We start from the raw sequence: 163539 nt of genomic DNA, 5'->3' as shown, positions 1-163539 counted from the left end.
AATGGTAATGCCTGGCGACAACTTGAAATTCAAAGTTGAGCTAATTCACCCAATCGCGATGGACGAAGGTTTACGCTTCGCAATCCGCGAAGGTGGCCGTACAGTAGGTGCTGGCGTAGTAGCGAAAATTATCGCTTAATGGTCAACCATTAACTGATTCAAGAAAGGTCACTTAGGTGGCCTTTTTTTATGAACTAGATTCAGAATCTCCAAAAGCCAACAGCAAGCCCCATCATTCTCGCGAAAGTGAGAACCCCCAACAAACTTCCGAAGAATTAAACAAGTTGGTAAAGTCAGTGTTATTAGTTTTTGCTCAGCCCCCTGACTACACCCAAAAGCATGGTGATTTGCCAAGTGACTGACATCATGTAAATGAAACGCCCAACAGTTAACTAAAATCTGGCGTTAAAGCCAAAAAAAGGCCACCTAAGTGACCTTTTTATTGCCTAAAGTTTAAACATGCTTAGTCAGGTTTACATTGATCCTTATTGGTCTCTTCTGCACCCACAGTAAAAGCAAAGATTAACTGCCCGGCTAATTCCAAGGTTTCCTGAGAAGGCACATGGCGCGCGCCTATAATTTCTATTTGATAGTCACCAAAGTTAAAAATATTTAATAACAAATACATTATCCCTTGTGGACGCAAAATCACTTCTTCAGTGATCACCTGGCCGTCAGGTAAGGTTGCTTGCAAGGTTACTGCTATATCAGTAAAGGCAAAACTGCCATTGGTAATCGCAGTTAACAACCACTCCAAGATACTGGGTGAGCTTTGACCATGATCTGTATGGTTTACACAATTGAGATAGTTACTAGAAAAACTTATTTGCTCAGGTAAGCCAAATTTCTCCTCTGCTGCTATGGTGTATCCCAATCTTTTATGCTCAGCATTGGTGAATTCTATACGCAGTTCTTCTTCTGGTACTGCTCCTTCAACGGCTATGGTAATCACTAACTCGTCGGGAATAGGGTTTTCACTAAAGACTCTAATTCCTCCTGGAATCTCTTCTATTTGCAAGCCTTCTGGTAAACCATCTGGAAAGCTAACATTTGTCCAGCGTGGTTTTTGTAGACCAAAGATGAACTCAAAGTCATATATTTGGCCAACTAAATCGTCGGGCAAATCTAGTAGCAAATCGTGTTCACCTGCGCCAGCAGTGTCAAACACACTACCAGTTTCAAATCGAGTGGTTTGCTCATGTACATGTATATTTTTGGTGGCTTTTTGCTCTTCAGCCAGTTTGTCGTCTGCAGCAGTGGCTGCGGCTGCGGCAGCATTCCAGCTGTCGGTATCTATACCAACTAGGTTGTCTAGAAAAGCCATTTCGTCTATGGCGACATATTGTCCATCTGCACCTACACGGTTGTAGTGTTTAGTATCTTCACTTGAACCAGTGTAAATGTTTTCCACTAAGTCTTTAACATTTGGAACAAAGCCACCGCTAAAGCAAGACACCATTTCCATCATGATGTGAACACCATTATCCGAAAGTGGTTTGAGTAAATCTCTAAAGGCATCATCCCATAAGACTTCGTTTCCCCACAGGTTTATGCCTTCGTGGAATCCGATTTTATCGGCCTTATCGCCATCTAAATTCCAGTCTACCCCACCATCAATAATATCAATTACAAAATCACCGTTTGTGTCGCGTCCCATTTCTTTCCATTCGTTCTCGACCAATCGCTCAACGACATAGCGACTGCCATCCCAACGCAAGCGAATATCGTCTTTACCATTTCCGTCAGTGTCCCAACTGTTGTTAAAATAGATACGGTTTCCCAAGTCTTTAGCTGTTAACCAAGCTACAGAAATACCATAGTCACTATCTGTGGTGTCTCCGTCTCCATTAATATCTTCTCCACCCAATTCAGTTTCACTAACAATATTGTCGCCATTATCGTTGCTACCTTTGAATACCCACTTATCTTCGACCCATTTAAATAGATATACCTGACCATTTTCGTCTTTTCTTACAAACCATTGGTTCCCTCTAAAAACAAAAGAGTCAGAGCGCACTACGGTTTTAGCTCTAGCATCAAAGATGAAGGTATTCTCGTCAAACAATTTGCCACTTGTGGCTTCATCGCCATTTAATGCGGGGCGGGCGCCGCTATAGCCTTGTTCTTGGTTATAGCCTGTTCCGTGATCGGTAACAAAGATCGTGAGCGTGCAGCTACCGGGCATATCCTGTGCTAGCTTTTCAAAATGTGCTTTAAGTTTTTCTAAGCTGGTTTTTTCATCGACAATATTGCTGCCATTTACGTTAATTTCGCCACCGTCGTTATAAAACACTTCGATTTGGTCATCGCCAAAACCTAACTCTTTCATTTTATTAAATTTAGCCACCACATTGTCTTTATAACGTTTGTGATTATTAGACTGATCTACCCCTCCACTAATAATCACTGAGCGATCGCAATCTTGGGCTTGGGTACCTGTGACTAAACTTTTGTTGATTGGATTGCTGTAATACTGAGTTGGGGCAAAGTCTTCTACGCTTTTTGCGGATTTCTCAACAGCGTTTTCAGGGGCCACATCTGGTTTTAAAAAGATATTTTGCCAGTCATTGTTTTGCTCAAAGGGCTTAACCAAAGTAAATTTTTCTACTGTAATAAGTGGAGTAGGGGTTATGCTGGGTTGACCTGTTTCGGTGGCGTAATCTTTAATTTCACCATACACCAAAACCAAGTCGCCTTGCCAAGAGTCGGGCGGCACAGCGCCATCTAAGCGAGTAAAAGTATGGTGAGGAAAGGCTTCGTCTACCTCAAGGCGCAACATATTATCAACTAAAAAACTGGCGCCATCTTGGTTAATATCGCTATTGCCAAAAAAGCCCATGACCCAAACTTTATCACCAAGGCGATGGTTATATTCATAGTACAATTCATTAATTAAAAGTGAATCTTCTAATAAAGTATTATCTACATGATTATCGGCTATAGGTGTGACTTGCACTTGAGTGGTGGCGCTATCTGTGGCTCCTCTGTCATCTGTGACTTGAAGCTCAAAGATTAAGCTTTGGGTGGTGTCTACCTCGGGTGCAGTAAAACTAGGCATAGACGCGCTAGTATCACTTAATGTCACACTAGGGCCAGCAGTTTGTTGCCATAAATAGTCCACTATACTGCCATCAGAATCACTACTTAGCTCGGCATTTAAAGTCACAAGGCTATTTTCATCCACTGTTTGGTCGTTGCCAGCATGTGCGGTAGGTGGCACATTGCTTTTTAGCACTAAGATATTCACTGTGGCAGTTGCCGTTGCCCCATCATCGTCTGTAACCACCACTTGAAAGGTTAAGGTTTCGTCAGCGCTTAGCGAAGGGGCGGTAAAGGTTGGCATAGCCACACTGCTGTTGGAAATGGCCACTGCAGTACCGGCGGTTTGTGTCCATTGATAGCTATTAATGCTGCCATCTGAGTCACTACTGGCACTGGCATCTAAGGTGACTAATGTATTTTCTTCAACACTTTGATCTGCACCCGCATTAGCCACAGGTGGACTGTTAGTAACATTTGCAGGTGGGGTGTTGTTAGTATTTGACCCGCCACCCCCACAAGCAAATAAGGTGAGGGCTGCTAGCAGAGCTAAGCAGGGTACTAGAGAGATATTGTCAGCTTTCATAAGTTCCTTCCTAACAAGCTAAAACTTGTTGTCATCTAAATTGTTGCCTTATGGCCTAGTAAGCTATAGACCAGGCTCACAAATTTATTTTGGAAAGCTTTTGAAGTGTTTTGAAAGTGTTTTAAATCAAGGTGTTACAGAGTTATCTGGTTGAGCTTGGGGAAAATAAGGTAAAACTAGTTGGTAAAGTTTATTCGCTTCTACTGCCACACCTTGCCCTTGATATTGAGTCAAAATATCTTGCTGAGCTTGGGTCAGAACTATGGTGTACATCACAAAAGGTGTGAGGTCGTTTTTGTCTCTTAGGGCTTTTAATAAATTTAATCCTGCTAGCACTTCGTCATCTCTGCCCATATCAGAGATCACCACATTAAAGTCATAAAGCTCTAAACTGGTTAAGGCCTCTTCAGTGCTTTTTACTTGATAAACGGTAATCTTGTGTGATTCTAAATAAGCTTTTTCTACTTGGTTGTTGTCGGGGTTATCGTCTACCCATAACAAGCGGCCTATTGAGTCTGGGGCCTGACTTTTTTGTATATCTGGTGAGCTGAATTTAAATAAGTTGCTGATAAAAGCTAGGCCAATAAGACAAAAAGCTAGGCCTAGGGGCAGCACTATTTTGCTTACTAAAAAGCTAAATTTGCTTGGGCTATTATCAGAGCGAAGTGGAGTTGGATCAGAAACTTTAGTTAGTTTGTCACCTAAGTGGCTGGCTAATCTGTAGCCTCGACCGTGCAAGGTTTGGATCACTTCTGCCTGATAGCCTAACTTTTTGAACTCTTGGCGTGCATCAGACACCAGCTTAGAAATAGACCACTCTGAGACTACCGTTTCTGGCCACAAATGGGTTAACAAATAATGTTTGTCACAGTGTTTGGGGTAATGGCTAACTAGCGCGATCACTAAATCTACCACTCGTTGGTCGGCGTTCACCAAATTAGATTTAAAATACAATTGCTTCTTTTGGGTGTTTATCGCAAATTCAGAGAATTCAAATAGCATAGTGTTCAATTTAGCCAAAATACCTATTCAGCATAGACCTAGAAACGAGCTAAATCTATGTGCTTTAGTTTGATTAAATTTAAGATATATTGAGCTAAGTCTTGGTCTTAAACAGGGTTTAGGTACAATAGTTAAACAGGCTAATTGGCGCTAAAATGGTTAACTCAAAGCTAAGCAGCACAATTAAACTAGCAAACTAATTTTGCTGAGAAAACAGGGTTTCAAAGGCCAAACTTTTAACTCATACAGGCCACTAAACTAAGTAAATTGGGGAAACACAAGATGCAATATAGCGTACTAGGAAGTAGTGGTGTAGAAGTGTCGCGAGTATGCTTAGGAAGCATGACCTGGGGAGTACAAAACACCCAAGAAGACGCAGAACAACAAATAGAGTTTGCCTTAAATCAAGGGGTGAACTTTATAGATACCGCTGAGCTCTACCCTGTTCCACCAACAGGTGATAAGTATGGCGATACCGAAACCATTATTGGACATTGGTTAGGAAAAAACCAAGCCAAAAGGCAAGAGCTTATATTGGCCAGTAAAGTGGCTGGGCCGGGTTTGCCTTATATTCGCGAAGGGGCAAAAATCACTGGCGAATCAGTAATTGAAGCGGTTGATGCGTCGCTTAAACGCTTACAAACTGATTACATCGACTTATTTCAAATTCACTGGCCAAATCGAACTTCGCCACATTTTGCTAAACATTGGCCTGGCGATTTGCAATTTTCGCGAGCCGATGCCAAGCAAGAACGCCAACAAATGTTAGAAATATTGCAAGCCCTGCAATTGTGCGTAACAGCGGGTAAAATTCGTTTTTGTGGCTTGTCAGACGAAACGCCGTGGGGCATAAACACTTACTTGCAACTTAGTGAGCAACACGCACTTCCTAGAATGGTGGCCATCCAGAATGAATTTAGTTTAGTGCATGGTAAAGATTGGCCTTATCTCATCGAAAATTGTATCCATGAAAACGTGGCGTATTTACCTTGGTCTCCTTTAGCTGGTGGGGTGTTAAGTGGTAAGTATTTAGGTGGACAGTTACCTAAAGGCAGCCGTTGGACCTTTGAACAGAGAAACGGCCTGTTTAGAGATACGCCTGCCACTCATGCTGCTACCGCGCAATATGTTGACTTGGCAAAACAGTTTGATATCACCCCTTCACAATTGGCTTTAGCTTGGTGTAATCAAGTAGACGGCGTTACCTCAAGCATAATTGGGGCCACTACTATGGCTCAATTATCAGAAAATATTGACGCCTTTAATATCACTTTAAGCCCAGAACAACTGGCGGCAATAGGGCAGGTATATAAGGCTTATCCTGTGCCTTTTTAATTTAGTTAAATTTTGCAGCTTACTTTTGGTTTAATTACAAAATGACACAAAAGTAAGCGCTTGATTGATTTAGACTAGTGCTTTCACCCAACTTTAGAAGATCCTATTTATTATGTTTAAAAAAAGCTCACTGTTAATTTGTAGCGCATTTATTTTGCTGTGTTGTTCGTTTTCGTTGCGTGCCACTGTAGTGGAAATACGTACCTCTGAAGGCACAATAGTGGTTAATCTATTTGATCAAACTACACCCAAAACCGTAGAAAACTTTTTAAGTTATGTTAATGCCGGTGCTTATGCCAATAGTGTAGTGCACAGATCGGTGAGCAACTTTGTTATTCAAGGTGGAGGATACAGTTATACCGGGCCGGTAGAAGTGAATAACTTTAGTTTAGATCGTATTCCCACAGGTACACCTGTAGAAAATGAACCCAAATTATCTAATGTGCGTGGGACCATAGCTATGGCAAAAGGTAGCAACCCAGATAGTGCTACCTCTCAATGGTTTATTAACTTAGAAGATAATTCTAGCAGTTTAGATGTGGCCACTAATGCGGGTGGTTTTACGGTTTTTGGTCAGGTAATAGGAGATGGCATGCAAGTAGTAGATTCTATTGCTTCAGCCATTACCCTTAATGCTGGCGGTGCCTTTGCTGAAATTCCAATCCAAAACTATACTCAAACCGACGTAGACAATGAGGTGCCTATTACTGATGAGCACTTGTTTGTTGTCACAGACATAGTAGTCACAGATCAAAATGAAGACAGCGCCGCAAATTTACAACCTAAAGCCAATACCTTAGTGAATCAGCAAAGCCCAACCCCAAGCACAGAGTCTGACTCTGGTGGTAGCATGGGGTGGATGTTGTTAGCAGCTTTATTGTTGTTAGGTAGAAGAACTAAATAACTAGTTTAGGGTTAGTAGCTTGGCCAGTTAGGCCCTCAATTTATGGGGGCCTAGAGTTTAGTAAGAGATTAGATATCAATGATATTCCAAATGTCTTTATGCATTTTCCACATCCCACGCTCTTTTTTCCAAACCACCAAATAATGGCAATCTTCAGGTAAATCCCCAGCAGAGTTTGCTACTTTGGCGCGGCCAACTTCATAGGTTATGTCTTGGATCTGCTATTCAATGGCTTGGGATTTTGCAGTGTCTATTGTCGCATGATGTTTTTTGATTTCTTTATCTGAAAATCTAAAGAACCGCGCTGCATTGTTATAAAAAATATCAGCCTTTTGTTCTAGGCTTAAAAAGTCGGCTGATTGGATATCCGCAATCGCTTTATCAATAACATCTACAAACACCATTTGGTCAGATCCAAACATGATGCGCTTAGCATAACCAGCCGTAATCATTTGTCTTAGAAACTCATGCACTTCTGAGGTTGGTAACGCCAAACTAAGTACACCAGTATCAACATAAACCTGTGGGTGGGCATACATGAGGGCTTTCATATCTTCAATATAAGGCCAACCTGCATGCATGATATAAATTCGCATGTTAGGCCGTTTTAATAGAAGATCTTCCAACTCAAGGGGTTTAACATGTCGAGCTCTAGTCTTAGGAAATGTGCTGTATGCCCCACCCGATTGCCCCCCTGGGAACATATGATAAGCAATAGGAACATCAAGCTCATTTGCAAGATCAAAATAAGGCAGTACTGCCGGATCATTGGGCATTAAATCTTGATAATTAGGGGCGATTTCTCCGATTACCTGTAACTTGCCTTGACTATGCTTCTGGCGCATCGTTTCAATGTCAACCGCAAAACCATAGCCGTGCAAGATTAAATCGGGGTGCTCTGCAAGCCAGTCTTCATTGGTAGAGAGCATGACTTTGACTATATTGTAGCGTTTGATGCGTTCAAATGTTTGCTGTTTATGTTCACTTGCAGACATTGAACCCTGATAAATTTTGCCACTATGTGGATCGGTATGTTGCACCCCATACATTGGATTTTTACCGCTATAAGCATGCATGTGTACATCAACAATTGGTCCACGGTAAGTCTCATTGGCATGAACAATATGCAAAATACTAATAAGGCCGATAAAAACTAAACGGAACAATGTAAGCATAAGATTTCCTTAGGTCACTTTTGTTTTTAGAAGGTTAAGCATAGTGCTTTTTACTATTAATTTATGTAAAAACACCCAACAAACTGCGCTAAACCCTTGAAATAGCCTAACTTTCTATTACTGAAAAAATACTTTACACTGGTTAAAAAATAAACATTCACGGAAGGTGTTACTATGCTAAAGCTAAAGTTCATATCTAGATTTCGTTGGTTTTTTGTAACTTTGCTGATGACTTCATCGATTATTTTCTCTGTGTATGCTGCAGAACAAGCTTCCCAAGGCCTAGCTGTTAATTCAACCCAGTCAAGTATGTCTGCAAATGATTTACAAGCACTTGAGCATTTTATTGATGGTTATGTTACTTCTATGACCAATGATTTTGACCCACCAGGCGTGATGGTGTCGGTAGTGCTAGGCGATCAACAAATCACCAAAGGTTATGGATTAGCCAACGCTGAAACGGGTGAACTAAACAATGAACATAGCCTGTTTCGCATTGGTTCTATCTCTAAGTTATTTGTTTGGTTATCAGCCCACATGCTAGCCGATCAGGGAAAATTGGATTTAGATGCAGATATTAATCATTACTTAAATGGGTTTAGTATCCCAGAAGCATTTGATCGCCCCATTACTATGCGCGATCTGATGGCACACCGACCTGGCTTTGACGACAACCTAAGAGATTTTATTGATCCAGATAGAGATGTCTCTATAGCAGAAGCAGTTAAGCGCAATATTCCACTGCGAGTTGCCCCGGCCGGTGAAAGAACGAGTTATTCCAATACAGGCACTAATATTGCAGCTTATGTAGTGGAGCAAGTTTCTGGCATGCCTTACAGTGAGTTTGTGCAAACCAATATTTTACAGCCAGTTGGGATGCAGTCTACAACTCTACATGATCCTAACATTGGACGTAATCCTGAAGCCTTAGAGGCGCGCATGGCAAAACCACATAAAATTAAAGATGGTGTTGCTAAAGTATCTGGGTACATGGCAGTGAGGCCACAAGAGCCAGTTGGGGCTGCAGCCCTAGACGCCCTAGACGCCGCGACTTTCATGCGTTTGTTACTAAACAAAACTCATTATCAAGGAGGGCAATTATTATCAGATAAAGCTTGGGCACTAATTACTACCCCAGCATTTGAAGATGCCATTGGTGGTGATGACATGGGCTGGGGGTTTATGCTTAGTAATGTTGACGGATTGACAGCTATTGGTCATGGCGGAGCAACCCAATTTTTAAGTTGGATGTTTGTGATCCCTGAAATTAACGCTGGGGTATTTATTTCGACAAACATGATTTCCCCAGATTCTAGAGCCGAAGGCCTAGCATGGGCCATTGCACGTAGACTAACGAATACTGGTTCTCTACAGGCATTTTTACAGCTTAAAGGCAATGTTGAAGCGGCCAAACAAGTCGCCGGAACCTATCTAAATAATCGTCGTCCACAAAACCACGGCGTGGCGCTATATGGTATGGGAAATGATATTAAAATTCGTGCTACCGATGATGGATATTTAGTTTTGCCAGGCAGCAAAGAAGCCCGTTATGCACCACTTTCTAAAGACGTTTGGACCAACAAGTTGGGCATGCGCTTAAGGGTAGTGCGAGATGATTCAGGTGAGGTTTTGCGTTTACATACATACTTTGGCTCATCCACTTTAGAACGAATAGGTTTTATTTCTAGCACTCAAGCCCTTGTGATGGGGGTTGGTGGGGTAGTGTTGTTATCACTCACTAGTTTAATTGGTATGTGTCTGCGCTATGGTCGTCAATTAGCGGTAACAAGTGTGGGTCAAAAACTCGGTTGGGTGACTGTGCTCTCTGTATTGGGTTGGTTGACATTTGTGTTTGCCATTGCATTTTTAGCTATAGAAATGCAGAGCTTTGACATTAGTAAAGTAGACGAATCTGTCTATCCGCCTTTGTCTGTAAAATGGTTTTTTGTAGTGACTATATTAGTCAGTGTAATTACCGTGATTCATCTTCTAAGCCTAATAGCTGTATGGACTAAATCTGGATGGTCTCTATGGAGACAGATTCATTTTACCGTATATGGATTGTTCGCATTTTTTGTTGTTTATTTAATGTACCACTGGAACCTGATAGGTGGGTCTATATATGGCTTGTGAGTGACAAACCAAAAAGTTAACAGCCCGATTAACTAAGTTGAAATTGGCATAAAAGGCGTAATGGATTGTGCCTGCCATTGTAGATTGAATTTTAATCAATTCGTTGTGATACTGGTTGCTAATTAAACAGTTTCTAACTGCTCGAAATTAAACAGTAATTTCACTAGAGGTAGCAATGGAGTTTTTCTCAGAGCTTAAACGTAGAAATGTTATACGTGTATCCATTTCTTACCTAGTGGTGTCTTGGTTGTTGTTGCAGGTGGTTGGTGCGTTGGCTGAGGGCTTAGAACTGCCTGCAGTTGTTTCTAAAGTACTGATCATTATTTTGCTGGTGGGATATATTCCAGTAGTGATATTTTCATGGGCATTTGAGTTAACCCCTGATGGCATAAAGCGCGATACAGGCCAAGCTAGCAGCACTGAGGTGGTTAAAAAGCTTGATTACATCACCATTGGCGCGCTGATCTTAGTCTTGCTTACAACTGCCTACACTTGGTTTAATCCTAATGCTGCCAGCCATTCAGCAACTAATGTAAACACAGATAGTCAACAAGCCCCAACAGCTAGCTCACTTACCACTGGTATAGCGGTTTTGCCATTACAAAACCTGTCAGCCGATGCTGAAAACGCTTATTTTGCTGGTGGTGTGCACGAAGAAATTTTAACCCATTTATCGCGCATAAAAGATCTGCGGGTGATTTCGCGCACCTCTATGCTCAAACTTGCTGAGTCTAAGTTAACAGTATCTCAGCTGGGTAAACAATTAGATGTAAGCCATTTATTAGAAGGCAGTGTGCGCCGTTCTGGCAATAAAGTGCGGGTGACAGTGCAGCTTATCGACACCCAAACCGACCAGCACATTTGGTCGCAAAACTACGACCGCACTTTAGATGATATTTTTGCTATTCAAACCGATATTGCCGTGGCCATTGTTAAAAAGCTCAATGGCCATATTTCTGCCGATACTTTGTCTGAGCTCAATCACCAACCCACGCAGAATATGCAGGCTTATGAGTTGTACATGCAAGCCATTGAGTTTATGAGTCGGGGAGTTTCTGAAGAGGCAGCGAGTTTAGCCAAGCCGTTACTTGAGCAAGCTATTGAACTCGACCCAGATTTTCGCTTGGCTTATCTCAAACTGACAGAAGCTTACAGTTGGTTTATTCCATATTTTAAAATGGAGTATTTAGACGATATTCAAGAAGTGACAAAACAAATGCAAAGCCGTTGGCCTGATCATCCAGATACACAACTTGGACAGGCAATAGTGGCATTGTTGGTCGAGGTTGAACATGACGAATCCATTGAAAACAAACTATTATATGCGCAATCGTCACGACCAGGTGATCCTTTAATTTATGACTATTTGGCATTTTATTATCAATTGACTGGGCAGCCAAACAAGGTTTACCAGGCCAGTCAAACTTACCTTGAGTTAGACCCAGAGTCTGCGGATGCTCAATGGACTTGGGTGCAGGCGTTGTGGTACAGCGGCAAAATCGAGCAAGCTATAAATGCAAGTTTAACCCACCTGCAACGATTCCCAAGGCTACAAGAACATCGATGCACTATTGTTAATAATTTATCAGATGTGGGTAGGGATACACTTGCTTACAGTATACTCGAACAACACGGCGGGCCAGCAAACGCTTGTAAATTAACCCACTGGGTTATTGATGTAGTCTACGAAGAAAAAGGCGTAGACGCGGCGCTTGCTGCTTATCAAGAATCCCTGTCAAAACTTGAAGGCTGGCAAACTGTATATCATTCAAATATGGCGTTAATTTTGCGAGCTGCAGGACGTTATGCCGAGGCTGAGCAGCTAATCGATCAAGCCTTGAATCAGTTTCAACAAGAGTTAGCTGACCCATTTCATCAAAATAGGTTTAAACAAATGCCCGCCAAACGCGCGGCACAGGTATTTTCTTGGCAGACATCATTACCGGCTTTAAAAGGCGATAAGTCTCTGTACTATGAATATCGGCAAAAAGCACTGAATGCTTCCTCTGTAAACAAAGCCTTTATCACAAATTTAATTGAAGCTGATGCATATATGGGATATCGAGATCAAGCATGGGCTATGCGCAAAAGTTTGGGTTATATGGCACCAACACAGCGCTTTAGCCTTACTCGAATGGCTAATGCTCGGTGGTTATACGACCAGATGTTTGGCGATTATCCGCCTTATCTACAAGCCTTAGCCGAGTACGAGCAAGCTCAAACTGTTAATAAACAATAGCCTCTTAAATACTACTAAGGAATAAGGAAAAATATGAGCGTTTCGTTTTTTAAAGAATTAAAACGCCGCAATGTATTTAAGGTGGCCAGTGTTTATTTGATTACGGCATGGTTGGTGTTGCAGATTATTTCTGTGCTGGTGCCTTACCTTAAATTACCTGAACAATTTGGCAGTATTGTGACTGTTATTTTGATTATTGGGTTTCCCTTTGTTTGTATCTTTGCTTGGGCATTTGAGTTAACCCCAGAGGGCGTCAAGCTAAGTAAAGATGTGGAATATCACGAGTCCATCACCCATGAAACCGGCAGTAAAATCAATGTGGCCTTAGTGGTGAGTTTACTACTGGCATTAGCTTATATTGGCTACGATAAACTCTTTACCTACCAGATAGACGAAAGCAAAGCTTTGTCTATAGCGGTTTTACCTTTTGCGGATATGAGTCCTGATAAATCTCAGGAATACTTTTCTGATGGCATAGCTGAAGAGATTCTTAATTCCTTAGCGCGTTTAAAACAATTACAAGTGATAGCCCGCACCTCGTCTTTTCAGTTTAAAGATAAACAGCAAGATATTCGCAAAATTGCGCAAACTTTAGGGGCTAACTATGTGCTTGAAGGCAGTGTGCGCAAAGACAAAAACCAACTCAGAGTCACTGCTCAGTTAATTGAAGCCGAGTCGGGCATTCATTTATGGTCACAAACCTACGACCGCCAACTAAGCGATATATTCTCCCTGCAAGACGAACTCACTTACGCCATTACCCAAGCGCTAAAACTCAACTTACTGCCCGAGCAAGTTAAAGCCGAACAAGGTATGACAAGCAACCAGCAAGCCTATGATTTGTTTTTAAAAGGGCGCGACCTAGGGTATCAGCGTAACGCAAGTGCGCTCAATCAAGCGCGAGATTACCTTGAACAAGCCATTGAATTAGACCCTGATTTTGCGCTGGCCAAAGCGCAGCTTTATATAGTCTATTCATTGGGCGCTTCTCATGGTGACATGAATAGGCAAAAAGCTAATCAGTCAATGCGAGAATTATTTCAGCAACTTTTAGCAACAGAGCAAGAATTCCCGCTAAAATTATTGGTTTTTGCTGAATTTCTAAATGTTGATGAAAGCCAACCAAAACTGGCTCGTGAACTTTACGACCGCGCTGTTCAAATGGATCCCTCTGATACTATTATTCAAAATTGGCGATTACTAAACTTGGTGCGAGATGGCGTTAGCGAGATGATTGAGGCACGTGAAGCACTGTTTAAAGTCAACCCTTTAGATCAGTTCAATTTATTTACGTTAATTAGATACCACACTTGGTTAAACCAAAATAAACAAGCTAATTTTTACACACAAAAATTGCGTGAATCCTCACCCGAACACTCACTTACTGCGTTGGCAGTAGTAGATATGCTGTTCTGGCGCGACCACCAGCCACAACTTGCTTTAGATTACTTAGAAGCATTTAAGGGTGAAATGAATACCCGAACTCAACAATATCACGTTGAATTGTTATTAGTCACAGGCAATATCGACAAAGCCATTAATAAACTAAAAGAATATATGGGAGAAAACCCTAACCGACAGCAACGGTTTGCCGCAAATTTAGTTAATTTGATTCATCTCTTAAAAAAGCAAGCTAAAGGTGGGGTGAAGCTAATTGATTTACAACAAAAATTAAATATTAGCGACCAATATTACACAGAATTACTTTTACATGAAAAAGCGATGACAGGCGACTGGCAAGATTTTGTGACTTATTGGGATGAGAAATTTACGTCATTAGAATTCTTCAAACATTTTCCAAATACTACAGCCAAAACGACTTATGCCATGTTGAAATTTCAAATGGGTGATCCGCAATATATAGATCAAGACACATTTTCGCGATTTAACATCACTTTGTGTAAAGAGTCAGTTGGTCGCCGTGGTGGACGTTGTGCTTTAGGGTTATACCTTGACGGAGAGAGAAACTCTGAAACTTTAATAAGCTATGTGAAGAACCATTTGGAAAATGGCATTGAACACGGCTTTGTAGGGGTTAAACGCTATACTTTAACTGGTCCTCATTTATTTATGCTGCACGACCTCCCCGAATTTAAAGCCATGGCCAATGAATATTTAGATAACACCTACCGAAAATGGGAAAAAGAGTTTGGTACTAATAGTGCCAATTTGTTTGTTCCCGTAAAAAGTACAAAAAATGATTAATAACAAAAATAAAGGGCGTGTTAATGAGCGTTTCGTTTTTTAAAGAATTAAAACGCCGCAATGTATTTAAGGTGGCCAGTGTTTATTTGATTACGGCATGGTTGGTGTTGCAGATTATTTCTGTGCTGGTGCCTTACCTTAAATTACCTGAACAATTTGGCAGTATTGTGACTGTTATTTTGATTATTGGGTTTCCCTTTGTTTGTATCTTTGCTTGGGCATTTGAGTTAACCCCAGAGGGCGTCAAGCTAAGTAAAGATGTGGAATATCACGAGTCCATCACCCATGAAACCGGCAGTAAAATCAATGTGGCCTTAGTGGTGAGTTTACTACTGGCATTAGCTTATATTGGCTACGATAAACTCTTTACCTACCAGATAGACGAAAGCAAAGCTTTGTCTATAGCGGTTTTACCTTTTGCGGATATGAGTCCTGATAAATCTCAGGAATACTTTTCTGATGGCATAGCTGAAGAGATTCTTAATTCCTTAGCGCGTTTAAAACAATTACAAGTGATAGCCCGCACCTCGTCTTTTCAGTTTAAAGATAAACAGCAAGATATTCGCAAAATTGCGCAAACTTTAGGGGCTAACTATGTGCTTGAAGGCAGTGTGCGCAAAGACAAAAACCAACTCAGAGTCACTGCTCAGTTAATTGAAGCCGAGTCGGGCATTCATTTATGGTCACAAACCTACGACCGCCAACTAAGCGATATATTCTCCCTGCAAGACGAACTCACTTACGCCATTACCCAAGCGCTAAAACTCAACTTACTGCCCGAGCAAGTTAAAGCCGAACAAGGTATGACAAGCAACCAGCAAGCCTATGATTTGTTTTTAAAAGGGCGCGACCTAGGGTATCAGCGTAACGCAAGTGCGCTCAATCAAGCGCGAGATTACCTTGAACAAGCCATTGAATTAGATCCTGATTTTGCTCTGGCCAAAGCGCAGCTTTATGTGGTGTATGTTTTAGCTATGGAGCATGGTGATATGGATTATCAAAAGGGAGTGGCTGCAGGTAAAGAGCTGTATTGGGAACTACTGGCCAGCAAGCAGGAGTTTCCCCTAAAATTTATTGTATTTGGCCATCAAGTTGCGCAAGTTCAAAACAAAAATCAGTTAGTCAGAAAGTTATACAAAAGGGCAGCAGATCTTGCTCCCTCAGATCCCCTTATTCAAAACTGGTACCTTTTAGCGATGATGGAAACTGATGGGATAGAGGCTGCCATTAAAGGGCGCGAAGCATTTTTTAAAGTTAATCCCTTGGATCAACTTAATATGCATAACTTACTTATTTATTACTACTGGTTGGGCAACCAAACTAAATATCAGTTTTATATAGATAAGTTGCTTAAGGATTCTCCTGATCATTCAGTGACTGCCGAGGCTGTGGTCAATCACTTTTTTATTGCAAAAAACCAGCCTCAACAAGCGTTAGATTATTTAGCCTCTTTCAAAGGTGAAATGAATACCGACACAAAAAAACTCTATATCGAATTATTATTGGTTTCGGGCAAGACCGAGCAAGCCATTAACACCTTAAAAACTTACCTAGGTGAAAATGCTCAGAACCATGAAATATACGTTAGTTCAATTTTGAGCTTATTGACCCAAGTACGTATCAACGCAGCCTCAACTTTTGCTTTGCTTGATATACAAAAACAATTAAATCTTGATGACAAAACCTTTGAATATTACAGCTTGGTTGAAAGGGCCTTGAGTGGTGACCAAGCTCCTTTTGTAAATTACATGGAGCAACAATTTAACGATGCTGATGCCTTTGTTGAGCTCGAAAAGGAAATTCCCTATATGGGGATGCTTGCAATCATTAAGTTTAATCTAGGAGATAAGCGTTACAAGGATAGGTACTCTTTAGGTTCAAGTGTAGAAAAGTGTTTAAAAACCCAAGGGAGATCTTGGCAACATTGTGATTTGGCACTTGCGTACAGTGGAGAAACTAATATTAAAACGCTGCTTAATTTGGCAAAAAATGGCTTTAACGTAATAGATTCAGATACAGTTGGGTTAGGTCGCTATGTATTAACTTATCCCCGTATCACCATGCTACAAAATAACCCCGAATTTAAAGCCATGGCCAATGAATATTTAGATAAGACCTATAAAAAATGGGAAAAAGAGTTTGGGGTGAAACTGCTACCAAATGTTCAAGAATAATTAAACCTAAAATAAGGAAGAGGTGCTATGTCAATCGAACCCACTGATTCGCACAATATAAAAATAGAAGCGATAAAAGCCATTGCTATTTTTCTGGCTATTACTGGTTTATTTAGCGCTGCAACGCTGTGGTTAATTTCTCTATCAGGCAAAATGCATATCATTTTAGTTACTATGATTATGTGGGCGCCTGGCCTTGCCGCTATTTTAACTTGTAAGCTACTGGGGCGTAGTATTAGCAGTATGCCTTGGCAATGGGGAGCCTGGAAGTGGAACTGGCAGTCTTTATGGGTGCCTTTGGTGTATGCCGCCATTATGTATCTGCCAGTATGGTTTTTAGGTTGGGGTGGTAGCGGATTTCCTAATCAAGCCACCCTCAATGATTGGTCTATGCAACTGTTAGGTAGCAGTGAATATCAGGCCGCTGCTGCTATAGGTTTTGGTTTGTTGATTGCCACTTTGGGGATTATCGATAAAGCTTCGCGCGCCTTAGGTGAAGAAATTGGCTGGCGTGGCTTGTTAGTTTGGGAGCTAAAAAAGTTAATGCCTTTTTGGGCGGTGGCTGTAGTGTCTGGGCTTATTTGGGGGCTGTGGCATGTTCCTGTCATTATGATGAGTGATTACAATGCCGGAGAAGGAAACCTGTGGCTACAATCTGTGTTGTTTCTGATTAATACCATAGCCATGAGTTTAATTATGGCCTATTACACCTTTAAATCTAACAGTTTATGGCCAGCCGTGATTATGCACGCTAGCCATAATTTATATATTCAACGGATTTTTACGCCCTTAACCGTTAGAGGTGAAACCACCCATTTATATGTAGATGAATTTGGCGTGATGATGCCCTTAGTGCTAGGTATTTTTGCAATTTATTTTTACCTTAAAGCGCGGCGAGAAGGGTTAGCTTGATTATGCCCAAAAGCAAGGGAGCCAGCATGGTACTTGAAAAATTCACTCACATAATTAAGCGCGGCCTGCCATCCGCCTTGTTCGAAATCATGTTGATATTTCTGGGTATTTCATTGGCTCTGGCGTTTGATAATTGGAATAACGAACGCGGTGCTCGGGCCCTTGAACGTGAATATTTACAGTCTATCTACACCAATCTGAATAATAACTTTAAACAGATTGATGAGAACATGAGCTTTAATGCCACCGGCTATTTAAAAGCCGCATGGAATGTGGGCAATTTTGTTAAAGGTGAGCCCTATGATGAAGAAACAATTATTGCGGATTTCCCCAAAGTTGGAAGTTATACAACATTGTCACTGGAAACTTCAGGCTATACCAGTATCCGGAGCTACGGATTACATATTATCAAGTCACCAAAGCTTAGAGTAGATATCATTGAATTACACGACCGACATTTTGATCGTTTGATTACTGTTTGGGAAGGATTAATGGTTCGAAAGCAAAATACCGAGCTATTTTCCCATGCGCGTTTAGAATACGGTGACTTTACCCGTAAATTTAGCTCGGCAGAAGAGTGGCGCGAGTATCTAAAAGACAAAAGACCGCTAAGGAATATGTATGTGCAAGTTGGCTATAACTTTTTTGGGGCATTTAGTAATACCGCCCCTTACTTAGGGCATATTCACGAGGTGATGGTGCAACTTGAACAAACACTTAAGATTAAAAGCTTGGCAAGTGAGCGCTTAGCACGTATTGAGTTTTGGCAAGAGCAAGCTGAAAACGGTTGGCCGCTAATTGATCCTTTACATCAACCAAAAGACAACTAAGGCAACACTAATAAGGGCCTAATATGCATGCGTTTAAAGCGGTTTTTTTAATATGGATCTTGCTAATGACCTTGCCAATCAATGCAAAAGACCAAAGATGGCCAATGTTTAATGACCCGGCTTTTGCACCTAAAGTTACTAACCCTGCATTTGAAAAAGCCACTGGTCCGGTTATTTTAATCGATGGAGCACATCATAACTTTTTTGTGCAGTGGGGGTACCTAGACCCTTTTATTGCTTTGGCCAAAGCTGATGGTTTTCAAGTTGTGATTTCTAATAAGCCATTTAGTGACAAAGGGTTGCAAGGGGTGGATGTAGTGATGATTATTACCGCCCTGCCTTTTAATTTTACTGAAAAAAATTCTGTCACCACAGAACAGACCTTTACTAAGGGCGAGCTTGATGCTCTTGAAGCTTGGGTAGCAAAAGGCGGAGCCCTTTTAGCATTTAGCGAACACGCACCCTTCGACCAGGCCATTAACCCACTTTTGGCGCGTTTTAACACGCATTCATCTGTTGGCTACATAGAAGATACTAACCCCGCATATTATGCTCACAAAGCATCATGGTTGCGTTTTTCAGCGGCCAATGGCTTGCTTAATACTAGGCATCCCATTACTCAGGGCAGAAACGCGTCTGAGGCGATTAACGTTATTCAATCTTATGGTGGCAGTGCAGTGAATACCAATAGCCAATTTACTAATATTCTCGCGCTTAGCTCGAGTGCCATAAATGTCATTCACCCAACTGGAGTGGGGCCAAGTGGGGCGGGAGATTCGCAAGCCATAGCCGGAAATTTTGGTTTAGGCCGACTGGTAATATTTGGCGACTCTAATGGGTTTACTGCCATGATTTTTAACAATGATGATGGTAGTCAATCTATAGCAGGATTTACAGCGCCTAACTCGCAATGGCAGCAAATGGCTTTAAATACCTTGCGCTGGTTAACTAAGGTGATTTAGAGAGCTTATAAGGGTAGATAAGTCGTGAATGTATAGAATAATTAAATGTTTTGTTTAAGCTATATCAGCAAACAAAAAAGCCTTGCAAAAACTTGCAAGGCTTTGATTTTTATAAGTTAACTTATTTGATTTCTAATAGCTCTACTTCAAAGACTAAAGTAGCATCAGGGCCAATTTGAGGGCCGCTGCCTCTTTGGCCGTAGGCTAGGTCTGAAGGAATAGTGAGTTCAAACTTGTCACCCACGTTCATAAGTTGTAAGGCTTCAACCCAACCTTGAATCACGCCAGTAACCGGGAACTCAGCAGGCTCGCCACGTGAATAAGAGCTGTCAAATTCAGTGCCGTCAATTAGTGTGCCTTTATAGTGCACTACTACTGTGTTGTCGGCAGTTGGCATTTCACCGTCACCAGCTACTATCTCTTTGTATTGTAAGCCACTTTCAGTAACTACAACGCCGTCTTTTTTAGCATTTTCTGCTAAATAGGCCATGCCTTCGGTCTTGTTCTTTTCGCTGATAGCCATTTGTGCTTGTTGTTTTTTCTCTTGAGCTTGCTGTTGTACAGTGGCAACGGCTTGTTGAATTTGCTCTTGAGTTAAGCGTGATTCTGTACCAGCAAACACATCGGCTACCGCTAGATTAAAAGCATCAACATTTAAGGTTAGTTCATCGCGCTTAAATTGAGTGGCTAGGTTAGTTCCCACTATGTAACTAAGCTTTTGTTCTAGACTAGCTAGTTCTGAGTCTGAAGAGGCTGTAGCGCTGTTCTCTTTAACTTCTGCATTGGTGTCTGTTTTATTGGTTTGTTCGTTGCCACAAGCAGCAAGAAATAATGACGATGCCGTTAACAAGGCAAGAGATTTCAATTTCATGTATGTTCCTAAAATTTTTTAGATAAGATATTGAGGATATGTAAACCAGTCTGTCGAACACTTAGTGTTAAAAGAAGGAAAACCCTGTAGTTACAATAAGTCTCTCGCAACAGGTATTCAACCCTCTAACTAAATTTATCCACAAAAAAGCCCCGTTAATTTGCACTAACGGGGCTTTTTAATGATTTCGAAGTGTTACTTCTTAGCAGCGTTACGCTCTTTGGTTTCTGCGATTACTTTCTCAGCCACATTTTGTGGACAAGGGTTGTAATGTGAGAATTCCATAGAGAACTGACCACGACCAGAAGTCATAGTACGTAAGCTTCCGATATAACCAAACATTTCTGAAAGAGGTACATCAGCTTTAACACGTACACCAGTTACGCCAGCTTCTTGATCTTTGATCATGCCACGACGACGGTTCAAATCACCAATAACGTCACCAACGTGATCATCTGGCGTGTAAACGTCAACTTTCATGATAGGTTCAATTAACTGAGGGCCAGCCTTAGGAATTGATTGACGGAAAGCACCTTTTGCAGCGATTTCGAAAGCAACCGCTGATGAATCAACTGCGTGGAATCCACCGTCGTATAATTCAACTTCAACGTCAAGCACAGGGAAACCAGCTAATACGCCGTGATCCATCATGCCTTTAAAGCCTTTTTCAATGGCTGGGAAGAATTCTTTAGGTACGTTACCGCCAACAACAGTAGAAGTGAAGGTAAAGCCTGAATTTGGCTCACCAGGTCTAATGCGGTAATCGATTTTACCAAACTGACCAGAACCACCAGATTGTTTCTTATGAGTATAAGAATCTTCAACAGCTTGAGTGATAGTTTCACGGTAAGCAACTTGAGGTTCACCAACAATAAGGTCAACACCGTAAGTACGCTTAAGGATGTCTACTTTAATGTCTAGGTGTAATTCACCCATACCTTTAAGAATGGTTTCGCCTGAATCTTCGTCAGTTTCAACACGGAAAGATGGATCTTCTGCCACCATTTTACCAATAGCGATACCCATTTTCTCAGAACCACCTTTATCTTTAGGTGCAACAGCAATAGAGATTACTGGTTCTGGGAATACCATGGCTTCAAGTGTACAAGGGTGCTTAGGATCACAAAGAGTGTGACCAGTTTGTACGTTTTTCATACCTACAATGGCGATGATATCACCGGCTTGGGCACTGTCTAATTCGTTACGTTCGTCAGCTTGCATTTCAACCATGCGGCCTACACGCTCTGTTTTACCAGTAAACGAGTTAAGTACAGTGTCACCTTTGTTTAATTTACCAGAGTAAATACGAACAAAGGTTAAAGCGCCAAATCTGTCATCCATGATTTTGAATGCTAGTGCGCGAAGTGGCTCATCTGCAGAAACAATAGCGTGCTCGCCAGTTTCGTTACCTTCTTCATCAGTAAGAGGCTGAGGATCAACTTCTTGAGGTGCAGGCAAGTAATCAACAACAGCGTCAAGTACGTTTTGAACACCTTTGTTTTTGAAAGCAGAACCACAGTAAGTTGGGAAGAACGCCATAGTACGTGTACCTTTACGGATACAACGCTTAAGGTCTTCAATAGAAGGCTCTTCGCCGTCCATGTAAGCCATCATTAGGTCGTCGTCTTGTTCAACAGCAGTTTCAACTAGCATTTCGTGATATTCGTTAACTTTGTCAACCATATCAGCAGGCACGTCTTCAATTTTGTAGTTTTCTGGTAAACCTGTGTCATCCCAGATGTAAGCTTGTTTAGTTAATACATCTACAACACCAACAAAATCATCTTCGATTCCGATTGGTAAAGTCATTACTAGCGGGTTAGCTGCTAGTACGGTTTTAACTTGGTTAACTACACGGTAAAAATCAGCACCCATACGGTCAAGTTTGTTTACAAAAATAACACGGGCAACTTCTGATTCGTTAGCATAACGCCAGTTAGTTTCTGATTGAGGCTCAACACCACCAGAACCACAGAATACGCCTATGCCGCCGTCTAATACTTTAAGTGAACGATATACTTCAACTGTGAAGTCAACGTGCCCAGGAGTATCGATAACGTTAAAGCGGTGATCTTTCCAAAAACAGCTTACTGCTGCTGATTGAATAGTAATACCACGCTCGGCTTCTTGTTCCATGAAATCTGTGGTTGATTCACCGTCGTGTACTTCACCCGTTTTATGGATTTTTCCGGTAAGTTTAAGGATACGTTCTGTTGTAGTTGTTTTACCCGCGTCAACGTGGGCAAAAATACCTATGTTTCTGTACTTTGCTAAATCTGTCATTGTTCCAACTTCAGTCTGAGTAAAAATTGCGCGGGATTATACAAGAAATTTCGCTTGGATGCCGAATTTCTTTTGTATAAAAATCAAATAATTAAAATCTTAATTTAAAATATTGGTTAGGAGTTAGCTGGTTTAGGTAAAAATAGCCTGTGGCTGAGGGGAAATTGTAATTATTCGCTATTCAAAAATAAATGTTGCAATATTGTTAACGAATTGGATTGAGTATGCAGTGTTATGCTCAGACTTTAGAATTGGGAGAAAAATATGACAGTAGATGTAATGCAACTTTGGTTGCCTATTTTATTAAGTGGTATGTTTGCTTGGTTGGCCAGCAGTGTGATCCATATGGTCTTGAAATATCATAGTTATGATTACAAAAAATTGGAAAATGAAGATCAAGTATTAGCGGCTTTAGGCCAAAACCAACCTGCACCGGGTATTTATACTATGCCTCACTGCAGTGATATGAAAGAAATGGGCGATGAAGCTCTACAGAAAAAGTTTAATGACGGACCAGTGGCCATGATCAGTGTGCTTGAAAACGGCATGCCACCAATGGGCAAGTTATTGGGCTTACAGTTTCTTTATTTTGTATTAGGCAGTGCGCTTGTAGCCTATATGGCAACCCTTGCTTTGCCAGTTGGTGCAGAGTTTCAGCAGGTTATGGTTTTTGCCGCTAAATTAGGCTTTTTAGCCTTTGGATTTGCAACTATTCCTTACAGTATTTGGTATGGCCACCCATGGGCGGTGACAGGGCGTTTTTTAATTGATGCGCTGATTTATGCCTTAGTTATCGCTGCAACCTTGGCTTGGTTGTGGCCTAGTGTAAGTTAACCCTCAACAAAATAATACGGCCCTTAACGGGCCGTTTTTGTATAAAAGTTAGTACCAAGTGAACTTGTTGGTTTAACTTGAATTGGTCTTTTTATGGACTTTGTCTATTGCATCCATCACTTTATCAAAGGCTATGGGTTTAGATATATAGTCATTCATACCGGCGGCGATACATTGATCTCTATCACTACTCATGGCATTGGCTGTCATGGCTATTATGGCAATGTCATTATAATACTCACTTGCATCTCCAGCTCGAATTCTTTGAGTGGCTTCGTAACCATCCATGACTGGCATCTGACAGTCCATAAAAATCAGGTCAAATTTTTGGTTGTTGCCTTTTAAAGAGTTTTTCAAAGTAGTCATGGCCTCTAAGCCGTTATTGGCGCATTGGTAACTCGCTACACAGTCTTCTAAAAGGCACTCTACAACAGTTTGGTTAATTTGATTGTCCTCTACTATGAGAACATTTAATGGGTATTTAGGCTTTTTATCGCCCTCATTCATAGACGACTTGACCAAAGCGGGTAGCTCTATTTGATCCATAGCTTTAAATAATTCTATGGGAGAAAGGGGTTTATCAATAAAGCCAGATATTTCTAGATGCGGAGAAGTAAATTTTTTCTTACTGTCGTAATCTAAAATCCAAATGCTGTTTATTTGCGGATATTGCTGCTTAAAATCGACCAACTCGCTGGCATTTTGCGCATGTAAAAGTTCCGCATCTATCACAATAGTTTGTATAGCGCTGGCTTGATTAGTTTTAAGGGCTTTTAGATGTTCAATGCTTTCACAGCTTAACACTTGATAATTAGCCTTTTGTAAGTAGCCGCTATAAATATCAGTAGCTGACTGACTAGGGGTGACTAATAAAACTGTATGTTCGCGATCACTTTGTGCATAAAAGCTAGCTAAGGAATTTTTATCTTGCGTTTGCATTTCAATCAGTGGCAAGTCTACTGGGATCACAAAACTAAAAATACTACCTTTATTTGGCTCGCTAGAAACCTCTAGGTTGCCGCCCATGAGTTGGGTTAATTGATTACAAATGGCCAAACCTAATCCGGTTCCACCATATTTACGCGTAGTAGATGTGTCTGCTTGTGAAAAAGGGTTAAATAACATGCCTAATTTATCTTTTTCAATGCCAATGCCGGTATCTTGTACCTGACAAGACAATTCATATCCCCCAGAATTAGCTTGGTTCACTTTAGCTACAACTTTAATTTCGCCAGCATCAGTAAATTTCACTGCATTGCTAATTAAATTATTTAATATTTGCCTAATGCGCCCAGGATCACCCACTATAAAGTCGGTTTCTACTTCTCTGGCGTCTAACAATAAATCTACATTTTTATCGTGGTAGCAAAACGAAAATCCTTTCACAGTATCCGCTAACATTTCGCTAATATTAAAAGGTACCTTTTCAATTTCGAGTTTGCCTGCTTCTACTTTTGAAAAATCGATAATGTCGTTAATGATGGCTAATAAAGACTCAGCACTTTTTTTGGCAATAGATAATTTTTTAGCTTGCTCTGGGTCGGTTTCATTATTAATGGTTAAATTGAGCATCCCCATTACCCCGTTGATAGGGGTACGAATTTCATGACTCATACAGGCTAAAAAGTTGCGTTTGGCTTGATTGGCTTCTTTTGCTTCTTCTAAAGCGAGTTCTAATTGATAGGCGGTGGGAATACGCACTAGCGCTTCTCTATTGATAAAGAGTGCCCAAACCGTTAACACAGATACGATAGCGGTAATAAGTTTGCTTATACCGTGCCAGCCGTAAGAGCCGTTCCAAACCGTATAAATAGCAAAGAGGTGAGATATGCCACACATAAGAATAAAGGCGGCAAATAATAAAAAAATGCCTTTAAACTTAATATCTTTGCGCTTGTTTACCACTACTATCAGTAAAACTGGGATAGAAAAATACGCGATTGCAATAAGTAAATCAGATATGACATTTACCCACAAGATACTGGGTAACCATAAATAGCAGTGCCCGTGGGGCATATAATCATTGCTAAAAAACTGTAATATCTGATCCATAATAACTCACACCTATCTTCATTAAATGCTAATTAAATCTAGAGTAGTACGATTAGAAAGGCAAAACAATGTTCGAATTTTGAACAACTTAGCTTAGTGGTGTATTTTATTCATACAGCTAAATCATCTGAAGGTTTAAAGACTTAAATCATGTAAAGTGGCATTTAGCACCTGCCAGTTTTTTAAGTGGTGGTAACCTTAGTTAATAAATATGAATACAGCACTTTTTCGCGATTCTTTATTTAGTGAAGCGAGCACTGAAAACATTAATGAATACCTAGCAAAAATTTTGTCGGTAATTCGTAAACATTTAAAAATGGACGTGGCTTTTATTGCTGAGTTTAAAAATGGCAATCGTGTATTTAAATTTGTTGACTCAACTAGCCACTCTTCCTGCATTGCTGTAAATGATGCCGATCCATTAGAACAGAGTTATTGCAAAAAAATTGTCGATAAAGATCTACCCAATGTTATTCCTAATACCCTTAAAAATCCCATCACTAAAAACATGGCAGTGACTCAAGCTTTATCAATAGGGTCATATATGGGCGTGCCAATTTGTTTAAGTAATGGTGTGACTTACGGCACTTTTTGTTGTTTTAAACATCAGGCTGATAATTCTTTAAATGATAGGGATTTATCCTTTATGAGTGCCATTGCCGATATTGCCAGAGAGGTCATTGAGGGAGATATCGAACTAAAGCTTTTTAGTTTAGAAAAACAAAAGCGTATTCAGCAAGCCATCGAAAACAATATTATTCAGGTGCATTATCAGCCCATTTATAGTTTGCTGACTAACCAAGTGGCCGGGTTTGAGTCTTTATCACGATTCGATTCTGCATCCTATATCTCCCCAGACAAATGGTTTAACGATGCCGCCCAAGTGGGCTTAGGCGAAATGTTAGAAATGCTAGCGGTGAAAAATGCACTTAGTAAAATTTGTGATTTTAGTCAGCAATCGTATATTTCAATTAATACTTCGCCAGAATATATTTTAAATGGCGCAATTGTTAAGGTGTTAGAAGGCATTGATTTAAGCCGCGTTGTACTAGAAGTCACAGAGCATTCGCCTATTAGTGACTATGCTAAATTTACACAGGTTTTGGCGCCTTTACGTGCTAGAGGGATTCGTTTGGCTATTGATGACGCTGGAGCGGGTTACGCGAGCTTTCAGCACATAATAGAGTTAGAAGCTGAGATCATTAAACTAGATATAAGTTTGACCCAAAATATTCAATCCGACCAACGTAGATATTTGTTAGCTAAGGCCCTGTGTGCTTATGCTAAATCCATTGATTGCACTATTATTGCCGAGGGAATCGAAACACTAGAGCAATTGGCTACATTAAGAGAATTAGGCGTTGATAAAGTACAAGGTTATTTATTAGGTCGGCCTTCACCTTTATCTGATGCATTAAACCATGAGTCAATTAGGCTAAATTAATTTAGCCTGAGTTGGTTTTCATTATAGGCATCACTCGGTTTCTGCCTAAGCGTTTAGCTTCATATAATTGTTGATCAGCTTTTTCTATTAAAGAGCTAGCAGGCTGTTTTGCAGTATGTTCGGCTAAACCTATAGAAGCGGTGATATCGCCCACTGCTTCACCTGTTTTTTTATCTTTTACCCGAATTTTTTGAACTGCTTTGCGAATACTTTCAGCCAGACCTCTGGCTTTTGAAAAGTTTGAGTTAGGCACAATGACAGCAAACTCTTCGCCGCCAAATCGAAATGCTTGGGCGCCATCTCTGCAGCAGTCTTGTAACTTTTTGGCTGTAGCTTTAAGCACCATGTCACCCATTACATGCCCATAGTTATCATTGATTTTTTTAAAGTGATCTAAATCAATTAGCAATAAAAACAGATTAGGCTGAGAAGCATAGGCAGCCAGTTCGTCATCAAAAAATCGCCTATTGCACAAACCTGTTAACGAGTCGTACAAGGCAGCTTGTTGGCTTTGTTCAAGCTGGGCTCTTAAGGCGCTAATTTCTTTTTGTGCGTCGGTTAAGGTGGCATTAAAACTAATGGTACTGCGCCTAATATTCTGGGTGTCTTTTACTAAGGCCCGTACTAACGCCATAACTTCTTCAACCGATAAGCCTTCTTTTTCAACTTTAGCTAGGTCATCGATACAGGTATCCATAGTGCTTTTAAAATTGACTGTTTCACTATGGGTATCTTTTAACGATTGAGACAACTCAACTAACATGGCCTCTATGGATTGGCGTAATTGCCATGCGTTGACTTCTTCAGTTTCAGCTAAATAATCACGATATAAGGCCTTGCTTCGAGTTTCAGACAGCGGCAAATTAAAATCTATAGCGCGTTCTAGCGCTTCGTTTAGCTCTGGAGATTTATTGCTTACATAGGTATACCAAAGCGCATAGTTGCTTGGAATAGCAGATATTTTATGCTTGAGCATAAGAGGGATGGTTTGCTTTAAGGTCGAGAAAGATTTTTCAATATCGTTATTCGCCATACTTAAACCTTTTAATCCTAAGCTTGTAGTGAAAGACCTAACTAACATACTAAGAGCTTTTTAACTTTACCCCAAATTTGTTGGCTATTTTTTTATGCTTGAACAGCCCAACTATATGTTATGTGCTGATTGCATGGCACTAAGCTAAGCCCTATGATAGAGAAAAACACCACTACTACAGGTAGCTTTACCTGATGAAAGGAGTAAAAATGAAAAAAATCTTGATGGCGATGACTTGCGTATCAGTACTTGGAACTTTTTCGGTGATGGCTGAGCCGGCTAAATCAGCTAAGCATGCCAAAGATGCGACCCAATACAGACAAGCTGTATTACAACTGATTAAAAGTAATGTAGGGGCATTAGGCGCTATGAATAAAGGTGCAATCCCTATGAATGCCGAAACTCTGCAAACCAATGCCACTCGCATTGAGCAGTTATCTATGATGTTAGGTGATTATTTTGCCACTGATACCACAGGTTTTGATGTTGAAACCGCAGCTTTGGCTAAAATTTGGCAAAACCAAGCTGACTTTTCAGAAAAAATTAATAACTTAACCTTAGCCGCAAAAAACTTAAATCAGGTAGCAAAATCAGGGGACGAGTCAAAGTTTAAACCTGCGATAGGCCAGGTATTTAAAAGTTGTAAAGCTTGCCATGATGATTATAAAGCGGATTAATTTAGATTAGAAAATTAATAGTAATACTCTTCTATTGGTGGTGGGTTAATTCCCACCAACCAATACATAAACACTCCCACTAATATGGCTAACAATAGCGCCAATCCTAATTTAGAATGTTTAATGCCCTGACTTTTATCTACTGGCTTTTTACCATTTAACATTGCTAATGTCAGAGGTAAGTGTAGAAACCACTTATAGCTTAATATTGCCAATATATGCACCCCAGCTAGCCCTAAAATTATGTAATAGGTATTAGCATGTAGCCATTGCAAAGTGTTTTGCCATGTTTGATCGACTACAGAGTAATAGGGGCCTTGAGTAAGAATGTCATCTGTGGCAAATAGCCCACTTACCCCTTGAATGCCGACTAACAAAAGCGTGCTAGGTAACATCCAACCACCAAGGGGGTTATGCCCTGCCCAAAGTTTTGTTTGGCCAGAGAATAAGGCTTTTAAGTAACCGAAAATGGCTTTTGGGCCTGCAATAAATTGGCTAAATTTTGCATATTTGGTGCCCCATATACCCCACAGTATCCTGAATACAACTAAACCTAAGGTAAAGTAACCAATATAAGCATGCAGCCATAAGGCATCATCTAGTACTTTAACTGTTATCCATTGTGCTAAAAGCGCCATCACTAAAAGCCAATGAAATAATCTTGTGGGCAAATCCCAGACTAAATACTTGTTCATGTGAGAGGTCAAAACCTAGTCAAAGTTGATCAATGTCCAATATTAAGAGGTTTTAGCAAAGTGGCTAAGGTTTTGTTGTAAATCATACAAGCTTTCTTGCTTGACTTTAATAATGCCGCGCTTAGGTCTATCAAGATCAATAATGATAAACACCACTAATACAATTAGGGCAGACATAATTAAGGTAGGGAATTTGGGGCGCTTTCTACCTAATCCACTGGAATAACCTAAAATGCCACCTGCGGTTATAAATACGGTAAACAGCAAAAATATCACAGGCTCGGGTACGTGCAATTGCAACATGGCACTGCGCTTACCTTCGATTTGCACTAGGGCGGTGAGGGCTTGTAAAAATGCGCCACTGGTTAAAGGGCGTTGATCGATTTCTGCCGCTTGAGTGGCAATGTCAAACAATTGCTTTTGTATATCTGTTATTCGAACATTTAAGGCTCGACGTTTGTCTTGTTTAGATAAGTCAATGCTGCTTAATTCTATGCGTTCATGCAGATATAGCCGCAGTAAATCTAGCGCCGGTTGTTTAAATTGTTCGGGTAACATAGTGGCACGCATAACGGCATTTGATATCACCCCAGTTTCTTCTATGACAACATGGCTACGGGCATCGTATCTTTGTAGCGACATATTAAAAGTAAAACCAAGCAAGAGTGCCAACAAACCCATAATGCCCGCTTGAATAGCGGTGGTTTGGCTTTTTAATTCACTGTTATCATCTGCCACAGACTTAGAGCCAAGACGATAACCCAGTTGATTAGCGATCAACATAGCGGCAAATAATCCCAAAGCAATGAGCATGCTATTTTGATCGTACATGATTTCTTTTCCAAACATATTTTAGGCCTAAAAGTATTCGGCACCATTAAATGGTGCCGAAGTATGCATGAAGCTTTAATGAAAGATAATATTATATCGGACTAATGTATCCAATTATGTTGTTTAGCTTTCGCATCTATCGCATTTTGTGTTTCTGTAGGCATAAACAACTGATTATTCTGTTCAAAGAAAAACCCTTGGCGCGATGCCTTTTGATCTAGCTGATTCATAGTGGCTGTATCGTAAATACGTCCGTTAATCACAGTGTAGGTCACGTATTCACTAAGGCGAATATCGTTTAAAACATCTCCGTCTACCACCATTAAGTCGGCCAGCTTGCCTTCTTCAATGCTACCTATGTGTTTGTCCATGCCTAAGTGAGTCGCGCCATCTATGGTACCGCCGCGTAATGCTTCCCAAGGCGTAAAACCACCTTGTTGCATTATCCATAGCTCCCAATGCGAGGCTAAGCCTTCACGTTGGCCATGTGCGCCTATATGCACACTCACACCCTGATCTCTTAGGGTTTTTGCATATTCAGCTACAGCCACATGATTGTATTGATTATCTGGCGCTGTGGGGCGACGAATTGAGCGTCTGTCTACTAAAAAGTGCGGGGTATAGCGCATTAAGCGCTCGTTTTTCCATACTTCGGTACGGTCGTAAAAATACTCTTCGCCCATCATGCCGCCATAAGACACCACAAAAGTAGGAGTGTAACCAAATTTAGTGGCCGACCATAAAGTGGTTAAATCATCATAACCTTTAGCTATAGGCAAAGAGTGCTCTAAGCCTGTATGCCCATCAACTAACATAGACACATTTTGCTGAAACTTACCGCCACCTTCTGGCACTACCATCATGCCTAGTTTTTTCGCAGCAGCTAAAATTTGCTGACGGGTATCACGTCTGGGCTGGTTGTAACTTTTAACCGAAATAGCACCTGTGTCTTTTAATCTTTGCATATGAAACTCAGCGTCTTCATAGCTATTGATTACAGCTTTATAACCTAAGCCTTCCGCGCCGTATAAAATGGTGCCTGTTGAATAAATGCGTGGGGCTACGATTTTGCCCGCTTTTTGTAACTCGGCTGCTGAAAATATTTCAGTGGTATCGTTAGAAGGGTCGTGAATAGTGGTCACCCCAAAGGCTAAATTAGAATACATTGCCCAGTTTTGCTGAGGAATGATTTCGTTATTTCCTTGCGAGCCGTGGGCATGGGTGTCTATTAAGCCAGGCAAAATAGTTTTGCCTTTAGTGTCGACTTTTAGTGCGTCATCAGGGATAACGACCTCAGAAGCTTTACCTACTTTAACTATTTTATTGTCTTTGATTAACACCACACCATTTTCAATCACTTCTCTTTGTCTATTGGCATCGCGCATGGTCACTACAGTGCCACCCACTAAGGCTTTATACCCTTTAGGTTTGTCGGCTTTGTGCTCAAATGACAGACTAATACCTTGGTCGACAGGTTCTGGCAGGGTCTCAGGTGAACCGGCTAAAAAGGCAAAGGCATCTTTTAGATCTCTTTGATAAAAAGTAGAACCATGGTACCAACTCACAGATTGGTTATCGGCGCGCCAAGTCAGGCTTTCGCCAGCGCGGCTAGAAATTTGTGCTACCGGCAGTGAGGTCATTTTAGGGCCAATGTTGATACGTTTGCCAGTATCTACAAAAGGTGCAACATAGGCATTATATTGATGAACAAAAGCAACCCACTTTTTATCATGCGAGAGTCGATACTCAGTGACTTTAGTGGCTCCGTATAGATGTTCACGTCTATCTTCACCTTGCAAGTCGTAGCTAATTAATTGAGTTTCAGAGTAACTCGTGCCAGGTACTGAGGTGGTGAGATAGACACGTTTGTTGTCACCGGCAAAATGCGGGGCATAGCCGCTCTTGCTAATGCGATTGGCTTTACGGGTTTTAACATCCATCACGTAAATACCAGGATCTACTGAATATTCTGGACTAAGCAAATACCCGCCAGTGATTTTTTTGTAGGTAATAAGTTTTCCATCGGTAGAAAAAGCCGGCTGAATATAATGCCCTGGTGTGGTTGTAAGGGTTTTGCCCTTACCGCCTTTGGCGCGCACTACTTTAATGCTACCTAATTTTTGATCGTGCCAAGTGGTATAAACAATGCTTTTACCGTCATTGCTGTAGCGTGGGTAAAGTTCTTCATGCTCGTTTTGCTTGGTTAGCCTAGAGATTTTGCCCGACTTAATATCTTTTACATATAGTTTGCCAAGGGCCTGAAACAAGATAGAGCGGCCATCTGGAGATTGTTGCGCCCATCGCGTCATTTTAATTGGGAAACTTTCTGCGGCTACATCTACCTCAAAGCGTACTGCATTGGCATATTGTAATTCTGTTGTGACTTGCACAGGAATAGTGCTAACTGATTGATCTTTTAAATTTAATTTATGAAATTTACCCGCAGTCCAAAACACCAAGGCTTTTGAGTCTGGCGTCCAATCAAAATAGGCAAAATAACCTTCAGAACCAAAACCTTCTTGCATGTCGCGTTCTAAGTCTAGGTAAACAGGTTTTTCTAATCCAGTGGCTAAGTCTTTGATAAAGAGTGCAGTTTGGTTCTTAACTCTGCGGATAAAGGCTAAGTGTTTGCCATCTGGCGAAGGGGTTGGCACTACAGCCCCACCTGTGCCACTGACAAAGCGTTCTTCTTCACCTGTGTGCATATCGTAGCGAGTGATGGCAAAGATACCTTTTAACGGATCGCGGTTGTAACTAAAAGTACTGCCGCCGGTAATGTCTTGAGTAAAATAAAGGTATTGGCCATCGGGAGAAAAAGCCGGATCAGCAATGTTTTTTTGGTCTTTTTTACCGTTAACTCTTTCTTTAAGGGCTAAACCTTCACCACCTGCATGATGGTATAACCAAATTTCTCCAGCAGGAATACTACGGCTCGACATTATCCCTTTGCTTACCGCTATATATTGACCATCTGGGGTCCATTTGGGTGAATGAATTAGGTTATGTTTTTCTTGGCTAAGTTGCTTTAGGTTAGTGCCATCTTTGTCCATTACCCACAAGTTAGACAAACCACCACGGTCAGAAATAAATGCAATTTTTTCACCATCTGGGCTGACAGCTGGGTGAATGTTCCAGGCAAAATCTTGAGTTAGGGCTTGGGCTTTACCGCCATTAATACTGATAGTATAAATATCGCCCAACATATCAAAAACGATGTTTTTGCCATCTGGGGTGACATCTAAACTGGCCCAAGTCGTTTGATCTGTATCTATTTTTACGCTGTTTAAGTCAAAAGGAGGATTGAGCACATCCCACTTTTGGCTGTTTTCGTTTTGGTTAGTCAATTCTGATTGTTCGTCGCTCTCTGATTGGCTCAAAGATAATGGCGAAAAACAAAGCACAGACAATAAGCCCGCTGCACGCAGCAAGTCTTGATTAAGGCGTGTCATAGTGATTCCCTAAGTTATATTTTATTTTTAGAATGGCGTTTTGAAAAACATCAGCAAAACACATTATCACTGTGGGCAAATACTGCAAGTTGTGCCCGTGATAAAAGCTAGCGCCGAGCGGAGCTAGCTGTATAAGATTTTTCACAGCTAGAAAGCTAGCGTTAGCCAGAGCCGCTTATGATTTGTACTTGGGCTATGTCGGTATCGCCCTTGAGCACCTTTAAAATGCCGTCTTGGGTTAGGGTGCGCATACCATCCGACATAGCTTGGGCTTTCATTTCGTGTACCGAGGCTTCTTTATAAATAAGCGCCCTTAGCTCTCCAGACATGGCAAGTAATTCGTGTACCCCAGTTCGACCTCGATAGCCGGTGTCTCCGCATTCATCACAGCCTTTACCTTTGTGCAGCATTAACGGTTCGGTTAGATTAAGTTCGTCTAGGTATTCTTCGCCGTATTGTCTACGGATAAAAGCCAAATCGCTTTCACTGGCTGGATATTTTTCTTTGCAATTGGGGCAAATGGTTCGAATTAAGCGTTGTGCCAATATACCTACACAGGCATCAGAAAAGTTAACTGGGTCTAACCCTAAGTCGAGCAAACGAGAAATGGTTTCTGGCGCCGAGTTGGTATGTAAAGTGGAAAACACTAAGTGACCGGTTAACGAGGCTTCTATACCCGCATGAGCAGTTTCTTTGTCACGCATTTCACCAATTAGAATGACATCTGGGTCGGCACGTAAGAATGCCCGTAAGGCATTGGCAAAGGTAAAACCTATTTTGGCGCTCACTTGTACTTGTTGTAGGCCAGGTTGAGTAATTTCTACTGGATCTTCGGCCGTCCAGATTTTTTTCTCGGGTGTATTAATATGTCCAAGCACAGCATGTAAGGTAGTGGTTTTACCCGAGCCTGTGGGCCCTACTACTAACATTATGCCATGGGGCTTTTGTACTAAGTCTAAAATCTTCTCGTGGTTTTTGGGGGCCAAATTTAATTTGCTCATAGGCATGGCACCACCGGCAGCTAGTATCCGCATGACCACACCTTCACCAGCTACAGTGGGTATAGTGGCCACCCGTACTTCTATAAGTTGGCCTGACATACGAAAAGATAATTTACCATCTTGCGGCACCCGCTTTTCAGCAATATTTAGGTTGGCCATGATTTTTATGCGAGCAATGACCGCACTGTGATGTGAGGCGGGCACTTGGGTAATATCGCGACATACCCCATCAATACGCATACGCACTCGAGTAGGGGCATTTTTTTCTGGATCAACATGGATATCAGAAGCATTTAAGCGTTTAGCATCGTGTAATACTCGACTCACTAGCCTAACCACAGCAGGGGCATCGTCCGACATTTCGTCGGTTTGTTCATCTAGCTCGTCGGCGCTGGAGCCAATTTCGTCTAAGATTTCATCCATAGCACCCGGGCCGCTGCCACCACTGGCTGCTTCGCCTAGATACTGCAAAATGATATTAGGTAGACTGACGGAAATTTCGTAGCTATCAATGCCTAAGGCACTTTCAATTTCCATTAATAAGGTCGCGTTATTGGGTTCAGCCATTAACACTATAGGGTTGTCTTTTACGTCGGCTAATACAGCAACAAAATTACGCTTTAAATAAGATAGGTTTAACTTACTGTCACTTTGAAATAAGTGATACTTGTCTGGCAAGTAGGCTAGATAAGGCACTTGATAATGTACCGACAAGGCATTGCCTAAGTCGTCTTCTGGCACTCTATGTTCTGAAGTAAGCCTTTGCACCAGTTGGCGAGTATCGTGAGAAGACTCTTGTAGTTTTTTAAGTTCTTTTTCTGAAATTAAGTCGCGGTGTACTAAATAATCAAAGGGCTCGCTGGTGCCACCTAATTCATAACGAAACTTTTTACCCATAATCTCGGCAATGGCATTTGCCAAAGCCAGATCATCATCATTAAAGGTAGTGTCTTGCTTATTGATGATTTGCATGACACCCATTAACACCCCTGAATCAAGAATAGGAATGCACATAATGTTGCGGGTTTTAAAGGTTGAGTCTTTATCGAACTGGTCGGCAAAATTAAGGCGCTTATGAATACTGGCTAGCTCTTCCTTATTATAGGGATCGTTAATTATTAGCGGTAACTGACTTAATGCCACATACCCAGCAATAGACATAGGGCTAATAGGGACTTTGATCTCGCGGGTTTCTTTACCGGTTTTAAAACGCGCGACTAAATCTTGATGTTGGCGACGGCGCTGAAAAATACTCATTCTTTCTGCACCAAACAAACTTAAAACAAAAGGTTCAAGTTTATGATAAGCATCCATCAAAGAAGGATAGGTTTTAAGCAACTGGTGGATACGGTCAAGGTGATTCTGATTTATGTCTGCATTCATAGTGTGCTTAATCGGCTTCTTTGAGTTTATTTTATTAGTATTCAGAACTTTACTATAACTGACCCATGACAGACAGCAAATAGCTATTGTTTTTTGACTGAACTCTTATCGATGAGCCTAAGGCTGTGCTTAGGATGCCGGGTAACACGAAATGGTAAAGACTCATTTATAATACTGTCGCCATGGTTAACGCCTTTGGAACAAGCATTTTCGTTTTAGTAATAAGAGGCAATATTACTCAGCCAATTTTGTATATTTTGCGCCTACCCATCTTATTCTTAGTGTTAAAAATCCTTAAATTAGATTGACTCTCTGTTTTATTTGGATATTTTTATTACCTGTAGTGTTTGGAGCTCAGCCATCCACTTGTTTTATCTATAACAAGGAAAAAGGAATTTATATGTTAAATAAATTAGCAAGTATGGGACTATTGGTTTGCTCACTGATTTTTCTCTTTTATTCTAATGCAGTAAAAGCTAAAACATTATACGGTGAATGTTATGGGTGTTCAGAAAACGCATCTATAGGTGTTGCAGTGGGGCTCGCTCGGGAACATGCTGATGAGTCGCCTCTTTTTACTGTTCATATTGCTAACATAAAACACATGTTGGTTTATTCATTCAAAGTGGTTGATCGAGATGGCGAAATAACCATAAACTCAATATCCACTCCTTCGGATATTGAAAGTAAGATGAAGGACGTAGTGGAGGCTTATAGCCTTCTACGCGAAAGGGCGACTAGCACACAAATTCCTAAAACTATAATGTCCTCCGCTTGGGAATACGTGAATTGTTTATACTGTAAAAATAATATTACTGATTATTTGGCCAGTACACTGCATGGGCAAATCCTGCGAGCTGGCCAAACAGTTAATACTATAGCCGAACTTTTTGGTTTAGTTAAAACCAATGTCCCCAATCAATTTAATATACCTTTAGAGGCGGGGGGAAAAGTTATCATAAAATTAGAGGTTGATGCTCAGGCAAACCTCTATATTGAAGTAGTAGACGTTGTTGACTCAGATAACAATAGTATACCTTTTGAAGCGTCAAAATTGCATAACGCTAGAATTGTAGTGAGCTCTTATGCAAATGCTCAAGCAATTAATTCTTTTATTAACAGATTTAATTTTTATGTACCTAAGGGAATGACGGGTAAAGTAACTATTACAGACAACCCATGATATACCTAAACTAGTGAGCTTTTTAGCTCACTAGGTTTTTATACCAAGCCTTTGTAAAATTACAGTATCTCAAATCTCTATTAGCTCCCACTAAATTTTAGCCCATTCCGATATATAGAAAGCCCATCTGCCTGAAATATACCTGCCTCATCATACAGAGATGAAACTGAGCTCTATAAAAGGCAAAGCAAAACCATTTTAGAATAGGCAACATTCAAGCCTCTTAAATACTAGATTTGAGAATTAAATGATTAGCGGCTGCTACAAATTCATTAGTAAATAGCAGAAGCATTAAAAAGCAGCACTTATTTAAAACTATCGGATAAGTCGGCTTGCAATCTAATCTAGCTTATGTATAATTCGCGCCCACTCGTTCTTCGGAACAAGTGAATTTGGTTAGAATTGAGGTGCTTTTACTGATATTCAACATATAGCCATAGAATAAAACAGGACCCCAATTGTGGGTTAGCGGTTTACATGCATCCTCCTACCAAAATTAAATGGTGGTGTGGATGGTTTTTTTTGTTCTTTCGATTGGAGCTTAATCGATGCCAAATCAAAGAATTCGTATTCGTTTGAAAGCGTTTGATCACAAGTTGATCGATCAGTCTACGGCTGAAATCGTTGAAACTGCGAAGCGTACAGGTGCTCAGGTTAGCGGTCCTATTCCACTACCTACACGTAAAGAGCGTTACACAGTACTTACTTCACCTCACGTAAATAAAGATGCACGTGATCAGTATGAGATTCGTACACATAAGCGTTTGGTGGATATCATTGAACCTACTGATAAAACAGTAGATGCATTAATGAGATTGGACTTGGCTGCCGGTGTTGATGTTCAAATCAGCCTGGGCTAACAAGAGAGGGTTTTAACATGGCGATTGGTCTTATCGGTCGTAAAGTAGGTATGACTCGCATCTTCACTGAAGATGGTGTGTCTATTCCTGTGACTGTTATCGAAGCCACTCCGAACCGTGTTACTCAGTTATTAACTGATGACACCAACGGATATAAAGCGCTTCAAGTCACCGCTGGCGAGAAAAAAGCAAGCCGCGTTAATAAAGCTGAAGCAGGTCATTTTGCTAAAGCTGGCGTGGAAGCAGGCCGCGGTTTATGGGAGTTCCGTTTAGACAGCAATGAAGGTGAAGGTATTGAAGTAGGCAGTGAAATTACTGTTGAAATCTTTACTGAAACTAAAGTCGTTGACGTTGTCGGTACTTCAAAAGGTAAAGGTTTCCAAGGTGCTATTAAGCGCTGGAACTTTAGCCACCAACGTAATACACATGGTAACTCATTGTCGCACCGTGCACCTGGTTCGATTGGTCAAAACCAATCACCTGGTAAAGTTTTCAAAGGTAAGAAAATGGCCGGGCAAATGGGTAACAAGCGTGCAACAGTGCAGTCTTTGGACTTAGTGCGAGTTGATGCTGAGAACAACCTTTTATTAGTAAAAGGTACAGTTCCTGGTGCAGCTGGTGGCGATGTCATTATCAAAGCTGCAGTTAAAGCGTAACGTCTGGGGAGTTAAGTGATGGAATTAGTATTGAAAGACGCCAAAGGCGGTCTTGAAGTATCCGAAGCAACCTTTGGACGTGATTTTAACGAAGCACTAGTACATCAAGTAGTAGTTGCCTTCGGTGCAGGAGCTCGTCAGGGTTCTCGCGCACAAAAAACACGCTCTGAAGTACGCGGTGGTGGTGCCAAACCTTGGCGTCAAAAAGGAACAGGTCGTGCCCGTGCTGGTACTATCCGTAGTCCTATCTGGCGTTCTGGTGGTGTAACATTTGCTGCCAAGCCACAGGATCACAGCCAAAAGGTTAACAAAAAGATGTACCGTGGTGCTATTCAAAGCATCCTTTCAGAATTGGTACGTCAAGAACGTTTAATCGTGGTTGAAAAATTTGCAGTTGAGACTCCAAAAACTAAAGAACTAGTTTCTAAGTTAGCCGAGTTTGAACTTAAAGATGTACTTATCGTGACATCAGATGTTGATGAGAACTTGTTCTTGTCTGCACGTAACTTATATAAAGTTGACGTTCGCGATGTTCAGGGTATTGACCCAGTAAGTCTTATAGCATTCGAAAAAGTATTGATGACTGCTGATGCAGTTAAACAATTAGAGGAGTCGCTAGCATGATAAATGAAGAGCGTCTACTTAAGGTGCTATTAGCACCACATGTTTCTGAAAAAGCTACGCTTTCTGCTGAGACAAACAACACTGTTGTTTTGAAAGTAGTGAAAGATGCGAACAAAGAAGAAATTAAAGCTGCAGTTGAAAAATTGTTTGAAGTTGAAGTTGATTCTGTTCGTACCTTAAACGTTAAGGGTAAAACCAAGCGTCACGGTGCATCTTTCGGTAAGCGTAAAGACTGGAAAAAAGCTTACGTTGTGCTTAAAGAAGGTCAAGACATCGACTTTGCTGGCAGCGAAGGCTAAGAAGGGGATTAGATATGCCATTATTGAAAGCTAAGCCGACTTCAGCTGGTCGTCGTCACGTAGTTCAGGTTGTTAACCCTGACCTACACAAAGGCGCACCTTATGCACCTTTGCTTGAAAAGAACAGCAAATCTGGTGGTCGTAACAACAATGGTCGCATTACCGTGCGTCATATTGGTGGCGGTCACAAGCATCACTATCGTGTTATCGATTTTAAACGTAACAAAGACGGCATCCCTGCTAAAATTGAACGTTTAGAATATGATCCGAACCGTTCTGCTAACATTTGTTTAGTGTTATACGCAGATGGTGAGCGTCGTTATATTTTGGCTCCTAAAGGTGCTAAAGCAGGCGATGCAATCCAGTCAGGTTCTGATGCGCCAATTAAAGCAGGTAATACTTTGCCAATGCGTAACATTCCAGTAGGTACTACGGTACACGCTATTGAAATGAAGCCTGGTAAAGGTGCCCAAATTGCTCGTTCTGCAGGTGCTTACGCACAGATCCTAGCGCGTGCCGAAGGTTATGTAACTCTTCGTTTGCGTTCTGGTGAAGTTCGTCGAGTATTGGCAGATTGCCGTGCCACCATTGGTGAAATCGGTAATGCAGAACACATGCTACGTTCACTTGGTAAAGCCGGTGCGAACAGATGGCGCGGTATCCGCCCAACTGTACGTGGTGTAGCCATGAACCCTGTTGATCACCCACACGGTGGTGGTGAAGGTCGTACCTCTGGTGGCCGTCATCCTGTTTCACCTTGGGGCGTTCCAACTAAGGGTAAGAAAACACGTAGTAACAAGCGTACTGATAAATTAATCGTACGTCGTCGTAATAAGTAACAGCGAGGATTCACCATGCCACGTTCTCTCAAGAAGGGTCCATTCATAGACCTACACTTGCTGAAGAAGGTCGAGGCTGCAGTGGAGAAAGGCGAGAAAAAACCAATTAAGACTTGGTCACGCCGCTCTATGATCATCCCAGATATGATTGGGTTGACCATTGCAGTCCATAACGGTCGCCAACACGTTCCTGTATTTGTCAGTGACGAAATGGTCGGCCATAAATTGGGCGAATTTGCTCCAACGCGTACTTACCGTGGCCATGTCGCGGATAAGAAAGCCAAGAGATAGGAATTAGATTATGGAAGCTTTTGCTAAACATCGTCATGCTCGTACCTCTGCTCAAAAGGCACGCTTGGTAGCAGATCAAATTCGTGGTTTACACGTTGAAAAGGCCCTTGAAGTTCTGTCTTATAGTCAGAAGAAAGGCGCCGATCTAATCAAAAAAGTATTAGAATCAGCGATTGCGAACGCCGAACATAACGAAGGTGCAGATATCGACGAATTGTCAGTATCAAAAATCTTTGTTGACGAAGGTCCAACTATGAAGCGTATCAAGCCTAGAGCCAAAGGCCGTGCTGATCGTATTTTTAAGCGTAGCAGTCACATCACTGTTGTTGTGTCTGATAACTAGGAGAAGATAATGGGACAGAAGGTACATCCTACAGGTATACGCCTGGGTATCAGCAAACCATGGACATCTACCTGGTACGCTAATACTGCAGATTATGCAGACAACCTGTTTAATGATCATCAGGTACGTCAGTTCCTGACTAAGGCACTTAAAAGTGCTTCACTTTCAAAGATCGTTATCGAACGTCCAGCGAAAAGCATTCGTGTGACTATTCACACTGCTCGCCCTGGTGTAGTTATCGGTAAAAAAGGTGAAGACGTTGAGAAGCTACGTAAGCATGTATCTAAGCTAGCCGGTGTGCCAGCTCAGATCAACATCGCTGAAGTACGCAAGCCAGAATTAGACGGTCAACTTGTTGCAGACAGTATCGCTAGCCAACTAGAGCGTCGGGTTATGTTCCGTCGTGCTATGAAGCGTGCAGTACAAAATGCAATGCGAATTGGTGCTAAAGGTATCAAAGTTGAAGTAAGCGGTCGTTTAGGCGGCGCTGAAATTGCTCGTTCAGAGTGGTATCGTGAAGGACGTGTGCCATTGCATACATTCCGTGCTGATATCGACTATGCAACATCAGAAGCAGCAACTCAATATGGTATCATTGGCGTAAAAGTATGGATCTTCAAAGGTGAAGTATTAGGTGGCATGCCACTTACTCACGAGCAGCCAGCTGCCGCACCTAAGAAGAAGGGCCGTGCTCCTAAGCGTGAGGGCTAATAATTATGTTACAACCTAAACGTATGAAGTTTCGTAAAATGCACAAAGGTCGCAACCGTGGTTTTGCTGCGGGTGACAGTGTAAGTTTCGGAACTTACGGACTAAAATCTGTAGGACGTGGTCGAATGACTGCGCGCCAAATCGAAGCAGCTCGTCGTGCTATGACGCGTGCCGTAAAACGTCAAGGTAAAATTTGGATTCGAGTTTTCCCTGACAAGCCAATTACTGAGAAGCCTCTAGAAGTGCGTCAAGGTAAAGGTAAAGGTAACGTTGAATACTGGGTATGCCAAATTCAACCGGGCCGTGTGTTATATGAGATGGAAGGTGTTCCTGAAGATGTAGCACGTGAAGCGTTTGAATTAGCCGCGTCTAAGTTGCCCTTTAAAACAACTTTCGTAACTCGGACGGTGATGTAATGAAAGCCACAGAACTGAAAGAAAAAAGCGTAGAAGAATTGAACGCAGAGTTATTAAACTTGCTTCGCGAACAATTCAACTTGCGTATGCAAGCGAGCACTGGTCAGCTTGAAAAAACTGACGGTCTTCGTAAAGTGCGTCGCAATATTGCGCGTGTTAAAACCATTCTGACTGAAAAGGCTGCTGCATAATGACTGAACAAACAAGTCGTACAGTACAAGGTCGTGTGGTCAGCAACAAAATGGATAAGTCCATTACTGTTGCAGTAGAACGTAAAGTGAAGCACCCAATCTATGGGAAATTCATCAAACGCACTACTAAGCTACACGCACATGACGAAACTAACCAATGTAACGAAGGTGACGTAGTAACAGTACGTGAATGTCGTCCTTTGTCTAAGTCCAAAAACTGGATGTTAGTAGACGTTGTGACTAAAGCTTAATTTAAGCTTTAGTAAGCAAATACAAAAAGCGCGGCCCTCTGGGGACGCGCTTTTTTTATGTCTGCTACAACGTCATCTGTTTAACCTAACAATTGGTCGAATTTTAACCTTAATGGTTGACCAGTGTTGTTTTCACAACTATCTTAGATAGCTTCAATAAATAATAAAATATTAAATATCAATAAATTAGCCTATGGTCTAAAGCCATTATTAGGGTGAATGCATATGATTAAGTTATATCAGCTAATCTATTCAAGTATGTGCAAAACACAGCTCTGTGTTGAAGATTTAGACTATATTTTAAAAGTTTCGCGTATTAACAATGTGCAGGTGGATATTACTGGCATGTTGCTGTACCAACAGGGTAGCTTTATTCAAGTTTTAGAAGGGCCGCAAAAAGCCGTTCAAGCGACATTTACTAAAATTGAGAAAGACCCCAGACATCACTCAGTGACAGTTTTGTATCAAGATCATTGTGAACAGCGTGATTTCCCAACTTGGGCCATGGCTTTTCACGGCTTTGATTCAAACGAAAGCGAAGGGTTATCAGATTTTTTACACCCCTATAAATCCAAAGATGAAGCCAATATTTCTGAAGGGGCCGCCAAACAATTATTGAGTCGATTTAAGCAGATCAATCAACGCTGAATAACCTAATAACTTTCTTTAATTATGCCCTACAGAAGGATAAAAAATGAGTAAACTGGCAGCCACTATCATGCACAAGCGAAGTATGGTGTATTTGGCACTCGGGTTTACCTTTTGTTATGCCTTAGTTGTAAGTTTAGGTTGGTTAGCTACAAGCTCTGCTATGATGCAATTTGGCACTGCCGGGCAAACTATGTTATTTACCAGTGCTTTAGGTTTTTTAGGTTTATCTAGTGCCGCCTTATCCTATTTACGCGATAAAAATAGTCTGGCAATTGGACTTTCAACCGCCACTTTTTTGTTAGCTGGGTTAAATCTAGCTGAGCTGACTTTTACTTTAGGTTTTTCTATAGACCAACTTATTGCTGGTTTGCAATCTAGTGCTGTGACCATGCCTGCGACAGAGGCCAGCCTGCTAATCAATTTAATATTTATATTATCTACAGTCTGTATCTTTTGGTTAGCCAATCAAAACGGCCAAAAGCAAGAACTAACCGCAGTTGCTGGTATTATTTGCCTTGTTTTTGCCTTTAGTGTTGTGTCTTTGCTGGCCTATCTATTCCAAAGTGAAACTGCCCAGAGCTTAGGCCCAATAGTGTATTTACCCTTTCCCACGGCAATAGGATTTTTGGGTTTTTCATTAGGCATGATCTGCTTGCTGATATTGCGCATTCAACAAAATCAGCATGGTTTGTATTATATTCCACTGTTAATTGGGATGTTATTTTTAACCATAACCCTGTTATTTACTAATGTGTTAAATGAAAAATTCAGCACAAACACAGATCCTATAGTTGAGTTAAAGCGTGAGCTAGTTCACAACCATGCAAGACTTAGTTGGAATAACGAACTACTCAAACTTGCTACCCATGTAAAACAAGCTAAGCAAGCTTCATCTATTCAATATACTAATTATCAATTGCCGATATTCTTTAGGGCCTTGTATGTAGAAGGTAAAAACACACTAAATATAGTATTAGCTCAAGCTGATGATTTACTAAAAACTACGCCAACGCTTGCTTACCATGATTTTTATCCAGCTATTAATAACCCCACTGCCGAGGCTTTAGGAATAGAATCTACTCCCTTGTTTTTGGTGGGAGATAGACAGCAGTTTTTAATACGTATGCCTTTATCTTCAGTGGTGTTAGAGCAAACACAGCAAGAAACAGCTGTACTTGTACGGGTAGATTTAGGCTTATTTTTAGATAATGTAGTGAAGTCTAAGTTAGCCGCACAGGATATAGTTCGCTTTGCCCCTGCGGGAGATGAGCTACACCATTTTGATGATCTGCTAGTTTTGCCTTTTTATATTGAAAGCGGCTCAGTGCTATTAGAATTTAACGTTAAGCCTTTAATCGAATCGCATAATCAACTGGTTTTAGTTGTGTTTTGTTTTGGTACAATTTTGACCTTTGCCATAGCTTTTGCTGCTTATTATGCCCAGCGTTCTAACATGCAAAGCCAAAAGTTACTCCATCAGGCTAACGCCAGAAATCAATACGAAGCTGAATTACAACAATCACATATGTCTCTAAAATTGGCTGCTGATATAGCCAACTTAGGTATATGGCGCTGGGATGTACAAACAGGCCAGTTGACCTGGAATGATAAAATGTATGAGATTTATCAAACCCCAGAAGAAGTCAAACAAAATGGCTTAATTTACGAATATTGGTATGAATCTTTACATGAAGACGATCGCGAAAGAGTAACCAGCAAACTGCAATTAGCCATAGACAATGGCAAAAATTGGGAAGATGAATTTAGGCTACATTTGCCAGATGGAAAGATCAAATACATTAAAGCCACAGCGAGAAGCTTTACTGATACTAAAACTGGCCAAGTAGTGATGATTGGCGGAAACTTTGACATCAGTAAAGAGCGAGAGTTACAGCAAGAGCTAGAGCAAAAATCTAAACAGGCGCAAAACAGCATAGTGGCCAAAAGTCGATTTTTGGTCAATATTAGCCACGAATTAAGAACCCCTATGAATGGCATTTTAGGCATAGGTGATTTATTTTCTGCCACTAATTTAAATGTTAAACAAAGGCAGTATCTGTCTGTGATGCAATCATCTGCAGAAAAATTGTTGGCCTTATTAAATGACATATTAGATTTATCAAAAATAGAAGCAGGGGAAATGCACATAGAGATGATTTGTGTGCCTTTAGAAGAAGTGGTAGGTGATGCTCTTAAGTCTATGTCAACCAATGCACACCAAAAGGGCTTAGATTATCACTATCATAAACATCAAGATGTGCCAGATTGGGTGTTTACCGACCCTGTTAGACTCAGGCAAATTCTTACAAATATAGTTAGCAATGCGATTAAATTCACCGAGCAAGGCAGCATAACAGTAAGCATTAATTTGGCGCAAAAGCGCTTATCTAAACATGATTCAACATTAATTGAATTTCAAATTAGAGATACCGGCATTGGGCTAACCAAAGAGGAAATGAAGTCTTTATTTAATCCATTTGCCCAGCAAGATCAAAATATTACCAAGCTTTATGGTGGAGCCGGTTTGGGCTTATCTATTGTCAAACAGTTATTAGAATTGTTAGATGGCTCAATTAAAGTTGAAAGTGAACCTTACAAAGGAACAACAGTTAACTTTATTTTGCCAGTAAAAGTGGGTTCACGAGCTGACGGTAATGCTAATAGCAACCAAGACTATGATTTTTACCTGCAAAATCAGCATAGTGGTCTTGATTCCAAAAGCTGCTTAGTAGTTGACAGTAACGAAATAAACCGTAAATGGTTAAAAGATATGCTGCACTCATGGCAATGTAATGCCACAGTTTGCCAAGATGCAACAGAAGCGCAAAGTGCATGGGAACATAGTTTAGACAGTGGATTTCATTTTGATTTAATCATTATTGATAGGCAATTAAATGGTTTAGACGCCTTTGAATTTGTCCGTGCAATTAAGCAGCAATGTGAATCTAAAATCCTTGAATGTCCAGCCATTATTTTTGTATTAACTACCAATAATCTAGATGCCGATCTTAGTATTTGTGAAGAGCTAGATATTGGTCTGCAAATCATTAAACCTATAAAACAGTCAGAAGTCTTTAACGCCATGATGACGGCTTTAGGTAAAAAACAAGCCGAAATCAATACTACAAGTGGCATTCAAAAAATCGATGGGGCGAATAGACTAAAAGTGTTGCTGGCAGAAGACCATCCAGTTAATCAATTATTAGTGGAAGAAATCTTGCGTGCTAGAGGGCATAAGCTCACTACAGTAGAAAATGGGCGATTGGCCGTTGAAGCGATAAAAAATGAAAACTTTGATGCGGTTTTGATGGATGTACAAATGCCAGTTATGGATGGCATTACCGCGACTAAATTAATTAGAAAAGCACCCGAAAACTCAGATATTTGTATTATTGGGTTAACCGCCAAAGCCTTAAAAGAAGACAGAAATATTTGTTTAGAAGCCGGCATGAATTATTACTTAACCAAGCCGATTAAACCAAAAGCCTTATTATCGGTGCTAGAAAACAAACAAATTCGAGAGTCACGTAAAATGAGTTTAGCGGCTATATCAATATTAGATGATGCTAGTGGAGCAGAATTACATGCTTATACCTTATTAGATATTGAGCGAAGCTTACTTACTACTGGCGAAGATTTAGACCTGTTAAAACGCATGTTGTTGTTAACTTTAGAAAATACCCAGCCTATTTTAGATGACATTTTTCACTGTGAGTCACAACAAGATTGGTTAAAATTGGCTAAAGTGATACATAAGGGAAAAGGCATGTTAGCTAATTTTTGTGAATTGTCCTTTATGAAATCAATGGAAGAATTGATTGATGAAGCAGAACATAAGAACGTAGAAGAAATAGAAAAACAGTTGCCTGTTATAGTAGAAAAAATTATTCAATTTACTGCCGAACTCAAAGACTTTATTGCTAAAACGCAACAAGGAAAGCCGTTAAAATGAAAATAATTGTTGCCGAAGATGATCCTGTCACCCAATTACTCATATCTGAAACTTTAAAAAAGTGGGGGTATGAGGTATTGATTGCCCAAGATGGCTTAGAAGTATTAAACCTGCTAAAAGAACATAATGACGTGCAGTTGTTCTTATTAGATTGGCAAATGCCAGAGTTAGATGGCATAAAGCTTTGTCATCATCTTAAAAATAGAAAAGGCAACGATTTTTGTTACATAGTGATTTTAACCACTAAAAAAACCACTGTTAATTTAGTTCAAGCGCTGGAATCAGGTGCCGATGATTTTATCTCTAAGCCTTTTTATCCCGAAGAACTCAAAGTGCGGCTAAAAGTAGGTTGCCGTATTATTGAATCTGAAAATAACCTGTTATTTCAAGCACAACACGACCCACTAACCAATACTCTAAACCATCGCGCCATAGTAGATTTGCTAGGTCAATTGTGGTCGCGCTCAGTTCGTGATAAATCAGACTTAGCTGTGTTGATGTTAGATATCGATTTTTTTAAACGGATCAACGACACTCATGGGCATCAGGCTGGAGATTTTGCTTTAAAGCACTTTTGTCGTTTAGTAAAAATGGAATTACGCCCTTATGATTCCTTCGGGCGCTATGGCGGTGAAGAGTTTACTATTTGCTTGCCAGCAACAGATGCCGACCAAGCAATATCCGCTGCTCAAAGGATCCGTAAGCGTATTGAAAACACCCCAGTTGAAATGGAAAAACTTCGCTTTAATATGACAGTTAGCATAGGGGTAGCGACCTTTTCAGAAAATCAGCATTCCTATAAAGAGTTATTATTACACGCAGATAAAGCGGTTTATGCAGCCAAAAGGAATGGCAGAAACTGCGTGGTATATGAAGCTTCCTAGTTATTACTAGGAAGCTTGTTGTTAGGGTTTAGTTTGCATTCAAGCTCAGCCAACAACAACATTTTGTTAGACTGATCATGTCGCAACCAACATTGCCCTTGTTTGATTAGTAGTGAAATCGAATCCACCGGCTTGATACCCATTTCTCTTTCCTGTCTATTGGCCCTTTCTATTAAAATACTACTGTTAACAGTAAAGGCAGAGTCAGCAATTTGGATAGGCGCACTGTTAAACAGCTCGCCTAGACCCTGTTGTAAAATCAAACGACTTTGTGCACTTGGATTAGCCACTATAGCCGCTTGAGCTGCGCTGCTTGAGTTAGTCTGGCAGGCGCTGGTGAGCATAGCTGCCATGATTAACCAAGACTTACTGAATAGGTTTTTATTCATGATTTTGGCTCAGCTAGTGGCGTGTAAATTTTATTGTTAAGCAACATCATTTCTAACTGGCTATTGGGGTCTTTAATGGCCAAGCCTGTATTGCTTTGTTGTTTAGGCGCTTTATTCGCTGGTTTGTTTTGTACAGGGCATTGACCTTGTTCAGCATAAGTTACAGCGGCATTAAATAACGCCTCTTGGCTGTCACCTAAGGCTTGAGAAAAGTCATCTTCGATGGCACAACCAGGTAATTCATCATCAAATACTGGGCTATCCACAGGTTTAAAGCCATCGGCATAATCACCAAACCCTTTGTTATTAACCCCTTGAAATTGAATGGTGAAATAAGTCGTACTGCAATTGTCAGTGGCATAAAAACCATAGGGTTTACCACAAGTTCTATCACCTATTAATACCACTTCCACGTCTATACCACGTAAGCCATTAATCACAGCTTCACTGGCTGAACAGGTGCCCTGTGTGGCTAAAATATACACGCGAGTAAGGTCTAAGCTTGGTAATTTGCTGCCTTCGACAAAACGTCCTGTAGTCCAATTAATCTCTTGATCGTAAAAAGGAGTAGGCTGAATACTGCGCCCTGTAACTGGATCAACACTTGGGTGTTTATCGTTAAATTGTAAGGTTTCAAAATTACGCCCATCGGTTTGGCTGCCAGCAATCATATAAGCTAATTGTGAAGCCATGGCTAATAAGCCACCACCGTTGTAACGTAAGTCTAAAACCAGTTGGGTTACGCCTTGATCAACAAAGGTCTGAAAACCGTCAATTAAGCCTGACTGGCCAGTACGTATAAAAGTATTAAATTGCATGTAGCCCATTGTTCCTGCGTCAGTATCTAATACTGAGACATTTTGCACAGGCTGAATTTCAATATTGGCCGAGGTCAAAGTGGTTTGTAATACGCTTTCACCTTGGGCGTTGGCAAATTCAAACTCAAAGCTTTGTTCGGGTTGATCGGGGAATATAGCCGCGTTAATTTTATCAATGTCAGAGGCGCTGCTGGTATTAACAAAATCTATACCGTCTATAGACTTTAACTCGTAACCTCTTTGTACACCCGCTAAATTAGCCGGAGAATCAGGCTCGGTGTAACGCACAATTAACTTTCTAGGTGCGGTATTACTAACAAATTCCCAACTTATGCCATATCCCGAGGCTAGGCCACTTTGAGTACGTTTATTGTAATCTTCGGTTGATTGAGAAAAGTGAAAGTTATCTTTTAATGCCCCAGAAGCAGTACGCTCATCGGTTTTTAACTGAGCAAAGTAATTGGCCACAGAATAATTAGTGGGATCATTGTCTGCCACTTCGCTATACCAAAGGTAAGTGTCGTTGTTCCAAGAGCGTAGCCACATTTTTTCGTGCATGGCGGTGCCTTGCGTATCCGAAAAAGTATCACCATTGCTATCTGGTCCAACTCTGGGCACTTCACACTTATTTTTAAAGGTAGAGGCGTTGGCAAACACACCAGGTGTCCAAGTAGGGGCATTATTAGTTGGGGTAGTGGGAGCGGGTCGCACAAAAGATGGAGCTGAGTCTCCGCCTCCTCCACATGCACTTAACATTGAGCAAGCTAATAAAAGCGCAGTGGTCGAATAAATTGATTTAGTCATATTATTACTACTTTATTTATATGGATAAAAGTTAAATTGATTACGCAGAGATCGTCAATACAGATCCTAGTTAGAGTCAGCAACACGCTGTTTTACTGCAGAATGCGCTAAATGGGTACCAAGCAAAGATACCAAGCAATAGGCTAAAAAATAATAAAAGCCTTGGCCTGCATTCGAAAGGGTTTGACTACTAATATCTATCGATAAAGAAAAGCCAAAAACACTAAATTGTTCGGTATTTTGGGTCTGGGCGTGGTTAGTGGATAACACAGCCAAAAAGATGGCAACCACAAATACATCGGCCATAGACCACTTACCTATAGTACTGACAAAAGCTAACAGACGCTTTTCCCATGCTAATGATTGACAAAAATATGAAATGGCTACTAACAAAGATTTTAATAGTGGGATAGCCACAGAAAAAACAAAGATGGCCATGGCGACTATTATTCTTTGGTCTTGCCATAATTCTTTGACCGTTGCCATGATAGAGAGTTCTTTGTTCACTAATGTAGAGGTAAAGCTCGAACTACTTAAATTCGCCATCATTTCCATATTAAAACTAAACATGGTCAACAAAATTCCAGGGAAAAATAACCCCAAGGCCAAGATATTAAGGCTAAAACCTAAGTGTTTTTTGTACATAGTGCTTAATAAATAATAAAAATTTAGCGCGAAGCTTAACCTGTATAAAACTCAACGGCAGCAACTAAATGGGCTTTTTTGTTGATAAATTGTCACAAAATTTAATTCTTTTGCATCCAAACTTAATAGCTAAGCGTTTTACTGTTAGCATGAGTTAACTTAATTATATATTTAGGTACCAATATGGATCATAGCCATAACTTGCAGTTGCTAGGCAAAGTCGCAGCGGGTGACCGCAAAGCCTTTGAACAATTATACGCGGCCACCAGTGCACAATTGTATGCGGTCAGTCTAAAAATATTAGGCAGAAAAGACCGTGCTGAAGATGCATTGCAAGAGGCCTTTATTCGTATTTGGCACAATGCCGGTGAGTATAGCCCCGGTAGAGGCACAGTGCTTACCTGGATGATTAGCATAGTGCGTTATCGCGCTTTTGATCTGATTCGTTATCACAAGGTTAGGGGCGAAGAAGACCTAGAAGAAGACGAGTTTTCAGCCGAGAACGAATTGCAAAGGTTATCGCCTGAACAGCAAAAACAGTTAGATTTTTGCTTAAAGGAGCTAGAAAGCCAGCAGCAACAAGCCATTCACTTGGCATTTTTTCGCGGCTTAACTCATCAAGAAGTTACTCAGCATATTAGTAGCCCGTTAGGCACCACTAAAAGCTTAATTAGGCGTGGCATGAAATCACTTAAGAGGTGTTTAGGATTATGAATTACCTGAATCAGGAACTACAACACGCATTAGCTGCTGAATATGTATTAGGTACCTTAAGGGGCCAAGCCAGAGTGCGCTTTCAAAAGTTACAGTTACGTCACCCAGAATTAAAACAAGTCACCCATCAATGGGAAGAGCATATTAACGCTTTAGGTGAGCAACTTAATCCAGTATCACCCGATCCTAGTGTGTGGAATAAAGTGGTGGCGCGACTAGATGGCGTGGCTCCGCAAACTGCCGCCTCTAATGTAATTAAGTTAGAAAAGCGAGCGAATTGGTGGCGTAATGCCAGTGTATTTGCCGCTGCCGCCTCGATTTTGATGGCAGTACTATTGTTGCAGCCGCAATCTGTAATTAGTGTGTCACCCAAGCAATTAACCGTGGTGCAAAACACTGAGCATAAACCTTTATGGTTAATCGAAGTGTTCGAGCAGAACCTTGCAGTGAAAGCCACAGAGTTGGTTCAGGCTAAAAGCCAAAATGATTATGAATTATGGATGGTACCTAGTAATGGTAATGCGCCTATTTCTTTAGGGCTTTTACCACAACAGGGAGAGAGAGCCTTGGACAAGGTTGAGCAATTTGACTCTTTGGATATTGCTGCAATAGCTGTCAGTATCGAACCATTAGGTGGTTCGCCAAATGGTGCACCAACTGAAGTCTTGTTTGTGTCTGAGTTAGTTTTATTGTAAAAATTATTTTAAATTTAATTTTTATCTATACAAAAAGCCCTTATCCCTTGTGGAGTAAGGGCTTTGTAGTTATTTGGCCGCTATTAATAATTAAAACTCACCATTAATTTTCATTTATTTAACTTATTTTCAAATTAATTGCATCCAAAAGACAGATTGACTCGTTAGTACCTTTGAAGAGTGAAAAATAACCAAAGGAACAATAATGAAAACTACCAACAAGACTTTTGCTTTAAGCTTAATCAGCTCAGTGATCATTGCTCAATCAGCTATGGCATCTAGCCACAGAGAAGCGCCAAATATCACAAGATTACCAACTTTAGATTCAACCGATTTTTATGCCTTTAATAGTTATGAAGAAGGACGTGGCGATTATGTCACCCTTATTGCTAACTATATTCCATTACAAGATGCATACGGTGGCCCTAATTATTTTGCTATGGATCCTGCTGCGGTTTACAGCATCCATATAGATAATGATGGGGATGCAGTCGAAGATATGACCTTTCAATTCAGGTTTGAATCTAGCTTACCCAACGACAACCAAGGTGTAGCTTTGATGATTGGTCCTGAAGGGGATCAGCGCAGTGTTAAAGTGCCGTTAAAAAATATTGGTGGCATTAGTGCGGCCAATCAAGGTGCGGCAAACTTTAGCGAAAGTTACAGTATGAGTTTAGTCACTGGTGCTCAAACATCAGGTAGCAGTGTACAACTGACTAATGCCACAACCAGCGGCGCCACTTTTGGCAAGCCGTTAGATTATATAGGTAATAAAACTTTTACAGATGCAGCGACTTACGCCGAATATGCCAATAGTTTTATTTATGACTTTGCCATTCCAGGATGCGATAGCATGGGTAAAGTTTTTGTGGGACAACGTAAAGACCCCTTCACAGTAAACTTAGGTAAAACCTTTGACTTAGTTAACTATGTGCCAGTAGAAGGCGATAGTTCGCCAGGTGCAGGCGACGGTGACGGGTTTCCAGGTGGAATCACCCAAGATACAGCAAACGATGATTTAGCCGATAAAAATGTCACAGCTATCTCAATAGAAATTCCTAAAGCCTGCGCCACGGGTTCAGGCAATGGCACTATTGGTGCATGGACAACAGCTAGTTTGCCACAAGCTCGGATCTTGAATCCTAATGCCAGCTTTAATAATACCGAAGTAAACGGTGGTGCCTTAACTCAGGTGTCGCGCTTAGGTAATCCACTAGTGAATGAATTAGTGATTGGTTTAGCCGATAAAGATACCTTCTCTAGCGCTCACCCTATGAACGATGGTCAATTTGCCGACTATGTCACTCATCCGTCTTTACCAGAATTACTGAATATTTTGTTCAGAGATGCGGTGAACAGTACTTTAGGTGCCAACATAGAAACCTTAGCGCCAACTAATTTTCCTCGTGTGGATTTAGTGACGGCCTTTTTAACCGGCTTCCCTGGGGTTAACCAACTGGCCACAGTGACACCTTCAGAGATGTTACGTTTAAATACGGGTATTGCGGCCACCGCTGCTGCTGAGCAATCACCTTTTGGTGTGGCAGGTGATGATTTAGCCGGCTTCCCAAATGGTCGTCGTCCTGGTGATGATGTGGTGGATATTGCCCTTCGTGTTGTAATGGGACGCTTGTGTTACCCCATTCCAGTCAATGGAACAGACACCGACCTAGGCTTATGTACACCAGAAGACGCCAGTGTGGGTAATGTACCATTTACCGATGGCGCACCAGCTAATGCGTCTATGATGATGAGCCATTTCCCTTACCTTGCTATGCCTATTGCTGGCTCTGAATAAGGAGAATCACATGCAACATTTACCTATCAAAAATATTGCTAGCCTGTCAGTGGTCATTGCGCTAATGGGATGTGGCTCTGATGATGATTATCAAATACCGGTGAATACTCCACCTGTTGCGGTATCGGTTAATTTAATCACTCAAGCCGATGTACCAATTAACGACCAAGTCTCGGGTACCGATGCCGATGGCGATCCACTTAGCTACTCAGTAGCCAGTGAGCCTACTCTAGGTAGCTTAACTTTAAACGCTAATGGTGATTTTACTTATCAGCCAAATGAAACAGTAACTGGCACAGATAGTTTTAGCTTTACTGTGTCTGATAATGCTTTTGGCTCTGATACGGCAACAGTATTTATTACTATTGAAAAGCAGCAAGTGAGCTTTGCTAGTTATAGTCGTAATGCTTATGCGCAAAGTGAGACTGATAAACCTCTGCCAACCAATGGCCGTGAATTTACGCAAGATGTCACCGACCCAAATGCTTATGATGATTTATTAGAAAATCCATAAGTGAGGTGATTGAGTAGGGGCTAACCCTAATACTAAAGAAATAAAGCCAAGGATGGCTTTTTGCGTGAAATCTAAGGGGAAGTAACAAATGAAGAGCATAACAAGATGGCCACAAAAAACCTCGGCCATATTTCTTTTTTTATTGTGGAGCTGCATTAGTTTACCCACCGCGGGTCAGGCTTATCAGCCAAGTAAAGAGCAAGTGGTTGCCAGTTGGGATAACCAACAAGCTTTGTCTAGCAGCCGTGCAAGTTTGCAAAATATAGCCTGGCATTTAGAACAATCTCAATATCCTGGTCAATCAAACTTACACCTGCGTCAGGCCAGTCAGATGTTGCACACTTTGGCTAATAGCCATAGCCAGCAACCCGAATATTGGTACTACCAAGCCCGCGTTTTAGAGCATCAACATCAATTTCAACAGGCCTTAGCCTCCTTAGATAAAGCCTTGGATCTAGACAGGCAATATGCCTCAGCCTGGTTAATGAAATCCAATGTACAAGTGTTAATGGGGCATAAGGCTCAAGCTAAAACCAGCTGCACTGAATTAATAGGTTTGGTGAATGTGGATATCGCATTAGCTTGTAGTCTGCAAACCGCACAAGGCAAAACTCAAGTGAAACAGGCGTATCAAAAGTTGTTGCCTATAGTTAAACGTTTAGATTTTAAAGCAGCAGAACAATCAAACACTCAAGTGTGGTTAATACAATTAGCGGCAGATATGGCCTTAGCATTAAATAAACCAGAGCAGGCGGTAAAGTGGTTAAGCGTGATGCCATTAGCACAAACTTCTATTAGTTATTTAAGCCAATGGGCTGACGCACAATTCGAATTAGGGAACCACCAAGAGGTGTATCAACAATTAGCGCAAATAGTTGAGGCTGCAGGGTTTAAAGATGATGCGTTGTTAATGCGCTTAGCTATAGCTGAAAAGCATCTAGCTAAATTAGATAATCTTCCTAATGACAATCAAAAAACATGGCAACTCGCCGCCGCCGAGCGGGTTGAACTAAGAGTGTTACGCCAAGATAAATTTCATGCCGCAGACTTAGGGCGATTTTTTATCTTTATTCAACCTAATCAAACTCAAGCCTTATATTGGGCTGAGCAAAACCTTAGCCAAAGCCAAACTTTTCACGATTATCAGTTGCTTGAACTGGCAAAAACTATGGGCAAGGGGAATTAAATGCGCATTTATATGATTTTCCTAGTGCTGTTATTTAGCGCTACTTTTAAGCTACAAGCGCATCAAATGAGCACCGCATATTTGCAATTAGATATGAGTCATGCCGAGCAAAGTCAGGTTGCAGGGCAATTTCAAATGCGTTGGTTTGATCTAGACAGTGAAGTCAAGCTAGATAAAAATTTAGATGGCCAACTACAGTGGCATGAAGTACTGGCGCAACAAGCAAATATTCAAGCTTATATCAGCAATCACCTTGTTTTTTCTACTCAGCAACAGCAATGCATTGTGGCTATGCCCCAAGGCTTGCAAGCTGACCAGCATTTTGATGAAGGGTATTTGTCAGTCATGCTGGCGATACAATGTGATACACAAAATATCTCCGAATTAAGGGTGAAATATTCAGCGGTATTCGAACAAGATCCAGAACATAAATTAGTGATTAATGTATCAGGTATAGGTAGCCAACAAGCGGGTATGGCTAGTCAAGTTATGACTCACTCGCAACAACAGGTCACCCTAAATCTCGCAACCAGTGATAGTGGCTCTGTAATAAAAAGTTATATTTATCAGGGCATAGTGCATATTTTTATTGGCACAGATCATATTTTGTTTTTAGTGGTGCTAGTTCTGGCAAGTGTGCTGATATATAGGGATGGTACATGGCTCCCTAAACAACAAAGCTCACAAGTGTTTAAAGACACGGCTTGGGTTGTTACTGCCTTTACCTTGGCTCATTCTCTGACCCTAAGTGCCACGGCTTTAGGTTGGATAGCCCCTTCAAGTCGCTGGGTAGAAGTGGGCATTGCCTTATCTATAGTGTTAACCGCACTCAATAATATTTGGCCTGTGGTATCGCGATTAGGTCTTATCACCTTTGCCTTTGGTTTGTTGCATGGCATGGGCTTTGCCAGTGTTTTAGGCGAACTAGGCTTGAGTCAGGACTACACTCTGTTATCGATTCTGGCTTTTAATATAGGGGTGGAATTGGGGCAGTTGGTCATTCTTGTGGTGCTTTTACCGGTGTTATTGTGGGGCCGAAAGTATGCTTGGTATCCTAGGTTTGGCTTGCAATTGCCATCTTTTGTTATTGCGCTCATAGCCATTAATTGGACTATTCAAAGACTCTAAAAAAAGAAGCGCCCTAGGGCGCTTCTAACTTTTAAGCGAATACAGTTTTAAGCTTATTTTATTGGAAATCCTCGGTCACGCATTAGGGCTTCAACTTTTGCATCTCGACCTCTAAATAATCGATAGGCTTCGGCTGGATCCATAGCATTACGAATTGAGAACAAGTGATCCACTAATTTTTGGCTTACTTCTTTATCGTAAAACCCACCAGGTGCTTCAGCAAAGGCTTCGGCTGCATCAGAAGTTAATACTTCAGCCCACATGTAGCCATAATAGCCAGAGGCATAACCTTCGCTAGAAAACACATGACCAAAGTGTGAACTACGATGACGCATCACAACTTCTTCTGGCATACCTAAGGCACTTAATTGAGCTTTTTCAAAAGCTTGTGGCTCAATTTGCGCAGGATCAGTAGTGTGATACAACAAATCCATAATGGCTGAGGCTAAGTATTCAGTAGTTTTAAAGCCTTCATTAAAGGTGGCGGCTTTTTTGATTTTCTGCACCAGCTCTTGCGGGATAGGCTCGCCTGTTTGATAGTGCACTAAATAGTTATTGATTACTTCGTCTGTGGTTAACCAACGCTCAAGCAATTGCGACTGAAATTCAGTGTAATCTCTTACCCCAGAATGCGAGGTTGGGTAGGCAACAGTGGCTGACAAAAAGTGTAAGGCATGGCCAAATTCATGGAAATAGGTTTCTGCATCGTCCCAAGAAATTAAACTAGGCTGACCTTCTGGACCTTTAACAAAGTTAGAGTTGTTAGACGACAGCACATTTTTTTCCCCATCAAAAGTCGTGTGGCTACGATAGGTGGTTGCCCATGCGCCAGAACGTTTACCTTTGCGGGCAAAAGGATCTAAGTACCATAGACCAATTAATTTTCCAGAACTTTTATCTGTGACTTCCCAGACTTTTACATCTTCATGGAAAACCGGAACTGTGCCTTCAGGAACTGGGCTGAAGTCAAAGTTAAATAAGCGACCGGCCACATAAAACATGGCTTCACGTAATTTGTCTAATTGTAGATATTGTTTCACTTCGTCAGAGTCTAAGGCATATTTTGCCTTACGCACTTTTTCAGCGTAATAGCGATAATCCCAAGGCGCAATATCAATATTCGCCCCTTCGGCGTCGGCAATGGCTTGCATATCAGCCACTTCTTCTTCTACTCGAGCAATGGCAGCTGGCCAGACTTTTTGCATTAAGGCCATGGCATTTTCTGGTGTTTTGGCCATTCTGTCTTCTAATCGCCATTGGGCATAATTGTCGTATCCCAGTAGCGCTACGCGTTCATCGCGTAAGGTCAGAATTTGTTTGATCAGCTGGTTGTTATCAAACTCATCGCCATTATTGCCGCGGTTGTAGTAGGTCTTCCAAACTTTTTCACGTAATGCTCGCTCGTCTGAATAAGTTAAAAACGGATCCATAGAAGAGCGCGAGTTAGTAATGGCATATTGCCCAGCTTTGCCAGCACTGGTAGCGGCATTGGCTGCGGCTTTAACAAAAGATTCAGGTAAACCAGACAATTGTTGTTCGGTAATAAACAGCACGTAGTTTTCTTCGTCTGCCAAAACGTTGTTGGCAAACTGAGTTTGCAATGCTGCTAATTCTTGATTGATTTGCGCATAACGCGCTTTGGCTTCGCCCGTTAGCGTGGCGCCATTGCGAGCAAAACTATTGTAAGTTAACCAAGTAACCCTTTGTTCTTCTGGGGTTAACTGGTCCATTTCCTCGCTTTCGTATACAGCTTTTACTCGCGCAAAAAGTTTTTCGTTACCAGTAATGCTCGAATTAAAAGCCGAAATTTTAGGCACCATGTCTTTTTGAATGGCTCTAAATTCTGGGCTACTTATATTAGAACTCCAAATTCCCCAGTAACGAAATACCCGGCTTAAGTCACTGCCAGACTTTTCTAATGCTGCAATGGTATTTTCAAAGGTAGCAGCCTGAGGATTATTGGCGATGGTTTCAATTTCAGCTAGGTTTAACGCCATGCCTTGTTCTAAAGCGGGCTTTAAATCACCTAATTGCATTTTGTCAAAGGCCGGCACCCCGCCATAAGGGCCTGTATATTCTGCCAATAGAGGATTAGTTGTTTGAGTCTTTACCTCAGTGGTTTGAACTTGTGGGTTTTCACTGCAAGCAGTTAGTGCAACAAGCAAGGCACTGCTTAGCAGTCTAGTTAAATTAGTTTTCATAAGGACCTGTTTGAATTGTTATGATTCAGCACACTTGCGTTTTTCTTATTATTTGAAGAACCATCTATGCTGTTGAGTTGCTTAGTTTAAATATTTGTTAATAAAGTACAAGTGGGCTGAGAGTTGTGGTGTTTTAGGGCTTAATGGGTATGTATTTTCATACACTACTGTTGTTCTTCATACGGTAAAACTTACTCAATTGGTTAAAGTATAACCATGTTGATACCCATGTTGAGCCGCGCAAATGAAATACTTTATTTGTTTAATTTTTTTAACCCTGTCCCAATTTAGCTGGGCTAGCCAAGATGTTATTGAAAACACTTTGGGCTGGTTCCAATCTTTGGCTCCGCAAAATATTGAATTTAAAGTAGAAAAATCAGCAATTAAATTTAGTGGTTGCAAGCAAAAAGAATATTTTGCTTTGTTTAACCAACCCATAAGCAACAAAATGGTGTTAGAAATGGGCCTAGGTTATGCCAAAGGTAAACACACTTTTGGTGCCTATAATCAAAAAGTATCGGTTAAACAGCTTTCTTTTATTCCTCGTTATCAAGTTAGTCATGCGATTAGTTTTGGCATAGGTTTAATTGCCCAGTCAAAAACAGAATTCAAAAATACTCAAGGTGTAGAGTTTGATTTACCTGAAAATACGCAGTGGGTGATGAATACCCGTATTCAAGGCTTTGCTAAAACTCATTATTGGGAGTGGACTGCTTCAAGTCAAAAATGGCGTGCGTCGCGAGATCTGTCTGGCACTTTTGCCAGAAGTGCAACCGACAATAAAATTGGCTTTAGTTATAACGGTTATTTTTAATATCAAACACCTAGCTAGTTTATGGCTAGCTTAATTCAAATGCTGGCAATCCCCACAACTTACTAGCATCTTAGCGTCTACACTGTCTACCTGAGTTATGCTGCAATTGGCTAGGTCAGTTATTTTAGGCATTGTTGTGGCGATTAAGTGTTGGCTGATTAACTCTCTAAGTACTAACCCATGGGTCACTATGACAATATTAGTATGTGGCTCGGCATAATCTTTAATAAGAGATTGCCAAACCTTAGCGACTCGTTTAGCAAAATCCGCATAAGATTCACCATTAGGCGGAATATAATCTGTAGCAAAAATATCTTGTGTTAGCTGCGCATAGGCTGTGCCGCGCAAAGCTCCAAAATTTCTTTCCCGTAACCTAGGTTCACGCACTACTGAGATGTTTTTCATTTGAGCTAAAGGGGCAGCGGTTTGCTCAGCCCTAACATGATCACTAGATAAAATATGGGTTAGCTTTATATGCTGAAACGCCTTGGCTAATAGCTGGGCTTGTTGCTGGCCTTTTGCAGATAATGGCGTATGAGGAAACTGTAAAACTTTATCTTTGTTGCCTTGGGTTTCACCGTGGCGAACTAAGTAGATGGCCACTAGGCAAAGACCACGGTTTTATTTTTATGAATGATCACTCGCCCTTCTAAGTGGTAACGTACCCCATTAGCTAAGGCGGTTTTTTCACAGTTTTTACCTTTGCGTACCATGTCATTAGCGGTATCACTGTGGCTAATTCGCATCACTTCTTGTTCAATAATGGGGCCTTCATCTAAGTCACTGGTCACATAATGACAAGTGGCACCTATAAGTTTTACCCCTCTATTGTAGGCTTGTTGATAAGGCTTAGCGCCTGCAAAAGACGGCAAAAAGCTATGGTGAATGTTAATGGCTTTGCCGGCTAACCTTTGGCACAGGTGATCGGGTAAAATTTGCATGAATCTAGCCAATACAGTGAGATCAACTTGGTACGCATGTAAAAGTTTTTCAATTTCAGCAAAGGCTTGTTCTTTACTTTGGTGTTTAAAGTCTACCCAATGAAAAGGAATGTTATGCCAATCGGCAAATTGTTTCATTTGTGGATGGTTGGCTATGATGCAAGGAATATCACAATATAACTCGCCACTGTGCCAGCGGTGCAAAATGTCCATTAAACAATGAGATTCATGACTAGCGAGTAGCGCTACTTTTTGTTTGGCTTTTGAGTCGGTCAAACGCCAGTTCATATCAAATTTTTCAGCTATAGGGGTAAAAGCCTGCTGCATATTTTCAAGACTCATATTCACTGAGTCAGCATTGAGTTCGTGGCGCATGAAAAAGCGACCGGTTTGTTGGTCGGTATGGTGACTGGCTTCTACTATAGTGGCATTTTCTTGCGCCAAAAATTGACTCACTGCGGCGACCAGCCCAACTTGATCAGGACAATCTATCACTAACCTAAAAGTTTGTTGCATAGGCTTAACTATCTATTTTGATAACGAAAAGTTTATTGTGACCTGTGCATGAGCTAAGGGTAAAGAATAAATTCTGCTATTTCAGAACCTTTACTGTTGCTGGGTTTGTTACGATTTTTTACAAAATCTTTAAGTTAAGGTAAATACTGGCCAAATAACGCCGTTTTTCTGTTAATTCACCGCATTTTGATTCTTATCAATTGATAAAGTGTTAGATAGCGAGCTACTATCGTGGGGTCTAAGTGTTTTGGTTGTACAGAAGGATTTAACAGCCCATTATACTTTTCAATAAGACTTGCCTATAGGCAGCATTAACCTTTCTATATGGGACACACATATGAACAACACATTGATTCAATCACTCAAAAAGCGGCCATTAGCGCATGCTGTTGGATTTGTCTTAGCGGCAAATACCGCAACAGTGTTTGCACAAGAGGCTGAGCCTACTGAAGAGCAAGCCGTTGAAGAAGAAAAAATTGTCATTACAGGGTCAAGAATTCGCAGTGGCGGATTTGATGAAGCGCGACCTGTTGACATTATTTTAGCCGATACGGCTATAGATCAAGGTATCACAGATTTAGGGGCATTATTACGTAGCTCTACAGTGGCATCTGGCTCACAACAAGTTACAGCTGCTTCTTCTACTGCTTTTGTACAAAATGGTGGTGAAGGTGCACAAACTCTTTCTTTACGTGGTTTAGGTGCTAACCGTACCTTAGTTCTGTTAAATGGTCGTCGTGCAGGACCTGCTGGAACACGTGGTGGGGTATCTTCATTCGACTTTAACGTTTTACCTATTTCTTTGGTAGAGCGTGTTGAAATTCTAAAAGATGGCGCATCTTCAGTTTATGGTTCTGATGCTGTTGCTGGTGTAGTTAACATTATTACCAAAAAAGGTGACGGTGGTAACGTAGACGTGTCTTACTCACAACCTACTGAAAGTGGTGGTGAGCAATTTAGAATTAACGGTACTTACGGTAAAAGCTTCGATAAAGGCTCATTCCGCGTAACTGCCGATTACCAAAAGCAATCTGAACTAGCTAAAGGTGATCGTGATTTCTTTAACTGTGGTGAGCAATTTATCTTTGATCCAAACACAGGTGAAAGAGCTGACACCCTAGATCCAAGAACAGGTAAAGCTTGGTGTAATGACTTATTGTGGGGCCATGTATGGCTTTATGATTATCAAGGTGAAGGCGGTAACGTACCTGGCGGCGCTAAAGCCCAGTACGATTACGATGGTGACCTAGCTAACTATATTCCTAGCATTGCCAGTGATCCTTCAAACCCTAGCTACCTAAGTGCTCCAGAAGGCTGGTTTTTAGTGAACTACGACAAGCGCTCAGATGGTGTGGCCAATGCTGACCATCCTTTCCAAGATGCCTCGTCATTGATCCCAGAAATCGAAATTGCTTCTGTTTACGCACAAGCCGATTATGAGCTAACCGACAGTATGATGGCTTACAGTGAGTTATTGGTCAGTCGTCGTCAGTCTGAAGCCAATGGTTATCGTCAATACTGGAGCTACATTTACAATGAAAATTTCTTTGCTGGTAACCCACTAAGCGAAGGATGGACAGGTGCTCAGTGGTTAAGCCCAACCGCTATTACCGATCACTCTGACTCTGGCCAAACTGTTGATTACAAACGTTTTGTTGTTGGACTTACGGGTGATGTAGGTGATTGGTATTATGATGTTTCATATCAAACCAGTCATTCAGACGGCGAATACCGCAATGACATTATTTATGATGATTCTATTACCGATCAAAACTGGTTAAGCGGCTCATGTGTGGGCAGCACTACTTCGGTACGTGGTGTACCATGTATCGATATTCCTTGGTTAGATCCACAATTGTTGGCGGGTAATGTTTCAAACGAAATCCGTAACTTTATGTTTGGTCAAGACGTAGGTCGTACTATCTACAAGCAAAGCACCTTAGAAGGCTTTGTTTCTGGTGATTTATTCGAATTACCAGCTGGACCTGTTGGTGCGGTATTTGGTGCAAGTTACCAAAAAGACGAAATTGAAGACACACCTGGCGAAAACGTATTAGCTCGTAACGTTTGGGGTTCTTCTGCTGCGGGTATCACTAAAGGTACAGATAAAACTACTGCATTGTTTACCGAACTTAAGATCCCATTATTGCAAGATGTATTCTTAGCGCAAAATGTAGAAATGGAATTATCTGGTCGTTACACAGACGTAGACTCTTTTGGTGACGACACAACTTATAAAGTTGGACTTAACTGGGCCCTAACCGAAGCATGGCGTGTTCGTGCATCTAAAGGCACCTCGTTCCGTTCTCCTGCATTGTTTGAGTTGTTCTTGGCCGATCAAACTAGCTTCCGTGGTCAACGTTCAATTGATCCTTGTATCAATTGGGGTGACAACTTAGCTAGTGGTTCTATTAGCCAAAACACTGCCGACAACTGTGCGGCCGATGGTATTGCATCAGACTTTACTGGTGGTGCAATCTCAGCCACAGTAGTAACAGGTGGTGGTGCAGGTGTACTTAAAGCTGAAACTTCAACCTCTAAAACTATTGGTTTGATCTGGACGCCAGACTTTGCTGATTTGGCTGTGTCTATTGATCACTTTGATTTTGAAATCTTAGGTGAAGTAACACAGTTAGGTGCGGCGAACATCTTAGGTCGTTGTTATTCTTCTGAATTCTTCGGCAATGATCCACTTTGTGATCAGTTCGACCGTGATCCTAATGACCAACGTATTGTTGAAGTACGAGACAGCTTTATTAATATCGCGTCTCAAACCAACAAAGGTTTTGACGTTGCTTTAAACTACACAGTTGAAGTAGACGGCGGTGACCTTCGCTTTGATACTCAACACACTTTCCAAGAAGAAGCTAAACAAGCCTTATTTGAAGATACTGTGATTGATACCAATGGCGAATTTGGAGATCCCAAACACGTTGCTACCTATAACTTAAGCTACTCGAAAAATGACTGGCGCATTAACTGGAATGTTAACTACGTTGGTGCAGTTTCTAACGAGCAAAGTTACTTCGACAGACGTGGTGTAGACACTGCAACTTATCGTGGCAACACTGTTGACGTGGTATTGCGTAGTGATAGCGTTATGTATCATTCATTCTCATTTACTTACGACTGGGCTGACGAAGGTCTAAATGCAGTGGTAGGTGTAGCGAATGCCTTTGATGAAGCGCCACCTCGCGTAACAACCTTGAACTTGGGTGAATTAAGCACTGAGGGTAACTCTGCTTTCTACAGCCAATATGACTGGTTAGGACGTCGCTTATTCGTTAACTTAAGCTATAACTTCTAAGTTAAACGCAAGCTAATAAAAGCCGACTTAGGTCGGCTTTTTTTATGTTATTTTAATTAAGTGAATATTTTTAAAACCATCAAAAGAGTGCGTTATGCCTAGAGTTGTGATTAAGCCCGATAACCTGAATAAATTAAATCAAGAGTTTGCTCAAACCCCGCTTACTCAACCGGTTTTTCTTAATTCTGTGCCAAAGTGTGGCACCCATTTAGTGCGCAATATATTTCGCATGTTTGTACCTGTTGAACAACAATATCACGACACTTTTGTACAAATTCCAGTGTTAAATCAACACCGTAAAGCCTTTGATCCCAGCCAACCTAAATTAAGTTGGGGGCATTTGTTGTTTTCAGATGAGTCGGCCATAGCCTTAAATGCGGCCAAACATATAGTGCTGGTACGAGACCCTTATTCTTGGGTATTAGCGCGGGCGAGGTTCTTTTTGTCAGATGCCTTCCAAGGCTCACTAGAGCATTTAAAAGGCGGCAAGGTATCCATAGAAGAAGTATTAAATATGATGATTTTTGGTATCTATCAAAAAGCTCCAACTATGAGTGAGATTTACACTCATAATTCTGTGGCTTGGTTAGGTACTGGGGTGAAGTTAATTCGATACGAAGACGTCATCAAGCATCTAAAGAATCTCGATAAACCTGAAGCGAAAGCCTATTTTACTGACTTATTGAGTGTATTAGGGCAAAGCGAATTACCTGAAGATTGGCAAGCGCGAATTAAAATTGGCTCAGATCGTGAGCAAAGTGGCACCGCTAGAGAAAACCTAAGTGGCCATATTGCCGAACTACCAGATGAGTTGCCAATGGCGCAAAAGCAGCTGGTGGAATATGCGGCTCCGGGCCTACGCAGAATCTTAGGCTATTTGTAAAGCGACAGTTTAGTGAGTAAAACATGAGTGAGAATAAACAACCCAGAAAGGTGTTGATTGTAGGTGGTGGTTCGGCAGGCTGGATGACAGCTGCTTACCTAAATGGGGCGTTAAATAAACGCGGCGAACAACAAAATGTGGATATCCATTTAGTTGAATCTCCCGACATTCCAAGGATTTCTGTGGGTGAAGCCACTATCCCTTCGATTCGACATTTGTTGTCTGTTGTTGGAGTGGACGAAATTGACTTTATGCGCGCCACAGACGCTACCTTTAAGCAATCAATCAAATACGCCAATTGGGTACACAATAACGATACCTTTTATCATCACCCATTTAGTCGCTTACAAATTCATCCTTTAGATTTTTCTGGGGAACGCTGGTTAAAAAGCGATCGTAGTATTCCCTTTATGGAAACCTGTTCAACCCAACCTATTATTTGTGAAATGGGTTTGTCGGCAAAAATGTTAGGTAAATGGGATATGGGGCAGCCGTTAAACTATGCCTATCACATGAATGCACAAAAATTTGCCGACTATTTACGGGATTTTTCGGTACCTAAAGGTGTGAAACATACTTTAGCTAATTTGGTTGATGTAGAAATGGATGAGGCTCAACACATAGCAGCCATCACTACTGATCAAGGGCAACGCATTGAAGCGGATTTATTTGTTGATTGCACCGGCTTCAAAGCCAAATTAATAGAAGAACAAATGCAAGTGGGATTTGAAGATTGCTCGCAATGGTTGTTGTGTGATCGCGCTATCACTATGCATATTCCCTACGATAAATTTTACCCGGGTATGATCCGCCCTTATACCACTGCCACAGCTTTATCTAACGGTTGGATTTGGGATATTCCAATGAAAACCCAACGTTCAGTGGGTTATGTGCATTCCAGTGCCTTTATTAGCGAAGCTGATGCAGAGCAAGAAATGCGTGCTTACCAAGGCTCAGGTTGTGAAGACTTACCCGCCCGAGTGGTGAATTTTAAAGTGGGTAGACGCGAACAAAATTGGTCAGGAAATTGTGTGGCCATTGGCTTGTCTGGCGGATTTATTGAGCCATTAGAGTCAACAGGTTTGTATTTAAGTGATTTAGGCGCTGTGATGTTAGCCGAGCATTTTCCTTATGAAGATGCACATATGCCTGTATTAGCCGAGCGTTATAATCGTATTTTATCTAATCGTTATTATGAAGTGTTAGACTTTATCAACATGCATTATTGTATGACCAAAAGAACCGATAGTGAATTTTGGCGTGAAGTACAAAAGTCTTCGCGGATCAATCCTAGATTAAAAGCCAAATTAGATTTTTGGCGAATTAAGCCCCCCAGCCCAGCTGACTTTGAAGATGCCAGCTTTAGTGGTCTTGGCGATGCGGCTAAACCGGCAACAGATACCGCAGCTTTATGGAACCACCAAAGTTATGAGTGCATTTTATATGGTATGGAATTCTTAGCTGAGGAATGTGACAAATGGTATGGCAAACAACGTCCACCCATGCAATTGCATCCGGCTATATTTCAACGATTACAAGCGGCAAAAGCTAAACTGCCTCCACACGCCTTTTGGTTAAAACAGGTAGTGGGCATGCAAGATTATCCAACCGCTGCTAAACCTGCTGGCTGGATTTAACACCGCATGCTTATTTTTACCATGCAAACTTGGGTGCAAGTGGCCAGGTTTTTCGGATCTGATAGCTTACACCTGTGGGGGTAGATACCGATTCAAATAAGTGAAAATGTGCCACTTGCCAGCTAAAATCTGGCTCAATTAATGCGGCAGGTGGGTTGCTTTGGCATTTTCGCGCTAAAGTTAAATGCGCAACATAATCTTGCTGTGGCATAACTAGCCCCGCCTTTTTACTGATAGCCTGCAGTTGCTTGGCTAATCTGCTATGCGCAGTATCAACTTGCTGACAGCCTAACCATAATGCTTTAGGTTTGGCCCAATAGCCTAAGTGAGTGAGTTGCACAGCAAAACTCTGAACCGCTGCCATGTTTTCGATACCTTGCTCTAAGCTATCTAAATGTTTATTGGTTACTTGCCCTAAAAAAGCCAAAGTAATATGAAAATTGCTGGCAGCAACTGGATGATCTAATGGAGGCAGGGCTTTGTCTCGCCAACTTTCAATGGCTAGTTTTACTTTGGGCTCGACCGATATAGCAAAAAATGCGCGCATACGGGTGTCCTGTTAATTTGTTATTATGCTTTATCTTAATGTTATTTTTCGCGCCAACCAATAGAGAAAACCTGTGTTACCCATAGAACATATTTTAGCTTCGCTAAGCCAGCAATTAAGTAGCGGCGATGCCATAGTTGTGGCGCCACCTGGCGCGGGAAAATCTACATTTTTACCTCTGCATTTACTTAAGTCGGCTGAGTTTGCCCACAAAAAAATCTTGATGTTGCAGCCAAGGCGAATTGCAGTGAGAAATATTGCAGAGTATTTGTCGCAACAACTAAATGAGTCTGTTGGTCAAACCATAGGTTACCGAATTAAAGGTGAGGCCAAAGTTAGCCAAAACACTAGGCTAGAAATTGTTACCGAAGGAATTTTAACTCGGATCTTACAAAACCAGCCTGAGTTACCTGATGTGGGGCTAGTGATATTTGATGAATTTCATGAACGCAACCTGCATGCTGACTTTTCTTTAGCCCTGTGTTTAGAAGTACAACAGGCTTTGCGTGAAGATTTAAGGCTACTGGTGATGTCTGCTACTTTAGATACGCAGCCATTATCGAAGCTTATGCCGCAAGCAAAAATATTGCACTCAAAGGGTAAAAGTTATCCGGTGGATATTATTTATCAAGCTGACAACTCAAAGCGCCCTTTAGCTGAAAAAGTTTATCAACTCATTAATGCTGTATTTAACCAGCACAAACAAGATTGTTTGGTGTTTTTACCTGGCGCCAGTGACATTAATAAAGTGGCAGCGTTGCTGGCTCAAGAGTTTGAACCAGCCAATTCTGTAAGCATTTGCCGACTATACGGAATTTTATCTAAGTCTGAGCAGCAACTAGCGTTACAGCCTCACCCAAAAGGCAAACGTAAAATAGTGTTGGCCACCAATATTGCCGAAACCAGTTTAACCATTCATGGCATAGACTGCGTGATAGACAGCGGCATAGAAAAGCGCGCAGTATTTCAACTTGCAAGTGGCATGACTCAGTTAAGCAGCCACAGAATTTCGCAAGCCTCAGCCACGCAAAGGGCGGGGCGCGCGGGACGGTTAGGACCAGGTCGTTGTTATAGGATGTGGAGTAAAGAACAACAAGACCGATTAATGGCGCAATCACCTGCGCAAATACTGCAAACTGATATGAGTAGTTTTATATTAGAAAGTGCTATTTGGGGCAGTCATATTTGTGACTTGCCACTGATAGACCGCCCCACTGAAGCACAAGTTAATCAAGGGGTTGAGTATTTACAAAAATTAGGTTTTTTTGATCAACAGCAAAAAGTCACCCCTATAGCTAAGCAAGCTCATAGTTTAGGTGGGCATCCCAGTTTGACTAACCTATTGTTAAAAAGTGCGCATATCAGCGTCGACCATCAAAATTTAGCCTGTTTACTGGTGGCTTTATTAGAAAGTAAAGACTTACTCAAACAAGCAAATAGTGTCAGCCTAAGTGAAAGAGTGACTTATGTTTTACAACATAAATCTCATGACATTTGGCGCAATATTGCCTTTTGGCAAAAAAAATTAGGTTGCGCATCCAACTCTTGGCCAATAGAAGATATTCCAACTCTATTAGCCTTAGCTTTTCCAGATTGGGTGGCCAAGCATAGTCAAAATGGACGCTACTTATTGGCGAATGGCACTGGCGCGCAACTTCCCGCGCACGACCCTTTAATGGGGCAGCCCTATTTAGTGATTGCCAATATGTATAGCAATGATCAACCCCATGCAGATAATCGCATTGCCTTAGCAGAAGCCTTGTCCTTGGAAAAAATAGAGGCACATTTTGCAGACTCTATCCTGCTACAGCAGCAAGTAAGCTGGGATACTACTAAACAGGCCATAGTCAGCCGACAAGTTAAGGGTTTGGGGGCCTTAGTGCTTGCGACTCAGCCCTTACCTAAACCAAACCAAGCCCAAGTGTTAGAGTTATGGCGGCAAGTCATTTTAGAAAAGGGACTCATGTCTTTGCCTTTTAATGACGCGGCTAAACAACTGATTTATCGCTGCCAAATCGCTCAGCAAGTGATGCCAGAACTGCCTTGGCCAGATATGAGCGAAGCGGGGTTGCATGCCACTTTAGAGCAGTGGTTATTGCCTTATCTTGACAATGTGCTGAGCTGGCAACAATTACAAAAGCTGGATTTTTACCAAGCATTAATGACAGGGGTAGATTGGGCTATACAAGGTCAGCTTAAACAGTATTTTCCAACAAGCTATAAAGTGCCTAGTGGCAGTGAAATTAAACTTAATTATCAAGCCGATGGTAAGGTAGTTCTGGCGGTGCGTATGCAAGAAATGTATGGGTTATCAACAACCCCAAGTATTGCCAACAATAGTTTAGCCCTAGAGTTGCAGTTATTGTCTCCTGCCGGACGTATTTTGCAAACCACCCAAGATTTAGCCGGCTTTTGGCAAGGCAGTTATAAAATGGTGCAAAAAGAAATGAAAGGTCGCTATCAAAAACACTTTTGGCCTGATGATCCAGCTCATGCCCCTGCCACCAATAAAACTAAAAAGAGAATGTAGTCAGGGCTAAGTATCGGTCTGTTCTAGTAATACATTGGAAAAAGAAAAAGCAATCTAGGTAAAATTTGGATAAGCTAGAGGCTAAAATTCACTGCCAATTTAGCCTTAAAACCAAAATACATGCCAAAAAAATCTGCCTCATCTTCCAAAGCTAAAAAAGCCCAACCCTCTTTGACCCTGTTGCAACGCCTTAATCCCTTTTTATGGTTTTTTAGGCATTGGGGTAAGTTGTTGGTGGTATTGAGTATGCTTGGTGCGGCTTATGCGTTTTATTTAGATACTCAAATAAGGCATAAGTTTGCAGGCAATAAATGGCAGGTTCCAGCTCAAATCTATGCACGGCCATTGTTTTTGCAGGTTAAACAGGAAATTAGCTTAAAGGAAATTGAAGAAGAATTGCAATTGCTCGGGTATCGCAGAGTGTCGCGAGCCGATAGTTCAGGTGAATACCAATTATTAAAAAATACCATTCGCATTCAAAGGCGTAAGTTTGATTTTCCGCATGGCACTGAAGAGCAAAGATATATCCAAATTACCTTAGCCAATCAACGAGTAAGCCAGATTACGGAGCTTAACACAGGTGAGTCGCTAAATAGTGTGCATCTTGAGCCTTGGTTAGTAACGCGTTTGGTTAGCAGTGGTCGAGAAGATCGTATGTTAGTGCAAATGCAAGATGTTCCGCCTATTCTGACTCAGGCCTTAGTTTCAGTTGAAGATAAAGACTTTTATCAGCACTTTGGTGTTGCCCCTTTGGCTATTGCACGAGCCTTAATGGCCAATATTGCAGCAGGGCGCACAGTTCAAGGAGGCAGCACCTTAACTCAGCAGTTAGTTAAAAACCTATTTTTAACTCGTGAAAAGTCTTTAGTGCGAAAAATTAATGAAGCGCTAATGGCGTTAATTATCGAATTGAGATATGACAAAGACACTATATTGGAAGCCTATCTAAACGAAGTGTTTTTAGGACAAAATGGCGATACTGGGGTATACGGTTTTGGCTTGGCCAGTTATTTTTATTTTGAGCGACCCCTTAACGAAATCAGCATAGATGAGTTAGCCACTTTAGTGGGCATGATTAAAGGCCCGTCTTATTATAATCCGCGTAAATACCCAGAACGCGTGAAAACTCGACGCAACTTAGTTTTACGCATGATGTTAGAAGATAACTTACTATCCCCAAACCAATATCAACTATTAGTTGAGCGTCCTATAGTAGTCGCTTCAAAAGGCAGCTTTCAAAAAGATAAACATCCGGCTTTTATGGATAAAGTGCGACGCGAATTACGCCAAGTATTAGACAACCCAAATATTCGCCAGTCTGGATTAAAAGTATTCACTACTCTAGATTCTAACGCGCAAATTAAAGCAGAACATGCGGTAGCTAATGGAGTGGCGGCGCAAGAGTCGCGTTTGAATAAACAAGACTTTCAGGCCGCTATGGTCGTCACAGATATAGCCACAGGGGAAATTCGCGCTATTGTTGGCGATAAAAATCAAGACTATGCAGGCTTTAACCGAGCATTAGACGCCAAACGTGCGATTGGCTCATTGATAAAACCGGCTATCTATTTAACCGCATTAGAACAATCAGCTGAATATAACCTAGCGACCCATTTGGTAGATGAGCCAATTAAGTTAAAAAGCACTTATGGCAAAATGTGGGAGCCACAAAACTCTGATAAAACCTTTAGGGGCAGCGTGCCTTTAATCACAGCTTTGAGCCGCTCGTTAAATGTGCCCACTGTTACTTTAGGTATGCAGTTAGGCTTAGCCAATATTGCCGATACAATATGGCGCTTAGGGGTGCAAGAAGAGGTCCATCTTTATCCAGCTTTAACCTTAGGTGCAGTGAACTTTTCACCTTTGCAAGTGAATCAAATGTACCAAACTATTGCCAACAACGGTCGTTATATTCCCTTACATAGTATTACTGCCATTATGTCAGCAGATAACAATTTATTGTGGCACTTCGATCAAAGGGCTGAGCAAAGAGTTGATGAACAAGCCACTTACCTGCTTAATTATGCGTTGCACAAAGTGACCCTTGAAGGCACGGCAAAAAGCGTAAAAGCGACTTTTCCTGAGATTAATATGGCGGGTAAAACCGGAACCACAGACGATTACCGCGACAGCTGGTTTAGTGGTTTTGACAAATACACTTTAGTGACAAGTTGGATAGGCAAAGACAACAACCAACCCGTAAACTTAAGTGGTGCCAGTGGTGCCATGCAATTGTTTATTCGCTATCAGCAAAAGCAAGAGCCTAAATCTTTAGTTAGACCTTTCCCTGAAGGCTTAGGTATTGCCCATTTTGATCTAGCTACGGGTAAGTTAAGTCGGGCAGGGTGCAAAGGTACTTATAGCCTACCAGTTATAACCGCAGCTTTACCTCAGCCACCTCGCAGTTGTTTTGGTGAGGCGATAGTGCCAGATAAACCAAAATCATTGTGGGAAAGAATTTTTGGGGACTAGCTAAAGCATTAAACCAATTGGGTAAGTTAATTGCTCTGAACTTTTGTTTACAATTTGTCCAAAAATTTATATTCCACCTCAAGTGCTATTGTTTTAAGATGCTATGCTTAACCTAACTTTGTAATACTTTTGCATTTTGGTGGTAGACAGCATGTCAAAACGATTAGCCTTATGCAGTATTTCTTTGACTTGCTTGTTTCATGCTTCGGTGCAATCAAAAGAATCCACTGATATCTATAGTTTTTCACTAGAAGAGCTGCTTAATGTGCCGGTTGCTATTGCATCGCGTAACGATAAATCCTTAACTCAAGCTCCATCCTCTGTTTCATTATTTACCCGCGAAGACATACAACGCTTAGGCCTTAGAACTTTGGGCGACTTGCTTACCAGAGTACCGGGCTTTTATAGCATGATGGACAGTGTTGAAGGTAATTTGTCACATATGGTGATGCGCGGGCACAGCCAAAACTATGCTAATACCTTGTTGGTTTTACTTAATGGCCAGCGAATTAATGACGATTATACCGGTGGGATAAATTATTTAATTCGTTATTTTAGTATTCAAAATGCCAGCAAAGTAGAAGTGATCCGTGGCCCAGGCTCAGCCTTGTATGGCTCAAATGCTTATTCTGGTGTGGTTAATATTATTACCGACTCGCTGCCGGAGTGGAAAGCAACAGTGGGTAATTTAAGTACCGCAGCTGTGTATTGGAGTCAACAACTGGCGACAGACGATTGGCTATTTGGCGCATCTATGAATCTTTATCGTGATGCTGGCGATACCTTCAATGATGTGTTTGATGCGAGCGGATTACAAACAACCACTAGTGATCCCAAACAAGTTCAACAAATTAATCTTAGTGCTAAAAGTGAGCGCAGTCGATTGGACTTTCAGTATTTGCATTCTAAGCGCGAAAATTATTACTTATTTAGACGACTTAGAGATGATGTTGCCGAGCTGGACTTAACCCATTTAAGCATTAATGGTAGTTATCAGTTGTTAGAGGGTGAACAATGGTCGGTTGAGGCATCAGCCGGATTTCAACATGCTAAACGAGAATCCCTATCGGCCTTAGTGGCAAAAGGTGCCGCCCCCTTTGATGCTGCCGATCTGTTGTTTGGTGTCGATTTTGAATACCAAAGTGCCAATATTGCTGTGGATGGAATTTATCACTATTCCGATAATTTATCCTTTAATTTAGGCGCTTTTATTTCTGATAGCCAAATTCCAAGAGCTTACTTAAAAAGTAATTATGCCATCCTTACCGATGAGCGTTACTTAGGCCAAGTACAAACTTTTGATCAATCTGAAGCAGATCGCACTGTACTAGATAATAACCGACATATTCATAGCGTATATGCACAATCTGAATGGCAAGTACAAGACAACATTTCCCTAACCGCAGGGCTAAGATACGATAGCTATAACGATATAGATAGTGCCACAACCCCGCGTTTATCTTGGGTTCACGCGCTCAATGAGCAGCAAGGCTATAAAGTGATTTATGCTGAAGCTTATCGCGCTCCATCATTGGGTGACTTATACGATGAAGAAAGTGGCTTAACCGTTGGCAATATGTCGTTAAAAGCCAATGAACTTAGCAGTATAGAGCTAGTGTATTATTGGAATACGGATAATACTGCAATGACTGCCACTTTATTTGAAAACAAACATGAAAATATAGTGGGGCGGTTTAACACCATTGAATTATCGTTTTTGGCTAATATAGGCAATAACCGTGCACGAGGCCTAGAGTGGCAATGGCAATGGCAACCTACTGAGCAATGGTTATTGCAAACCGATATTACCCACTTATTTAAAAATAGGACTGACTTTATTGAAGGTGCTGGGTTGTCGCCATCTGAGTTTATTAGTCCTAAAACCTATTTAAATTATGAAGTGCATTATGCCGCATCTAACTGGTCCCTTGGCTTTTCTGGCAACTGGCGAGCAAAAGTGCCCTCTCTGAGTTCACCGGCCTCTTTGTTATTAGTGAATGCCCAATATAGATACAGTATTAGCCCAGAGATGAGCTGGGAGCTGAATGTAAAAAATCTTAGTGATAAACAATATGCTACCTCTAGCTACTCCTTGTTGGGTATTACTGCCACAGGTCAAAATGTGCAAGAACTGCCAGCCAGAGGGCGGCAGCTTAGCCTGAGTTTTCATTATCAATTTTAAGTCAAAGACAGAATTAGGAATAAGTTCGGCTTTAGCCATAAGAGGAGCAAATGCAAAAATTAGCCAGTTCAAACTCCAATACTCATTTCAAGCTGTGTAAGCCTGGGCTGAGGCTATGGGATTTTGATACATCTATGGCAAAATTACTGTGACTATTAAGTTAGGGCTTCTATCTCGCGGCTTAATTTGGCTGTTTGGTTTTTGTTTGCTTAGTTTTCAAGTAGGCGCACAAAACATGTCAGATCAAAAGGCTCAGCTTACCGCTGCTTTTATCTATAGAATTACCAAATTTACCACTTGGCCAACTAGTGTTTTTTCAGCTGAGATGCCTAGTTTTAACATTTGTGTGATTGCTTCGCCCGAAGACAGTGTTACGCGATTTATTGCCGATTTAGATAATAAAACCACTCAGGGTTACCAGATTAATGTGGTGCAACTGCTTAATAAACAACAATTATTTGCTCAATATCCAGAACGTTGCCAAGTGATATACGCCTTAGAGGCGAATTGGTTAACTTTTACTCAGCAAGAAATGTCTGAATTGGCTAAAACCGCTTTAATGATAGGAACCAGTAAAAGATTTTTAAGAGAAGGTGGCATGTTAGCTTTGATCGTGGTGAGCAATAAAATGAAGATATATATAAATTTAGAAAACTTTGAAGACACCTCCATAAAACTAGAAACTCGGCTTAAAGCGCTCGCAAAAACCTTATAAGGACCTAGCATTGAATTTTTTGGATGGTGTTAAATCTTTTAAGTCAAAATTGATGGTAGTCATAGTTGGCATCACCTTTATCGTGCTGTTGTTGTCGAGCTTAGTCTTATCTTTTATTTTCAACAACAATGTAAAAAAGAACCTAGAAATAAGTAATCGCTCTAATTTAGCTATCTTAGCCTACAATTTGGCCCCTGCCATTGCCTTTGCAGATATTGATGAAGCGAACAAGCTTCTAGCATCATTTAAAACCTCGCCTGATGTGGTGTTAGCTAGTGTGCATTTGCTAGAGCCAGACGGCCAGCTTAGTACTCTAGTACATTATGCAACTGCGGTGAATATGGCCTTACCTCAAGACGTAAGAGAGTTTGAATCGGGGGAATTTAACGCAGAGCATTTTCAGCTGACGGTACCAATCACGGCCGACAATGAAGTAATAGGTTATTTGTATAGCTACTCTATCTTTTCGCAGTTAGTTGAATTTGAACGGCAAATGTTAGCCATTTTTACCGCCACATTATTAATTTGTTTATTATTTGGTACTTTAATCTCTTTGCGTTTTCAGCGCATCTTATTGGCGCCTTTATCAAATTTGGTGAATGCCACTAAAGTTATTAGCCAGCAAAAAGACTTTTCGGTTAGGGTTAAACAAGAAGGTGAAGACGAGTTTTCGGTGTTGTCACAAAGTTTTAATATTATGTTGGATGAAATAGAACAACATCACCGCAAACAATTAGAAGTAGAAGAACAAATTCGGCAATTAAATCTGAATTTAGAACACAAGGTAGTAGAACGTACTTCGCAATTAGAAGGAGCCAACCAATATCTTAAAAATGCGATGGCAGAGCTTGAACGTTCAAATATTCAATTAATAGAGCAAGAAAAAATGGCCTCTTTAGGCGGGTTGGTTGCGGGTATTGCCCACGAAATCAATACCCCAGTTGGCATAGGGGTAACGGCCATTAGCCATCTTAATCATCTACTTAAACAGCTTGATGAAAAATTCCAGCAAAATGCCATTACCAAAAGTTTCTTGCGTGATTTTATTGAAGATGCCACTAAAGGTACCGACATTAGTATGTTTAACCTAAACCGAGCGGCAGATATTATCAGTAGTTTTAAATTGATTGCTGTAGATCAATCTAGCGACCATCATAGAACAGTGTATTTGCATGCCTATTTAAACGAAATCATGGTGTCTTTGCAGCCTAAAATAAAAAAATATAAACACAGTATTGATATTCAATGTGATGAAAAACTACAGGTGCATTGTCGTACCGGCGCCTTGGTGCAAATCATCACAAACCTAGTGATGAACTCTATTATTCATGGGTTTGCCGACAAAGAAGCTGGGCAAATCAGCATTAAAGTTGAAGCTAAGAATAACAATGTTCAATTGTTTTACAAAGATGATGGCTGTGGGCTTAGCAAGCAAGCAATGAGTAAGCTATTTGATCCCTTTTATACCACTAAGCGAGGAGAGGGCGGCAGTGGATTAGGTACGCATCTAGTGTATAACTTAGTAGTAAAGGGGTTAGGTGGAAAAATCACCCCAAGCAGTGAGTTGGGCAAAGGTTTGGCGTACCATATTGAATTCCCCATTTATAGTAAAGCCTAGCCGAGTGAGGGTAGAGATTTAGTAACCTAATTAGCGGCACAATACCGTTGAATAAAGTCTGCATGGCTTGGCATGCCCGCCACAGCTTGCTGCATTGTTTGAGCTATTTGTCTCATCACTTGTTGTAACTGCTGGGGGGCAAGATTATCGGCTCTTGGGTGATAGCTTTTAGGTTGAATATTTTGTCCTAGTAATACAGCTAGCCAATTGGTTTCGATAAATAATTCATTATTGCAGGCGCGAATTTGCCCGGTTTCTTTAAATAATTCTATTCGACTAGCCAGAGAGTCTGGAATCGGCATATTTTGGCAATGGCGCCAAAATTCTGAATCTGTTCTTTGTGTGGCTTTATAATGCAAAATAATAAAATCTCGTACTTGAGTGAATTGTTTAGCCATTTCACTGTTGTATTCATCAATTTTGCATTGCGCCAAACTTTTGTTGGGAAACAATTGAATTAATTTCATGATGCCGGTTTGAATCAGATGAATGCTAGTTGATTCTAACGGCTCCACAAAGCCGCCAGATAAGCCAATCGCCACACAGTTTTTATGCCACTGTTTAGTACGCATGCCGGTTTGAAACTTGAGTTGTTGAGCGTCGGTTAAAGTGGGCGACTCTAGTTTGCTAAGCAATAGGTCATGGGCGCTACTATCATCCATAAAGTCAGTGCTATAAACCATGCCATTGCCTGTACGGTGTTGCAATGGAATACGCCACTGCCAACCACTGGGGTGCGCTATGGCTTGGGTAAAGGGCCGAATATTACCTTCTGGGCGTGCTGTAGGTACGGCTATTGCGCTATTGGCTGGTAACCATTTAGACCAGTCTTCAAAGTCGCTAGCTAAATTTTGCCCAATAAGTAAGGCTTTAAAACCCGAGCAGTCTATAAATAACTCGCCCTCTACCCTTTGTTGATTATCTAATAACAGTTCGCTAATCATGCCATCTTGGGTTTGTTTAACCTGTATGACTTTTCCTTCAATTCTTTTCACCCCTTCTTGTTGCGCAATGTCACGTAAAAAATTAGCGTATAGCCCTGCATCTAAGTGATAGGCATTAAAAAATGTAGATAACACTGAACGCGGATCGGAATTGGGCGGGGAAAATTTACCTTGCTCAGCGGCTATACAAGGTATGCAATAGTCAGCTAAGGCGCTGGTATCACCATGGGCTTGTTGTTTTAACCAATAATGATAAAAAGGCAAAGCATTTAGGTCGTGGCCATAGTTACCAAAAGGGTGTAAATATTTGTCACCTATAGCCGCCCAATCACTAAATTCTATCCCTAATTTTATACTGGCTTGGGTGGCCCGCATAAAGGCTTGTTCATCTATGCCTAACTGACGATTAAATTCTTTAATACCTGGAATGGTGGCTTCACCCACACCTACAGTGCCAATTGCATCAGACTCAACCAAGCAAATGTTCACCTCTGGATAACGAATATATTTAGCTAAAGCGGCGGCTGCCATCCAGCCTGCTGTGCCACCACCTAATATGACAATTTTTTTAATATGTTGTGGTGACATCTTATTCCTATACTCTACTTTTTACTTGGCCGACTAGCCTAGGTTACTGAATCAAGGCCCTGAAAACCATCACTGATTTTGGATCACAATAGACTGTGTCGGGTTTTTTACAGGCTCTGAATTCGAAACTGGCAAGACTTGTTTGTTTAAACGCTTTTGAATAAAACTATCAATGGGCGGTGGATTAGAGCAATCAAAAGCCCCTCCTAAAAGATTTAATAAAACCGCAGCGGTTCTTTTGGTTGCCGAACTACAATCGGCTTGTACTGTTAAGCTTTTCATTAAAACTTGCTCTTCGCTTAGAAACCTATTTTGATCGGTAGGCGCTTCAATAGCGGCATGTTTTTGTTGTTGAAACTCATTTGCGGCCAATTCAGCAAGTTGAGTTTGTTGCTGTTGTTGAAAATAACTTAAATGTTTTCTAGCCAAATTGGTGGCAGCACTTTGTAGTTTGGCTTGTGCCGATTGGGTCATAAAGTCATTATTAGCTTGGGGGCTTGGTTTATTTTCAAGTTCTGGCACAGGCTCGTCACTTTGCTTGGCTGTTGGCGCTGGGGCTTCTGCTATTGGCTCTATGTCAGTGGGTGCTGGCTCAATAGGTAATTCGGGTGGCATAGGAGTTTCGGGTTGAGGTTCTGGATCTACTTGTTCCTGTTCCTCCTCCTTTACTGCTGGTTCAGGCTTTGCTGCTTCGGCAAAAATCAGTTTGGCCTTAATCACCACTTGCTCGTCTGGGGGCGTCTGGCTAATTTCAGGGTGTTGGGTGGAGCGAGTCATCACATAGAAAATCAGCAGGTGAGCCAGCAGCGATACCCCAAAGGTATAAAGTATTATTTTATTATTTTGTAACACTGCTTTTGGGGCTTGGCCTTAGTCGATACTGAGTGATTATAGAGTCATTTTGGCTGTATTAGTTCAGTCTACTCAATGACAGATATAAGTATCTAGCCTTAAAGTACAGGACTCAAGTGTTATATTGTTTCAGCAAGTTTAAAGCTTTGGCTTTGGAGTCGGCAACCTCTAATTGAAGATCAGAGTCGATAAAAAGCTTTTCGCTTATTTGTTGAAGTATCTGTCGTTCATTATCTAATAGTGCTGCGACTATATGTGTAGCACTTGCATGTTCTAAGTCACTTTTTCCTATTAAGGTAATAGAAATCACATCCTCTTTGGTAAGGCTGATGCCAGTAATTTGCGTGTAATCAATCAGGATCTTTTTGTAGTTGTGGATAGCGGATTTGTACTCTGGGCTTTTAAACATCATTAACAAATCTAGTGCATTTAGGTTGCCTTCTAAAGTAAAGCAAGCTACGTCATGCTCAATTGAACTGCTGTACGGCATTGTTTTTCCTACTTCATTTTTCTACGTCCTAATAAGCATATGACAGGTTTTTAAAACCTGCCGAAAATCCCACTCATTTTTAAGGCTTTTTAAGGCTAAATGTCTTTAATTTGTGAGCGCACCAAATTGATCCTGCCACTAGAGTACGCACCAAAATAATGCATAAGAGTGGAATATTCAAAAAGCAATGCCGCTTAACTAACTGATTTTAAACATAAAAAAAATTGGCATAAGTTTTGTTGTGTGAGAGGTCACAACCTTAACAAAAAACCATAATCTGGGAGCAACACATGAAATTAGTCACAGCGATTATTAAGCCTTTTAAGCTTGATGATGTGCGAGAAGCCATTTCAGAAATCGGCATTGATGGATTAACCGTCACTGAGGTAAAAGGGTTTGGCCGTCAAAAAGGACATACCGAATTATACCGTGGTGCTGAATATCAAGTCGATTTTTTACCAAAAGTTAAGCTTGAGGTAGCGGTACAAGATGATCAAGTTGAACGTCTGGTTGAAGCCATAGTGGGCGCAGCTAAAACCGGCAAAATTGGTGATGGAAAAGTATTTGTTTATGACTTAGAGCATGCCGTTCGTATTCGTACTGGCGAAACCGATGGCGAAGCCATTTAGATAATAGGAGAGTTACTGTGAGCATTACCTTTGAATTAGGCTACGCCCTAGATACATTTTACTTTTTAATTTGTGGTGCACTGGTTATGTGGATGGCCGCTGGTTTTACCATGCTTGAAGCAGGTTTAGTGCGAGCAAAAAATACCACAGAAATTTTAACCAAAAACGTCGCGCTTTATTCAATCGCCTGCATTATGTACATGGTGTGTGGTTATTCAATCATGTATGGCGGTGGCGACTTTAGCCTGTTTTTAAGCGGCATAACAGCTGATGGAGCAACTGGGGTGGCAGAAGATCCAGCTACTTATGCACCTTCTGCTGATTTCTTTTTCCAAGTGGTATTTGTTGCTACGGCCATGTCTATAGTGTCGGGCGCCGTTGCTGAACGCATGAAGCTTTGGGCCTTTTTAGCCTTTACCGTAGTGCTGACTGGCTTTATCTATCCAATGGAGGGTGCTTGGACTTGGGGGGGAGAAGCCGTATTTGGTTTGTACAAATTAGGAGATTTAGGTTTCTCTGACTTTGCTGGTTCGGGCATTGTACATATGGCCGGCGCAGCTGCCGCTTTAGCTGGGGTGTTGTTGTTAGGTGCCCGAAAAGGCAAATACACAGCAGACGGAAAAGCTAATGCAATACCAGGTGCAAACTTACCTTTAGCTACTTTAGGAACCTTCATTTTATGGATGGGATGGTTTGGTTTTAACGGTGGTTCTGTTTTAGCAACCGCATCAGTTGAAAGCGCCAATAGTGTAGCTGTGGTCTTTCTAAACACTAACGCTGCTGCAGCGGGTGGTTTAGTTGCAGCGCTAATTTTAGCTAGAGTATTATTTAAGAAAGCTGATCTAACTATGGCCCTAAACGGTGCGTTGGCTGGATTAGTGGCCATTACTGCTGAGCCTTCTACTCCAACCCCTTTACAAGCCACATTGTTTGGTGCCTTAGGTGGCGTGTTAGTAGTATTTAGCATTATTGCTTTAGATAAATTAAAAATTGATGATCCTGTTGGGGCGATATCAGTTCACGGGGTAGTGGGTTTATTGGGCTTGTTATTGGTACCTTTTACTAACGATGGGTCTACTTTTGGTGGCCAGTTAATTGGCGCAGCCACTATTTTTATCTGGGTATTTGTTACTAGCTTTATTGTTTGGACCATACTTAAAGCTGTGATTGGCATTAGAGTCAGTGACGAAGAAGAGTTTGATGGGGTAGATATGAGCGAATGTGGCTTAGAAGCTTACCCAGATTTCAGCGTTTCACGTAAATAATACCTAAAAAGCTAATAAAAATAATAACAGCAGGTGTTTAAAAACACTTGTGTAGAACACACTTTAGCCCTGATTGATTCAGGGCTTTTTTGTTTTTCTAATCATCTATTTAAGGAATTGTCGTGAGACTATGCAAGAGCAGATAAAAACAGGTTATGCTAAGGCAAATTAGGTTTATTTAAGTTGGGTAAAATGAAAACGATACTTACCACAGTGCTAATGTATTTTGCGGCAATAGCCTCTAGCTCGGCTTTTGATCGTATTACTGGCCAACCTTTTGCGAGCCGCTCGGAAGTTATTGCACCTAATGTGATGGTGGCGACCAGTCAGCCCTTAGCTACACAAGTGGGGTTAGAGGTGTTACGTCAAGGTGGCAATGCCATTGATGCGGCTATTGCTGCCAATGCCATGTTAGGCTTAGTTGAACCCACAGGTAGCGGTATAGGCGGCGACCTTTTTGCCATAGTATGGGATGCCAAAACTCAAAAACTTTATGGTTTAAATGCTTCTGGCCGCTCTCCGCAATCTCTTACTCTTGAACACTTTAAGCTTCAAGGCTTAGATAAAATTCCTGCCTATGGTCCTTTACCTGTTTCGGTACCAGGTGCGGTTGATGGATGGTTTGAGTTACATAATAAATTTGGCCGCTTGCCCATGCGCGACATCCTAACGCCAAGCATCGAATATGCTAAAAATGGTTTTCCAGTCAGCGAGTTAATTGCGTATTACCTGAAACTAAGCCAAGCAAAATTTGAACAATACCCAGGCTTTAAAGAAACTTATATGCCTAATGGTAAGGTGCCTACTAAGGGGCAGCTATTTCGCAACCCAGACTTAGCTGTTACTTATGAAAAAATCGCCACAGGTGGCCGCGATGTGTTTTACAAAGGGGATATTGCCCGCGCAATTGCCGCTTATATGCAAGAACAAGGTGGGTTTTTAACCTATGAGGATTTGGCTTCGCATACCTCAGACTGGGTCACCCCAGTTTCAACTAACTACAAAGGATATGATGTATGGGAATTACCCCCTAATGGCCAGGGCATTGCGGCCTTGCAGATCTTAAATATTTTAGAGCAATTTGATGTGGAGGATATGGGCTTTGGCTCATTAGATTATATTCACACCTTTGTTGAAGCAAAAAAATTGGCATTTGAAGATCGCGCTAAATATTACGCAGATCCAGACTTTAACCAAATTCCAGTTGAGTGGTTAATTTCAAAACAATATGCACAACAAAGAGCCAAGTTAATAAAGCCTAATCTTGCGGCCAAAAGAGTCGATGCGGGAATTAATCATGGCGACACTATTTACCTAACAACTGCAGATAAAGAAGGCAATATGGTGTCGTTAATTCAAAGTAATTACCGAGGAATGGGCTCGGGAATGACTCCAACAGGATTAGGCTTTATGCTGCAAGACAGGGGGGAGTTGTTTAGCCTACAAGCAGGTCACTTCAATCAATATGCGCCTAACAAAAGACCTTTCCACACTATTATTCCCGCATTTATTACCCGCGATGGTAAACCTTGGGTCAGTTTTGGTGTGATGGGGGGCGGTACGCAACCGCAAATGCATGCACAAATTGTGGTGAATCTCATCGACTTTGGTATGGGCTTACAAGAAGCCGGCGATGCCCCGCGTATGTTGCATTCTGGCTCTAGTCAACCCACGGGAGAAATTATGTCAGATGGAGGTTTTGTTAGTCTAGAGACCGGCTATTCACCTTTGGTTAGACGCGAACTAATCAAAAAAGGCCATGTCATTCAAGATGTATTAGGTTCTTTTGGAGGCTATCAAGCTATAATGCGCGATCTTAAAACCGGGGTATATTATGGGGCTTCGGAAAGTCGTAAAGATGGTCAAGCCGCTGGTTATTAAGGGCTAATTTATTTTTAACAAAGAGTGTTGTTTAACAAGTATTAGGAGTGGGCAGCATGAGAATATTGTTATTTTTAGGTACTAATATCGCCATTATGGCGTTGTTGGGTTTAACTTTTAGCTTATTGGGTATTCAAGGGTTATTGGCCAATAATGGGGTTGATCTGGATTTGCCGGCCTTGCTTATTTATGCCTTAGTAATAGGTTTTAGTGGGGCATTTATCTCGCTGTTTTTATCTAAATTTTTAGCTAAACGCAGTATGCGAGTGCAGCTTATTCAACAACCTCAAAACGCTACTGAACGTTGGTTAGTTGAAACTGTGGAAAACATGGCCAAGACAGCTCAAATTGGCATGCCTGAAGTGGGAATTTTTGATCACTCAGCTCCCAATGCCTTTGCAACTGGCTGGAATAAAAACCATGCGCTGGTGGCGGTGAGTACTGGGCTATTAAACCATATGAATAAAAGTGAAGTAGAAGCGGTTCTAGCTCACGAGGTGAGTCATGTTGCTAATGGCGACATGGTCACTATGACGTTATTACAAGGGGTGTTAAATACCTTTGTGGTGTTTTTATCTAGAATAATAGGTCATCTAGTAGACCGAGTCGTATTTAAAGTTGAAAGAGGCCACGGGCCGGCATTTTGGATAGTGTCTTTTATTGCCGAAATTATATTAGGTGTATTGGCAACTATGATAGCTATGTGGTTTTCTCGATACAGAGAATATCGGGCTGATGCAGGGGCGGCTAAGTTAGCCGGTAAACAAAACATGATTGCGGCTTTGCAACGCTTAGAAAAAGTGCATGAAGCCCCAGAATTGCCAGACGAAATGGCAGCTTTGGCTATTAATGCCGGTAAAGTGCAAGCGCTCTTTGCTAGTCATCCACCTTTGGCTTTACGCATCAAAGCCTTACAAAACATGCGAAACTAACTAATGAGCCAAGCCCAAAAAGGCATTTGCGCCGAGCCTAATTTACATGCTTTATTTTTAACTTTTACTGTGGTGGATGACGATCACCAAACTGTGCGAGAAAAGTTAGTGCAAATATTAAGTTTGTTTGCACAATTTGATGAAGAATATTATGAGGCTATGTTGTCTGGCTTTATCGCTATAGGCACAGAATACTGGTATGAACTTTATCCTACTATTATTCCTAGAGAATTGGCGCCTTTTCCTGATGTGCATTGTGAAGATCGCAATGCACCTATCTCTCCAGGAGATTTGTTAATAGTAGTCAAAGCAGACCGCATGGATATTTGTCATGCGCTGGCCGTACAAGTGATGCAGCTTTTAAAGCCGCATGTGGATTTATTTGAAGAAGTGCGCGGCTTTAGGTATTTAGATGGCCGAGATTTAATGGGCTTTGTAGATGGCGGTCAAAACCCTAGAGGCATGCGTAAGTTTGAAGCGGCACTGGTGAAAGATGATGATCCGGATTTTACTGGTGGCAGTTATGTGTTTATTCAAAGGTTTAGGCACCACATGGACAAGTGGCAAGCTTTACCTTTAGCTCAACAAGAGCAAATAATAGGGCGTCAAAAAGCCAATGATAGGCCATTGGAAGAAAGTCAGGTATCGCCTTCTAGTTACGCAGTTCGGGCATCCATATGCGACGGCAGCGGCAAACAGATTAAGATGTTAACCCAAAATATGCCTTATGGTGATATGTCGACCCAAGGCTTGGTTTTTGTTGCTTGTGCAGCAAGCCCTGAACCTTTTAGGCAATTATTACACAGCCGTGTAGTGGGCGATGGACAAGGAAATTATGACAAACTCTTGGATTACACAACTGCAGAAACAGGCGGGGCATTTTTTGCGCCTTCAGTGAGCTTTATTAAAAAACAAGCTAAAATACTATAACTCAGCATGAGTAGGTACTTACCTACATGCGCGTTGAAGGTTAAAGTAAAATAGCACCATCCCAGTCTGCAGCAAGCTCTGCAGTGCTCAAAATATCACATTGCTCTAGATGATGAATCACTAAAATATCGTCAGGAAACTGCGACTGTGCCAGTTGAAATTGCTGCTTGGCTTGTTTCCATTGTTGGGCCTTTCTAAAGGCTAAACCTTGTTCGATAAAACTCTGATTGGCCAATTTTAGCGCCTTGATTTCAGCGCTTTGATGGTCGATCACTTCGTAAATTTCAATGGGGGTTTGTCTACCTTTTACTCTTACCCAGTCGAGTAAGCGATATTCAAAGTGTTGCTGGGCTTGTGCCTGTTCTAAAATTTGTGCACTGACAATAATATCGGCGTTGTATCTTGGAGCTAAGGCTTCGAGTCTAAACGCCACGTTAACACTATCACCTATCACAGTGGTGTCCATTCTGTCGTCTGAGCCTACTGTGCCTAAAATAACTGGGCCAAAATGAATGCCAATACCTACATTTACTGGTGGATAGTGGCAATTAGCTCGGTGTTCGTTATACAAATTAATCGCAAATCGTAGATCTAGTGCTGCTCGAATGGCATCTTGCGCTTTATCGGTATTGGTGCCTGCAGGGTTATCAAACAAGGCCATGACCGCATCACCAATAAACTTGTCGATAAAGCCGCGGTTGTTATGAATTGGTTCATTCATTCGCAAGAAATAAGAATTTAAGAAATTCATTAATTCTTGTGGACTCATTTGTTCTGATAAGCCAGTGAAACCACGAATATCAGAAAATAATATGGCCAATTCATCTTCATCAGCTCGGCCTAATTCAAGGGTAGAGGAGCCATGTTTGGCAAAATGATCAACAAATTGTTTGGGCACAAATTTTCTAAAGGTTTGGCTTAAGGCTTTGGCTTCGTCGGCTTTATCTCGGTATTTTTGCTCTGTGAGTTGTCTTTTAAGTTTACGCTTTTTAGCACTGACTTCACTGCGCCGGCTTTTATTTAACAAGATCACCAACACCACTGAATATCCAGCAATAATGGCAAATAAAAATAACGGCACAGGTTGAAGCACTTGCTCAAGCATAAATTAAATTGTGTCTCTTTTTACCAGGAATACGCCCACATTTAACAATGAGCAGCCACATCAGCTAAGACTAAGTCAGCAATATCTAATGTAGCTTGAATGATCTCATCGCTATGTGCAGCAGATACAAATCCTGCTTCGTATGACGCAGGGGCTAAATACACACCTTTTTCTAACATACCATGATAAAAGTGATTAAATTGTTTTGCATTACAATTAATTGCTTGTTGGTAATTAGTTACTCTTTCTACATCGGTAAAGAATAATCCAAACATGCTGCCAGCATAATTTACCGACATAGGAATACCATGTTTATCGGCTAAAGCTTTAAAGCCCAGGGCTAAGGTTTCTGTGGTTTGGGCTAATCTTGGGTAGAGTCCAGTTTGCATAATTTCTGTTAACGAGGCTAAACCTGCGGCCATGGCCACTGGATTACCCGATAAAGTACCAGCTTGATAGACTGGGCCATCAGGTGAAATATGCGCCATTATTTCAGCTTTGCCACCAAAGGCTCCCACTGGCATACCGCCACCTATAACTTTACCTAAACAGGTTAGGTCGGGTTGAATATTATACTTTTCTTGGGCGCCACCTCGTGCCACTCGAAAGCCTGTCATCACTTCATCAAAAATAAGCAAGGCCCCGTATTTGTCGCAGATGTCGCGTAACCCTTGCAAAAAGCCCTCTACAGGTGGAATACAATTCATATTACCAGCAACAGGTTCAACTATTATGCAGGCAATATCTTCTGGGTGTTGTGAAAAGGCATGCTCTACCGACTCGAGGTTATTAAACTCCATAGTCAGGGTGTGCTGAGCAAAGTCTGCAGGAATACCTGGCGAACTAGGTACCCCAAATGTTAATGCACCCGAACCGGCTTTAACCAATAAGGCATCTGCATGGCCGTGATAACAGCCTTCAAATTTTAAAATTTTATCGCGGTTGGTGAAGCCTCGAGCGAGACGTATGGCGCTCATGGTTGCTTCGGTGCCAGAATTAACCATTCTTAACACTTGCATAGAAGGCACAATTTCACTGACCTTTTCTGCCATTAACACTTCTGCTTCAGTTGGCGCACCAAAACTCAATCCCTTACTAGCGGCTTCTATTACTGCTTGACGAATATTGGGGTGATTATGCCCAAGCACCATAGGTCCCCATGATTGTACGTAATCTATGTATCTTTTGCCGTCTACATCAAAAATGTAAGGGCCATCGGCTTTACTGATAAAAGGAGGAGTGCCGCCTACCGCTTTAAAGGCTCGAACCGGGGAATTTACGCCCCCTGGAATATGCTGTTTAGCACGCTTAAAAAGGCTTTCTGATTTTTGCATAATGTCTACTTTATAAATTGATTAGGTGAATGATAACAAAGCCTTAGGTGTTTACATACCAATGCACTTTTTGGTCAAAGTCGGCGACTTTGTTTTCGACGCCCAGAGTAAGGGCAAATAAAGCCATGCGCACTAGCACCCCATTATCTGTTTGTCTAAAAATAGCTAAGTTAGGGTTTAAATTTAAATCATTGTCTAACTCATTGGCTTCGGCACGGGAGTCTCTTGGCAAGGGATGCATAATGACAGTTTTAGATTGAAAGTGTTTAGTATAAATCTGCTGATTTAAACGAAACTTACCGCGGTATTGGTTGGCTTCTTGTTGTGATGGAAAGCGTTCTTCTTGTATACGAGTTTGGTAACAAATATCTGCATCTAGGCTACCTGATAGTTGTTCGGTAATAGTATATTGGTGTCCAGCGTTTTCTATGGCGTCAATAATGCTGCTAGGCATGGCCAATTCTTTTGGGGAAATTAAGGTAAAGCGTACATTGTTAAATAAACACAGAAGTTTAGATAATGAGTGTACAGTTCGTCCGTATTTTAAATCGCCTATCATGGCAATATGCATCCCATCTATGCTATTTCCATGGGCGTTTAATTCACTTTGAATAGTGTACAAATCTAATAATGCTTGTGTGGGGTGTTCATTGGCGCCGTCTCCGCCGTTTAATACCGGCACACGACTCCCTTGAGCAAATTCGGCCACCGAGCCCGCATCAGGGTGGCGCATAGTGATAATATCTGAATAGCCACTTAGCACGCGAGCGGTATCATACAAAGATTCACCTTTGGCCAAAGCAGAATTACTAAGGCCTGTGGTTTCTCTTACTTCGCCACCTAATAAATTAAACGCGGTACCAAAACTGACCCGCGTTCGAGTGCTGGGCTCAAAAAATAAATTACCCAAAATAGCCCCATCTAATACAGTGGTGCGTTTTTGCCTTTTGGCATAAGGCTGCATTTGATGGGCTACACTAAATACCTGTTCAATGGCCGCACGGTCAAATTGATTAACCGACAGAATATGACTGCCTTTAAAATTCATAGGGTAAATATCTTATACAAGCTTAGGTGCTAAGTATTTTACCAAAGTTCAGCTGATATTGTTATAAACTCAATGCTTTTGCCGACTAATACTTTTAGGCCCCTGAGTGTGCTGCTTAGTGACAACACTTTTGGGGGCTGAGTGCGTTTTAGCATAATTAAATCGTGGACTCTTAACCGCGCGTTCATTGTGCTTGGTCGCATACACTTTTGTTGGTTTAGGCGCACTGATATTGTTATGCGGCGCTTTAACTTGGCTTTCTGAGGGCGTGGTTTTAGGTCCGCTATATTTATGCAAATTAAGACGGCGTTTTTTATCTTGAACGCCTTGCTTAGCCGCTTTTAGAGGTTTATTTAAACCTGAGTTAACTTTAGCCTTGTTGGCATGTTTTGATACTTTGTACGCCTGCTTAGTGACATCTTTATGACTAAGTTTTTGGCTCAGTTTTAGATGTTTTTTATTTCGCTGCAAGGCATAAGGCTGTTGAGTTTTCTTGGCATAGCTAGTTAGGCGTTTTTTGTGGCCATAATGAGCTATGACATTAGATTTTCTAGGCTGGCGCTGCTTAGACCAACGCGGGTATTCTTTTACTCTTACTCTGGGGTGGTGCTCAGTATAATGCGCCCAACTTCTATGTGCTGTGTGTCTGTAATGATAATCGGCAACTAGTTGTCTTTTGTGCCAATGAAAACCACCAAAATAAAAGCTGGGGCGAATGGCAAAACCTAAACTCCAATAGAAACCCGCATGATAAACCGCATGTCTAGGACTATGCCAAAAAACGGGGTGATGATGATCCCACCACCAATTACCATACACCACTCGAGTATCATAATAGGGCACATAAATGATGTGTTTTTGCACAGATTCAACCACAATTTGTTGATCTTGGTTAGAGACTTTTACATATTGATTATTGTCTAAATTGCCATTTTGATATGCATGTTGACGTAACTTTTGCACACTGGCTAACAGGCGCTCCTCGTCATGTAAAAAGGCCAAGCCTAAGTTTTGCAGCCAATCTAAATCTTGATCTAACCTGCGCAATAACTCATCAAAAGGAACTAAGGCTTTAACACTAGGATCCCAGTTTTTATCTTCAATGGCGTCCATCACTTGCTCTGTATCTAAGTGTTTATTCGCGGCTCGCCATCTTGCCGCTTGAACTAGCTCTAACGGGTAGGTTGAAGCGATCAATATATGAGAGAGTAAAGTGTCGGGATAGAGGGCAATAGGAGCCAGCATTTGCTCGAGCTCTGCCTGACTAAAGGGTTCAATTGTTTGAGTATCATACTCTTGACTGTCAAGTTCACTGTAGTTATGACCTTGACTCGAATTATCTTGACCTTGAGCAAAAGGCACTGAGCCGCCTAGCAAGCTAACAAACATAATAAAATTTGCTAAATGGCTTTTAATGGGATTTTGCATAACCTGTTCCTGTTGTGTCTAAACACTAGCTGAGCTTTGGTTTAACAAAGCTCAGCTAGCAGGGAAGATTAGGTTATACCGAGTTAAGCCTTAACCATGACTGAATAAAACATGGCATAAACTAAACGGACAGTTTGTTTGAGTTAAGCTGGCTGTTAAAGGTTATTTCAACAAATGTTTTTCGAACTGATGGCCTAACTTTTCGGTTTTGGTGCGAATGTAGACTCTGTTGTCGTCGGTAACGCCATGATCAATAGGCGTGCGTTCAACTACTTTAATACCCATGCTTTCGAGGGCTTTGGCTTTTTTGGGGTTGTTGGTCATGAGGTTGACTTGCTTGACCTGCAATTTATCCAGCATGAGTTTGCAAATGCCATAATCCCGAAGGTCGGCATCAAAGCCCAAGTGTTCATTTGCTTCTACTGTATCCATGCCTTGATCTTGCAATTGATAGGCTCGAATTTTATTTAATAGTCCAATTCCACGGCCTTCTTGGCGCAAATATAACAACACCCCTTTGCCTTGTTGAACGATATTTTGTAAGGCTTTTTCGAGTTGGGCCCCACAGTCACAACGGGTACTAAATAAGGCATCACCGGTTAAACATTCAGAATGAATACGAATAGGCACTATATCTTCTGCTTGCCATTGACCGTAAGACAAGGCTACATGTTCTTGATTAAGTTGATTATCGATAAAGCCATGGATTTGAAACTTTCCCCAATGTGTTGGGAGTTTGGCTGAACTGATATATTGATACTTGTCTGATTTCACTGTCATAATTTATAAAGTGTACTTAGTTAAATAAAAATGTTTGAGAGAATGACTCAACTGCATACATCAACTAAGTCGCAGTATCTAAGGTTAAGTTCATTTGCTATCGCTAATTTTCTGACTATATGGGCACTATTTAGCAGAATACAAGGTTAAAAAACGCTTCAGTGTGGGTTAAATTCTAACAGTGATTGAGGTTTAGCTATGCCGTAACCTTGAGCATAATCTACTCCCATTTTACCTAGCTCAATCATTATTTCACTGCTCTCCACAAATTCGGCCACAGTTTGCATGCCCATAGCTTTAGCCACCTCATTAATTGAATTGACCATAGCCATATCTATCGGGTCGATTAATATATCTTTGACAAAGCCCCCATCTATTTTAACTTGATCTACAGGTAAGTTTTTTAAATAGTTATAAGAAGAAAAGCCACTACCAAAATCGTCTAAGGCAAACATACAGCCTAGTTGTTTAAAGGTATTTATAAACTCTAAGGTTTCTTCCATCTTTAAAATGGCCATGCTTTCGGTAATTTCAAAGCACACTTTATGATAGCTTACTTTATGTTTTTCAAATGCATTAAGTACAAATAGTTTAAGCTCTTTATCTGCTAGTGAGTGCCCACTTAGGTTGATATTTACTCTAGCCAGTTGATCTTGATGTAGTGGGTTATTTTCCAGCCAATTAAAATAATGTTCAATCACCCAACGGTCGATTTGTGCGGTTAGGTTGTAACGTTCTGCGGCAGGTAAAAAGTCACCTGGGCTAATGATGTTTTGCTCTTGGTCACGCATTCTTAATAACACTTCGTAGTGATGGCCTTGAGTGTTTTCAGTTAACGACTGATAGTGCTGATAATAAAGCTCAAAGTGATTATGTTGTAAGGCTTGATGAATTTTGGTCACCCACTGCATCTCAGACTCATATTTTTGCATATGTTGATCTTGCGATGAGTAAGTATGAATTTGGTTTCTGCCCCTTTCTTTAGCTAAATAGCAGGCAGAATCTGCCATGCTAAGAATTTGTTCTGGGGTATGAATGTTTTCTTGCCATGGCACATGGCCAATACTGATCCCCAAAGTAAAAATGCGGTTTTCCCATACAAAACGAAATGCTTGTACAGTGTTTAATAATTTATTGGCTAATAAATAGGCTTCTTGGGCATTTTCTCCCACTAATAATACGGCAAATTCATCACCGCCTAAGCGCGCTAAAGTGCCTTTCTCATTTACAGTATTATCTAGTTTGTTGGCAAGTTGCTTAAGCAAGAGATCGCCGGCTTTATGGCCACAGGTATCGTTAACTGTTTTAAATTGGTCTAGGTCCATATACAGCAAAGCTAAATCGGTATATTGGTCTTGAGCATTTAATAAAGCAATGTTTAGCCGTTGCTCAAATTCACGTCTATTAAATACCCCCGTTAGTGAGTCATGGGTGGCTAAATACTCTAAGCTAATATTGGATTGTTTACGCTCAGTAATATCCGAAATAGACCCACATAAATATTGACTATCTTGTTGAGAATTAATTTGCGCTGAGACAGAAAACCATAACTCACTGCCGTCTTTACGTTTACCTTTAACTTCTTTGCCTAATACTTTGCCATTTTTGCGGATTTCACCTAATAAAATATCTCTATCTTGTGTGTCTGCGTAAAACTGTTGGGTGTTATTCACTTCATTAATCATTTCGGTTTCGTTGGCATAGCCAAATAGCTGACACATAGCTGGATTAACGCTAATTAAGTTACCTTCTAGATCTGAAGTGTATAGGCCTTCAGTGGAGTTTCTGAACAGTTCGTAAAAGTGTTGCAGATTAGTAATGGTTAATTGTTGTTGTATGTTGTGCCGCGAGGTTAATACTCTCTCGTGTGCTTCTATGGCTAAGGCTATGAATAAAATACCTAAGGTAATAAGCATAATAAAAAGCATTTCAGTGCTTTGTGCCATGGAAAAACCAGCTAAATACAAAATCACCTGAGCAAAACCACTTAAAGCAATAAGGGCTAAACCTAGTAAGCACACCAAGTTAGCCACTTTTTTATCTGGTTTGTGATAAAAGTAAGCAAGAACGGCAATTAATAAAATGTTAAAGCCAGTCAAACCCAAATTAAACATTAATTGCAGGCCCGTATCTTGTGAAAAGGCCATGGCCAAAGTCAAAAAACCTGTGGCGTAAAAAGTGTAGCGCCACAAGGTAGGAATTTTTTCTAAAATGGCAAAGGTGACTTTGGCTGAGGTTAACAATAACAATCCAAACAAAGCGCAATTCAGGTTAGATATATAGGCTGTTAGCCCAGTAATTTGGCCTAATATGCCATTGGCATTTAGGAACAACAGCAAAAATGTGGCAGTAGACAAGGCAAACCAAAACCGCACTGGGCTGCGCATAAAAATGTAGGTAATAAAAAAATAGCAGGCCAGTAAACCTAACCCACCGCATATAATGCCAATAGTGGCTAACATTAATTGTTCGTTTTCTACATGCTCAGATTCTGGGGTTAAATACAGCCCAAACATGATAGGCCCGTGGTGATTTATGCGTAGGTAAATGGTCACACTTTGCTGATTAGTATTAATTGGTGCAACAAAATGTCGGTTTCGGATGGGTCGCTTGTCATAATCACGATTGGCCCCCATTAAATAGGCACCCAGAATGCGCTCTTTGTTGTCTAATAAAAAAACACTGACATAGTCGAGTTTTGGGTTGGCCACAGTTAAAAAATAATGTTGTTCTTTGGGAGTATTAAAATCAACGGTCAGTTTTCCCCATAAACTTTGGTTAGCAGGGATAGAGTGGGGAGAATAACTGCCTTGCCAATTCGTGACATTTTGAATATCTGAGAGTTGAGTATTTTTATCTGCAATATGCCACTGCATGTGTTTATGTAGGTTTATTTCTGGGTGACTATTAGCAAGCACTAAAGAAGAAGATGCAGCGCCTAAATTAAAGCTAAAAAGCGTACATAACAAAGCCAAGATCCCACTTACCGCATAATTTGATTTCATTATTATCCTTTCGGCTTATATATGGTTACTCGATTTTTCTTAACCAACCTCAGATTTAAAATATAGCATTTTGGTTTAAATACAACTTCTTAGCTCAATTTAGCTGAGCTTAACTACTGCACGAAATCTCTAACTCTTTACCCCAATCTGGTGGTAAAGCTGCAAACTTTTGATGCAAGCTAGAGTCGGCAAAGGGGGTATGTAAAACCTCAAGATATTGCTCAAATAAACTGAAGTCTTGATTTTCGGCTTGTTCAATTACTTGCTGAGCCAAGTAGTTCCTTAATATTACTGAAGGGTTCACTTGGCGCATAAGTGATTGCCTATAACTTTGCTCAAGATTTTGCTCTTTTAAGGCCTGAGTGTAGCTTTTGGCCCACCCATTAAAACGTTCCTGATTGATAAAATGATCTGCTAAAGCTTGATTGTTGCTGTGTAAATCAAAGTCACACAGTTGACGAAAACTAAAGCTAAAGTCTTTTTTTTCTGCAACTAAAATGTCACACCAAGAGTTAACTAACTTGGCATTGATTTGAGCATATTCTACTTGATTGACTAAGCCTAATTTTTGCTGCATTAGTTGTGCGTACTCACGCAAAAAACACGGCTCATATTGCTCTAAAACTTGTTGCAATTGAGTCACGTCTAAATAAGGGGTAAAAGCTTGCGCCAAGGCGTGTAAATTCCACAGCCCAATACTGGGTTGCCTATCAAACGCATAGCGACCTTGGGGATCTGAATGGTTACAAATAAATTGGGGATTAAAATCGTCTAAAAACGCATAAGGGCCAAAATCGAAAGTGATGCCATGGATAGACATGTTATCTGTATTCATCACCCCATGATTAAACCCATAAGCTTGCCATTTGGCCATTAATATAGCGGTATCTAGTACGATTTTCTCAAACATAGCCAGGTATGGACTAGGACTTTGTTGGCAATCAGGAAAATGATACTTAAAACAATAATCAAATAATTGTTGTAGCTTTTGCGGTTGTTGGCTGTGGTAAAAATATTCAAAATGGCCAAATCTTATATGACTTTGACAGACTCTAATCAGTTGTGCCGCATTTTCTTGTTTTTCTCGATAAACCGCTTGCTCGCTGGTGATCAAACATAAGGCTCTGGAGCTAGGAATGCCTAAATGGTGTAAGGCTTCACTAGCAAGGTATTCTCTAATAGTTGAGCGCAATACCGCCAGTCCATCAGCAAACCTAGAATAAGGCGTAGGACCTGCCCCTTTAAGGTGTAAATCCCAACGTTTTTGCTGTGGATCTATGACTTCTGCTAATAACAATCCCCGACCATCGCCTAAATCTGGATTCCAGTGCCCAAATTGGTGACCGCCATATTTTTGCGCCACGCTTTGGGATTGCAATTTTCCTTGAGGTTCAAATAAAGCTGCAAATAAGTAGCTTTGTTGTTGCCACTTTGGACTAAGATTTAAATCTCTGGCAAGTTCATGGTTGTACGCAGCTAAATGTGCGTTATGGAGTTTATTTGGCTTGACTTCACTACACAGTGAAGTAAGTTCATTGGCAAAAGTGTGATCTAACTGCATAAAAACAGTGTAATTAACTCAACCCATTATTCATACAAACTTTTACTTAAAAGCGAGAAAAATATGAAATCTTTGATAGTTAAACTAGCATCTTCAGCCCTTATTGTGGGTTTATTTGGCTTTAACGCCCAAGCGGCTGATGTTGAAGCAGGTAAAGCCAAGTCTGTTGCTTGTGGTGCTTGTCACGGTAGCAATGGCATTTCTATGATCCCCATGTACCCCAACTTAGCAGGGCAAAAAGAGCAATACTTAGTCCTGCAACTTAAAGCTTTTAGAGATGGCAGCAGAAAAAACATGATCATGGCACCTATGGCTGCGGGCTTAAGTGATGAGGATATTGCCAACCTGTCTGCTTATTACGCGCAATTAGATGCTGCAGGTAAATAATGACACTAAGCAAGCAAACTATGCCTGAGGCCAATGCCCTAATGGGTGATTTTCAAGCTATCACCCAATTTATTATTGAGATTGAGAAACTTAAAAAAGTAGAACGTAGAATTAAACCTGTTGGTCTTAGCCGTTATGAAAATAGTGCCGAGCATAGTTGGCAAATTTCTTTACTTGCGCTGACATTATTACCTTATGCAGAGCAGCCTGCCGATCCACTTAAAGTGGTTACTATGTTGTTATTACATGACATAGTGGAAATTGACACAGGAGATAAGTTTGCTTATCACGCTAATCATGAAGATTACCAAAATGAATTAGCGGCGGCAGAGCGGATCTTCGCCATATTACCTGAAACCCAAAGGCAAGCTTATTTAGCCCTGTGGATAGAGTTTGAACAGGCCGAAACGGCTGAAGCAAAATTTGCTAAAGCCGTGGATAGGTTAATGCCAGTCTTACAAAATTTGCATAATGGTTGCCAAAGCTGGCAAGAACATCAAGTTTCGGTTGCGCAAATATTGCAAAAAAACCAAGCCATTCAATATGTGCACCCTAAATTGTGGGAATGGGTGCAAGCTCAAGTAAAACAAGCAGGTGCAAGAGTAGGGTTAAAGTAATTAATCAAGTCAATAGATCTCTATAGCAAAATGGAATTTGAGCATAATGCCTAAAGGTCGTATAAATCCTAAATTAAACAAAGAGATAAACCAATATGATTACCCTGCATCACTTAAATAATTCACGTTCTCAACGTATTTTATGGTTACTTGAAGAGCTAAATCTTGAATATGAGCTGGCCTTGTATCAAAGAGACAGTGTGACCAATCTTGCCCCAAAAGAGTTAAAGGCCATTCACCCCTTAGGCAAGTCTCCTGTTATCACAGATGGCGATATTACTATTGCTGAATCAGGGGCGATTATTGAGTATTTAATTAACACTTACGCCAAATCAGCGAATAATCAGGAATTATCGCTACCGACCCAAGGCAGTGAAGCTCAAAGGCAAGCATGTTACTGGTTGCATTTTTCAGAAGGCACTATGATGCCACCCCTTGTGGCTAAGTTAGTGTTAGATAAGGTCAAAAAAAAGGCCAAACCATTTTTTATTAAGTTTATTGCCAATAAAATTGTTGAGCAGTTAATGGCTGGGTACTATGGGCCGATCATCAGTCAAAATATCCAGTTTATTGAACAACACTTAGCTGAGCATCAATGGTTTGCAGGAGATGAGTTAAGCGCAGCCGACTTTCAAATGAGTTTCCCCTTAGAAGCAACTGTGGCCAAAGGTAATGCCAGTAACCTGCCCAATATTAAGCGATTTGTACAACAAGTACATGCAAGGCCAGCGTATCAAGCGGCGCTGAAAAAAGCCGGGCAATACGACTATGCCTAATTAAGCGGGAATGATTAAGACTATTTTTTTAGCAATAGGGCTGGGTTCAGCCCCATAGCTTAAATTACTAATTTTCTTCTATTATTTTTTCGATAGGTAAGCCCATTTCTAACATCTGCTTTCTGGCTTCTTTAGGGATAACCTGAGGGTTATCTTTTTCTAAGTCTTGATCATCTGGCAAAGGCTGCCCAGTGAAAGCATGTAAAAAAGCTTCACATAATAACTCTGAATTGGTTGCATGGCGTAAGTTGTTAACTTGCCTGCGAGTGCGTTCATCGGTTAATACTTTTAAAACTTTTAGCGGAATAGAAACAGTGACCTTTTTGACCATTTCACTTTTCTTACCGTGTTCTGCGTATGGGTGAATATATTCACCATTCCATTTTGTTGAATTTGCCATATCTACTATCTTTAGTCTTTCTTATGCATTGAAATTCTAAACAATACCAGCAAAAGGTCAATGATAGACTGCTAAACATCTTGACGGCTTTACGTACAAAGTTTAGTTTAGACGTCTAAACGGCTAAATTACTTCGGAGTTCTACATGGTGTCATACGCACAAGGGATAGACGCATTAAATCAATCTTTGTCAGAGGTACAGGGAATAGATGTTTCATTTGAATTTTTCCCACCTAAAACACCTGCCATGGAGCAAACCTTATGGAAGTCGGTGGAGCGCCTAGCGCCATTAAAGCCTGCCTATATGTCTGTGACTTATGGTGCCAATAGTGGCGAACGTGACCGCACTCATGATGTGGTAAAACGCATACAAAGAGAAACCGAGATTCAAGCTGTTCCACATCTTACTTGTGTTGATGCAACCCGAGAAGAACTGGTTGAGATTGCCAAAGACTACTGGCAAAGCGGGATCAGAAAAATTGTGGCCTTGCGTGGTGACTTGCCTAAAGGAGTAGAAGCACCACAATCTTATGCGTCTGATTTAGTTAAGCTGCTAAAAGACGTGGCAGATTTTGAAGTGGCAGTGGCTGCTTATCCAGAAAAACACCCAGAAGCGCCAAACGCGCAATTTGATTTATTAAATTTAAAACGCAAAGCAGAAGCAGGCGCCACTGAAGCAATCAGTCAGTTTTTCTTTGATACCGAAGTGTTTTTACGCTTTAGAGACAGAGCCGCGGCCACAGGCATAGATTTAGATATAGTGCCTGGCATCTTGCCTGTTACTAACTACCAAACCTTACAGCGCTTTGCTGGCTTTACTAATGTGCATGTTCCTCAATGGTTACATAAAATGTATGACGGTTTAGATCAGGAAGATCAAACAACGCGTAACTTAATGGGCGCCAGCATTGCTATGGATATGGTTAAAGTGCTTGCTAAAGAAGGGATTAGAAAATTCCATTTTTACACCCTAAATCGCAGTGAACTTAGTTATGCTATTTGCCATATGTTAGGGGTTAGAGCAAACTAGCTAGCATTATTGGTTTTAGACTATTTGGCTGAATGAAAATTATCCCAGCGTTTGACTTTGACTTAGTGCAAGGCTTGCTAAAAATTAAAGACTTTTTGCGCCTCTTTGTGGCGCATTGTTTGCGAGACAAAATTACCGTTTCGGCGGGGCATTTGGCCTATGTGTCACTTTTGTCTTTAGTGCCTTTTATCATGGTGTTTTTTACTATTTTGTCGGCTTTCCCGGCCTTTTCTGATGCCAGAGCAGATCTCGAAGCTCTAATCTTTGATAGCTTTGTGCCAACAGCGGGGGATCAAGTGCAAACCTATATGGCAGAGTTTATAGGTAATGCTTCGGGTATGGGGGCCATAGGTATTTTGTCATTAGTGATAGTTGCGCTAATGCTGATTTCCAATATAGACAAAACCCTGAATGCAATTTGGCGCTCTAAAAGTGAAAGACCGCTAATTTTCACTTTTGCTATTTATTGGATGGTTTTAACTTTAGGCCCATTATTAATGGGCTCTAGTGTGTTGATTAGTTCATATTTAGTTGGGCTAGCCAATTATGCCGAACAATACACCTTAGGCCTAACCACTAGCTTGCTTAAACTCGTGCCATTCTTAAGTTCTGTTTTTGCATTTTTTATTGTGTATATGTTGGTGCCAAACAAAAAAATCTCCCCTAAGCATGCTGCATGCGGTGCGTTAGTGGCTGCGCTTTTGTTTGAGCTAAGCAAAAAGTTATTTGCCATTTATATTGTTAGTTTCCCTTCGTATCAGCTGATTTATGGTGCGCTGGCGGTGATCCCAATTTTATTTTTATGGGTGTATTTATCTTGGATTGTGGTGTTAGTTGGCGCAGAAGTGACTCATGTTTTAGAGGTGTTTTTACATGAGCAACCAGAAGAAACTTTTACTGAAGAAGAGCCAGAAGAACAGGAAGGCAAGTCTAGCTCACCTTCCTGAGAGTAAGTTTAGGTATTATTCATACTAGCAATAAAGCGATTAGATTCACTAATGGCTTTGTTCATGTCAGCCAATAACGAATTAATCTCTTGCTTAATGCCATTAAACTCCCCTTGTAACGCTCCCACGGCACTGGCGTTGAGGTTGTGTTTTAAATACAACACATTGTCTCTTAAAGCCGCGAGTACAGGCTGCATTTTGCTTTCTGCACTATGCATAGACTTAAGTAAGGTGCGATAACGCCTTTGGGTGTCTTTTAGTTGAGTTTGGCTCGCTCTTTTAAATTTGGCATTGGTGTAGTTTTCTAACTCGTCTTGCCATTCATCAAATAGTGCTTCAGCCACACTTTCGACTTTTTTGATGCGCTTACTCACCATCTCGGCTGATTGTTCGCTGGCTTCAAACTGATCTTTTAGTTGTTCGTACACAGATTGCAGTTCGCCGCCTTCAAAATTGATTAAGTGGCTGAACTCTTCAAGTGCAGAACTAAATTGTTGTTGCGCTTCTTCTTGTGACTCTTTGGCATCTTCAACTCTGTCGACTAAAATATCTCGCTTTTCAATGCCAACTTTTTCCCAAGCCGCATAATAAGCAGATTGACAAGAGACCAGTGCCAATAAGAGTGGGACTAATATAAATTTAGCCATAGCTAGGCCTTAAATCTGGCAGCGTCAATGATGGCCCAAATATGAAATATAAAGCCAAACACCGCCATAAAAAATAAAATACCTGTTGCCGCTAACGAGTAATTTACACTTACAAGTACAAAAAATAACAAGGCGGCTAATATTCTACCTTGCACAAGTTGGCCTAAGCCAGGGATAAAAAAACTACAAATTGCAGCTAATACGTTTCCACCTGAACCTTGTCCTGACATTGCCTATCTCCTAAAAATTAAGTAACTTTTCATGGGGTAAAGTAGTAAATTAAAGCAATATGCTTAAATAAACAAATGTGATGTGTAAATTTATATGACGCAACTTTTTCCACCTATTAAACCTTTTCATAGTGAAATGTTAGCCGTAGCAGATGGCCATGAAATTTATGTTGAGCAAAGCGGCAATAAAAAAGGCCTGGCTGTTTTATATTTACATGGTGGCCCTGGCGCTGGAATAGGCGAAGACTATAGGCGATTTTTCGACCCTGAAAAGTATCATATTATTGGCTTTGACCAACGAGGCTGTGGAAAATCTACCCCTTTTGGAGAGCTAAGTCACAATACTAGCCAAGATTTAGTGGCGGATGCGCTAACAATTCAGCAACACTTAAATATCAAACAATGGGTGTTGTTTGGCGGCTCATGGGGTTCAACTTTGGCTCTGTTAATAGCGATTGAACAACCAGAGTCAGTCATAGGATTAATTTTACGTGGCATATTTTTAGCTAGGCAGGAAGACTACCACTGGTTTTTAGATGCAAAGGGTGGCGCGGCACAATTATTTCCAGATTATTATCAAGACTTTGTCCAACCTGTGCAGTCTGCTTTGGTTAATCAATCTGTCGTTGAAGCCTTTGATCAATGTTTTAATACAGGCAACGAAATTCAAAAAATGGCTGCCATAAAGGCATGGTATTTATGGGAATCTCGTATCAGCCGTTTGCATTGTCAATTGAATGATGATGAGTTAATTAATGATGTGCATAGCGCTATTAGCCTGGCGCTTTTAGAGTGCCATTACATTAAACATCAGTGTTTTATTCCAGAAAACTTTATTTTACAGCAGATCGCAAAAATTCAGCATTTGCCTGCCACTATAGTGCACGGTCGTTACGATACTGTGTGTAAACTTGAAGGGGCTTATGAATTAAAACAAGCTTGGCATAACAGTGTATTACATATAGTGCCTGAAACAGGGCATAGCGCCGGTGAGCCGCTAATGACTCAAGCGTTGTGCGCCGCCACTCAGTCTATGGCGAAGTTTTGGATGGAAAATAAATGATTGCGTTAATTCAACGAGTAAAACAGGCAAAAGTTGAAGTTGATAATCAACTAATTGCTCAAATCAATCAGGGTATTTTAGTGCTTTTGGGCGTTGAGAAGGACGATGATTTAGCTAAAGTAAAAAAGCTTAGTCAAAAGGTGTTAAATTATCGTATCTTTTCCGATCTAAATGGCAAGATGAATTTAAATGTGCAGCAAATTGAAGGGCAACTATTAATAGTGTCTCAATTTACCTTAGTGGCCGATACTCAAAGTGGCAATCGACCAAGTTTTTCATCGGCTGCACCGCCCGAATTAGGCCAACAGTTATATCAAAGTTTTGTTGAAAACTGCCGCCAAAGTGGTGTGTTATGTGAAACTGGGCAGTTTGCCGCAGATATGCAAGTTTCATTAATAAATGATGGCCCAGTTACCTTTCAATTGCGGGTATAATGGGTTGTTAAGCTAACATTATTTTTAAGGTCTAGTGTTGATGCTAGACGAACTCAGTAAATGCCTTTGACAATGGCATGACAGGATTTTTATTAGATGTACAAAATAGATACGCCTACAAGCGAAGAAGAGTTTGCCGAGTATTTTAACTTTCGATGGAAAATGTTGCGTAAACCTTGGAAGTTTCCCGAAGGCTCTGAAAAAGATGAATACGAACAGGTCAGTCAGCACCGCATGATCCGTGATGCCGCAGGCAAGGTTGTGGCAGTTGGGCGGGTGCATATGAACACCGCTGAAGAAGCACAAGTTCGTCATGTGGCCGTTGAAAAGTCATTACAAAACAAAGGTCTGGCTCGCATGTTAGTTTCGGCACTGGAAGCGGTAGCGCGTTCAGAAGGTGCAGTGCGTATAGTGACTAATAGTACCGACATTGCTATAGGCTTTTTCCAGAGCATGGGTTTTGAAATGCAAAGGGGGGAAAGCAAAGAATTAGGTGAGCAACAACGCCATCAAATGGTTAAGGCTTTGGTTGATCCTAATGTAATTATGCTGCATCCCAAATGGTGTAAATTGCTGCAAAAGACTTGGCATGAAACTATTCCAATTACAGAGCAAATGGGCATTAAGCTGTATCAATACACTGGGCGTACCTTAGAAACCCGAGCTTCGCTAAATAAAAATATTAACTTACATGGCACTATGTTTGCGGGCAGTATCTTTTCATTAGCTACGTTGACGGGCTGGGGTATGATCTTTTTGCAGCTTAAACAAAAAGGCTTAGACGGCGAGATTGTGTTAGGTGATGGCAATATTCATTATCATAAACCTATTACTATGCAACCTAGAGCCTTATGTAATATTGAATCGGTGAATGCAAAATTTGAAATCTTAGAAAAAGGCAAAAAGTGCCAAGTAAAACTCAATGTGGCCATTTTAGATGAAGACAATGCGGTTGCTGAGTTTTCTGGTATATATTGGGTTCTACCTAGTCGAAAAGATAAATAAGCTGTTGATTTAAGGCATAAAAAAAGCGCGTTTAACGCGCTTTTTTTAATTTGAAAGTTTTGCCTTAGGCAACCATGGCATGTTGCAGTTTTTTCATGGCGTTCTTTTCAATTTGACGCACACGCTCTGCTGATACTTGGTATTTATCTGCCAAGTCTTGCAATGTGGTTTTGTCATCAGACAACCAACGGGTTTGAATGATATGCTGACTGCGCTCATCAAGGGTTTTAATGGCTGAGTAAAGTCTATCAGAGGCGTTAGAATCCCAATCGGCATTCACTACATCAGACTCAACATCAGCGGTTTTATCTTCTAAATATTGAACCGGTGCAAAGCTGCCGCTTTCATCATCGTCTGCAGATAAGTCAAAAGCTTGATCTTGGCTGCTCATACGAGCTTCCATTTGCAATACTTCTTTGGTGCTTACACCAAGTTCGTCTGCTACTTTTTGCACCTCTGCATGAGTAAACCAGCCTAAACGTTTTTTGTTTTTGCGAAGGTTAAAGAATAATTTGCGTTGTGCTTTAGTGGTCGCAACTTTCACAATACGCCAGTTTTTAAGCACAAATTCATGAATTTCAGCTTTTATCCAATGCACAGCAAAAGATACAAGCCTAACGCCAACACTAGGGTCAAAGCGCTTCACGGCCTTCATTAGACCAATATTGCCTTCCTGGATTAAATCGGCTTGGGGTAAGCCATAACCAGAATACGACTTAGCAATATGTACAACAAAACGAAGGTGCGACATGATCAGCTTTCTGGCTGCTTGTAAGTCACCATCTTGTTGTAAACATTCGGCTAATCCGCGCTCTTCCTCGGCTGAAAGCATGTCTATACTGCTTACAGCTTGAATGTAAGTTTCAATACTGCCCGTTTGAGGAACAGTTAATGTTAATGCGCGTAAATCTGTACTCATAGTTACCTCGTATTACACTTGGCTCGCGATTCTATCAAAAAACCTAAAACTAACCAATCACTACTACTTTATTTAAGTGTATTCTTGTTACTTAAGACCGCAACTTACAGGAAAAATTTCCATCTTGCTATATATAGTGTTGCATCTAAACTTTTCAACTACCTAATTACATTTTTTTAATGTAGTTATTATTCAACTTAGCTTAAATTATATTACGCACCACCATAGATTTTAGGATCAATTTATTTAACACCTAACCCTAATGAGAAGGCCGATTTTATGTTTGCATATGTAGCCCGTCAAGCAATCTTAGATAGAAATAAAAAGCTGTATTCTTACGAGTTATTGTTTAGGGAAGGTGAAAAAAATTGCTTTCCAGATATTCCGCCAGACGAGGCAACATCTAAAATTCTTACCGACAGTCATTTAGACCTAGGCCTAGATGATATTACTGATGGTCAATTAGCTTTTATTAACTTTCATCAAGATACTTTGTTATATCGTTTTCCTACCTCACTCGACCCTAAAAAAGTGGTAATTGAAGTGGTAGAAACAGTCAAACCTACAGCAGAACTGGTTCAAGCTTGTATAAACATAAAAGAAATGGGCTACACCTTAGCCTTAGATGATCATGACTTTGACCCGCAATGGGATCTGCTATTGCCTTATGCCGACATTATTAAAATAGATATAGTTGAGTGTGATGAACAAACGCTCTTAGACAATATTGGCAAGTATAAAAACTCAGATATTCGGCTAGTGGCAGAAAAAATTGAAACCCATGAAGAGTTCGAAAAATATAAAGCCATGGGCTTTGACTATTTTCAAGGCTACTTTTTTGCCAAGCCAGAAGTGATAAAACAAAAAAAGTTACCTACTTCTAAATTAACCTTAATTGAGTTGATAGGCGTCAGTGCGAATCAAGAATTTGATATTGAGAGTGTTAGTGAAATTATTGAGCGTGATGTTTCACTATCCTATAAATTATTGCGTTTTATTAATAACCCACTTCTAAATAAAAGTAATAAAATTAGTAGCTTAAAGCATGCTTTAAATTATATGGGTCAGGTTGAGGTTAAAAAATTTATTGCCTTATTAGCTTTGGCCAACTTAGGTGACACTAAACCTGTTGAGTTGATCCATTTGTCTTTAATCCGCGCTAAATTTTGCGATTTGGTGGCGCAATCTAAATCTATGCGAACCAATCCTCCCGAAGGTTTTTTAGTGGGCTTGTTTTCGTTGCTCGATGCTCTGCTTGATCAACCAATGGATACAATAGTTGAAAAATTGCCTTTAGGTGACGAATTAAAATCAGCTTTGTGTGGACAAGAGAGTGAATTGAAAAAAGTGTTGGCCTTAATTGAGGCTTTTGAAAAAGGCTATTGGCAGGGCGTTGAGACCTACTCACAGCAGCTTTCATTAGACGTTAGATTAAGCCAGGCTTTTTACAATGAGTCGTTAAAATGGGGGATTGCCATGAAGCAAGCGGTGAAAAGTGATTAGCCTATATTTGTCTACTAAACAGAATCTATTTATCTAATTTTTAATAATGCTATGATGGGTTTTTAGGCAAGTCGTTAGCACTACGCCTTCCATTATAATAATTAGACAGGAACAGTATGTTTGCTTTTATTGCACGGCAACCTATTTTAGATAGAGACAGAGAAGTGTTTGCCTACGAGTTGTTTTTTCGTGACGGCAAAAACAATTGTTATCCCAACATTGAGCGCGAGGAAGCCACTTCAAAGTTGATAGCTAAAAAATATCAAACCTTAGGCTTAGATGATATTTCGTGCAATAAAAAGTCATTTATTAACTTTCAATCTGAAACCTTACTCAAAGGCCTACCTAGCAATTTAAACCCAGATAATGTTGTGGTTGAATTAGTAGCTGAAGAGCACAGTGAAGGTGGCTTATTAGATATTTGTAAGCACGTAAAAAAAATGGGCTATAAACTGGCCTTAGATGATCACAGGTTACAACCAGATTGGAAAAACTACTTACCTTTTGTTGATTTGTTAAAAGTAGATTCCGCTCAACATGATCTTGATTTATTGTCTAAAAATGTTGGACGTTACATTGATGCCAATATTCAATTGATAGCCGACAATGTACAAAGCCAAGAGCATTTTGGCATTTTCAGAGATATGGGCTTTGACTATTTTCAAGGCTACTTTTTTGCTCGTCCTGAGTCTGTTACCAACGAAAACTTGCCTACCTCTAAGTTAACCTTAGTAGAATTAATGAGTGCCAGCTCGAGTGAATCCTTTGATGTTGAGAGCATCAATAACGTAATTGAGCATGATGTTGGTTTGTCTTATATGTTGTTGCGTTTTATTAACAACCCAACCATTAACAAAAGATACAAAATCACTTCATTAAGGCATGCCCTTAACTATATGGGTGAAGTGGAAATTAAAAAGTTTATTGCTTTGTTAGCCTTAGCTAATCTGTCTGATGATAAACCTATCGAATTACTGCATTTATCTTTAGTTAGAGCTAAGTTTTGTGATCTAGTGGGCGCCGAAAAAAATATAGGTAGCAACCCTCCCACCGCATTTTTAGTTGGCTTGTTTTCATTATTAGACGCGTTACTCGATCAAGACATGGCGTATTTGTTAGATAAAATTCCGCTGGTTGAGGAAGTCAAAGAAGCTTTATGCGGTGGTCAAAACGATCTGGCCATGTATTTAGTTTTAGTACGTGCCTTTGAGAGTGGTAATTGGTTAAAAGTGATCCGCATTGCCAAGGTATTAGAAATAGATCAAAAACTTCTACACAGTTTATTTAATCAGGCTATTTTGTGGGGTAATGGTGTACGCCAGTCTATTTCTCCTCACTTTCCAGCGACTAAACCTTAACCTCTAATCTCAAATTAGCTGAGCAATGAACAAGCTTATTAAAGAGCATATGGTTGTGGCACAAAATGCCTCAGGTCGAAATATGCACGTGCCTTTGTATCGTTTTATAGGACAGCAGCCAGGGCCTAAAGTGTATATTCAAAGCTCAATCCATGGCGCTGAAGTTCAAGGAAATGTGGTCATATACCAGCTGATCCAATGGCTAAAGCTTCATCCTATTTGTGGCGAAATTATTTTAGTGCCCAATTGCAATCCAGTAGGAACCAATATTAAAGCTGGCGAATATACACTAGGCCGCTTTGATCCTGTTAATGGGACCAATTGGAATCGTGGATATTTTTACGATCAGGCTTTTATTCAAAACTTCGCAAACAGCATAAAACTGTCTGAGTCTGTCGCGGCAATCAAAGCGCGTTTTCGACAAAAGATGAAACAGCAGATCCAACAAACCTTAGACCAAGGCTGGGGCATAGGGTTGGCACAAAGGTTAAATCTAAAGTTACAACAACTGGCTTTTGACGCCGATTATGTATTGGATTTACATACTGGTCCAGTGGCTACTAGGCATATTTATGTGCCTAAATACGCAAAAGCTTCAGCTAAATTATTTAATATTCCTCACGTTATTTTTATGCCCAATGCTTTTGCAGGTGCATTAGACGAAGCCATGTTTTGTCCATGGTGGACCTTATCTGAGTTAATCTCTGAGCAGCGAGAACAACCAATAGATTTTGAAGTAGAAGCTTTTACTTTAGAAATGGGCAGTCAGGAAGTGATCTGTTTTGCAGATGGGCAATTTGATGCAACAAGCATCTTAAGTTTCTTAAGCGCTAAAAAGCTGCTGTTGTCGCAAGACTTTGTTGCCCTAGACATACAGCGTTTGGCCGTAAATTTGGCAGATTATAAAACTTTGTATACCCAGCAAGGCGGCATAGTAGAGTATTTAGTTAAACCTGGTGAGCGAGCTAAACAAGGTCAGGTGCTAGCTAGAATGTTAAATGTAGATAACTTAGACAATGAACAAGCGACTGTAGATATAGTGGCGCCTTGTGATTTAGTGGCTATTTTACATTTTCCTTCTGCATCTGTTTTAAGTGGAACCCAACTCTACAAATGCTTTACCCACTACTTTGAGATTTAAGCCCTTAAGCAGCAGATACCTTAGGTAAGGTACTACCATACACTTGATCATAAATGAGTGCGGTTTCTACGTGATTCACTTCGTCTCTGGCGGTAATGGCGTCAAACACAAAGTCACGCAAATGTTCAGCATCCCTTAGACTCGCATGTAATAAAAAGTCATTTTCGCCCCCCATATGATAAACACATATTACTTCGGGTAAATCAGCTAATTGTTTTTGAAAGTCATCCACAGTGGTTCGGCTATGATCGCGTAATCTAACAGATATCATGACTTGAATATTGCCGCCCAAAGCTTGTAAATCAACTAACAGTTGAGTGCCTTTGATGATCTTGTCACTTTGTAATTTTTTAATTCTTTCTAGGCAAGAAGAGGGCGCTAGACCAACAAGCTTGGCAATATCTTTGTTGTTCATTCGGGCATCTTGATGGAGCACAGCCAAAATGGCGATATCACTTTTATCTAAGGTTCTTTTGCTCATATTAGGTCTCTTTTGGGACAGAAGGTCCCTAAAATAGTGGCTTTACTGGCACCGGTAACGCTTGGCACATTGCCAGGTATACCATGCTTATAGGCATAAGCTAGCCAAGCAAAAGCGACGGCTTCCACTGCGTCGGCGGGCACACCTAATTCATCTGTGGTATAGAGTTCAGATTCATGTAATTCAGACTCGAGCTCTTCCATAAGAAACTCATTTCTTGCTCCACCGCCACAAATATAAACTTGTTCTACATCGGCAAAAAGTTGAATTTGCTGTGAAATCGTTATGGTTGTCAGCATGATTAAGGTTGCTTGAACCGTTTGTGCTGACAAATTGTGCCCCAGTTTGGCTAAATGTTGGTCTAACCAAGTTAAATTAAAATACTCTCGTCCTGTGCTTTTAGGTGCGGGAGCAGCGAAATAGGGATCGGCGCATAATTGTTCAAGTAAAACCGGATCGGCTCGGCCTTGTGCTGCCCATTGGCCTTTGTCGTCATAGCTTTTACCTGTATGGCGTTTACACCAAGCATCTAACAAAGTATTGCCTGGGCCAGTGTCGAAGCCCATCACTTGTTTACCTGCCTGTGCAGGTAAATAGGTAATATTGGCAATCCCCCCTATGTTAACCACAGCCCGTGCTTTTTCTGGATGGGCAAAAACCGCTTGATGAAAGGCTGGAACTAAAGGTGCCCCTTGGCCACCTAAGGCTATGTCTTTGCGTCGAAAATCGGCTATCACATCTATGTTTGTGAGGGCGGCAATAGTATTAGGATCGCCTATTTGCAAACTAAAACTCCATTCACCATTAGGAATATGTCTTATGGTTTGGCCATGTGAGCCAATGGCGTTAATTTTCTCGGGTTGCAAATAGTTTGATTTAATTAGCGATAAACAAGCTTTGGCAGAAACTTGCGCAATCTGGCGGTCAGCTTGTCCCATGCGTTCAATTTCATTGTGGCCTGGGCTGCACAGTAGATGCAGATCTTGAATCAGAGCTTGAGGTAAATCAAAGGTTTGGTAATCCATTAATTTAGGTTTTCGTCCTGAAAAATCCACTAGCGCTACGTCCAACCCATCAATGCTGGTGCCTGACATCAGGCCTAAATATAATTCACTCATAATGGCCTTAGCGCATGGCTAACATAATGCGTTTGTTGTTACCTAGTTGAGATAGTCTTAACTTAGCGATTTCACTAAATTTAGTTTTTTCACTTGGCTTAATAGGTTGAGCTTTGGGCAAAGTCACAGTACGTGGATTACGATGTACTCCATCAACTAAAAACTCATAGTGTAAATGAGGGCCAGCGGCTAAGCCTGTTGAACCCACAGTTCCTATAACTTCGCCTTGTTTTACCTGCTGACCATATTTCACTTTACGCTTAGTAAAGTGTAAATATTTAGTCACGTACTTTTCGCCATGTTGAATAAACACATGATGACCATTGTATTTGTCGTAGCCTGATTTAATCACTTTGCCATCACCTGCAGCTATCACAGGTGTGCCTCTATCTGCAGCATAATCTACGCCTCTATGGGCCTTCCAGCGTTTTTGAACGGGATGAAAACGGTTCTTTTTAAAGCTAGAGCTGATATACCTAAAGTTAACTGGGGCACGTAGAAAACTCTTGCGCATACTGCGCCCTTCAGGAGTGTAAAAGTTGCCATCTTCATGACGAATAGCGGTGTAACTTTCACCTTGGTTAATAAATTCAGCCGCCACTATATCGCCATTTTCAATAAACTCGCCGTTTATATACAGCTCTTCATACATCACATAAAAACTATCGCCACTTCTAATACCCAAAGCAAAGTCTATATCCCAACCAAAAATACCCGCTAATTGCATAATTTGGTTATTGGTTAACTTGGCTTTTACCCCAGCGTTCCAAAAGCTGGTTTCAATATCGCCCTGCGTATAATTCAGTCGTGTATCTAGGCTTTGAGTTTCAATACGACTAGCAAAATCCTGCTCAGGCGTTTTACTAATAATTAAGCTTTCAGTGTGCGAATAGGGGTAGGTCACTGAATGAAGTTGGCCATGTTGATCTATATCAATTAATAATTCTTCGCCAGGCATGATCTTTAGCAGTTTTTTAGCCAGCTCACCGGCTTGAGTGACTTTGTAAGTGTCTTGTGGAGTTAAACCTAAACGCTTAAAGATAATGGCTAAATTGTCGCCCTTTTTAACTGTAACTATTTGTGGATCTTTAAACTCATCTGCAGCAACTAAATGTTGAGTTGGCAGAGAATCCACTTCTAAAGTTAAATCATAACGCTTGCCAACTTCTAACACAGGCGCAGTGCTTTTGGTGGCTTTTACAGGCTCACTGGGCAATATAAACAAAACTAACAAACACAGCGCAACCCCAGATATCATCCATCTGTGCGGTTTTGGTAGGTTTTTTAAAGACTTTTTAATCACAACTACAACATGGTTTATTTTACTTATCTGCAGAATATAGGGTTTACCCTTATTTTTCCAGCTGCAGGCTGTTTTTTGAGCAGTGCTTTAATATAAACAAGCAAAGAACGTTATTATAAATAATACCTAAAGCCTTTCAATGCCAAGGGTTGGCAAGTAAAATGATTGGCATCAAAAAACGCAAGTTATACACAAGGTTAGATAAGATGTCAGATTGGCAACAAGCGATGGCTGAAATTCAGCGCGGCGCTGAAGAAATACTATTAGAAGAAGAGTTAATCGCTAAATTAAAAGAAGGCAAACCCTTAACCATAAAGGCTGGATTTGATCCAACCGCGCCTGATTTGCATTTAGGTCATACCGTATTGATCAATAAAATGCGCACTTTTCAGCAGCTAGGTCATCATGTGGTTTTTTTGATTGGTGATTTTACCGGCATGATAGGCGACCCAACGGGTAAGAATGTGACCAGAAAGCCGCTGACCCAAGAAGACGTGTTGGCAAATGCAGAGACTTACAAAGAACAAGTATTTAAAATTTTAGATCCCGAAAAAACCACTATTAGATTTAATTCTGAATGGATGAGCCAGCTAGGTGCAGCAGGTATGATCAAATTGGCTGCCAACCAAACTGTTGCGCGCATGTTAGAAAGGGATGATTTCAAAAAGCGCTACAGTGGTGGCCAGCCTATAGCTATTCATGAATTTTTATATCCATTAGTTCAAGGGTGGGATTCGGTAGCCTTAAAATCTGACGTAGAGTTAGGTGGAACCGATCAACGCTTTAATCTGTTAATGGGTCGTGAATTACAAAAGTCAGAAGGACAAAGGCCTCAAACTGTATTAATGATGCCATTGCTTGAAGGCTTAGACGGCGTGCAAAAAATGTCTAAATCATTAGGCAACTACATTGGCATTACCGATTCACCTCAAGAGATGTTTGGCAAAGTGATGTCTATCTCTGATGATTTAATGTGGCGTTATTTTGAACTACTAAGTTTTAGACCTACTAGTGAAATTGCCCAGCTAAAACTTAATATTGAGCAAGGTGCGAATCCACGGGATACCAAAATTGAGTTAGCCAAGGAGCTAATTGCCCGTTTTCATAGCGAACAAGATGCCGAAGCAGCCCATCAAGATTTTATTCAGCGTTTCCAAAAAAATGCGATTCCCGAGGATATGCCAGAATGTGAGTTTACCTTGGGCTCTGAGGGGTTAATGATTGCCAATGTGTTAAAAGAGGCAGCATTAGTCAACTCTACATCTGATGCCATGCGTATGATCAAACAAGGGGCGGTGAAAATAGATGGTGAAAAAGTGGATAACACCAAACATCTTTTTTCTGAAGCACAACAACTTGTATTGCAAGTAGGCAAGCGTAAGTTTGCAAGGGTTACATTTAAATAATAGCCAATCACTCACATCTGGTTTTAATTATACTAGATGTGAGTGAAAGTTATTTTTGTACCTTTTTACTGACTTTGCTCCACACCCCATCTTTATTAGGTAAATTCATCTCACTTAGGTGCATATCTAAGGCTTCCACTGATATTTGAATTTCTCTGACAGATAACCAAAGTGAATACAATAACAACAATAAACTGGCGGCAAAAATAGAACTGCCTATTGTTTGATACTGAGCATAAATAGCCAACATAGATAAAACACATAAGAAAAAGCTCCCCATGCCAGCGCCTTGCATGTGTTTAATTAGTTGAATTCGAGCTCTTAAATTAGCGATTTGAAGTTGGGCGTTTTCACTACTATCAGATAAATCAAAGTTTCGAATGATACTAGCTAATGCCAAAAACCTATTGGTATAGGCTAGCAACAATAAAGAAATTGCTGGGAATAACATAGCTGGGGTGGTGAGAGTAATGTCCATCTAAATACCTTAGTAATCTTATTTGACCACTGGCAATCCTGAAGCTAGCCAGCCTTTCATATCGCCTTCTAACAAAGTAATGTTGCTAAAGCCTGCTTCTAACAGGGCTTTTTCAGCCTTTTTTACCCGATTTCCTGAACGACAGTACAAGATGATGGGATGGTCTTTATTAAACTGCACTACTGATGGATCTGCCATTATTTGTAGATGTGGAATATTGATGGCGCGGGCAATATGCCCTTCTTGGTATTCTTCTTCGGTACGTACATCAATTAGCGCAATATCCTGAGGGTTAGAAAGCAAAAAAGCTTCGCGGCTCATAATATTTGAGTTTTGTGCAATAGTGGCTGTGCTTAAAACTAACATTAAGCACAAAGTTAAGGTTTTTATCATGGATTATCTCCTGCTTTATTTACCAAATAGCCTAATTTAGCTGCTTGAGTTTATTGGCTAAGGCCTAAGCAACCAATAGTACTGATATGACAAAGACCCCAATCACAGTTACCCATGTGGCTCTTTGGAGCGCTGATAACACGCGAGCATTATCTGCTAACACCACTTGGCGTGTACCACCACATCGTGGGATTCGGACTTTATTACCTTTGTATATAGCTGGCCCACCTAATTCTATGCCTAAACTGGCACCACAACTATTAAGCATAAAAATATGCTCGCAATTCCATGTTTGTGTTTTAAATATGGCCTTAACCCCAAAACTTATATTAACCGCAATTAAAATGGATAATACAGCGATTTTATTTGGCAGCCATTGCAGCAGGTTAAGTAAGGTTCGAAGGGGTGTGCCAAAGTGACTAAAGCTAGGGTGTTTTATATTCCAACTTAAAGAGATTTGGTACAGCATTCGATAAATTAATGCCCCTAATCCACCAGTTAAACAATACCAAAATATGACCGCCACAGTCTCAAAGCTGTATCGCAATAATAAAGATTCAATATTGGCCTTAACAAGTCCCATAGGCGACATACTCTGGGTGTCTCTAAGCACAATATGTGACAACTCGTGGCGAGCTAACATTTTTTTCTCTGCCAGCAGGGCTTGAGATACTTTTTGGGTCTGTTTGACTAAGGGTTGAAAACGTAAGGCGATTAGCAACATTAAACTATCAAAAAACATAGGAAATTGAGCCAAAAAGCTTAATACCGCTAAAATCGCTGCAAGAGGCAGCAGTATCACTACTAAAGCCAAACTTCCTGATATTTTTTGTTGCGTAAAAGATTGCGACTCAGGTTTTAATACTTTAGTTGCCATACCATTGGCTAAAGCTTGTATAAAACTTAAAGGGTGATACTTAGCTGGCCAAGGCAAGTAAGACTCAATTAACAGACATAGTATCAACACCCAAACAGCGGAAAGTTGTGCGTTAAATAATATGTCGTTTAATTGTGGCATACTGGCTCAATACCAATTAGTTGCTAGCTGTGGCGGCTAAACGTGCGATAGTTTGCATCACTAAGTTAGCAGAATTTTTAGCGGCTTTTTCTAAATAGGCTTGAAACGACTCAGTAGAGGTTTTTCCAGCAATATCAGACAATGAACGTATCACTAAGCATTTAGTGGATAACAAGTGACAGCTTTGAGCTATTGCCACGCCTTCCATTTCTACCGCACAAACTTGTGGGAAGTTTTGTCTAATAATATCTGCGGCTTCATCACTGCCAACAAAAGAGTCACCTGTACAAATTAAACCTTGTTGAACTTGCACCTCTATGGCTTCTGCGGCGGCTTCTGAGGCTAGCTTAACTAATAAAGTATCACATGCAAAACTCGCGGGCATGCCGGCATTTTGACCCAGTTCATAACCAAAGTGAGTTAAATCTGCATCATGGTGTTTAAGCTCTGTTCCTATCACAATGTCACCAATATTTAGGTGAGTGGAAAATCCACCGGCAGAGCCAGTGTTAATCACATAGTCTGGCTTAAAATGGTTGATCATTAGCGTAGTCGATACTGCGGCTGCAACTTTTCCTATACCGCATTTCACTATGGCAACCTGCACGCCACTTAGAGTACCTACATAAACTTTTAGGTGAGCTAACTGTATTTCTTGGCATGCTTCTAAAGAAGCTTTTAGTAAGGTGATTTCTTCATCCATGGCACCTAAAATGGCAATTTTCATATTAATTTCTTAGCTAAAAAGGGAGGAAGCAAAGTTTATTACGTCTTAACTGAATATTAAACAAGTGAAGGAGTTAAAGCGTCATTTACTCTGTATATTCAAGCTTGGGTTAAACTATCAGGCTTTAGCGAATTAGCTGATTCGATAAAGTTGCCTATTTTTAAGGTGAATAAATTCGCGCTTATATCACTAGGATACTAGGGTTAAATATAAGTCAATTCGCTTTGGGTGCAGCTTATGTGGTTCTCGACTGTCAGTCTTAAAGGTGTTTTTTTTAGTCTATGCCTGTTGTTAATGTCTTGCCAGTCAAAAGTTGTGGTGACTTTGCCACCTGCAGAATTGATGTTTTATGATCAAGGTTACCCTCAAGCGCAAGATGTTCAGATTGAATCTACCCAACAAATTTTTTATCTAGATCAAGAGGCACAAGATTTTGTGAATAAAATCATTGCCTCTGAGCGCAACAGAATTGATCAAATGGAGTTGTTAATTCAATCTATTTTTGACCGTTCAGAATTAAATTTATTGTATCAAGGTGATGCCAATACTACGGCTAACGCCACCTTTCACAATAAGGCCGCAAATTGTTTATCCATGTCTATTATGACCTATGCCTTGGCGCGCCACGCGGGTTTTAATGTGAATTTTCAAGAAGTGATGATCCCTGAATACTGGACAAGGCGCTCAGGTTTTAGCTTGTTGAATGGGCATATCAATCTCAAGATGTTAGCCCCTAAAGAGCCCAATATTATGGTGCTAAATACCCGCGCCTACCAAGTGGATTTTGATCCACAAACCGCAAGGCAAAGTTTACCTAAACGCTTGGTTAATAAGTCAGTTGTGGTAGCTATGTTTTACAATAATAAAGGGGCTGATGCGGTCTTAAATCATCAATATGATCGCGCTTATGCGTACTTTCGCGCTGCGCTTAAAACTCACCCTAGGTTTCATTCTGCTTGGATAAACCTAGGTATCTTGTATCGCTTAAGTGGGCACTACGAGCAAGCAGAACAAGCTTATTTGTATGCGTTGCAACTAAATTCAAATAGCTTAACTGCATGGGAAAACCTAGCGTATTTGTACAACTTTATGCAACGTGAAGACGAGGCAAACAATATTCTAGCTAGAGTAGAAAAAAAGCGCGAAAGCAATCCTTATTACCACGTAAATTTAGGTGAGCAACAATTAGAGCAAAAACATTGGGATCAAGCCTTAGCGCATTTTCGTAAAGCTTTAGCTATAGATAGAAGCAAGCACGAAGTGTATTTTGGTTTGGCTAAGGTCTACTTTGAAATTGGTGAGTTTGAAAGAAGTGAAAAATACTTAAAACAAGCCAAATATAAAGCTGGCAATAGGTTAGACGAAGAGAGATATCAAAATAAAATTGAATTTTTAAATAGCTTGTAAATGCGCTTAGTAAATTGGGTGGCAGCTGTTTTAACTTTGCTTAGCTTTAACACTCAAGGACAGTGCAAGCTAGATCCAACACTAAGTAAATTAACTAATCCGCAACTGCTAAAAGATATTGCTGAGTTATCGTCAAACCCCATGCAAGGCAGAAAAACTGGTACTGCTGGGCATAAGCAAGCTCAACAATTTTTAAAACAGCGCTTTAGCCAAATAGGGCTAAAAGCGTTTTTAGACTTCTATCAATTTTCCCATTCTTTTCCGTACCCTAAATCTAGCTCAAATAAATTTGGCATGAATATAGTGGGCTGGGTTGCTGGTCAGCAATTTCCTGAGCAAATTATTGTGGTTACCGCCCATTATGATCATCTAGGTAAAAAAGGCAGTCGAATTTATTTTGGAGCCGATGACAATGCGTCAGGTGTAGCGGCTATGCTGTTTTTAGCGACTGAGGTTCTGAAACGTAAAGGCTTGGCGCATTCAGTGGTTTTTGTTGCCACTGATGCAGAAGAAAAAGGTTTATATGGAGCCAAGGCCTTAGTGCAGGCACTGTTGGCAGCAAAGGTCCAAGTTAAATTAAATCTAAACTTAGATATGCTAGCGCAAGGTGGGCGAAGAAATCGTTTGTATGCCACTCATAGTCGTAACCAGCAAACCTTGGCTGAATTAATAAAGCAAGTGGCTAGTCAGGCGCCATTGTGTTTGATTAATGGGCATCGTAAAAGTCAAAACATTGGTAGGTCTAATGATCGTATAAATTGGCGTATGGCCAGTGATCATGGGGCGTTTTTAAAAGCTGATTTGCCTTTTATATTTATTGGGGTTGGGGTGCACAATCAATATCACACAGTTCGAGATAACTTTGAAAATATTGACCAAGACTTTTTTGTGGCTGCAGCATCAACCGCATGGCAAGTATTGCAGGCGGTTGATGCTTTAGAAGAGGATTAGGCTACGCCTAATTCTTTTAAACGCTCAGCTAGGTAGCTTTTAGCTGTGTAACGGTCAGACAGCACTACTTCTGGATTTGGATGTAAAAACAGAGGTAATGAAATACGTGACTTAGTTTGATCACTACCTTCTGGATTAATCACTCGATGCGAAGTAGACGGAAAATACCCGCCCGAGGCTTCTTGTAACATATCGCCAATATTCACTATAAGCGTGCCAAAATCACAAGGTACATCTATCCACGAATCTCCTGTACCTTTTACTTGTAAGCCAGGCTCGTTAGCTGAAGGTAAGATAGTTAACAAGTTAATATCTTCATGTGCAGCAGCGCGAATGGCATCTGGCTCTTCTGAGCCATCTAAAGGTGGGTAGTGCAATATGCGTAACAAGGTTTGTTCGCTGTCTTTGACCATGCTAGAAAGTGATTGGGTATATTTTGCCGATACTTCTGCTGGTGAATGTTTTTCTACCCAAGCTAAAAGCTCTGAAGCTAAGGCTGTGGCATCACGGTAATAGTCTTCTACTTCTTTTCTTAGTGCTTCTGGGCAACGTCCCCAAGGATAAAAATGGAAATATTCTTTAATGTCTTTTTTCTTAAAACCTTTGGCAGTTTCAGAAATAGCAGTAGAGAAAAAGCCATCATGGGTTTCTTTAGAATAAGCAAAATTCTCTTTTTCTTCACTGTTAAAAAATGCCTGCCAGCGTTCATAAATGCTACTTACACGCTCTTGGCTAATAGGGTGGTTTTTTAACACCCCAAAACCGGTTTTATGCAAAGACTCTACAAATAGTACATCTGCATTTGGGGCCTGATAATCGACTGCGATTAATTCCATCTTGTTCTCTCTATTCTACTAAATTCTGGTTATAAACTGAGGTAAAACCCTGCTAACGCGGCGCTCATAAAGTTAGACAATGTGGCTGCTAACACGGTTTTTAATCCTAGTTGAGCAATTTCTTTACGTCTATTGGGAGCCAAAGCGCCTATGCCTCCCATTAATATGGCAATGGATGAAAAGTTTGCAAATCCGCATAAGGCAAATACCACTATGGCTTGTGAATGCGGTGACAATTCTTGCTGATTTTGCAAAAAGTCTAAATAGGCAACAAATTCATTCACTACTATTTTTTGGCCTAAGAAACTACCGGCAATATTGGCTTCATTCCAAGGTACCCCTAACGCCCAGGCTATGGGTTGAAATAGGTAACCTAAAATAACTTGAAAGCTTAAACTTTCGTTTCCTGCTAAACCGCCGGCCCAGCCGATTAATCCATTAAGTAAAGCAATTAAACCAATAAAGGCTAACAGCATAGCCCCCACGTTTAAGGCTAAGTGTAAGCCAGATGCAGCACCGCTAGCTGCAGCATCAAAAATATTGGCATATTCGTTGTCTTTATCTTCTTGCTCGGTAAGTTCGTTTTTGTATTCTTCGGTTTCAGGGATAATGATTTTGGCCATTAATAGGCCACCTGGTGCAGCCATAAAGCTAGCCGCCAATAGGTATTCTATTTTTACTCCCATACCTGCATAACCAGCCATGACCGAGCCGGCGATTGAAGCAAGCCCCCCAACCATAACCGCAAATAATTCAGAACGAGTAAGGTTTGGAATAAAAGGTTTAATCACCAGTGGTGCTTCGGTTTGCCCAACAAAGATATTGGCCGCTGCAGACATAGACTCTGGGCGACTGGTTTTCAAAAAGAACTGTAAAAACCCACCTATCACCCGAATGATAAAATTCATAATTTTTAGGTGGTATAACACAGTGATCATTGACGAGAAAAACACTATGACAGGCAATACATTAAAGGCAAAAATAAAGCCCATTGATTTATTACCTAAAGGGCCAAAGATAAAATCTATACCGTCTTGGCTATAGTCGATAATGTTTTTCACATAGGTAGTCAGAGCCAATAAAAACTCTTTACCCGGTGGAAAATATAATACTAAGGCGCCTACCGCAGCTTGAATGGCAAACGCGCCACCCACTGTGCGCCAATTAATTGCTTTTTTATGCGATGAAAACGCAAAAGCAATTAACAACATTAACGCCACACCTATTAAACTGGCCATATGGTTTCCTTTTTAATTTTTATTTTTACCATGTTTAAGCAACGTACTGATTTATTACAGTAGGCTTTGTTGAATATGAGACTTTATTACATCAAGAGCAATGCGGTTTTTGCCACCTTGGGTCACAATCACATCAGCGGTAAAACGACTAGGCGAGATAAACTGATGATACATTGGTTTAACTGTGGACTCATATTGATTGGCCACTGACTCCAAGGTACGTCCTCGTTCTGCTATATCGCGTTTCATTCTGCGCAGTAAACAAATATCTAATGGCGTATCGACAAATATTTTAATATCAAATAACGGCTGTAAGGCATCATTGGCTAACAACATTATCCCTTCAATGATGATAACAGGCGCTGAAATTAAGGTTTCGGTTTTAGCCAGTCGAGTATGAGTTTTATAACAGTAATGTGGGTACTCAATTGACTGCCAATTTTTTAATGCGGTTAAATGCTTAACTAGCAACTCATGCTCAAAAGCTTTTGGGTGATCATAATTATTTTTTTCGCGCTCGCTCATGGGCAAATGGTCTTGAGAACGATAATAATGATCTTCCCGTAAAATTTGTACTGTTTTGCCCTCTTCAGAAAATTCTTTCAATAAATTCTCAGTAAACAAGGACTTACCAGAACCAGAGGCGCCAGAAATGGCAATAACTAAAGGGGTAGACATACCGAACCATTATCATGTGAATTAAATTGGTACGAAAGATACCAGCGAATGGGCAAAAAGTCAGTTCACAATGTGTATTTTTATAACTTGACTTAATGGTCAAGTTTGTTAGTTAATTGTTAAATCTTGCTCGTTTTTAGGTACAATAGATTAAAAGCGCAACAAATAGATGTTTTTATTAGGGTACTGTTATGCACGTAATAAAAGTGTCATAATCTATCTGTTACACTTGTTTTAATAGGAATGAGAAGTCGATTTCAATCGAACAACCACGCCTTTGGCTAAGCCTGTAGGCATTATGTACATATAGCAGTTCAAACAAATTGTTTAGAACACATAAAACTTAGGAAGCACACAATGTTTAAAAAAACCAAACTCAATCGCATAGCGATTGCTGTTGCTATGTCAGTCGGCATGTCAACTGCTGCGATGGCGCAAGAAACCTCTTCAGGTATCTCAGGTAAAGTTGTAGGCCCACAGGGCAATGCTGCACCTGGTACAGTAGTAACTATTACTCACGTACCTTCAGGCACAGTTAAAACAACTGTAGTAAATTCATCTGGGCAATTTTCTGCAAAAGGTCTTCGTGTTGGCGGTCCTTACAGTGTAAAAGTTGATTCAGACAAGTTTGAAGACACTTTAGTTAACGATGTGTACTTAACCCTAGGTGAAGCATACAACTTAAACGTTGCGCTAGAGATGGAACAAGGTGTTGAGAGCATAGTAGTTACCGCTTCTGCAATCAGCAGTTCGGCTTTTGGTGGCACAGGTCCTGCTGCTAACTTTAACTTAGCTGACTTAGAAAATGCTCCGGCAATTAACCGTGACATTAATGATGTTATCCGTGCTGATCCACGTATATATATCGACGAAAGCTTCAATGATGCTGTTCAGTGTGCTGGTGCCAGTCCTCGTTTCAACAGCTTGACACTTGACGGTGTTCGCATGAACGATAACTTTGGTCTTAACAGCAACGGTTATCCAACAGAGCGTATGCCTTTTTCTTTTGACGCTATCGAGCAGGTTGCGGTTGAATTAGCACCTTTTGATGTTCAATACGGTGGTTTTACCGCTTGTAACATCAACGCTGTTACTAAGTCTGGTACTAACGAAATTCACGGTAGTGCTTTCTTTGATTACACAAACGATTCGTTGAAAGGTGATACTGTTGAAGGTAATCAACAAGACAACGGTAATTACTCTGAAAAGCGTTACGGTGTAAACGTTGGCCTTCCGATTATCAAAGACACGCTTTTCTTCTTTGGTTCATTTGAAAAAGTTGAAGGCGTGCAATTATTTGGTTATGACGCTTTAGGTTCACGTATAAGTCAAGCCGAAGTTGACCAAGTAACAGAAATTGCGCAACGTGTTTATAACTACGATGTAGGCGGAATGCCAGGTAGTGCGCCAATTACTGATGAAAAGTTATTGGTTAAATTAGATTGGAACATCAATGACCAGCACCGTGCATCACTCATGTACAACTGGAACGATGGTTTTAGTTTAAGTCAATCGGATGGTGGCTCTAGCCGTTTATCATTGTCTAATCACTTCTATGAGCGTGGTGCTGAGCTTAAAAATACCGTAGTGTCTGTCTACTCAGATTGGTCTGATGATTTCAGTACTGAACTACGTATTGGTACGACTAAGCTAGATAACCGTCAACAATCTTTAGATGCTGACTCAGGTTTTGCTGAAGCACAAATCAGAACGGGCGGTGGTACTATCTATATTGGTCCTGATGATTCTCGTCAATCAAATGACCTAAACTACACTGTTGACTCATTCAAATTAGCTGCTACTTATTACGCTGGTGACCACAAGTTGACCGGTGGTATTGAAGTTGAAAAGTTAGACGTATTTAACTTGTTTATGCAGCACACTGTAGGTGAATACCGTTTCCGTTCAATTGCTGATTTTGAAGCAGGTAAAGTTGACCGTATTTATTACAACAACTCTGCGGGAACAAACAACCCAGCTGATGCCGGTGCAACTTTCGCTAACACAACAACCACTCTCTATATTCAAGACGATTTTGATTTGACTGATGATGTGCAGTTAATGATTGGTTGGCGCTACGATGAGTATAGCTCTGATGATGTACCAAACTTAAACTCTAACTTCCAAGGTCGTTACGGCTTTGCTAACACAGCAAATGTTGATGGATTGTCATTATTACAACCTCGTATTGGCTTTAATTGGGCTGCGGCTGATAACCTAGAAGTACGTGGTGGTATGGGACGTTACTCAGGTGGTAACCCTAATGTTTGGATTTCAAATGCTTACTCTAATGATGGTGTAACTAACATTGGTGTGCGTGAAAGAGAAATTGAAAACTTTGATACTTTGTTTAACACTGAGTTAACTGGTCAAGGTCGTCCAATTTATGATATCCCTCAAGCGATGTTTGATGCAGTTGCTAATACCTCACCTACAGCAGGTGATGGTGGCGTAAATGCAACCGATCCAAACTTCAAGCTTCCTCACGAATGGAAATATGCTTTAGGCGCTACTTATCTTACTGAAGATGATTATGTAATTAGTGCTGATTTAATGTTCACCAGAAAAGTAAACTCAGCCATGGTGACTGATTTAAGTTTGACTGATTCAGGTGATAATGCACCAGATGGTCGTCCAATCTATGAGTCTAATGGTCGTTTTGATGGTAATGACTTATTGTTAACTAATGTTAAAGGTTCTGACGGTGAGTCACGCGTATTATCGTTAGCTGTGAGCAAAGAGTATGACTTTGGTTTAGATGCAACTTTAGCTTACGCTTACACACGTTCTACAGACGTAAGCCCAATGACTAGCTCTACTGCTGGTTCTAACCACAGAAACGTGGCTACTTCTAGTTTGAACAATCCAGGTGTTGCTACGTCTAACTATGAAATTCGTCATCGCTTAACTATGAAGTTAGGATATGCACGTGAGTTTTTTGATGGACTTAACACCCGTTTCAGCCTATTTGGTACTGCTAACGAAGGTAAGCCAATTTCTTACTCATTTGATGATGCAAGCGATATGTTCAGAGATTCAAATGACTACAGAAGTTTAATCTATATCCCAACTGAGAATGACTCTAAAGTGGTATACGCTGATGGCTTTGATAAAGCGGCATTTGATCAGTTTATCGCTGACAATGACCTAACTCGTGGCAGCATCATGGGTCGTAACTCTCACTCAGCTGACTGGTGGGTGAAGTTTGACTTACGTGTGTCTCAAGAGCTTCCAGCTTTCTACGAAGGTCATAAAGCAAGTGCTTACTTTGTAGTTGAGAACTTTGGTAACTTACTAAATGATGATTGGGGCGTTTATCGTCAAGGCTCATTTGTTGCAGATGACGTAATTTCTGCTTCAATCAATGACCAAAATCAATACGTTTATGAAGAATTTAACGATGCCGAGCAAGGCGTAAACCGCGGTGCTTCTCTTTGGGAAATCCGTTTCGGTGTTAAATACAAGTTCTAAAAGTTGATAAATAAAGTGCCAAAGCCGACTCTTTTGAGTCGGCTTTTTTATTTGTATGAATTAGTTAAGTAAATTAGAGAGAATGCATGAAATTAGTTAGCTTCGGATTAGTAGGATTGTTATTAATGACGGCATGTAAAGCACAAAAGGAAACCAGCACAGTTCGCATAGCCACCTTTAATGTCAGTATGGAAGCTAGCAATTATGTAGCACCCAAAGCCGAGGTAACAGGTAACGAATTGCATCAACAGCTTAGTACTGCCGATAATGCACAAATTAAAAATATTGCTGAAATTATCCAAAGGGTAAGGCCAGATATTTTGTTATTAAATGAATTTGATTATTTGCCAAGTAATCAAGCGGATATCAAACACTTTACACAACATTATTTACAGCAAAGTCAAAATGGCCAAGCACCCATTGAATATCCTTATGTGTATACAAATGAAGTGAATACTGGGATAGATTCTGGGCTAGACTTAGATAAAGACGGTATTGCTTCAGGCAGTAAAGGTGATGCTTTTGGTTTTGGCTTTTTTGCTGGTCACTATGGCATGTTAGTGCTTAGCCAATATCCTATTCATATTGAGCAAGTCCGCAGCTTTCAACGTTTTTTATGGAAAGATATGCCTAACAATTTGTTGAGCACAATTAAACAAGCAGACGGACAAGACTATTATTCTTCAGAGGCTCAGAATATTTTACGCTTGTCTTCAAAGTCTCATTGGGATCTGCCAATTCAAATAGGCAACCAAGTTTTGCATTTATTAGCCAGTCATCCTACGCCCCCAGTTTTTGATGGCCCAGAAGATAGAAATGGAAAACGCAATCACGATGAAATTCGCTTTTGGCACGATTATATTTCTGGTCCTGATGAATCAAGTTATATCTATGATGATCAGGGTAAAACAGGTGGCTTGGCTGATTCACCCTTTGTTATTGTGGGTGACTTAAATGCCTCAATACATGATGGCGATGCTTATAAGACTGGGATCTCGGCTTTATTGGCGCATAAGTTAGTGAACAATCAAGTGCAGCCAAAAAGTGTTGGGGGCAAAGAAAACCGCCCCGAAAACCCTAATGCAGCGACTCATACTGCAGCCTGGGGGATGCGCGCTGACTATGTCTTGCCATCAAATGATTTAACAGTAAAAAACGCTGGAGTGTTTTGGCCAAGCAAAACTGACGCTTTATTTAGATTGGTCAAAGACCGTAGCAGTTCATCAGATCATCGTTTAGTGTGGGTCGATATAACGCTAGCCAATTAGTCTAAAGCCTAATCTGTAGTTACACATTTTCAAAAAGCGCTTCGACTCGCTTACGGGTTTCTTCGATAGTGTTAATGTCGGCGGGGGCAATAAAAATAGTGTCATCGCCGGCTATAGTACCTAACACCCCATCTTTAATACCTAATGAATCAAGTAGCCTAGCTATTAGCTGGGCTGCGCCTGGACTAGTGCGAATGATCACCATTACATTGTTATGAACTATGTCTAATACTAATTGTTTTAACGGACTTTTTGCGGTTGGCATGCCAAGTTCTGGCGGCAAACAATAAACCATATCGCCCCGGGCATTGCGCGTACGTACTGCGCCAAACTTACTTAGCATTCGGGATACTTTAGACTGACTGATATTGTCAAACTGCTGTAACTTAAGCGCGTTAACAATATCACCCTGAGAACCAAAACTTTCCGTTTTTAAAATATCTTTAAATGCTTTAATTAATGCGTCTTGTTTTGGAGTGGCCATATTTTTGCGTGTTTAAGTTTGAATAGGGGTATTTTGCCGCATTGCCTGCAGTTAAGCAATTTACCCGCGCTAGAATGGCTAAGTTTGAATAGAAAATATATCTTAAAACTTAGCCGCCTATTAAAAAGTATCAGACCCTAGTATAATTCGGCGGTTGTAAATTTTTTAGACTATTACACCCCCTTAATTGTTGATTATAAAGCAGAAGCTTTTCACAGGAGAGAATCATGAAAATAGCCGTTTTAGGTGCAGCCGGTGGGATCGGTCAAGCGTTATCATTATTGTTAAAAACGCAATTACCTGCAGGTTCGGAGTTATCTTTGTATGACGTAGCGCCAGTGGTACCAGGGGTAGCAGTTGACCTAAGCCACATACCTACAGATGTTAAAGTGCAAGGTTATGGTAAAGATGATTTAGCCGATGCCTTAACAGGTTGTGACATTGTGCTTATCCCTGCTGGTGTGCCTCGTAAACCAGGTATGGATCGTTCTGACTTATTTAATATTAATGCTGGCATAGTGAAAAACCTAGTTGACGCCATTGCCGACAATTGCCCAGAAGCTTGTACTTGTATTATTACTAACCCAGTTAATACTACAGTCGCCATTGCTGCAGAAGCATTAAAAGCCAAAGGCGTGTACAACAAAAATAAATTGTTTGGTGTAACTACACTAGACGTTATTCGTGCTGAGACTTTTGTCGGTAACCTTAAAGGTCTTAACCCAGAAAACGTACATGTTCCTGTTATTGGTGGCCACTCTGGTACTACAATTTTGCCTTTATTGTCGCAAGTTGAAGGGGTTGAATTCACCGACGAAGAAATTGCCAGCTTAACCACTCGTATCCAAAATGCCGGTACCGAAGTAGTAGAAGCAAAAGCCGGTGGCGGATCAGCTACTTTGTCTATGGGTCAAGCAGCAGCACGTTTTTGTTTGTCTTTAGTAGACGCTATGCGTGGTGAAAATGTAGTGGAATATACCTATGTTGAAACCAACAGCGATGATGCAGCCTTTTTCTCTCACCCAGTTCGTTTAGGTAAAAATGGCGTAGAAGAAATTCTGCCATACGGTACTCTTAGCAAGTTTGAAGAAGATGCCAAAGATGCCATGTTAGACGGTTTACGTGGTGATATTAAAATGGGTGTTGACTTTGTAAATGGCTAGATATGCATTTGCGTATCTCGCTTTAAGCTTAAGTTAACCCCAAAGCCCCTTAATAGCATCTATTAAGGGGCTTTTTTTTTTCTTGTAGGATTTTATTAAGCTGCCGCTATTGGGCGATTAGGCACGGTTTTGTTGGTCTGAATTGGACGAGTAGGGCGCGCTTGTTTGGCAAACTCATTGGCCAATCGACTGCCTTTTTGTGGCTCGTTTAACTGAGTGTGCTGTAATCTAAGCTTAGGTAATTTAGCTTGAATACAATCACGAATATCTTGTGCCTTGTAGCCAGACCGTACTTTAATGCGTACATGTGGAATATGTGCAGCATCTAGCGCGCCACTGACAAAAAAGTCTCTTTGGCTTTTGTAGCCATCTTTGCCTGCACTGTGCACTAGATCAATGGCCATGACTGGCGACATATCTTTTTTAGAACACAGCACAAAGTCTAACCTTTTACTTCCAGCGCGGCTAACCGCACTTTTACTGGTTTTTTTGTCGGTACTTTGACGCACCATTAAAATGTCGCTCATACGTACTCGGCACATAATGCGAAATTCATTGCCTACAGCTTCTTCTATAAGGTTTAAAAAGGTACGTTCAACCGGTGTAAATAAATTGCCCCTCTTTTTAAAAGGAAAGGCTAAGCTGGGCTCATGTAGTTTCATTGCACCTACAGCCACTATTATCAATAACATCATTAATACAAATGCTAGTTCCATGTTCTCTCCAAATGCCAAAGTCATAAAATTGACAGGGGTTAATCTGCTATGAATAAAGCAAAAAAAGTGCCAATGGCAGTGAATAGAAGGGAATATCTAGAAAGTTTGATTAACTTAGTAAAGCAGGGACTGTTAGCTAGCAGATTTGATTAGCATATCAATTTGGCTGCCATGGCCATCTTTAGAAATAATCAGTACTTGTTGGCCTTGGTTGTATTGCATCACAATTCTTCCATGATAAGTTTCAACGCTATCAGCTTGGCCTAGCTGTTGAATAAAATAATCACGAGCTTGTTGTTGGTCGCCACCTACAAAGTAAGACATGCTGGCAGGCAGGGTATCAGCAAAAAGCTGACAAAATTTAGCCTCAGGATACAGAGGAATGTTGTAAAAGCTTTCAGGACACAACTCTACTGATTGGCTAATGGTAGGCTCGTTAGCTTGCGCTAAGGAAGGGCTTAACCAGCTGATAAATAATGCCGCAGTGAGAATTAATTTAAACAATTTACTGTCCAGTGAAAAACTTTTGTTTACTATAGAAGTTCAAACATCTAGCAGCAAGGTAAAACCTAGTGTTTTAGGTATATTAAGCTAAGAGTGGGTATGAATGATTAGACTATGTAACGACTACCTAAGACTCATATTTTTTTGTGGTGGTCTGCTTATGGGGATACAAATACCAGCATTTGTTGATCAATATGCGAAACGAGTAGACGCACAATTGAGTGAAGCTATGCTGATCTTCGCTGGGTTTCAGCAAACTGCCGAGCGTTATTTTAACGGTGACATGCAGGCCTTAATCTCTCATTATCAACAAAGTGATGATCAAGTATTTAAGCATGATGCGCAGAATATTGGCTTTATTAGGCACAGAGTAACCCGTCTAAAAACTGAAGCTGCGGCCATGCAACAATCGGCATTTTTGCGCGTTATGCATGTGCTTTTCACTCCTGACCCCAAAGTGCGGCAAGATACCTTTGAACATTATAGCTATGTGGTTTTATTAAATGCTCAAGCCTTTTTTTGGGGCTTAGGTATGGCTTTTATCTTGGCCGTTTTTATTGATCTTTTACAAGGTGTTTTGGGTAAAGGGTTAAAGCAAGTTAAGCTGCTTTTAGAAGCTAAAATTAATCATGAATAACTAAATTTCAACCCAAAATCCTAAGATGCCAGTTAGGCTAAAAACGAGAACACTATGACACTAAATTTAAAAATCGACATTGTTTCTGATGTCTCTTGCCCTTGGTGCATTATTGGCTATCAGGCATTAAATCAAGCGCTACTTAATTTAGCCCCTAAGATTCAGGCTATCATCACTTGGCAACCCTTTGAGCTTAACCCTCAGATGCCTAAAGAAGGGCAAGAAATTACCGAACATATCACTCAAAAATATGGCATTTCTGAGCAACAAGCCGAAGAGAATCGCGCCATGATCAAGCAACGAGGCTTGGCTGTAGGCTACGAGTTTGGCAATCGTGGCGGGGGGCGAATTTACAATACCTTTGATGCTCACCGATTATTGCATTGGGCAAAAGAGCAGGGCAAACAAACCGAACTAAAATTAGCGCTATTTGATTTGTATTTTAAACAAAGTGGCGATCCTAGCGATCACAAGCAACTGTTAGCAGTAGTGGAAAAACTAGGCTTAAATACACAGCTAGCTCAAGCAATTTTAGACTCAGACACTTACACCCATGAAGTGAGAAAACAACAACAAAAGTATCAAGCGGCAGGTATAAGTTCGGTACCCGCGGTGATCATCAACAACAAACACTTAATCAGTGGTGGACAACCTACTGATGTGTTTGAGCAAGCACTTAAACAAATTTCACAAGAATTAGCAGCACAATAAGTGCAAAAAATGAGCAGTTAGTCTAATTAGAGCGTATTGCTTTTTGTGTTATGTCTAGTCTATGGTGTTGAATATAATTAATACTTCTATGGATTAGATAATGCGCTTATACCTTATTTTACCTGTACTGATTGCTTTCAATAGCCTTGCTAGTGACTTTAACCTATCCGATTTAGAACAACGAATTGCTCAGGCTATCCCTGATGACGAGCCTGGTTGCTCTATTGGGGTGTATGAAAAAGGTCAGCCACTTTTGAACAAAGGTTTCGGCTTGGCCAACCTCGAACTCAAGGTGCCTATGGCTGATAACAATGTTCATCGTATGGGATCAGTATCGAAACAGTTTACCGCTATGGCTGTTAGGCTGCTTGAAGAACAAGGTAAAATCAGCCTTCAAGACGATATTCGAAAACATGTGTCTGGTTTGCCCGATTATGGTTATCCCATCACTATTAATAGCATCATTGCACATACCGCGGGTATGGGTGACTACGATATGATTTCTCTTGGAGGGGTATCATCTGAAGCTAAGCCTGCAAAAGGTTCACTCAACTTAAAAGCCGTGTCGGGCGTGCCTTTTAGAATTGGTAATGAAGATTACTTAAGTAACGCAGAATTTCACGCCTTAGTAAAAAAACTACCCCTTAGACATGCGCCAGATAAAAAGTGGGATTACAGCAATATGGGTTATGTATTGTTGGCCATACTTGTGGAAGAAGTAAGTGGACTGACATTACGAGAATTTAGCGATAAGCATATTTTTAAACCTTTAAATATGCACAATACGTTTTTTTCTGATGATGCTACTGAGATAGTGAAAAACCGAGCCTATGGCTATATGCAAGACGATGATGGCAAGTATGTGAACAATATGACAAATTTGTTTTGGGTGGGCGATGGTGGCTTGCACACTACCATTGAAGATATGCAAAAATGGTCTCAACACTTTTACCAGCCTAAGTTAGGCAAAGATCCACAAAGGTTTATGCAAGCCTTTATGCAAGCGAATAACCCTATCCCAGTCAATCCAGATAAAGGAGCCGATACATTTTATGCCAATGGACAGTTTGTAAAACAATCAGAAAATGGCTTAAAGGTCTCCCATGGTGGTGGCTGGTTAGGTGCTAGAATCGCTTACAGCCGATATCCCAAAGAGCAATTTATGAATCTTGTGATGTGCAGTAATGTGTCGATAGACGCTCAAAAAATAGCTAATAGCATTGAACAGTGGTATTTCCAACATTAGCCTAAGTTAATGGGGCTTATAGAGCCCCATTTGTGAGTTACACGCCCAAATAATCCATAATGCCTTCGGCAGCACAGCGACCTTCGTCTATGGCGGTCACCACTAGGTCTGAGCCGCGCACCATATCACCGCCAGAAAACACCTTAGGGTTAGAGGTTTGAAAGGCATACTTACCGTTTTTAGGTGCTCGTACTCGCCCTTGCTCGTCTAAAATTATGCCAAAATCAGCAAACCAATTGGCCGGACTAGGCTGGAAGCCAAAGGCAATGATAACCGCATCAGCTTCTAGTATATGTTCAGAGCCTTCAATCACTACAGGGCGACGACGGCCTTGAGCATCAGGTTGACCCATTTCGGTTTTCACCATTTTTACACCAATAGTTTTGCCATTTTGGTCAACAGCGATATCTAAAGGTTGCAAATTAAACTCAAAGGCAACGCCTTCTTCGCGAGCATTAACCACTTCGCGACGCGAGCCTGGCATGCTAGCCTCATCGCGTCTGTAGGCACAGGTCACACTCGTTGCCCCTTGGCGAACAGAAGTACGAACACAGTCCATAGTGGTATCGCCACCCCCTAATACCACCACTCTTTTACCTTGCATATCGATAAAGTCATTAGGATCTTTCTCTAATCCTATGTGGCGGTTAATGTTGGCAATTAAAAACGGCAGGGCTTCGTATACACCAGCGGCTGATTCGTGCTCAAATCCGCCTTGCATAGCTTTGTAGGTTCCCATACCTAAAAACACTGCGTCGTATTCATCTAACAAGGTTTGAAAGGCAATATCTTTGCCAATCTCAGTATTTAGTACAAACTCAATGCCCATATCAGTGAAAATTTCGTGACGTAAGTCCATCACTTCTTTTTCTAATTTAAAGGCAGGGATCCCAAAGGTTAATAAGCCACCGATTTTTTCGTATTTATCAAAAACAACAGGTTTAACCCCATTACGAACTAAAATATCTGCGCAACCTAAACCTGCCGGACCTGCGCCTACTATGGCCACTTTTTTATCGGTTTTGATCACATCCGACATATCAGGACGCCAACCTTGTTTAAAGGCCGTATCTGTAATGTATTTTTCAATGCTGCCTATGGTCACCGCCCCAAACTCATCATTTAGGGTACAGGCGCCTTCACAAAGTCTATCTTGTGGACAAACACGCCCACATACTTCAGGCAAGGTATTGGTTTTACTGGATAATTCAGCCGCTTCAAATATACGTCCTTCATTGGCCAAACTTAGCCATTGAGGAATATAGTTATGCACTGGGCATTTCCATTCACAATAAGGGTTACCACAGTCTAAACATCTATCTGCTTGCCCCGCGACTTGTGATTCGCTCATAGGCTGATAGATTTCGGCAAATTCCTCGCGTCGAATATGCGGCGGCTTTTTAGGCGGGTCGATACGCTCAACATCAACAAATTGATATACATTCTTAGCCATAATGCCCCCTACTGCACTTGCACACGTAGTTCGGCAGTAGACCGACTAATGTGACCAAGTAGATTTTTAACATCGCTGGTTTTGGGTTTAACCAGCCTAAATTTAGGTAAATACTCACTAAACTGACTTAATATGTCTAAGGCATGTTCGCTGCCTGTTTCTTCGTAATGCTGGTCGATTAGGCCACGCAAATGCTCAGTTAAAATAACCTTGTCATTTATGGGTAGCATTTCCACTAACTCTTTATTGATGCGTTGCTCAAGATCATCGTGCTCATCTAGTATGTAAGCAAAACCACCCGTCATACCTGCACCAAAGTTTACTCCTGTTCGACCTAGCACCGCGACTATCCCGCCTGTCATATATTCACAACCGTTGTCACCTATGCCTTCTACTACAGCTATGGCGCCCGAGTTACGTACTGCAAAGCGTTCACCTGCTATACCAGCGGCGAATAGTTTTCCGCCTGTTGCTCCATACAAACAAGTGTTTCCAGCTATCACACTATGATTAGTTTGATAACTTACGCCAACGGGTGGGTGAATAACTAACTTTCCATCAGTCATACCTTTGCCAACATAATCATTGGCATCGCCTATTAAGCGCATTTCTAAACCACCGGCATTCCAAACCCCAAAACTTTGACCAGCAGTACCAGTAAAGTTTAATTTAATGGGAAATTCATCCATGCCTTTGTTGCCATGATGTTTAGCTATTAAGCCAGAAATGATGGCGCCAACAGAGCGATCCGTATTGCGTATCTTGTAGTTAAACTCACCGCCTTTTTTATGGATCACAGCTTGGCTAAGATCGGTTAATAATTGTTGGTTTAAATCGCCTTTATCTGCTGGGGCATTAGCGGTTTCACTGCAAAACATTCTGGTATGCACGCCAGCTTCTGGTTTAGCTAAAATGGCAGACAAATCTAGTTTAGTTTGCTTAGCCGTAACCCCATTTAATACCTCTAACAGATCAGTGCGACCTATTAAATCGTCTAACTTACTCACGCCCATAGCGGCCATGATTTCGCGCACTTCTTGGGCAATAAACTTAAAGTAGTTCATGACCATTTCTGGCAAGCCAATGAAATAATTGTCTCTTAGGTTTTCGTCTTGAGTGGCAATACCTGTTGCACAGTTATTCAGGTGGCAAATACGCAAGTATTTACAACCTAAGGCCACCATAGGGCCAGTGCCAAAGCCAAAGCTTTCAGCTCCTAAAATGGCCGCTTTGATCACATCTAATCCGGTTTTTAAGCCACCATCAGTTTGAACTCTTACCTTATGACGCAGGCCATTGCTGACTAAAGCTTGTTGAGTTTCGGCTAAGCCTAATTCCCAAGGGCTGCCGGCATACTTAACTGAAGTTAAAGGACTAGCGCCGGTGCCACCGTCATAGCCCGAAATAGTAATTAAATCGGCATAGGCTTTTGCTACCCCACAGGCAATGGTGCCCACTCCAGGCTCAGACACTAACTTAACTGAAATTAACGCATCGGGATTGACTTGTTTTAAGTCAAAAATAAGCTGAGCTAAATCTTCAATTGAATAAATATCATGATGTGGAGGAGGCGAGATTAAAGTGACGCCAGGTACAGAGTGACGTAATTCGGCAATATATTGGTTAACCTTATCACCAGGTAATTGACCGCCTTCGCCTGGCTTAGCGCCTTGGGCGACTTTAATTTGTAAAATTTTGGCATTAACCAAATAATGCGGAGTCACCCCAAAACGCCCAGAGGCAATTTGTTTAATGTTGGAGTTACGTTCGTTGCCAAAACGCTTAGGATCTTCGCCCCCTTCACCTGAGTTTGAATTTCCGCCTAAGCGGTTCATGGCAATAGCCAGCGCTTCATGTGCTTCTGGACTCAGTGCCCCAATCGACATAGCGGCAGTATCAAATCGAGGATATAAGTTTTCAGCAGGTTCAACTTGCGCGATATCGATAGGCGAAGTTTGTGGTGATAAGCTTAATAAATCTCGTAAACAGGCCACAGGGCGCTCGTTTACTAAAGCGCTAAACTTTTGATAATCTTGATAGTTGCCAGTGACCACAGCTTTTTGCAGGCTAGTGACTACATCTGGATTGTAAGAATGGTATTCACCACCATGCACGTATTTTAATAAGCCACCGTGATCAATCTTTTTGCGTTTTAACCAAGCAACGCGGTTAAGGTTAATTTGATCTTGTTGAAAATCGTCAAAATCAGCCCCTTGAATTCGACTTGGTACCCCTTTAAAGCATAAATCCATAACAGCTTGATTGATGCCTACAGCTTCAAACAATTTAGAGCTGCGATAGCTGGCTATAGTAGAGATACCCATTTTCGACATGATTTTGTACAGGCCTTTGTTAATACCTTTACGGTAATTCACTATGGCTTGCATAGGGCTAATATCTAAATGCCCAGACTCACACATTTGTTCAATAATTTCGTAGGCTAAAAACGGATAGATAGCCGTGGCGCCTAACCCAATCAAAACTGCAAATTGGTGAGAATCTCGCACTGAGGCCGTTTCAACCACTATGTTGGCATCACAACGTAAGCCTTTTTCTACTAAGCGCCTTTGAACCGCCCCCACAGCCATGGCGGCGGGAATAGGAATACGGTTAGCCTTTATGGCGCGATCACTTAAAATAACGAAGGCTGCACGCTTATGTGAAACTAAGTGTTCAACTTCGTCGCACACTCTAACTATGGCCGATTTTAAGCCTTCTTCAGGTGGATAATTTAAGTCTACAAACTCGGCATAATAATGCTCAGGATCATAGTTACGTAGCTGTTTTAGATCTGTGTACACCATAATAGGCGAATCAAATAACACTCTGTCTGCATAACCAGAGGCTTCGCTAAACACAGATTTTTCTCGACCTATACAGGTGGCTAACGACATCACGTGATTTTCACGTAAAGGATCGATAGGTGGGTTGGTCACTTGAGCAAACTGCTGACGGAAGTAATCATAAATGGTGCGATTTTGGCTAGATAGCACTGCCATTGGGGTATCGTCACCCATAGAGCCCGTAGCTTCTTGTCCGTCTTTTGCTAATACTTTTACCACTTGATCTAACTCTTCGTAGCTGTAATTAAACTGCTTGAAGTAAGTATTCATCATTTGGTCGTCAAATAAGCGTTTGCCAATTTCTGGTGCATCGCATTGCTCAAGTGGAGTTAAGCGTCTGATGCTTTTGTCTAACCAAGCTTTATACGGATGACGGTTTTTTAAATCGTCGTCAATTTCGTTAGAACGCCAGATTTTTCCAGTTTGGGTATCTACCGCTAACATTTCTCCCGGTGCAACGCGGCCTTTTTCTATTACATCTTTGGCATCGTAATCCCATATGCCAACTTCTGACGCTAAGGTAATTAAGCCATCTTTAGTTAGTACATAACGAGCCGGGCGTAAACCATTACGATCTAGGTTACAGGCCGCATGCCTACCATTGGTTAATACTATGCCCGCAGGGCCATCCCAAGGCTCCATATGCATAGAGTTGAATTCGTAAAAGGCCTTAAGGTCTTCATCCATGGTGTTATTATTTTGATAGGCGGGCGGCACTAATAAACGCATAGCCCGGAACAAGTCCATGCCACCGGCTAAAAATAATTCCAACATGTTATCTAATGAAGAAGAGTCTGAGCCTTCTTCATTAACAAAAGGGGCAGCGTCGGCTAAATCGGGCAATAAAGGCGTTTTAAATTTGCCTGTTCTGGCTTTAGCCCAATCACGATTTCCGCGTATGGTATTGATTTCACCATTGTGTGCCAAAAATCTGAAGGGTTGCGCGAGTGGCCAACGTGGCAGGGTGTTAGTAGAAAAGCGCTGGTGGAATACACAGATCGCAGATTTCATTTGTTGATCGGCTAAATCTAAATAGAATTTAGGTAGGTCACCAGCCATAACTAGGCCTTTGTACACAGTGACTAAGCTAGACAAACTGGCAATATAAAATTCTTGGTCGCTAATGAGGCGTTTTTCTGCACGTCTGCGCGCCATAAATAAGCGGCGTTCCAGATCTTGAGGTCGCCATCCTGCAGGCCCATTAACAAAGACTTGTTCAATTTGTGGAACACAGGATTTGGCTAAATCACCTAAAATGGATTCATCTGTAGGTACTACTCGCCAACCCACTACTGCTAGGGTTTCTTGCTCTAGTTCTTCGGTCAGTATTTGCCTTGCGGTGTGTGCCAGTGCAGTATCTTGATTAAGAAATACCATGCCCACGCCGTAGTTTTTGCTTAGCTTCCAGCCTTTTTGCTCGGCAATGGCAGTAAAAAACTCATCGGGTTTTTGCATCAACAAACCGCAACCATCTCCGGTTTTTCCGTCGGCGGCGATCCCACCTCTGTGTTGCATGCGGTCAAGCCCACTGATTGCAGTGCTAACCAAATGATGACTAGGTTCACCATGGGTATGGGCTATTAAGCCAAATCCGCAGTTATCCTTAGAGTCGTTGGGATGATATAAACTCATTACTTTACACTCCTTCGCACTTCGACTGGTCAGGGTATTTCATGATCTAGCTGCTAATTATACATCTTACCTGCAGGGTAATTGGTCATGCTGACTTAGCCTGCTTTTAGGTGGTCATTAATAATGAGGATACCAGTCGAGTACCGAATATTTATACTAAGCAGGTCAAACAAAATAGCGAGGTTCTTTTTATAAATCAATTCACTTATTTATTGGTGAGTCATAATTTTCATGAAAAGCCCTGGGTTTTATAATTTATTTGTTATTTTTCATGGATTTAGTTTGTTTTTATGGCTTTGTTATATGCTATATAAAAAAGCTAGTATTTAGGTTTTATTGTAATAATTTAGTTAATTTGAAGGATGGATTTAGTTAAAATCCAGCAGTTCTTAGTGAATTTATATGCGAATAAAATGAATAAATTATTTTGAATTGAGATTTAGTCTAAAGTTTGTGTTTAGTGATGATTTGCTCGGCGAGTTATTCTTGTTAGCATGGCGGTCAAATTTGACCCACACTTTTGCTTTTGAGATCCCATTTTATGACTAAGAAAACTTCTGTAGACCCCTGGGCGATCCGCTTTGCTCAATTTATTAGTCGATTTGGGGCGTTGCGAGTTAGCATCTTTTTTGTATTTTTAAGTTTACTTTTTACCTTTATTGGCACCTATATATTGCGCAAGTTTGTCAGCGACAGTGCGCAAATCGAAGATTTTATTAGTGCCATTATTCTTACACTTTTGAGTGCCCCTTGGGTGTTGTGGTTATTTAGTGAGTTGGTTAAGCAACTTGAGCGTTCACGCGCAAACCTAGCAGAAGTGGTCACCCAACTTGAGCGTTTACGTAAAGAAGACGAAGAGCGTAACCATACGCTGCAACACAATATTCAACAATTAAATTTAGAAATTGAAAAGCGTCAAAAGGCCCAGTTAGAAAGAGAAAAGGTTTTGACTGAATTGGAGCGCCAAATCGCTAAAAAGTCTGATCAAGAGCAACAAGCTTCGCGTTTATCTACCTTACTGCGCTCCATCATAGATGCCTCACCTGACTTAATTTATTACCGAAATGAAGAAGGGCAATTTGCTGGCTGCAATAGAGTTGCAGAAAAAATGACAGGTAAAACCGAACAAGAATTAATAGGTTTAACCCCACATGAAGTTTACGACGAAGAATTGGCCAATCAAGTGGTGGCCAGTGATCACGAAGTATTAGAAAACAATGTCAGTATTACAGAAGAAATGTGGATCAAATTCGCAGATGGGCAACCTAGGCGATATTTTGAAATGCGTAAAGTGCCGTTTTTTAGCGCCGATGGTACACGATTAGGTTTGCTGGCTTTTGGTCGAGACATAACTGAGCGTAAGCAAGCCGAAAATGCGGTAACTAAAGCCAGTAAAGATAAAACTGCTTTTATTGCCACCATCAGCCATGAATTACGTACGCCACTTAATGGCATAGTTGGGCTGAGTAGAATGTTGCGGGATACTGAACTAACCAGCGAACAATTTGCCTGGGTCAGCACCATCTATGCTAGTGGCATTACCTTAGGCAATATCTTTAATGACATTATTGATTTAGATAGGCTTGATCGCGATAGGCTAGAGCTTTCATTAAAAACCGTTTCAATTCAAGATTTTACTCAAGAGCTTGGGAGCATAATCGAATTATTAGCCAATGATAAAGATTTGGCTTTTAAAGCAAAAGTGCACGAACCCGTACCGGCTTTAGTGGAAGTAGATGGAACTCGTCTACGTCAGATTTTGTGGAACCTGCTATTTAATGCGGTGAAATTTACCCAAAAGGGCTCAGTGAGTTTAGATGTAAGAGCCAAACAACTGGACTCTGATACCAGTTTAGTGACCTTTAAAGTTAGTGATACTGGGGTAGGGATCCCCGAGCAAGATTTAGATAAAATTTTTGCCATGTACTATCAAGTTGATTCACCAGAGCATCAAAGTGCCACAGGCACTGGCATAGGCTTAGCTATATGTCAGCAAATGGTGTCTTTGATGAAAGGTAAAATTAGTGTCAACAGTGTACAGGGTGAAGGTACCTGTTTTACTGTTGAGTTGCCTTTAGCTATCAGTAAAGGCCCTATTCAGGTTGAAGAATTAAAAGTCACGGGTTTACAGATATTATTGGTTGAAGATATCGAGCTAAATGTGATGGTGGCCAAAGCTCTATTAGAAAAGTTAGGTCAGCATGTTGATGTGGCCATGACAGGTAATGAAGCGCTAAACAAAGCAAGAGATAAACAATACGACTTAATTTTATTAGACATTCAATTGCCTGACATGAATGGCTTTGAGGTGGCCTCTACCTTGCACCAAGAGTCATTAGTTGAACAAACTAGCATTGTGGCGTTAACGGCCAACGTGATAAAAACCCGTCAAGAATATCTTAACAACGGCATGGATGACGTTATAGCTAAGCCTGTTAAAAAGAGTCGAATTATTGAAGTGTTTAACAGCCTATTCTGTGAACAGCCAAGCAAACCTCATGTGGCAGTAGAAGAGCCAATTCAAGATCAACTTAATAGCATTTTAGATTTAGAGTTACTGCAAATGCTGGTTGATACCATAGGGCATGAAATGGTGCGAACTAGTGTGAATGTATTCCAAGAGAACATGCCTGAATACCTGAATATTTTGCAATTGAGTTTAAGTGCAGATGAAAAAGACGAAGTCTGCTCTCAAGCGCATAAAATCAAAGGGGCAGCAGGCTCGGTTGGCTTATCTCGCGTGCAAAGAATTGCTAATGAAATACAACAAGGTGATCACCCCGCCTGGTGGCAAAATGTGCATGACTGGGTAGAACAGCTTAATCAAGCAGCTCAGCAAGATATGCAAAAACTAGTTAATTGGTTGAGCCAGCAAGATGTAGATGATTAGATGTAGTGAGTTAAATTGCTTAATCTAAGCGTTAGGGCAAGGGTTATTCTAGGCTGCTTTGGCTTTTAGCTAAAATCACCAGCAAGATCCCACCTAGTATAATGATGGCTGAAATACTTAGGTGGAGGCTGATGGCTTCACCCACTAACAATACCCCGCCTAACGCTGCCCAAATGGGTACAGAAAGTTGACTGACAGCGGCAACCGAAGGTTTGAGTTGTGGCAAAACTAAATACCATATGGCGTAACCCAAACCCGAAGCTAATGCTCCTGAGCTCAAGCTATAGATCCAGCCGTTTAAGGATATATTCCAATCAGACACAAAATAAGACAGCACCAACATGAGGCCAACCATAGGTAGTAAGCGAATAAAGTTACCAGCTGTACTTAATAAAGCCTGACTCGACTGCGCGCCTATTAAGCTATAGGCCCCCCAAGCAATGCCGGCCATTATCATCAACAAACAAGCTAAAAAGTTTGGGCTATCTAATTCAGGATAAACAAAATAAATAAAACCTATTGCTGAAATAATAATGCCCAGGTGTTCCTGCAGGCGCATTTTCTTGCCCGCCAGCCAACTCATAATCAACATAGTAAATTGCACACTGGCGAATAAAATAAGCGCGCCTGTTGCTGTGTTTAGCTGGATATAGGCATAAGAAAAAGCTAAGGCGTAGACCAAGAGAGCCAACGCCCCCTTATTACTGCCTTGTTGCCAAATGCTGGGCAAAATTTTGGGGTATTTAAACCACACTAAACAACCTAAAGTGATAGCCCCTGAGGCTAACCTAATGGCGGTAAAGTCTATGGGGTTTAGTTTTTCAGCATCCAGTGCCAGTCGGCACAAAATGGAGTTTGCCGCAAAAGCGATAAGGGATAACAGCGTGAGTAGGAAAATTTGGATTTGCTTGGCCTAAAGTTACATTAACAACCAAGTAGCAGTGCCCAAAAAGGCAAAGATACCTACTACATCAGTGATGGTGGTGAGTATCACACTGCCAGCCAAAGCTGGGTCAATTTTAAGCTTACGCATAATAATAGGTAAGCTAGCGCCGGCTAACCCTGCAGCAATCATATTGACTAGCATGGCAAAGGCAATTACCAAACCAAGCATGAGGTCTTGTTTCCAAAATGCGATGACAGATGCAATCAATACAGCCCAAATCACACCATTTAAAAAGCCTATAGCTAGCTCTTTGGTAATTAACCATCTGGCATTGGCCGAACTAACATGACCTAAGGCCATACCACGAATAACTAAGGTAAGGGTTTGGTTGCCCGCGACTCCGCCCATACTCGGCACTATGGTATTTAAAATGGCTAATACCGCCAATTGACTCAGGGTGGCTTCAAATAAATCACTTACCGCCGCGGCCATCAAAGCTGTGAGTAAGTTAACACCTAACCATATTGAGCGGCGCTGGGTACTTTTTACTACAGGGGCAAAGGTATCTTCTTCGTCATCTAAACCGGCCATACTCATCATAGAGTGTTCGGCGTCTTCACGAATAATGTCTACCACGTCATCTATGGTAATACGCCCTAGTAACTGATTGTTTTCATCAACCACCGGAGCCGACAACCAATTGTAGCGTTCAAATAAACTGGCCACTTCGTCGTCCATCATAGTCGCGGGAATAGCTTCAGAGTTTTTAATTAATGACTCAACAGGGGTGTCGGGAGCTGCGGTAATGAGTTGAGTAAGGGCCACACCGCCCATAAGTTTGTCGTCGCGGTCTACTACGTACAAAGTATCGGTATGTTCTGGCATATCGCCTTTGAGGCGCAAATAACGCAGAATCACATCAACATTAATACCTGGCCTTAGGGTTATGGCGTCGGTATTCATAATAAAGCCGGCGGTTTCTTCGCCATATGACAAACCCAGTTCTGCTCTAAGTCTGTCTTGCTCGTCCATGGCTGCAAGTAAATCTTGGGCAACTTCTTGGGGCAGGCCACGCAAGGTATCAACTAAGTTATCGGTGTCCATTTCCTCTAGGGCATCGGTAACTTTTTCAGGTAGCATATTTTTGATGATGCCGTTTCGCACATCATCAGATAATTCTTCGAGTACATCACTGTAAAGATCGGGCTCAATCAGTTGCCAGATATCTAAACGGTTTCGACTTCGACTAGATTCAAGCAATAAGGCTACATCACAAGGTGGAACTTCTTGTAATAAGGCTTTAGCCAGCACAGTTTCGCCTTGATTTAAGGCTTCATTAATTGCATGAAGTTGGCTGTTGCTGTGTTGTGCTTCGAAGGTTTCTGGCATGCTGATTAACTACTATTACTCGTTGATAACTAAAAAGTTGTGTAACAGATTGATTTTGCTTTAGTAGTTTAATCTAAGGCACTGAAATGGTCAGCACTTATTTGTCTATCTTTTACATTCTTTAGTTATTAGCAGGGGGGCAATGTTTGAACAGCTTATTCTTGTTCGTTAAATTTAGTGGCAATAAGGGTTTCTACTGCGTCGAGGGCAGCTTGCGCATCTGCCCCTTCGCTCACTACTTTAACTTCTTTACCTTGATGGCTTTCTAACATCATTAGGCCTAAAACACTGTTTGCTGAAGCTTGTTTGTCGCCTTGATATAAGGTGATTTGAGCGTCAAATTTATTGGTCAATTGAACTAATTGAGTTGCCGCTCGGGCGTGCAGGCCTAGCTTATTGACTATCAAAAGCGTTTTTTCAAATTTAGGCATGAGTTACCTATTTAATTCGCGATGACGTATTTGCACATCGGGATGCGAATCGCTAAAGCTTTTGGCTAAGGTTTCGGCTACATAAACTGAGCGATGTTGGCCGCCTGTACAACCTATGGCAATAGTCACATAACTGCGATTATTACGTTCTAAGTGGGGTAACCAGGTAGATATAAGGTTTTGAATTTGCCAAATAAATTTGGTTACTATGGGTTGTGAGCCTAAAAAGTTTTGCACAGGCGCATCTAAGCCTGTGAGGTGTTTTAGGTCTGGCTCCCAATGTGGATTGGGTAAAAAGCGCCCATCAAATACGTAATCCGCATCTTTAGGTATTCCATGCTTAAAACCAAAAGATTCAAATACCAAAACTAAACGAGAGCTTTTTTTGCCTAATATGCGCTCTCGCACTAATTCGGCTAATTGGTGAACGCTGAGTTGGTCTGTATCTAAGTATAAATCAGCGCGTTCTGCTATAGGGGCCAAAAGTTGGCTTTCAGCATGGATAGCCGCAGATAGTGACTTATTTTGTTTAGATAAAGGATGTAAACGTCGGGTTTCACTAAAGCGTTTAATTAATATGTCATCGCTGGCATCTAAATAGAGTATGGTCATAGTCCAAGTCGATGGCAGGTAATCAAGAATTTCCACTAACTCGTTGGGGTTTTTGGGTAAGTTTCGAACGTCTATGCTGACCGCAACCTGATCGTACTCGTCTACCACTGTATGGGTTAATGTTGGCAATAAATTAACTGGGATGTTGTCTACGCAGTAGTAACCTAAATCTTCTAGTGAGCGCAATACAATGGATTTACCTGAACCAGAACGCCCACTAATAATGATTAATTTCATTTAAATGATAGCCTCAAATAATTCTTGATCGGTTTTTGCCTTACGCATTTTATCTAAGGTCACTTTATTATTTAGCTTAAACGCAATGGCAGACAAAGTGCCTAAATGTTCTGAGGCTTTATTTTCGGGTACTAAAATCGCAAAAAAGACATCTACGGGAGCATTGTCTATAGCGTCGAAATCAATCCCATGCTCAGTGGTTACCACTATAGCTAGCACTTTTTCTAAATCGCGTAAACGCCCATGAGGTAGCGCAATACCATTGCCAATACCCGTACTGCCCATTTTTTCGCGGCATATCAAACTGGCTAAAATAGTGGCTTGATCTATGTCAATCAAATGCTGGTTGGCAATTTGACTAATCAATTCGAGCACTTTCTTTTTGCTGCTACCTTGAACTGCACATATAGTGCAGTCAGGGTGCAGAATATCTTTTATTTCCATTGCGATTCTAATGGTTGGGGGTTAATGGCGTTTAACTTTTTCCTTGTGCTTTATCACTTGTCGGTCAAGTTTATCGATTAAAGCATCAATGGCGGCATACATATCGGTATGTTCGGATGTGGCAAAAACTTCAGTGCCGCTAAGGTGTAATGTGGCTTCGGCTTTTTGATTCAACTTTTCTACATTTAAAATGACATAAACATTGTTAATGGCATCGTAGTGTCGTTCTAATTTAGTAAATTTTGTGTCTACGTAGTCTCTTAAAGAATCTGTAATATCTACATGATGACCGGTCAGGTTAATTTGCATATCGCCTTCTCCTTCTTCAATCCGCCTATAGTAGGCTCTTACGTTGGTTTGACGGTGGGATCATTAAAGACTCCCGATATTTTGCTATTGTACGCCGTGCCACTTTAATGCCTTGGTCGGCTAACAATTGGGCAATCTTACTATCACTTAATGGTTTACTTGGTTTTTCGGCTGCTACCAGCTTTTTAATTAAAGCTCGAATAGCAGTAGACGAACATTCGCCTCCAGTTTCAGTGGCAACATGACTAGAGAAGAAATATTTTAGTTCAAAAATCCCTCTAGGTGTGTGCATATACTTCTGGGTTGTTACTCGGCTGATTGTAGACTCATGCATATCTACCATTTCAGCCACATCATTGAGTACCATAGGCTTCATCATTTCTGGCCCATGTTCAAAAAAGCCCATTTGTTGTTGCACTATGCAGTTTGACACTTTTAATAAGGTTTCGTTTCGACTTTCGACACTTTTTATAAACCACTTAGCTTCTTGTAAATGCGAACGAATAAACTGGCTGTCAGAGGCGTTTTTTAAGCCCTTGCTCATAGCCGCATATTGTTGGTTTACATTGAGCTTGGGTAAGCTGTCGGGGTTAAGCTCTACTGTCCAGCGGCCATTCTTTTTAGACACAGACACATCTGGGATCACGTATTCAGATTCACCCGTGACTATAGCTGTGCCAGGTCTAGGGTTAAGGCTTTGCAGTAAACGCATAACTTCGCGTAACTCGTCTTCTTTTAGACGAGTTTTGCGCATTAAGGTACGGTAGTCTTTACTGCCAATTAAATCGCAATATTCAGTGATTAACATCTTGGCTTCTTCTAACCAAGGGGTATCGGGAGCAAATTGTTTAAGTTGAATTAATAAACACTCTTGGGCACTGCGAGCGCCAGAGCCAACAGGATCAAACATTTGAATGCGCTTGAGCACCACTTCTACTTCATCTAACTCTATTTCTTCATCATCCATGCTAGCCAGCACTTCTTCGGTACTGATAGTTAAGTAACCAGCTTCGTCAATAGAGTCAATAATAGCCATAGCAATGGCGGCGTCTGTTTCGCTAAAATGGGTGAGACGCATCTGCCATAATAAATGGTCTTGAATATTGTCTGTGGTTTCACCCTGAAAAACTTGGTCGTCATCGCCTGCTGAGCCGGCGCTGGTCATAGATGAAGGCGCAGAAGAGGCACTCAGATATTCATCCCAAGTGCTGTCTAGAGGTAAATCTTCGGGAATATCGTTATTTTGCAGGGCATCACCGGTTTCAACGCTGTCGGCGCTGACTTCTTTTTGTGAATTGCTCTCGTCTTTTGCATCGGCGCTGTGATTGGTTTCTAGGGCTTTTTCGTCACTAGCATTGTCTTGCTGCTCATCTATTTCTAACAATGGATTAGAATCAAGGGCCTCTTGAATTTCAGTTTGTAAATCCAAGGTTGATAACTGCAACAGCTTAATCGCCTGTTGCAGCTGCGGAGTCATAGTGAGTTGTTGGCTAAATTTTAACTGTAAAGAGGGTTTCATTTACTTCTTATGCTTAGTCTGTTGTTGTTATCAGCCGAGTTACACTCTTGATTTGCGACATTTTGCTGGCTAAGTTGGATTTCTTCATATCTATCAGTTGATTATGGGTTGAATCCAGTTTAGGTCAAGGATAAAAATTCGTAAATTAAGAGTCATGAATAGCTTAACTATAGCCTGAATTGTTCACCTAGGTATACATCTCTTACACGTTGATCACTTAAAACTTCTTCGGCAGTGCCAGAAGCTATGAGTTCACCATGACTGACTATGTAAGCTTTTTCACAAACGTCTAGGGTTTCTCTGACATTGTGGTCAGTAATTAACACACCTAAACCGCGATCTCGCAAGTGCTGAATAATCTTTTTAATGTCGTTTACCGAGATAGGATCGACTCCCGCAAAGGGTTCATCTAATAATATAAATTCTGGGTCGGCAGCTAAGGCGCGGGCAATTTCAACTCTTCGCCGCTCACCGCCAGATAAGCTCATACCTAAGCTATTGCGAATATGGTTTATATTGAATTCGTCTAAAAGTGAATCAGCTTGTTGCTCTCTTTGTTCGGTCGAAAGCTCTTTGCGCGTTTGTAAAATAGCCATTAAGTTTTGATGTACAGTCAGCTTTCTAAAAATAGAGGCTTCTTGAGGTAAGTAACCTATGCCTTGTCTGGCACGCACATGCATAGGTTGTAAAGTTAAGGCTTGTTGATCAATAAAAATATCGCCTTTATCTAAAGGCACTAAGCCAACAATCATATAAAATGTGGTGGTTTTTCCCGCACCATTAGGGCCTAGCAGTCCTACTATTTGCCCAGTAGACACCTCTAAACTTACATCCCGCACTACCTGGCGTGATTTATAAGATTTAGCCAAATGTTGAGCTTTTAAAACGGCCATTAAGGTTGGTTTTCCTGTGTTTTAGCTTCTGGCGTCTTAGTGACTGGCTGAAAAGTCGTGATTACCCGACCGCTTTCTTGATCACTGCCCTGAGCAATAATTTGTTCTAATTCCATATTAAACTTTATGGATTTGCCTTTAACACTGCTGGAGTTTTGGGTGATATGGGCATTGCCTTCTAAGCTAAGTGAACGACTATCTCTGTGATATTCAATTCTATCCGCGCTGGCGGTTACTGTACTGCCATCTTCTTGTTTTTGTGAATAGGTTGCAGGGTTGCCTGTTGCAATAAAAATTTCTTTGCCTTCGCCTTTGCTAGCATCAATTTCTAACGCGTCAGCTTTAACTTCTAACGAACCTTGTTTGATCACCACATTGCCTTCGTAAGTGGCTTTTTTGGCAATGCCATCAGCGTTTTGATATTGCGAAGCTAATTCAATCTTTTTACTAAAGTCGTCTTTGCCTGCGTGACTGGTGGCCGCAAACAAGCATAAGCCCAACAAACTAGTGTGATGAAGCAGGCTGGTAAACAGTTTTAACATGGTCTAATAACTCGTATCTTTGGGTTTCTAAGCTTGCGGTAAAGCCGTTACTGTTAATGACGTAATTGGGCCCAACAATTTCTACAGCTTGATCTGAATACATGGTTTTTTCAGCTAAATTCACTTCAACAAATTGTGTTTTAATGACTTGAATATAACCTTGATCGTTCAGACTGGTTATTTGTACATCAGATTCAAATTGAATCCGTTGATCTTCGTATAGTGTGCCTTCATTTGCTTTAACTTTCCATGGATGCATCGACTGAGCAAACAATAAATAATTAGGTTGGGTAAATAGAGTAAAGCCAAGTAAATCAAAATGTTCCATCTTTTGGGCAAACACTTGATGGTTAATATGACCCATTTTATCGTATAAAGTGCTGCGCATTTGTTTGGCTTGATAATTCGGCACCCAAGCTTCTTCTGTTAGATTATCTGTATCGGGTGGCGCTTGATTAAGCCAGCTAGGCAAACTTAAGCCTAACGCTAATAAAAAAAGCATACCTATACAGAGTGTTACTCTGTTCATACACTGGCACCGTGTATGCCTTCAAGTTTATTGTGTGCCAATAGAATTAGATCACATAACTCCCGCACTGCACCCATACCGCCTTTAGTGATAGTGCAATAATTGGCTTGCGCGGCAACAATAGGGTGACCATCTTGTACACATACTTTTATTTGGGCGGCTTTAAACATGCCCAAATCTGGCATATCGTCGCCTATGGCAGCGGTAGCATGGGGGGCAATGCCAGTTTGAGCTTGGATGGTTTTTAGGGCGGGTAGTTTGTCTTCACAGCCTTGGTAAATATGCTGAACCCCTAAAGCGCTCATGCGTTTTTCAACCATATTTGATTGGCGACCAGTAATGACTGCCACTTGAATGCCTAATTTAATTAGGGCTTTTACCCCGTAACCATCGCGGGTATGAAAGGCTTTTAATTCTTCACCATCTTGGCCCATATAAATTCGACCATCTGAAAACACTCCATCTACATCACAGACCAACAGCTTAATTTTGCCTAATTGGGTTAGTAGACTGGTTTTTATTTCTCCATAAGGTGTGTGTATTGTAGGCATTTAAATGATCCCTGCTTGTAATAACAGTTGCATATTAATGGCGCCGACTGGCTGATTATTTGTATCTGTCACAAAAAGCGAGTTTATTTTGTGCTTTTGCATTAAGGCTAATACTTCGGCAGCCAACATGTTTTGCGAAGCTGTAACGCAATTGGCCGTCATAATTTGTTGAATTTGGGTATGGTGAATGTCAATTTTTTTATCTAACACTCGCCTTAAATCACCATCGGTAAATATGCCTAGTAACTTACCTTGAGCATCGACTATGCCAGCCATACCCAGAGCTTTGCGAGATATTTCTAATAAAACTGCACTTAAAGTTTGTTCGGGAGAGACTAAAGGTAGCTTGTCTCCTGTTAACATAATATCGGCCAGCTTTAGCAGCAGCTTTCTGCCTAACGAACCACCAGGGTGCGATAGGGCAAAATCATCAGAAGTAAAGCCTCTAGCATCAAGTAAAGCAACGGCTATAGCGTCACCCATGACTAAGGTAGCAGTGGTGCTAGAAGTGGGCGCTAGCCCTAAAGAACAAGCTTCTTGAGGTACTTTAATGCATAGGTTTATATCAGCATATTGTCCTAGAGTACTCTTGGCATTTGAGGTCATGGCTATGATAGGCACACCTAGGCGCTTTACCACCGGAATTAATCCTAAAAGCTCACTTGTTTCACCTGAATTAGATATGCATAACAAAATATCTTGCTCGGTTAGCATGCCTAAATCACCATGATTGGCTTCGCCTGGATGCATAAAAAAGGCTGGGGTACCGGTACTGGCTAATGTGGCAGAAATTTTATGCCCTATATGCCCAGATTTTCCCATTCCACATACCACCACTTTACCTTTGCAGGCTAAAATAGTTTCGCAGGCTTGAACAAACGCATCGTCTATATATTGGGCAAGTTGCTCAACCGCTTGTTTTTCGATGCTAATAACCTTTAATGCTGACTCTTTTATCATAATGTCCGCTGAGCCTAATATTAACTAAATAATAAAACTTGATAACCAAAGAAACAGGCAACTAATCCTAATCCTTCAATACGATTAATACGGCGGCTGCCCTTTAGATGGAAACTAAACATCAATAGTAATAGGGTTAATCCCAGCATTACATAGCTGTCTCGGGTGGCAGCATTGGCATCAATTACACCTGGGGCAATCAGCCCTGGCATAGCTAGCACCGCTAATAAATTAAAAATATTTGAACCAATAATATTGCCTAAAGCCAAATCATCTTCATTTTTTATTACCCCGGCAATACAAGCGGCTAACTCAGGCAAACTGGTACCTATCGCAATAATAGTTAAGCCAATGACTAATTCGCTTAGGCCAAAGAAGCGTGCAATATTTGAGGCATATTCCACCATAAAGTGGGCACTTAAGGGCAGCAAAATCATGCCAACAACTAACCACATAATGGCTTTAGAGGTAGGCACGCCCGAGGGAATTTCACTTTCTGTTTCGGGTTGCAAGGGATCGCCAGATTCCATATGAAAAGACATCCAAGTTAGCCCACCTATTACCAAAAAGAAAAAGCTAATAAGAATAATGCCCTCAATCCGAGTTAAGCTATAGTCGGATAAAAAATATACCGCTAATAAACTAAAGAAAAGCAACACCGGCATTTCTTTTTTTAACACGCCCGAAGCAATAGACAAGGGCTTAAATAAAGCGGTCAAACCAAGTACTAAGGCAACATTGGTAATATTTGAGCCTAGCGCATTACCCACAGCTGTGTTGGTTGCACCATTAAAAGAAGCGGTAGCCGCCACCATTATTTCAGGTGCTGATGAGCCCATAGCCACTATGGTTAAACCTATAATCATAGGAGAAACACCAAGGTTTTTGGCTAAGGCTGAAGCACCAAATACAAATCTATCTGCAGCCCAACTTAAAATGACTAACCAGACCAGGAAAAGACAAACTTCTAAAATCACAAACACTCACTTTTCATTTTGATTAGGGTAATTGTCTCACACCAATGAGAAAATAAAATAAGTTCGCAAGTTTTTATTTTGTTTTGCGTTCTTTTGTACATATATGAACCAATTTAGCAGAAACCAAGTAACAATCCTTTTTATAAGTGTCGGCAGATTAGGGTAAAGGTTATAATAAGTTAATAATTTTTACCCAATAGTTAATTTTAAAGCTCGGTTAAGTTAATGTTCAGCTAAGTTTTGTTTTGATTGTATCAAGCCGCAGCCAAGCACCTTAAATAATGTGTTTAAAATTATAACTTGTTACTTTTTCTCTTTGTTATTCACACAAGAAAACGAATACAATAGCATGTCGTAAGCATGCGCTTTTAATCTGAATAAGGTAGAACCGAATTGGAACCTTTTAAATAAATGGAAAATTTGATTGAAATTGACAACCTTACTTTCAGTCGAAGTGGCCGAATAATCTACGACGATATTTCTCTGCAAATTAAAAAGGGTAAAACCACCGCTATTATGGGCCCAAGTGGAATAGGCAAAACCACTATGCTCAGATTAATAGGTGGGCAATTAAACCCTGACCAAGGGGATATTCGCTTTAAGGGTGAGTCGATTCCTAAGATGTCGCGTTCTCGGTTGTTCTCGGTACGTAGGCAAATGAGCATGTTATTTCAAAGTGGTGCCTTGTTTACTGATATGTCAGTTTACGACAACATTGCCTTTCCACTTAGAGAACACACTCAGCTTTCTGAGTCCATCATAAAAACCATAGTGTTATTAAAGTTACAAGCGGTAGGGTTAAGAGGTGCAGCACAATTAATGCCTGCTGAATTATCTGGTGGTATGGCCCGCAGAGCAGCCTTAGCTAGAGCCATAGCCCTAGATCCAGAGCTGATTATGTACGACGAGCCATTTGCTGGCCAAGATCCTATCTCTATGGGGGTCTTAGTTAAGTTGATCAAAGCGTTAAATGATGCCTTGCAATTAACCAGTGTGGTTGTGACCCATGATGTAACCGAAGTGCTAACCATAGCCGATTACATTTATATCTTGGCCGACAAAAGGGTAATAGGCAGTGGTACACCAGAAGAAATACAAAACAGTGACTCCTCCTTAGTGCAGCAGTTTTTGCAAGGACAGGCCGATGGCCCAGTCCCATTCCATTACCCAGCTTCCAGTATAGAAGACGCTTTTTTAGGGAATGAGAAATGAATTGGACCATAGAGTTAGGCGCTAACACCCTAAATAAAATTGCCACCTTTGGACGCGCAACTTTTATGTTGTTTGGTGCCCTAATTGCAAAACCCCAACCATTAAAATTAGTCCCTCTTACCATCAAACAAATATACGTGGTTGGGGTGCAATCTTTATTAATTATTGTGGTGTCGGGATTATTTATTGGCATGGTAATGGCGCTACAAGGTTACACCATATTAGTGGGCTACGGTGCCGAAGGTAGCTTAGGACCAATGGTGGCTTTGTCGCTTTTGCGAGAATTAGGACCAGTAGTGACCGCCTTACTGTTTGCCGGACGAGCGGGCTCAGCTTTAACCGCTGAAATTGGTTTAATGAAAGCCACAGAACAGTTAAGCAGTTTAGAAATGATGGCAGTCGATCCACTGCGCCGAGTGATAGCGCCGCGATTGTGGGCAGGATTTATTTCTATGCCATTGTTAGCCCTGATTTTTAGTGCCGTAGGTATATTAGGTGGGCATTTAGTTGGGGTTGATTGGTTAGGGGTTGATCACGGTAGTTATTGGTCGATTATGCAGTCAACCGTTGATTGGGATAAAGACGTGGTTAATGGCATCATTAAAAGCATGGTGTTTGCTTTTGTGATTACCTGGATTGCAACCTTTAAAGGTTATGACTCTATCCCAACCTCAGAAGGGATCAGTAAAGCTACTACAGAAACTGTAGTGTTTTCATCGTTAGCAGTTTTAGGGCTAGATTTTATATTAACCGCATTAATGTTTGGAATTGAGTAGAGGAATCAACAGTGAAATCTAGAAAAGCGGAATTAATGGTTGGCATATTTGTTTTGTTAGCCATAGCAGCAGGTTTAATGCTGGCGCTAAAAGTAGCCAGTCAAAGTATGACGAGTACGGCTGATACTTATACTCTATATGCCAAGTTCGACAACATAGGTGGACTAAAAGTACGCTCGGCTGTGAAAGTCGGTGGGGTAACTATAGGTCGTGTAGAAAGTATTACCCTCAACAATAGTGATTTTACTCCTTTGGTCACCTTAAGAATTAATTCAGAGTTTAATCAATTTCCTGAAACCAGTTCAGTGGCAATTTTAACTTCAGGCTTATTAGGCGAGCAATATATTGGGTTTCAGCCGGGCTTTGCCATTGATGGTGTTGAAAACCTCGCTCAGGGTGACTACATAGAAGACACAAAATCAGCTTTAGTGTTAGAAGACTTAATTGGACAATTTTTATTTAGCAGCAACGACGGCTAAACTAATTAGTGAGTGGGAGAGATATAGTGATAAAAAAATTAGTTGCGCCCTTGATTGTATTGGTCATGATTGCCGCCTTAGGTACAACTCAGGTGCAGGCTTCGCAGGCAGAAAATCCTTATGTGATGTTAGAAGAAGTCGCCACCAAAACCTTTGCGCGCATCAAACGCGAACATAGTGATATTCAAAAGGATCCTGAATTACTGCGCAAAGTTATGGAAGAAGAGTTGTTACCCTACATAGATTACAACTTTTCTGCGCTTAAAGTGTTGGGCAAGTATTACAAAAAAGTCCCTCGAGCTCAGATCCCTGAATATATTGGGGTGTTTCGCTCTTATTTAATTACCACCTATGCATTAGCTATGGCCTATTACAATGGCCAAGAAGTAGAGTTTCAGCCTGTTCGCGATGTCACCAATGAAACTGCTGTGACTGTGCGTGCCATAGTAAAAGATCCTAACCGCCCAGACATCAATTTAGCGTTTAAGCTGCGTAAAAATAAACGAACTAACGAATGGAAAGCCTACGACATGGTGGCCGAAGGTATTAGTTTGTTATCAAGCAAGCAAAGTGAGTTTGAATCGATTTTACGTCGTGATGGTTTAGATAAAGTCATGGAGTTGATGAAAGACACCATTAACAAACCTATTAACTTAGACACTAAGCTAAAGGATAGGTAATTGACTAAGTTGAGTCTCACCCAAAATGCACAAGGGCATATTGTATTGTCGGGTGATTTAAACCGTCACACTGTGCCCACTATTCCCAACTTGCCTTTAGCCTCGAATAAAGTGGCAAATGCTCAAGAATGCTTAATTGATTTGCAAGATATTCAACACGTAGATACCGCAGGTCTGGCATGGTTAATTAATGGGTTAAAGCAGGCACGGGCCTTAGGCATAAGCTGCCAGCTTAAAGGTTTACCTAAAACCTTGCTAAATCTGGCAAAAATAAGCGACGTAGATCAGTTTTTATCGGTACAATAGCCGCCCATTTATTATTGAGAGACTTTATGGAAAATTCACAAATTGAAGCATTATTGCGTGAAACCTTAAATTTGGCAGAAGTGCATGTAACAGGCGATGGCTCGCATTTTCAGGTTATAGCAGTGAGTGACCAATTTGACACTATGAGTCGTGTTAAAAAACAACAATTTGTTTATGCGCCTTTAGCTGAAAAAATTGCCGAAGGTACTATGCACGCTGTTTCAATTAAAACTTTCACTGAAAGTCAGTGGAAACGGGAAAAAATGTTTAACCTGCCACAATAGCTGTTTTGCCTTTCTTGCTTCCATCCTTGTTATCCTTTTTATCTATATAGAGTGCCGTCATGGACAAATTATTAATCGAAGCCTGCCCGCCTCTAACCGGAAGTGTGCGAATTTCTGGGGCAAAAAATGCCGCTTTACCTATTTTAATGTCGAGCATTTTGGCCGACTCCAGCTGTTATTTTAACAATGTGCCCGAATTAAGAGATATTTCTACTAGCTTGGCATTGTTACAAGAATTAGGAGCCGAAGCCTATCGCCAAGACGGCCAGTCTGTGGTTATCGACCCAAGTAAGATAAATAACTTTAATGCGTCTTACGACTTGGTCAAAACCATGCGCGCGTCAATTTTAGTGCTGGGGCCTTTATTGGCCAAATTTGGGCAAGCCAATGTTTCCTTGCCAGGTGGTTGTGCTATAGGCGCGCGTCCAGTTAATTTGCATTTGCAAGGTTTAGAACAAATGGGCGCTCAGATTGAGGTAGACAATGGTTATATTCGTGCCAGCGTAGATGGAAAACTAAAGGGTGCGCACATCTTTATGGATGTGGTCAGTGTGGGAGCAACGGAAAACCTAATGATGGCAGCAGCCCTAGCCGAAGGCCAAAGCATTTTAGAAAATGCTGCAAGAGAGCCGGAAATTGTTGATTTAGCTAATTGTTTAAATGCTATGGGCGCTAAAGTTGAGCATGCTGGAACAGACAAAATAGTGATCCAAGGTGTGCCAGCCTTGAACGGATGTACTTACCAGGTATTGCCCGACCGCATTGAAACCGGCACCTTTTTAATTGCAGCAGCAGTGACAGGTGGAAAAATACGTTGCGAAAATGCCGCGCCACATTCGCTCGAAGCCGTGCTAGATAAACTGAGTAAAGCCGGAGCAGATATCACCACAGGAGATGACTGGATAGAGTTAGATATGGGTAATAGGCCGCTCAAAAGTGTTGATATTAAAACCGCCCCGCATCCTGGTTTTCCTACCGATATGCAGGCGCAATTTGTTGCCTTAAATTGTTTGGCTGAAGGTACAGGTGTAGTCACCGAAAATATTTTCGAAAACCGTTTTATGCATGTACCTGAGCTCCAACGCATGGGCGCTGTAATTAGACTACAAGGCAACAGTGCAGTATGTAGTGGCTCATCTTACCTTAAAGGCGCGCAAGTGATGGCCACCGACCTACGGGCTTCAGCCAGTTTAGTGATAGCTGGGCTTAGGGCTGAAGGGCAAACTGTGGTAGATCGTATTTACCATCTTGATCGTGGATACGAACATATTGAAGAAAAACTCAATGGTCTAGGTGCCAATATCAAACGTATATCAGCCTAGAGGTTATTCACTCAAAACATATTATTTGTTAGCGCCCCTTGCATAAGGGCGCTCAGCTAATTAAAGATTTAAGCTTTGCCTTAACCACGCCAAAAATTATAGCTCTGCCACCGTCATAGTTAACTTTATAGGTTGGTTATTTCGGCTTACTTCAACCTCAATTTGGGTGCCTGGACGGGTGCTAGAAATATACTCTAAGGTTTTACGAATACTATCTGCTGGAATTCCGTCTACCGCTAAAATCACATCATTGACTTGTAAACCAGCACGCTCAGCCGGGCTACCCTGACCTACAGCGTTCACTACGATGCCGCTTTCGGTATTAATATCGGCACCCACAAAACCTAAAACACCACGAGTGACTTTGCCGGTTTCAACAATTTCATCCATGACTTTTTTGGCCACTACATAAGGAATGGCAAAGGCTACACCATCAACGTTTTCTACGCGGTTACGGCTAACACGAGTTTGAAAGTTGGCATTGTTAATACCTACTAGTACCCCTTCGCTATCAACTAAGGCGCCGCCAGAGTTACCATCTTTTAAACTCACGTCTGTCTGCACAAAATCCACATAATTGGCTAGGCCATTATTGCTGATGCGGCTCACTATGCCTTGGGTAATGGTTTGGCCTAAATTAAGAGGGTTACCTATGGCTAATACCACATCGCCAACCATAGTATTAGGCTCTGCTTGCTGAGGAATAGGGTGTAAGTTATCTAGAGGAATTTTTAGTACCGCCAGATCGGTGTAACGATCGAAACCTAATATTTGTGCTTCTTCGTAACGGCCATCTTGTAAACCAACCAGAATTAATTTGGCATTAGCAATCACATGGTAACAGGTAAGAATATAACCATTGCTACTCATAATTACCCCAGAACCCAAGCTAGTGCGTTCAATGGCTTGGCGTCTATTATAACCGGCGTTTTCTATGCTCTGGCTATAAATATTTACCACAGCTGGCCCTGCAGCATTAACCGCAGCATTAAAGCTTAATTTTTTAGACGATTCTTGAGGAGAAAATAGGTTTAAGGGCAGGCCGCTGCCTTGGCGTAAGTCAGGCACTAACAACAAAATAATAGATGAAATAATGACACCTATTAGGACCGACTTGAGAAAAAATGAAAAGGTTTTAAGCACGGATTGTAAACATTATAAATACGTCAGATAGACAAAATAATAACATCGAAATCCAAGGGTTGATAGCGACAACCTATTGGATTGCCGCTATTTTATTGATTGCTTAACGGATCACTAAATACAAAGAGGTTAATCCGCGTTTAATGTTTAAGGCTATGACCCCTTTGGCGTCTTCTAATTCGCTGCGCAATTGCATAACGGTATCGACCTTTTTACGGTTTACCGCAATGATCACATCACCATCTTTTAAACCAATGCGAGCGGCAGGAGAGCGCGCTTGTAGTTCAGAAATGACTACACCGTTATCATCTTGCTGCGTTTTACCATTGGTTAGCGTGGCACCTTCAAGAGCAGGGTGAATTTCTTTAGCTGCAACCACTGTTTGAGTTGCATCACCAAGGGTTACCTGAGTTTTGATTTTTTTACCTTTACGTAAAATGGTTAAATCAAGCTCAGCTCCAGCTCCTTTACTGGCAACTTTAGCGCGTAATTCTTGGAAGCTAGATACAGGGCGGCCATTAATTTCAATAATAATGTCGCCAGCTAAAATTCCGCCTTTTTCAGCAGCTGATTCGGGTGAAACTTCACTTACAAATGCACCCTGAGTGGCACCTAAGTTCATGGCTTCGGCTAGGCCTGAGTCTATGTCTTGGCCCATAATGCCTAACAAGCCTCGGCGCACTTCACCAAACTCTATGATTTGATCCACTAAACTTTTCATCATATTGGAAGGAATGGCAAAACCAATGCCCACATTGCCACCGTTAGGACCAAAAATAGCTGTGTTAATCCCCACTAAGCTGCCAGTTAAGCTCACTAATGCGCCACCAGAGTTACCACGGTTTATGGCTGCATCGGTTTGAATGAAGTTTTCATAACCACCAATATTTAATCCAGAACGTCCCAAGGCGCTGACTATTCCTGAGGTAACAGTTTGGTTTAAACCAAATGGATTACCTATAGCCACCACAAAATCACCTACACGCAACCGATCAGAGTCAGCCAGAGGAATAGCGGTAAGGTTATCGGGTTCAATTTTTAATAAAGCAATATCACTTTGTTCGTCTGAGCCTAACTTTTTGGCTTTAAACTCTCGGCCATCGGTTAACTTAACTGTGATTTCGTCAGCGTTATCCACCACATGGTTATTGGTGACCACATAGCCTTTTTTGGCATCAATAATGACCCCCGAGCCTAAGCCTCTAAAAGGACGCTCTTGCACTTGTTCATTAGGACCACCAAAAAAATGTCTAAACATTTCTGGTATGCGTTGGCGCGATACTTGTGTGCCTTCTACCGAAATACTCACTACCGCTGGGGTGGCTTTTTCTAGCATAGGTGCCAGGCTAGGCACCTCTTGTTTATCATTGCCAAAAAAAGGTAAGGCTGCTTGCGCTGAAAAACTTGCCGACATGCTTGTCAGCACTAAACAGCAAACGACTAAAAAATGATGTGTTACTTTATTCATTGATGGTTATCTCCAACATCTCAATTTAAAAACAATACACAGACTCTTTAGGCCTTCTAAAAGTTCATCACTAAGAATCTTTTACTTTGTTGTCTTCGCTACCCGAAAAAAGTCCTGAACTTTGTGAAGAAAAATCTAACGGCTGTACATCTGCCTGCGCTTTTTCACGTGATGCAGTTTTACTTTGGTTACGTAAATAAGCACTGGCATGCTCGCCGTAATAATTTAACGAACTGCCTTCAGCCCCAGAGTTTTGGCTGATCAGAAGCTGTTCATAGTTTTCTATCTGTTGTTTTAGACTGTGGGTTTGACCAAGTAAATTTTCAAGTATTTGTTTGCTTTCTTGCACATGTTGAGTAGCCTGCTGGCTCATGATTTCGTGCAAAGTTTGTTCGTTTTGCACGTCTTCTGTTTCGCTAACTGCTTCGTTTTTGACATATTTAGCAACAAAAAAGCCTATTACTCCACCCACTATTAATAACAATAAACCCACTAACCAATCCATAACCACTCCTAAATTAAAACCTGTTATTGCTTAACAATCTTACTCAAACCAAGAATATGTTGAGTAATGACCATGAGCAAGAATACAATATTTGTTATTATACGCGCAGCATGTCTTATGCGGGCATTTTATTTGTATTCAAGTGCGAAATTTCACACATAATCAAAAAGGACACACCCTCAAGAATGACTGAGCTAACGCCTTGGCAGAAATATCAAGCTGATCTAGAAGATCCAGAGTTTTTATATGATGCAGCGCAAGAAAATGCGGTAAAAGAGCTGCAACGTCTTTACGACGAACTGACTCACCCAGAACAAAAAGTCACGTGGCGGGTAAAGTTACAAAGTGCTTTTGGAAAAGGCATGCGCAAGCCTTCTATCCAAGGTTTGTATTTTTGGGGCGGAGTAGGACGTGGCAAAACTTATTTAGTGGATACCTTTTACGAATGTTTACCTTTTGACAAAAAGTTGCGCATTCATTTTCATCGCTTTATGCACAGGGTACATCAAGAGCTAAAAAGCTTATCTGGTGAGTCTGATCCATTAAAAGTGATAGCCAAAAACTTTGCTAAACAAACCAAAGTGATTTGTTTTGATGAATTTTTTGTGTCGGATATTACCGATGCCATGATCCTTGGCACTTTGATGGAAGAATTATTTGGGCATGGCATAGTCTTGGTGGCCACTTCCAATATTGTGCCCGACCAACTATATAAAAACGGTTTACAACGCGCGCGCTTTTTACCTGCCATAGAACTAATTAATCAAAATACCCGCATAGTAAATGTAGATAGTGGGGTTGATTATCGTTTGCGAACATTAGAGCAAGCCGAAATTTATCATCATCCTCTAGATCAACACGCTAATGCCAATCTACATATTTATTTTAAACAGTTGGCTCCCGAATTGGGCACGCAAAACCGCAGCATAGAAATTGAAGGGCGAATGATACCCGCATTGCACTATGCTGATGGGGTAGTTATGTTTGAATTTAGAGCCATTTGTGATGGACCACGAAGCCAATCTGATTATATGGAGATCAGTCGTTTGTATCACACTGTACTGATTGCCAACGTAGAACAAATGGGTGAAGCAGAAGACGATATTGCCAGACGTTTTATCGCCATGGTAGATGAATTTTACGAACGTAATGTAAAACTCATTATGTCGGCCGAAGTGTCTATGGAAACCCTTTATACCCAAGGGCGATTAAATTTTGAATTTAAACGCTGCTTAAGTCGCTTAAAAGAAATGCAGTCGCATGAATATTTAGCCACTCAACATATTCCTTAAAAACTGGGAGAGCCCACGATTGATTTTGTTATCTGCGTGGAATATCGGTAAAATCCCAGCATAAATAAAAACTGCAAATTGAATGCAACAAATTAAATAGAAGAGATAACCAAATGGGCAGAAAGTTTGAAGTGCGTAAAGTGGCCATGGCCAAAACCGCAGGGGCAAAAACCAAAGTATATTCTAAATACGGTAAAGAAATTTACGTCTGTGCGAAAAATGGTGGTGTAGACCCACAAGCAAACTTGTCACTAAGACGCTTAATTGAAAAAGCCAAAAAAGACCAAGTTCCTAGCCATGTTATCGAAAAAGCCATAGATAAAGCCGCAGGTGGCGCTGGTGAAGACTATGTACCAGCACGTTACGAAGGCTTTGGCCCAGGTGGCTGCATGGTGATAGTGGATTGTTTAACCGACAACAACAATAGAACCATTACCGATGTACGTAACTGCTTTACCAAAACCGGCTCTAAACTTGGGGTAGAAGGTACAGTAGGGCATATGTTTGACCACCAAGCTGTGTTTGCTTTTAAAGGCGATGACGAAGACGCCATTTTAGAACTACTAATGGAAGCCGACGTAGATGTTACAGAAGTAGAATTAGAAGACGGCGTTATCACAGTTTATGCACCTCATACCGAATACAACGCAACACGCACAGCTTTGACTGAACACTTAGGCGATATTGAATTTGACGTGGACGAAATCACCTTTATTCCACAAACCGAAGCTCAGGTTAGCGGCGATGATGTACCTATGTTCGATAAATTTATGGACATGCTAGAAGACTGTGACGATGTACAAGATGTGTATCACAACGCGGTTGTCGAACGTTAGGCGTTAAATTAAACCAAATTTAAACGACTAAGATTAATAAAACAGCCCTACCTTTGGTGGGGCTTATTTATTTAGAGGGCATTTTTGTATGAACCGTATGTCGGCAATGAGCGAGGAGCGGACCTTAGCCTTTAATCAATGGCCTTCAGAAAAGTGCCATAAGGCAACGTCGAGCTGAAGTTGTCTGACAGGCAGCTCACAGCCTAAAAGCGGGCAGTGAAAGGATCGTCTGGAGTATTATAAACAATGCTTTGCTAATACGGTTTTTATCTACCAAACACATCGGTTAGTCTGCGTGACTAACCAATTTTCACTATGGCTATCTCTGTAAGTTTGTCAGTTTCTTTTACATATGAGCACCACTGAATTGACTACAATACAGTAACACATTGAAATACATAGAAATAAATATTTTGGCGTCTAAATTGCTTGTACATTGTCTTGTTTAATAAACACTAAATAATTTAATTTTTTATTTGACCATTTTTATTCTTAAAATAAATATCAAAAATGGAAATACAAGGCACTATGTATTTTTATATTAGTAAAAATTAAGTTTTTTTTAATTGTACTCGACAAGTAATGAAGCATAATTTCAAAATTTTTCTATTGAGGATTTATAGTCATGAAAATAACAAAAGTTTTAGCATTTATAAGTTTTTTTGTTTTATCAAATTCACAGGCCACTCCTATTTTGTTAGGTACGTCAACTTTATTTTCTACAGACGATTTAACACAAATTGAACTAGATGGAGGCGATGTAATCGAATGGCTTGACATTAGCACTTCTATTGGTATGGACATTGAAACGGCACTAAACAATTATTCTGGGTTTGGATTTCAACTCGCCAACTTGGCGGACTTGCAAAACCTATTAGATGCATTTTCACTTCCAACAATTACTTCTTCTTTTCCTTTAGCCTCAAATGAAACTTTTGCTTCAACTTCGTCTCTAGTGACGAACTTCACAAATTTTTTGGGAACTACGTGGTCCGGAACGAATGCAACAGGTTGGTTAGACGATGAATTAATCAATGGGCAAGCAGGATTATTAAATGTTCGTGGTAGCAACAATGATGTTTTTGTAAATAATTTTAATGGTGGCACGGGTGATAACGGCGGTGCCCTTAGTGACACTGGTGTTTGGTTATTCCGTTCTGTGATTGAAGTGCCAGAACCTAGTTCACTGTTACTATTGGGATTGGGTCTTTTCGTATTGGGTAGACGGTTTCAAGCGTAACAAAAAAGGTAGAAAAGCGCTTTTGAAATAAGCGTTTTTCTACCAATCAGCCTTCAGTTTCCCCCTAGCTTTATCTCCTCTTTTAGACTCTGCAATCCAAAGTAGTTAAGGGGTTACAATGCAGATCCGTTTTAAATTTTTTTTAATATTGGGCAATCAATCAAATATTCAATCCCTAGCCAAACGAAGTTCTGCTTCCCAGCGACTTAACTTTCCCGAATTAAAAGCTGGCTTGTCGAATGAGAAAACAGGATGTTTGAGCAAGGCGCGCACTTTGCACGGACGCTACCTCGCGCCAGTTCCACTTCAGGCAGCTTTGTATTCGGATTTAGAAAGTTTGCGGAGCGAAGCACTTTTCCCCTCTTTTGGTGCTTCAAAAGAGGGGGGCGCAGGGAATCGGCACGAAAACAGCCATGGAATACAGTAGGCCCAGCAGCCTATAAGAACTGCGGGGGTTCGCTGAAAAGTATCATTCTTCACCAAGTTTACCGTTCAACCCGTTAAATTATTTAGTCCGCTTTGGTGACAAACTTGCCCAAAAAGTATCCGAATCTGAAAAATGGAATTTAAATTCTGTAAATGATTATCAAAAATGGATGTCTGAATTGGCTGTAAAGACCTGGAGAGTTGATTAATTCCTGCAGGGTCGAGTTCGTTGAAATCAACAGGACCAAATCGATAAGGGCAGATACGTTGATTGATCAAAAGCTCAATTGCCCCTTTTGGCACCAAGCAGAGACCCCCAATCGAGTTGGGAATGACGGTTGTTGGCAAAATTAGACAATCGAAGGTTGCGTTAAACACCTTACTTGCGAAATAACGTTTCTGAAATGCCTAACTACCTTGGGTATTATTAAACGACTTATTTAATATGGGCATTTAACCAGACTAGCCTGAAGATATAAGTTACTTAAACACTTCGCTATAAGCGAATAATCCTTGGCTGCCGCCTGTGTGTAAAAACAAAATATTTTGTTGGGGTTTAAACACAGCTTGTTGGCATAAAGCGATTAAACCCGCCATGGCTTTACCGGTATAAACTGGATCTAATAATAAACCTTCAAGTCTTGCGACTAGTTGTACTGCATCGAGCATAGACTGGGTGCATATTCCATACCCTTGGCCAACGTAATCGCCATTGGCTTTTACTTTACTCTGGCTGTTTGGCTCATCTAGCTTTAACAAGGCTAAAGTTTGTTGCAATAAAGCATAAACTAAGGCTTCTTGCTCTTGGGCAGGCCGACTAACACATACCCCTAAAACTGCGGTACTTTGTTGCTGCGCAATAAGCCCGGCCAACAATCCGGCTTGGGTACCGGCACTACCACTGGCTAAAACTATGTGATCAAAAGTCAGCTTTTGGCTGGCACTTTGGCTTACTATTTCTTCTGCACATGCCACGTAACCTAAACTGCCAAGGGCGTTCGAGCCTCCCATAGGGATCACATAGGGATGTTTTCCTTGCTGTTTTAGCTCTGAAACTAAAGCTTTTAGCACTTGTTCGCTGCTTTGGGCTGGTGCGACTTTATGAATGGTGGCCCCACATATTTGGTCTAACAGTATATTGCCATTGTGATAATAATCTTGCTGAGGCGCTCCTTTAACGTCTTCTAATACTAACTGACAATCTAACCCTAATTTAGCTGCTGCCGCGGCAGTTTGCCGAGCATGGTTTGATTGCAGTCCACCTAAGGTAATAATTGTATCTGCACCTTGTTGCTGCGCATCAGCCAACAAAAACTCTAACTTTCGGGTTTTATTGCCGCCGCCAGCTAAGCCAGTACAGTCATCACGTTTTACCCATATATTCACCCCAAGATGTGCAGACAATCGGGGTAATTTTTCTAAAGGAGTAGGGCCATGGCCTAACGAAACGCGAGGAAAACTGTGTAATGACTGCATATCAATCTCAAAATATTGTGAAGGTTTAGGTTTACCAAAGTGAGCGCAAACTATATCGAATGCTGATTGGGGTGAAAAGCGTCAAACTTATTTAGCATAGTTCCGCTAAACCCAATAAAAAGCCCTCAAGTGAAGTGACCCCCAATAGTTGGACATTCCAATTACTGGGGGTTTTATGTCTGCATACAGTAGAGAGTTCAAACTAGAAGTAGCAACGCAAGCCAACACCAAAGGTTCGCGTCTGCTTTCAAAACAATTCAACGTCAGTTCAAGGCAAATT

General features: G+C 41.0%; 145 protein-coding genes. 81 read left to right on the top strand and 64 right to left on the bottom strand.

The features are described from left to right. Both ACVCDT_RS13060 and ACVCDT_RS13055 read left to right on the top strand, forming a co-directional pair. Nucleotides 1-139, top strand: a 139-nt coding sequence (locus tag ACVCDT_RS13060; RefSeq protein WP_447133231.1) for an EF-Tu C-terminal domain-related protein, incomplete at its 5' end; no start/stop codon positions are given. A 37-nt stretch (nucleotides 140-176) separates the two neighbouring features. Further along, on the top strand, nucleotides 177-362 hold the full coding sequence (locus ACVCDT_RS13055) for a hypothetical protein (protein WP_447133223.1): 186 nt from the start codon (nucleotides 177-179) through the stop codon (nucleotides 360-362). A gap of 101 nt (nucleotides 363-463) precedes the next feature. Here the strand turns inward: ACVCDT_RS13055 and ACVCDT_RS13050 are convergent, their stop codons facing one another. Then, a complete protein-coding gene (locus tag ACVCDT_RS13050) occupies nucleotides 464-3625 on the bottom strand; it encodes a PKD domain-containing protein (protein WP_447133222.1) in 3162 nt (1053 codons plus the stop codon). A gap of 126 nt (nucleotides 3626-3751) precedes the next feature. Then, nucleotides 3752-4627, bottom strand: a complete 876-nt coding sequence (locus tag ACVCDT_RS13045; protein WP_447133230.1) for a response regulator — start codon at nucleotides 4625-4627, stop codon at nucleotides 3752-3754. 282 nt (nucleotides 4628-4909) lie between these two features. On the opposite strand from ACVCDT_RS13045, the gene ACVCDT_RS13040 reads away from it, so the two are divergent. Then, a complete protein-coding gene (locus ACVCDT_RS13040) occupies nucleotides 4910-5962 on the top strand; it encodes an aldo/keto reductase (RefSeq protein ID WP_447133221.1) in 1053 nt (350 codons plus the stop codon). A 112-nt stretch (nucleotides 5963-6074) separates the two neighbouring features. Beyond that, the gene (locus tag ACVCDT_RS13035) at nucleotides 6075-6866 is read left to right on the top strand and encodes a peptidylprolyl isomerase (protein ID WP_447133220.1); all 792 of its coding nucleotides are present in this window, start codon (nucleotides 6075-6077) and stop codon (nucleotides 6864-6866) included. Between the two features lie 221 nt (nucleotides 6867-7087). On the opposite strand, the gene ACVCDT_RS13030 is transcribed toward ACVCDT_RS13035, so the two are convergent. After that, nucleotides 7088-8041: an amidohydrolase family protein gene (locus tag ACVCDT_RS13030; RefSeq protein ID WP_447133219.1), complete on the bottom strand. Its 954-nt coding sequence runs from the start codon at nucleotides 8039-8041 to the stop codon at nucleotides 7088-7090. A 228-nt stretch (nucleotides 8042-8269) separates the two neighbouring features. On the opposite strand from ACVCDT_RS13030, the gene ACVCDT_RS13025 reads away from it, so the two are divergent. The 7 genes from ACVCDT_RS13025 to ACVCDT_RS12995 all read left to right on the top strand — a co-directional run bounded on the left by ACVCDT_RS13025 (nucleotide 8270) and on the right by ACVCDT_RS12995 (nucleotide 19496). Continuing rightward, entirely contained in the window at nucleotides 8270-10174 is a 1905-nt protein-coding gene (locus ACVCDT_RS13025; protein ID WP_447133218.1) for a serine hydrolase domain-containing protein, read from the top strand. Between the two features lie 175 nt (nucleotides 10175-10349). After that, complete coding sequence (locus tag ACVCDT_RS13020) at nucleotides 10350-12413, top strand: hypothetical protein (protein ID WP_447133217.1); 2064 nt, start codon at nucleotides 10350-10352, stop codon at nucleotides 12411-12413. A gap of 33 nt (nucleotides 12414-12446) precedes the next feature. Beyond that, nucleotides 12447-14618 (top strand): hypothetical protein, encoded by a 2172-nt coding sequence (locus tag ACVCDT_RS13015; RefSeq protein ID WP_447133216.1) that lies wholly within the window; start codon nucleotides 12447-12449, stop codon nucleotides 14616-14618. A 23-nt stretch (nucleotides 14619-14641) separates the two neighbouring features. Continuing rightward, the gene (locus ACVCDT_RS13010) at nucleotides 14642-16792 is read left to right on the top strand and encodes a hypothetical protein (RefSeq protein ID WP_447133215.1); all 2151 of its coding nucleotides are present in this window, start codon (nucleotides 14642-14644) and stop codon (nucleotides 16790-16792) included. Between the two features lie 27 nt (nucleotides 16793-16819). After that, on the top strand, nucleotides 16820-17704 hold the full coding sequence (locus tag ACVCDT_RS13005) for a CPBP family intramembrane glutamic endopeptidase (protein WP_447133214.1): 885 nt from the start codon (nucleotides 16820-16822) through the stop codon (nucleotides 17702-17704). Between the two features lie 2 nt (nucleotides 17705-17706). Then, nucleotides 17707-18534, top strand: coding sequence for a DUF6090 family protein (locus tag ACVCDT_RS13000; RefSeq protein ID WP_447133213.1), 828 nt, complete (start codon nucleotides 17707-17709; stop codon nucleotides 18532-18534). 65 nt (nucleotides 18535-18599) lie between these two features. Continuing rightward, complete coding sequence (locus tag ACVCDT_RS12995) at nucleotides 18600-19496, top strand: hypothetical protein (protein ID WP_447133212.1); 897 nt, start codon at nucleotides 18600-18602, stop codon at nucleotides 19494-19496. Nucleotides 19497-19617: 121 nt separating this feature from the next. Here the strand turns inward: ACVCDT_RS12995 and bamJ are convergent, their stop codons facing one another. Together bamJ and fusA are read right to left on the bottom strand one after the other, a co-directional pair. Then, complete coding sequence (gene bamJ / locus ACVCDT_RS12990; RefSeq protein WP_447133211.1) at nucleotides 19618-20367, bottom strand: BamJ family beta-barrel-assembly machinery protein; 750 nt, start codon at nucleotides 20365-20367, stop codon at nucleotides 19618-19620. 195 nt (nucleotides 20368-20562) lie between these two features. Next, nucleotides 20563-22650, bottom strand: a complete 2088-nt coding sequence (gene fusA / locus ACVCDT_RS12985; protein ID WP_447133210.1) for an elongation factor G — start codon at nucleotides 22648-22650, stop codon at nucleotides 20563-20565. Between the two features lie 264 nt (nucleotides 22651-22914). Here fusA and ACVCDT_RS12980 point away from each other — a divergent pair, with 264 nt between their 5' ends. Beyond that, complete coding sequence (locus ACVCDT_RS12980; RefSeq protein ID WP_447133209.1) at nucleotides 22915-23484, top strand: hypothetical protein; 570 nt, start codon at nucleotides 22915-22917, stop codon at nucleotides 23482-23484. Nucleotides 23485-23556: 72 nt separating this feature from the next. Here ACVCDT_RS12980 and ACVCDT_RS12975 read toward each other — a convergent pair whose 3' ends face one another. Then, nucleotides 23557-25536, bottom strand: coding sequence for an ATP-binding protein (locus tag ACVCDT_RS12975; RefSeq protein ID WP_447133208.1), 1980 nt, complete (start codon nucleotides 25534-25536; stop codon nucleotides 23557-23559). A gap of 211 nt (nucleotides 25537-25747) precedes the next feature. Here ACVCDT_RS12975 and ACVCDT_RS12970 point away from each other — a divergent pair, with 211 nt between their 5' ends. Then, entirely contained in the window at nucleotides 25748-26980 is a 1233-nt protein-coding gene (locus ACVCDT_RS12970; protein ID WP_447133207.1) for a sensor domain-containing phosphodiesterase, read from the top strand. Between the two features lies 1 nt (nucleotide 26981). On the opposite strand, the gene ACVCDT_RS12965 is transcribed toward ACVCDT_RS12970, so the two are convergent. Further along, nucleotides 26982-28013, bottom strand: a complete 1032-nt coding sequence (locus ACVCDT_RS12965; RefSeq protein ID WP_447133206.1) for a GGDEF domain-containing protein — start codon at nucleotides 28011-28013, stop codon at nucleotides 26982-26984. Nucleotides 28014-28222: 209 nt separating this feature from the next. Here ACVCDT_RS12965 and ACVCDT_RS12960 point away from each other — a divergent pair, with 209 nt between their 5' ends. Then, nucleotides 28223-28690, top strand: coding sequence for a c-type cytochrome (locus ACVCDT_RS12960; RefSeq protein WP_447133205.1), 468 nt, complete (start codon nucleotides 28223-28225; stop codon nucleotides 28688-28690). A 14-nt stretch (nucleotides 28691-28704) separates the two neighbouring features. On the opposite strand, the gene ACVCDT_RS12955 is transcribed toward ACVCDT_RS12960, so the two are convergent. The 4 genes from ACVCDT_RS12955 to ACVCDT_RS12940 form a co-directional block, all read right to left on the bottom strand. Beyond that, on the bottom strand, nucleotides 28705-29385 hold the full coding sequence (locus ACVCDT_RS12955; protein WP_447133204.1) for a cytochrome b/b6 domain-containing protein: 681 nt from the start codon (nucleotides 29383-29385) through the stop codon (nucleotides 28705-28707). Between the two features lie 42 nt (nucleotides 29386-29427). Further along, nucleotides 29428-30216, bottom strand: coding sequence for a bestrophin-like domain (locus ACVCDT_RS12950; RefSeq protein ID WP_447133203.1), 789 nt, complete (start codon nucleotides 30214-30216; stop codon nucleotides 29428-29430). Between the two features lie 101 nt (nucleotides 30217-30317). Beyond that, nucleotides 30318-33665 (bottom strand): amidohydrolase family protein, encoded by a 3348-nt coding sequence (locus ACVCDT_RS12945; RefSeq protein WP_447133202.1) that lies wholly within the window; start codon nucleotides 33663-33665, stop codon nucleotides 30318-30320. Between the two features lie 161 nt (nucleotides 33666-33826). Next, a complete protein-coding gene (locus ACVCDT_RS12940) occupies nucleotides 33827-35980 on the bottom strand; it encodes an ATPase, T2SS/T4P/T4SS family (RefSeq protein ID WP_447133229.1) in 2154 nt (717 codons plus the stop codon). A 469-nt stretch (nucleotides 35981-36449) separates the two neighbouring features. On the opposite strand from ACVCDT_RS12940, the gene ACVCDT_RS12935 reads away from it, so the two are divergent. The 15 genes from ACVCDT_RS12935 (at nucleotide 36450) to ACVCDT_RS12865 (ending at nucleotide 48200) form a co-directional block, all read left to right on the top strand. Continuing rightward, the gene (locus ACVCDT_RS12935; RefSeq protein ID WP_447133201.1) at nucleotides 36450-37232 is read left to right on the top strand and encodes a hypothetical protein; all 783 of its coding nucleotides are present in this window, start codon (nucleotides 36450-36452) and stop codon (nucleotides 37230-37232) included. A 548-nt stretch (nucleotides 37233-37780) separates the two neighbouring features. Next, complete coding sequence (rpsJ, locus tag ACVCDT_RS12930) at nucleotides 37781-38092, top strand: 30S ribosomal protein S10 (RefSeq protein WP_006012796.1); 312 nt, start codon at nucleotides 37781-37783, stop codon at nucleotides 38090-38092. A gap of 17 nt (nucleotides 38093-38109) precedes the next feature. Continuing rightward, nucleotides 38110-38748, top strand: a complete 639-nt coding sequence (gene rplC, locus ACVCDT_RS12925) for a 50S ribosomal protein L3 (protein ID WP_447133200.1) — start codon at nucleotides 38110-38112, stop codon at nucleotides 38746-38748. A gap of 18 nt (nucleotides 38749-38766) precedes the next feature. After that, complete coding sequence (rplD, locus tag ACVCDT_RS12920) at nucleotides 38767-39372, top strand: 50S ribosomal protein L4 (RefSeq protein WP_447133199.1); 606 nt, start codon at nucleotides 38767-38769, stop codon at nucleotides 39370-39372. Continuing rightward, nucleotides 39369-39671: a 50S ribosomal protein L23 gene (rplW, locus tag ACVCDT_RS12915; RefSeq protein WP_447133198.1), complete on the top strand. Its 303-nt coding sequence runs from the start codon at nucleotides 39369-39371 to the stop codon at nucleotides 39669-39671. Before rplD ends, rplW begins: the two co-directional genes overlap by 4 nt. Nucleotides 39672-39685: 14 nt before the next feature. Further along, on the top strand, nucleotides 39686-40510 hold the full coding sequence (rplB, locus tag ACVCDT_RS12910; protein ID WP_316024756.1) for a 50S ribosomal protein L2: 825 nt from the start codon (nucleotides 39686-39688) through the stop codon (nucleotides 40508-40510). 15 nt (nucleotides 40511-40525) lie between these two features. Next, nucleotides 40526-40801 carry a 30S ribosomal protein S19 gene (rpsS, locus tag ACVCDT_RS12905; RefSeq protein WP_014107406.1) on the top strand — a complete coding sequence of 92 codons (276 nt, stop codon included), beginning with the start codon at nucleotides 40526-40528 and terminating at the stop codon, nucleotides 40799-40801. Nucleotides 40802-40811: 10 nt separating this feature from the next. Continuing rightward, a complete protein-coding gene (gene rplV / locus ACVCDT_RS12900; RefSeq protein WP_447133197.1) occupies nucleotides 40812-41144 on the top strand; it encodes a 50S ribosomal protein L22 in 333 nt (110 codons plus the stop codon). A 9-nt stretch (nucleotides 41145-41153) separates the two neighbouring features. Then, complete coding sequence (gene rpsC / locus ACVCDT_RS12895; protein ID WP_447133196.1) at nucleotides 41154-41855, top strand: 30S ribosomal protein S3; 702 nt, start codon at nucleotides 41154-41156, stop codon at nucleotides 41853-41855. 5 nt (nucleotides 41856-41860) lie between these two features. Next, entirely contained in the window at nucleotides 41861-42271 is a 411-nt protein-coding gene (rplP, locus tag ACVCDT_RS12890) for a 50S ribosomal protein L16 (protein WP_447133195.1), read from the top strand. Continuing rightward, the gene (gene rpmC, locus ACVCDT_RS12885; RefSeq protein ID WP_447133194.1) at nucleotides 42271-42462 is read left to right on the top strand and encodes a 50S ribosomal protein L29; all 192 of its coding nucleotides are present in this window, start codon (nucleotides 42271-42273) and stop codon (nucleotides 42460-42462) included. Before rplP ends, rpmC begins: the two co-directional genes overlap by 1 nt. After that, nucleotides 42462-42713 carry a 30S ribosomal protein S17 gene (gene rpsQ, locus ACVCDT_RS12880; RefSeq protein ID WP_447133193.1) on the top strand — a complete coding sequence of 84 codons (252 nt, stop codon included), beginning with the start codon at nucleotides 42462-42464 and terminating at the stop codon, nucleotides 42711-42713. Before rpmC ends, rpsQ begins: the two co-directional genes overlap by 1 nt. A 225-nt stretch (nucleotides 42714-42938) precedes the next feature. Further along, nucleotides 42939-43361 carry a BLUF domain-containing protein gene (locus ACVCDT_RS12875; protein WP_447133192.1) on the top strand — a complete coding sequence of 141 codons (423 nt, stop codon included), beginning with the start codon at nucleotides 42939-42941 and terminating at the stop codon, nucleotides 43359-43361. A gap of 46 nt (nucleotides 43362-43407) precedes the next feature. Continuing rightward, the gene (locus ACVCDT_RS12870; RefSeq protein WP_447133191.1) at nucleotides 43408-47316 is read left to right on the top strand and encodes a hybrid sensor histidine kinase/response regulator; all 3909 of its coding nucleotides are present in this window, start codon (nucleotides 43408-43410) and stop codon (nucleotides 47314-47316) included. Further along, nucleotides 47313-48200, top strand: coding sequence for a GGDEF domain-containing response regulator (locus ACVCDT_RS12865; RefSeq protein WP_447133190.1), 888 nt, complete (start codon nucleotides 47313-47315; stop codon nucleotides 48198-48200). Before ACVCDT_RS12870 ends, ACVCDT_RS12865 begins: the two co-directional genes overlap by 4 nt. On the opposite strand, the gene ACVCDT_RS12860 is transcribed toward ACVCDT_RS12865, so the two are convergent. From ACVCDT_RS12860 to ACVCDT_RS12850, 3 genes are all read right to left on the bottom strand, one after another. Next, entirely contained in the window at nucleotides 48197-48589 is a 393-nt protein-coding gene (locus ACVCDT_RS12860) for a hypothetical protein (RefSeq protein ID WP_447133189.1), read from the bottom strand. The genes ACVCDT_RS12865 and ACVCDT_RS12860 overlap by 4 nt on opposite strands. Next, the gene (locus ACVCDT_RS12855; RefSeq protein WP_447133188.1) at nucleotides 48586-50211 is read right to left on the bottom strand and encodes a S41 family peptidase; all 1626 of its coding nucleotides are present in this window, start codon (nucleotides 50209-50211) and stop codon (nucleotides 48586-48588) included. The genes ACVCDT_RS12860 and ACVCDT_RS12855 overlap by 4 nt, the downstream gene beginning before the upstream one ends. 66 nt (nucleotides 50212-50277) lie before the next feature. Then, nucleotides 50278-50856, bottom strand: a complete 579-nt coding sequence (locus ACVCDT_RS12850) for a paraquat-inducible protein A (RefSeq protein WP_447133187.1) — start codon at nucleotides 50854-50856, stop codon at nucleotides 50278-50280. Nucleotides 50857-51039: 183 nt separating this feature from the next. Between ACVCDT_RS12850 and ACVCDT_RS12845 the strand changes: the two genes are divergently transcribed. The 6 genes from ACVCDT_RS12845 (at nucleotide 51040) to ACVCDT_RS12820 (ending at nucleotide 56891) form a co-directional block, all read left to right on the top strand. Beyond that, complete coding sequence (locus ACVCDT_RS12845; protein ID WP_447133186.1) at nucleotides 51040-51570, top strand: sigma-70 family RNA polymerase sigma factor; 531 nt, start codon at nucleotides 51040-51042, stop codon at nucleotides 51568-51570. Beyond that, nucleotides 51567-52265, top strand: a complete 699-nt coding sequence (locus tag ACVCDT_RS12840; protein WP_447133185.1) for an anti-sigma factor — start codon at nucleotides 51567-51569, stop codon at nucleotides 52263-52265. The genes ACVCDT_RS12845 and ACVCDT_RS12840 overlap by 4 nt, the downstream gene beginning before the upstream one ends. Nucleotides 52266-52536: 271 nt before the next feature. Further along, the gene (locus ACVCDT_RS12835; RefSeq protein ID WP_447133228.1) at nucleotides 52537-54063 is read left to right on the top strand and encodes a DUF4331 domain-containing protein; all 1527 of its coding nucleotides are present in this window, start codon (nucleotides 52537-52539) and stop codon (nucleotides 54061-54063) included. 10 nt (nucleotides 54064-54073) lie between these two features. Beyond that, nucleotides 54074-54577, top strand: a complete 504-nt coding sequence (locus tag ACVCDT_RS12830; RefSeq protein ID WP_447133184.1) for a cadherin-like domain-containing protein — start codon at nucleotides 54074-54076, stop codon at nucleotides 54575-54577. A gap of 88 nt (nucleotides 54578-54665) precedes the next feature. Further along, nucleotides 54666-55763, top strand: coding sequence for a tetratricopeptide repeat protein (locus tag ACVCDT_RS12825; RefSeq protein WP_447133183.1), 1098 nt, complete (start codon nucleotides 54666-54668; stop codon nucleotides 55761-55763). Beyond that, nucleotides 55764-56891, top strand: a complete 1128-nt coding sequence (locus tag ACVCDT_RS12820; protein ID WP_447133182.1) for a HupE/UreJ family protein — start codon at nucleotides 55764-55766, stop codon at nucleotides 56889-56891. It abuts the gene before it with no gap. A gap of 53 nt (nucleotides 56892-56944) precedes the next feature. Here the strand turns inward: ACVCDT_RS12820 and ACVCDT_RS12815 are convergent, their stop codons facing one another. Beyond that, a complete protein-coding gene (locus tag ACVCDT_RS12815) occupies nucleotides 56945-59092 on the bottom strand; it encodes a M3 family metallopeptidase (protein ID WP_447133181.1) in 2148 nt (715 codons plus the stop codon). Between the two features lie 244 nt (nucleotides 59093-59336). Here ACVCDT_RS12815 and ACVCDT_RS12810 point away from each other — a divergent pair, with 244 nt between their 5' ends. After that, nucleotides 59337-59906, top strand: a complete 570-nt coding sequence (locus ACVCDT_RS12810) for a hypothetical protein (RefSeq protein ID WP_447133180.1) — start codon at nucleotides 59337-59339, stop codon at nucleotides 59904-59906. A 30-nt stretch (nucleotides 59907-59936) separates the two neighbouring features. On the opposite strand, the gene ACVCDT_RS12805 is transcribed toward ACVCDT_RS12810, so the two are convergent. Both ACVCDT_RS12805 and purU read right to left on the bottom strand, forming a co-directional pair. Next, complete coding sequence (locus tag ACVCDT_RS12805; RefSeq protein ID WP_447133179.1) at nucleotides 59937-60509, bottom strand: histidine phosphatase family protein; 573 nt, start codon at nucleotides 60507-60509, stop codon at nucleotides 59937-59939. Beyond that, nucleotides 60509-61363 carry a formyltetrahydrofolate deformylase gene (purU, locus tag ACVCDT_RS12800; protein ID WP_447133178.1) on the bottom strand — a complete coding sequence of 285 codons (855 nt, stop codon included), beginning with the start codon at nucleotides 61361-61363 and terminating at the stop codon, nucleotides 60509-60511. The genes ACVCDT_RS12805 and purU overlap by 1 nt, the downstream gene beginning before the upstream one ends. 337 nt (nucleotides 61364-61700) lie before the next feature. On the opposite strand from purU, the gene ACVCDT_RS12795 reads away from it, so the two are divergent. The 3 genes from ACVCDT_RS12795 to ACVCDT_RS12785 all read left to right on the top strand — a co-directional run bounded on the left by ACVCDT_RS12795 (nucleotide 61701) and on the right by ACVCDT_RS12785 (nucleotide 67190). After that, a complete protein-coding gene (locus tag ACVCDT_RS12795; RefSeq protein ID WP_447133177.1) occupies nucleotides 61701-64670 on the top strand; it encodes a TonB-dependent receptor domain-containing protein in 2970 nt (989 codons plus the stop codon). 94 nt (nucleotides 64671-64764) lie between these two features. Next, nucleotides 64765-65553 (top strand): hypothetical protein, encoded by a 789-nt coding sequence (locus tag ACVCDT_RS12790; protein WP_447133176.1) that lies wholly within the window; start codon nucleotides 64765-64767, stop codon nucleotides 65551-65553. 23 nt (nucleotides 65554-65576) lie between these two features. Then, complete coding sequence (locus ACVCDT_RS12785; protein ID WP_447133175.1) at nucleotides 65577-67190, top strand: tryptophan halogenase family protein; 1614 nt, start codon at nucleotides 65577-65579, stop codon at nucleotides 67188-67190. 16 nt (nucleotides 67191-67206) lie between these two features. Here ACVCDT_RS12785 and thpR read toward each other — a convergent pair whose 3' ends face one another. Then, the gene (gene thpR, locus ACVCDT_RS12780; protein ID WP_447133174.1) at nucleotides 67207-67737 is read right to left on the bottom strand and encodes an RNA 2',3'-cyclic phosphodiesterase; all 531 of its coding nucleotides are present in this window, start codon (nucleotides 67735-67737) and stop codon (nucleotides 67207-67209) included. 73 nt (nucleotides 67738-67810) lie between these two features. Between thpR and hrpB the strand changes: the two genes are divergently transcribed. The 5 genes from hrpB (at nucleotide 67811) to ACVCDT_RS12755 (ending at nucleotide 77254) form a co-directional block, all read left to right on the top strand. Continuing rightward, on the top strand, nucleotides 67811-70267 hold the full coding sequence (gene hrpB / locus ACVCDT_RS12775; protein WP_447133173.1) for an ATP-dependent helicase HrpB: 2457 nt from the start codon (nucleotides 67811-67813) through the stop codon (nucleotides 70265-70267). Between the two features lie 120 nt (nucleotides 70268-70387). Continuing rightward, a complete protein-coding gene (mrcB, locus tag ACVCDT_RS12770) occupies nucleotides 70388-72739 on the top strand; it encodes a penicillin-binding protein 1B (protein WP_447133172.1) in 2352 nt (783 codons plus the stop codon). Nucleotides 72740-72890: 151 nt separating this feature from the next. Continuing rightward, the gene (locus ACVCDT_RS12765) at nucleotides 72891-74921 is read left to right on the top strand and encodes a TonB-dependent receptor plug domain-containing protein (RefSeq protein WP_447133171.1); all 2031 of its coding nucleotides are present in this window, start codon (nucleotides 72891-72893) and stop codon (nucleotides 74919-74921) included. 235 nt (nucleotides 74922-75156) lie between these two features. After that, nucleotides 75157-75636 carry a YfiR family protein gene (locus ACVCDT_RS12760; protein ID WP_447133170.1) on the top strand — a complete coding sequence of 160 codons (480 nt, stop codon included), beginning with the start codon at nucleotides 75157-75159 and terminating at the stop codon, nucleotides 75634-75636. A 10-nt stretch (nucleotides 75637-75646) separates the two neighbouring features. After that, on the top strand, nucleotides 75647-77254 hold the full coding sequence (locus tag ACVCDT_RS12755) for an ATP-binding protein (RefSeq protein WP_447133169.1): 1608 nt from the start codon (nucleotides 75647-75649) through the stop codon (nucleotides 77252-77254). Between the two features lie 26 nt (nucleotides 77255-77280). On the opposite strand, the gene ACVCDT_RS12750 is transcribed toward ACVCDT_RS12755, so the two are convergent. From ACVCDT_RS12750 to ACVCDT_RS12740, 3 genes are all read right to left on the bottom strand, one after another. Next, a complete protein-coding gene (locus tag ACVCDT_RS12750; RefSeq protein ID WP_447133168.1) occupies nucleotides 77281-78786 on the bottom strand; it encodes a tryptophan halogenase family protein in 1506 nt (501 codons plus the stop codon). Nucleotides 78787-78855: 69 nt separating this feature from the next. Then, nucleotides 78856-79638, bottom strand: coding sequence for a hypothetical protein (locus tag ACVCDT_RS12745; protein ID WP_447133167.1), 783 nt, complete (start codon nucleotides 79636-79638; stop codon nucleotides 78856-78858). A 112-nt stretch (nucleotides 79639-79750) separates the two neighbouring features. Then, nucleotides 79751-80128: a hypothetical protein gene (locus tag ACVCDT_RS12740; protein ID WP_447133166.1), complete on the bottom strand. Its 378-nt coding sequence runs from the start codon at nucleotides 80126-80128 to the stop codon at nucleotides 79751-79753. Between the two features lie 290 nt (nucleotides 80129-80418). Here ACVCDT_RS12740 and glnK point away from each other — a divergent pair, with 290 nt between their 5' ends. The 5 genes from glnK to ACVCDT_RS12715 all read left to right on the top strand — a co-directional run bounded on the left by glnK (nucleotide 80419) and on the right by ACVCDT_RS12715 (nucleotide 85765). Further along, nucleotides 80419-80757, top strand: coding sequence for a P-II family nitrogen regulator (glnK, locus tag ACVCDT_RS12735; protein ID WP_006992692.1), 339 nt, complete (start codon nucleotides 80419-80421; stop codon nucleotides 80755-80757). Between the two features lie 17 nt (nucleotides 80758-80774). Further along, on the top strand, nucleotides 80775-82022 hold the full coding sequence (gene amtB / locus ACVCDT_RS12730; RefSeq protein ID WP_447133165.1) for an ammonium transporter AmtB: 1248 nt from the start codon (nucleotides 80775-80777) through the stop codon (nucleotides 82020-82022). Nucleotides 82023-82214: 192 nt separating this feature from the next. Further along, nucleotides 82215-83903: a gamma-glutamyltransferase gene (ggt, locus tag ACVCDT_RS12725; RefSeq protein WP_447133164.1), complete on the top strand. Its 1689-nt coding sequence runs from the start codon at nucleotides 82215-82217 to the stop codon at nucleotides 83901-83903. A gap of 56 nt (nucleotides 83904-83959) precedes the next feature. Next, nucleotides 83960-84835 carry a protease HtpX gene (gene htpX, locus ACVCDT_RS12720; RefSeq protein WP_447133163.1) on the top strand — a complete coding sequence of 292 codons (876 nt, stop codon included), beginning with the start codon at nucleotides 83960-83962 and terminating at the stop codon, nucleotides 84833-84835. Nucleotides 84836-84838: 3 nt separating this feature from the next. Then, the gene (locus ACVCDT_RS12715; RefSeq protein ID WP_447133162.1) at nucleotides 84839-85765 is read left to right on the top strand and encodes a Dyp-type peroxidase; all 927 of its coding nucleotides are present in this window, start codon (nucleotides 84839-84841) and stop codon (nucleotides 85763-85765) included. Nucleotides 85766-85805: 40 nt separating this feature from the next. Here ACVCDT_RS12715 and ACVCDT_RS12710 read toward each other — a convergent pair whose 3' ends face one another. From ACVCDT_RS12710 to ACVCDT_RS12680, 7 genes are all read right to left on the bottom strand, one after another. Next, nucleotides 85806-86870, bottom strand: a complete 1065-nt coding sequence (locus ACVCDT_RS12710; protein ID WP_447133161.1) for an adenylate/guanylate cyclase domain-containing protein — start codon at nucleotides 86868-86870, stop codon at nucleotides 85806-85808. 41 nt (nucleotides 86871-86911) lie between these two features. Then, on the bottom strand, nucleotides 86912-88204 hold the full coding sequence (gene hemL / locus ACVCDT_RS12705; protein WP_447133160.1) for a glutamate-1-semialdehyde 2,1-aminomutase: 1293 nt from the start codon (nucleotides 88202-88204) through the stop codon (nucleotides 86912-86914). A 43-nt stretch (nucleotides 88205-88247) separates the two neighbouring features. Continuing rightward, a complete protein-coding gene (locus ACVCDT_RS12700; RefSeq protein WP_447133159.1) occupies nucleotides 88248-89252 on the bottom strand; it encodes an aspartate carbamoyltransferase in 1005 nt (334 codons plus the stop codon). Nucleotides 89253-89321: 69 nt separating this feature from the next. Continuing rightward, a complete protein-coding gene (locus ACVCDT_RS12695) occupies nucleotides 89322-90680 on the bottom strand; it encodes a DUF3300 domain-containing protein (protein WP_447133158.1) in 1359 nt (452 codons plus the stop codon). 162 nt (nucleotides 90681-90842) lie between these two features. Continuing rightward, nucleotides 90843-91460, bottom strand: coding sequence for a GTP cyclohydrolase II (ribA, locus tag ACVCDT_RS12690; RefSeq protein WP_447133157.1), 618 nt, complete (start codon nucleotides 91458-91460; stop codon nucleotides 90843-90845). 158 nt (nucleotides 91461-91618) lie between these two features. After that, nucleotides 91619-94465, bottom strand: coding sequence for an EAL domain-containing protein (locus ACVCDT_RS12685; protein WP_447133156.1), 2847 nt, complete (start codon nucleotides 94463-94465; stop codon nucleotides 91619-91621). 109 nt (nucleotides 94466-94574) lie between these two features. Beyond that, complete coding sequence (locus ACVCDT_RS12680; RefSeq protein WP_447133155.1) at nucleotides 94575-96026, bottom strand: protein adenylyltransferase SelO; 1452 nt, start codon at nucleotides 96024-96026, stop codon at nucleotides 94575-94577. Between the two features lie 63 nt (nucleotides 96027-96089). On the opposite strand from ACVCDT_RS12680, the gene ACVCDT_RS12675 reads away from it, so the two are divergent. The 3 genes from ACVCDT_RS12675 to ACVCDT_RS12665 all read left to right on the top strand — a co-directional run bounded on the left by ACVCDT_RS12675 (nucleotide 96090) and on the right by ACVCDT_RS12665 (nucleotide 97806). Next, entirely contained in the window at nucleotides 96090-96413 is a 324-nt protein-coding gene (locus ACVCDT_RS12675) for a c-type cytochrome (protein ID WP_447133154.1), read from the top strand. Then, nucleotides 96413-97030: an HD domain-containing protein gene (locus tag ACVCDT_RS12670; RefSeq protein WP_447133153.1), complete on the top strand. Its 618-nt coding sequence runs from the start codon at nucleotides 96413-96415 to the stop codon at nucleotides 97028-97030. Before ACVCDT_RS12675 ends, ACVCDT_RS12670 begins: the two co-directional genes overlap by 1 nt. 95 nt (nucleotides 97031-97125) lie before the next feature. Further along, nucleotides 97126-97806, top strand: coding sequence for a glutathione S-transferase (locus tag ACVCDT_RS12665; RefSeq protein WP_447133152.1), 681 nt, complete (start codon nucleotides 97126-97128; stop codon nucleotides 97804-97806). Between the two features lie 67 nt (nucleotides 97807-97873). Here the strand turns inward: ACVCDT_RS12665 and metJ are convergent, their stop codons facing one another. Continuing rightward, nucleotides 97874-98206, bottom strand: a complete 333-nt coding sequence (gene metJ / locus ACVCDT_RS12660) for a met regulon transcriptional regulator MetJ (RefSeq protein ID WP_447133151.1) — start codon at nucleotides 98204-98206, stop codon at nucleotides 97874-97876. A gap of 145 nt (nucleotides 98207-98351) precedes the next feature. Here metJ and metF point away from each other — a divergent pair, with 145 nt between their 5' ends. Together metF and ACVCDT_RS12650 are read left to right on the top strand one after the other, a co-directional pair. After that, nucleotides 98352-99236: a methylenetetrahydrofolate reductase gene (gene metF / locus ACVCDT_RS12655; protein WP_447133150.1), complete on the top strand. Its 885-nt coding sequence runs from the start codon at nucleotides 98352-98354 to the stop codon at nucleotides 99234-99236. Nucleotides 99237-99268: 32 nt separating this feature from the next. Further along, nucleotides 99269-100183: a virulence factor BrkB family protein gene (locus tag ACVCDT_RS12650; protein ID WP_447133149.1), complete on the top strand. Its 915-nt coding sequence runs from the start codon at nucleotides 99269-99271 to the stop codon at nucleotides 100181-100183. 8 nt (nucleotides 100184-100191) lie between these two features. Here the strand turns inward: ACVCDT_RS12650 and ACVCDT_RS12645 are convergent, their stop codons facing one another. Both ACVCDT_RS12645 and ACVCDT_RS12640 read right to left on the bottom strand, forming a co-directional pair. Then, nucleotides 100192-100830, bottom strand: coding sequence for a DUF2959 domain-containing protein (locus ACVCDT_RS12645; RefSeq protein ID WP_447133148.1), 639 nt, complete (start codon nucleotides 100828-100830; stop codon nucleotides 100192-100194). A 2-nt stretch (nucleotides 100831-100832) separates the two neighbouring features. Further along, nucleotides 100833-101060, bottom strand: a complete 228-nt coding sequence (locus ACVCDT_RS12640) for a hypothetical protein (protein WP_447133147.1) — start codon at nucleotides 101058-101060, stop codon at nucleotides 100833-100835. A 94-nt stretch (nucleotides 101061-101154) separates the two neighbouring features. Between ACVCDT_RS12640 and pip the strand changes: the two genes are divergently transcribed. From pip to ACVCDT_RS12625, 3 genes are all read left to right on the top strand, one after another. Continuing rightward, entirely contained in the window at nucleotides 101155-102123 is a 969-nt protein-coding gene (gene pip / locus ACVCDT_RS12635; RefSeq protein ID WP_447133146.1) for a prolyl aminopeptidase, read from the top strand. Then, nucleotides 102120-102557: a D-aminoacyl-tRNA deacylase gene (gene dtd / locus ACVCDT_RS12630; protein WP_447133145.1), complete on the top strand. Its 438-nt coding sequence runs from the start codon at nucleotides 102120-102122 to the stop codon at nucleotides 102555-102557. Before pip ends, dtd begins: the two co-directional genes overlap by 4 nt. A 96-nt stretch (nucleotides 102558-102653) precedes the next feature. Then, entirely contained in the window at nucleotides 102654-103562 is a 909-nt protein-coding gene (locus ACVCDT_RS12625; RefSeq protein WP_447133144.1) for a bifunctional GNAT family N-acetyltransferase/hotdog fold thioesterase, read from the top strand. A 64-nt stretch (nucleotides 103563-103626) separates the two neighbouring features. On the opposite strand, the gene rpoH is transcribed toward ACVCDT_RS12625, so the two are convergent. After that, on the bottom strand, nucleotides 103627-104481 hold the full coding sequence (gene rpoH / locus ACVCDT_RS12620; protein WP_447133143.1) for an RNA polymerase sigma factor RpoH: 855 nt from the start codon (nucleotides 104479-104481) through the stop codon (nucleotides 103627-103629). Nucleotides 104482-104760: 279 nt separating this feature from the next. Here rpoH and ACVCDT_RS12615 point away from each other — a divergent pair, with 279 nt between their 5' ends. The 3 genes from ACVCDT_RS12615 (at nucleotide 104761) to ACVCDT_RS12605 (ending at nucleotide 108483) form a co-directional block, all read left to right on the top strand. Then, the gene (locus ACVCDT_RS12615; protein ID WP_447133142.1) at nucleotides 104761-105984 is read left to right on the top strand and encodes an EAL and HDOD domain-containing protein; all 1224 of its coding nucleotides are present in this window, start codon (nucleotides 104761-104763) and stop codon (nucleotides 105982-105984) included. A gap of 116 nt (nucleotides 105985-106100) precedes the next feature. Then, nucleotides 106101-107342: an EAL and HDOD domain-containing protein gene (locus ACVCDT_RS12610; RefSeq protein WP_447133141.1), complete on the top strand. Its 1242-nt coding sequence runs from the start codon at nucleotides 106101-106103 to the stop codon at nucleotides 107340-107342. Nucleotides 107343-107367: 25 nt separating this feature from the next. Then, the gene (locus tag ACVCDT_RS12605; RefSeq protein ID WP_447133140.1) at nucleotides 107368-108483 is read left to right on the top strand and encodes a peptidase M14; all 1116 of its coding nucleotides are present in this window, start codon (nucleotides 107368-107370) and stop codon (nucleotides 108481-108483) included. A gap of 4 nt (nucleotides 108484-108487) precedes the next feature. On the opposite strand, the gene ACVCDT_RS12600 is transcribed toward ACVCDT_RS12605, so the two are convergent. From ACVCDT_RS12600 to ACVCDT_RS12590, 3 genes are read right to left on the bottom strand one after another with little or no spacing between them, the layout of a single operon-like run. Then, nucleotides 108488-108964 (bottom strand): Lrp/AsnC family transcriptional regulator, encoded by a 477-nt coding sequence (locus ACVCDT_RS12600; RefSeq protein ID WP_447133139.1) that lies wholly within the window; start codon nucleotides 108962-108964, stop codon nucleotides 108488-108490. Continuing rightward, on the bottom strand, nucleotides 108961-110082 hold the full coding sequence (locus tag ACVCDT_RS12595; RefSeq protein WP_447133138.1) for an anhydro-N-acetylmuramic acid kinase: 1122 nt from the start codon (nucleotides 110080-110082) through the stop codon (nucleotides 108961-108963). The genes ACVCDT_RS12600 and ACVCDT_RS12595 overlap by 4 nt, the downstream gene beginning before the upstream one ends. Before the next feature lie 7 nt (nucleotides 110083-110089). After that, complete coding sequence (locus ACVCDT_RS12590) at nucleotides 110090-111385, bottom strand: peptidoglycan DD-metalloendopeptidase family protein (protein WP_447133137.1); 1296 nt, start codon at nucleotides 111383-111385, stop codon at nucleotides 110090-110092. Nucleotides 111386-111591: 206 nt separating this feature from the next. On the opposite strand from ACVCDT_RS12590, the gene tyrS reads away from it, so the two are divergent. After that, a complete protein-coding gene (tyrS, locus tag ACVCDT_RS12585; protein ID WP_447133227.1) occupies nucleotides 111592-112791 on the top strand; it encodes a tyrosine--tRNA ligase in 1200 nt (399 codons plus the stop codon). Between the two features lie 49 nt (nucleotides 112792-112840). Here tyrS and ACVCDT_RS12580 read toward each other — a convergent pair whose 3' ends face one another. The 4 genes from ACVCDT_RS12580 to mtnN all read right to left on the bottom strand — a co-directional run bounded on the left by ACVCDT_RS12580 (nucleotide 112841) and on the right by mtnN (nucleotide 115407). Then, entirely contained in the window at nucleotides 112841-113269 is a 429-nt protein-coding gene (locus ACVCDT_RS12580) for a DUF2721 domain-containing protein (protein WP_447133136.1), read from the bottom strand. 18 nt (nucleotides 113270-113287) lie between these two features. Beyond that, complete coding sequence (locus tag ACVCDT_RS12575) at nucleotides 113288-113662, bottom strand: rhodanese-like domain-containing protein (protein ID WP_447133135.1); 375 nt, start codon at nucleotides 113660-113662, stop codon at nucleotides 113288-113290. A 64-nt stretch (nucleotides 113663-113726) separates the two neighbouring features. Beyond that, complete coding sequence (locus ACVCDT_RS12570; RefSeq protein ID WP_447133134.1) at nucleotides 113727-114680, bottom strand: cobalamin biosynthesis protein CobD/CbiB; 954 nt, start codon at nucleotides 114678-114680, stop codon at nucleotides 113727-113729. A gap of 16 nt (nucleotides 114681-114696) precedes the next feature. Continuing rightward, a complete protein-coding gene (gene mtnN, locus ACVCDT_RS12565) occupies nucleotides 114697-115407 on the bottom strand; it encodes a 5'-methylthioadenosine/S-adenosylhomocysteine nucleosidase (RefSeq protein WP_447133133.1) in 711 nt (236 codons plus the stop codon). A 294-nt stretch (nucleotides 115408-115701) separates the two neighbouring features. Between mtnN and ACVCDT_RS12560 the strand changes: the two genes are divergently transcribed. Next, nucleotides 115702-116814, top strand: a complete 1113-nt coding sequence (locus ACVCDT_RS12560) for a tetratricopeptide repeat protein (RefSeq protein WP_447133132.1) — start codon at nucleotides 115702-115704, stop codon at nucleotides 116812-116814. Continuing rightward, entirely contained in the window at nucleotides 116815-117765 is a 951-nt protein-coding gene (locus ACVCDT_RS12555; protein ID WP_447133131.1) for a M20/M25/M40 family metallo-hydrolase, read from the top strand. It abuts the gene before it with no gap. Here ACVCDT_RS12555 and ACVCDT_RS12550 read toward each other — a convergent pair. Genes ACVCDT_RS12550 through udk form a run of 3 tightly spaced genes read right to left on the bottom strand, consistent with a single transcriptional unit; the run spans nucleotide 117762 to nucleotide 120517 of the window. Beyond that, nucleotides 117762-118601, bottom strand: coding sequence for a 2OG-Fe(II) oxygenase family protein (locus ACVCDT_RS12550; protein WP_447133130.1), 840 nt, complete (start codon nucleotides 118599-118601; stop codon nucleotides 117762-117764). The two genes, ACVCDT_RS12555 and ACVCDT_RS12550, sit on opposite strands and share 4 nt — an antisense overlap. A gap of 29 nt (nucleotides 118602-118630) precedes the next feature. Continuing rightward, nucleotides 118631-119839, bottom strand: a complete 1209-nt coding sequence (locus ACVCDT_RS12545) for a NupC/NupG family nucleoside CNT transporter (protein WP_447133129.1) — start codon at nucleotides 119837-119839, stop codon at nucleotides 118631-118633. Between the two features lie 54 nt (nucleotides 119840-119893). Continuing rightward, on the bottom strand, nucleotides 119894-120517 hold the full coding sequence (gene udk / locus ACVCDT_RS12540) for a uridine kinase (RefSeq protein ID WP_447133128.1): 624 nt from the start codon (nucleotides 120515-120517) through the stop codon (nucleotides 119894-119896). A 357-nt stretch (nucleotides 120518-120874) separates the two neighbouring features. Here udk and ACVCDT_RS12535 point away from each other — a divergent pair, with 357 nt between their 5' ends. Next, the gene (locus tag ACVCDT_RS12535; protein ID WP_447133127.1) at nucleotides 120875-123988 is read left to right on the top strand and encodes a TonB-dependent receptor; all 3114 of its coding nucleotides are present in this window, start codon (nucleotides 120875-120877) and stop codon (nucleotides 123986-123988) included. A gap of 86 nt (nucleotides 123989-124074) precedes the next feature. After that, entirely contained in the window at nucleotides 124075-125256 is a 1182-nt protein-coding gene (locus ACVCDT_RS12530; RefSeq protein ID WP_447133126.1) for an endonuclease/exonuclease/phosphatase family protein, read from the top strand. 19 nt (nucleotides 125257-125275) lie between these two features. Here the strand turns inward: ACVCDT_RS12530 and argR are convergent, their stop codons facing one another. Continuing rightward, nucleotides 125276-125740, bottom strand: coding sequence for a transcriptional regulator ArgR (gene argR / locus ACVCDT_RS12525; RefSeq protein ID WP_447133125.1), 465 nt, complete (start codon nucleotides 125738-125740; stop codon nucleotides 125276-125278). Between the two features lie 227 nt (nucleotides 125741-125967). Here argR and mdh point away from each other — a divergent pair, with 227 nt between their 5' ends. Continuing rightward, entirely contained in the window at nucleotides 125968-126903 is a 936-nt protein-coding gene (gene mdh, locus ACVCDT_RS12520; protein WP_447133124.1) for a malate dehydrogenase, read from the top strand. 95 nt (nucleotides 126904-126998) lie between these two features. Here mdh and ACVCDT_RS12515 read toward each other — a convergent pair whose 3' ends face one another. Together ACVCDT_RS12515 and ACVCDT_RS12510 are read right to left on the bottom strand one after the other, a co-directional pair. Continuing rightward, nucleotides 126999-127619 (bottom strand): DUF2726 domain-containing protein, encoded by a 621-nt coding sequence (locus ACVCDT_RS12515; protein WP_447133123.1) that lies wholly within the window; start codon nucleotides 127617-127619, stop codon nucleotides 126999-127001. Between the two features lie 132 nt (nucleotides 127620-127751). After that, nucleotides 127752-128123 carry a hypothetical protein gene (locus ACVCDT_RS12510; protein WP_447133122.1) on the bottom strand — a complete coding sequence of 124 codons (372 nt, stop codon included), beginning with the start codon at nucleotides 128121-128123 and terminating at the stop codon, nucleotides 127752-127754. A 103-nt stretch (nucleotides 128124-128226) separates the two neighbouring features. On the opposite strand from ACVCDT_RS12510, the gene ACVCDT_RS12505 reads away from it, so the two are divergent. The 3 genes from ACVCDT_RS12505 to ACVCDT_RS12495 all read left to right on the top strand — a co-directional run bounded on the left by ACVCDT_RS12505 (nucleotide 128227) and on the right by ACVCDT_RS12495 (nucleotide 130717). Then, nucleotides 128227-128760, top strand: a complete 534-nt coding sequence (locus ACVCDT_RS12505; protein WP_447133121.1) for a DUF2937 family protein — start codon at nucleotides 128227-128229, stop codon at nucleotides 128758-128760. 54 nt (nucleotides 128761-128814) lie between these two features. Then, entirely contained in the window at nucleotides 128815-129471 is a 657-nt protein-coding gene (locus ACVCDT_RS12500; RefSeq protein WP_447133120.1) for a DsbA family oxidoreductase, read from the top strand. A 100-nt stretch (nucleotides 129472-129571) separates the two neighbouring features. Beyond that, nucleotides 129572-130717, top strand: a complete 1146-nt coding sequence (locus tag ACVCDT_RS12495) for a serine hydrolase domain-containing protein (protein ID WP_447133119.1) — start codon at nucleotides 129572-129574, stop codon at nucleotides 130715-130717. Between the two features lie 37 nt (nucleotides 130718-130754). On the opposite strand, the gene ACVCDT_RS12490 is transcribed toward ACVCDT_RS12495, so the two are convergent. Both ACVCDT_RS12490 and gltB read right to left on the bottom strand, forming a co-directional pair. Next, entirely contained in the window at nucleotides 130755-132170 is a 1416-nt protein-coding gene (locus ACVCDT_RS12490; RefSeq protein ID WP_447133118.1) for a glutamate synthase small subunit GltD family protein, read from the bottom strand. Between the two features lie 8 nt (nucleotides 132171-132178). Beyond that, nucleotides 132179-136645, bottom strand: coding sequence for a glutamate synthase large subunit (gene gltB, locus ACVCDT_RS12485; RefSeq protein WP_447133117.1), 4467 nt, complete (start codon nucleotides 136643-136645; stop codon nucleotides 132179-132181). Between the two features lie 541 nt (nucleotides 136646-137186). Here gltB and arcB point away from each other — a divergent pair. Continuing rightward, nucleotides 137187-139535: an aerobic respiration two-component sensor histidine kinase ArcB gene (gene arcB / locus ACVCDT_RS12480; RefSeq protein ID WP_447133116.1), complete on the top strand. Its 2349-nt coding sequence runs from the start codon at nucleotides 137187-137189 to the stop codon at nucleotides 139533-139535. A gap of 43 nt (nucleotides 139536-139578) precedes the next feature. On the opposite strand, the gene ACVCDT_RS12475 is transcribed toward arcB, so the two are convergent. From ACVCDT_RS12475 to ACVCDT_RS12415, 13 genes are all read right to left on the bottom strand, one after another. Beyond that, nucleotides 139579-140418: a DMT family transporter gene (locus tag ACVCDT_RS12475; protein WP_447133226.1), complete on the bottom strand. Its 840-nt coding sequence runs from the start codon at nucleotides 140416-140418 to the stop codon at nucleotides 139579-139581. A 36-nt stretch (nucleotides 140419-140454) separates the two neighbouring features. Continuing rightward, complete coding sequence (gene mgtE / locus ACVCDT_RS12470; RefSeq protein ID WP_447133115.1) at nucleotides 140455-141810, bottom strand: magnesium transporter; 1356 nt, start codon at nucleotides 141808-141810, stop codon at nucleotides 140455-140457. A gap of 155 nt (nucleotides 141811-141965) precedes the next feature. Beyond that, nucleotides 141966-142241 (bottom strand): HPr family phosphocarrier protein, encoded by a 276-nt coding sequence (locus tag ACVCDT_RS12465; protein WP_447133114.1) that lies wholly within the window; start codon nucleotides 142239-142241, stop codon nucleotides 141966-141968. Nucleotides 142242-142244: 3 nt separating this feature from the next. Next, entirely contained in the window at nucleotides 142245-143090 is an 846-nt protein-coding gene (rapZ, locus tag ACVCDT_RS12460; RefSeq protein ID WP_447133113.1) for an RNase adapter RapZ, read from the bottom strand. After that, nucleotides 143091-143534, bottom strand: coding sequence for a PTS IIA-like nitrogen regulatory protein PtsN (ptsN, locus tag ACVCDT_RS12455; protein WP_447133112.1), 444 nt, complete (start codon nucleotides 143532-143534; stop codon nucleotides 143091-143093). It abuts the gene before it with no gap. A gap of 21 nt (nucleotides 143535-143555) precedes the next feature. Next, nucleotides 143556-143843, bottom strand: a complete 288-nt coding sequence (gene hpf, locus ACVCDT_RS12450; RefSeq protein WP_447133111.1) for a ribosome hibernation promoting factor — start codon at nucleotides 143841-143843, stop codon at nucleotides 143556-143558. A 25-nt stretch (nucleotides 143844-143868) separates the two neighbouring features. Beyond that, entirely contained in the window at nucleotides 143869-145362 is a 1494-nt protein-coding gene (locus ACVCDT_RS12445; protein WP_447133110.1) for an RNA polymerase factor sigma-54, read from the bottom strand. Between the two features lie 167 nt (nucleotides 145363-145529). Beyond that, nucleotides 145530-146255 carry an LPS export ABC transporter ATP-binding protein gene (gene lptB, locus ACVCDT_RS12440; RefSeq protein WP_447133109.1) on the bottom strand — a complete coding sequence of 242 codons (726 nt, stop codon included), beginning with the start codon at nucleotides 146253-146255 and terminating at the stop codon, nucleotides 145530-145532. After that, a complete protein-coding gene (gene lptA, locus ACVCDT_RS12435) occupies nucleotides 146255-146797 on the bottom strand; it encodes a lipopolysaccharide transport periplasmic protein LptA (protein WP_447133108.1) in 543 nt (180 codons plus the stop codon). Before lptA ends, lptB begins: the two co-directional genes overlap by 1 nt. Further along, nucleotides 146760-147326, bottom strand: a complete 567-nt coding sequence (gene lptC, locus ACVCDT_RS12430; RefSeq protein ID WP_447133107.1) for an LPS export ABC transporter periplasmic protein LptC — start codon at nucleotides 147324-147326, stop codon at nucleotides 146760-146762. The genes lptA and lptC overlap by 38 nt, the downstream gene beginning before the upstream one ends. Continuing rightward, complete coding sequence (kdsC, locus tag ACVCDT_RS12425; protein WP_447133106.1) at nucleotides 147323-147877, bottom strand: 3-deoxy-manno-octulosonate-8-phosphatase KdsC; 555 nt, start codon at nucleotides 147875-147877, stop codon at nucleotides 147323-147325. Before kdsC ends, lptC begins: the two co-directional genes overlap by 4 nt. Beyond that, entirely contained in the window at nucleotides 147878-148837 is a 960-nt protein-coding gene (locus tag ACVCDT_RS12420; RefSeq protein ID WP_447133105.1) for a KpsF/GutQ family sugar-phosphate isomerase, read from the bottom strand. It abuts the gene before it with no gap. Between the two features lie 20 nt (nucleotides 148838-148857). Beyond that, nucleotides 148858-149814, bottom strand: coding sequence for a calcium/sodium antiporter (locus tag ACVCDT_RS12415; protein WP_447133104.1), 957 nt, complete (start codon nucleotides 149812-149814; stop codon nucleotides 148858-148860). A gap of 411 nt (nucleotides 149815-150225) precedes the next feature. Between ACVCDT_RS12415 and ACVCDT_RS12410 the strand changes: the two genes are divergently transcribed. From ACVCDT_RS12410 to murA, 7 genes are read left to right on the top strand one after another with little or no spacing between them, the layout of a single operon-like run. Then, nucleotides 150226-151026, top strand: coding sequence for an ATP-binding cassette domain-containing protein (locus tag ACVCDT_RS12410; protein WP_447133103.1), 801 nt, complete (start codon nucleotides 150226-150228; stop codon nucleotides 151024-151026). After that, entirely contained in the window at nucleotides 151023-151802 is a 780-nt protein-coding gene (gene mlaE / locus ACVCDT_RS12405) for a lipid asymmetry maintenance ABC transporter permease subunit MlaE (RefSeq protein WP_447133102.1), read from the top strand. Before ACVCDT_RS12410 ends, mlaE begins: the two co-directional genes overlap by 4 nt. An 11-nt stretch (nucleotides 151803-151813) precedes the next feature. After that, nucleotides 151814-152281 carry an outer membrane lipid asymmetry maintenance protein MlaD gene (gene mlaD, locus ACVCDT_RS12400; protein ID WP_447133101.1) on the top strand — a complete coding sequence of 156 codons (468 nt, stop codon included), beginning with the start codon at nucleotides 151814-151816 and terminating at the stop codon, nucleotides 152279-152281. A 29-nt stretch (nucleotides 152282-152310) separates the two neighbouring features. Continuing rightward, a complete protein-coding gene (locus tag ACVCDT_RS12395) occupies nucleotides 152311-152961 on the top strand; it encodes an ABC transporter substrate-binding protein (RefSeq protein ID WP_447133225.1) in 651 nt (216 codons plus the stop codon). Beyond that, entirely contained in the window at nucleotides 152962-153267 is a 306-nt protein-coding gene (locus tag ACVCDT_RS12390) for an STAS domain-containing protein (protein WP_447133100.1), read from the top strand. 26 nt (nucleotides 153268-153293) lie between these two features. After that, nucleotides 153294-153551, top strand: a complete 258-nt coding sequence (locus ACVCDT_RS12385) for a BolA family protein (protein ID WP_447133099.1) — start codon at nucleotides 153294-153296, stop codon at nucleotides 153549-153551. 59 nt (nucleotides 153552-153610) lie between these two features. Continuing rightward, nucleotides 153611-154873: a UDP-N-acetylglucosamine 1-carboxyvinyltransferase gene (murA, locus tag ACVCDT_RS12380; RefSeq protein WP_447133098.1), complete on the top strand. Its 1263-nt coding sequence runs from the start codon at nucleotides 153611-153613 to the stop codon at nucleotides 154871-154873. 96 nt (nucleotides 154874-154969) lie between these two features. Here murA and ACVCDT_RS12375 read toward each other — a convergent pair whose 3' ends face one another. From ACVCDT_RS12375 to ACVCDT_RS12365, 3 genes are all read right to left on the bottom strand, one after another. Then, entirely contained in the window at nucleotides 154970-156016 is a 1047-nt protein-coding gene (locus ACVCDT_RS12375; RefSeq protein ID WP_447133097.1) for a trypsin-like peptidase domain-containing protein, read from the bottom strand. Between the two features lie 103 nt (nucleotides 156017-156119). Beyond that, nucleotides 156120-157430: a DegQ family serine endoprotease gene (locus ACVCDT_RS12370; RefSeq protein ID WP_447133224.1), complete on the bottom strand. Its 1311-nt coding sequence runs from the start codon at nucleotides 157428-157430 to the stop codon at nucleotides 156120-156122. 124 nt (nucleotides 157431-157554) lie between these two features. Further along, nucleotides 157555-157989, bottom strand: coding sequence for a ZapG family protein (locus tag ACVCDT_RS12365; RefSeq protein WP_447133096.1), 435 nt, complete (start codon nucleotides 157987-157989; stop codon nucleotides 157555-157557). 185 nt (nucleotides 157990-158174) lie between these two features. Here ACVCDT_RS12365 and zapE point away from each other — a divergent pair, with 185 nt between their 5' ends. The 4 genes from zapE (at nucleotide 158175) to ACVCDT_RS12345 (ending at nucleotide 161784) form a co-directional block, all read left to right on the top strand. After that, nucleotides 158175-159281 carry a cell division protein ZapE gene (zapE, locus tag ACVCDT_RS12360; protein WP_447133095.1) on the top strand — a complete coding sequence of 369 codons (1107 nt, stop codon included), beginning with the start codon at nucleotides 158175-158177 and terminating at the stop codon, nucleotides 159279-159281. Between the two features lie 113 nt (nucleotides 159282-159394). Then, complete coding sequence (locus tag ACVCDT_RS12355) at nucleotides 159395-160117, top strand: YebC/PmpR family DNA-binding transcriptional regulator (RefSeq protein WP_447133094.1); 723 nt, start codon at nucleotides 159395-159397, stop codon at nucleotides 160115-160117. Between the two features lie 625 nt (nucleotides 160118-160742). Then, nucleotides 160743-161357: a PEP-CTERM sorting domain-containing protein gene (locus ACVCDT_RS12350; protein ID WP_447133093.1), complete on the top strand. Its 615-nt coding sequence runs from the start codon at nucleotides 160743-160745 to the stop codon at nucleotides 161355-161357. A gap of 118 nt (nucleotides 161358-161475) precedes the next feature. Further along, complete coding sequence (locus ACVCDT_RS12345; RefSeq protein WP_447133092.1) at nucleotides 161476-161784, top strand: hypothetical protein; 309 nt, start codon at nucleotides 161476-161478, stop codon at nucleotides 161782-161784. Between the two features lie 479 nt (nucleotides 161785-162263). On the opposite strand, the gene cuyA is transcribed toward ACVCDT_RS12345, so the two are convergent. Continuing rightward, complete coding sequence (cuyA, locus tag ACVCDT_RS12340; protein ID WP_447133091.1) at nucleotides 162264-163259, bottom strand: D-cysteate sulfo-lyase; 996 nt, start codon at nucleotides 163257-163259, stop codon at nucleotides 162264-162266. Nucleotides 163260-163539: the final 280 nt, after the last annotated feature.

It is taken from the genome of Paraglaciecola aestuariivivens, from assembly GCF_052983255.1.
The sequence above is the reverse complement of the archived record's forward strand: the minus strand, read 5'-3'. Positions and strand labels throughout refer to the sequence as shown.

Bases quoted from the DNA above. Each gene is read 5' to 3' on its own strand.
- ACVCDT_RS13050 (WP_447133222.1), bottom strand. From the start codon at position 3,625: ATGAAAGCTGACAATATCTCTCTAGTACCCTGCTTAGCTCTGCTAGCA.
- ACVCDT_RS13045 (WP_447133230.1), bottom strand. From the start codon at position 4,627: ATGCTATTTGAATTCTCTGAATTTGCGATAAACACCCAAAAGAAGCAA.
- ACVCDT_RS13040 (WP_447133221.1), top strand. From the start codon at position 4,910: ATGCAATATAGCGTACTAGGAAGTAGTGGTGTAGAAGTGTCGCGAGTA.
- ACVCDT_RS13035 (WP_447133220.1), top strand. From the start codon at position 6,075: ATGTTTAAAAAAAGCTCACTGTTAATTTGTAGCGCATTTATTTTGCTG.
- ACVCDT_RS13030 (WP_447133219.1), bottom strand. From the start codon at position 8,041: ATGCTTACATTGTTCCGTTTAGTTTTTATCGGCCTTATTAGTATTTTG.
- ACVCDT_RS13025 (WP_447133218.1), top strand. From the start codon at position 8,270: ATGACTTCATCGATTATTTTCTCTGTGTATGCTGCAGAACAAGCTTCC.
- ACVCDT_RS13020 (WP_447133217.1), top strand. From the start codon at position 10,350: ATGGAGTTTTTCTCAGAGCTTAAACGTAGAAATGTTATACGTGTATCC.
- ACVCDT_RS13015 (WP_447133216.1), top strand. From the start codon at position 12,447: ATGAGCGTTTCGTTTTTTAAAGAATTAAAACGCCGCAATGTATTTAAG.
- ACVCDT_RS13010 (WP_447133215.1), top strand. From the start codon at position 14,642: ATGAGCGTTTCGTTTTTTAAAGAATTAAAACGCCGCAATGTATTTAAG.
- ACVCDT_RS13005 (WP_447133214.1), top strand. From the start codon at position 16,820: ATGTCAATCGAACCCACTGATTCGCACAATATAAAAATAGAAGCGATA.
- ACVCDT_RS13000 (WP_447133213.1), top strand. From the start codon at position 17,707: ATGCCCAAAAGCAAGGGAGCCAGCATGGTACTTGAAAAATTCACTCAC.
- ACVCDT_RS12995 (WP_447133212.1), top strand. From the start codon at position 18,600: ATGACCTTGCCAATCAATGCAAAAGACCAAAGATGGCCAATGTTTAAT.
- bamJ (WP_447133211.1), bottom strand. From the start codon at position 20,367: ATGAAATTGAAATCTCTTGCCTTGTTAACGGCATCGTCATTATTTCTT.
- fusA (WP_447133210.1), bottom strand. From the start codon at position 22,650: ATGACAGATTTAGCAAAGTACAGAAACATAGGTATTTTTGCCCACGTT.
- ACVCDT_RS12980 (WP_447133209.1), top strand. From the start codon at position 22,915: ATGACAGTAGATGTAATGCAACTTTGGTTGCCTATTTTATTAAGTGGT.
- ACVCDT_RS12975 (WP_447133208.1), bottom strand. From the start codon at position 25,536: ATGGATCAGATATTACAGTTTTTTAGCAATGATTATATGCCCCACGGG.
- ACVCDT_RS12970 (WP_447133207.1), top strand. From the start codon at position 25,748: ATGAATACAGCACTTTTTCGCGATTCTTTATTTAGTGAAGCGAGCACT.
- ACVCDT_RS12965 (WP_447133206.1), bottom strand. From the start codon at position 28,013: ATGGCGAATAACGATATTGAAAAATCTTTCTCGACCTTAAAGCAAACC.
- ACVCDT_RS12960 (WP_447133205.1), top strand. From the start codon at position 28,223: ATGAAAAAAATCTTGATGGCGATGACTTGCGTATCAGTACTTGGAACT.
- ACVCDT_RS12955 (WP_447133204.1), bottom strand. From the start codon at position 29,385: ATGAACAAGTATTTAGTCTGGGATTTGCCCACAAGATTATTTCATTGG.
- ACVCDT_RS12950 (WP_447133203.1), bottom strand. From the start codon at position 30,216: ATGTACGATCAAAATAGCATGCTCATTGCTTTGGGATTATTTGCCGCT.
- ACVCDT_RS12945 (WP_447133202.1), bottom strand. From the start codon at position 33,665: ATGACACGCCTTAATCAAGACTTGCTGCGTGCAGCGGGCTTATTGTCT.
- ACVCDT_RS12940 (WP_447133229.1), bottom strand. From the start codon at position 35,980: ATGGATGCTTATCATAAACTTGAACCTTTTGTTTTAAGTTTGTTTGGT.
- ACVCDT_RS12935 (WP_447133201.1), top strand. From the start codon at position 36,450: ATGTTAAATAAATTAGCAAGTATGGGACTATTGGTTTGCTCACTGATT.
- rpsJ (WP_006012796.1), top strand. From the start codon at position 37,781: ATGCCAAATCAAAGAATTCGTATTCGTTTGAAAGCGTTTGATCACAAG.
- rplC (WP_447133200.1), top strand. From the start codon at position 38,110: ATGGCGATTGGTCTTATCGGTCGTAAAGTAGGTATGACTCGCATCTTC.
- rplD (WP_447133199.1), top strand. From the start codon at position 38,767: ATGGAATTAGTATTGAAAGACGCCAAAGGCGGTCTTGAAGTATCCGAA.
- rplW (WP_447133198.1), top strand. From the start codon at position 39,369: ATGATAAATGAAGAGCGTCTACTTAAGGTGCTATTAGCACCACATGTT.
- rplB (WP_316024756.1), top strand. From the start codon at position 39,686: ATGCCATTATTGAAAGCTAAGCCGACTTCAGCTGGTCGTCGTCACGTA.
- rpsS (WP_014107406.1), top strand. From the start codon at position 40,526: ATGCCACGTTCTCTCAAGAAGGGTCCATTCATAGACCTACACTTGCTG.
- rplV (WP_447133197.1), top strand. From the start codon at position 40,812: ATGGAAGCTTTTGCTAAACATCGTCATGCTCGTACCTCTGCTCAAAAG.
- rpsC (WP_447133196.1), top strand. From the start codon at position 41,154: ATGGGACAGAAGGTACATCCTACAGGTATACGCCTGGGTATCAGCAAA.
- rplP (WP_447133195.1), top strand. From the start codon at position 41,861: ATGTTACAACCTAAACGTATGAAGTTTCGTAAAATGCACAAAGGTCGC.
- rpmC (WP_447133194.1), top strand. From the start codon at position 42,271: ATGAAAGCCACAGAACTGAAAGAAAAAAGCGTAGAAGAATTGAACGCA.
- rpsQ (WP_447133193.1), top strand. From the start codon at position 42,462: ATGACTGAACAAACAAGTCGTACAGTACAAGGTCGTGTGGTCAGCAAC.
- ACVCDT_RS12875 (WP_447133192.1), top strand. From the start codon at position 42,939: ATGATTAAGTTATATCAGCTAATCTATTCAAGTATGTGCAAAACACAG.
- ACVCDT_RS12870 (WP_447133191.1), top strand. From the start codon at position 43,408: ATGAGTAAACTGGCAGCCACTATCATGCACAAGCGAAGTATGGTGTAT.
- ACVCDT_RS12865 (WP_447133190.1), top strand. From the start codon at position 47,313: ATGAAAATAATTGTTGCCGAAGATGATCCTGTCACCCAATTACTCATA.
- ACVCDT_RS12860 (WP_447133189.1), bottom strand. From the start codon at position 48,589: ATGAATAAAAACCTATTCAGTAAGTCTTGGTTAATCATGGCAGCTATG.
- ACVCDT_RS12855 (WP_447133188.1), bottom strand. From the start codon at position 50,211: ATGACTAAATCAATTTATTCGACCACTGCGCTTTTATTAGCTTGCTCA.
- ACVCDT_RS12850 (WP_447133187.1), bottom strand. From the start codon at position 50,856: ATGTACAAAAAACACTTAGGTTTTAGCCTTAATATCTTGGCCTTGGGG.
- ACVCDT_RS12845 (WP_447133186.1), top strand. From the start codon at position 51,040: ATGGATCATAGCCATAACTTGCAGTTGCTAGGCAAAGTCGCAGCGGGT.
- ACVCDT_RS12840 (WP_447133185.1), top strand. From the start codon at position 51,567: ATGAATTACCTGAATCAGGAACTACAACACGCATTAGCTGCTGAATAT.
- ACVCDT_RS12835 (WP_447133228.1), top strand. From the start codon at position 52,537: ATGGCATCTAGCCACAGAGAAGCGCCAAATATCACAAGATTACCAACT.
- ACVCDT_RS12830 (WP_447133184.1), top strand. From the start codon at position 54,074: ATGCAACATTTACCTATCAAAAATATTGCTAGCCTGTCAGTGGTCATT.
- ACVCDT_RS12825 (WP_447133183.1), top strand. From the start codon at position 54,666: ATGAAGAGCATAACAAGATGGCCACAAAAAACCTCGGCCATATTTCTT.
- ACVCDT_RS12820 (WP_447133182.1), top strand. From the start codon at position 55,764: ATGCGCATTTATATGATTTTCCTAGTGCTGTTATTTAGCGCTACTTTT.
- ACVCDT_RS12815 (WP_447133181.1), bottom strand. From the start codon at position 59,092: ATGAAAACTAATTTAACTAGACTGCTAAGCAGTGCCTTGCTTGTTGCA.
- ACVCDT_RS12810 (WP_447133180.1), top strand. From the start codon at position 59,337: ATGAAATACTTTATTTGTTTAATTTTTTTAACCCTGTCCCAATTTAGC.
- purU (WP_447133178.1), bottom strand. From the start codon at position 61,363: ATGCAACAAACTTTTAGGTTAGTGATAGATTGTCCTGATCAAGTTGGG.
- ACVCDT_RS12795 (WP_447133177.1), top strand. From the start codon at position 61,701: ATGAACAACACATTGATTCAATCACTCAAAAAGCGGCCATTAGCGCAT.
- ACVCDT_RS12790 (WP_447133176.1), top strand. From the start codon at position 64,765: ATGCCTAGAGTTGTGATTAAGCCCGATAACCTGAATAAATTAAATCAA.
- ACVCDT_RS12785 (WP_447133175.1), top strand. From the start codon at position 65,577: ATGAGTGAGAATAAACAACCCAGAAAGGTGTTGATTGTAGGTGGTGGT.
- thpR (WP_447133174.1), bottom strand. From the start codon at position 67,737: ATGCGCGCATTTTTTGCTATATCGGTCGAGCCCAAAGTAAAACTAGCC.
- mrcB (WP_447133172.1), top strand. From the start codon at position 70,388: ATGCCAAAAAAATCTGCCTCATCTTCCAAAGCTAAAAAAGCCCAACCC.
- ACVCDT_RS12765 (WP_447133171.1), top strand. From the start codon at position 72,891: ATGTCAAAACGATTAGCCTTATGCAGTATTTCTTTGACTTGCTTGTTT.
- ACVCDT_RS12760 (WP_447133170.1), top strand. From the start codon at position 75,157: ATGTCAGATCAAAAGGCTCAGCTTACCGCTGCTTTTATCTATAGAATT.
- ACVCDT_RS12750 (WP_447133168.1), bottom strand. From the start codon at position 78,786: ATGTCACCACAACATATTAAAAAAATTGTCATATTAGGTGGTGGCACA.
- ACVCDT_RS12740 (WP_447133166.1), bottom strand. From the start codon at position 80,128: ATGCCGTACAGCAGTTCAATTGAGCATGACGTAGCTTGCTTTACTTTA.
- glnK (WP_006992692.1), top strand. From the start codon at position 80,419: ATGAAATTAGTCACAGCGATTATTAAGCCTTTTAAGCTTGATGATGTG.
- ggt (WP_447133164.1), top strand. From the start codon at position 82,215: ATGAAAACGATACTTACCACAGTGCTAATGTATTTTGCGGCAATAGCC.
- htpX (WP_447133163.1), top strand. From the start codon at position 83,960: ATGAGAATATTGTTATTTTTAGGTACTAATATCGCCATTATGGCGTTG.
- ACVCDT_RS12715 (WP_447133162.1), top strand. From the start codon at position 84,839: ATGAGCCAAGCCCAAAAAGGCATTTGCGCCGAGCCTAATTTACATGCT.
- ACVCDT_RS12710 (WP_447133161.1), bottom strand. From the start codon at position 86,870: ATGCTTGAGCAAGTGCTTCAACCTGTGCCGTTATTTTTATTTGCCATT.
- hemL (WP_447133160.1), bottom strand. From the start codon at position 88,204: ATGCAAAAATCAGAAAGCCTTTTTAAGCGTGCTAAACAGCATATTCCA.
- ACVCDT_RS12700 (WP_447133159.1), bottom strand. From the start codon at position 89,252: ATGAATTTTAAAGGCAGTCATATTCTGTCGGTTAATCAATTTGACCGT.
- ACVCDT_RS12695 (WP_447133158.1), bottom strand. From the start codon at position 90,680: ATGCAAAATCCCATTAAAAGCCATTTAGCAAATTTTATTATGTTTGTT.
- ribA (WP_447133157.1), bottom strand. From the start codon at position 91,460: ATGACAGTGAAATCAGACAAGTATCAATATATCAGTTCAGCCAAACTC.
- ACVCDT_RS12685 (WP_447133156.1), bottom strand. From the start codon at position 94,465: ATGAAATCAAATTATGCGGTAAGTGGGATCTTGGCTTTGTTATGTACG.
- ACVCDT_RS12680 (WP_447133155.1), bottom strand. From the start codon at position 96,026: ATGCAGTTAGATCACACTTTTGCCAATGAACTTACTTCACTGTGTAGT.
- ACVCDT_RS12675 (WP_447133154.1), top strand. From the start codon at position 96,090: ATGAAATCTTTGATAGTTAAACTAGCATCTTCAGCCCTTATTGTGGGT.
- ACVCDT_RS12670 (WP_447133153.1), top strand. From the start codon at position 96,413: ATGACACTAAGCAAGCAAACTATGCCTGAGGCCAATGCCCTAATGGGT.
- ACVCDT_RS12665 (WP_447133152.1), top strand. From the start codon at position 97,126: ATGATTACCCTGCATCACTTAAATAATTCACGTTCTCAACGTATTTTA.
- metJ (WP_447133151.1), bottom strand. From the start codon at position 98,206: ATGGCAAATTCAACAAAATGGAATGGTGAATATATTCACCCATACGCA.
- metF (WP_447133150.1), top strand. From the start codon at position 98,352: ATGGTGTCATACGCACAAGGGATAGACGCATTAAATCAATCTTTGTCA.
- ACVCDT_RS12650 (WP_447133149.1), top strand. From the start codon at position 99,269: ATGAAAATTATCCCAGCGTTTGACTTTGACTTAGTGCAAGGCTTGCTA.
- ACVCDT_RS12645 (WP_447133148.1), bottom strand. From the start codon at position 100,830: ATGGCTAAATTTATATTAGTCCCACTCTTATTGGCACTGGTCTCTTGT.
- ACVCDT_RS12640 (WP_447133147.1), bottom strand. From the start codon at position 101,060: ATGTCAGGACAAGGTTCAGGTGGAAACGTATTAGCTGCAATTTGTAGT.
- pip (WP_447133146.1), top strand. From the start codon at position 101,155: ATGACGCAACTTTTTCCACCTATTAAACCTTTTCATAGTGAAATGTTA.
- dtd (WP_447133145.1), top strand. From the start codon at position 102,120: ATGATTGCGTTAATTCAACGAGTAAAACAGGCAAAAGTTGAAGTTGAT.
- ACVCDT_RS12625 (WP_447133144.1), top strand. From the start codon at position 102,654: ATGTACAAAATAGATACGCCTACAAGCGAAGAAGAGTTTGCCGAGTAT.
- rpoH (WP_447133143.1), bottom strand. From the start codon at position 104,481: ATGAGTACAGATTTACGCGCATTAACATTAACTGTTCCTCAAACGGGC.
- ACVCDT_RS12615 (WP_447133142.1), top strand. From the start codon at position 104,761: ATGTTTGCATATGTAGCCCGTCAAGCAATCTTAGATAGAAATAAAAAG.
- ACVCDT_RS12610 (WP_447133141.1), top strand. From the start codon at position 106,101: ATGTTTGCTTTTATTGCACGGCAACCTATTTTAGATAGAGACAGAGAA.
- ACVCDT_RS12605 (WP_447133140.1), top strand. From the start codon at position 107,368: ATGAACAAGCTTATTAAAGAGCATATGGTTGTGGCACAAAATGCCTCA.
- ACVCDT_RS12600 (WP_447133139.1), bottom strand. From the start codon at position 108,964: ATGAGCAAAAGAACCTTAGATAAAAGTGATATCGCCATTTTGGCTGTG.
- ACVCDT_RS12595 (WP_447133138.1), bottom strand. From the start codon at position 110,082: ATGAGTGAATTATATTTAGGCCTGATGTCAGGCACCAGCATTGATGGG.
- tyrS (WP_447133227.1), top strand. From the start codon at position 111,592: ATGTCAGATTGGCAACAAGCGATGGCTGAAATTCAGCGCGGCGCTGAA.
- ACVCDT_RS12580 (WP_447133136.1), bottom strand. From the start codon at position 113,269: ATGGACATTACTCTCACCACCCCAGCTATGTTATTCCCAGCAATTTCT.
- ACVCDT_RS12575 (WP_447133135.1), bottom strand. From the start codon at position 113,662: ATGATAAAAACCTTAACTTTGTGCTTAATGTTAGTTTTAAGCACAGCC.
- ACVCDT_RS12570 (WP_447133134.1), bottom strand. From the start codon at position 114,680: ATGCCACAATTAAACGACATATTATTTAACGCACAACTTTCCGCTGTT.
- mtnN (WP_447133133.1), bottom strand. From the start codon at position 115,407: ATGAAAATTGCCATTTTAGGTGCCATGGATGAAGAAATCACCTTACTA.
- ACVCDT_RS12560 (WP_447133132.1), top strand. From the start codon at position 115,702: ATGTCTTGCCAGTCAAAAGTTGTGGTGACTTTGCCACCTGCAGAATTG.
- ACVCDT_RS12555 (WP_447133131.1), top strand. From the start codon at position 116,815: ATGCGCTTAGTAAATTGGGTGGCAGCTGTTTTAACTTTGCTTAGCTTT.
- ACVCDT_RS12550 (WP_447133130.1), bottom strand. From the start codon at position 118,601: ATGGAATTAATCGCAGTCGATTATCAGGCCCCAAATGCAGATGTACTA.
- ACVCDT_RS12545 (WP_447133129.1), bottom strand. From the start codon at position 119,839: ATGGCCAGTTTAATAGGTGTGGCGTTAATGTTGTTAATTGCTTTTGCG.
- udk (WP_447133128.1), bottom strand. From the start codon at position 120,517: ATGTCTACCCCTTTAGTTATTGCCATTTCTGGCGCCTCTGGTTCTGGT.
- ACVCDT_RS12535 (WP_447133127.1), top strand. From the start codon at position 120,875: ATGTTTAAAAAAACCAAACTCAATCGCATAGCGATTGCTGTTGCTATG.
- ACVCDT_RS12530 (WP_447133126.1), top strand. From the start codon at position 124,075: ATGAAATTAGTTAGCTTCGGATTAGTAGGATTGTTATTAATGACGGCA.
- argR (WP_447133125.1), bottom strand. From the start codon at position 125,740: ATGGCCACTCCAAAACAAGACGCATTAATTAAAGCATTTAAAGATATT.
- mdh (WP_447133124.1), top strand. From the start codon at position 125,968: ATGAAAATAGCCGTTTTAGGTGCAGCCGGTGGGATCGGTCAAGCGTTA.
- ACVCDT_RS12515 (WP_447133123.1), bottom strand. From the start codon at position 127,619: ATGGAACTAGCATTTGTATTAATGATGTTATTGATAATAGTGGCTGTA.
- ACVCDT_RS12505 (WP_447133121.1), top strand. From the start codon at position 128,227: ATGATTAGACTATGTAACGACTACCTAAGACTCATATTTTTTTGTGGT.
- ACVCDT_RS12500 (WP_447133120.1), top strand. From the start codon at position 128,815: ATGACACTAAATTTAAAAATCGACATTGTTTCTGATGTCTCTTGCCCT.
- ACVCDT_RS12495 (WP_447133119.1), top strand. From the start codon at position 129,572: ATGCGCTTATACCTTATTTTACCTGTACTGATTGCTTTCAATAGCCTT.
- ACVCDT_RS12490 (WP_447133118.1), bottom strand. From the start codon at position 132,170: ATGGCTAAGAATGTATATCAATTTGTTGATGTTGAGCGTATCGACCCG.
- gltB (WP_447133117.1), bottom strand. From the start codon at position 136,645: ATGAGTTTATATCATCCCAACGACTCTAAGGATAACTGCGGATTTGGC.
- arcB (WP_447133116.1), top strand. From the start codon at position 137,187: ATGACTAAGAAAACTTCTGTAGACCCCTGGGCGATCCGCTTTGCTCAA.
- mgtE (WP_447133115.1), bottom strand. From the start codon at position 141,810: ATGCCAGAAACCTTCGAAGCACAACACAGCAACAGCCAACTTCATGCA.
- ACVCDT_RS12465 (WP_447133114.1), bottom strand. From the start codon at position 142,241: ATGCCTAAATTTGAAAAAACGCTTTTGATAGTCAATAAGCTAGGCCTG.
- rapZ (WP_447133113.1), bottom strand. From the start codon at position 143,090: ATGAAATTAATCATTATTAGTGGGCGTTCTGGTTCAGGTAAATCCATT.
- ptsN (WP_447133112.1), bottom strand. From the start codon at position 143,534: ATGGAAATAAAAGATATTCTGCACCCTGACTGCACTATATGTGCAGTT.
- hpf (WP_447133111.1), bottom strand. From the start codon at position 143,843: ATGCAAATTAACCTGACCGGTCATCATGTAGATATTACAGATTCTTTA.
- ACVCDT_RS12445 (WP_447133110.1), bottom strand. From the start codon at position 145,362: ATGAAACCCTCTTTACAGTTAAAATTTAGCCAACAACTCACTATGACT.
- lptB (WP_447133109.1), bottom strand. From the start codon at position 146,255: ATGGCCGTTTTAAAAGCTCAACATTTGGCTAAATCTTATAAATCACGC.
- lptA (WP_447133108.1), bottom strand. From the start codon at position 146,797: ATGTTAAAACTGTTTACCAGCCTGCTTCATCACACTAGTTTGTTGGGC.
- lptC (WP_447133107.1), bottom strand. From the start codon at position 147,326: ATGAACAGAGTAACACTCTGTATAGGTATGCTTTTTTTATTAGCGTTA.
- kdsC (WP_447133106.1), bottom strand. From the start codon at position 147,877: ATGCCTACAATACACACACCTTATGGAGAAATAAAAACCAGTCTACTA.
- ACVCDT_RS12420 (WP_447133105.1), bottom strand. From the start codon at position 148,837: ATGATAAAAGAGTCAGCATTAAAGGTTATTAGCATCGAAAAACAAGCG.
- ACVCDT_RS12410 (WP_447133103.1), top strand. From the start codon at position 150,226: ATGGAAAATTTGATTGAAATTGACAACCTTACTTTCAGTCGAAGTGGC.
- mlaE (WP_447133102.1), top strand. From the start codon at position 151,023: ATGAATTGGACCATAGAGTTAGGCGCTAACACCCTAAATAAAATTGCC.
- ACVCDT_RS12385 (WP_447133099.1), top strand. From the start codon at position 153,294: ATGGAAAATTCACAAATTGAAGCATTATTGCGTGAAACCTTAAATTTG.
- murA (WP_447133098.1), top strand. From the start codon at position 153,611: ATGGACAAATTATTAATCGAAGCCTGCCCGCCTCTAACCGGAAGTGTG.
- ACVCDT_RS12370 (WP_447133224.1), bottom strand. From the start codon at position 157,430: ATGTCGGCAAGTTTTTCAGCGCAAGCAGCCTTACCTTTTTTTGGCAAT.
- ACVCDT_RS12365 (WP_447133096.1), bottom strand. From the start codon at position 157,989: ATGGATTGGTTAGTGGGTTTATTGTTATTAATAGTGGGTGGAGTAATA.
- zapE (WP_447133095.1), top strand. From the start codon at position 158,175: ATGACTGAGCTAACGCCTTGGCAGAAATATCAAGCTGATCTAGAAGAT.
- ACVCDT_RS12355 (WP_447133094.1), top strand. From the start codon at position 159,395: ATGGGCAGAAAGTTTGAAGTGCGTAAAGTGGCCATGGCCAAAACCGCA.
- ACVCDT_RS12350 (WP_447133093.1), top strand. From the start codon at position 160,743: ATGAAAATAACAAAAGTTTTAGCATTTATAAGTTTTTTTGTTTTATCA.
- ACVCDT_RS12345 (WP_447133092.1), top strand. From the start codon at position 161,476: ATGCAGATCCGTTTTAAATTTTTTTTAATATTGGGCAATCAATCAAAT.
- cuyA (WP_447133091.1), bottom strand. From the start codon at position 163,259: ATGCAGTCATTACACAGTTTTCCTCGCGTTTCGTTAGGCCATGGCCCT.